Origin of the sequence: Sphingomonas suaedae, assembly GCF_007833215.1 — a bacterium.
GTDB lineage: Bacteria > Pseudomonadota > Alphaproteobacteria > Sphingomonadales > Sphingomonadaceae > Sphingomonas > Sphingomonas suaedae.
Genome location: NZ_CP042239.1, coordinates 2540001 through 2770686, shown reverse-complemented (window position 1 = coordinate 2770686; position 230686 = coordinate 2540001). Strand labels below are relative to the sequence as shown.

Genomic DNA, 230686 nt, shown 5'->3' with positions numbered 1-230686 from the left:
CGCGACCGGGTGAATCGCATATTTCACGCGCACGCCATGTTCCTTGAGCTTGTCGCCCATCTCGCGCAGCACATGCTGTGCCTGCGCGACTGCCATGCCATATCCGGGGACAATGATGACCTGTTCGGCCTGGCTCATCAGGAAGGCGGCGTCTTCCGCGCTGCCGCGCTTCCACGGCCGGTCGGTCTTTGCCGCCGCCGCGCCACCGCCGCTGTCGCCGCCGAAACCGCCCGCGATCACGCTGATGAAGCTGCGGTTCATCGCGCGGCACATGATGTAGGACAGGATCGCGCCCGACGATCCGACCAGAGCGCCGGTGATGATCATCGCGGTGTTGCCGAGCGTGAAGCCCATCGCCGCCGCCGCCCAGCCCGAATAGCTGTTGAGCATCGACACCACGACCGGCATGTCCGCGCCGCCGATCGGGATGATCAGCAGGAAGCCGATCAGGAAGCTGAGCGCGAGGACCACCCAGAACACCCAGGACGGCGCATCGACCTGCGCGGTATAGAAAGCGATGAGGCCCAGGATCGCGGCGAGCGTGCCGAGATTGATGACATGCCGTCCCGGAAGCAGGATCGGCGCGCCGCCCATGTTCCCGTTGAGCTTCAGGAAGGCGATGACCGAACCCGAAAAGGTGATCGCGCCGATCGCGACGCCAAGGCCGAGCTCGATCCGGCTGACCGGCAGGATCAGGCCGGCGTTCGGCGATCCTGCGGGAAAGATGATCCCGAACGCCGAGGGGTTGAGAAACGCGGCGACGCCGACCAGCACTGCCGCCAGACCGACCAGACTGTGAAAGCCCGCGACCAGCTGCGGCATGTCGGTCATGGCGATCTTGCGCGCGATGACGAAGCCGACGATCCCGCCGACCGCGATCGCGCCGAGAATCTCGGGCAGTGACGCGATCTCGTGCGTCACCAGCGTCGTCACCACCGCGATCAGCATCCCCGCCATGCCAAAGCGGTTGCCGCGACGGCTGGTCGCGGGCGAGGACAGGCCGCGCAGCGCGACGATGAAACACACGCCCGCGATCAGATAGGCGAGCGCGACCCAGGGGTTGAGCGGAATGGCCTCGTGCATCGGCTCAGCCCTTCTTCTTGTACATGGCGAGCATCCGCTCGGTCACGGCGAACCCGCCGAAAATGTTGACGCTGGCGAGCGCCACCGCGACCAGCCCCAGCCACTTCGCAGTCGGGCTGCCGGCAGCGGCCGACGCGATCAGCGCGCCGACGATGATGACGCTGGAAATCGCATTGGTCACCGCCATCAGCGGCGTATGCAGCGCCGGAGTCACCGACCACACGACATAATAGCCGACGAAACACGCCAGCACGAAGATCGACAGGATCGAGATGAAGTCCATTTATTCCTCCCCCGTTGCGCGCCGTTCGGCGGCACGAGCAACAACCCCTCGAACGACCGCATCGCAATCGTTCAGCAACTCGCGGGCTGGTATCCGCATCACGTCCAGCCCTCGTTCGGCAAACCAGGCGTCGCGTCGCTCATCGCGCTCCGGCCGATCACCGCAATCATGCGCCGCCCCATCCACCTCCACGATCATACGCGCTTCGTGACAGTAGAAATCGGCGACATAGGGTCCTGACGGATGCTGCTTTCTGAACTTCAAGCCGTCCGGACGCTTCTTGAGCGCCACCCATAAAAGTACCTCGGGCAGCGACATTGTCTTTCGTAAGATCCTGGCGCGCCGATTGGTTTCGACCGCCCCTTGCAGCATTCAAATCCTCCCCTGAAAGGGGAGGGGGACCGCGCCGAAGGCGTGGTGGAGGGGTGTCCCGGCTTGAGAGGTGCGATGACCCAATGACGGGCGACACCCCTCCGTCAGCGCTGCGCGCTGCCACCTCCCCTTGCAGGGGAGGATTGGGGAACGTGCGGCGCGCACTGCATCGCCGCGCCGGATCAAGACAACAGCCTCGCGTTCATCACCTTGCCGCCCTGCGTCAGGCGGATCGCGTCGCCGATTTCCTCGTCCAGCACGGGCTTGCCCGCTTCCTTGTCCCAGAAGGCCGAAAGGAAGTTGTAGAGGTTGCGCGCGAACAGCGCCGACGCATCGGACGACAGCCGGGAGGTCACGTTGCGGTGGCCCACGATCTTGACGCCGTGCTTCTCGACGATCTCGCCCGCGACCGCGCCCTCGACATTGCCGCCGCTTTCGACCGCGAGGTCGACGATGACGCTGCCGGGCCGCATCGACGCGATCTGCGCGTCGCTGATCAGGCGCGGCGCGGGGCGGCCGGGGATCAGTGCGGTGGTGATGACGATGTCCTGCTTGGCGATATGCGAACTGACCAACTCAGCCTGGGCGGCCTTATATTCGTCGCTCATCTCGGTCGCGTAGCCGCCCGAACCTTCACCCTCGATCCCGGCGACATTCTCGACGAAGATCGGCTTGGCGCCGAGTGACTGGATCTGCTCCTTGGTTGCGCTGCGCACATCGGTCGCGGAGACCTGCGCGCCGAGGCGGCGGGCGGTGGCGATGGCCTGAAGCCCCGCGACGCCGACGCCCATGACAAAGACCTTGGCGGCAGAGACGGTCCCAGCCGCAGTCATCATCATCGGGAAGACGCGGCCATATTCGGACGCGGCGTCGAGCACCGCCTTATACCCCGCCAGGTTCGACTGGGAGGAGAGGATATCCATCGACTGCGCACGGGTGATGCGCGGCATGAATTCCATCGCCAGCGCCTCAACGCCGAGCGCGGCATAGGCGTCGACCCGCGCACGCTCGCCAAAGGGGTTGAGCCCCGCTGCCAGCCAGGCGCCGGACTTGATGCCGGTCAGGCTTGCCGGATCGGGACCCTGTACCCCGAGGATGATATCCGCATCCGCCAGCACATCGGCGCGCGAGCCGATGGTCGCGCCTGCGCCCTCGAACGCCGCGTCGTCCAGGGAAGCGGTGTCACCCGCCCCGCTCTCGACCGCGACTGCGGCGCCGAGCGCGACGAATTTCTTGACCGTTTCCGGCGTCGCGGAGACGCGCCGTTCACCGGCGGCAGTCTCCTTGAGGACCGCGATCTTCACCTCAGGCGATCAGCCAGACGACGAACGCAGCAAGCAATACGGTGATGATCGTGCCGATCTTCAGCATCCGCATGAACCCGCCATAGGTCTGGTCATGCGCCTTCATGTCGCCGCTCTGGGCCATGCGTCTTCCCCTCGTAACCTTGATTTGCACTATCTCTTAGACAGGCTGTCCCCGCCCCTCAAGTCCTGCGCGCTTTAGACAGGCTTAAGCCCGTCTTTACCCGACCGCTCTATGCAGGGTGACCGAATTAGGGACAACCGGTACAGGTTGGGGGATATGGAATGACGCGCAACGGCCAGCGCCAGCTGATGCTGATCGACGACGAACCGGCCCAGCGCCGGTTGATCGCCGCCATTGCCGCGCGCCGCGGCTGGCGCACCATCTTTGCCAGCGACGCGGAAACCGCGCTGGCGACGCTGGGCACGCCCGACGGGATGGCGCTCGATGCGATCATTCTCGATAGCTGGGCGCCGGATTTCGACGCCGCCTCGCTGATCGCCGAACTGCGCGCCAATCGCCCGATGCTGCCGATCCTGCTGCTCACCGCCAACGGATCGGTCGCCGCCGCAGTCAGTGCGATGCGCGCGGGCGCCACCGATTTTCTGGTCAAGCCATTGGCCGCCGAACGGATGCTCGCCGCACTCGATTGCGCGGTGGGGGCAAAGGTCGGCGGCGAACTCCGCCCGCTGACCGAGAAGATGTCTGCGCATCTCGCGTTCGACGAGATCGTCGGGTCGGCGCCGCAGTTCCGCGCCGCACTCGCCATCGCGGCAAAGGCGGCGCGTGCGCGCGTGCCGGTGCTGATCGAAGGCGAGAGCGGGGTCGGCAAGGAAGTGGTGGCCGAGGCGATCCACGCCGCCTCGCCGCGTCACACCAAGCCGATCGTTCGCGTCAATTGCGGTGCAATCCCGGCCAACCTCGTCGAATCCGAACTGTTCGGGCACGAAAAGGGCGCGTTCACCGGTGCGTTCGAACGCAAGATCGGCCGGTTTCAGGAGGCCGATGGCGGCACGATCCTGCTCGACGAGATCGGCGAGATGCCACTCGACGCGCAAGTGAAGCTGCTGCGCGTGGTCCAGTCGGGCGAGGTGCAGCCGATCGGCGCGCGCCACGCCAGCCAGGTCGATGTCCGCGTGATCGCCGCGACCAACAAGACGCTGATGACCGAGGTCGAGGAAGGCCGGTTTCGCGAGGACCTGTATTACCGCCTCAACGTGGTCCAGGTGACGATCCCGCCGCTGCGCGACCGTGGCGGCGACATCGCACCGCTCGCCCGGCACCTGCTGGGGCGGATCGCCGAGCAACCGGGGCTGCGCCCGCTCGGCATCACCGACGATGCGCTGGCGCTGCTCGCCAGCTATGACTGGCCGGGCAATGTTCGCCAGCTTCAGAACGCGCTGTTCCGCGCATCGGTGCTGTGCGACGGCGACGCGCTGACCCGCGCCGATTTTCCGCAGATCGCGCAGTTGGCCGGGGGACGACCCGTCGGCGCGAGCCAGGCGAATGGCGGCGCGGCGCAGGGCGCGGGGATCACGCTCTACAAGCCCGACGGAAACTTGCGCGCGCTCGACGAGATCGAGGCTGACGTCATCCGCCTCGCCATCGGCCATTATCGCGGCCGCATGACCGAAGTCGCCCGTCGCCTCGGCATCGGCCGCTCGACCCTCTACCGCAAGCTCGGCGAACTGGGGATCGACCAGAACGCGGCTTAGTGCGTCAGGCCAGCTTTACTGACGGGCTGAAGCGGCACCCGTGCCATCCTGCCGAAAACGAACCTAACGCCCGGGCAGCATCCGACGGAGCAGCCCGTTGCGATCGACAAAATGGTGCTTGAGCGCTCCGGCGACGTGCAGCGCGACGAGCGCGAGGGTGAGGAAGGCGGCAAGTTCGTGCGCCTCGCCAAAGGCTCCCTGCAGATCGCGTGACGTGCCGACCGGCAGGTCGAACCACGGGATTCCGCCGAGCAGTGTTCCCGTGCCGCGCGACCCTGCGGACACCGTTGCCCAGCCGAGCAGCGGCACCATAATCAGCAGCATATAGAATCCGACATGGGTGAGCCGGGCGGTCGCGCGTTCCCACGGCGCGATACCCTCGGGCAGCGGGGGCCAGGGATGGGTCAGACGCCAGACGATCCGCACCAGCGTGAGCAACAGCACCGATATGCCGATCGACTTGTGCCAGACGAACAGGCCCGGCATGTCCTCCATCGTGAAGGCGATGACGACATTGGCGATCAGCAGCGCGGCAATCAGCCAGTGCAACAGGATCGATACGCCCGAATAACGGTCAATGGCTTCGCGCATGGCTCGCTCCCGATCGAACCCGCTTCGCGTCGGGGCCCGTCGCGTCTAGAGTAGCGTGATGACTGGACGGTTTGAAGGACGATCTGCACTGGTCACCGGCGCTGCATCGGGCATCGGGCTGGCGCTCGCGCATCTGCTTGCGGAGGAAGGCGCGGCGCGCCTCATTCTGGTCGATCGCGATGCCGCGGCGCTGGAGGCGGTGGCGTGCGATGTCGATATGATCCGGGTCGTCGGGGATGTCTCCGACGAGGCGCTGTGGGACCGGATCGACCTGACCGGGCTGGATCATGCGGTGGTCAATGCCGGGGTGGCGGGGGCGGCGACCATCGCCGATCACGACTTTGCCGAGTGGCGGCGCATCCTCTCGGTCAATCTGGACGGCGCGTTCCTGACGCTGCGCGCGGCGATGCGGGCGATGGCAGCCGGGCCCGAAACGCGCGGGGGCAGCATCGTGCTGACCGCGTCGGCGGCAGGGATCAAGGCCGAGCCGGGCGTTGCCGCCTATGGGTGTTCCAAGGCGGCGCTGCTCCACCTCGCCAAGGTGGCGGCGAAGGAAGGGGCGGCGGATCGCATCCGCGTCAACGCCATCGCGCCTGCCGGGGTGGAGACGCCGGTATGGGACGCCGTGCCCATGTTCGCGGCGCGGGCGGTGGAAATCGGCCGCGACGCCGCCTTTGCGGAACTGGCGGCGATGGCGACTCCGCTGGGCCGCTATGCCAGGGCGGACGAGGTCGCCGCGCAGATCGCCTTTCTGCTGGGGGATGAAAGCGCGTTGATGACCGGCGCGACGTTGCTCGCAGACGGTGGATACACGTTGTAGCGCTGGCGAAGCGGACGCGGCTTCCCATATAGTCGGGCGATGTTGCGATTCCTGATCTTCCTCGTCGCCCTTGCCGCGCTGGCGGTGATCGCGGTCACGCTGGTTACTGCGGGCGCGGCGGCGCTCGGGCTGGTCTTCGGCGTGCGACAGCTGCGCGAGAGGATTGACCGGGTGCGAATGCGCCGCGCGCGCTCCGCCGACCCCGAAGATCCGCTGGAAACCGCCTGGACCCTGACGGCGACAGAAGCCGACTGGGCGGTGAGCCGGGTGGCGGCGGCGCGCACCAGCTGTGCCCGGCTGCTCGCCATCGCGGACGCCAATCCACTCGCCACCGACGCCGTGGACTGGGCCAATGTCATTCGGCGCCGCGTGCCCGATCTTGTCGCCGCCTGTATGGACGAGTGCGAACAGGCGACACCGGGCGAGCGGCGCAGCAACCTGGAAGATCTGGTCGAAAGCCTGGAGAAGATCGGCGCCGAGGCCGAACGGCGGCGCGACCGGTTTCGCGATACCCGCCCCAGCGCCTTCAATGTCCAGCGCACCTATGTCGATCAGCGGACCCGGCCGGGGCCGCTGAACTGAACGTCTGCGCGCGGATCGACCTACTCACCAGAACAGCCACATCGCCATCAGGCGTTCGCCGGTGAAAGCGAAAATGCCGGGGATCATCAGTGCGCCCAGATACATGCCGATCAGGTGATTGCGATGCCTGGCGATCTGCCCCCGCCGGGCCGTCTGGAAAATCCGCCAGGCGCCGATCAGCGTCAGCGGCACGAACAGATGGATGAAGCTGAAGCCGCCATCGTTGATATGGCGGATGAAGATCGCGGAGATGGCAGTCACGACCATCAGCGCGACCCAGACCTTCCCGAGCATCTTGTGCCGCGCGTCCCCCTTGCGACGGAGCATCAGATACATGCCCAGCGGTACAGCGGGCAGGACGGTGACGATATGGACCAGCACCGCAACTTCACGCACCGTCGCCCGGGTCGGGGCAAGGCCGAGGCCAAGCCGGGCGAGCGCCACCACCATGGCCAGGGTCATCGCGAACCCCGCAACGCCGACGATCACCCGCAGAACGGGGGGAAGGTTCAGGCCATTTGAGGTGGCACGCCGGGGTGAAATGGGGGCGGTGGAGTGTGGCATATAGGCGGTCCCTGTGTCGTTTCACGCCTCGTTTCGCTGATGCCGGATCGCGAACAAGCAGGATTGCGCCGATCGGCTGTCGGGTTCGCCAACGGCGCGATTTCGCCACTTCACGATACGCGAACGGGCGGTATGCAGGGGCGGTCGCGTGCAGGGACAGAACGGGATGCCGGGAGTGCGAAAACTGCTGATCGATCTTGCGCTACTGGTCGCCATCGGGGTGGTGCTCGCGCTGATCGGGCCATTCGGGACGTTTCAGGCAAGTTTCGGGTCGCGCCTCCTTTACTGGGTGGCGCTCGCGCTGGCGGGGTATCTGTTCTACCGCCCGATTGGCGGCGTAGCGGATTGGGCGGCGCGGTGGCTCGACCTGCCCGTGGCGGCAATGTGGGTTGTGGCCACACTGGTGGCGACCGTGCCGATGACGTTCGTCGTTCGGCTGACCAGTTGCGGCGGGCCGTGCCCAACGCCGCAGACCATCGACGAGCTGCTTGTTTCCTATGGCTATGTGCTGGTGATCGGCGCGGCGGTCACGCTGATCCTCTTTCTGACCCAGCGCGGCAGAGCGCCGATCGGGTCCATGAAGACCGACTCACCGCCGCCGTCTCCTGCGCCCTCCCCCGCGCCGCCGCCCGCGCCACGCTTTCTGGAGCGACTGCCCGCCCATCTCGGGCAGGAACTCATCGCGCTCGAAATGGAGGATCATTATGTACGCGCGCATATGGCGGGGGGCAGCGACCTGATCCTGATGCGGCTGCGCGATGCGGTCGGGGAGCTGGAGGGGATCGACGGCGCGCAGGTTCACCGAAGCTGGTGGGTCGCGCGCGCGGCTGTCGCGACTATACGGCGCGACGGGCGCAATATCCGGCTGGTGCTGACCAATGGCATCGAAGCGCCGGTGTCGCGTGAAAAGGCGCGCTCGCTCAAGGCGCTTGGCTGGCTGTGAGGTTCAGCGGGCGGTCAGCGCCGCGTCGCGCATCCCCCGCCACACGCGCACCGCCTGCACGGTTTCGGCCACATCATGAACACGCAGCAGCTGGCACCCGGCCTCGGCGCCCTTGAGCGCCAACGTGAGCGATCCGCCAAGGCGGCGTTCGACCGGCGCCTCATGGTCGAGCGCGCCGATGATCCGCTTGCGGCTGGCGCCCAGCATGAGCGGCAGCCCAAGGCCGTGGAACAGGGTCAGCCCGTTCATGAGCGCGAGATTGTCGGCGAGCGACTTGCCGAAGCCGATGCCGGGGTCGACCAGGATATTGCTGCGCTGGACCCCGTCCGCGACGACTGCCGCCACCCGCGCTTCGAGCCAGTCGAATATCTCGATCAGCGGATCGCGATAGCCGCTGCCGCCATGCGGTGATTGCGCCGGATCGGGCGAGTGCATCAGGATCACCGGGCAGCCTGCCTTCGCCACGACCTCCACGGCGCGCGGATCGAAGGCGAGCGCGGCGATGTCGTTGACGAGATGCGCGCCAGCCGCCAGCGCCGCCTCCATCACGGCGGCCTTGCGCGTGTCGATCGACACCGGCACGCCAGAGGCCGCCAGCCGCTCGATCACCGGGACGACGCGCTTGATCTCGTCGCCTTCCCACACCGTGTCCGCACCGGGCCGCGTCGATTCGCCGCCGACATCGACCAAAGATGCGCCCGCCAGGCCCATGTCGAACCCCGCCTGCGCGATCGCCTCAGGGGCGTCGCTATGCTTGCCGCCGTCGGAGAAGCTGTCGGGGGTGCAGTTGAGGATGCCCGCGACCAAGGGCTGGTCGAGCCGCAGCGTTCGCTCGCCCGCGCGGATCACCGGTCGCGGCGCGGAGATGGCAGCGGCAAGGGTGCGAAGCCGTTCGGCCTGCGCGTCGGAAAGCTGCGTGAGCAGGGCGGGCAGGCGCTCGACTGGCACCAGCTGCTGCGCGACCCGTCGTCCGCCCTCGACCGCGATCAGCTCATAGGCGGCGAACCAGCTGAGGCCCCCAGCCAGCCGGGCCACCTGTCCGTCATATCCCACCGGGGAATCGACGGCGGCGGCGGGGCGGAGATAGAGGCGGGCGGATGCGGGGATGGTCATGCGCTCACCTCTAGCAAGCCCCTCCCCTTCAGGGGAGGGGTTGGGGTGGGGCCTGTCCTATTGGCGGTCGGTCTCGGTGAGACTGAAATGCCCCACCCCCAACCCCTGCCCTGAAGGGGAGGGGCTTAAGAAGGATCAGGGCTGCGTCGCGAGCAGATAGGTCTGGCGCAGACTGTCGATCGGCTTGAGCCCTTCGCCGCCGTCATGGTGCCAGAAGGTCCAGCCATTGCACGAGGGTGCGCCCTGCAGCGTCGCGCCGACTTTGTGAATCGACCCCGCCACGCCGCAATCGGTGAGCAAAGATCCGTCGGCCTTCACCACTGCGCGCCAGCGGCGCTTGCTGTCGCTAAGCACAGCGCCGGGCGTCAGATAGCCGGTTTCGATCAGCGTGCCGAACGCGACGCGCGGTGCCTGGCGCGGCGCCATCATCGTCGTGACGGCGCTTTCGTCGAGCGGCAGCGCGGCGGCGATGCGCTCCTGCGCCGCCTCGACATAGTCGCCCTCGCGCTCGATGCCGATCCAGTGACGGCGCAACCGCTTGGCCACCGCGCCGGTGGTGCCGGTGCCAAAGAATGGGTCGAGGATGATATCGCCCGGCTTGGTGCAGGCGAGCATGACACGATAGAGCAGCGCCTCCGGCTTCTGGGTCGGGTGGACCTTGGTCCCGTTCTTCTTCAGCCGCTCCTGCCCGCCGCAGATCGGGAATTCCCAGTCGCTGCGCATCTGAAGCTCGTCGTTGAGCGTCTTCATGCTGCGATAGTTGAAGGTATATTTCGACTTCTCGCCCATTGACGCCCAGATCAGCGTTTCGTGCGCGTTGGTGAAGCGCGTGCCCTTGAAATTGGGCATCGGGTTGGCCTTGCGCCAGATGATGTCGTTGAGGATCCAGAAGCCCAGATCCTGGATCGCCGACCCGACCTTGAAGATGTTGTGATAGCTGCCGATCACCCAGATTGTGCCATTCGGCTTGAGCACGCGGCGTGCCTCCGCCAGCCAGGCGCGGGTGAAGGCGTCATAGGCGCTGAGCGAATCGAACTTGTCCCATTCGTCGGTGACCGCGTCGACATGGCTGCCATCGGGACGGTTGAGGTCGCCACCGAGCTGGAGATTGTAGGGCGGGTCGGCGAAGATCATGTCGACCGATGCGGCGGGAAGGGCGCGCATCGCTTCGATACAATCCTGCTGGATGATCGAATCGAGCGGGAGCACGTCGACCCAGCTACGCGTGCGCACATCGACGCCGGCCTGCGTCGTGCCTGCCGCCTTAGCGACCTTTTCGATGACCCCCATTAACCACTCCAAACCCCGTTGAACCGGTGAAACGCCACGAAGTCGGGACTCCGTCAAGCGAACATTGGTTAACGAAAAGGCTTTGGATTCCGTTAACTTGGCGGAACATTTCGGCACCTGTCCACATATTGAGTCGCAGACTTATCCACAGGCACTAGGTTTGGGGTTGGCGAGAAAATCGAGTCGAACGGCTGTTCGGAGTGTCATAAATTTACAAAGATACGGCGAATGGCGGGATATTTCCAACCGCACTACCCAACGACATGCGTATTTCCGGGGAAAATCGATGTCGAGGTGAATAGACGCACTCGCAACACAGCGAGGTGCCGCATGACCTATCAAGACGAAATCGCCCGGGCCGCCCAGCCCATCGACGCGCAGCAAGGCCGCTGGGACGGGATCGACGCCGAATCCGTCGCGCGGATGCGGTTGCAGAACCGGTTCCGCACGGGCCTCGACATTGCGAAATACACCGCCGGGATCATGCGCCGCGATATGGCGGCTTATGACGCCGATCCGTCGGCCTACACCCAGTCGCTTGGCTGCTGGCATGGCTTTATCGCGCAGCAGAAGATGATCGCGATCAAGAAGCATTTCGGCAGCACCAAGCGGCGCTACCTCTACCTTTCCGGCTGGATGGTCGCGGCGCTGCGGAGCGATTTCGGCCCGCTGCCCGATCAGTCGATGCACGAAAAGACCAGCGTCCCGGCGCTGATCGAGGAGCTCTACACCTTCCTCAAACAGGCAGATGCCCGCGAACTGGGGATGATGTTCCGCGATCTCGATGCGGCGCGGGATGCGGGCAACGCAGTCGAGGCGGCGCGCATCCAGAACGCCATCGACAATTACGAGACGCATGTCGTGCCGATCATCGCCGATATCGATGCGGGCTTCGGCAATGCCGAGGCGACCTATCTGCTCGCCAAGAAGATGATTGAGGCGGGAGCCTGCGCACTCCAGATCGAGAATCAGGTGAGCGACGAGAAGCAGTGCGGGCATCAGGACGGCAAGGTTACTGTGCCGCACGAGGACTTCCTGGCGAAGGTCCGCGCCTGCCGCTACGCCTTTATGGAGCTGGGCGTCGATGACGGGATCATCGTCACGCGCACCGATTCGCTCGGTGCCGGGCTGACCAAGCAGATCGCCTATTCCAAGGAGCCGGGCGATCTGGGCGACCAGTATAATGCCTTCCTCGATTGCGAGGAGGTCACCGACCTGTCGGGCGTCAATGGCGATGTCGTCATCAACCGCGGCGGCAAGCTGATGAAGCCCAAGCGGCTGCCCAGTAACCTGTTCCAGTTCCGCGAGGGGACCGGGGCGGATCGCTGTGTGCTCGATTGCATCACCAGCCTGCAGCACGGCGCCGACCTGCTGTGGATCGAGACCGAAAAGCCGCATATCGAGCAGATCGCGTCGATGGTGGACCGGATCCGCGAGGTCGTTCCGAACGCCAAGCTGGTCTATAACAATTCGCCCAGCTTCAACTGGACGCTCAATTTCCGGCAACAGGTGTTCGACGCGTGGGCGGAAGCAGGCCGGGACGTGTCGGCCTATGACCGGGCGAAGCTGATGAGTGTCGATTATGACGGCACCGAACTGGCGGCGGAGGCGGATGAGCGCATCCGCACTTTCCAGAAGGATGCCTCGGCGCGGGCTGGCATCTTCCACCACCTCATCACCCTGCCGACCTACCACACCGCGGCGCTGTCGACCGACAATCTCGCCAAGGAATATTTCGGCGAGATGGGGATGCTCGGCTACGTCAAGGGCGTGCAGCGGCAGGAGATCCGGCAGGGCATCGCTTGTGTGAAGCACCAGAACATGTCGGGCAGCGACATTGGCGACGACCACAAGGAATATTTCGCCGGAGAGGCCGCGCTGAAGGCCGGCGGCGCCCACAACACGATGAACCAGTTCGCCGCCTGACGGCTGCGGATCAACCGGTTCGCTGCGCCAACCGCCCGAACCGGTCCGTAAACACTTTCCTGGGGAGGAAAGGAGGCCCGTCGTCATGCTTCGGCATGGCGGCGGGCCTTTTCTGGTCAGACGGCGCGGACCAGGGGTCCGAAATCCAGCTCCGCCTGTGCGACCGGCGCGAAGCTGCGACGGTGGTGTGGCGTCGGGCCAAGCGTGCGTAACGCGTCTTGATGGACTCGCGCGGCATAGCCCTTGTTGCTCGCCCAGCCATAGCCGGGGTGGAGGGCATCCAACTCCGCCATGATGCAGTCGCGGCGGTGCTTGGCGACGATCGAGGCGGCAGCGATCGACAGGCACAGCGCGTCCCCGCCCACCACCGCTTCGGAGGCATGGACCCAGTCGGGACAGCGATTGCCGTCGACCAGCACGAAGCCGGGACAGGGATCGAGCGCGGCGACGGCGCGGGTCATTGCCAGCATCGTCGCCCACAATATGTTGAGCCGGTCGATCTCCTCGACGCTGGCGATGCCGATGCCGACCCGCGCGCAGGACAGGAGGGCCTCGCACAGGGCGGCGCGCTTCGCGGCGGTCAGCGCCTTGGAATCGTCGATGCCGTCGGGGATACAGTCGGGGTCGAGGATGACTGCGGCGGCGACCACCGGCCCGGCGAGCGGACCGCGCCCCGCCTCGTCCACCCCGGCGATATGGCCACGCGCGGCGTGGCGGCGTTCCAACGCGAAGTCAGGCATCGTCCTCCTCCCCGCCTTCGATCACGTCGAACGGGATCATGCCGAGCGTATGGCCTACGGGGCCATGCCCCTCGCCCAGCCCCGGCGCGTTGAGGATCGCGAGCCGGACGAAGCGCACTGCCTGGATGAAGGAGTCGCCGATCGACAGGCCCGAGCCGAGCCCGGTGGCGAGCGCGGTGGCGAAGGAACAGCCGGTGCCATGCGTGTCGGTCGTGTCGATCCGCTCTGCCGCGATTTCCATCACCAGCCGGTCCTTGGGTGCATGGAGCCGGTCGATGATCTCGCCCCCTTCCGCATGTCCCCCCTTCTCGGCGAGGTGGCAGCCATAGGCGAGTACGGCCGTGCGCCCGCCCAGCGCATCCAGTTCGGGCAGGTTCGGCGTGACAACCGACGCGATCGCCATCAGCCGTTCGAACGCGGCAATCGTCTCCGCATCGGCCAACACCGATCCGCTGGTTGCCACCATCACCGGGTCGAACACGATCGGGCAATCGAGCGCCTCAAGCCGCTCGGCAACGGCCAACGCGGTTTCCGCGGAGCCGATCATCCCGATCTTGACCGCATCGACCCCGATATCGGAAGTCACCGCATCGATCTGGGCCAGCACCATATCGACCGGCACCGGGTGGATGGCGGTGACGCCGAGCGTATTCTGTGCGGTGATCGCGGTAATCGCAGTCATCGCATGGCCGCCCAACATGGTGACGGCGCGGATATCGGCCTGGATGCCAGCCCCGCCGCCCGAATCGGACCCGGCAATGATGAGGATGCGCGGGATGCTCATGACGTGCGCGAGGCTCCGAGGCACCCGGTGCGTCCGCTTCGGGTGCCGCCCATGCCGCTCGATCGGGCAGCGCAAAGCGGGAGGCAGGAAACGAACCACATCGCCAGTCCCCATGGCACAGCCGGATTGGGCAGGAAAGATCGGGACGCTTCGCTCCACCGGTTGCCAGAGGCGTGGCGGGGCCCTCCCCGCGATCCAGGCCTGGGCGGAAGGCTACGATCCCCTGTTGTTACAAGTCGTTAGCATTCGGCGACTAGGGATTGAATCCGAGTCGGAGTAGCGCGTTATGTCGATCGGGTGTCAGGGTTGCAGGTCGCCGGAACAGGCGATCGCGATCGCCATGGCTTTCCAGCCGATCGTCGATGTCGAAACCGGACATGTCTTCGCCTATGAGGCGCTGGTTCGCGGCATTGATGGCGGTCCGGCGGTGGAGGTGCTTGCTGGCGTCACGCCCGAGAGCCGCTATGCGTTCGATCAGCAATGCCGCGTTGCCGCGATCGAAGGTGCGGTCGCTGCAGGAATCCTTGCGACCGACGCCCGGCTCTCGATCAATTTTCTGCCCAACGCGGTCTATTGGCCCGTCGCCTGCATCCAGACGACGCTAAAGACCGCCCGCGCCACCGGCTTTCCCACCGATCGGTTGATCTTCGAATTCACCGAGGGCGAAGAGATGGTCGACACTGATCATGTGAAGAATATCGTCGCGACCTACCGCCAGATGGGCTTTTCCACCGCGATCGACGATTTCGGAGCGGGTCATGCTGGACTTGGCCTGCTGGCGAAGTTCCAGACCGATCTCATCAAGCTGGACATGGAGCTGATCCGCGACATCGATGCCAGTATGCCGCGCCGGATGATCGTCGAAGGGGTTCTTCGCATCGCCAGCGGGCTCGGCATCACCGTCATTGCCGAGGGCATCGAGACCATAGCGGAATATGACGCACTTCGCGCGTTGGGTGTCCGCTATCTCCAGGGTTATCTGCTCGCGCGACCCGGTTTCAAAACGCTGCCGGAGATTAGTGTGCCCAAGCGGGATCGCGCCGCCGCAGCCTGACTGTCCCGGTCACTTCTTGAAGCGTCGAGTCACGCTGGCCGGATTCTTCTTCAACGCCGCGCCGACACGGGCCGGGCGGTCGAGCAGTTCCCCACCGCAATTCGGGCAGCGCTCGTCGAGATCGTCCACGCAATCGGCACAGAAGGTACATTCGAACGAACAGATGAACGCCCCGCCCTGATCGGCGGGAAGATCGGTACCGCAGCGTTCGCAATCGGGGCGCATTTCGAGCATCGCGCTATCTAAACTCGGGATGCCTCAGCCGTCGAGCATGTAGATGTCGCGGCCGAACGCGCGGGGCTGATCGATCGGGCTACGGTGATAGACCATGGCAATGGCCAGTCGCGGACCCGCATCGCCCAGCGGCTCGACGCGATGGTCGATCGCGCCCTCGAAACACACGAACAGACCGGTAATTGGGACAAGGCGAGCGATGCGGCCCGCGTCATCGCGAAAGGCGAGGTCGCCGCCGCCTTCACCGACATGTGCGTAGAAGACTCCGGTCACCGCGTTCGAATCGCGGTGCCATTCATTGGTCGCCCCGGCGCCCGACAGGATGTTGAGCGTCATTGCCGAAGTCAGCCGGTTGTTGGCGAAGAGCGGATAGCCCACGGCACGGGCCGCGAACGTACGCAGCGGACCGTGATAGAGAGTCCAGAGCCAGCCGAGATGCGCGCGGACCTGATCCCCCTCGACGATCGCGAAGGACCATGCGGGGGAGGCGATGACCGTCTTTCGCTCCGGACGCGCGGCGAGCGCGGCGACGGCATCGGTCCAGCCAGCGGGAAGCAGGCCCCGCTCGCCAAGGTCGAGCGTCGCATAGGGGCGCCACTCCATGTCGGGGGCTTAGCGGCAGCGCGGGTGCGCGGTCATGCCGCGGCCTTTCGCACCGCGTCGCAGATGCGGTTCACCACCGTTTCGACCTGGCCCATATCCTCGCCCTCGGCCATGACGCGAATCACCGGTTCGGTGCCCGAGGGACGGATGACGAGGCGGCCCATGCCTTCGAGCTCCGCCTCCGCCGCGGCAATGACGTCCTTGACCGCCGCATTCTCCAGCGGCTTGCCGCCCGAGAAACGGACATTTTTGAGCAATTGGGGAAGCGGATCGAACCGGTGCAGTACCTCACTCGCCGGGGCGTCCGCGCGGACAATTTCGGCGAGCACCTGAAGCGCAGCGATCAGGCCGTCACCGGTGGTGGCATAGTCGGACAGGATGATGTGTCCCGATTGCTCGCCACCGACATTATAGCCCGAGCTGCGCATCTTTTCGAGCACATGGCGGTCGCCCACCTTGGTCCGGACCAGGCCCAGACCCTGCGCCGCGAGATGCCGTTCCAGGCCGAGATTGGACATGACGGTTGCGACCAGCCCACCGCCTGCCAGCCGCCCCTGTCGCGCCCAGCCTCCCGCGATCGCCGCCATCAGCTGATCGCCATCGACGATTTCGCCTTTTTCATCGGCCACGATCAGACGGTCGGCATCGCCGTCGAGAGCGATGCCGATATGGGCACCCGATGCGACCACCGTCTCGCACAAGGTGAGGGGTGCGGTGGAGCCGACCTGATCGTTGATGTTTTTGCCGTTGGGGGTGACGCCGATTGCGACGACTTCCGCCCCCAGCTCCCAAAGCGCCGAGGGTGCGACCTGATAAGCGGCGCCGTTGGCGCAATCGACGACGATTTTCAGCCCGTCGAGGCGAAGATCGGACGGAAAGGTCGATTTGGCGAAGTGGATGTAGCGGCCACGCGCATCCTCGATCCGCTTGACCCGTCCGATCTCGGGCGCGGGGACGAGATCGACCTCACCGTCTATCAGTGCTTCGATCGCGGCTTCGTCGGCATCGGAGAGTTTGTACCCGTCCGGTCCGAACAGCTTGATGCCATTATCGGCATAGGGATTGTGGCTGGCGGAGATCATCACGCCCAGGTCCGCGCGCATCGAATGGGTCAGCATCGCCACGCCCGGTGTCGGCATCGGCCCAACCAGGGTCACGTCCATGCCGACGCTGGTGAAGCCCGCGACCAGCGCGTTTTCGATCATATAGCCCGACAGGCGGGTGTCCTTGCCGATCACCACACGATGCTTGTGATCGCCGCGCAGAAAATGCGCGCCCGCCGCCATGCCGACCTTCATCGCCATCGCCGCGGTCATCGCGCCGACATTGGTGCGACCGCGAATCCCGTCGGTGCCGAAATATTTTCTTGCCATATCCGCCCGCTTTGCGACCTTGCCCCGATTCCTGCGGGGCGTGATAGCGCCGCTTTTGGCCAAGGGCGAGCATGTCGCAAGCAACCCGTATCTTTCTGTCGCTGATTCTGGGACTTGCGGCGGGCGTCATCGCCGCCGCCTTCGTGCCGCAACGCGCGCTGGTCGCCGCCGATTGGGTCCAGCCGCTCGGCACGATGTGGCTGCACGCGTTGCAGATGACGATCGTGCCTTTGGTCGTCTCGCTGCTGATCACCGGTATCGCCGCGACGGCGGAGGCCGCGCGGGCGAGTCGGCTGGCGGGGCGGGCATTCATCACTTTCATCATCCTGCTCTGGGTCTCTTCGGCGCTCGGCGGGGCACTGACCCTGGGATTGCTTTCTGCCTTTCCGCTCGGCGCCGACCTGGCCGATGCGCTGCGCGAGGCGCTGGGTAGTGCGCCACCCACGGGCGAGGTGCCGCCTTTTTCCGCCTTCCTCGTCGCATTGGTGCCGTCCAACCCGCTCGCATCGGCGGTCAACGACGCCTTTCTGCCGATGATCCTGTTCACCACCATCTTCGCCTTTGCGATCACACGGCTCCCGGTCGAGGAGCGCGAGCGTCTCACCGGATTCTTCCGGGCGATCGGCAATGCGATGCTGGTCGTCATCAACTGGGTTTTGTGGCTCGGGCCGATCGGTGTCGGCGCGCTCGCCTATGTCGTCGGCGCGCGGGCGGGGACATCGGCGTTCGGGGCTCTGCTCCATTATGTCGCCATCGTGAGCGCGGTGGGCGTGGTGCTGTGGATGCTCGCGGTGCCATTCGCCTGGATATTCGCACGGGTATCGCCCGCGCGGTTCGTGCGCGCGATCCTGCCCTCGCAATCGGTGGCGGCATCGACCCAGTCGTCGCTCGCCAGCCTGCCCGCGATGCTGCGCGGGACTGAGGCGCTGGGCGTACCGGTGGCGCGCGCGGGCGTGGTGCTGCCCCTCGCGGTCGCGCTGTTCCGTTGGACCGGGCCAGCGATGAACTTCGCCGTGGCGATCTATGTCGCGCATTGGTTCGGGATCGAGCTGACGATGGGACAGATCGCCGCGGGCTGGGCGGCGGCGGCGATCACGACGATGGGCGCGGTGGGGCTGCCCGGGACGATCAGCTTCGTATCGTCGATCGCGCCGATCGCGATCGCGATGGGGGTGCCGATCGCGCCGCTTGGGCTGCTGGTCGCGGTCGAGACGATCCCCGACATCTTCCGCACCGTGGGCAATGTCGCGATGGACGTCGGCGCAACGCGCGCGATCGCGGGCGAGGGCGAGGAGGACAGCGCGGCGGACGCGTTGCTACGCGAGGGGGCGTAATACGCCGCCGCCCCCGCTTGCGCGGGGGGTGACCGGCGAAGGCTGCCCCGCAGCCTTCGGTCGTCGCTAAAGCGCCGACGGCCCGATCACTTCATCAACACAAGCTCTTCCGCCATGCTCGGGTGCAGCGCGACGGTCTGGTCGAAATCGTCCTTGGTCAGGCCCGCCTTGACCGCCACTGCCGCTGCCTGGAGGATTTCCGGGGCGTCGGGGCCGATCATGTGGAGGCCGAGGACCTTGCCCGAATTGGGCTCGCAGATCATCTTGTAGAGCGCGCGTTCGTTGCGGTTGGCCAGCACATTCTTCATCGCGCGGAAGTCCGAGGTGTAGACCTTGACCGCGCCGTATTTCTGCTTCGCCTGTCCTTCGGTCATGCCGACGCCCGCGATCGGCGGATGGCTGAACACCGCGGCGGGGATGCAGCCATAGTCCACCTTGGTGGGTTTGCCACCGAAGACGGTGTCGGCGAACGCCTGCCCCTCGCGGATCGCGACGGGGGTGAGCTGGACGCGGTTGGTGACGTCGCCGACCGCGTAGATCGACTCGACCGACGACTGGTTGTCGTCGGCGACCACGACCGCGCCCTTGGAGTCCAGTTCGACCCCGGCTTCGGCGAGGCCCAGGCCCTCGGTGTTGGGGACGCGGCCGGTGGCGAAGAGGACGCAGTCGACCTCCATATCGTCATGCTCGGTCATGCTGACCTTGAGGGCGCCGTCGTCCTGCTTCTCGATCCCGCGGAATTCGGCGTGGAAGCGGAAATCGATGCCCTTGGTCATCGAAATCTGCAGCAGCCGGTCGCGGATTTGTTCGTCATAGCCGCGCAGGATGACATCTGAGCGGTTGATCAGCGTCACCTTGCTGCCGAATTCGTTGAAGATGCCGGCGAATTCGTTGGCGATATAGCCCGCGCCGGCGATCAGCACGCGCTTGGGCAGGTGATCGAGGTGGAACACCTCGTTTGAAGTGATGCCATGTTCATGGCCCGGGCAGGGCGGCACGTGCGGGCGGGCGCCGACGGCGATCAGGATCTTGCCCGCGCTGATCGTGCGGCCGCTGGCGAGCGTGACCTCATTAGGGCCGGAGACGGTGGCGCGTTCGTGGACGATCTCGACCCCGTGGCTGTCGAGCGTGTTGGTATAGGCGCCGTTGAGCCGGTCGACCTCCGACAGGACGTTGTCGCGCAGCACCGCCCAGTCGAAGTCGCAATCCGGGACGTTCCAGCCGAAGCGGCGCGCGTCCTTGAGATCCTCGGCGAAATGCGCGCCATAGACGAGCAGCTTCTTGGGCACGCAGCCGCGGATGACGCAGGTGCCGCCGACGCGATATTCCTCGGCGATCGCGACCCTCGCACCGTGCGCGGCGGCGACGCGGCTGGCGCGGACGCCGCCGGAGCCTGCGCCGATGACGAAGAGGTCGTAGTCGTAATCGGCCATTTGGGGCTCCTGTTGGGTCGTCGGAGCGGGAGATAGGGGGCTGGGGTGGGATTGCCAACGGAGGGGGAGATGCTCGCGCCGTTCGGCCACCTTCGCGCTGCTGCTTGTGGAGATGATGGAAGGCTGTCAGTCACTGCTGGTCTGAGCGTCTCGCATGGAGCAGTTCGAAGTGAAAGCAAGAGCGATCCTTCTCGGCGCGGCCTTCCTCTCCATCGCCTCCGCCGATGCAGATGCCCAAACGAGGGAGCAATTGCAGGGTGAGGGCGAGTTCGTTCGGACTTTGATCAGGGCGCGCGATGCCAAGGATTGCAGACTTCAACTTCGCTTGATCGACGAGCGGAAGACCGAACTGCGGTCGCAAATGCACAGGCTGAAGCGTAGCAAACCGGCGGCCGTCCCGATGAAATCAGACGGAGAGGCGATGTACCTGGCGGCCCAAATGGAAGGCCTGATGAACCGGCGCGCCCTTGTCGCCCGAGAGTGCAAATAGGACCGCACGCTTGCAATAGTCTCGTCACCCCGGCCCTGTGCCGGGGTCCACAGTGCCGCGCTCCCGGCGCTCAAGCCTCATGCTTCGCGCCGCGTCTTCCGGTGGACCCCGGCACAAGGCCGGGGTGACAACCCGGGTGTGGGGTTAGCGTTTGCGGACGAATTCGGCGCGCAGGACGAGGCCTTTGATGCCGTCGAACTTGCAGTCGATCTCTTGCGCGTCGCCGGTGAGGCGGATCGATTTGATCAGGGTGCCGCGCTTGAGGGTCTGGCCGGCGCCTTTGACGGTCAGGTCCTTGATCAGCGTGACCTGATCGCCGTCCGCGAGGAGGTTGCCGACCGAGTCGCGAACCTCCACCACATCTTCAGTCGGAGCGGCGGACAGCTGCGAGGCGGGGACCCATTCGCCGCTGGCCTCGTCATAGACATAGTCTTCGTCGCTCATGCGCTTTCCTTGTTGGTTCGGCACCGGCCCGCTCCCCCACCCGGCCACCCAGCAAAGCTACCCTATGGGTGGCCGGGTGGGGGAGCGGGCCGGTGCCGCGCTTCACCCAAAGGCTCTCCGGATCAAATCGTCGGTCGAAGGGTCGAAATCCTGCCCGCCGCGCTCGGCGGCCTTGGCCATTTCCTTGCCGAGTTCGACGCCGAACTGGTCGAACGGGTTGATGCCGAGCAACGCCGCGCTGACGAAGGTGCGGTGCTCGTAGAAAGCGATCAGCGCGCCCAAGGTGCGCGGGTCGAGTTCGTCGAGCAGCAGCGTCATCGACGGGCGGTCGCCGGCATAGGCGCGGGCGGGGTCGTCATTGGCGCGGCCGGCCATCAGCGCGGCACCCTGTGCAAAGCAGTTGAGCAGCAGCGCGCGGTGGTGATCCTCGGCCAGCGTGTCGCCGCCCTCGATCACGGCGAGGAATTCGAGCGGGATCAGGTGAGTGCCCTGATGCAGCAGCTGAAACACCGCGTGCTGCGCGTCGGTGCCGACGCCGCCCCAGGTGATCGGCGCGGTGGCGCGGCCGACCGGCTGGCCGTCCGCCGTGACTGACTTGCCGTTCGATTCCATCTCGAGCTGCTGGAGGTAAGACGGGAGCAGGCGCAGGCGCTCGTCATAGGCGAACACGCCGCGCGTCTCGCAGCCGCGATTCTGGGTGTAATAGAGGTCGGCGAAGGCGGCGAGGACCGGCGCGTTGCTGCGCAGATCGGTCAGGCGGAAATGGCGGTCCATCTCCGCCGCGCCGTCGAGCAGTTCCTCGAACGCGTCCCAGCCCAAGGCGATCGCGGCGGGGAAGCCGATCGACGACCACAAGGAATAGCGCCCGCCGACCGACTCGGCGAAAGGCAGGATGCGGGTTTCGTCGACGCCCCAGTCGATCGCCTTGTCCGGCGCAGCGGTGAGCGCGATCACGCGGCCATAGGGATCCTCGACCCCGTGTTCGCGCATCCAGTCGAGCGCGCTCGTGGCGTTGAGCAGCGTTTCGGTGGTGGTGAAGGTTTTCGACGCGACCGCGATCAGCGTGGCGTGGGGGTCGAAGCTGGCGATCGCCTCCTCCAGCGCGCAGCCGTCGATGTTCGAGACGATGGCGACGTCATAACGGTCCATCTCGCGCCCGAGTGCGTCGATCAGCAGCTCGGGGCCGAGCGCCGATCCGCCGATGCCGATGTGCAGGATGTGGCGGATCGGCCCCAGCGCCTCGCCTTCGATCGCGTCGATCAGGCCGCGCATACGGCCGTGATAGGCGGCGGCGCGGGCGACGCTGTCCTCGGCACCCTCGCCGCGTTCGGCGGTGTGCTCGGCGGCGCGGCCCTCGGTCACGTTGACCGGCTCGCCCGCGAACAGCGCCTCGCGCTTTGCGGCGAAGTCCGCCGATTTGGCGAGCGCGGCAAAGGCGTCGAGCGCGGCACCGTCGAGATGCGTCTTGGAAAAGTCGAAATGGATACCCGCGACATCGGTGCTGAGCATCGAGAGCCGATCGGCGTCGGCGGCGAACAGGTCTCTGAGCGGGGTACGGGGCAGCGATTCGATCGCGCTCCAGTCGGGGGTCGCCATGTGCCTGTCTCCTTTTGGGTCGCGGCGCATGTAGCGTGGCGCGTGGAGGAGTGAAAGCGGGGGGAAGTTGGTTTTGGGCTTCGCTGAAGCGAGGGAGCGGGCTGGCACCGCAAACACAGCAAGAGTGCCTTGACGATGCCACACACCCAAAGCACAGCAGCGCCATGGACGATTCCGCATCGGCGCAGCCCGCCGCCCCCGACACGATCAAGCCGCGCTCCGAACTGCGCGACACGCTGAGCTTCCTGCTGAAGCTCGCGATCCTGGTGTTCATCGTGCGCAGCTTCATCTTCGCGCCGTTCAGCATCCCGTCGGGGTCGATGCTGCCGCGCCTGCTGGTGGGCGACTATCTGTTCATCACCAAATGGAATTACGGCTATTCGAAGCACTCGCTGCCCTGGAGCGTGCCGCTGATTCCCGGTCGCATCTTCGCCAAGGATCCGGCGCGCGGCGACGTCGTGGTATTCAAGGCGCCGCCGGGCGACGATACCGACTGGATCAAGCGGGTGATCGGCCTGCCCGGCGATACGGTGCAGATGCGTGGCGGCCAGTTGATCCTCAACGGACAGGCGATCCCCAAGCAGCGGGTCGCCGATTTCGTCGTTCCGGTCAGCCCCAACAGCCCGTGCGATCCGGTCTTCACCGAGGCGACCGGCGAGGGCGCGACGGTGTGCCGGATGCCGCGCTATCGCGAGACGCTCCCCAATGGGAAAAGCTATGACGTGCTCGACCAGGGGCAGACGATCGCCGACGATACCGAGGTGTTCACGGTACCCGCAGGCCATGTCTTCCTGATGGGCGACAATCGCGACGATTCGACCGACAGCCGCTTCCCCCATGCCGCAGGCGGCATCCGCTATGTCCCGATCGAGAATATTCAGGGCAAGGCGGTGGTCAGCTTCTGGTCGACCGATGGCAGCGCCAGCTGGATTCTGCCCTGGACCTGGTTCAGCGCGGCGCGGTTCGAACGGATCGGGGAAGGCTTTTGAGTGACAGCTTGCCCGGCTGGCTGACCGGGGTTCTCGGCACGGCTCCGGGCGACGTGGCGATGTACCAGCGCGCGCTGACCCATGGCAGCCAAGGGGCGGTCAATTACGAACGGCTGGAATTTCTTGGCGACCGGGTGCTGGGGCTGACACTGGCCGAATGGCTGTATGAGCGGTTTCCCGACGAGCCGGAGGGCAAGCTGTCGCGTCGGTTCAATTCGCTGGTGACCGGGCAGGTGTGCGCGGAGGTGGCACGCGAGATCGGCGTGGCGAGCCATCTGAGGCTCGGCAAGCAGGCGCGCGACGACGGTGCGTCGGACAGCGACAATGTGCTGGGTGATGTGATGGAAGCGTTGATCGGCGCGCATTTTCTGGCGCACGGTTTCGCGGAGGCGCGCGCACTGGTGCGGCGGCTGTGGGACAGCCGGATCGATGCGCAGGCGGCGGCGCCCAAACATCCCAAATCCGCGTTGCAGGAATGGGCCGCTGCGAATAATCGGCGCGCGCCGGACTATGAACTGATCGACCGGTCCGGGCCGGGCCATGCCCCGCGCTTCCGGGTCAAGGCGGTGATCGCCAAGCTGGCGGACGCCGAGGGCGAGGGCAGCAGCAAACAGGAAGCCGAGACCGCAGCGGCGGCGGCGTTGCTGGAGCGGTTGCAGAAATAGGGTGGTCACCCTGGACTTGTTCCGGGGTCCACAGCTCGGCAGATCCGGTGGTAGAGGCGCTTGCCGAACCGCTATGCTATATCATCGAGGGTCGTGCGCGCAGATGGTGAACCCTGCACAAGGCCGGGGTGGAAACGGTTTTTCGAACGGAGCAATTTTGGATATCGAAGGACAGAAATGCGGCCTGGTCGCCGTCGTTGGCGCCCCCAATGCGGGCAAGTCGACGCTGGTCAATGCGCTGGTGGGGCAGAAGGTGGCGATCGTCAGCCCCAAGGCGCAGACGACGCGCGCGCGGTTGATGGGAATCGCGATCGAGGGCGATGCGCAGCTGTTGCTGGTCGACACGCCCGGCATCTTCGATCCCGCGCGTCGGCTGGACCGCGCGATGGTCGCGGCGGCGTGGGAAGGGACGAGCGGGGCGGACCTGATCGCGCTGGTCGTTGACGGCAAGGGCGGGATCGGGCCGAAGGTGCGCGCGGTGGTCGAGAGCCTCAAGGACCGGCGCGAGAAGAAGCTCCTGATCCTCAACAAGGTCGATATCGCCGACAAGCCGCGCCTGCTGGGCCATGCCGCGACGCTCAACGACCTGGCTGCGTTCGACGAGACCTTCTTCGTGTCGGCAACGACCGGTGACGGGGTGGCGGAACTGAAGGCGGCGCTGGCCGCGCAGATGCCCGAGGGGCCATGGCATTTCCCCGCCGATCAGGTGTCAGACGCGACCGACCGGATGCTGGCAGCCGAGATTACGCGCGAGCAACTCTATCACCTGCTCCACGCCGAACTGCCCTATGCCACTGCGGTCGAGACCGAACGCTATACCGAGCGCGACGACGGGTCGGTCGAGATCTACCAGCAGATCCTGGTCGGCCGGACCACCCAGCGCGCGATCGTGCTGGGCAAGGGCGGTTCGATGATCCGCGAGATCGGGGCGCGGGCGCGCGCCCAGCTCAAGATTTTGCTCGGCGTGGAGGTCCATCTCTATCTGCACGTCAAGGTCCGCCCCGATTGGGAGGAGGATCGCAGCCTCTATCGCGAGATCGGGCTCGACTGGGTCGACTAGGCCAGCAGCGACTCGACCCAGTCGGGCACCAGCGTCCCGGCAGGACCGAGGCGGCTTTCACCGAACCAGGCGCTGCCTTCCGACCGCTCTAGATTGAGTTCGAGCGTGTCGGCGCCGTGGTAGTGCGCGGTGCGCACGAAGCCCGCGGCGGGATAGACCGCGCCCGAGGTGCCGATCGAGACGAACAGGTCGGCGCGGGCGAGCGCGGCGTCGATCGCCTCCATATGATAGGGCATCTCGCCGAAGAACACGATGTCGGGGCGCAGCGCGGGGGCGTCGCAGGACGGGCAGGGCGTGCCGGGAGGCAGCGGGTCGGCCCATTCGGTCTGGACGCCGCACAGGGCGCAGAGTGCGGACTTGAGCTCGCCATGCATGTGCACCAGCCGCTTCGATCCGGCGCGATCGTGCAGGTCGTCGACATTCTGCGTGACCAGCAGCAGCTCGCCCGGCCATTCCGCGTCGAGCCGGGCGAGCGCGCGGTGTGCCGCATTGGGTTCGACGCTCGCCAGATTGGCGCGGCGTTTGTCGTAGAAGCGGTGGACAAGGTCCGGATCGTGGGCGAGCGCTTGCGGCGTGCAGACATCCTCGACGCGATGCCCCTCCCACAGCCCGCCGGGGCCGCGAAAGGTGGCGACGCCGCTCTCGGCGGAGACGCCGGCGCCGGTGAGGATCACGATATGGCGGATGTCAGTCATCCTCGTCCTCATAGCCCGAAAGTTCGAGTGCGCGCGCCTTGATCTGGTGATTGCGGCACCAATGGACCAGCGCGTCCTCGCGCCCGTGCGTCACCCACACCTCTTTCGGTGCGATCTCGCGCAGCGTCGTGGTGAGTTCGTCCCAATCGGCATGGTCGGAGAGGATCAGCGGTAGCTCGACATTGCGTTGGCGCGCCCGCTGGCGGACGGTCATCCAGCCGCTCGCCATGGCGGTGACCGGATCGGGCAGGCGGCGCGACCAACGATCGTTGAGCGCGCCGGGCGGGCACAGCACGATGCGGCCCTGCAGTTCCTTTTTCGGCACGCCGGTGGCGGGGCGTAGTTCGCCCAGCGCGACGCCATGCGCGACATAAAGGTCGCACAGGCGTTGCAGTGCGCCATGGATGTAGATCGGATCGTCGAATCCCATGCCGCGCAGTTCCGCGATCACCCGCTGCGCCTTGCCCAGCGCATAGGCGCCGACCAGCACGCAGCGTTCCGGCTCGGCGCGCAGGGCAGAGAGCAATTTGTCGATTTCGTCGGTGGTCTCGGGGTGGCGAAAGACGGGGAGGCCGAAGGTCGCCTCGGTCACGAACACATCGCATTTGACCGGACGAAAGGGCTCGCAGGTCGGGTCGGGGCGACGCTTGTAATCGCCCGACACAACGATCCGCTCGCCGCGATGATCGAGCACGATCTGTGCAGAGCCCAGCACATGGCCGGCGGGGACGAAGCCGATCTCGACGCCATTGTCCTCTGGGCCCATGCGGATCGTTTCGCCATAGGCGACCGGGCGTCCGGTCTGGGGACCGTAGCGCGCCTCCATGATCGCAAGCGTCTCGGGCGTCGCCCATACTTCGCCATGCCCGCCGCGCGCGTGATCGGCATGGCCATGCGTCACGAACGCGCGGGCCTTGGGTTGCGACGGGTCGACCCAGATGTCCGGGCCGGGGACATGGATGCCTTCGGGGTGCGGGGTGATCCAGTCGCCCAATGTCATGCGAGCGATATGCGCGAAGGTGCACAGAGGTTCCAGCCGGATCGAATTGCCCCCGGCCTTCGTTGGGGTGGGAGAAGGAGGCATGTCATGGTGGATGTTGGTGGCGGCGTATGGGGATTGATGGTGATCATCGGCCCGATCGTCCTTGCGGCGGTGCTGCTGTGGGCGGTGCTGCACAATCGCACAAGCAAACGGCAGGAGCAGCGGACCGAGGACGCGACGCGCAAAATGTATGATGCGCAGAATGAACAGGATACGCGACGCGAGGGTTGAGGTTGCGCTAAGACGGCGGGCGTGAGCGAACTTCCCCGGCAGTTGGACGACTGGTTTGCTGTGCGCGGCTGGCGGCCGCGACGGCATCAGATCGACATGCTGGCGGCGGCGCGGCGTGGCGAACATGCGCTGCTGGTTGCGGCGACCGGGGCGGGCAAGACGCTCGCAGGGTTTCTGCCGACGCTATCGGAACTGATCGAGGCGCCGGTTGAAGGGTTGCACACGCTCTATATCTCGCCGCTCAAGGCGCTGGCGGTCGATGTACGGCGCAATCTACTGGACCCGATCGAGGAAATGGGCCTGCCGATCCGGGTCGAGACGCGGACCGGCGACACACCGCACGAACGCAAGGTGCGCCAGCGCGCGCGGCCACCAGAGATCCTGTTGACCACGCCTGAATCGCTCAGCCTGCTGCTGTCCTATGAGGACAGTTTCACCATGTTCGCCGGGTTGCGCACGGTCGTGGTGGACGAGGTCCACGCCTTTGCCAGCGGCAAGCGCGGCGATCTGTTGTCGCTCTGCCTCGCGCGGCTCCAGCGGCTCGCACCGCAGATGCGGCGGGTCGCGCTGTCGGCGACGGTGGCCGATCCCGATGGCTATCGCGCCTGGATCGCTCCGCATGGCGATATCGACAGCGTCACGCTGGTGCGTGGGGAGGCGGGCGCCGATCCCCGATATCGCGATCCTGCTGCCCGAGGGGCGGGTGCCGTGGTCGGGGCATTCGGGCCGCTATGCGATGCCGCAGGTCATGGCGGAGATCGAGACGCACAAAACCACCATCATCTTCTGCAACACCCGCGGCCTCGCCGAGCTGATCTTCCAGGATTTGTGGAAGGCGAACACGCTGGGCCTTCCGATCGCGATCCATCACGGATCGCTGAGCCTGGAGGCGCGGCGCAAGGCCGAGCAGGCGATGGCCGATGGCAGGCTACGCGCGCTGGTCGCAACCGCCAGCCTCGACCTTGGCGTCGACTGGGGCGATGTCGATTGCGTGATCCAGATGGGCGCGCCCAAGGGGTCTTCGCGGCTGCTTCAGCGGATCGGCCGCGCCAATCACCGGCTCGACGAACCGAGCGAGGCGGTACTCGTGCCCGGCAACCGGTTCGAATATCTGGAGGCGCGCGCCGCACTCGACGCGGTCGAGGCGGGGGAACTGGACGCTGAAGTCTTTCGCCCCGGCGCGCTGGACGTGCTGGCGCAGCATATCATGGGCTGCGCCTGCGCCGCGCCGTTCGCGGCGCGCGCGATGCTGGACGAGGTACGCGGCGCGCTTCCCTATTCGGCGCTGGAGGAAGCGACGTTCGAGCGGGTGCTCAGCTATATTGCCGATGGCGGCTATGCGCTGCGCGCCTATGACAAGTTCAAGCGGCTGACACGCACGCCGGACGGACTTTGGCGAGTGACCAAGCCGGGCTTCGTCGCGCAGCATCGGCTCAATGCGGGGATCATCGTCGAGGCGCCGATGCTGGAGGTGCGCTTCCGAAACGGGCGGCGGCTGGGCAAGGTGGAGGAGAATTTCGCCGCTTCGCTTTCGCCCGGCGACACCTTCTCCTTTGCGGGCCTCAGCCTGGAGGTCGAGCGGATCGATGTCAGCGACGTGATCGTGCGCGCTACGCACAAGCCTGCGCGTATCCCCAGTTACATGGGTGCACGGTTGGCGCTGACCACGCATCTGTCGCGGCGGGTACGCGAATTTTTGTGGGATCGCGATCAATGGCGGCGCTTTCCTGACGATGTCCGCGAATGGCTGGAAGTACAGGACCGCCGCTCGCAGCTTCCCCCGCCCGATCGGCTGCTGGTCGAGACCTTTCCGCATGAGGGGCGGCACCATCTGGTCGCTTACAGCTTCGAAGGGTGGAATGCGCACCAGTCGTTGGGGATGCTGGTGACGCGGCGGATGGAGGCGTTGAGGCTCAAGCCGGTCGGTTTCGTCGCCAACGATTATGCGCTGGCGGTCTATGGGCTGGAGAAGATCACCGATCCGGCGGCCTTGTTCTCGGCCGACATATTGGAGGACGAGTTCGTTGAATGGGTGCAGGGATCGGCGTTGCTCAAACGCGCTTTCCGCGAAGTCGCGGTGATCGGGGGACTGGTCGAGCGACAGCATCCCGGCAAGAAGAAATCGGGGAGGCAGGTCAGCTTCTCCACCGACCTCATCTATGACGTGCTGCGCAAATATGAGCCGGATCATCTGCTAATGCGCGCCGCATGGGCGGATGCGCGCGCCCGGATGACGGATGTCGGGCGACTCGCCGACCTGCTCGATCGCGCAGCTGGCACGATGCTGCATGTCGATCTGGAGCGCGTAACGCCGCTTGCAGTGCCGGTGCTGGTGATGATCGGGCGCGAAACGGTGCAACAGGGCGCGGCGGAGGACGACATCCTGATCGAGGCCGAGGCGCTGGCGGCGGAGGCGATGCGCGTCGATTGAGGCGGCCTGCTAGAGTCGGATTCACCTGCGCCGACTCGCGGGCCGGCGACGCAACGTTCAGCTCTGCTGAAACAAATCTAATGCCATTTGCTGCGCAGCATGAGCAGGTGTAGGATCGCCACATGCGGTACCATCTGGTCCTGCCGCTGCTGATCGCGCTCAGCGCCGCCCCCGCCGCGCCACAGGAAGCGGCGCCAGTCGCCAACCCTGCCACTGAAGACGAAGGCGCGACGATCGACTTTGCGTCGCTGGCCGATCGCATGACCGTTCCCGTGTCGATCGACGGCCATCCGTCCCACCCCTTTGTGATCGATACCGGCGCGGAGCGTTCGGTGGTTTCGCGCCAGCTGGCGGGGAAGCTGCGCCTGGCGCCGGGGCCGCAGGTACGACTGACGACCATGACAGGCAGCGCCGATGTGCCGACCGCGATCGTCTCTTCATTGGTCGTGGGGCCGGTGCAGGATCGACAGAGGTTCAACGCCCCCGCGCTGGAGGCGCTGCATCTGGGCGCGCATGGGCTGCTCGGCGTCGCGCAGCTGCGTAACCACATGGTCTCGATCGACTTCGACAAGAACGAGATGACGCTGCGCCCGTCGCGGCGGGGCGGATTCGTACGCCGCCTGACCGCAGGTGCCGAGGAGATCGTCATCGTTGCGCGACGAAGCGCCTATGGCCAGCTCATTCTGACCGAGGCGGAGTTTGAGGGCCGTCGGGTGACGGTCGTGGTGGATACCGGATCGCAGATCAGCGTGGGGAATCTGGCGTTGCAGCGCAAGTTGCGGCGCATTCCGCTGAAAGGGCCGATCACGTTGACCAGCGTCACCGGAGACATGTTGCGCGTCAATTATCATGTGGCGGATCGCGTCAAGCTGGGCGGGATCGCGCTCCGCGGACTTCCGGTGGCCTTCGCCGACGTTGCGCCGTTCGAGAAGTTCGGCCTGACCGACGAGCCGGCGGTCATGCTGGGCATGGACGCGCTGCGCGTGTTTCGCCGGGTCGAGATCGATTTTCCGGCGCGGCGCATCCGCTTCCTGCTGCCCAAGGGGATTCACCGGGAGATGGATCCCATCATGCCGCACAGTTGACGGCGCGAAGCCGGACGACGATAGCGAAGCGATGGTTCCCTTTTCGTTCGCCGGTCACGATCTGTGCGCGCTCCCCCAGGCGGCGCTCTATTGGCCTGCGCGGCGCGCGCTGATCGTCGCCGACCTGCATTTCGAAAAGGCGAGCTGGTATGCACAGAGCGGACAGATGCTGCCGCCCTATGACAGCCTCGCCACGCTCGACGCGCTGGAGGCGCTGGTGGCACAGACCGGCGCGCGCGAACTCTGGTGCCTGGGCGACAGTTTCCACGATTCGCAAGGCTGTGCGCGGCTGCCCGAGGCGGCGCGCAGTCGGTTGCGCGCGCTGACCGACGCGGTCGACTGGGTCTGGGTGACCGGCAACCACGATGCCGCGCTGGCCGAACAGGCAGCGATCGACCATTGCGGCGGGCGAGTGACGATCGAGGCGGAGGTGGACGGGCTGATGCTGCGCCACGAGGCCGAGCCGGACGAGGCACGCCCCGAACTGTCGGGCCATTTCCATCCGAAACTGCGCGTCCGGCTGCGCGGGCGTCAGGTCGCGCGGCGTTGTTTCGTCGCGACGCCGACCAAGCTGATCCTCCCCGCCTTTGGCGCGCTGACCGGCGGGCTCGACGCGCACCATCCCGAGATCATCCGCGCAGTGGGCCCGGGCGCACAGGCACTGGTCGCGCTGGAGGATCGGTTGCTCCGCTTTCCCGTGGCGGCGTAAACGGGGGCTAGAGTCGGTTTCAGTTAGACGGCACCGGCCCGCTCCCCCACGGGGTCCCCGCAAAGTAGTACCTTGCGGGGCTACCCGCACCCGGCCACCCACAAGGTACACTATATGGGTGGCCGGGTGGGGGAGCGGGCCGGTGCCGATCCAGCTTTGCGGAAAACGAGTCTAGCGCCGCTCGGTCTTCCCGGCGCAGCTCGCCGGCCCGGGTCCGGCGAGTGTACACGCGGCGCCCCCCGCGACCCGTACCGCGCCAGTCCCCAGTGAGGAGATTGCCGCAGTGAAGCGCGCGGTGAAGCGGCTGTCGCCAGCGGTTTGCGAATGGACGGCGAGGTCGTTGACCGGCATCGCCGCCGCGTCGATCGACCCGGCGCCATAGCTGTTGAACCGTGCGGTGCGCGCAGCCCCGCCGTTCAGCGCGAGCGCGCCGGTGCCGGTAAGCGTGGCGGCAAGCTGATCGGCCTCGACCCTGGCGACGGCGAGCGACCCGGCGCCGTTGACGCCGATATCGACGCGCTGCCCGCGGAGCCGGTCGATCGTGACCGTGCCGCCGCCATTGATCGTCACCGCGCGCAGATCGCGGGCCGAGACGGTGATCGTCGCCGCGCCGTTCTTCTCGCTCCAGCCCTCAAAGGTCGCATTGCGCGGGCCGATGACCAGCTGGCCGCCGAGATTGCGGACATCCACCCCGTCCAGCGCACGGCGGTCGGCGGCGTCGATCACTGCCCCGGGCGCGCCGCCGCTGGTTACCTTCACGACGAACGGGCCGTCGATCCGCAGCCGTTCGAACCCGGTGACCATCACCGTGCGGCTCTCTGGGGAGGCGGCGGGCGCCGCGGCGAGCAGCAGCAGGAGGATCAACGAGCGCATAGGCACAGACTCGCACCGATTCCCCGCCCCGTGCAAGCCTGTTCGGTCAACTGCAGCGCGCTTCGCCCGATCCCATCGCGGTGACGTTGCACTTGGCGCCGCCGGTCAGCTCGACGTCGCCCGATCCGATCAGCGAAATATCGGCGCTGCCGCTTACCTGAGCGCGGACATTACCCGATCCCGCGATCGAGATATCGGCGCTGTCGGCCTTCAGACCCGGCGCCTTGACGTTGCCCGATCCGGCAATCGAGATATCGAGCGCGCTGGCGGTGCCGGCGGACAGGTTGATGTCGCCCGACCCGGCGATCGACAGGTCGGCCCTGCCGCCCGCCAGGCTGGCAAGCGTCATGTTGCCCGACCCCGCGATCGCGCCATCGAAATCGCCCTTGGCCTGGTCGATGGTCATGTCGCCCGATCCGGCAATATCGGCGCTGGCGAGCGCAGGCAGGGTGACGATGATCTTCGCGCCCTTGTCGCCACCCCAGTTCCAGTCGCCGTCCTTGCGACCGATGCGCAGCGTGCTGCCGTCCTTGCGAATTTCCAGCTTGTCGAGCAGTGCGCTGTCTCCCTGCGCCGTCACCGCAAAGGCACCGGTGCGGACCTCGACATCGTCGGCGCCGCGCAGCGACACGCCGGTGAAATCGGCGACGTCGAAGCTGCGCGTGCCGCCCTGGCCGCTCGGCTGGACGACATCGCCCGACATGCCGTTGGCAAAGTTGCAGGCGGACAGGGGAAGCGCGGCGGCCGCGACAAGTGCGGCGATGCGAGTGTGGATCATCGGCTCTCTCCGTTGTGTGTTGCTAAGATAATACACGCTGTCCGCGCGCGGCGCAAATGAAAAGGGCGGCCCCGCAGGACCGCCCTCGTCAATCAGGTCGGGCGCGCCGGTTCAGGCGGTCGCCTTGTCCTTGTTGTAGATCGCGGCCGAGGCGCGCAGGATTTCGAGCAGCTTCTCAAGTGCAGCCTTCTCGTCGATCTGCTCCATCGCGGCGAGCTCGCGGGCGAGACGCGACGCGGCGGCTTCGAAGATCTGGCGTTCGGAATAGCTCTGCTCGGGCTGGTCGTCGGCGCGGAACAGGTCGCGGACCACTTCGGCGATCGACACCAGGTCGCCCGAATTGATCTTCGCTTCATATTCCTGCGCGCGGCGCGACCACATGGTGCGCTTGACCTTGGGCTTGCCCTTGAGCGTATCGAGCGCCTCACGCAGCGTCTTGTCGCTCGACAATTTGCGCATACCGACGCTTTCCGCCTTGTTCGTGGGAACGCGGAGGGTCATTTTCTCTTTTTCGAAGCGGAGCACATACAGCTCGAGCTGCATCCCCGCGATTTCCTGTTTCTGGAGTTCGACTACACGGCCCACGCCGTGCTTGGGGTAAACGACATAATCGCCGACATCGAAGGACAGCGCCTTGGCAGCCATGTGTGGGAAGCCTTTCTCATGAACTCGCGCCCCTTAAGGGATTGCGCCACGCGCCCGGTGCGGTTACCGGGCGGGTGAAGCCGGTTCGGGGCAAATCAACAACGGTCTCCAGTACCGAAACGTGATTCCTCACGTCCGACGCGCTGTTTAACACAGATGCAATAAAATTACCACAGCGGAATCCGTGAGGATTGCGGTGGTGCGCTGCGGCAATTTGCTTTGTGTTCAGCTTCGCTGAACGCACCATCGGCCCGTCCCCACCCGGCCAACCATACTAATGGGTGGCCGGGTGGGGGGCGGGCCGGTGCCGAAGCCAACCGTCAGGCCGGCTCAATCCAAACCCTCAGTCTCCCTTGCCGGGCTCGGGCGAGAAATATTTCTCATATTTGCCCTCTTCACCCTTGTGCGCGTCGGCGTCCTCGGGCGTCTGTCCGTCGTTGCGGGTGACGTTGGGCCATTGGGCGGAGAAGGTGTTGTTGAGCTCAAGCCACTGTTCCAGCCCGCTCTCGGTATCGGGCAGGATCGCCTCGGCAGGGCATTCAGGTTCACACACGCCGCAATCGATGCATTCGCTGGGGTTGATGACGAGCATATTCTCGCCCTCATAGAAACAATCGACCGGACAGACCTCGACGCAATCCATATATTTGCAGCGGATGCAGGCGTCGGTGACGACATAGGTCATGGCAGTTGCGGCCCTTCAAGCGCCCCATCGGGCGGTGACAATAGGCCTTTCTGCTATGCCCGCGTGCCGGGCGCGTCAATCAAGAGACGCTTTCTGCGATACGTTCTTAATTTTACGCTATGGCCCCGCTCGAGGGCGATCCGGTCAGCAGTTCCTGATAGAGCGTCGCCGCCTCGCTCGGCGGCCCCCGGCGCAGCGGCAACGCCTCGATGCGCAGCACGCGCACCTTGCCGCGCAGCGGAAAGGCGATCACCGACCCGACCCGGACCTGCACCGAAGACCGCTCTATCCGTCGCCCGTCGAGCCGCATCAGCCCGGTCTCCGCCAGATCCTGCGCCGCGCTGCGCGTCTTCACCAGCCGCGCGAACCATAGGAAGCGGTCGAGCCGCATCGCCATTGCAGGATCAGTCATCCGCCATCTCGGCAAGCCGCGCAAAGGCGTGACCCATCGGCGTGTCGCGCGGCGGCGGCTTGGGTTTGGCGAGCGGAGTCATCCCCTTCCACACCCAGCGCTGTCGCTCGCCCTTCGGGGTTCGCACCGACTGGAAGCCAAGCTGCGCCATCAGCCGCGCGAGCGTGTCGGGCGTGAGGCCCATCGATGTGGCGAGCGTGGGATCGGGTGCGAAGGGCGCGCGTCCGCCTTTACTTTTCTTGGTGTCCTTCTTTGGGCGCGCATCGTGGGCGGCGCGGGCGATGCGTTCGGCCATGTCGATGCGCACCGCCTGTTGTCCGAGCGGGCGATAGCCATGTTCCAGCGCGGCGCCGGGAGCATTGCGGGACAGGACGGTCGCCCCCTCTACAGGCGCGGTCTCCAGCGCGAGCAGGGCCCGGCGCGCGGCGGCGGCGCGTGGCTTGAGCAGCGAGGGGAGGAAAAGATCGAGCGTGCCGATCGTCACCCCCGCCTTGCGCAGCCTTTTGCGATCCTGCGGGTCGAGCGCCTCGACGAGTGCGCCCGCCGCGCGGCGCGGCATCATCCCGCCCGCCTCGACCAGCAATCCGGCAAGCGCGCGGGTGCGGCTGCCCGCGCCCGCGTCGCGGCTGAGCGCGTCGAGTGCCGCCAGATCGGGCAGGTCGGCGGCGATGCGGGCACCGAACCAGTCCGAAAGCCGCGCGTGAATCGCAGTGCGTTCGTGCGGATCGAGCCTGTCGAGCGTGCGGTCGAGCCGGATTGCGGGGCGCACCGGGTTTGTGCCCGGCTCGACCCATGCGACCCGCGCGTCGCGCCAATGAATCGCGCCATTCGCCAGCGTCAACGCATCGTCAGGCGCTTGCGCAAGCGTGGCGGCGCGGGAACGCAATTCGGACGCCAGGCCCTTTTCGGCGGCGGCGAGCAGCATCCGCTTGTCTGCGGCGCGCGCATCGGCGGCGACCGCGAAATGAAATCCGGTGAGCTGGCCCAGCACATGCTCCTCGACGCTGACCTCGCCTTCGGGGCCGACGACGACCGGCAGATGCGAGGCATCGGCACCGATCCGGCGCAGCAGCACCGTCGTTCGCTTGTCGACGAAGCGCTGGGTGAGGCTGGCGTGCAACGCATCGGACAGCCTTTCCTCCAATGCGCCGGTGCGCGCGGCCCAGTGCGCCGGGTCCTCCAGCCAGTCGGCGCGATGGGCGATATAGGCCCAGCTGCGGGCTGCGGCGATGCGCCCGGCGATGGTCTCGACATCGCCGTCCACCCGGTCGAGCCGCGCGAGTTCGTCGGCGAACCAGCTATGCGGGATATGGCCCCGGCCCTCGCTCAGATGCCGGAAGATGCGCGCGACGAAGCGGGCATGGGGATCGGCGCCAAGTTTGCGGAAATCAGGCAAGCCGCACGCCGCCCATAACCGCGCGACGGCGCGGGGCGAGCGGACGCGGTCGCGCACCCAATCCTCGCCCGCGAGACGCTTGAGCACGATCAGGTCGGTCGCCTCGGGCGCGGCTCTCAGCACGGGAAGACCGGGCTTGGCCTCAAGACTGGCGACCAGCGCGTCGATGCTGGCCAGATCCGGCTCGCCTTCGCGCCAATAGAGATGGTCGAGGGCGGGGACGCGATGCCCTTCGATCGCGGCGATCTCTTCGGGCGTGAACGCGCCCGGCCCCTCCTCGACCAGTGCGCCGAACGTCCCGTCGCGCTGGTGGCGGCCCGCGCGTCCGGCGATCTGCGCCATTTCGGCGATGGTCAGCCGACGGCTGCGGCGTCCGTCGAACTTGTTCAGGCTGGCAAAGGCGACGTGGTGCACGTCGAGGTTGAGGCCCATGCCGATCGCGTCGGTGGCGACGAGATAATCGACCTCGCCCGCCTGGAACATCGCGACCTGCGCGTTGCGGGTTCGGGGGCTGAGCGCGCCCATCACCACCGCCGCGCCGCCGCGCAGTCGCCGCAGCGCCTCCGCGACCGCATAGACTTCCTCGGCGCTGAACGCGACGATGGCGGAGCGTTTTGGCAGGCGCGACAGTTTTTTCGCCCCGGCATAGGACAGGGTCGAGAAGCGCGGGCGGGTGACGATCTCGGCATCGGGCACCAGCTTGCGCAGCACCGGGCGCAGGCTGTCCGACCCCAGGATCATCGTTTCGTCGCGGCCGCGCGCACGCAGGATGCGGTCGGTGAACACATGGCCGCGCTCCGGATCGGCACCGAGTTGCGCTTCGTCGAGAGCTACGAAGCTGACCTCTCGATCCAGCGGCATGGACTCGGCGGTACACAGGAACCAGCGCGCGCCGGGCGGGACGATCCGTTCCTCGCCGGTGACCAGGGCGACCTCCTTCGGCCCTTTCAACGCCACCATCCGGTCATAGACCTCGCGGGCCAGCAGCCGCAGCGGAAAGCCGATGATCCCGCTCGAATGCGCGGCCATCCGTTCGATCGCGAGGTGCGTCTTGCCGGTATTGGTCGGGCCAAGCACCGCAGTGACCCGGCTGTCGGAAGGGTTACTCATTACCGCCCCAAGATCGCGCCGACACGGCCGGGGCGCAAGCATCGCGATCAAGGTTCCGTGTCGATTTTGGTTAATCCACGCCCCGTCCGCTCACCTGCACGACTCGCCGCAGGAATCCCGTACCGGGACGCTGCTTAATTTGACTTTAGCATATACTATCCACAACCCTGCTGGCCGACGCCGGGGGACGGCTTTGTTCTGACGTTTTTTGGTGGGGGCAGCGCGCCTTGTTTCTGCGCAGCGATCATGGGTTCGAGCAAGCGGGAGGAACGACATCCCTGTCGTTCGGCCATGTTACCGTGACTCCGCGTCCGACGCTCGGTGAGCGGTTGCGCGAGCGCTTTCCCGATTTCGAACTGGTCCCTGATCTTGGCTCGCGCATTGGCAGCGGCGAATGGTTTCGTGGCGCCGCCACCTGTGCCGGACTGTGCGCAGGGGTCATGCTGCTGTCGCCGGGGTTCGAACGCCCGATTTACGGCAGCATCCCGACCGCGAAGGCCGCAGGCGCCGATCTGATGCGCGCGCAGGCGATCGCGCCGCTCGACAAGGGCGGAGCCACCGGCACCCGGCTGGGTGCGACGCGGCTGGTTGCCAATCTCACCGATACGCCCGAGCGGCCGATTATCCAGCATAGCGTGACGCTGGGCTCGGGCAGCGCGCTTCAGACGGTTCTGACGCGGACCGGGGTGGGCAAGGGTGAAGCGGCACAGGCCGCAGACCTGATCGCGGGCGCGATGGCGCTGGGCGACCTCAAGTCCGGCACCCAGCTGGATGTCACGCTCGGCCGCCGGTTCGACAAGTCACAGCCGCGCCCGCTCGAAAAGCTCGCCTTCCGCGCGCGCTTCGACCTCAGCCTTGAGCTGGTGCGGACCCCCACCGGTCTCGCGCTCAACGAAATTCCGATCGCGGTCGATCACACCCCGCTGCGCATCCGCGGCCGGGTGGGCGAGAGCCTGTACCGTTCGGCGCGCGCCGCCGGTGCGCCTGCGCGCGCGGTCGAGGCCTATATCCGCTCGATCGCGACGCGGACGCCGATCGGTCGGGTCGGGTCGGATGCGGAGTTCGACATCATCGTCGAACAGGCGCGCGCCGCGACCGGCGAGGTCCAGATGGGCAATCTCCTCTATGCCGGTCTCACCGGAGGCGGGTCGGGCAAGTTGCAGCTCGTCCGGTGGGAAGAAGACGGCAAGGTCTCGTGGTATGACGGCAGCGGCAAGGGCGAGCGCAAGGGCCAGATGGCGATGCCCGCATCGGGCCGGATCAGCTCCGGCTTCGGGCTGCGCCGCCACCCGGTGCTGCGTTTCACCCGGATGCACAAGGGGCTGGACATCGCGGCGGGCTATGGCGCGCCGATCCGCGCGGCCAATGACGGCAAGGTCGTCTTCGCCGGGCGCAATGGCGGGTACGGCAATTTCGTGCGCATCAACCATAGCGGCGGCATGGGCACCGGCTATGGTCATATGAGCCGCATTGCGGTGCGGTCGGGCCAGCGCGTCAGCCGGGGGCAGGTGATCGGCTATGTCGGATCGACCGGCATTTCGACGGGCCCGCACCTTCATTACGAACTCTATCGCAACGGCGTCGCGATCAATCCGCGCTCGGTGTCCTTCTCGGTCGTCCAGCAACTGGGCGGCAATGATCTGCGTGCATTCAAGTCGAAACTGGCGCAGTTGCTCGCGGTGCCGGTGGGCGGGACGCGCACCAAGCCCGACAAGGACGCGGACGCCGCCGAGTGATCGCGCGCCGCGCGCTGATCACCGGTGCGGCGGTCGCGGGCGTTGCCCCCTTATTTGCAAAATCGCGGTCCGAAGTCTGGACCTTCGATTCGCTCAAGCGCATCGGCGGCCTGACGCCGCGCGTGATCGGTGCGCCGCAGCTGATCGACGGTCCGCTGGGCAAGGCGGTGCTGTTCGACGGGGTGCGCGACCAGCTGCTGATCCCGCGCCACCCGCTCGCGGGCACCCCGCGCTTTACGTTCGAGGCACTGTTCCGCCCCGATGGCGGCGCGTTCGAGCAACGCTGGCTCCATCTGGAGAGCGGCGACGGCTCCGCCGCGACCGCGAAATACGGACAGCGGATGCTGTTTGAAATCCGTACCGAGGGCAGCGAGTGGTGGCTCGACACCTTCCTGCTCGGCCCCGGCTATCGCGCGCCGCTGATCGACCCTAGCAAACGCTGGCCGGTGGGGCGCTGGCACCATGTCGCGCAAAGCTTTGACGGTCGGACCTATAGCGCGTTCGTCAATGGCGTCGAGCAGGCGAACGCCGAACTCGCTTTTGTGCCGCAGGCGCCGGGAGTGGCGTCGGTGGGGATGCGGATGAATGCGGTCAGCCCGTTCATGGGTGCGGTGCGCGCGGCGGCGTTCACGCGCGGGCAGGCGTTAAGCCCGCGCAATTACGTCCTGAAAATCCCGTAGCGCGGACCTCACCGCCCCTGCGCGCGCCAGCGGCGAATTGTACGCTCAAGGATCTGATCCTCGCCGCCCATGTGGCGCCATAGCTCCGAGAACAGCGGATCGCCCGAAGCGGGACGCTTGTTTTCCTCGAGCGCGTCGAACGCCACGCGCACTGGCGTCGCGACGCCCTCGCCGACCATGATGCACTCGCGGTTGCGCAGAGCAGGGATCGAATCGAGGAAGCCGCGCGCACCTTCGGGCATCGCCGCGCGGACGAATGCCTGGTCGCGGTCGTTGTTGAGACGCATCGAGATGATCGTGCCGCATTGCGACAGCACCCCTTCGGCCAGATCCGACGGGCGCTGCGTGATCAGCCCCAGCGAGACGCCATATTTGCGCCCTTCCTTGGCGATCCGGCTGAGGATGCGGCCGACCGAGGAGCCATCGGCGTTGCGCTCGTTGGGGACGTAGCGGTGCGCCTCTTCGCAGACGAGCAGGATCGGGCGCGGCGCCTCACCACGCGACCAGATCGCATAGTCGAACACCATGCGGCTGAGCACCGCGACGACCACGCTGGTGATCTCGCTCGGCACGCCCGACACGTCGATGATCGAGATCGGCTTGCCGTCGCCGGGCAGGCGGAAGATGCGGCTGATGAAGTTCGCCATCGTGTCCGACACCAGCATCCCGCTGAACATGAAGGTATAGCGGGGATCTGCCTTGATTTCCTCGATCTTGCCCTTGAGCCGCAGATAGGGCGCGGCGTCGGTCGCCTTGTCCATCTTCCCCATTTCGAGCTGGATGATCTGCGTCAGGTCCGACAGCAGATAGGGGATCGGCGCTTCGACGGTGAGCTTGCCGAATTCGGCGGCGAGCCGGTTCTTCTGCTTGGCCATGAGGATGCAGCGCGCAAGGATGTCGGCATCGACCTGGCGGTCCGACCCTTCGGAGGTGACGAACACCTCGCAATGCTCCTCGAAATTCATGAGCCAGTACGGCATGGCGAGGTTCGACACGTCGTATAGCGCGCCATTGGTCTTGAACGCCGCCGAATATTCCCCGTGCGGATCGATCATCACGACATGGCCCTGCGGCGCGAGCTCGCAGATGCGGTGGAGGATCAGCGCGGCGGCGGTCGATTTGCCGGTACCGGTCGATCCGAGCAGTGCGAAATGCTTGCCAAGCATCGCATCGACATAGAGCGCGGCGCGGATGTCCTTGGTCGGATACACGTTGCCGACCTCGATGTGCGCGCGGTCATCGGCGGCGTAGATCTGCTTGAGGTCCGCGGTCGACACCGGAAAAACCGCGGTGCCGGGAACGGGGTAGCGGGTGACGCCGCGACGGAAGCTGTAGAGCTTGCCGGTCAGCTTCTCCTCGTCCCCCTCTCCCAGAAAGTCGATCTGCGCGACGACCTGACCGCTGCGATCGTCGAGCCGCAGCGCGCGGACATTGGCGATCAGCCAGCTGCTGCCGACGCGCAGTTTGACCTGGCTGCCGACCGTGCCCGCGCCCGCAATCGCCGGGTCTGCGCTGGTCGAAAGCGAAGCGATCGCGGCGCGATCCAGCACCGCTTCGCTCGACGCGCCGCCGATCGCCGATACGCTCCCGATACCCTGAGTCGGCGCGCCGACAGGCACCGCTGCCTCGGACGCGGGGCGAATACGATCAAAACGGTGGCCGCCCATGTCCTCGGTCATATAGTGCCGCTGCTCCCCTGCGAAACGAGCTGGTTATGCGGGGTAGCGGTAAAGAAGTGGTTGGCGTGGAGGTGAAAAGCGTGGCGTCAGAATCGCCGCCAGATCGCCCCTGCCGCCCAGCCGAACCCGATCGAGAGCAGAACCGCAGCGATGCCATAGAGGATCGAGCTGCGCTCTGCGGCACGCGCGACCCAGCGTTCGAACCCGGATTTGCGGATGTCGATCTCCCGCACCGCAGCGGCGAGGACTCGCCCGTCGCGGATCAGGAAGGTTTCCGCGGTGAAGCGTCCCACGGGCACGCGCGCCGGGATCTGGACGCGACCGCGATAGAGGACATTCTCGCTGATCTCGACCGCCCCCGGGGCTTCGTAATAGAGGCCTGCGCGGCGCTTGAGATCGACCAGCCCCGCATCGAACCGCGACTGGACCGCAGGCGCGTCTCCCGAGGCCGGGGACAGCTGGAGGCTGTCGAGGCCAAGCTCGTAGATCGCCCGGGTCCGCGCATCGACGATATCGGCGATCGGGCGCGATGAGGCGAGGGCGTAGAAGGAAGGGGCGGAACGATAGCGGGTTCGATCCGCGTTGACCCAGATGCCGGCCACCCGCTGTTTCTCCCGCACCACCACCGATTCGGTCGGGCCCTTCACCACCACGACGACGTCGATCGGGCGGTCGCCGGGCCGGGGCGCGCCACTGCCCGGCTGAACGATCGCGCCGAACAGCAACAGTTCGGCGCCGGTGAAGGAATAGATGATCTCGATCTCGCGCTGCGAAACGTCGGGGACGAGAATCGGCTTGGCCTGACCGAGCAGCAGCGGCGCGGCGAGAGCGAGCAACAGGGGCAAAGCGCGCTTCATCCCAATTCCACCGAGTAGATTTCGTCGGGCCGCCAGGCGAGGCCGACCAGCATCTGGATCGCGACCAGCAGCACCATCACCGCAAGGACAAGGCGCAGATATTCGGGCCGCGCGCGCGCGGCGAAGCGCGCACCCAATTGCGCGCCGACCACCGACCCCAGCAGCAGCAGGACGGCAAGGACGATATCGACCGCCTTTGTCGTCACCGAATGAACCATCGTCGCCGAAGCGCTGACAAACAGAATCTGGAACAGTGAGGTGCCGACCACCACCTGCGCCGGCATCCCGAGCAGATAGAGCATCGCCGGGATCAGGATGAACCCGCCGCCAACACCAAGCAGCATCGTCAATATGCCGGTGGCAAAGCCCAGCAGCAGCGGCGCGAGCGGCGAGATATAGAGGCCCGAGCGATAGAAACGCCAGCGCAGCGGAAGCGCCGCAACCATCGGATGATGCCGTCGCCGTCGGGCGCGCGCGGCGCCACCCTCCCGGGTCGCGCGGATCGATCGCAGCGATTCTGACAGCATCAGCCAGCCGATCGACCCCAGCATCAGCACGTAGAGAACGGCGATCACCGTATCGATCTGGCCGCTCGCCTGAAGCAGCCGGAACAGGATCGCACCGGCCCCCGATCCCAGCACGCCGCCGCCGATCAGCCATAGTCCCATATGCATGTCCACACCCTTGCGGCGCAGATGCGCGAACACACCCGAGACGCTGGCGCCGGTCACCTGGCTCGCGGCGGACGCGGCGGCGACGGTCGGCGGAATGCCATAGACGATCAGCAGCGGCGTGGTGAGGAACCCGCCGCCAACGCCGAACATCCCCGACAAGAGTCCGACGCCAAGGCCCAGCAGCACGATGACGAGCGCATTGACCGAAAGATTGGCGATGGGCAGGTAGAGATCCATGGGCGATCCCTGCCTAGCGGCTCATCGGGGCGCTAGGAAGGCGGCGAGATCAGAAATCCGCCCCGACCGAGAGCGCCGGTCCCGATCCCGGGCGCGCATCTCCCGCCACCCGCTCGCGCCAGTCGATCGCGATGCGCACGGTCGGCCCGCCGAGCGGCAGCGTGGCGACCGCGCTTGGCCCGATGTCCAGTCGCGCCGCCTCGCGCTGTGCCGCCCCCCAGGCGCCTGCCCCCAGCGTCACCCGGGCCGCGCCGGGCGAGGCGATCTCGCGCGTCACCCGCATCGCGCCATCGGCAAAGGGCTCGATCCGTGCCCGCGCGACCCCGCCCGCCTGGCCATAGGCCTCGAGTTCGAAGGCGAAGGGCAGCGTCACCCGGTCGACCCCCGCAACAATTCCGAGCGCCGGGCCCGACTTTCCGCCATCCACCGCGATACGCTGTTCGGCGAGGAAGCGGAGCGGTGCGCGGAACGGGCGCCATTCGACGCCGACTGCCAGCTCGCGGCCCGTGCCGGACAGTGGTCCGCTCGCCCGGGCATAGAGCGCCAGCGCGCGGTCGCGACGGAGCGCATAGACAATCCGTGCGCCGGCCTGATCGCTGCCCAGCATCGCGCCGCCGCCCGCAGCGCCACGCCGGGTGACGAGCCAGGCGCTCGCGCTCCACCGGTCGGGCCGGGCGGGTTCGGGCAGCATCGCGGTCCGTAGCGGCCCTGCGCGCGGGAGCACGCCCGGCGGCGCATCGATCACCTGTTCCTGACCGAAAGCGACAAGGCCAAGCATCGCGAAGCTGCGCGCTTTGGCTGTCGTCACGCGGGGGATCGGCGCAAGTGGCGCGGCGGTGCGCCATTGCTCCGTGGCGTTGCGCGAGATCGGCATGGCCGGGCGGGGCGCGGGGATGGTCGATGGTGGTGAGACGGCGGCGCGCGCCGAACGCAGCGGCATCGCTGCCTCGATCGCCTGGGGCAGGGTGGCGCCCTCTGGCCAGAGCAAGACCACACGCATCCCCGCCCATCCCGCCGCGACGAGCGCGACAAAGCGCAGCGGGCGACCGCGCCCGCTCATGTCGCTGGGTGCTCGGTGGCGTCGGGGAAATGATGCGCCGTCTTTTCCCAGCGCGGCGGGACCCCGCGCAGCGTAGGCCAATAAAGCGTGATCGCTCGCCTCGCGGCGAGCAAGGCCACCAAATTGGCGACGAACAATCGCGGCACCGAAAGGATCGCCTGCGTCGGTCCATAGGCCGCGCCCGTAAAGGCCGCGCGCATCGCCACGCGCCAGCCGAGCAGCACCGCGTTCGCGATCAGGAGCGGCGCGGTGAACCCGCCGGGTGCCGACATCGGCGTGGCGGTCGCGAGATGGATAGCGAGCGCGACGCCCCAGGCGACCAGCGCGACATAGGCGATCGCGAGGACCGGGATCGCCAGCGTCGCGCGCCGGTCGCGCATTCGCATCCAATGCTCGCCGATCGATCCGCCGCGCTGCCACCCCACGCGGTCCCATCCCGCGAGCGCGATGCCGGTCATCCAGCGCGCCTTTTGCCGCACCGCCGCCCCGATCTGTGCCGGGAAATAGGCGCGCACCGCGATCATCGAACCCTGATCGTCGCGCATCCGGACAAATGCGGTGCGCCCGCCAAGTTCGGTCACGGTCAGTCCCAGCTCATAATCCTCGGTGATGCTCGTTTCGTCGAACGGCATACCGCCGCGTATATCTGCAATGCGCACGATCATGTCGCGGCGGATCGCGCAGCCGACCCCGGCAAAGGGCAGGGCGGCCCCAAGCGCTGCGCGGACCACCAGATTCTTGGCATGTGCCTCGACAAACTCGTCGAGATAGTGACCAGCGACGAGGGGAGAGCGCGGGTCGGCGAGCGGGAGGACGGGCAGTTGCACTGCTTCGTGATCGCCAAGCCAGGCGGCGAAGACGCGCAGTTCCTGTGGATCGACCAGATCCTCGGCATCGTGTAGCAGCACCGCCGCGAATGGCTCTCCCGCCGCTTCGTCGCGCAGCAACGCGCGCCACAATGTATTGAGACAATCGGCCTTGGTTGTCGGCCCCGCGGTGGCGGTGACCACCAGCCGCACGCGCGGGTCCGTCAACGCGACCTCCGACACCGCCGCGATCGTCGCCGGATCGTTGGGGTAGGCGCCGACATAGAGGCGATAGTCGGGATAGTCGTAACGGGCGAGCGTAGCCCGCAGCATCGCCCCGATCACCGCCGCCTCGTCCCAGGCGGGAATGAATATCGCGATCGGGAGCGGCGCGACGTCGAGCGCGCGCGGCCGTTCCCGGCGCAGCCGGGCGCGCAGCCAGGTTGCGCCATAAGCGACATCAACCAACAGGTCGTCGATGCCGCCGATCAGGAAGCCGATCGCGGCGAACAGCATTGCTTCGCGCGCGAGCGAATCGATTGCGAGAATGAGCGCGTCGCTTCCCGGCAAAGGATTCCCCCCGATTCGGAGGAAAGAATGTCCGTTACGGCGACAATCCGATCAAGGGGTTAGTTGGTCCGCACTGGACCGATCTCTCCTCCACACGCCAACGAAAAGGCCGCCGTCCCATCGGGACAGCGGCCTTTCGATCGGCGGCGATGCTGCGGCGGGTCAGCCGTCGTAGTCGGCACCGAGATTCTGGTTGCGCGGCGGCGCGGCGGCGGTGAGGCGCAGCGCCTCCGCGGAAGCCGAGAGGCTGCCGACCTCATCGGGCGCTTCCTCATCGTCGATCTGAACGCGCTGAAGGCTGCCGACCAGCGATTCTTCCAGGTTGTCCGGACGAACCGTTTCTTCGGCGATCTCGCGCAGCGCCACGACCGGGTTTTTGTCGCGGTCGCGATCGATGGTCAGCTCGGCGCCGCCCGAGATCTGGCGCGCGCGTTGCGCAGCCAGCAGCACGAGATCAAAACGGTTGGATACCTTGTCGACGCAATCCTCGACAGTGACGCGCGCCATGAAACGCTTCCTTCGGGCAGAGATACAGGAAAGCGCGTCAGTTAGAGGCTGGGCTGTGCGGAGTCAAGGAAATCGGCGGACGTCGCTGTAGGGCTGGCATGGACGGCGCGCTTGGTGCAAGTCGCCAGTGATGGAGCAGGCCGCCGATCCACCACCGACGATTCCGCCCGGCCTGCCGCCCGAACCGGCGCCACAGCCGGTGTTCGAGATCGCGGGCAGTCGCCTTCAGCTGCTCGACACCGGTCCGCGTCGGCTCGAAGCACTGATGGCGTTGATCGCGAACGCGCGGATATCGCTGCGACTGCTTTATTATATCTACACCGATGACGCGGTCGGCGAACGGGTGCGCGTAGCGCTGACCGATGCGGTGCGGCGCGGGGTCGAGGTCACGCTGATCGTCGACGGGCTGGGCAGCGACCCCGCCTATGACCGGGATTTCTTCGCGCCATTGCGCGAAGCGGGGGGGCGTGTGTGCTTCTTCGTGCCGCGGCTGGGGCGGCGCTATCTGTTGCGCAACCATCAAAAGATCGCGCTCGCCGATGCCGAGGACGCGGAACGCGCGCGGATCATCATCGGCGGCTTCAACATCCAGGATGATTATTTCGGCGCGCCGGGCAGCGATGGATGGCGCGATCTGGGGCTGCTGGTGGAGGGGCCGACAGCGGCGCGGCTGGGCGGATATTTCGACGCGCTCTGGCGCTGGGCGAAGCGGCCGCGCGCGCCGTTGCGCGTATTGCGCAAGGCGCTGTCACACTGGAGCGAGCCGCAGGGCGAATTGCGCTGGCTGCTCGGCGGGCCGACACGGCGGCTGTCCCCCTGGGCGCGGGCGGTGCGGCGCGATCTCAAACGCGCGTCGGCGATCGACATTCTTGCCGCCTATTTCTTCCCGAGCCCGGCGATGCTGCTGCGCCTGGGCCGCGCGGCGCGGCGTGGTGGGCGGGTACGGGTGATCGTACCGTCGATCACCGACAATCACCTGACGCTGCACGCCGCGCGCTTCACCTATCGCGGACTGTTACGACGCGGGGTCAGGATCTTCGAATATCTGCCGACCAAGCTGCACACCAAATTGTTCGTGATCGACGATGCGGTGCAGATCGGGTCGGCCAATTTCGACATGCGCAGCCTGTTCCTCAATCTGGAAGTGATGCTGCGGATCGAGGACAGGGCGTTTGCGGCGCATGTCCGCGCCTATGTCGATGCGGAAGTGGCCCGATCGCTGGAGGTGACCCGGGCGCTGCATCGTGAGCGCACCGGTCCGTGGATGCGGATGATGCAGGCGCTGACCTATTTCGTCGTCGGCGTGCTGGACTATCGCGTGACCCGCTCGCTCAACATCAACCGCGAGGATTGAGGGTTACGAAACCCTCCCCCTGGCGGGGGGAGGGTTCGACACTCACTTCACTGCGGCAAGGTCCTTCTCGGTCTTGGCCAGCAGTTCGGGGGTCAGCTTGTCGGCGGCATAGGCCGAGAGCTGCTTGAGGCTCATGCCCTTGAACATTTCATAGCTTTCATGCGCCGACAGGCCGGGGATATTGGCTTCGAGCGCGGCCTTCGCCTGTTCGTTGGCGACGATGTCCTGAATCGGCGTGTCGAGGTTGAACTTCGCGGTGGTCGCCACCGCGGCGGCGGGCGCGCCGTCCTGAGCAAACGAAACGGGCGCGAGCGGCAGGACCGATACGGCGACGGCAAGCAATAGGGTCTTCATCGAATATATCCCTCTCACGGCACGCGCGAATCGCGTCCGGCCTCTCCGGCAGCTTTACGCTAGCGTGAACCGGCGACGGGAGCGAGAGGGATTGGCGGAACCGTCGGCGTTGCGCCATGTTGAGCGCCCATGCGCGCCTTTGCCGACCTTCTCGACCGGCTGATCTACACGCGGTCGCGCAATGCGAAGCTGCGGCTGATCGGCGCGTGGCTGCGTGAAACGCCCGACCCGGATCGCGGCTGGGGACTGGCGGCGCTGACCGGGACGCTCGACCTGCCCGCGGTCAAGCCTGCGACGATCCGCGCGCTGGTGGGCGAGCGGGTCGATCCGGTGCTGTTCCAGCTGAGCCGCGATTTCGTCGGCGATACGGCCGAGACGGTGGCGCTGATCTGGCCCGAACCGGCGGTGCCGCCGCCGGAGGCGGAACCGTTGACGCTGGGGGCCGTCGTCAATCGCCTGGCCAGCCTGACGCGATCCGATGCGCCGGCTGCACTCGGCGCGATGCTCGACCGGCTGGCGGCGGACGAACGCTATGCGTTGCTCAAGCTCGCCACCGGAGGCCTGCGCGTCGGGGTGTCGGCGCGGCTCGCCAAGACTGCCTTTGCCGAAGCGTTCGGGGTCGATGTCGATGCGGTGGAGGAGGTGTGGCACGGCCTGTCCCCACCCTATGCGCCGTTGTTCGCCTGGGGCGAAGGGCGCGGGCCGCAGCCGACGACGCTGGACGTGCCGGTGTTTCGCCCCTTCATGCTTGCCCACCCGCTTGAGGAGACACAGATCGACCTCAACGACTATGCCGCGGAATGGAAATGGGACGGCATCCGAGTCCAGATCGTCCATGTCGCGGGCCAGACGCGCCTGTTCAGTCGCGCCGGAGACGACATAACGGGCAGCTTTCCCGATGTCGCCTCGGCCTTTGCCACGCCGGGCGTGCTCGACGGCGAATTGCTGGTGCGTGGCGAAGCTCAGGGTGGTGAGGCTGGAAGTTTCAACGCGTTGCAGCAGCGGCTGGGACGAAAAGTGGTTTCGGCAAAGACGCTCGCGGAATTTCCCGCGTTCGTGCGGCTCTATGACCTGTTGTTCGATGGCGCCGATGATCTGCGCGAATTGCCCTGGCATGCGCGTCGCGCGCGGCTGGACGCCTTCGCCGCGCGGCTCGACGCCGACCGGTTCGACGTTTCCGCCCTGATCGACGCGGAGGATTTTGCGGCGCTGGAGGAGCTACGCGCCGGCGCCCGCGACGCGGCGATCGAGGGAGTGATGCTCAAGCGGCGCGACGCCCCCTATGTCGCCGGGCGGCGCGTGGGCCTCTGGTATAAGTGGAAGCGCGAACCGCTGACCGCCGATTGCGTGCTGATGTATGCGCAGCGCGGGAGCGGGAAGCGATCGTCCTTCTACTCGGACTACACATTCGGCGCATGGACCGATGGCGGCGAGCTGTTGCCGGTGGGCAAGGCCTATTTCGGGTTCACCGATGAGGAGCTGAAATGGCTCGACCGCTTCGTGCGCAACAATACGACCGCGCGGTTCGGCCCGGTTCGTGAGGTGGAAAAGAGCCTTGTGCTGGAGGTGGCGTTCGATTCGATTCATGCGTCGAAGCGGCACAAATCGGGCCTCGCGATGCGCTTTCCGCGGATCAGCCGCATCCGCACCGACAAACCCGCGCATGAGGCGGATACGATTGCCGGACTGGAGCGGCTGGTTACCTAGGGACGTTCGCCTCAAGCTCGTCGAGCCACGGCCCCGCCACCCCGTCCGACGGCGCGCGCCAGTCCCCGCGCGGGGACAGCGCCCCGCCCGCGGACACTTTCGGCCCGTTGGGGATCGCGCTGCGCTTGAACTGGCTCTGTGCGAAGAAGCGGATCAGGAACTTTTCCAGCCAGTGGCGGATCGTCGGCAGATCATAGGCGACGCGTTGGTGCGGCGGCACGCCCAGCGGCCATTCGCCCGCATCGGCATCCTTCCACGCCTGCCAGGCAAGGAACGCGATTTTCGACGGCGCGAGCCCGTGGCGCACGACATAATGGACGAAAAAGTCGTTGAGCGCGTACGGCCCGATCTTCGCCTCGGTGCTCTGCATCGCGCCGCTGGCGTCGGCAGGGACCAGTTCGGGCGAGATTTCCTGCGCCAGGATCGCGTCGAGCACCGCATCGGTCTCGGCATCGAACTGGTTGGTCGCGATGCACCAGCGGATCAGAAACTGGATCAGCGTCTTGGGCACGCCCGCGTTCACCGCATAATGCGACATCTGGTCGCCAACGCCATAGGTGCACCAGCCGAGCGCGAGTTCGCTGAGGTCGCCGGTGCCGATGACGAACCCGCCACGCTGGTTGGCGAGGCGGAAGAGATAGTCGGTGCGAAGTCCCGCCTGAACATTCTCGAACGTCACGTCATAGACAGGCTCGCCATCGGCATAGGGGTGGCCCATATCGGTGAGCATCTGCCGCGCAGCGGGGCGGATATCGATCTCTTCCGCGGTGATCCCCAGCGCCTTCATCAGCGCCCACGCGTTGCCCTTGCTCCCCTCGCCGGTGGCGAAGCCGGGCATGGTGAAACCGAGAATATCGCTGCGCGGTTTCCCCAACCGATCCATTACCTTCGCTGCGACGATCAGCGCGTGGGTGGAGTCGAGTCCGCCCGAGACGCCGATGACCAGCTTCGACCCGCCGGTCGACACCATCCGTTTGCGCAGCCCCTCGACCTGGATGTTGAAGGCTTCGTAGCAGTCCTCGTCCAGCTTCTCCGGCGTGTCGGGCACGAAGGGAAAGCGGCGGATCGCGCGGTGCAGCCCGATATCGTCATGCCCCGGCTGATGATCGAACGCGATCCGGCGAAAGCGCTGCTCGGGATGGCCTGCGGCGGCGGCATTGTCGTTGAAGGTGCCAAAGCGCATCCGCTCCTGCCGCAGCCGCGCGACGTCAATGTCCGCGGTGATCAGCTCATCCTCGAGATCGAAGCGTCCCGAGGCAGCGAGCAGTTCGCCCAGCTCATAGATCAGGCTCTGCCCGTCCCAGGCGAGGTCGGTGGTGCTTTCGCCCGGCCCCGATGCGGAGAAAATATAGGCCGATGCAGTGCGGGCGGACTGGGCCGCGCACAGCATCGCCCGCTCGCGCGCCTTGCCGATGACGATGTTGCTGGCCGACAGGTTGCAAAGGATCGTCGCCCCGGCCATCGCGCCAAAGGTGGATGGGGGCAGCGGCCCCCAGAAATCCTCGCAAATCTCGGCATGGAACACGAAATCGGGCAGGTCGCTGGCGGCAAAGATCAGGTCGGTGCCGAACGGAGCGGTCTGTCCCGCAACATCGATCGTCCCCGACAGGCCGATGCCGGAGGCGAACCAGCGCTTTTCATAATATTCGCGGTAATTGGGAAAATAGCTTTTGGGCACCACCCCCAGCACCCGGCCGCGCGCGATCACCACCGCGCAATTGTAAAGCCGCCCGTTGCGCTCCAGCGCCGCGCCGACGAGCAGCACGGGCTTGAGCTTCGCGCTCGCCGCGACCAGCTCCGCCAGACCCTGCCGGGTCGCGCGCAGCACCGCGTCCTGCAGGTGCAGATCGTCGATCGCATAGCCGGTGATGCCGAGTTCGGGGAACAACAGCAGGTCAGCGCCCGCCGCATCGCCCTGTTTCGCCAGCGCGATGTGCGAGGCGGTGTTGGCGGCGATGTCCCCCGCGCTCGCGCTCGGCGTGCAGGCGCCGACCCGCACCATGCCGTGCGCGTGGATCGAATGGAACCGGTGCTTCGCCACTAGTCTATCGCCTCGCCGATCATGTCCAACGCCACGCGCATACAGGCAATCCGGGTCGGTCCGCGACCAATATCGCCAAAATGTTCTTCGCGATGGGCGGTCGGGTGATCCCGACGCGCGCACGCGAAGTGGACGAGGCCGGGTTCGTCATCGGGTCCGCCCGGCCCGGCAAAGCCGGTGATCGCCAGCGCGATATCGGCATGGCTGGCGGCGAGCGCACCTTCGGCCATCGCCACCGCCACCGCGCGGCTCACGGCCCCGCACCGCTCGACGGTGTCGCGCGCAATGTGGAGCAACTCGCATTTCGCGTCTTTCGAATAGACAACAAAGCCGCGCTCGAAGGCCGAGCTGACACCTTCGACATCGGTGAGCAGCGAAGCGAGCATCCCGCCGGTACAGCTTTCGGCAGTAACAAGGCTCAGTTTGGCGGCGCAGGCGGCCTCCAGCACCGCGCGTGCGGCGCGATCGACGTCATCCGGCAGCGCCGGTTGGAGCGTTTCTGTCATGCGATCATCCCGACATGGTGTCGGGGTCAAACGCCCGGCAGGCGTCTCTGCTCCCGATGCCCTACGCCTTGGCGGCGTAGATCATCCGCCCTTCGCCGAGCATCGCGAACAGCGTGTCGAGATCGCGCTCACCCACCGCGAAACAGCCCTGGCTGCGGCCGAGTTTGCCGTGCTTGGCGATCATGTCGGGGTTCGAATACCAGGCGCCATGCACCACGATGGCGCGGTCGAGCGCATTATAGTTGGTCGGATCGAGCCCGATCAGCCGCTGCGACAGCTGATGCTTGCCGACATAGTAATTGGCGGCAAGGAACGCGCCCTCGCACGTCGCTTCCGAACCGACCTCGTTCGAGAAGCGCTGGAGCAGGCCGATATGTTCCGGGTCCGATCCGATGCCGTGCGAGACGAGCATCGAGCGGGTCGCCCCGCCCTGAAGATCGACGAAATGGAAGCGCAGCCGCGCCGAGGGCAGCGAGAAATCGGCGATCGCGATCCGGTCCTGCTGGCGGATGCGGCTCGAATGGCGCTGGAGTGCGGCGACCGCGCGCTCGAACAGCTCGGGGCGGATGTTGCGCGGCGCGCTCGCCACGGCACGCGGCGCGGCGGGCACCGGGGTCGCAACCGGGGGCGGCGGCACCGGAGCCGACGTCGATGCTGGCAGGGCGGTGGTAACCGTCCGCGAGGCGCAGCCATAGAGCAGGCCCGTACCCGCGACGACGCCTGCGCTCTTCAGAAATGCGCGGCGCGACGCCGCGGCTTCGATCATCTTGTCCATGCGTCCTCTGTGCCCCCACAAACTCCGCTTCCGAACCGGCACTATATCAAAGATCGGCGCCGATTCGTCCTAAGGGAGTTCACAGTTTCGCATCATTTCGGCGCAGACTTCGCGCGGCTGGTCGATGGATGTCGCGCATCGGGACGGCGGCGTCAGAATCGGCGGACGGCCTGTTTTTGCTTTGCGCAGGTGGAAACCGCGTGGCAACACCTTGCCCTGACCCGCGTTAACCATACATGCCGGGAAGGTCACCGGCGTGGAATTGGGAGGCAAATATATGGGGTCTGCGGCCACGCGGGCGATATTGACGGCGGTGATCGGGGCTGCGTTGGGCTGGTCTGCACCGGCTATGGCGCAACAAGTGTCAGCGGTCGGCGCCGAAGAGATTCTGCTCCGCAACGGCCAATGGACCTGGATCGAGGACGCCGCCTATCAGCGCGCGGGGGGCGCATCGGGCGTCACGATCCTCATCAGCCTTCCCGGCCAGGTCGCCTATATCTATCGCGACGGCGTGCTGATCGCGGCCTCGACCGTCTCGACGGGCAAGAAGGGCAAGGGCACCCCGGCGGGCGAGTTCACCATCCTGCAAAAGCGGGTGCATCACCGCTCCAACCTCTACAGCAACGCACCGATGCCGTTCATGCAGCGGCTGACCTGGGATGGCATCGCGCTCCATGCCGGGCATCTGCCGGGCTACCCCGCCTCGCACGGCTGCATCCGCTTCCCGCGCGAATTCGCCAAGCGGCTCTATGCGATCACCGAGCTAGGCACCGCGGTATCGGTGGTCGGCTATGAGATCGAGGATCCCCGGGTACGGCGCGGCGTGCCGCGTCTGGCCCCCGAACAGGTGGCAAAGCGACCCGAAGCCCCATTCCTGCGCCCCGATTTTGCGGCATTTCGCACCGGCGCGTTCGATGTGGTGACGTCGAGCAACGACATCATCATCCCGGCGGTGGCCGACCAGTCGGTGTCACCCGAGGGCGTGGTTTTCGCGCCGATGGAACCGGTGGTTCAGAAGGTGCCGCGGCGGCGGCGGTAAACCCGCGGTCAGCCCCGCTCGATCGGCAGTGCCCAGCGGATCTGGTCGATCAGCATCGCTTCGAGTTCGACGGCGCCGGCGTTATGCGCGGCGGCGCGCTTGCGCAGCAGAGTCGCGAGCAGGTCCGCGCGGGTTGGCGGCGGTGCGGGCTGAGCGCGGCCGCGTGCCAGCGCACGGGAGAGCTGAAGCGATAGCGTCGTCATCCACGCACGAGTGCGTGAGCGCGGCTTTCGTGCCGGTTACCGATTGCAGTTAACGCGGGCGCGTCCACAAAGTCGCGGGGCGCGGTTCGGGCGGGTAGAGCCGCCGCCGCATCGCCGACTGTGCGAACGCCCGCGCGATCCAGCCCAGTTTCTGCGCCTTGCTCGTGCTGGCGCGATGGTCCCAGCCATGGTTGCCGCGCGCCACAACCTCGCGCGCGATGCCGCCATAGATGCCCGCCGCCGCCAGCACCGCCCAGGCCGAGCGAAAGCCGAGCGCGGGCGTGCCGTGCCGCGCACTTTCCTCATGCGCCTGTGCAAATTCGCCCAGCCAGCGCGCCATGACGGTGAGGCGCGCGCGAAAAGGCGGCTTCATATGCTGGCCGGGCGGGATGTCCATCTCGACCATCCAGTCCATCGGCAGGTAACAGCGGCCGATCCGGTCGTCCGCCTCGATATCGCGGGCGATATTGGCGAGCTGAAAGGCGAGGCCGAGATCGCAGGCGCGATCGAGCGTCGCATCGTCCTGCGGATCGACCCCCATCACCACCGCCATCATGCACCCGACCGCGCCCGCGACATGATAGCAATATTGCATCAGGTCGCTCTCGGAACGCGGGAACCAGCCCTTGGCATCGAGCGCAAAGCCCTCGATCAAATCGTGGGCGAAGCGATGCGGCATCCGCGTTTCCTGCGCGACGATGCGCAGCGCGTCGAACGGCATTTCGCCGGTCCACTCGCCCGCGAGTGCGCGATCGGTCAACGTGCGGATGCGTGCCAGTGCCGCCGCCGGGTCCGCGACCACGCTGGCGTCATGGCCATGTTCCTGCCCGTCCGCGATGTCGTCGCAGGCGCGGCACCAGGCATAGAGCAGCCAGGCGCGCTCGCGCGTCGTGGGATCGAACAATTTGCTTGCCGCCGCGAAGCTCTTGGAGCCCTTGGCGATGCTCTCCCGCGCTGCAGCCACGACCGCGTCGCGGCGTGGGGCGCTGCAGCCCGGCGCGGGGGGGGTCACAGGTCCCTGCTGCCGATCTGGCCGATCGTCGTGGCCGGCACATGCCCCGCCATCTTGTCGAGCAGGCCGTCCAGCGTGTCGTCGATCAGCAGGATCGACTGATGCTGGGGGCGCAGGAAGCCGACCTCGCCCATCTTGGCGACGAACTGGATCAGCCCGTCATAATAGCCCGAGACGTTGAGCAGCCCGACCGGATTGGCATGATAGCCGATCTGCGCCCAGCTCATCGCCTCCCAGAGTTCGTCCATCGTCCCGGTGCCGCCGGGCAGCGTGACGAAACCGTCCGACATGTCGGTGAACGCCTGTTTGCGCTCGTGCATCGTGCGCACGACATGCAGTTCCGTGCAGCCGCGATGCGCGACCTCGGCATCGACCAGCGCCTGCGGGATCACCCCGATGACCTCGCCGCCCGCCTCCAGCGCTGCGTCGGCAACTGCGCCCATCAGCCCCAGCCGCCCGCCGCCATAGACGACGCCGATCCCGCGCTCGGCCAATGTGCGCCCGACGAACCGGGCATTGTCGATATAGACCGGATCCGCCGGGGTCGCGGAGCCGCAATAGATGGCAAGGCGCTTCACGTCTGTCGTTGCTCCAGCATCAGCGCGGCGGTGGCTTTGGCGCTGCCGACCACGCCGGGGATTCCGGCGCCGGGATGCGTCCCCGCGCCGACGAAATAGAGGTTGGGAATCGAGGAATCGCGATTGTGCACGCGGAAATAGGCGCTTTGCGTCAGGATCGGCTCGAGGCTGAACGCGCTGCCCAGATGCGCGGCCAGATCGTGCTGGAAGTCGGTCGGCGCATAGCTGAACTTGGTGACGATCCGCTCATGGATGTCGGGGATCAGGCGGCGGCCGACCTCGTCCAGGATGCGCTTTTCGAGGATCGGTCGGACCTCGTCCCAGTCAACCGGCGACTTGCCCATGTGCGGTACGGGCGCGAGCGCATAGAAGGTCGAATGCCCCTCCGGCGCCATCGACGGATCGGTGACGGTCGGGTGGTGCAGGTATAGCGAGAAGTCCTCGCTCAGCACGCCATGGTCGTAGATGTCGGCGAGCAGCCCCTTATAGCGCGGGCCGAACAGGATCATATGGTGCGGGATGCCGGGCCACGTGCCCTTGATCCCGAAATGCACGACGAACAGCGACGGGGAGAAACGCTTGCGCTCAAGCCTTCCGGCGGTGCGCTGTGCGCTGCGCGAGCCCTTGAGCAGGTCGCGATAGCTGTGGACGATGTCGGCGTTGCTGGCGACCGCATCGACCTCGAACCGCGCACCCGATTTGGTGCGCACCGCCGTCGCGCGCTCGCCCAGCGTCTCGATCTCCTCGACCGCGTCGCCCAGCACCAGCTTCCCGCCCAGCCGCTCGAAGTGCCGCACCATACCGGCGACCAGCCGGTTGGTCCCGCCCATCGCGAACCACACGCCGCCGTCGCGCTCGAGCTTGTGGATCAGCGCATAGATGGCGCTGGTGGTCATCGGGTTGCCGCCGACCAGCAGCGTGTGGAACGACAGCGCCTCGCGCAGCTTCTCGTTCTTCACGAAGGTCGAGACCATCGAATAGACGCTGCGCCACGCCTGATATTTCATCAGCGCGGGCGCCGCCTTCACCATCGACCCGAAGTCGAGAAACGCGACATGGCCTAGCTTCTCATAGCCCTCGCGGTACACGCCCGCCGAATAGTCGAGGAAGCGGCGATAGCCGGCGATGTCGGCGGGATCGAGCTTGGCGATCTCGGCCGTCAGGATGCTGTCGTCATTGGTGTAGTCGAAGTTCGTCCCATCCGGCCAATTGAGCCGGTAGAAGGGCGAGACCGGGACCAGCGTGACATCGTCCGCCATGCGGTGGCCGGACAGCGACCACAGCTCCTCCAGCGACTCGGGTGCGGTGATGACCGTGGGACCGGCGTCGAAGACGAAGCCGTCCCTTTCCCAATAATAGCCGCGCCCGCCCGGCTTGTCGCGCGCCTCGATCACCACGGTCTCGACGCCCGCCGATTGGAGGCGGATGGCCAGCGCCAGACCGCCGAACCCCGCGCCGATGACTGCTGCCCGTTTCATCGCGCCGTCCCCCTGATCGCGCCCAAGGCGCGCTTGATCGGTACCGGCGGCTTGCCGGCGAGTACCCGTGCCCGATCGAACAGGCTCGACTGTCCACCATAGAAGCGGGCGATCAGCCCCGCGTCCAACCGGTAAAATCGTTCAAGGATGCGATAGCGCTCGCCCGGATCGGCCGCGCGGAACAGCATCGCCGACAACATGCGGTAATAGCCGCGCTGGCGCCATGTCTTTCGCGCATGGCCGTGGGTCAGCGCGTGCAGCGCCACGCCCGACAGGTCGCGGCTATTGCCGATGAGGGCGGCGAGGCGCACCGCATCGGGCAGCGAATAGCCGGTGACCGGGTGGAACAGCCCGGCGCGCATCCCGCCCTTGGCAACGCGATTGCCGCCAGACTTCCAATATTCCTCGAAATCGCCACCCATCGCGATCGGCAGCGCGCCAGCCTCTTCGCGCGTGACCCCCTCCACTGCGATGTTGCGCGCGCTCGCCCAGGCGTCGATCCGCTTGGCCGATGCCGCCACATCGATCTCGGGCGCATCGCTGTAATAAGTATCCTCGAGGAACAGTCGGGTCGCCGCAAAGGGCAGCGCGTACATGAACCGGTATCCGTCGATCTGCGCGACCGTCGCGTCCATCACCACCGGGCGCTTGAGCGCATGGGGTTCGGCCAGCGCCAGCTCGCGCCCCAAGAATTTCTGCCAGCCCAGATCGAGCTTGGACAGGTCGCCCGGCCCGCGGCAATCGATCACCCCGCCCGCCTCGATCCGGTCGCCATCGGCCAGCACTACCGCGCGCGCGCTGGCACCGAGCACCTTGCGCCGCGTCATCACCGCATGGTCGGGCATCGCCGCACGCACGACCTGGTCGAACCGTTCGGACTCGATGGAATAATAGGCGGATTTCAGCGTGCGGGCATGGGCCGGGAAATGAACGTCATAGCTGGTCCAGCCATAGGAGATCAGCGGCGCGACCAGCCAGCGGTCGGCGGGCGCGACATCGCTCGCGAAGAAGGACCAGAGATGGTTGCCGCCCAGCGTGCGCCCGCCCTCGATCAGGCGGACGTCGAGGGTGGGATGTTTGCGGCGCAGCGCGAGCGCGATCAGGCCGCCGGCGAGACCGCCTCCGACAATGGCGACGTCGCAATGGATGATCGCTGGCATCGCCGCCGCCTAGCGGATCGCCGGGACCGGTGGAAGCCCCGCTCATGGCGGTCACGAACCTTTCCGTCGCGGCGATGCGTTCGGCCCCACGAAATGGAGGACAGGTGATGCGAACGGCGATTGTGACGGGTGGAGCGCAGGGGATCGGCCGCGGGATTGTCGAGCGGCTGCTCGGCGAAGGCTGGGGCGTGATGGCGATCGATTTGGACCGCGTCGCGCTGCGCGAACTGGCGCAGGCGCACGCGCCGCGCCCGCTGCTGACCCAACTGGCCGATGTCGGCGACGAGGACGCGGTCGATCAGGCATTCGCGGCCTTCGCCAGGTGGAGCAGGGACGCCGGGGCCGACGGGCTCGATCTGCTGGTCAGCAATGCCGGCATCGCCGACCCGGTCAGCGGCCCGATCGAGACGCTGGCTCTGTCGGACTGGCGCAAATGGCAGGACAGCCACCTGACCGGCGCTTTCCTGATGACGCGCGGCGCTGTTCCGCTGCTTCGGCCCAGCAACGGATCGATCGTCCTGATGGCCTCGACCCGCGCCTTCCAGTCCGAGCCGAATTGCGAGGGCTATGCCGCGGCGAAGGGCGGACTGGTCGCACTCACCCATGCGCTGGCGGTCAGCCTGGGGCCGGATATCCGCGTCAATGCGATCTGCCCCGGCTGGATCGAGACGGCGCAATGGCAGAAATCGTCGCAGCGTTCGGAGCCAGAGCATCGCGTGATCGACCGCACCCAGCACCCGGTTGGGCGCGTCGGCACCCCCGACGACATCGCCGACGCGGTTCTGTTCCTCGCCGATCGGGCCGCGTTCGTCACCGGCCAGGCCCTGGTGATCGACGGGGGCATGAGCCGACGCATGATCTATGCAGATTAGGTGCGACCGCGCGCAAACCGGCCCTTGACCGCGAGTCGCGGCCCGTGCTGTCATATGCATGTCACGGCTGGCGGCGAGACACCCGCCAACGCGCACGAACGAGCGGCACGAGGGGGATCATGTACCATCCCGATCTGATCCGACATCCGGACGGTTGTCCGGCGCTCGTTCTGAACGCCGATTACACCCCGCTTTCCTATTATCCGCTCAGCGTCTGGCCGTGGCAGACCGCGATCAAGGCGGTGTTTCTAGATCGCGTCGATATCGTCAGCCATTATGAGCGCGAGGTGCGCAGCCCAACCGCGTGCATCAAGCTGCCGAGCGTCATCGCGCTCAAACAATATGTGAAACCATCGCAATTTCCGGCCTTCACCCGCTTCAACCTGTTCCTGCGCGACAAGTTTGAATGCCAATATTGCGGCAGCCACCGCGATCTGACCTTCGACCATGTCATCCCGCGCGCGCAGGGCGGGCGGACAACCTGGGAAAATGTCGCGACCGCCTGTGCGCCGTGCAACCTCAAGAAAGGTGGCCGCACGCCCAAACAGGCGGCGATGCCGCTCTTCATGGCGCCGATCCGCCCGACCAGCTGGCAGCTGCAGGAACATGGTCGCCGCTTCCCGCCCAACTATCTTCACGATACCTGGCGCGACTGGCTCTACTGGGACGTCGAGCTGGAGGCATAACCTCCCGATTGTCACCCCCGGGGCTTGTTCCGGGGTCCACCGGGCGGCAAGGTCGGTCTTCTGGGCTGATGCGATGCGCTTGCGGTCCAGTGGGTCCCGGCGCAAGGCCGGGGCGACCAGCTTGGGGTGACGCGGAATGACGGGATTCACGGTGGATCGGCGCGGCGCACTGGCATTGGGTCTGGGCGGCGCGGCAACGCTTGCACTGCCCGCATGGGCGCAACAAGCTGCAGCGGCACCGCTCGAAACCGCAGTCGACACCATCGTCGCGGACTTCATGCGCGCGTTCGAGACGCCCGGCATCGCCGTGGCGATCGTGCGCAAGGACCAGCCGGTGTGGCTCAAGAGCTATGGCGTGCGGACCATGGGTCGTCCCGATCCGGTCGACGTCCACACCCGCTTCGGCATCGCATCGAACAGCAAGGCGTTCACCGCGGCAGCGCTGGCGATGCTGGTGGAAGAGGGCAAGATCGGCTGGGACGACCGGCTGACGCAGCATCTGCCGGACTTCAAAATGGCCGACCCGGCGGTCACGACGCTGTTCAACGTCCGTGATCTGTTGGTCCATCGATCGGGCTTGCCGCTCGGCGCGGGGGACCTGCTCTATTTCCCGCGCTCGAACCGCACCGCGCAGGATGCGATCCGCGCGCTGCAGTTCCTTCAGCCGGTGCGACCGTTCCGGGGCGGCTATGATTATGACAATATCCTCTACATCGTCGCGGGCGCGCTGATCGAGAGGGTGTCGGGACTCAGCTGGCGCGATTTCATCCGCACGCGGATGCTGGAGCCGATGGGAATGGTCGATGCGGTCCCGTCGCTCGAACTGCTCAGGACAAAGAATGTGGCGGGCCGCCACGCGCGGCTCGGCCCGCCGGTGCGCGGGGTGGGGCCGATGAAGGTGATCCAGCCCGACGAATCCCCGGTGGTCGATCCGGGTGCGGGGATCAACGCCAGCGTGACCGACATCGCCAAATGGCTTCAGGTTCAGCTGGCACTGGGCGAACTGCCCGGTGGCAAGAAATTGTGGAGCAAGGAAAGCGCCGCCGAGATGTGGACGCCGCAGGTCGTCGTCTCGTCGAGCGATGGCGCAACCGACCTCAATCCTGCCCGGCCGATCATGTCCGGCTATGCGCTGGGCTGGTTCGTCCAGGATTTCCGCGCGCGCCGCCTCATCAGCCATTCGGGGGGCCTGTCGGGACAGGTGACGCAGACCGCGCTGATCCCCTCGGCAGGGGTCGGCGTCGCGGTGTTCAGCAATACCGAGGACAGCGTGTCGGGCGGCATCCGCAACGCGATCCTCGATCACCTGCTCGGCGCACCCGCCTATGACTGGGTGGGCAGCTATGTCGCGCGCAACAAGCTGGCGGCGGAAAGCATGGCGGCGGCGATGGGCGATGGCGACGCAAACCGCCCGAAAGGCGGCCCGAGCCTTCCGCTCGCCGCCTATGCCGGGCGTTATCGCGATGCCTGGTATGGCGACATCACCGTCGCGTTGCGCGGCGACACGTTGCACATCGACTTCGCCCCGCATCCGCAATTCGCGAGCGTGTTGGACCCCTGGGGTCCCGACGCCTTCCGCACCCGGATGGCGCCCGGCAAGGGTGAGGACGCGCTGGTCAGCTTCGTGGTAAAGGACGGCAAAGTCGCCGGGGTCACGATGAAGGCGCTCTCGCCGATCGCCGATTTCAGCTATGACTATCATCATCTGAACTTCGCACCGGTGCGTTAAGGGGTGTATTATTGTAATAATACACAGGCGTGATATGCTCGTCCCATCAATGGAGGGAAATCGCATGAAACGACTAACGATCGCATTGCTCTCGGGCGCCGTGTTGCTCGCCGGAACCGCAGCCTATGCCGGTGCGGCCGCTCCCGTCACATCGGAAGACAGGCTGATCCCGCGCGACAAGATATTCGGCAATCCCAGCCGTGCGGGCGGGCAGATCAGTCCGGACGGCAAGCATGTCAGCTGGCTGGCGCCGGTCGATGGCGTCATGAACGTCTGGGTCGCGCCGATCGGTAATCTCGCCGCCGCCAAGGCGGTGACCAAGGAGGCGAAGCGCGGGCTTCAGAATTATTTCTGGGCGCCCGACGGCGCACACATCATCTATTTGCAGGACAGCGGCGGAAACGAGAATTTCCGCGTCCATTCGGTCGATATCGCGACGCTCAAGGACACTGCGCTGACCAAGGCGGGCGACAAGGTGCGCGCGACGATCCAGGGGGTCAGCAAGCTGCGCCCCGATGTCGTGCTGATCGGCCTGAACGATCGCAACCCGCAGTTTTTCGACCTGTATGAGGTCAACTACAAGACCGGCGCGAGCAAGCTGGTCATGGAAAATCCCGGCTATGGCGGCTGGGTCACCGACAATCAGCTGAAACCCCGCTTCGCCTTTCAGCAGGTGCCGGGCGGCGGGAGCAAATATTTCCGGCTGGGCGCGGACGGCAAGTGGGCCGAGGTTCTTACGGTCGCGAACGAGGATTTCTTCACCACCGCGCCGATCGGCTTCAACAAGGACGGCACGACGCTCTATTGGGTGGACAGCCGCGGCCGCGACAAGGCGGCGCTGGTGAAGATGGACGCCGACAGCCTGAAGACCGACGTGATCGCCGCGAGCGACAAGGCGGATATTCAGGGGCTGCTGACCGACCCCGAAACCTATGAGCCGGTCGCCTATTCGGTGAATTATCTCAAGAATGAATGGACCCCGTTGAATGCCGAGGCGAAGGCCGATTTCGACTTTCTCCAGTCGAAACTGCCGGGCGAGGTATCGATCATGTCGTCGACCGATGATGGGTCGAAGCTGATCGTCGCGGCGAGCGCGGCGGAACAGCCCGCCACCGCCTATATCTACGACCGCAAGGGCAAGACGCTCACCAAGCTGTATGAGACCCGCCCCGACCTGTCGGCCTATCCGCTACAGCCGATGTGGCCGGTCGAAATCCCGACCGGCGATGGCAAGACGCTGGTGAGCTATCTCACTCTTCCCCCCGGCGCCGATGCGAACAAGGATGGCAAGGCCGACAAGCCGGTGCCGATGGTACTCTTCGTCCATGGCGGCCCCTGGGCGCGCGACGGCTATGGCTATAACAGCGCGCATCAATGGCTCGCCAATCGCGGCTATGCGGTGCTCAGCGTCAATTATCGCGGCTCGACAGGCTTTGGCAAAGGCTTCGTCAACGCCGCGATCGGCGAATGGTCGGGCAAGATGCACCAGGATCTGATCGACGCGGTCGATTGGTCGATCAAGGGTGGCGTCACCACGCCCGACAAGGTCGCGATCATGGGCGGCTCCTATGGCGGCTATGCGACGCTGGTCGGCCTGACCTTCACGCCTGACAAATTCGCCTGTGGCGTCGACATCGTCGGCCCGTCGAACCTCAAAACGCTGATGGAGAGCTTCCCGCCCTATTGGCGCCCGATCCTCGAGGGAACCTTCTACAAGCATATCGGGGACCCGACCAAGCCCGAGGATGTGAAGCGCATGATGGCGCAGTCGCCGATCAGTCGCGTCGATGCGATCAAGAAGCCCTTGCTGATCGGTCAGGGCGGCAACGATCCCCGGGTGGTCAAGGCGGAGAGCGACCAGATCGTCGAGGCGATGAAGGCGCGCAATCTGCCCGTCACCTATATCAACTATCCCGATGAGGGGCATGGCTTCGTCCGGCCGGAGAACCGCCTGTCCTTCTTCGCGATCAGCGAGGGGTTCCTGTCGAAATGCCTGGGCGGCAAGGCGCAGCCGATCGGCGATGACTTCAAGGGATCCAGCCTCGAGGTGCTTGAGGGCGCGGCCTATGTACCGGGTCTCGCCGCCGCTGCACCCCCGGCAGCTGCGGCGAAATGAGCCGGGCGCCCGCCGATCCGTCGCGCGCGGAACGGCGGGCGCTTGCCGATACTGTTCTAGTGTCGTAATACAGTGCCCGGTTCCATGCGTTACGACACCCTCTATCCCGAGATCGCGGACCCCCGCGCCGCGATCCCGCCCCCGCCCGGCCCGGGCGCAGGCGGCGGCGTGCAGCCGCCGCTCGGCGACTATACGGTCAACCTTCCGGTCATCGTCCGGCGCCGCAAATGGCGCTGGATTCCCCGGATTCTCGGCATCCTCATCCTGTTGTTCATCGCTGCGGTCGCCTGGCTGGTGTTCACCGCGCCGCTCAGCAAGTCGCTCGAACCGCCGGTGCCGCCCTCGATCACCCTGTTGTCGGCCGAGGGGACGCCGATCGCGCGCACCGGCGCCGTGGTGGGCAAGCCGGTCGATGCGGCGAAACTGCCAGACCATGTCGTCGAGGCGTTCGTCGCGGTCGAAGATCGCCGCTTCCGCTCGCATCTCGGTGTCGATCCGCGCGGCATATTGCGCGCCTTCGTCAACAACATGTTCACCGACAATAGCCGTCAGGGCGGCAGCACGATCACGCAGCAGCTCGCCAAGAACGCGTTTCTGAACTCCGACCGCACCTTCGGACGCAAGTTTCAGGAGGTGCTGATCGCCTTCTGGCTCGAAGCCTGGCTGACCAAGGACGAGATTCTCTCGCGCTATCTCTCCAACGTCTATTTCGGCGACAATCAGTACGGCCTCGACGCCGCCGCGCGCCATTATTTCAGCCGCCCGGCGACGGACCTCACCACCGCCCAGGCGGCAATGCTGGCCGGACTGGTCAAGGCGCCCTCGCGGCTCGCGCCCTCCTCGAACCTCAAGGGTGCGCGCGAACGCCAGGCGGTGGTGATCGGCACGATGGTCGACGCCGGCTTCCTGACCGAGGCGGAAGCCAAGGCGGTCCAGCCCGCGCGGCTGCGCCTGTCCAAGGTCAAGACCTTGCCCAGCGGCACCTATTTCGCCGACTGGGTGCTGCCCGAAGCGCGCGACCGTTCGGGCGAGATCGCCACCAACCAGACCGTGACGACGACGCTGGAAGCGCGGATGCAGCGCGCCGCCGAGCGCGCAGTGCGCAATGCCGGGCTGCGCAAGGCACAGGTGGCGATCGTCGCGATGCGCCCCGACGGGCGGGTGATCGCGATGGTCGGGGGCAAGAGCTATGCGCAATCCCCGTTCAACCGCGCGACCCAGGCGCAGCGCCAGCCGGGCTCGACCTTCAAGCTGTTCGTCTATCTCGCCGCGCTGCGCGCCGGGATGACCCCCGATTCCACCGTGCGCGACGAACCGGTGACGATCGGCAAATGGAGTCCCAAGAACAGCGACGGTCGCTATCGCGGGGTCATCACCTTGCGTGAGGCGTTTGCCCGGTCGAGCAACGTCGCCGCCGCGCGGCTGACCCAGCAGGTCGGACCCGCCGCAGTGATCCGCGCCGCCCGCGATCTCGGCATCACCTCGCCCATCCCCAATGAGGCATCGATCGCGCTCGGCACCTCCAGCGTCTCGCTGCTCGAACTCACCGCCGCCTATGCCGCCATCGCCAGCGGCACCACGCCGGTGCGCCCGCACGGCCTGTCCGACACCGACGCGCCCGGCTGGGCAGAGCGGCTGATCGGGGCAACCCGGTCGCTGTCGCGGCGCGAGTTGGAGGGGATGCGCGACTTGCTCGCCGCGACCGTCGATGGCGGCACTGGACGCACCGCCGCGCTGTCGGTCGACACGTTCGGCAAGACTGGGACGACGCAGGACAATCGCGACGCGCTATTCCTGGGCTATGCCAATGGCATCGTCACCGGGGTTTGGCTGGGCAATGACGACAACAGTCCCAATGGCGGGCTGGCGGGCGGTGGCATCCCGGCGCGCATCTGGCGCGATTTCATGAGCCAGGCGCTGGGCGTGACCGCGCGTCCCCGACCCGAGCCGGTGGTGGAGAATGTCACGGACATCCTGACCGAAGACCCGGAGAATTTCATCGACGACGGCCCCATCGAGTTCGAAGGCAGCTTCGGCGGCCGCGAGATGGGCGTCCGCGTCAATCGCGACGGCAGCATCGAGATGATCCGCCCCCGCCGTGACGTCCCGCGCGAGGAAGAGTTCGAAGACATGCCGCCGCCCGTCCGCGAACGTCGCCGCCGCGAGGGTGCGCCGGCGGACGAGTTCGAATTCTAGGGCACCAGAACCGGCATCTGGCCTCCATGGGCGGCGCGCTGCAAGCTATTCGCAACCAACAAATTCCCGATGGAGCCCCGTTTCGCGATTTACCATGATCCGTCTTCTCTCTGCGGACGGCGGTGGAATGGTGGCAGTCGATTTCGCCCGAAGCTTGGCCTTCCCCGATTGGAGGATCGCTAAAGTTCGTACGGAGTGAGGCGCGATGGCACTGTCATTCTGTCCACCGGAGACCCCGCGCCCCGCTTTCACCAGCGATCGGGGCGAATCCGTAATATGCATTCGATACCGCAGCGGGGCGTGAGAGGCATGAGCGAATCGGACTAGCCGCGAGAACGAAGTGTGGCGGAGCGGGAGGGATTCGAACCCTCGATACGGTTTTGCCGTATACTCACTTTCCAGGCGAGCGCCTTCGACCACTCGGCCACCGCTCCGCATTCGCTGGAAGCGCGCTGCGTAGAGATTTGGTTGCCGCTTCGCAAGCGCGTTGCGCGCGCGCGTCATGCGTGACAGCTTGGCGCCCATGCTGACCTCGCTCCTCGCGCTCGCAGTGCAGGCCGCCACGGCGGCTCCGCTTCCTTCCGATCCGGTCGAAAGCGATTGGCGCGACATCCCCGCCGAAGAGTTGCTGGTGATGACGCTGGCGGGTGAGCGACAGATCGTGATCCGGCTCGCGCCGCGCTACGCGCCGGTCCATGTCGCCAATATCCGCAGGCTTGCGGCCGCCGGTTGGTGGGACGCGGCAAGCGTCTATCGTGTCCACGACAATTATGTCGTGCAATGGGGCGATCCGACCGAGAAGAAGCCGCTGCCGGAGGGCGTGATCGCCCGGCCGCCCGCCGAATATGACTGGCCGGCCTTCGACGCGGTCACGCGGCTCACCCGCACCGACCCCTATTCGACCGCAACCGGGCACAGCGCCGATGGCTGGCCGCTGGCGACCAATGGGCAGGTCGCGTGGCTCCCGCATTGCTATGCCATGGTCGGTGTCGCGCGCGATCTGGCGCCGAGCACGGGAAGCGGCGGCGATCTTTATGCGGTGATCGGCCATGGGCCTCGCCATCTCGATCGCAACATCGCGATCGTCGGCCGTGTGCTCGAGGGGATCGAGCATTTGTCGGCGCTGCCGCGCGGCACCGAGGGCGGGCTTGGCCTCTACAAGGAGACAAGCCAGCACGTTCCGTTCGTGCGGGGTAGGCTTGCCAGCGACTTGCCCGAAAGCGTGCGCCCGCGCTTCCAGTATCGCGCCGCAGACAATGTCCGTTTCGCCGCCTGGATCAAGGCGCGCGAGAATCGCCAGCCGCCCTTTTTCAACCTGCCCTCAGGCGGGGTGGACATCTGCAACGTGATGCCGCCGGTCCGGCGCGCGCCATAGCGCTTTTCAGCGCGTGGCACCGGCTCGCTTCACCGAAGCCGATTCAGTCTCAGCAGTCTATTTCCCCACCCACTCGGCGACCTCGCCCGCCACCTTGTTCGCCGCCTGGTTTAGCGCGGTGCCCGCAGCGGCGGGGGTGAGTTCGGCCATCGGCACGCGCGCCTCGAAGCGGCGCTTTTCATAGGGCATCACGGGGCGGGCGCCGTCGCTGGAGGCGGGGCGGTCGCGCACCAGCGTCGCGTCATAGACGACGACCGCCTCACTGGCAGTGGCATCGACCCCGAACTGGCGCAGGTCGCCGCCCAGCCGCGCGCCGGGATCCCCAAGCGATACGCGTGTCGTCAACACGACACGGCCGGTGCGCGCGGTGATCGTATCGGACAGCATCCGCGCGAACAGGCGATTGGGGGTTTCGACCCATTGCGCATCCTTGAGATAGGCAACGCTGGTGTCGCCGCTGCGCACCGGGATGCGGGTCACTGCCAGTTCCTGCGGCACGCCCGGCACCGCGATGGTGATCGAACGCGCATTGGCCGAACTGGCGGTCTCCCCCACCGCGACCGTGGCGTCGGCATTGAGGGTGAGCAGGGAAGGGGGCGGGTTCGAGCCGAAGCTGATGCAGCCGCCGAGCGGCAGCGCGGCGAGCAGCGCGGGGAGGAGGAGGCGGGTTCGCATCATCGGGCTCACTTCTTCCTGGGTTCATAGTCGGGAAGCTTGGGCGATCCCAGGATCGACCCGGCTCCCTCGCGATCGATCTTTTCCGCGACCGAGGCGAGCGCGGCGGTCATCTGGCGCAGGTCCTGAATCAGCTGATTGATCTCGGGGATCGTCTTGCTCGAAACCGCGTCGATCCCGGTATCCGCTTTGCCCAATGTCCGCTCAAGCGCCTTCATGCTGCGGTCGGCCGAAGCGATGGCGCCCCGCAGGTCCCTCATCGCCGGGGATACCTCGTCGCCCAGGACACGGTCGGTGGTCGCGGCCATGTCGCCGATCTTCTCGGCGGCATAGCCCGCCTGTTTCACCGTGTTGCGCAGTTCGGCAATGGCCGCGCGCATGTCGGGCGCGCCCTTGGCCAGTTCCCCGGTCAGCCGTTCGGTGTTGGCAAGGATGCCGCTGATCGACGCCTGATTGCGGTCGGACAGCAATTCGGTGAGCCGTTCGGTGAGCGTCGAGAGTCGTTCGAGCAGGCGCGGTGCCGAGTTGAGCAGAGCACCTAGCCCGCCCTGTTTGGTCGGAATCACCGGCACGCCGAGCGGGCAGACCGCGCGCGGATTGGTTTCCGGACAGACGATCGGCGCCGCACCCTTGACCGCGCCGTCGAGCTGGATCTGGCTGACCCCGGTAAAGCCAACGCCCTGGATCGTCGCCGTGGTGCCCTGCAGGATCGGCACGTCGCTGTTCACCGCGATCCGCACGCGCACCAGGCTGGGGTCGGGCTTGAACAGACCGATTTCCTTCACCTGACCAGCGGGCACGCCGGAAAAGGCGACCTGCGAGCCCTTGTTCAGACCGTCGACCGCCTGTTTGAAGAAGATGTCATATTCCTTCTCGCTGGTCGTGCTGACGCGCGCGAGCCACACGGTGAACAGCGCCAGCACGGCGAGCAGGATCAGCACGACCGCGCCGACCAGCACATGATTTGACCGGGTTTCCATGCCTTAAGCCCCCTTGGCAGCCGCGCGTTCCGCGCTGGACACCGCCGCGCGGCCGCGCGGGCCATTGAAATATTCCTGAATCCACGGGTGATCCAGCGCGAGAAGTTCGTCGATCGTCCCCACCGCGATCACCCGCTTGTCGGCGAGCACCGCGACGCGATCGCAGATCGCGTAGAGCGTATCGAGATCATGGGTGATGAGGAAGACCGTCAGCCCCAACGTCTGCTGAAGCGAACGCGTGAGTTCATCGAACGCCGCAGCGCCGATCGGATCGAGCCCGGCGGTCGGTTCGTCGAGGAACAGCAGTTCGGGATCGAGCGCCAGGCTGCGCGCAAGTCCCGCGCGCTTCTTCATGCCGCCCGACAGCTCGGCGGGATATTTCGGCCCCGCATTGGGGGGCAGCCCGGTCATCACCACCTTGTACGCAGCGATCTCGTCGAGCAGCCCCTGATCGAGCTGGGGGTAGAATTCCTTGAGCGGGACCTGGACATTCTCCGACACGGTCAGGGTCGAGAACAGCGCACCGCCCTGGAACAGCACGCCCCAGCGGCGGCGAATCTCGAACGCCTGATCGTCATTCGCTCCCAGCACCGGCTCGCCAAAGACATGGACTTCGCCATGATCGGGCGGCTGCAGGCCGATGATCGAACGCATCAGCACCGACTTGCCGGTACCGGACCCGCCGACCACGCCCAGGATCTCGCCGCGCCGCACGTCGAGATCGAGATTGTCGTGGACCACCTGCTCGCCGAAGCTGTTGCGCAGGTTGCGGACGCGGATGATCGCGTCACCGTCATCGAAGGTCGGGGCGGTCATCAGTTCCACCCCACTTCGGTAAAGAACACCGCGAAAAAGGCATCGAGCACGATGACGAGGAAGATCGCCTGAACCACGGCGGTGGTGGTGCGGGTGCCGACCTGTTCGGCGTCGCCCTCGACCTGCATCCCCTGGTAACAGCCCGCCATGGCGATGATCGCGCCGAACACCGGTGCCTTGACCAGCCCGACATAGAGATCGGTGATGGGCACCACTTCGCGGATGCGCTGGACGAAGGTGATCGGCGGGATGTCGAGCGCGATCCAGCAGAGCAGACCGCCGCCGATCATCCCGATCAGCGATGCGTAGAAGCCGAGCAGCGGGAGCATCAGCACCGCCGACAGCACGCGCGGCAAGACCAGCGCCTCCATCGGACTGACGCCGATGGTGCGCATCGCATCGATCTCTTCAGTCAGTTTCATCGTGCCGAGCTGCGCGGCGAAGGCGGAGCCGGAGCGGCCAGCGACCATGATCGCGGTCATCAGAATGCCGAGCTCGCGCAACGTGATCCGCCCGACCAGGTTGATCGTGAACACCTCGGCACCGAACTGGCGCAGCTGCACCGCGCCCTGTTGCGCGATGACGATCCCGATCAGAAAGCTCATCAACCCGATGATGCCCAGCGCCGAAACGCCGACCACTTCGAACCGATGGACCGTTGCATGGTAGCGAAAGCGGCGCGGATTGGCGATCACGCGCCCGGCGGCAACCGCGGTCGCGCCCATGAAGCCGAGCAGGCCGTAGAGCGTCTGGAACGCCTGCACCACGGCCTCGCCGATTTCGGCGAGCAATTGCGCAAAGGGGCCCAGCGGGCGCGCAGGCGTGGCGATCGGATGATCGGCCTGTGCGACATGATCGAACAACAGTTGCTGGTTGCTGTCGAGGCCGACGACCCTGGCATCATGGTCGCGCGCGAAGCGGTGGACCAGCCAGGCGCCGACGGTATCGAGCCGATCGATTCCCTGCATGTCGAGCGTGCGCACCGGCCCCTCGACCGAACCAAGCCGGTCGGCAAGATCACCGATCGCGCGAAGCGACAGATTGCCGCTGAAACGCAGCGTGCCGCCATCGGCCGCATCATGCTGGAAATCGGCTGGCGCGCTCATCGGCGTCATCCTTGGTTCATTCGGACTGGATCGGCAAGCGCCGGTGATTACAGATGATTCTCATCCAACCCGAATCTGGACAGGAAACAAGGCGCTGATGCGGCGGCTCGCAATCTACGACATGGACAAGACGATCACGCGCCGGGCGACCTGGACACCGTTCCTGATTCACGCCGCGCGGGTGCGGGCGCCGTGGCGGCTGGCGCTGCTGCCGCTCGCCGGGGTGGCGAGCCTTGCTTATCTGGCCAAGGCGATCGACCGGGCACGGCTCAAGGAAATCACCCACCGGTTGATGATCGGCCGCGCGATCCCGCCTGCAGATCTGGCGAAGGTGGCGCAAACGTTTGCGGAGGATGTCGCGGCGACCAACCTGTTCGCCGATGCGCGGGCGCGGGTCGAGGCGGATCGCGCGGAGGGATGGGAACCGGTGCTCGCGACCGCCAGCCATGGCTATTATGCCGAAGCGATCGCGGCGCAGCTTGAGATCGGCACGGTAATCTCCACCTCCGCGCGGCGCGATGCGGACGGCAACGTCCTCGCCCGGCTGGAGGGCGAGAATTGCTACGGCCCCGCCAAGCTGCGGCTGATCGAGGCCTGGATGGCGCGCGAGGGCCTGTCGCGCGCGGATATCCGGGTGCGCTTCTACAGCGACCATGTCTCCGACGTGCCGGTACTCAAATGGGCGGACGAACCGTTCGCGGTCAACGCGCATGGCCCGCTGCGACGGCTGGCGGTGAGCAGGGGTTGGCCGGTGCTGGACTGGGAGGGGTGACGCCCGTTCTTGCCCTCTAGACCGTTTCGGGCTGTGTTTCATCGCTCTGTTCCCCGGCGAAGGCCGGGGTCCAGTATCGACGAACACGCGGCGGCATCCCGTCACTCGAAACAGCTCGCAACTGGACCCCGGCCTGCGCCGGGGAACGACTCAACTCAACCCGATCGCGCGCTAAGCCGTTTGTACGAGCTTGTCGAAGCACCGGTCCCGTGATCTCCGGGGGCAGGAGGCCGCCCTTCGACAGGCTCAGGGCAAACGGGGTCAGGCACGCGACACTCTGTCGGCCTTCATCACAACACGGTGTGCAATGTATGCAGCGTCAGCCCCACCAGCCCGCCGACCAGCGTGCCATTGATACGAATATATTGCAGGTCCTTGCCCACCGCATTTTCCAGCCGCCCGGTGATCGTGCGCGCATCCCAGCCGCGCACCGTGTCGGACACCAGCCGCACGATGCCATCGCCATAATCGGCGGCGGTGCCGACCGCGGCGCGGCGGACGAAGCGGTTGATCATATGGCTGAGGCGCGGGTCGCTCTGCAGTGTCTGCCCCAACTGGCGTAGTGCATCGCCCAGCTTTCCGGTCAGCGCTGCGTCGGGATCGCGCGCGACGCGGAGGAGGGCGGCACGGGCCTGGTCCCACATCCCCTCGATCCATCGGGCGAGCGCGGGGTTGTCGAGCATTTCGGCCTTGAATTCCTCGACCTTGAGGCGCGTGGGAATGTCGAACTGCAGGTCGAATGCGAGCTTTTCCAGCCCTTCTTCCACTTTTGCGCGCAGCGGATGGCCGGGGTCTTCGGCGACGTCGGCGACCAGCTTGTACAGTCCGTCGATGATCGCGTTGGCGAGCGTTTCGTCGAGGCCGGTCCAGCGCATGATCGCACCGGCGCGCTCATGCACCATCTTGCGGATCAGCGCCTCATTCTGGTCGATAATCTTCGCCAGCCAGCGCAGCATCGAATCCATCAGCGGCAGGTGTCGTCCCTCGGCAATCGCCGCACCCAGCGCCTGCCCGAGCAGCGGCGCCACATCGGTCTGGCGCAGCCGGTTTGCCACCGCGCCCTTGATCAGCCCACCCAACTGATCCTTGTCGAGCGATTCGAGCAGGCTCGCCGCCATGCGCGACGCACCGCGGCGCAGGCGTCCGGAGCACTCCGGTGGCTGGGCCAGCCATTTGCCGGCGGCGCCCGCAACGTCGATGCCGCGCATCCGCCGCGCGACCACGCGCGGGATCAGAAAATTGTCGCGCAGGAAGTTGGCGAGGGAGGTAGCGATCCGCTCCTTGTTGCGGGGAATGATCGCGGTGTGCGGGATCGGCAGACCCAGGGGGTGTCGAAACAGCGCGGTAACCGCGAACCAGTCGGCCAGCCCGCCGATCATCGCCGCCTCGGCAAAGGCCCTGACAAAGCCCGCTGCGGTGTAGGCCGGCTCGTAGCTGCGCGCGACGAAATAGACGATCGCCATCGCGACCAGCAGGCCGGTGGCAAGGATGCGCATCCGCCTCAGCGCAGGCGGAACGGGTTCACGGTCGCGAATCACTGGACCAGAAAGCACGCGGATCGACGGGTTCATAGCCGTAACAATCCGCGTGCCTGCTTTTGGTTCACTCGGCGGGTTCCGGACCCTCGCTGCCGCGATGGCCGATCCGGCCGCCCGGCTGATGCTCGATCACCGGCCCCTGCGGCCCATGCTCGTCGCCGGGGGTGTAGGTCAGCAGGCGCCGACGCAGCCGCGGCCCCAGCCATTGTTCGACCCCGATCGCCAGGCTGAAGCTCGCCGGAACGATCACCAGCGTCAGGATCGTGGACAGGATCAGGCCGCCGATCACGGTGATGCCCATCGGCGCGCGCCACGAACTGTCGCCGGTCAGCGAGATGGCGGTCGGCACCATGCCTGCGACCATCGCGACCGTGGTCATCACGATCGGCTGGGCGCGCTTGTGCCCGGCATCGGCGATCGCGGTGAGCTTGTCGACGCCCTTCTCCATCTCCTCAAGCGCGAAATCGATCAGCAAAATCGAGTTCTTGGCGACGATCCCGAGCAGCATCAGCAGTCCGATAAACACCGGCATCGAAATCGGCTGGCCCGCCACCATCAGTGCGAGCAGGCCGCCCAACGGCGCCAGCAGCAGCGATCCCATGTTCACCAGCGGCGACATGAAGCGGCGATAGAGCAACACCAGCACCGCGAAGACGAGGAAGATGCCAGCGACCACTGCGACGATGAAGTTGTTGATCATCTCCGCCTGCCACTTGGCCTGGCCCACGGTCAGCTTGCCGACGCCGAGCGGCAGGTTCTTCATCGAAGGGAGCGCGTCGATCTGCTTCATCGCATCGCCACTGACCACGCCGGGGGCGAGATCGGCGCCGATCATGATACGACGCTGTTTGTTGATGCGATCGATCCGGGTGGGGCCCGCGCCGAAGCCGATCTCGGCAACCAGGCTCAGCGGCACCGAGCCGCCCGACTGGGTCTGGACAGGCAGGTTCTGGATCGTCGAGAGCCGCGCACGCGCATCCTCGTCCAGCGCAACGCGGATCGGGATCTGGCGGTCGGACAGCGAGAAGCGGGCGCTGTTCTGGTCGATATCGCCCAGCGTCGCGATGCGGATCGCGCTCGACAGCGCGGCCGTGGTCACGCCCATATCGGCGGCAAGGTCCATCCGTGGGCGGATCACGATTTCGGGCCGCTGCAGGTCGCCGGTGATGCGCGGTGCGACTACGGTCTTTAGACCTTCCATCTCCTCGACGATCTTCTGTGCGGTCCGCTGCAGCAGGGCGGGGTCCTCGCCCCCCAGCGTGATCGTCAGCGCCCGGCCCGATCCGCCCCAGCCCTGCTGGTTGCGGAACGACACGCGCGCGTCGGGGATCTTGGTCAGTTCGGGCGTCAGGCGCCGCTCGAATTCGTCGCTCTTGAAGGGCCGCTCATCGGCCAGCATCGCGGTGACGCGGCCATTGCCGACAAAGGCGCGGGAATAGGTGTTCTCGACGCCCTCCTGCTGTGCCAGCAGATTGCGGACACGATCGACCACCGCCTTGGTCTGCTCCAGCGTCGTTCCGGGGACCATCTCGATCGTCGCGGTCACCGCATCCTGGTCCTGATTGGGCTGGAACGTCATCGGCAGCGCGGTGAAGCACCAGATGGTGAGGCCGAACGACGCCAGCCCGCCGACCACCGCCGACCAGCGATGGCGCAGCGTCCAGTGAAGGACCTTCATATACTGATCCATCATCCACCCTTCGCCATGGGTGGCGTGACCCTTTGCCTTCAGGAAATAGGCGGCGATCATCGGGGTCAGCAGGCGTGCGACGGCAAGGCTCATCAGCACCGCGGCGACCACGGTGAGGCCGAAATTCTTGAAGAACTGACCCGAAATGCCGGGCATCATGCCGACGGGCAGGAACACCGCGACGATCGACATGGTGGTTGCGACCACCGCGACGCCGATCTCGTCCGCCGCGTCGATCGACGCCTGATAGGCGGATTTGCCCATGCGCATGTGGCGAACGATATTCTCGATCTCCACGATCGCGTCATCGACCAGCACGCCCGCCACCAGACTGAGCGCGAGCAACGTCATCTGGTTGAGGTTGAAGCCGAGCAGTTCCATGAAGAAGAAGGTCGGGATCGCCGAAAGCGGAATCGCGAGCGCCGAGATCAGCGTCGCGCGCCAGTCGCGCAGGAACAGGAACACGACGACGACGGCGAGCGCCGCACCCTCGATCAGCGCCCACAGCGCCGATTCATACTGATCCTTCGCGTATTTGGTGTTGTTGAACAACACCTCGAACTTGACTTTGGGATTGCGCTCCTGAAGCGCCTTCAGCTTTTGCTCCGCCTCGGCGAATACCGCGACGTCGGATGCGCCCTTGCCGCGCTTAATGTCGAAGGCGAGCACCTGCTGCCCGTTCCATTCGGCCGAGCTGCGGATCTCCGCATATTCGTCGCGCACTTCGGCGATATCGGCGAGGCGCACGGTGCGTCCGCCGCCGATCGCGATCTGGGTCTGGCCCAGCTGATAGGCATTGGCGGCGTTGCCGAGCACGCGCACCGACTGTTCGGTGCCCGAGATTTCGGCGCGTCCGCCCGCCGCGTTCAGGTTCACCTGGCGCAGCTGCTGGTTCACCTGCGTCGCGGTGATGCCATAGGACTGGACCTTGGCGGGGTCGAGGATGACGCGGATCTCGCGGCTGACGCCGCCGATCCGCTCCACTGCGGTCAGACCGGAGACCGACAACAGTTCCTTCGACACCGCATTGTCGACATACCAGGACAGGTCCTCGATCGTCATGTCGGTGGCGATCGCGGTGAAGCTGGCGATATCGTTGTCCGTCGTGTTCGCGCGATAGACCTGAGGCTCGAGAATGCCGTCGGGCAGGTCGCTGCGAATCTGGTTCACCGCTTCGCGCACGTCCTGGACAGCGCGATCGATCGGCGTGCCGATGTCGAGCTGGACGACGGTGACCGAGCTGCCCTCGGTCACGTTCGATTCGATCTGGTCGATGCCCTGGAGCGCGCGGACCGCGGATTCGACGCGCTGGGTGATCTGCGTCTCCAGCTCGGTCGGTGCGGCGCCCGGCTGGTTGATGACGACGATCGCGATCGGGAAATCGATATCCGGATCGTTGTTCACGTCCATTCGCGCGAAGCTGACGAACCCCGCGATGGTCAGCGCGATAAACAGGACGATGGGCGGAACCGGATTGCGGATCGACCAGGCGGAAATGTTGCGGAAGCCCATGTCCCTGTCCCTTTAGCGCTTGATGGTCGTGAGGTTCGGAATGACCTTCTGACCCGGGTTGAGGAACGCGCCTGCGGTGAGCACCACACGCTCGGTTCCGGTCAGGCCGCTGGTGATCGCGACGCCCGCATCGGAGACCTGCCCGGTCTTGATCGCGCGCCGTTCCGCCTCGTCCTTCGCGTTGAGGATATAGACATAATTGCCTTTGGAGTCGCTCTGGATCGCCGATTGGGGCAACTGCGGCATCACCGCGCCACCCGCGACGATCCGCGCGGTGGCGAAACCGCCGGGACGCAACGCCTTGTCGAAGCTCAGCGCGACGCGGGCGACGCCCTGGCGAGTCTGGGGATCGATTACCGGCGACACCTGCCACACTTCGCCGGTGAAGGTCTGGTCCATGCCGACCGGCGTCACCTCGGCGCGGGCGCCGACGGGAACGCGGTGGAGATCGGCTTCGCTCAGCTGGGTGCGCAATTCCATCTGCCCGCCCTGGGCGACGCGGAACAGCGTTCCCGAACCGGAGCTGACGATCTGGCCCGGCTCCACCGCGCGGGTCAGCACGAGGCCAGCCGCAGGCGAGCGGATGTCAAGTCGCCGGTTGCGCGCGGCGGTTTCGGACAATTGCGCCTGCGCCACGCGCACGCGCGCTGCGGCCGCATCGCGGGTGGCGGTCTTGCGATCAAGATCGGCTTTGGAGATGAAGCCACGACCGACCAGCTGTTGCGCGCGATCGAGTTCCGCCTGGGCAAGATCGAGATCGGCCTGCGCGACGCGCACCTGCGCCGCCAGCGACTGCGCCGTCTGACTCTGCACGCTGCGGTCGACGGTCGCGAGGACCTGGCCCGCATCCACCCAGTCGCCCGGCTCCACGAGCACGCGGGTGACCATGCCGCCTTCGCCGGCCACGCCGACCGGCATTTCGCGCCGCGCGGCCAGCGAGCCGGTGCCGCTGACGATACTCTGGACCGTCTGGCGCCCGGGCACGGCGACGGTAACGGTCGGAAGCTGGCGCCCCTCGCCCTGAGCGCCCTTTGCGGCGCCGGCACCGGCGGCGGGCCCGGCCTTGTCATCGGCTCCGCCTGCGCCAAAGGCGAACCAGGCGCCTGCGATCACGACGACGGCGATGACCGCACCGATGATCCACCAGCGACGACGCGACCGCTTCCCCTCGTCGCCGGTCAAAGCGAGCCGTTCTTCCCCACCGAACATCCGTGCCTCGTAATTCATGCGTGACCTCTTTCCACCGCGGCCTTGCGACCGGCGCGGGTCTTTCCCGTCACGCTGTATTATCTGAATAAGTCACTTGCCTCAAGGGCTCTTTGCAACCGGATCGCGCCATGCCTGTTTTCCCCTTGTTCCGCAAGGGTCGGCAGGATCGTTGCGCTGCCGAATCAGCGTTTGCAGCCGCATCGTTCATCAGGCAAGCTGCGGTTCGCCCCGATGGGAAGGGGTGGAGGTGAAAACAGGAGGAACACATGCCCGACGGAATTCTCGGTTGGATTCTCATCGGCCTGGTGGCCGGCATCCTTGGCAAGCTCATCATGCCGGGCAAGGACCCGGGTGGGATCATCGTCACGATCCTGATCGGAATCGCCGGCGCGCTGCTGGCGGGATTCGTCGCGCCGTCGATCGGAGTGGACCTTTCGAGCACGCTGTCGAGCTATATCGCGGCGACGATCGGAGCGGTCGTGCTGCTCGCGCTCTATCGTCTGGTGATGGCGCGCCGGGTGCGCTGAGTTACGCTTTTTCGGGTCGTTCAGCCCCGGTTGTCCCGCCCTGTGCCAAACAGCGGCGGGACAATTTGCTGAAGGGATCCGGAATGTTTCGATTGATGACCGCCATGAGCCTCGCCGCGATGCTGCCGATGACGGCGGCTGCGCAGGTGGCGACGCCCGGTTCCGCCCTCGCCGTCGCCGAAGGCACGCTGCTCGACGTGGTGGCCGAGGGACAGGTCAACCGCGTTCCCGATGTCGCGACGATCCGCGCGGGCGTGGTCACCCAGGGCGGCACGGCCGCGGAGGCGCTGGCCGCCAATGCGCGCGAGATGGCGTCGGTGCTGGCCGCGCTGAAGGCCGCCGGGATTGCCGCGCGGGACATCCAGACTGCGACCATCTCACTCAACCCGCAATATCGCTATGGCGACAACCAGCCCCCGACGATCACCGGATATCAGGCGTCGAACAGCGTTTCGGTGAAGTTCCGCGACATCGCGCGCAGCGGCGCGATCCTCGATGCGCTGGTGCAACAGGGTGCGAACCAGATCGACGGGCCGAACCTGTCGATCGATGCGATCGATCAAGCGACGGACGCGGCACGAGTCGATGCGATCAAGCGCGCCCGCGCGCGCGCCGAACTCTATGCCCGTGCCCTGGGAATGAGCGTCCAGCAGATTCTGTCGGTGAGTGAGGCGATGGATGGCGGGGCGCCCGGCCCGGTGCCGCAGATGATGGTGCGCGCGGAAGCCAAGGATTCGACCCAGCTGGTGCCCGGCGAGCAACAGGTGAGCGCGAACGTCCGTGTACGCTTCCTGCTGAAGTGATCCGAACGGGGCAGGAGGTGGGGCCGTCCTGCGTGGGACGGCCCCTTTCCTCTCCGAATGCGTCCTCTCCGAACTTGCGTGCCGCGTTTAGCCCATTGGCCCACCGCCAGCCAGACTGGCCATTCGAAAGGGATCGCGTCGCCCGGACATGGTTCCGCCCGCGTTTTTGAGGCGCGGGCGGTGGGAGAGGTCGTTGCTGATTGCAGCGATCAGTATTTCTGCTGGCGCTCATACAGCGAGCGGTAATGCTGGATGCGCGTGACGCGCAGGCCCGGCATACCCGACCGGTCGATCGCGCGCTGCCACCCGGCGAATTCCTCGACCGTCAGGCCATAGCGGTCGCATACCTCGTCAATCGTCAGCAAGCCGCCATTCACCGCCGCGACGACCTCCGCCTTGCGGCGGACGACCCAGCGCGTCGTTTCGGGCGGCGGCAGCGAATCGAGCGTCAGCGGCTCGCCGAGCGGCCCGATCACCTTTGCCGGTCGGATCTTCTGGTTCTCAATCATTACCACCTCGATCAGGGCGGGGGGCCCCCGTCTTCTTGTTCTGACGACCGTAACGGTCCGGGCTTGAGCATCGGCTAAGCGGCACGGTAAACGCCGCGTTCATTGCCCTTTCCACCGGGTTAGCGCGCCTTCCATCGCCAGGTTGAACGCGCCATGCGCCGGGGCGAGCAACCCACTTACGGGCGCCGACCGATCCAGCCGCGTCTGCAACCGCGCGGTCGGCCCCGCCGACTGGCGCACCGCCGCACCCGCCAGCAACACCGCCAGCGGTACGGGGATCGCGGTTACCGCCACGTCCCGGTCGAATCGGAAGCTCAGATCCATCTACGCATACTGTCATCGGTCGAATCCATCCGACTCGGTTTAGCGAAGAAGGTTGAAGGGCCGGTAAATGCGCGAATTTTGCATCGCGGACTTCGCGCCCCTATGTGCGCGCACGATGTTCTCGGGAGATTTCCAGCTCGAAGGGCCGCTTGCGCAGCGGCGGATCGTCGTCGCCATGTCGGGCGGCGTCGACAGTTCGGTGGTGGCTGCGCTCGCCGCGCGCACCGGCGCCGAGACGATCGGGGTGACGCTCCAGCTCTACGACCATGGCGAGGCAGTGGGACGTGCCGGAAGCTGTTGCGCGGGCCGTGACATCCGCGATGCGCGCGCGGTGTGCGATCGGCTGGGCATCGCCCATTATGTCTTCGATCACGAAAGCAGCTTTCGCGGACAAGTGATCGACGATTTCGCCGACACCTATCTGGCCGGACGCACGCCGATCCCCTGCGTCAAATGCAATATGGGGCCGAAATTCACCGACCTGTTCGCGCTCGCACGCGATCTTGGTGCCGATTGTCTTGCGACCGGTCATTATGTCCAGCGCGCGATCGGCCCCGACGGCCCCGAACTGCACAAGGGCGCCGATCCGGCGCGCGACCAGAGCTATTTCCTGTTCGCCACCACCAGCGCTCAGCTCGATTTCCTGCGCTTTCCGCTGGGCGGCCTGCCCAAGGCGCGGGTGCGCGAGATCGCGGCGGAGATCGGCCTTGGCGTGGCGGGAAAGCCCGACAGCCAGGATATCTGCTTCGTCCCCGATGGCGACTATGCCTCGCTGGTCAAGAAACTGCGCCCGCAGGCCGAGACGCGCGGCGATATCGTCGATGAACGCGGCGCGAAGCTCGGCGAGCATCGCGGCCTGATCCATTTCACCGTCGGCCAGCGCCGTGGGCTCGAGATCGGCGGCACGCCCGAGCCGCTCTACGTCATCCGGCTCGACCCTTCGACCCGACAGGTCGTGGTCGGTCCCAAATCCGCGCTCGCGGTGCGCGCCGCGCGGATCGAGGGACTCAACTGGATCGGCGGGGGTCATGAGGGACCGCTGACCGCCAAGGTCCGTTCGATGGCGCGCCCCACGCCCGCCCGGCTCGATGGCGACCGGGTGGTGTTCGACACGCCCGAATATGGCGTCGCGCCGGGTCAGGCGGCGGTGCTCTACGCTGGCGAGCGCGTGCTGGGCGGCGGCTGGATCGCCGAGACCGAGCGCGCGGAACTGGCTCCCGCCTAGGGTTCGAGCGCTCCCGCGACGATCGGCGTCACCTTCTCGACGATCGCCTCGATCCCCTGTGGGTTGGGATGAACTCCATCGGGCAGCATCAGCGCGCGATTCGTGACGACGCCGTCCAGGAAGAAGGGGTAAAGCGCGGCGTCATAGCGTTTCGCCAGATCGGCATAGATCGCGTTGAACGGCTCGGCATAATCGCGGCCCATGTTCGGCGCGGCGACCATGCCGGTGAGCAGGATGGGAATGCCGCGCCGCTGCAGCTCCGCGCAGATCGCCGTCAGATTGGCGCGCGTCTCGGCGGGGTCGATGCCGCGCAGCATGTCGTTGCCGCCAAGGTTCACCATCACCAGATCGGGCGTGCGGTCGAGCCCGTCGAGCGTGAAGGCGAGGCGTCGTAATCCGGCCGAGGTCGTGTCGCCCGAAACCCCGGCATTGCGGACGGTCGCCGCCACGCCGCGGGCCGCCAGCGCCTTTTCGAGCCGGGCGGGAAAACTCTCCTGCGGCAGCACGCCATAGCCCGCATAGAGGCTGTCGCCGAAGGCCACCACCAGCTTGCGGTCGGCGATCTCCGCTGCGCCATTGACGGGTTCGGAGGCCGCCGTGACGGGTCCGGTCGTTTCGTTTCCGGGCTTTTTCTCATCCGAACAGCCGGCCAGCCCTTGGAGGAGCAGCACCGCGCCCGCATATGCAACGAACCTGTTGGTCAAGGAACCCGTCTCCACTCATGTCGATCGAACCAGCGGCGGATATCGCAATCCGCGCACGCAATGTCACCCTGACGCTCGGCACGCGCGAGGCACCCACCGACATCCTCAAGGGAATCGACCTCGATATCGCGCAGGGAAGCAGCGTCGCGATCCTGGGGCCGTCGGGGTCGGGCAAATCGTCGCTGATGGCGATCCTCTCCGGCCTCGAGCGCGCGAGCGGTGGAACGGTCAGCGTTGCGGGGGTCGCCTATGACAGGCTGGACGAGGACGGGCTGGCGCTCGCACGCCGCGGGCGCGTGGGCATCGTCCTTCAGGCGTTCCACCTGCTCCCGACCATGACCGCGCTCGAAAATGTCGCGGTGCCGCTCGAACTCGCCGGGGCGCCCGACGCCTTCGCGCGCGCGCAGGCGGAGCTGGAAGCGGTCGGCCTCGGCCATCGCCTGACCCATTATCCGGTGCAATTGTCGGGCGGCGAGCAGCAGCGCGTCGCCATCGCGCGCGCTGTCGCCGGGCGTCCCCAGATCATCTTCGCCGACGAACCGACCGGCAATCTCGACGGCACCACCAGCGGCGCGATCGTCGACCTGTTGTTCGACCGCCAGCGCGCGGCGGGCGCGACGTTGCTCATCATCACCCATGATCCGGCGCTGGCGCAGCGCTGCGACCGCGTGCTGACGATGCGCGACGGGCTGATCGTGTCGGACGACGCAGCTTGAGCGGCGCAACTTCACTCGGCTGGCGCGCAAGCTGGAGCATCGCGCGTCGCGACCTGCATTCGGGCTTTCGCGGGCTGCGGCTGCTCCTCGTGTGCCTGTTTCTCGGTGTCGCGACGCTGGCGACGATCGGCAGCCTGACCGCGTCGATCACCTCGGAAATCTCCGCACGGGGGCAAATTCTGCTCGGCGGCGATGTCGAGGTGGCGATGACGCAGCGCCAGCTCTCCGCTGCCGAACGCGCTGCGCTGGCGCAGCTCGGCACGGTGAGCGACACGATTCGCACGCGCGCGATGGCCCGCCGCACGACGCCGATTGCTGGCGCGCCCGATGCGGTGCTGACGGAGCTCAAGGGCGTCGATTCGGCCTATCCGCTCTACGGCACGCTGACGCTGGAAACCGGAGCATACCGCCCGCTGGCGCCCGATGCCGCGCTGATCGGTCGCGCATTGTCCGAACGGCTGCTGCTCCAGCCCGGCGATACGCTCCGCTATGGCGAGGCCGATTTCCGCGTCGCCGCGATCATCGCCGACGAACCCGACCGGGTGGGGGAGGGCTTCACCCTCGGTCCGGTCGCGATCGTCTCGCGCGCGGGCTTTGCGCGTACCGGGCTGATCCAGCCGGGCGCGCTCTACGAAACCAAATACCGCATCCGCCTCAATCCCGGCGTCGATCCCGAAGCCGCGGTCGAGGGCCTCAAGGCGAAGTTCCCCAATGCCGGCTGGGAATATAAGGATCGCGACCGTGCGGCCCCCGGCGCGGTGCGCTTCTTCGAGCGGATGGGGCAGTTCCTCTCGCTGATCGGCCTCGCCGCGCTGGTGATCGCGGGGATCGGCGTCAGCAACGGCGTCGCCTCCTATCTCGGGCAGAAGCGCGGGAGCATCGCGACGCTCAAGATCCTGGGCGCCACCTCGACCGATATCTCGCGCATCTATCTGCTCCAGATCGCCGCGGCGACCGCGCTGGCGGTGGGCGTCGGGCTGGTCATCGGCGCGCTGCTGCCGATCGCGTTCGTCGCGCTGGCGGGCGACCTGCTCCCCGTCGCGCCGGGACTCGGCATCTATCCGCTCCCGCTCGCGACCAGCGCCGCCTATGGCGTGCTGATCGCGTTCGCCTTTGCGCTGCCCCCGCTCGCCCGCGCGCGCACCCATCCCGCCGCGGCGCAGCTGCGCAGCGGGGTCGAGGACGGGCGCCGCGTCGACCGCCGCACCGCGCTGCAGGTCGCGGCGGCGGGGGCGCTGGTCGTCACGCTGGCGCTTGTCACCGCGCGCGAGCCGATCTTCGCCGCCGCGGTGCTCGGCGCGGTCGCGGCGGTGCTGCTCGTGCTGCTCGGCATTGGCGCGTTGGTCCGGCGGATCGCCGCGCGGCTCCCGCGCCCGCGCCGCCCGCTGCTGCGCCTCGCGCTTGCCAACCTCCATCGTCCCGGCGCGCAGACCGTCGCGCTGGTCATCGCGCTCGGCCTCGCGCTCACCTTGTTCGTCACGCTGGCGGCGATCCAGACCAGCCTTAACGCCGAGATCGATCGCGCGGTGCCGCAGCGCGCGCCCAACCAGTTCGTGCTCGATATCCCCTCCGACGCGCGCGAGCGTTTCGTCGCGACGGTGAAGCGCGCGGCGCCCGAGGCGAAGCTCAACATCGTCCCATCGCTGCGCGGCACGATCACCGCGTTCGGTGGCCAGCGTGTCGCCGACCTCGCCGAGCTGCCGGAGGGCGCGTGGTTCCTTCGCGGCGAGCGCGGTGTCACCTATTCCGACGTGCTGCCGCAAGGCAGCGATCTGGTGGCGGGCCAGTGGTGGCCGCGCGACTATGCCGGTCTCCCGCTGGTCTCGCTCGACCGCGAGGCGGCGGCGATCTTGAAGGTCGGGGTCGGCGACACGCTTACCGTCAGCATCCTCGGCCGCGAGATCGAGGCGAAGATCGCCTCGCTGCGCCAGGTCAACTGGGACACGATGGGGTTCAACTATGTCCTCGTCTTCTCGCCCAGCACGCTTGCCGCCGCGCCGCACAGCCTGACCGCGACGATCGAGATGGACGACGCCAACGAGGGCAAGGTGTCGCGCGCGCTGCTCGGCGCCTTCCCCTCGGCCTCGATCATCGCGATCAGCGAGGTGGTGGGGCAGGTGCGCGCGATCCTCGACCAGATGGCGACCGCGATCCTGATTTCGACATCGGTCGCGATCCTGGCCGGGATCGCGGTGCTGGTCGGGGCGATCGCGGCGTCGCGCCATGCGCGCACCTATGACAGCGTGATCCTGAAGACATTGGGCGCGACGCGCTGGCAGATCCTGGGTGCGCAGGCGCTGGAATATGCGCTGCTCGCCGCGACGCTGGCGCTGCTCGCGCTGGGCCTGGGCGGGCTGGCGGGCTGGTACGTCATCACCGGCGTGTTCGAATTCGGCTGGGCGCCCGACTGGGGAATCGTGCTCGCGACGCTAGGCGCGGGCACGCTGCTGACGCTCGGCATCGGCCTGCTCGGTTCGCTGCCGCTGCTGTCGGTCCGCGCGGCGCAGGCGTTGCGGCGGCTGTAGGCGCTACAGGTAGAACGTCCCTTCGATCACGGTGACGCAGCGGCCGCGCAGCATCACCTGATCGCGCGCCGCCTCGCACGCGACATGCCCGCCGCGCGCGCTTGCCTGGAATGCGGTGAAGCGCGTGCGGCCCAGCCGTGCCGCCCAATAGGGGGTGAGTACGCAGTGGGCCGACCCGGTCACCGGGTCCTCGTCGATCCCCGCCGCAGGGGCGAAGACGCGGCTGACGACATCGGTCTCCTCCCCCGGCGCGGTGACGATGTTGAGCGTATCGCCGATTGCCGCCAGCGCGCGGAAATCGGGCGTGAGGGCGCGCACCGCCGCTTCGCTGTCGAGCACCATGAGGTCGTAGCCGTTGGGATGCCGCAGCGTCTTCCCCTGATCCTCCGCCAGCCCCAGCGCGGCGCGCAGTCCCGGAACGTCCGCGGGCACGGGCGGATAGGCGGGCAGCGCCATCGCATAGCCTTCGCCCTCACGCGCGACCGACAGGATGCCGGCGCGCCGCGTGCGAAAGCGGACTTCGCTCAGCGCCGCATCGCGCGAGAGGAGATAATGCCCGCTCGCCAGCGTCGCATGGCCGCACAGCGCCACCTCGACCGCCGGGGTGAACCAGCGCAGCTCATAGTCCGCCGCGCCACTCGCGTCGGGCACGAGGAAGGCGGTCTCGGCCAGGTTGTTCTCTTCGGCGATCGCCTGCAGCATCGCATCGTCGAGCCAAGCGTCGAGCGGCATCACCGCCGCCTGATTCCCCGTGAACGGCCGGTCGGCAAAGGCATCGATCTGGGCAAAGGGCAATTGCATCATGCGTCCTTGATGGGGCCCAGCTCGTCCGCCTCGCGCAGCGGATCGCCGGGCCGGTCGACCTGTCCGACCGGGTCGACATGGATGAGAATCTCGGTCTCCGGAAACTCGGCGGCGAGACGGTGTTCGAGCGCCTCTACCACGTCATGCGCCTCCGCAACGCTCATCGCGCCCGGGATGTGAACATGGAACTGCGCGAAATCCTGCGACCCGCTGGTGCGGGTGCGCAGGTCGTGCAGGCTTTCGAACCCCGGCATCTGCGCCGCCACCGCGACAAAGGCACGGCGCTTTTCGTCCGGCCATTCGCGGTCCATCAGCTGCCCGATGGCGTCGCTCGCCGCGCGCCAGGCGCCCCATAGCAGCCACAGGGCGATGCCGATCCCGAATACCGGGTCCGCGCCGCGCAGCCCGACGATCGATTCGAGCACCAAAGCGGCGATCACCCCGCTGTTGAGCAGCAGGTCCGACTGATAGTGGAGCCGGTCGGTGCGGATCGCGATCGATCCGCTCGCGGCGATGGCGCGCGCCTGATAGGCGGTGAGCGCCAGCGTGACGAGAATCGCGGCGACCGAGACTGCGATGCCCGCCTCCGGATCGGCCGCCAGTTCGCCGCTCGCGAACCGCTCGACCGCGCGCACCGCGATGAAGGTGGCCGAGACCGAGATCAGCACCACCTGGAACAGCGCCGCCAGCGCCTCGGCCTTGCCATGGCCGAAACGGTGATTGGCATCGGCCGGCTGCGCAGCGATCCGCACCCCCGCCAGCGTCACCAGCGACGCGACGAGATCGAGCAGGCTGTCGGCGAGGCTGGCGAGCATCGCCACCGATCCGGTCGTCCAGGCGGCATAGCCCTTGAGCGCGCCGAGCAGCATCGCTGCGGCGACGCTGGCCATCGCGGCGCGGGTCGGCGTTGCGCTCACGGGTATAGCAGCCCCTCGTCCCAGCCGCTGGCAGTGCGGGTGAATACGCGCCGCTCGTGCAGCCGGTGTTCGCGGTCCATCCAGAATTCGATCCGCTCGGGCGTCACGCGATAGCCGCCCCAATGCGGCGGACGCGGGACGTCGCCGCCCTCGAACCGTTGGCGCGCCGCCTCGTACCGCGCCTCGAACGTCGCGCGATCAGGCAGCGGCCGCGACTGATCGCTCGCCCAGGCGCCGAGCTGCGAATCGCGGCTGCGTGAAGCGAAATAGGTGTCGGACTCGGCCGCCGAGACCGAGCTCACCGGCCCCTCGATCCGGATCTGGCGGCGCAATGATTTCCAGTGAAACAGCAACGCAGCACGCGGTGTCACCGCCAGCTCGCCCGCCTTGCGGCTCTCGCCATTGGTATAGAAGACGAATCCGCCCGGCCCGTGGCCCTTGAGCAGCACCATCCGCACCGAAGGCTGGCCGTCGGCGCCGACAGTGGCCAATGCCATCGCATTGGAATCATTGGGTTCGCTCGCACGGGCTTCGCGATACCAGCTATCGAACAGCGCAAAAGGATCATCAGCCATGGCGCGTGCCATAACGCCTGTTCGCCGCAAGGGGGAGAGAAATGGCGCGGGCGGCGGGTATCGGTATCGGGGAAAATATAGTTCGGAACAGCCGGATCGCTGCGTCTAGTGCTAGGAGGACCCAGCATGTGCGCCCAGATCCGCCAACCCGCCGATAACCGGCACGACGTTGCATCGATCGCCTTGCGCTATGAGCGGGCGGTACATGCCTTTTTCCTGCGCCGGGTGAGGGATCGCGCCGAGGCGGATGACCTGACGCAGGATGTGTTCGCGTCGCTGGCCCGCCGGTCCGATGGCGACGCGATCGAGAATATCGAGGGCTATGTCTTTCAGGTCGCGACCAATTTGCTGCGCGACCGGTCGCGCCGCCGCACCGTTCGGCCGGATATTCAGGGCGAAGGGTTCGCCGATCCGCTGGGAAGGCTGATCGACGAGATATCGCCCGAACGCGAGATGATCGGCAAGGACAGTTACAGCCGCTTTCTCAGAATATTGGAGGCTCTGCCGGAGCGCCCCCGTATGGTGTTCATTCTCAACCGGTTCGAGGAAATGACGGGGCGTGAGATCGCGGCGTTTCTCGGCCTTTCACAACGCCAGATCGAAAAGGATATCAGCAGGGTTCTCGCCGCATTGCGGGAGGAACTGCCATGAACCTTTCCGCGATCCGACGCCCCCCCGAAAATGCGCAGGAAGCGGCGATTTGGTGGGCGGCGCGTCGTCGGCTTAATCCCGCCGGTTTCGCGAGCGACGAGCGGTTCGCTCAATGGCTGAAAGAGGAGGCCAATCAGCGCGCCTGGCGCGAGGTCGTGCGGCGTGACGATCAGGTCGGTGGTTTCGCAACGATGCCGGAAATCCGCGAGATGCGCCTGCAGGCGCTGGACATGGCGCGTCAGCAGAACGGGCGACGGCGTCGCAAATGGGGTGTAACCTCGGCGATCGCGGCAAGCCTTGCCCTGATCGTCGCATTTGACGGGATGTCGCGTCTCGATCCGAACGCCGCCGCCCCGGCCGCGACGGAACATGTACAGCGGTACGCGACCGCGATCGGGCAACGGCGCGACGTGATCCTGGGCGACGGGTCCAGCGTGACGCTGAATACGGGCTCGTTGATCGAAGTTCGCTTCTCGCCCGACCGTCGCGATGTCCGCCTGCTGCAGGGGCAGGCAATGTTCAACGTCGCCAAGGACGCCGATCGCCCCTTTGTCGTGTCGGCGCGGAACCGCCAGGTGACCGCGCTCGGCACCGCGTTCGATGTGCAGATCCGGCAGGATGGACAGGTCAAGGTTCTGCTTGTCGAGGGCCATGTACGCGTCGCCCCCGTCAATCCGAAGGGATTGAGCCGCATCATCCCCGCATTGGCGCGCACGGACCTGCAGCCGGGCCAGCAATTGCTGACGGAAGGGGCCGAAGCCGTCGAGGTCTCGGCGGCGGACGTCGAGCGCGAGACCGCGTGGAACCGTGGCGTGCTGATCTTTCGGAACGACATGCTGGGCGACGCGATCAAGGAAGTGAACCGCTATTCCCAGCTGCAATTGGTGGTGGATGATCCGGACGTCGCAGCGTTGAAGGTGAGCGGCATCTTCCCCACTGCGGACCAGGAGGATTTCGTCGCCGCGCTGTCCACCCTTTATCCGCTTCGCGCGGAGCGGGAACAGGGCGGCACCATTCGTCTTTCGTGGAAGAATCCTGCCCGCAGCCGAGTCCGTTCATAGGAAAATAACGAATATCGTTCGGACTCATCAAATCCCTGCGTCTTGAATGGATAGAGGGCGCAAACGCCCGACCAGATGGGGGAGAGGAATGTCACATCGGGCATATGGCCGGTTGATGGCCACTGCGCTTGCGGGTGCAGCGATCGGATTCGCGCCGGTTTTTCCGGTCGTCGCCGCCGCGCAGTCTTCGGAATTGCGGACTTATAATATCCCGGCGCAGGACCTGTCGCGCGCGCTGGAAGCCTTTGGACGGCAAAGCGGGAAATCGGTCCTGTTCGATCCTGCCCGGCTGATCGGCGTGCGTTCGCACGCGCTGCGCGGCAAGCATTCCCCGGACGATGCGTTGCGCAAATTGCTGACCAGCACCGGCCTCACGGTCCGCAAGGCGAATGCGAACAGCTATGTGATCGATGCGCTCCCCGCGCCGCGCAGGGCGCCCGAGCCCGCTCGAACGAGCGAGGCACCGCCCCAGGCGGAAACCGCGAGCGTCGAGCCTGCCCCGGCGGAGGAGGAGGCGATCACGGTCACGGGAACGCGGATCAGCGGCTTCACCGCCCCGACGCCCGTCACGATATTGGGCCGGGGGGAATTGGACCGCAAGGCGGTGAGCACCGTTTCGGAATTGCTCGACGACGTGCCGCAGCTTCGCATCAACCAGAATATCGGCAAGTCGAGCGAGCCGGTCGGCGGATCCAATGCAGACCTGCGCGCGCTGGGCACCCAGCGCACGCTGCTCCTGATCGACGGCCGCCGGGTCGCCTTCACCGATCCGGCCGGGACGATCGACACCAACATCGTCCCCGTCGCATTGATCAGCAATGTCGAGATCGTCACCGGCGGCGCCTCCGCCGCCTATGGATCGGATGCGGTCGCGGGCGTGGTCAATTTCATCCTCGACAAGAATCTCAAGGGGCTGAGGCTGGACGCGTCCTATGGACAGACCATCTATGACGACCATCACCGGCCCGCAGTCAGCGGCGCCTATGGCACCAAGCTCTTCGACGATCGGCTGCAACTGACCCTTGCCGGCGACTATATGCGCAACAGCGGTCAGACGGCGCAGGCGACCCGGCCTTGGGGCAGCCGGGGGACGGCGCTGCTGACCAATCCGGCCTACACGCCGACCAACGGCCAGCCCCGCCTGATCATCTCCGACAATGCGCGGTTCACCAACATGACGGCGGGCGGCGTCATCACCCGCACCAATTCCGCCAATCCCAATGCGACGGGACCCAGCCTGGCGCAGCGCCTGGGCTTCGCGGCAGGCACGGGGGTACAGTTCGATCGTAACGGCAACCCGGTTCCGTTCGTCTATGGCACCAATATCGGCGGCACCTTCATGACGGGGGGCGATGGCGGTCAGCTGACCGACGATGGCAACATCCTGCCGGAAATCGAGCGTGTCACGGCTTATGGCGGCGTCCGGTTCGACATCACCGACAACGTCACCTTCTTCACCGATTTTCTCTATTCGCGCGTGAACGTCCTGTCCGACCTGTCCCCGAACCGGGACGATGCCGGCGTAACCATCCAGATCGACAACGCATTCCTGGCGTCGCCGATGCGGGACGCGATGACGGCGGCTGGCGTGAACAGCTTTCTGCTCGGTCGCATGAATTACGAAGACCAGACGTCGCTGTTCGACAACAAGACGGAGGTCAACCGCTTCACCTTCGGGCTGGAGGGGCGGTTCGGTGACGGCTGGACCTGGGACATTTCCGGCCAGATCAGCCGCAACAGTTACGAGTCGATCAGCCACTATAACCGGATCAACAGTCGCTGGAGGATGGGCATCGACAGCGTGATCGATCCGGCGACCAACCGGCCGGTCTGCCGCGCGCTGCTTGCCAATCCGAACCCGACCGATGCGCAGGACCCCTATCGCGATATTCGTGAGTGCGTGCCGATCGACCCGTTCGGTGCCGGATCGATCGATCAGCGGGCGCTCGACTATTATCGCGGTACATCCTGGACACGCTCACGGCAGGAACAGGACGTGTTCGCGGCCAATTTGTCGGGCAGTCCGTTTGCAACCTGGGCAGGCGATGTGAAGGTCGCGATCGGCGCCGAATATCGCCGCGAAAAGACCGTGCTCACCGCCGATGACGATTCGGCTGCGCGGCGCTGGCGCTCGATCAATTCCCAACCGTTCGAGGGCGAGTTCGACGTCAAGGAAGGCTATGCGGAGGTCGTGGTGCCACTCGCCAACGGCAGCCGCTTTGCCGACAATCTCGAACTCAACGGTGCCGTTCGCTACACGGATTACGAGCTGAGCGGTGCGGTCACCACCTGGAAAGTCGGCGTCAATTATTCGCCCATTCCGGATGTCCGGTTTCGCGCCACGCTGTCGCGGGATATCCGCGCGCCCAACAATTGGGAACTGTTCTCGCGCGGCAATCAGGTGATCAACGGGATCATCGATCCGCGCGACAATGTGGCGCGCCCGACCTTGCAGATCACCGCCGGCAATCCGGCACTGGAGCCCGAAAAGGCCGATACCTTCACCGCCGGGGTGGTCTTGCAGCCGGACTTTCTTCCGGGGCTGAGGGCATCGGTGGATTACTACCGCATCAAGATCAACCAGGCGATCGCCACCGTCCCTTCGCAGAATATCGTCGATTTCTGCGAAGACGGGCGGACCGAATTCTGCGCCAGCGTGATCCGCAACCCCAGCACCGGGATCATCACCCAAATCAACGCCGCGCCGTTCAATGCCGAGGCGTTGAAGACCAGCGGGGTCGATTTCGAGCTGCAGTACCGGACCGCTTTCCTGGGGGGCGATCTCGGTCTGCGCGGGCTGGCAAATTATGTCGCCGAACTGTCGACCACCTCCAACGGCACGACCAACGACTATGTCGGTCTGGCCGGCATTGGCGCGCCACCCCAGGGCGTGCCCGAATGGCGCGTCAATCTCGACGCGAATTACGCGATCGGGAAGTTCAAGTTGGGCATCGGCTATCGCTATATCGACGGCGGCAACTTCGATACGCGCTTCAACATCACCCGACTCGACATCGCCGACAACACTGTGGCCGGGCGCAGCTATGTCGACGTGTCGGGATCGTACAAGCTGACATCGAACATCGAACTCTATGGCCGCGTTGAAAACCTGTTCAACGTCTATCCGCCGATCACGCCCAATTCGATCGCGACGCCGACGATCGCCAACTCGCAGTTCTTCGACCGTCGCGGCACCTTCTACGTCGTGGGCGCACGGTTGCGACTGTGACGGCGCGTCACGCCATCGGAACATCAAGGAGTTTGAGAGCGTGAACGGATCCATGAACCGCCGTGCCCTGATGGCTCTGGCGCCCGGCCTGCTCCTGGCCCGGCCGGCCTGGGCGCAATTTCCGCTGGGAAGGCTGCCGCCGCCGACGCCCGCGGACCGGGCGATGCTGCGCGGAGCGATCGATATCCACACCCATCTCGATCCCGACAGCTTCGGACCGCACAGCGTGCAGGCCCGCCGCGCGCTGGACGTGATCGACATGGCGGAGCGCGCGAAGAAGGCGGGAATGCGCGGCTTCGTCATCAAGCAGCATTACGATCAGACCGCCCAGCTCGCCTATCTTGCGTCAAAAGCGGTGCCGGGTGTCGAGGTGTTCGGCCAGCTATGTCTCAACCACCCGATGGGGGGGCTGAACCCGGCGGCGGTGTATCATTTCGGCGAGGTGAAGGGCGGGCGCGCGCGCATCGTCAGTATGCCCACCTGGGATAGCGAGAAGAACATCACCTCGCGCGGACAGGACCGGCCGCCCGTGCGCGTTTCGAAAGACGGCGAGCTGCTGGCCGAAACAAAGGCGGTGATCGCCGCGATCGCAAAGGCCGATGTCCGCGACAGCGACGTCCGCCTCGCACTCGCGACCGGGCATTTGAGTCCGGCCGAGGCGCTGATGGTCATCCGCGAGGCGAAGCGACAGGGGATCGCGCGGGTCTTTGTGACGCACGCCATCGGCCATCCGATCGACATGACCATGGCGCAGATGCAGGAAGCCGTCCGCCTGGGCGCGCAGATCGAATTCGTCGCCGGATTTCTGATCGGGCAGCGCGCCAGTTTCACCTTCGACCAATATGCCCGGGCGATCCGCACGCTCGGTCCCGACCATGTGATCCTGAGCAGCGATGGCGGGCAATTGGGGCAGGTCATGCCCGACGACATGATTGCGATGGTTGCAGGCCTGCTCCGTGGGCGCGGGTTCACTGCGGCGGAGGTGCGCCGGATGACGGCCGATAACCCGGCGGCGCTGCTCGGTCTGCCGCCCGTGCCGACGCAAAACTGACCGACAAGGGGGGATGAGGTGATGGATAAGGCATTTTTTCTGGCCACATGCAGTGGCCTGGCGTTGCTGGCGTGCCCGGCCGCCGCGCAGGATATCGGCGACGAGTCCGACTCCGATGCGATCGTCATCACCGCATCGCGCACGGCCACCAACGGTTTGGATGCACCAACGCCCACCCAGGTGGTCGGTGCGGAAACGATTGATCGCCGCGCTGCGGAAACGATCATGGACGTGCTGAACCAGAACCCGGCCTTCAAGGCATCGCGGTCCCCAGGGGCAAACGCGACCAATTTGTCCAGCCCGGGTCAGGCGACCGCGGATTTGCGGGGACTTGGCGGGCAGCGGACGCTGGTGCTGGTCAATGGCTCGCGCGTCGTACCGTTCGCGCCTTCGGCCAACCAGAGCACGCCGAATACCACCGACCTCAATCTGATGCCGACGATCATGATCGACCGGATCGACGTGGTAACGGGCGGCGCCTCCGCACTCTATGGTTCCGACGCGGTGTCGGGCGTGGTCAACCTCATCATGAAGACCCGCTATGACGGGATCGACGCACGTGTTCAGACCGGCATTTCGGAAGAGGGGGACGACCGTCGTTTCCGCGTCGGCGTACTGGCGGGCACCGATTTCGCCGACGGGCGCGGGCACCTCGTCCTCAGCGCGGACTATTCGGACGTCGAGGGAGTAGGCAGCTTCTATTCACGCGACTGGGGTCGTCGCGAGCATCTGATCGTCACCGACCGCACAGGCCCAACCGATCTGCTGCTCGCGGAAAATGTGGTCAACTCGCTGGGCGCTGGCGGCGTGATCGTTCGCGTTCCGACCGGCGCGTCTCCGGCGCTTGCCGCGCTGGTCGGGATGACCTTCAATCCCGACAAGTCGCTGCGCAGGTTCGACTATGGCAGTCCGATCGATGGCCGGGTGATGGTCGGCGGCGAAGGCCAGTCGGTCAATGCGCAGACCACGACCGTACCCGGTGTCGAGCGGGGGACCCTGTATGGCAGCCTCTATTTCGACTTTTCGGACTCCCTGACCGCCTATGTCGAGGGTGGCTGGTCGAAGGCGCAGGGCACCATCACCAGCGCGGTGCTGCGCCTCAACAGCCAGACGATCCGGGGCGACAACCCATTCCTGCCAGCGGAGGTTCGCGCGCTGCTGCCCGAGAACCAGTCGATCAGCATCAGCCGGATCGGCTTCGATATCGGCAACAACCAGTTCCGCGTCACCAACGAGACGCCGCACGGCACGATCGGCCTGAAGGGCAAGCTGGGCGGCAGCTGGAGCTGGGACGCGCACAGCAGCTACGGCATCAACTATTTCAAACAGCGCGCCAGCAAGGTCCTGGTCACGCAAAACCTCAATTTTGCGATCGACGCGGTGGATGAGGGGCGGTTTCTCACCGGCGTATCGAACGGTCGGATCGTCTGTCGCGCCGTGGCGCAGAACAATCCGGCTGCCGCAGGATGCCAGCCGCTCGATCTGTTCGGCGAAGGCAATACGAGTGCCGCGGCGCGCGACTATATCTGGGGCGAGCCTGCCTCCGACGTCAAATATACCCAGTTCACGGTCGCCGCGAATGTGGTCGGCAATCTGTTCGACCTTCCCGGTGGGGCGCTCCGCCTCGCCTTTGGCGGCGAACATCGCAGGGAGACGTCCCGTCTCACTGCCGATCCGATTTCGGCGGCGAGCGGCTATCTGGGCGCGGGCAATGCAATTCCCTGGTCCGGCAGTTTCAGCGTGACAGAGGGCTATGCCGAGGCGACCGCGCCGCTTTTCACCGGATTCAATCTGAACGGCGCGCTGCGCTATGCCGATTACAGCACCGCAGGCGGGCAGACCGCGTGGAAGGCCGGTGCGGTATGGGAGCCGCTTGATGGCCTGGTCCTGCGCGTTTCGCGCTCGCGCGACATTCGCGCGCCCGCTCTCAACGAGCTGTATAGCCCCGGCAACGTTCTGACCAATCCGATCACGCTGATCGTCGACGGCAAGAGCAAGACCGCAAATATTCCGCAGAATGCGACCGCCGGGAACATCAACGTCAAACCGGAACTCGGCGATACCTGGACGGCCGGCGTTGCGTATCGGGGCACCGGGGCGCTGCGCGGGCTGGGGGTGTCCATCGATTATTACAATATCCGCATCACGGATGCGATCTCCAACCCCACCAGCGCGCAGATCGCCCAGCTGTGCAGCGCGGGCGACCAGGCCTTTTGCAACGCCTTCACCTATGGACCCGACCCCGCCGCGCCCGGGGAGCGCATCCACACCGCCATGCTCGCCGGAACGCTCAATCTCGGCTCCTTCACCCAGGAGGGGATTGACGGGACGTTGAATTACGACAGCCGCGTCGGCTTTCTCGGCGAAAGCGGCAGGTACAGTGTCGGGGCGAGCGGAACCTATGTGCTCCGTTCGGTCGTCGATCCCGGGACGGTGGGTTCCGTCCCATTCGATCATTCCGGGGCGATGAATGCGTCCACGCTTGGCGCGATCCCGAAATTTCGCGCCGATCTGAGCCAGACGCTCGGCAATGATCTATGGGAAGTCTCGCTGCAGACGATGTTCATCAGCGCGGGGGTGCAGGACAAGACCTACAATATTCCCGGTGGACCGACGATCAACGACAATCGCGTGCCATCGACATGGTATTTCAACCTGACGGGCAAGTTCTTCTCAGGAGAGGAAAAGAACTACGAACTCTTCTGGGCAGTGAATAACCTGTTTGACCAGGATCCGCGCCCGACACCCTATTTCGTCCTGAACGCTCCGGTAAACGGGCAATATTACGACAAGATCGGTCGGCGTTACACCGTCGGCGTGCGAATACGCATGTAAACGCACAACCAGCTCCCCTCGGGCGCCCTTCGGGGCGCTCCTTTTTTTCTCACGCGCGAGAGGGTGCCAATGATGAAGAGCGATGTCGTGCGCAGGTCGCTTCTCGTTTTGCTCGCTACCTTGTGCGCTGGCTGCGCGCTGAACGACGAAGGCATGTCGGCACGATCCCTCCTAGCGGAGGAGGCTGCAGACCGGCTCGCGATCGCAAAACTGGCCATCGAATTTTCGTATCTGCTGGACCATGGCCGTGCGGACGAAGTCGCAAGGCTGTTCACGCCCGATGCGGTGTTTGAAAACCCGCAACAGGGCCTGCGCCTCGTTGGCCGCCGGTCGATCGGTGACTATTATGCGCGCCGCGCGCGTGATCCACGAACGACGCGGCATGTCTCGACCAATCTTCATCTGGTCTTCGAAGCCCCCGATCGCGCCGTGGGAACGCGCCTGATCACCTATTATCGCGGCGACGGGAACGGACCGCCATTCCCCGCCCAACCCGGCTCTGTCGGCGAATATACGGAAGTTTTCGTGCGAGGCGACGATGGCCAATGGCGGTTCGCGCTACGCAGAAACGAACTGATATTCGCGAACCGTCCGAAGCCATAGCGCCCCTGCAATGCCGCGTGCCGCTACCCGTATCGCCATAAAGGGCATCGGAAGGAGAGGCACGCCGCCTTTGACGGGCGCGGCCTCGCGCAGCTGCATGAGATCGGAATGGTACGCTTCCGCGCGCCTTCCTATTTGCGGGCCCGAATCTCGCTGATCGTCTTGCCGGTCCAGCGCCGGACCGCGCGGCGCAGGTTCGCGCTGTCGCTGAAGCCTACCTTCCAGGCGACATCGTCCACGCTCATCCGTGTCGTCTGGAGATATTCGATCGCCAGCTTGCGGCGGACATCGTCGACGATCGCGCCATAGCTGGAGTCCTCGGCCGCGAGTCGACGGCGTAGCGTCCGCTCCTGCAGCCCCAGCTGCTCGGCGATCGCCTCCATCGAGGGAAAGTGGCTCGGGGCGTTCATCAGCAACTGATAGACCTCACCCGACAGGCCGGAGGATATCCGCGACTGGCCGATCAGCCGGTCGCACGTCTCCTCAAGCATCGTCCGGGTCAACCGGTTCCCCAGCTCGGGCGTCTGGTCGAGGATGCCGATCGCATAATGGAGTTCGTTCGCCTCCTGATCATACAGGCACGGACAGGACAGCGCGCGTGCGTCCTCCGCCGAAAACGAGTCTTCGGGCAAGGCGAACAGCGCTCGGACCGGCAAATTGTCGGTGCCCGCCGTATCGCGGATATGGGTAAAGGTCATCTTCATCTGCTGGCGCACCAGAAAGGTGCGCACGTCGCTGCTCATCACGTCGCGATAGATTTCCCGGAACTGCCAGATCGCCACATCGCCCTCGGCCCGCCATTCGAGGCGCACCGTGGGCGTGGCGAGCGGCTGGTAGCGCACGGCGAAGTCGAAAAAGTCGCGCATCGTCGGCGAACACATCAACGCATAGCCGTACATGCCATAGGCCGAGAGGTGGAGGCGGGCGCCGATCGCGAATGCGTCGGCGAACCCGGCCCCCGCCGCGACGATGTTCTCGCACGCGGTGAGATACTGGCCGATCGAGGTCATCGTGTGGGGATCGCGCACCTCCGCCAGTGACAGGCCGGTGCGCTCCAGCACGGTCTCAGCGCTGATCCCGCGATCGGCAACGGTGTCGATCACCGTCGCGATCTTGAACGGGGCGAAGCTGCGCTGGTTGAGCGAGGGAAACCCCGCCCGCGGGTTGCGACCGGTTGCTCCACCGTCATCTATTGCGTTGCCCGCCATCGCTTATTCTCCCGCTGCATCTGTCCGCTAAAGACATAGCGATGTCCGCCAATGCGCTTACCCTTGGGTGTGTCAGACCATAAGCAAGGCATCAAGTCGGCAAAGCCCGGCGGCGGCGATGGCCGCGACGAACAGACATCAAGGAGGGGATAAGGTCATGTCGATCCGAACCGATCATCTTGGACGCCGTGCGCAGCTGCTCGGTCGTTCCGCGCTGGCTCTGGCGCTGCTGGCCGCCCCTGTGGCGGCGTATGCGCAAGCGACCGAGCCTGTTGCGGAGCCGGATTCGGAAGAGGCGACCGAGATTGTCATCACCGGCTCGAGCATTCGCGGGATTCCACCCACCGGCTCCGGCCTGATCAGCGTGACGCGTGAGGACGCGAAGCTGATCGGCGCGGCGAGCACGCCCGAACTGCTGGCGACCGTGCCGCAGCTCAACAGCTTCAACACGGCGCCGCGGGTCAGCAACAACGGCCTTGGCTCGTTCGCGCCCGGCCTGCGCGGCCTGCCGACCGCCGCGACGCTGCCGCTGATGAACGGGCATCGTCTGATCTCGGGCAGCACCCAGCAGACCAACCCCGACTATCCGTTCATTCCCGAACTGGCGATCGAGCGGATCGAGATCGTCGCCGACGGCGCATCGGCGATCTACGGTTCGGAAGCTGTCGCCGGCGTCGTGAACTTCATCACCCGCAAGCGCGTGAAGGGGGTGGAGGCAATTGTCCGCTACGGCATTGCCGACGATTACAACGCGTTCAGCGCGGGCCTCGTCGCCGGGCATGACTGGGGTAGCGGATCGATCCTCGCCGCCTATCAATATCAGGACAACAGCAACATCACCGGTGCCGACCGCAGCTATCGCTCGCTCGATTTCCGCGCAGCGGGCGGCATCGACACGCGTTCGGCGGTGTGCCCCGATGCGAATGTCAACCTGTTCGCCGGGACGATCTATGCAGCGCCCAGCCTCGCGCCCGGCCTGAACACCTGCGACCCGCGCGGGCCGGTCGATCTGTTGCCGCAGAACCGCACGCACAGCGCGTTCGTGACCGCGCGACAGGAGGTGTCCGATGCCGTCACTCTATGGGCGGATTTCCTCTATTCGGACCGCCGCGACGTGGTGCAGGCCGCGCTTCCGGGTCAGACATTCGTTCTGATCACCGCCGCCAATCCGTTCTTCCGCGCGCCGCCTGGCACGGGGTCGCTATTCGGATATTTCGATTTCCGCCCGGACCGGCTGGTGGGTGCCGACCATTTCGACCAGACCTTCCGCGTCCGCAGCGGCAATGCGACCGCAGGGGTCGATATCGGCCTGCCCGGTGAGTTCAAGGCAAGCATCTATGGTTCGTTCAACTTCTCGCGCAACGACACGTTCCAGCCGGGGATCAACACCACCGCGCTGACCGCCGCTGCCGCAGGGACCACGACCGCCACAGCGCTCGATCCGTTCGGCTATAGCACCAGCCCGGCGGTGGTCGCGGCGATCCTCGACAACCCCACCACCTTCGACAACCGCCAGCGCACGCGCATCGGTGCGGTCAAGGTCGACGGGCCGCTGGCCGATCTGCCGGGCGGCGCGCTCAAGATCGCGGTCGGCGCGGAATATCGCCGCGAAACCTATCGCCAGCGCGGCCAGAGCGGCGGGGTCGGCTTCCCCGAGGATCTCGAGCGCAACGTCAAGTCGCTCTATGGCGAGCTGTTCGTGCCGATCTTCGGCGAGGGCAATGCAACGCCGGGAATGCATAGCCTCGCGCTCTCACTCTCGGGCCGCTATGACGATTACAGCGACTTCGGTTCGACCAGCAATCCGAAGATCGGGCTGACCTGGGAACCGGTCGAGGGCATCAACCTGCGCGGCAGCTATGGCCGGTCGTTCCGCGCGCCGGGCCTGCGCGATCTCGGCTCGACGGTCGGCTCCTATTATTCGGCGGCAGCGCTGGTCGATGCATTCGGCGCGCGCGATCCGTCGCGCGGCGCGACGCAGGTCAACACGATCCTGCTCTATGGCGGGAATCAGGACCTCACTCCGGAGACTGCGCGCACCTGGTCGCTGGGCGCCGACTTCCGCCCCAACTTCGCGCCGAACCTGAGCGCAAGCGTCACCTTCTACGACATTCATTACGACAATGTGATCGGCACCCCGTCGGGGCTGGGGGCGCTGTTGTTCAGCGATCCGACCTTCGCCGCGCGAGTCATCCGCGATCCCAGCGCGGCGCAGCTGAACGCGGCGATCGCAAACACCGTTCCCTTTTACTACACCTTCGCCGCAGTGCCGACGATCGGCAACATCCTCGACCTGCGACAGGGCAATTTCGGGGTGCGCGAGACCAACGGGATCGATTTCGACCTGCGCTATCGCCACGATGTCGGTTTCGGCACGGTTTTCGGCGGGGTCGCGGGCAATTACATCCTCAACTACCGCAACCAGCTCTCGCCGACCTCGGCGGTGAGCAACTCGCTGGATGCCGGCATTCCGCGCACCACGCTGCGCACCACGCTTGGTTTTACCGCCGGGCCGGTGACCTTCGTCAACTATGTCAATCATCGCAGCGGCGTCACCGCGTCCTATGCGACGCCGACCGGTTCGGCGCTGTACGAGGCTGAGGGTTACACGACCGTCGATCTGCGCCTGACGGTGCGGCTGCCCGATCTTGCCTTTGCCAAGGGGCTGGAGCTGGGCTTGCAGATCAACGACCTGTTCGATGCGACCCCGCCCTTCTTCCCGGGCACCGACGGCATCGGCGGCGCCTACAACGCGATCGGTCGATATGCGGCGATGAGCCTGCGGACCTCCTTCTGATCGCTGACGGGAGGCGTCTCGCACGGGGCGCCGCCCGCCAACCATAGCAGCAACAACAAGGTTTGGCTTTTGATGACCGGTGCCAGCGTGTCCCCCGTCCAGCCCGTGCCGCAGATCCGGCTCTATCGCGACTGGCTGGCGCAGACGCACGGTCGAACCTTTGCGAGCTTCGAGGCGCTGCATCGGTGGTCGGTGGAGGATCTCGACGGGTTCTGGCGCAGTATCTGGGCGTTTGACGGCATCGAATCGCCGACGCCCTTCACCGCCGTCCTGAGCGACGACGCGATGCCGGGCGCGCGCTGGTTTGAGGGCGCGCAGGTCAATTACGCGCGGCACGTGTTTAGGCATGTAGATGCGGCGGACGCGGCGGGGCAGCCGGCGATCATCGCACTGGACGAGCGCGGCGGCAGCGTGACATTCAGCTGGGCCGAGCTGCGGCGGCAGACGGCGGCGCTGGCGCTGGCGCTGCGCGCACGCGGGATCGCGCCGGGGGATCGCGTCGCGGCCTATCTGCCCAATATCCCGGCGGCGGTGATCGGACTGCTCGCCTGTGCCAGCATCGGCGCCATCTGGACCCTGTGCTCGCCAGACATGGGCACCAATGCGGTGTTGGATCGGTGGCGCCAGACCACGCCCAAGGCGCTGATCGCGGTCGACGGTGTCTTCTATGCGGGCAAGGCGCTGGATCGCGCGGCAGCCGTGGAGGAATTGCGCGCGCAACTCCCCAGTATCGAAAGCGTCTTCCGCGTCGCGAGCGGCTGTGCCGTGGGTGACGTACCGGGTGCCATCGAGTTTGCCACCACCATTTCGCGCGACGACGACGCCGTCGCCGCGTTCGAGCCGGAATGGCTGCCGTTCGATCATCCGCTGTGGATCCTCTATTCCAGCGGCACTACCGGACTGCCCAAGGCGATCGTTCACGGCCATGGCGGCGTGCTGATCGCGACTGCGGCCGGGCGGCTACACTTCGACCTTGGCCCCAGTTACGGGCCCAATAATTTCGGCGAACGCTTCCATTGGTACAGCGCCAGCGGCTGGGTGATGTGGAACATCCAGGTCGGCGGGCTGCTCAGCGGCACGACCATCTGCCTGTTCGACGGATCGCCGAGCGGGACCAAGGCGGATCCCGACTGGACGCGGCTGTGGGACTTCGCAGCGGCCAGCGGGGTTACCTGGTTCGGTGCCGGAGCGGCCTTTTTCGCCAGTTGCCGCAAGGCCGGGGTCGACATCATGCGCATCCCAGGGATCGCGCATATTCGCGCGCTGGGCAGCACCGGGTCGCCGCTGCCCCCCGATGTGCAGCGCTGGGGCAGTGCGCAATTCGCGCAGCTTGGGCGTCCCGACATCTGGTGGTGCAATGTCAGCGGCGGAACCGAGATTGCCGCCGCCTTCATGGCCGGCAATCCCGAACTGCCCGACACGCCGGGCCGTCTGCAATGCCGTCACCTCGGCGCGGCGATCGAGGCGTGGGACGAGCAGGGCAGGCCGGTCGTGGATGAAGTGGGCGAGCTGGTCTGTACGCGCCCGTTCCCGAGTATGCCGCTCTATTTCTGGGGCGACGCGGATGGCAGCCGTTACCATGATTCCTATTTCGCGACCTGGCCCGGCGTGTGGCGGCACGGCGACTGGCTGACGATCGGCAGCGACGGCAGCTGCACCATCTCCGGCCGCAGTGATGCGACGATCAACCGGCACGGGGTCCGCATGGGCACGGCGGAAATCTATGCCGCGGTCGACCAGCTGCCTCAGGTCGCCGACACGATGCTGATCGATCTCGAAACCGCGCAGGGGGACAGCCAGCTGATCCTGTTCGTCGTCCCGACCGAGGGATGTGCGGTGGATGCGGCGATGGAGACGGCGATCGCGGCGGCGATCCGTACCCGCCTGTCGCCGCGCTTCGTGCCCGATCGCGTGATCGCCGCGCCCGGCATCCCGCGCACCTTGTCCGGCAAGAAGCAGGAGCTGCCGATCAAGCGCCTGTTTGCCGGCTGGCCGGTCGAGAAGGTGGTCAGTCCCGACGCCACCGCCACGCCGGAGGTGCTGCCCTGGTACATTGAGCAGGCGCATCAATGGCGGCAGCGTGTATCGGATGCCTGCGTCGGAGCGGTCTCTTGAAGGCCGGGGTGGTCGGCGCGGGCCTGATGGGGGCCGAGATCGCCCTGGTGTTCGCCCTGTCGGGACATCGCGTCGCGCTGCACGATCGAAGCGAAGAGGCGCTGGCCCGCGCCATCGCGCGGTTGCGCGGCGTGCTGGACAAGGGCGTGGCGCGCGGGGCCTATGCGGGTGCAGCGGCCGATGACGCGCTGACGCGGATCGTGCCGGTCACCAGCCTCGACGCCATGCGCGACTGCGCTATCGTGACGGAAGCGGTGTATGAGGCGCTCGAGGCCAAGGCGGATGTACTGCGCGGGCTGGATCAAATCTGCGCGCCGTCCTGCATTTTCGCGACCAACACCTCGACGCTGCCGATCTCGACCCTCGCCGCGTTCCTGACCCCGGAGCGGCGCGGGCGGTTCATCGGCACCCACTATTTCTCGCCGGTGTCGCGAATGCAACTCGTCGAAGTCATTTCCGGCTTCGCGACCGGCAAGGCCGTCGCGGACGAAGTGGTTTCGTTGATGACCGATATCGGCAAGCGGCCGGTGCGCGTCCGCGACGTTGCCGGCTTTGCGGTCAACCGGATGCTCCACGCGCTGCTGATCGAAGCGGTCAAGCTGGTCGAGGAGGGCGTCGCGACGCCCGCCGACCTCGATATGGCGTGCCGCCTCGGCCTGGGCCACCCGATCGGCCCTTTCGCGATGATGGATATCGTCACGTCGGACCTTTGCCTTCAGGTACAGGGCATCCTGCACGACGCCTATGGCGAGCGGTTCCGCCCGCCCGCGCTGTTGAAGCGGCGCGTTGCTGCGGGGCTTGGCGGCGGCAAGGGCCGGACGGGCTGGATCGACACAGAATAACATGGATAGGAAGGGATCGACGCCGATGGCGATCAACCAGACGCTGCCGCAGCAGGGGGATGCAGATACCGTCCGAAACGGCAAGGGCGGCTTCGTGCTGGGGATGCTGTGCTGCGTCTATGTGCTCAACTTCCTCGATCGCCAGCTGGTTTCGATCCTCGCCAAGCCGATTCAGGACGGTCTGCAGATCACCGACAGCCAGCTTGGCTATCTCACCGGCTTCTATTTCGCACTCTTCTATTGCTTCATCGCCATTCCCATCGGCTGGCTCGCGGACCGGTCGAACCGGGTAAAGATCCTGTCGCTCGCCTGCGGACTGTGGAGCGGCGCGACCGTCGCCTGCGGCATGGCGGGCAATTACGGTCAGCTCGCTGCCGCGCGGATGGCAGTTGGCGTGGGCGAGGCGGGCGGCGTCCCGCCATCCTATGCGATCATCTCCGACACCTTTCCGCGCGAGCAGCGCGGCACGGCGATGGGCATCTTCAACCTCGGCCCGCCGATCGGGTCGGCGTTGGGCGTCGCCTTCGGCGCGTCGCTCGCCGCCGCCTATGACTGGCGTGTGCCCTTCTACGTCGTCGGCGCGATCGGTATACTCACCGCCATCCTCGTCTATTTCCTCGTGCCCGAGCCGGTGCGCGGCCGTTTCGATCCCCCGCCTGTGCTCGACGCCGGCGTGCCCAGGCCCAGCTTCGGCCGGGCGATCATCGGCTTCTTCGGCAACAAGCTGCTCGCGGTCGCAGCACTCGCCAGCGGCGCCGCCAATTTCATCACCTATGGTCTGGCCAACTTCGCCACGCTGTTGCTGATGCGTGAAAAAGGCATGACGCTCGAAGAGGTCGCGATCTGGTACGCGCTCGCCGTCGGCCTCGGCATGGGCACTGGCATCTTCGTATCGGGCAAGCTGATCGATCGCTTCGCCGTCCGGAACAAGGCGGCCTATGCCACCATACCGGCGCTGTCGCTCGTGCTCGCGCTGCCCTTCTTCCTCGGCTTCGCAGCGGCGGACCGGTGGGAGGTGGCGCTCGCGCTTCTGTTCGTCCCGCTGTTCCTCAATTCTTTTTTCCTCCCCGCGACGGTCACCTTCGTCCAGAGCGAGGTGGCGCCGGACGCACGGGTGATCTCCGGCGCCTTGCTGTTGCTCGTCATGAACCTTGTCGGCCTCGGCCTTGGCCCGACCTTTGTCGGCATCGCGAGCGACTTCTTCCGCGCCGATTATGGCGGCCATTCGCTGCGGATGGCCTTTTACGCGCTGGCGCCGATGTATCTCATCGCCGCCCTGCTCTTCCTGTGGCTCGCCCGGCTGATCAAGCGATCGTCGGCGACCGGCGTGGCGTGAACATGGCTGGAAAGATGGTGAAAAGGATCATGAAGGGCACCCCTTGCATCGCCGTGCTCGCCGCGACTGCGCTCTGGACCGTTCCGAATGTGGCGCACGCCCAGGCGCGCAAACCGGCCCCTGACGCCGCCGCGCGCTGCGCCGCGCTCGCGGGCCTGAATCTGCGCGATACGACCATCGCCAGCGCGGTGCTGGTGCCCGCCAAGCCCGCAGAAGCAACGATCGCGGGGGATGTTCCCGGCTATCGCAGCTTCTGTCGCGTCGTCGCGCGCGTGCGGTCCGAGCCCGGCTCCGACATCGGCGTCGAGCTGTGGCTGCCGGTGCAGGGCTGGACCGGCGTGTTCCACGGCAATGGCAGCGGCGGGTTCGCCGGCACCTTTGCGCTCGGCTATTCGGGCATGGTGGAGGGGCTGCGGCGTGGCTTTGCGACCGCCACGACCGATGCGGGAACCGCCCCCGCCACGCCACTTGAAGGCGATGCGCTGATCGGTCAGCCGCGCAAATGGCGAGACTGGGGACGCCTCTCGACTCATGTGATGACCACGACCGGCAAGGCGATCACCCGGGCATTTTACGGGCAGGATCCCAGGCGCTCCTATTACACGGGCTGCTCGACCGGCGGCCAGATGGGGCTGATCGAAGCGTTCCATTACCCCGAGGATTATGACGGCATTCTGGTGGGCGCGCCGGTCATGAACCGAACCTGGGGCCACGCCGCCGTGCTGTGGAACTATGCCGCCGCGAACCGCGCGCCCGGCCGCCTGCTTTCCGAAGCCAAGCTCAAGCTGCTCAACAACGCCGCGATCGCGACGTGCTGGCGGCAGGGTCACGCGTTGGCGGGCGATCGCTTCATCTCCGACCCGATGAGGTGCACGTTCGATCCGCAGGTTCTACAGTGTACCGGCGCAGTGTCGGACAGTTGCCTGACGCCAGGCGAGGTCGCGACCGCGCGCGCCTTCTATTCCGGGCCGACCGACCGCGATGGTAAGCCCAGCTATCATGGCTGGCTGCCGGGCAGCGAGATGCCCGATACCTTCGGCTGGTCCTTCCTGCAAAAGCCGATCGCCGACCAGCCGCCCTTCGGCGCGCTGTTCAAATGGGTATTCGGCCCCAATTGGGACTGGAAGGGCTTCGATTTCGACCGCGACATGCCGCTCGTCGATGCGCGGCTCGGCGCAATCGTCAACGACGCCACACGCGGCAGCCTCGCGCCCTTCGCGGCACGTGGCGGCAAGCTGATCGTCTTTCACGGACTTGCCGACACCCTTGTCCCGCCGGGTCAGTCGGTCGCGTTCTTTGACCGCAAAGCCGCGCAGATGGGCGACGCCAGCAAACTCTCGGACAGCGCGCGCCTGTTCCTCGCGCCGGGCATGATGCATTGCGGCGGCGGCACCGGCCCCGACGCGTTCAACACCACGCTCGGCATCCCGCCAAGGCCGCCGTCCGACGATGCGCGGCACGATCTGTTCTCTGCGCTGATCGCCTGGGCCGACAAGGGCGAGGCACCCGATCGTGTCGTCGCAACCAAATTCGATACGGAGGAACCGGGCAGGATCGACATGCAGCGGCCGCTCTGCCCCTATCCGCAGCGGGCGGTGTATCGCGGAATCGGATCGACGGCCGCGGTGAGCAGCTTCCGGTGCGAGACACCGTCCGACCGGTGAGGCGAAGGAGACCGCATCGTCGTGGCCCATGCGGGGCGACCTGGCAGCCGCGTGGCGCCTCTTCACCGGTGGCACGGGTGCGCAGATGATCTCAGATCGCGGTCACACCACTGGGCGGTAGCCTCTGCCGAACGCGAGACCGGCAGAGGCTGATAGCGAGCTACTTTCCCGCCGTCATTTTGTTCAAGAGTACATCCAGCCGATAGACATGAGCGGGATAGGCAAGAATCGCATTCATGCGATCCTTGTCGCGAAAAATGTCGCCGCCGCCGCCCGCCACATGTGCGTCGCGGCCCGCAATGTTCGGAAACGCTTCGAAAATGCCGAACGTCGTGGCGGAATAGCGCACGCCGAACCACGGGCCGGTAGCGGGTTCGTCCAGGACGCAGCCGTAAATATCGCGCAGCATCCGTTCGACCTCTGCCTCCTTCCCCGGTCTGGCTTCGATATGAATGTAGAATGCCTTGGGTCCGTCCTCGCCATTTTCGCCGGTGACCAAAACGCCCCGATGAGCCACGTCCGAGTGTCGTTCAGGCGAAGGTCGCTCAGGCTCTGGAATAGGACCAGGCCCGGTCGCCAGATTCTCCGGTCGGGTGGATGGCGGGGTGCCTTTGGTCATCGTCATTTCCTCAAAAATGCGTCTGAGCGGTCGAAGCCCGGCCCTGATGCCAGGACGAATTCTAGGCCCGTGGGCGGCAGGCGCCATTGAGCATTTCGGTCCCAGCTTTCACTTTTTGCAACACGGCCGCGATGCTATCGGAGTTCCCATGCACTTGCCCGCCACGCGCACGCTTCGGGCGTTCATTGCCGCGGCGCAATTGGGCAGTCTTGCGGCGGCCAGTGCCAGGGTCGCCATGTCGGTGCCGGCGCTGTCGCGGCGGATCGCCAGTCTCGAACAGGAGCTGGGCGTCAAGCTTCTTGAACGCGTGCCTCGCGGTGTGATCCTGACCCCTGCTGGCCATCGCTACCTTGCGCACGCGGAGGCCGTTATCGATCGCCTCCAGGTTGCGGCGTCAACGTTGCGCCAGAACGCTGCGGTCGTGCGCGTGACGACGATACCGGCGTTTGCGACACGCTGGCTTCTGCCACGCCTGCCAGCATTTAACGCACGTCATCCGGATATCGAGGTCGATGTACGGACATCGTTCATCTTCGAGCGGATGGATGCGGGCGAATATGATCTTGCCATCAGGCTGGCACCCGATCGGGAGATGATGAACGATCCTTTGTTGCCCGTCCACCTCATGCCGGTCTGGAGCGCGGCGCACCCACGATCCATTCACTGCCCCGCTGACGTCCTCGATCATATGATCTTGGGACCAGACCATCGGCCGGAGTTCTGGCAGGAATGGATTCGGGCTTTCGGACTGGAGGATCGGGACATCGTGCCGCGCGGGATTGACTCGCATCTTCTGTACGAGCGCGTCCTGGGCGGGGTTGGCGTTGCAATCGGCATCGGGCCCCTTGTCGCTGGGCTGTTGGCCGAGGGGCGTCTCAAGGCGCTGGAGACCGCCCGTCTGCGATCGGAACGCAGCTTTTTCCTGGTCGAGCCTGTGGCAATGCGCAGCCGCGCTGCACGGCTGTTCCGAGATTGGCTGCGCGAAGTCGCAATGGATGAGCCTGCTTGCAGTTAAATTCTCTGGTCCAGAAGTGACCGATAACTTCCGGCCGCGCGACGACCGGCGAAGCATCTCAGCGTCTTTTCGATGCTGGATAGGATCTCCTCCTTGGACACGTCGCCGGGATGCACCGCCACCCGGACCGTCCGCAACGGGTGAAGCGCCTGGCGGGCGAGCGCTGCGAAGGCCAGCGACGACGCCGTCCGCGCTGTCGATCTGCTGGCCCAGGTGATCACCGGTCCGCGTGCCACGACCCTACCCGTCTGTGGGATCCACACCTTCATATGGTCCTCGACGATATCGAAGCTGCTGTCGCGCAAGGCATGTATTGCTCCCGGCCCATAGAGCCATGCGGGTGCGATGAACCCGGCGCTTTTGCGACCGATGATATCCTCGACGAGCGCTCGTCCGTCCTCCATCCTGCGTGCAGCCTCAGTGTAGGACAGGCCGAGAAATTCGCCCTCGCTCGCCGTCATGTATCTGGCCTTCAGGCCGGCGAGACCGTGATGTTCGGCGGTGTCCCTGTGATACCAGCCATGGACGAACATCTCGATGCCGCTGTCGGACCAGGCCTTGAGGCGATTGGCGAAGGGAGTGCCGGGGCGGATCGGGTGACGCCCCCAATGATCCGGCACGACGAGCATGGCGAAGCGCGAACATCGGAGCGTATCGGTCAGCAGTCCGGCGAGCTTGTCCACCTCCCGTTCCGACCCCGGCCCGACATCGTGAATCGATGCAAGGAGTCTGCGCCCCTCAGAAACGGGCATTGATCCCCATCCTCACCGTTCTCGGCCGCAACGGCGTGCGCTGATTCCCCTCGGCCACGGAAAATGGATTGCCATAGGAGAAGCGATTGGCCCGGCTGTCCATCAGGTTCTGGATGTCCAGTGAAAGGCCCCAGCGTCCAAAATCGGCCCGTGCTCCAACAGCCGTGTCGAAATAGTCTCCCTGCGAAAGATCGAACGGAGCGCGCACACCCAGATACGAGGTGCCGATATATCCGACCGATCCGTCCAGCGTGATTTTCCTATTGCTGATCCAGGGCTCGAAACGCGCGGTAAGCCGCCCCCCGCTGTCGGCGACATTGGGCAGGTTCGCTTCCGTGTTGCCCTGGAATTCGGGTGTGGGCCGATCCAGCTTGCTGGTCGTGTTGAACGCCGACACTTCAAGGCTGAGCGTCGATGTGGCCTGCCAGGCGAGATTGGCCGATACATAGCGCACCTGCGCCGAGCCGAGATTGGCGACATAGGGAAAGCCCGCATTTGTCACGAGATCGGCTTGCACCCTGTCCCATCTTGAATAGGCATAGGAAAGTCCGCCCGACAGCCGCGACCCTGCGTCGGTGCCAAAGCGCATGCCTACCTCCGATGTGCGTACCTCGTCGGGCGCGAAGCTGGTCACCTCGGCCTGATCGCCGCTTCCGATCAACTGCTGCGCTCCCGGCCGGAAGCCTTCCTGATAGCGCAGATAGCCAATCACGCCGTGCCATGGTTTCCACGACAGAGCCGCAGTCGGTAGAAACCGCATCAAAGGACGGGCTGGTTCAGCAGCAGCTTCGCCGGCTGCGGTATCGAAATCATCGAACCGCACGAATAGGGACAGCCGCCCCCCGCCCGTGATCGAGACATTACCCCCGAGGGGCAGCGTCGCCTCGCCGAACACTGCAACGTCCAGAGTTTCCGACCGAACCTTGGAGATCGGCGCGAGCGCATCGGCAGGACCGAGAAATCGGTCGATGCGATTGACGTTGTGGGCAATCGAAAGCCCCGAGACCCAGTTGGAAATCCGGTTCGTCGATCCCGAAATCCGCGTCTCATGGGTCAGCAGCCTGACCTCCATGTCCTCATCGAATAGCGTCGGGATCTGTGCGGTGGCGGCCGTGGCGTCGAATACGGTGTTGATCGAATGATAGGTATAGGAAGTGTTCGACACGAGACTGGCGAAGCCGAGGTCTGCCCGGACGGTCGCGAAACCCAGGCGATAGTCATTGTCGAAGGGTTGCGCGAAAAAGGATCGACGCGTGAGCGCGGATGAGCGCGGAGCATCGGTGTATTGCCCATCGGCGCTGCCCGTGTCCTGGGAAACGAGTCCGGCCTCGAAGCTCAATCCGGCGTCGAACGCCATTCGGAAGGTTGCCCGCACTCCCAACACGCTCGTGCGATTGACGTCGGACAGGCCGCGCCCGAGATCGTCGATATAGCCTGGTCGGATAATACGATATCCGACAATCCGGGCCGCGGCGCGGCCCCCGATCGGGATATTGGCGACAATGGCGCCGTCTCCGCCAAACCGGTTGCCGGTCATCGCAACCGCTGCGGTTCCGCTGATCTCGAACGCGCCGAAAGCAGGTCGGCGGGGTACGATATGGATGACGCCGCCCAGTGACCCTGCGCCATAGAGAGTCCCCTGCGGGCCTTCTACCACCTGGACCTTCTCGATGTCGTACAGCGCGAGGTCGGGATCGGGAGCGCTATAGGTGAGCCTGCTTTCTCCGAAATACTGGCTGACCGTCGACTGCAACTGCCCATTGAAGCTGCTGTCGGCAATTCCCCGGACGAAGATCTTGTTGCGGCCCGACCCAAGATTGGTCGAGGCGAGGTTTGGAAGATCTCGAAGCAGGACCTCGCTGCCCCTGCTGCCGGAATGAAGGCTTTGTGCGTCGTCGAAGGGGACGGAATGAAAGGCACCCGGATAGTCGGCGCGCGCGACATTCTGTTTGCTTGCCGTAACGACGACCTCTTCCGGCGGAAGATCGGCCAGGGGCGGGGGTGAAGGGGCTATGACGGGCTTCCGCTGGTCGCGAACCGCTCCACGATCGCGTCGGACGGGCTGGCGAAACAACCTCACCACATCCCCCCGCGAAATTCGAAAATCATACCCCGTACCTTGGAGCAGTCTGCGCAAGCCTTCGCGAAGCGTATATCTTCCCTTGAGAGCGCCGACCCGGACCGACCTTAATGCCGGATCGCTGGTGTCGATCGAAACGCCCGCCTGTGTGGCCAGCGCTATCAATGCTATGTTCAATGGACCGGCGGGAACATCGAACGCGATTTCCTGGGCTGCATATGCTGGCAACGTGACCGCTGCACAGACAAACGGTGCGCTCGCCAGAAGCAATCTGCTGATCACCGAGCTTCGACGGACCAGCGCGCCCCGTCAGCGACAATTTTCTCGCCGATCAGTTCCTCCAGGCGCTCGCGCAGTGCATTCCGGTTTCCATCGGTCTGAATCACACCCGAAAAACGCCTCGAGCGCAGCGTTTGCGGAAGTTCGAGCGATATGCCGACCGACCTCGACAGGTCGTCGGCGACCTGTTCCAAAGGAGCCTGATCATAAACGAGTTTGCCGTCGGCCCAGCTTCCGATCGATGCGATGGGCCTCTGCGAAACCCGAATCCGGCCGCCATCATCCGCGGCAAGACTGTCCCCTGGTCGAAGATCGACCGTCCGCGCCATCCCCTCGTAGCGGACCGCGCCCTCCGATACCGCGACGCGAAGCTGTCGATCCGTGCGGACGACGTTGAACACCGTCCCCAAATCAACCAGGCGTTGCTCGCCTGCGACAACGATGAACGGATCAGACTTATCGTGTTTTACGACAAATCGCGCTTCACCTCGGGTGATCTCGACAGACCGGGCGTCGTTCTTGTCGAGGATAACCTGGGTGCCGCCATTGAGCAGGATCGCGCTCCCGTCCGCAAGTGAAACGCTTCGCGTCTCGCCCGCCGGGGTCTCGACCGAATAGCGCGAATCCCGATCGGGCAGCATCTGGACCCCCAGCAGGCCAGCCACGACTATCGAAGCTGCGAGCGCACCCCAGCGCCATTGGGGCCGGCGCACTGGTTCGCCGCTCCCATCATAAGCGACAACATCCTCGTCATTGCTGAATTCCGGCCTGTGCCCTGGTTCATCGTCGGACGGAAAACGCGCGCTTTCAAGCAGGAGCGACATCCGTGCGTCCCCGTCCGCGACAGCCTCATAGGCGTCATTGTGCGCGGGATCGGCTTCCAGCCACGCTGCGAAGTCGATCCATGCATCCTCGTCGGCATCCTTGAGCCGCACGTGCCAGGCGATTGCCTGCTCGATCATCGCACGATCAGGAAGAACGGACATCGTCGGCCTCCGTTCGCGGGACCCGCGGGGTGTCATCCAGTTCCTCGCGCAAAAGCAGAAGCTTGCGATACGCCCGTTGGAGATGCTTCTCGACCGCGCTCAAGCTGAGACCGAAGCGGTCGGCAATGGCTCTTTGGGACAGGCCGTCGAGCCGATACATCCTCAAAATTTGCGCCGTCCGGCCCGGCATCGACGCAATGACCCGATCGACCCGCGCAAGTTCATCGCGCGCGATCGCACTCTGCTCGGGCGAGGGCGCGGCGTCGGTCTCAAGGTCGGGGCCCGTCCGATTGCGCGTCCAGTGATCATCTCGCTCCTGCTGCCGCCGACGCCTCCGCCGATGGTCGTGCAAGAGGTTGTTCGCCATCTGATAAAGATATGCCCGTGGGTGGCTGATGGGACCGGTGCCGACACTGGTCAGTTTTACATACAGCTCCTGCAACAGATCTTCCACTTCGGCAGGGTCACATTGGCGCGCAAGCAGGAAGCGCAGCAAATCCGGCCGCATTTCGCCCAGCAGTTGAGCAAGGCCCGTTTCGCCTGTGATCGACTCTTCGCCACGTGGTGACATAGGACTCCCATAAGGGGCGCGCCGCCACCCGGGCAACGCATTAGGCAATGACGCACGCTTTTGGGCGGCTTTCGACATCAGGGGCGGTCCTTCCAGATGAGGGGCCTCCAGGTTTCCGACCTTGCGGCGGCAGGCCCGGCGCCTGCCCCAGGCGCATGTCGTGACGTTCCCAAGGCATGGAGCGGCCTTGGTGCAAATCCGCCAATCGGGTCGATGCTGCCCATGCCTGATTCCCTGGCGAGTCGTTTCGTGTGTAGTGCGTTAGACGCCGCGGATCGTGCTGAACCGCACACGCAAGGAGACGATCGCTGCCTAAGGCGCGACGCGCGGATCGAAACGGAATCTGGGGGCCACGCATCTGCTAGTTGCGCGACCGACGAACGTTTTGAACGACCCTGCTTGCCCAAAGATCGACAAAGCCCCGGCCGAAGACGGTCTCGGCCCTGGTCAGCCCGGAGACGAACAAGCCCCAGATCATGAGAATACCGGCTGCCAGCAGTTCAGGCTGGGTCGAGTGACCGTCCATCAGCGGGGCCAACATCTTCAAACCCGCCACCAGCGAGACGACGCCGGCAAGGATTCCCACCGCTCCCGACTGTCGCCTGGGGGGCCTGCCCAGGACCAGCGCCAGTGACGGCAGGATCAGTATGAGTGCCGCCCAGAGACATCGCCCATAGACAGCCGAGCGACTGGACGCCGTGCCGATTTCCCAAAGCCTCCCGATCTCGATCCGCTTGAGAGGTTGCGCTGACGTTCCGCGTCGCGCGTCTTCTCTTTCACTGATGCGGTAAGCAAAACGGGCAAAGTCGACGACCCTCGCGCCGTGTTCTTGTACGACCTGTCCGTCGCGCAATTCGATCGCCATCGCCCCGGAGGGCAGTTGCCAGAAATGTCCCTGCCTTGCGGTAAACACATTGTCTTCCGCGCGGAGAAAAAGCCCGACAAGCTGTCCATTGTTCGGATCGATCTTTTCGAACAGCAACATGCTGTCGGATCCAAGATCGATGAATTGGCCGGCCTGTAGCCGATAGCCGAATTCACCATTCTCCATGCGCCTGGCGATTTCCGCAATTTTGGTTTCGCCGGCAGGCACCAGCCAGCCCTGGTTCAACAGGGTCAGAACACTGACCATCACAGCCAGTGCGAGCGGATAGCGCATCCAGCGGACCGACGAAATTCCGCACGCCTCGATCGCGTCCAGCTCGCCGCGAAGGGCAAGCTTTCGGATGGTCAAGGCGATGCCGAGAAACAGCCCGACCGGTAAGCCGATGCCGCCATATTCCGGAAGGAGGCTCGCCACAATATGCGCCACGATATATCCACGGCGCCCCGAATGACCGGTCATTTCCAGGAGGCGGGGAAGATTTTCGAGCATCATCAGCGACATGACAATGGCCAGCACACTGCCCATCGTGCCGAGTATCTGGCCCAGAATATAGCGATCGAGGATCGCGACACGAAAAGACATTGCCGCGCTCACGCCGCCGAGGAGAGCCCACCCAGGGTCAGGTTCCGGTACATCCCAAACAGCGCTGCGAAGTGATCGTCCATCGCGCGCACCGTCCGATCGCTCGGGCGCACAGCAAAGCTGCCTGGCAACGCAAGGATCGCGCGCACCAGATCCCCAGGATCCGCGGCGCGATAGGCCAGTTCGATCCGGTCCTTGGCAAAGTCGGCCGCACCGCCGCGATCGGGTACGATCACCGGTATGCCGCTGGCGCTCGCTTCCGCTGCCGTCATGCAAAAGGTTTCGGCTTCACAGCCATGCAGGAAGGCATCGGCGCTCGCCAGGATGCTGGCAAATCGCTCCCGATCGCGTTCGGGGCGGAACAGCCGGATATGGGGGTTCCCGCCGATCGACCGCAGGATATGCATATCGTCCCGGCCTTCGCCAAAGATCGCAAGGCCCAGCTCGCGATGCCGACCAGCGATCGTCACCGCCTCGACCAGCATCGGCAAACGCTTCTCCGGCGCTAGTCTGCCCGCGGCCACGAGCAGGGTGGCGTCGGTGCCGAGACCACATTCTGCAAGAAGGCTGGCGCGCAGGTCCGGATCGCGTCTGCGGGCCGAAAAAAGTCGGGGCTCGACACCCATCGGGACGGTCACGACATTGGCGACGCCGCCTGCCTTCATGCGCGAAGACAGATTTTCGCTGGCGCAGACGACCGCATCGTAAAGCCGCCCCAGCTGCCGCAAATGATCCCAGTACCGCGCGAAGCGGCGGTCGATCGTCTCGCGACTGACAATGGGTTCCAGCCAGCGATAGGCATAGGCCGAGAGCGGATCGGCATGCATGATGAGCGCCTTGGGTATTTCCGGTCGCCAATTTGCCACCATGAGCGGACTTCGCCATGGCGACGAGGCTTCGACGAAATCCGGCGCCAATTTGTCCAGCGCCGCATGGAGCGCTCGCTCATCGCCGAAATACCAGTATTTCCGGTCCAGCGGGAAGCGTGGGGAGGCGATCGTCTGAATACGGGCGCACGGTCCGAACTCGACCACTATATCCTGGTCGGCAGGCGCCAGGATCGTGATGTCCTGACCCATCCGCTCTGCCAGCGCCAGCTTCTGGCCGACATAGGTTTTCACGCCGCCGCCCCGCGGAGAATAGAACGCGCAGACATCAACGATTTTCATGGGTGTTTTCCCGTCGTCGCAGCGGGCGCATTCCCAGGCCGCGATGATAGTTCATGACGATCTCGAGCCGTGTCGGGCCTGTGCGGGCTGCCGCGCTGGCATCGGAAGCGCGGGGCTTGCCCCATCCCAGCCTCGGATTGCCCGCAAACCCTATCCCATCGACGCGCCAGCCGAATTTCCGGTTACCGTCCCGGTCATGCAGCAGGCTGACCGCATAGCGGCCCGCCGATGGAACCCGTACGCAGAGCTGCACTGGGCCCGTAGCGGGGACTGGCTGTTCAACCCTGCGGAACGTCTTTCCCGCCGAAATCAAAATATTGTCGTCTTCCAGGAAGTCCGCGTCGTTTGCCGGATAAACTTCGAGCTTGAGCTTCCCGCGGCGGTCCTTGAGGCCGTCGACGTCGACAAGAAATGAAGGTCCGAATTCATTGGATCGGCATCTGCCTTCAGCCGTCCCGAGGTCCGGCGTCGAGGGGACGCTGGCGTTTTCCAACAGGGCACCAGCCATGAGGCTAAAGAGCAGCCGCGTCATTGCGCCTCCCCCTCGAAAGCAGGTCTGCCAAGGCGAAGCCGGCTCCGGCAAGCACATGTGACGCGAGGGACAGCCCCGCCATGAGCGCCATAAGCCCCGAAATTTCCACGTCGCCGCCAAGGGCGAGTACGGCTATTCCGGCGAACAGAAGCTCCTTGTTCGGCACGAAGGGCAGTCGAAAGATCAAAAGGCGCATGGCCGCCAGGATGAGCCACCAGCCAAGTTCGACGTCCGGCAACACCAGGTGCCACAGCGCCGCTGAAAAAAGGGTCGTCGCGAGGGTCCGGAGGAGGTGGACCGAGAAGACCATCCTGAGCTCTTTCCGATCGAGCGAGAAAAGCGAACGGCGCAGCAACATGACCGCGAGCGAGGTTCCGATGACGACTGCGAGGGACCAGCCGATCGCAGCGGCATGGTCATGCAGCGGCAGCAGCCTTACGAAGGGGAACGCCGCAGCGAGAAAGAGAAGGCTGGCCACATTGCCCGCCACGGCCGACAGCACCGCCACGTCCTTGACTGCTCCGAACGGTGTGGTTTCGAATTTGAGGTTTCGACGTGCCCAGCCGTAGAAATAGACCTCTCCGAGATAGCTCAGGAGCAGCTCATTATAGATGAACTTGCGGACCAGGGCGCCGAAGGCGTTGGCTCCAACGCCCCAGAGACGTCGGAAAATGAACCAGTCGCCTGCCGGACCGGCCAGATAGGTGATGGCAAACAGACCCCAGAATGTCGGCGAAGCCGGCATCATCCCGACTATCTTCGCAAGATCGAGGTTTCGCGCCTGGTAGATCGCCGCTCCGACGATGATCAGTGAAACGCTTGTACCCAGAACGCCGCCCAGAGCCGCCATCGCCTTGCGATCCTGCGGTTCGAACGAGAACCTCCCCGTGGGCGCAAGCGCGAGCGTTTGATCGGGCATTCCCGGGCCTTGTTCGTTGGTAAGGCCCGCTAGACGCCGCGGGCGCGCCATATCCGCACCCCGCCATATGTTTTCGGGCTAATTAACTGGCCGAAGGCGGGGCGTGTGCCGCGCTTCATGCGTGACGCGGGCGCGCAGGAACTGTTCAACGAAGACCCGTCCACCTTCCAGACCTGGTTTGTCGAGCGCGTCGGCTGGCTTCCCAATGCTGCGCAAGAGCGCAGACCGGGGGATTGAGGGGCGGATATCTGCCACTGCCCCCGGCAATCGGGGTGCGAATCGGTCGCAAGCTCGAAGTCCGTTTCACAAGCGTGCGCACTCGAAAGTGGACAGTCCGGAACCGGCCGCGAGCTGCGGGGCTGGCTTTGGCATTGGCGGCTTGTCAGAAAAGCGCCCCACTAGCGGTCCTTCGGTCCGCGAGCGGTTGCGCATTAAACCCCAAGTTCAAGGGAAGGCATCAGTTGGATCGGACGCTGGCCCAATCCAACCCGAACCGTGCCAAGTACTTTCGCAGCCGATCGGCATCGTTTGCGGAACTGCGCCGTGCACGGGACGCGGCAAAGAGTGCGCGGCCAGCTTCGGAGAGCGATCGGCTGCGACGGCAGACGCGCACGGTTTCGGCCAGCTGCACGCGGTCGAACGGGTCGATCGCGTCCAGCGCTTCCGGGGGCAGCAGGCCTGTCAGCGGGTCGGTATCGGCTCCGGCTTGTCCCGACCACAGGCGTCTCAGCCGATCGATCTCCGCGTCGACGCATTCGCTGTCGATGCGTCCCTTGGGGCTCAGCGTCGCCATGCGGGTGATACTCGCGGCGAGGTCGCGGAAATTGCCCGGCCAGTGCGCATCGGGTCCGGTGGCAAAGGCAAGGTAGCGCTGCCGCGCCTCGCGATTGAAGCTGGCGCGGTCCCCTTCGCGTTCGGCAAAGCGGTCGAGCTCATAGTCGAGATTGGGTTCGATATCCTCGCGCCGGTCGGCAAGTCCGGGCAGGCGAAAGGTCCACAGGTTGAGACGCGCGTAGAGATCGTCGCGAAATGCACCCTTCGCCACCGCTTCGCCCAGGTCACGGTTCGTCCCCGCGATCAGCTGGAACTCCGAAGCCGCCTCCTTGTCTGCACCGACCGGCAGGAAGCGCTTGTCCTCAATCGCGCGCAGGATCATCGCCTGCTCGTCGAGGCCCAGTTCGCCGATCTCGTCGAGGAACAACATGCCCTTGTCGGCCGATCGCAACAGGCCCGGACGGTCGGCGACCGCGCCGGTGAACGCGCCCTTGCGGTGGCCGAACAGCGCCGACATCGCGCCGTCACCCTTGAGCGTCGCGCAGTTGACCTCGACGAACGGTCCGGCGACCTGGTGCTTGAGTCGCTTGAGCTGATAGATGCGCCGCGCCAGCTGGCTCTTGCCGGCCCCGGTCGGCCCCATCAGCAGGATCGGCGCCTTGGACCGCAGCGCGACGCGCTCGATCTCGTCGATCATGCGGTTGAAGGCTGCGTTGCGCGTCTCGATCCCGGATTTGAGGAACGAGGCGCTCTCCGCACTGACCGCCGCAAAGCGGGTCGCGATGCTGTCATATCGCGACAAATCGAGGTCGATCACCGTCCAGCGCCCCGGCGCGCTCCCGCTCTCCAGCTTGGCCGCAGGCTGGGTCTGCAGCAATCGGCCCGGCAGATAGCGCGCCTCGGTCAGCAGGAAGAGACAGATTTGCGCGACGTGCGTGCCGGTGGTGATGTGGATCAGATAATCCTCGGCCTCCGGATCGAACGGATAGCCGCGCACGAAATCGAGCAGCTTGCCGTACACCTCCTCGAAATCCCACGGGTCGGTGAACTCGATCCGCTGCGGCTCGACCCGCGTTTCGGGAGAGACCGACGCGATATCCTCCGCGACATAGTCGGCGAGGCGGCCATGCTTGCTGCCGTGGAGCAGCACGAAGCGGTCGACGCGCAGATCCTCATGCATCGTCAGCGCGACCGAGGGACGCCATTTGCCCCAACGCGATGGCCCGAACTTGCTGGCATCGAGCGTGGAGCCGAGAAAGCCGATCACTACCAGTGGTTTCATGCTTATCCTGTAGGATAAGATGCGATCCATAGCGATATGAATCTTCAGCACTTGTGAATGCCGCTCGTCGCCCACCATCCCTCGTTTGGCGACTTTAAATCATTATATATCAGTATGTTCAATGATCTCGCGTCATTATGTCACCAAACTGGCACGGCTCCTGCAAAGCTATCCGTGTCGAATGGAAGCGGTCGAACCTTCCACCCGGCACGCGGAACGCGGGGCGACCGGAATGGGCTGGTCGCCCCCGAGGAATTTCAAACGGGCGCCAATGGGTGTCTGACCAAGGGAGTTGGACGATGGCCAACAAGGGACTGTTCGCTTCGGCGATCGCAAAGCTGCTTCCGGCACCGGACACGGTGAACCGGGAGGACGCGCCGGCCTATGCCTATGGGCCGGAAGCGCTGCTCGCGCAGCTTGCGGCGACCGGCACGATGGGTGACGCCTATTACGCATCCGCCGAAGCGCAGCTGAAGCAGATGCTCGACGCGCTTAACGCGGTCGACCCGTTCTATGCGGCGCAGGTCGCGGTCTATGCCCGCAAGTCGGGGGCAATGAAGGACATGCCGGCGCTGATTGCCGCATGGCTGACGGTCGCGGATCCCGATCTGTCGGTCCGCGTCTTTGGCCGCGTGATCGACAATGGCCGGATGCTGCGCAACTTCGTGCAGATCCTGCGCTCGGGTCAGGTCGGGCGCACCTCGCTCGGGTCGCGTCCGAAGCGGCTGGTCCAGCGCTGGCTGGAGCAGGCGTCGATGCGCGATCTGATGGCGGCTGCGACGGGCAATGCGCCCTCGCTCGCCGACATCGTGCGGATGGTGCACCCCAAGCCTGCGGACGCGGAGCGGCGCGCATTTTATGGCTGGCTGATCGGCAAGCCCTATGATGTCGCCGCGCTCCCGGCCGAGATCGCCGCGTTCGAGACGTGGAAGCGCAACCCACGCGGGATCGCGCTGCCGCCGGTGCCGTTCGAATGGCTCACCGCCTTTCCGCTGCGCGATGTGCAGTGGGGCGAGCTGGCCGGGCGGATGGGGTGGCAGGCGCTGCGGATCAACCTCAACACGCTGGCGCGCAATGGCGCGTTCGGGGTGAAGGGGGTGACCGAGCGCGTCGCCGAACGGCTCGCCGATGCCGAAGCGCTGACCAAGGCGCGCGTGCTGCCCTATCAGGTGCTGATGGCGCTCAACGCGGCCGGGGACGGCGTGCCGCTGAAGGTTCAGGGGGCGCTGGAGGATGCGCTGGAAGCGTCGCTGCGCAACGTGCCCGCGATCCGCGGCAATGTGGTCGTCTGCCCCGATGTGTCGGGGTCGATGAGCTCGCCGGTCACCGGGGTCCGCAAGGGCGCCACGACCAAAATGCGTTGCATCGACATTGCCGCTCTGGTCGCTTCGGCGATGCTGCGGACCAATGCGAAGGCCCGGGTGCTGCCGTTCGAGCAGCGCGTGGTGCGCCTGAACCTTGATCCGCGTGCGCGGCTTGCCGTCAACGCGGCAAAGCTGGCGGCGGTTGGCGGCGGCGGCACGAGCGTGTCGGCACCGCTGGCGCAGCTGGTGGCGGAGAATGCGGCGGTCGACCTGGTGGTGATCGTGTCGGACAATGAGTCGTGGGTGGACCAGAACCGCCGCGGCGCGACCGAGACGATGCGCCAGTGGGACAAGATCAAGCGGCGCAACCCGAGCGCAAAGCTCGTGTGCATCGACATCCAGCCCTATGGAACCACCCAGGCTTCCGGTCGGGCGGACATTCTCAATGTCGGGGGCTTCTCCGACGCGGTGTTCGACACCGTCGCACGCTTCGCCCGTGGCGAGACGCGCGACTGGGTCAGCACCGTCAAGCAGACGGAGGTTTGAACAAGGCCGTGGCGAATGCCGGTGGGACTACATCCACCACAGAGAGTCCCTATGGGCAAAGCGCCCCGACTGCTGCAAGGCACCGGGGAGATGCGGGTTCGAATCCCGCCCGCTGGAGGTAGCTTAAGGACGCGCTGTCTCACCGATTCTCGTCGCCACGGCCAACCTATTCACAGGGCGAATGCCGGTTGGACTACATGGGTGTCGCGGGTTCGAATCCCGCCCTGCCTCAGCGGTAGAGCATGTCCACCATTCCCTCGTCGCCCCACGAACATCACGGCGAATGCCGACCGGACTACATGGAACTGCTAATCCCGAGGTCGCGGGTTCGAATCCCGCCGGGTCCACCATTGGGGGCCCGTAGCTCAGCGGCAGAGCGCGTAACCGTCCGGTCACCCTTCGTCGCCGTGACCATCAAACAAGCTGGCGAATGCCGGCGGGACTACATCGGTAAGGCCGAAAGGCTCAGGTGGTTCGACTCCACCCCGGGTTCGCCCGGAATGTCTCGCCAACCCTCGTCGCCGGCACCATGATTGCAAGCAGGAGTTCACGATGACCCAGACGCGTTTCGAATACAGCCACGTCGACGGCGGCGTGCCGATCAAGAGCTGGACCCGGGGCGTGCCGGTCGACGACAAGGCGCGCGAACAGCTGGCGCGCGCGGCCAGGATGCCGTTCATCTTCAAGCATGTCGCGGCGATGCCCGACGTCCATGTCGGAATCGGCGCGACCGTGGGTTCGGTCATCCCGACCAAGGGCGCGGTGATCCCGGCGGCGGTCGGCGTCGACATCGGCTGTGGCATGATGGCGGCGCGCACCTCGCTGATGGCGCATGACTTGCCCGACAATCTGGAGGGCATCCGGAGCGCGATCGAGCGTGCGGTTCCGCACGGACGCACCACCGGCCGTGGCGGGCGCGGCGACAAGGGCGCGTGGGGCGATCCCCAGGCGCACATCGTCGAAGCCTGGTCCACGCTCGCCGCGCGGTTCAAGCGGATCACCGACAAATATCCGCGGCTCGAGAAGACGAACAACCTCGTCCATCTCGGAACGCTCGGCACCGGCAACCACTTTATCGAGCTGTGTCTCGATCAGGAGGCGCGGGTGTGGGTGATGCTCCATTCGGGATCGCGCGGCGTCGGCAATGCCATCGGCACCTTCTTCATCGAATTGGCGAAGCAGGATATGCGCAAATGGCACATCAACCTGCCCGACGAGGACCTGGCGTACTTCCCGGAAGGGACCGACCATTTCGACGATTATGTCGAGGCGGTGGGCTGGGCGCAGGACTTTGCCGCGCTGAACCGGCGCGTGATGATGGCGAACGTGATCGCGGCGCTGCGGCTCCAGATCGCCAAGCCGTTCGACGCGGAGATGGAGGCGGTCAACTGCCACCACAACTACGTCCAGCGCGAGAACCACTTCGGTGAGAATGTGCTCGTGACCCGCAAGGGCGCGGTGCGTGCGGCGAAGGGCGTGATGGGGATCATCCCGGGGTCGATGGGCGCGAAATCGTTCATCGTCCGTGGCCTTGGCAATGCCGAGAGCTTCGACAGCTGTTCGCACGGTGCGGGGCGCGTGATGTCGCGCACCGAGGCGAAGAAGCTGGTGAGCCTCGACGAGCATATCGCCGACACGATGGGCGTGGAGTGCCGCAAGGACGAAGGCGTGATCGACGAAACGCCGCGCGCCTACAAGCCGATCGAAGCCGTGATGGCCGCCCAGGCCGATCTGGTGGAGATCGTCCACACGCTGAAGCAGGTGGTGTGCGTCAAGGGGTGACCCTTTGCGCGCACTCATCTCGTCACCCCCGCGAACGCGGGGGCCCATCTCCCGAACTGTCGTCCAATTGGCGCGGTGAGGAGATGGGTCCCCGCTTTCGCGGGGATGACGGTAGGAAGAAACGAGATGATTACCGTGGAACTGAACCCCAGCATCGCACCTGACGTGCGCCGCGAGATCGAGCATCGCCTGTCCGCGATCGAGGCGGAGGAGGGCGTGCGCGTGCTGATGGCGGTCGAATCCGGCTCGCGCGCCTGGGGCTTTCCCTCGCCCGACAGCGATTACGACATCCGCTTCATCTATGTCCGCCCGCGCGACTGGTATCTGTCGCTGGCGCCGGGCCGCGACGTGATCGAGCGGCCGATCGTCGATGAGATCGACCTCAACGGCTGGGACATCCGCAAGGCGTTCGGGCTGCTGCTTAAGTCGAACGCGGTGGTCAGCGAATGGATCGAATCGCCGATCCGCTATCGCCCCGACGATCCGTTCGTGGCGAAGTTCGCGGCGCTCGCCGACGCGATGCTCGATGCCCGCGCACTAGCGCATCACTATGCGCGGCTGGGGCGGACCGCGGCGGACCGCTGGCTCGACGGCGATGGCGACGTCGCGGTGAAGAAGTATTTCTATGCGCTGCGTCCGGCACTCGCGATTCGCGTGCTGCGACGCCACCCCGACCGGCGTCCGCCGATGAACCTTCAAGCGCTGGTCGCGCTGGCGGATCTGTCGGCACAAGCCGAGGCGGCGATCGCCGAGCTGGTCGCGGCCAAGGCGCGGACCAACGAGCGCAGCAATGGCACGCGTGTGCCGCTGCTCGACGCGCTGATCGCCGACGAGCTGGGGCGCGCCGCCGAACTCGCGGTGCGCACCCCGTCCCCAATATGGGCGGCGCGTGCCAACGACCTTTTTCTGGAACTGGTAAATCAATGATCATCATCGACGGATCGGAAGGCGAAGGCGGCGGACAGGTGGTGCGCAATGCGTGCGCGCTGTCGCTGATCACCGGCCAGCCGTTCCGCATCACCAATGCGCGCGGCAAGCGGTCCAAGCCAGGGCTGATGCGCCAGCATGTCACCGCGGTCGAGGCCGCGTGCGCGCTGGGCAACGCGACGTGCGAAGACCTTGCGGTCGGCGCGTCCGAGATAACCTTCACGCCGGGCAAGGTGGTGCCCGGCGAATATCGCTTTGCGGTCGGCACGGCGGGGAGCACGGGGCTTGTGCTCCAGACGTTGCTGATGCCGCTCGTGCTCTCCGATGCGCCCTCGCGCCTGATCCTGGAGGGCGGCACGCACAACATGCTCGCCCCGCCGTTCGAGTTCATCGCGAAGACGTTCCTGCCGATCGTCAACCGCATGGGGCCGACCGTCGAGGCGCGGTTGATCCGCCACGGCTTCTACCCGCGCGGTGGCGGGCGGATCGAGGTGGAGATCACCCCGGCGCCGCTTACCCCGATCGCGTGCGTCGAGCGGGGGGCGCTGCATGAGCGCAGCGTGACGGCGATGTTCGCCGCGCTGCCGTTCGAGATCGCCGATCGGGAGATCGGCGCCGCACGCAAGGCGCTGGATTGGCCGGAAGAGAGTTTCGCGGTGCGGCAGCTCCCCGAGGAGCAGGGGCCGGGCAACATCGTGCTGATCGAGGCGGCGTTCGAGCATGTCACCGAGATTGTCAGCGGCTTTGGCCAGCTCGGCGTCCCGGCCGAGCGCGTGGCGAAGATGGCGGCAGGGCGCATGGCCGGATATCTGGCGTCGAACGCCTTTGCCGGACCGTATCTGCAGGACCAGCTCCTGCTGCCGTTCGCGCTTGCGGGCGGGGGCGCCTTCACCACCGTCAAGCCAAGCCAGCACAGCCTGACCGCGCGCGACGTGATCGAACGCTTCATCGGCCGCCGCGGCGTGTTCCGCGATCAGCCGGACGGAACACATCGCGTCGAATGGCGCTAGTTCAGAATCCTCCTTGCGGGGGGCGCGCAGATGGCAAATCCCAGCAAGGCCGGGTCGATCCCAGGACAACAAAAAGAGCAACAATTGGGGTCGCTGCTGGTGCTCTTAGCCGGATTTCGCCGGACGGTGTCTGGCGATTCTCGGTCTAAAAATGCTGTGAAACCAGCCGCTTACTGGACGCTGCTGGACGTATCCAGAGCCAGTATTGGTGCCCAGAAGAGAACTCGATGATATTAAATAAACAATTGAAATAATTAAAACAAACTAAGGTAGATAATCAGATATTCCCCTAATTATTGCCCTACAACTGCGATACTTTTGATCCAAGGGATGATTTGATTACGATTTTACTCAAAGCGTGTCAAGATGTCTCATGTGATTCGGCTTTCGAAATTGCCGAAATACGTTCCGAAATTTGTCTTGGGAGCCATTGGCAGTAGGGAGTGTTTGGAGCAGACGCGCCGAGTTCGCTAAACTCACACTCTTGTGCATTCCAATCAGAGTCCGGGTGATGGAAGCGGAGCGGCGTTAATCCACCGATAGCCTTGCGAAGGCGCACCGGTCCCGTGAGGGACTATTGTCATAACCAGCTCGCGGAGCCCCTGTCGGATAGTCGACGAGGAGATGTTCAGCGCGACGTTTGCCACGTCGAGCCGGTCTTCGCCGGCAGCTAGCCCATGTGTCATCGCTCCGCCCGTGCCGCCAACCGAGGCGGGGTACAGCAGGACAAGACGCTGACAGTCATAGAGCCGAGCGTAGGCCATCATCTGATAGATGTCGGCGTGCGACACGCCCCTTTCGGCCGGCTTCCACTTCGTGTCGAGGATGGCCACGATCCGTCCTTCGTGCTTCACGAGAATGTCGGGCCGGGTCGGGTGGCTGTTCCCGACGACGGTTTCACCCTCGATCCACGGGCCGACGCAATAGGCGCCGCCCCCTTGCGCATCGACCGTCAGATCCGTGTCGCCGAGCGCCTTACGCAGTTGGACCGCCACATAGCGCTCAAACAGATCATTCATCGCGAACAGTAGCGTGATGCCGTCGGGCGTGCCCGCTCCTGCATGCGTTTGCTGCCAGCTCGACCCGACGAGTAGGCGCGCAAGTTGAAGCAGTGCGCGCCATCGTTGGCTGGATCGGTCGATCCGAACCTGCTTCCACGGGAGCGATCCGCGCGGAACGTCGCTGATATCTGCCATCCGGAAGCGAAGCTCGGCAAGCTTCCTCTGGGTGCTGCTCGCCTTCGCGTGGCGCGTCAGCAGCAGAACGCACGCCTTCATGATGCGCATCAGCGGTGTATCGCCATCGAGCGCGTCGAACCGGCACGCCAACCGGTCCGGGCGCACCGCATGGACCGTGAATTGGCGCACCACATCGAGCTTGCCGCGCAGCGCGCGTAGATCGTCCTCTTCTGAGCGATACTGGCGGGGTAATCCGCGCCGCACTTCGGCCAGCAATCGGTCTGCGAACAGCGCGATGAAGATGTCGAGCAGCGAGTTGGCGCGACGCGCCATCGCCGTCGCTTCACCGGAAGAGAGGTTCAGACCGTGCGCGACATCAAGCATGTGCACCAGCCGCGCCCGCACTGCCGCCGGATCGGCCAGCTCCAGACCGGCATCGACCTTAGGCAGGATTTCGAGGCTGCACCCGCGCGCAGCGATGACGCCAACCGCCTGTCGTGCGCGCAGGTAGCGATGGTGGTCGCACAGAATATCCGTCCCGTCATTCCCGCCCAGCACATGGCTCCGTGCAGCGGCCAGAAGAGCATCGGCCTGAGGACGACTGAACCCGCTCTCGCCGACCTCGACACGGCCCCATTCAAGGACCGTGCGATGGGTCATGCTTCGTCCTCGGCGCCATCGAGTTCGTCCGCCTCCGCGGGCACATCTTCGACCGGCTTGCCGACGAGGCGACGATAGGCATCAAGCTCGAATGTCTTACGGACACTCCAGCTCTCACGATCCTCGCCGCCTTCGCCGGTCGGGTCTTTGATCTTGCGGCAATCGAGGAACCCGCCTCCCTTGCCCTTCGGCTCACCGAGCACCGCAGCCACACGGCTCCAGTCCTCGAAGAAATACTCCTGAAGCAGCGGGATCACCTTGTCGCGCATGACAGCATCGACAGCGTCTTTGTCCTCACAGCCGATGAAGAAGGCGTGGCCGACGCGGTGCTCGCGATCGATGAGGTACTCGATCCGGTCGTTGATCGTCCGCAGGACTTGGCGAAGCGGGATGCCCTCTGAGCTCTGAGGCAAAAGCGTCTCGTCCGGAGCCAGCTCCTTGAACCGGAACCGCCGCCGCAGTGCCGTGTCGAGCAGTGCAATCGAGCGATCGGCGGTGTTCATCGTGCCGATGATGTGAAGGTTCGCGGGCACGCCGAAATCGCGCTTTTTGGAGTAGGGAAGCGTCAGGGTGAGCGCGTTGCCCATGCCGAGACGTTTGTCCCGCTCGATCAGCGTGATCAATTCGCCAAAGACCTTGGAGATGTTCGCACGGTTGATCTCATCGATGACGAGGACGAATTGCTCCGGCGTTGCGACGCTCCCCGTCTCCGCTGGGGTGTCGCTATCCCCAGCAATCAACCTTCCCAATGCCGGTAGGTTCACCCGCTTCTTGGCGAGCGCATACAACGTCCGCATGGTGAAGTTCCCCTCGACGATCGTATCAAGGGGCAGCGGCTCGTCTAGCGTGAGGAGCCAGCGAACGTCGCGGCGGTGCGCATAATAGCCTTCGGCTGACGGCTCGTAGCGATACTCGCCAGTGACCTCGGCAATCGCGCGAAACGCGGTGTTCCCATAGGGCACGATGACGATGTCGCCGACCTTCATCTCCGAACGGAAAGGCCAGGTCTGCGTCCAGTTGCTTGGCGTTGGGTCGTCAGGGTTTTGTTCAAGCCACTCTGCCTTGATCGCATCGAACGACGCAAACCTCTCTGGGCTCCAGTCGATGGAGCCACCCCAACCCAGCGCGATGTAGTTGTTGGCAATTGCAGCGTCATAGACGTCATCTTCGCTGCCGATTGCGCCTTGGCCCATCTTCCAAAAGCGCCGGCCGGAGAAATCGTAGCTGATCGAACCTGACGAGGGTGCCGACCGCGTGCGTGCCTGTTCGGCGAGAGCGCAGATCTCGCGGAATATGCCGGGTCTCGGTTCAAGCCGGAACCCGGCGGACGCGCCCTCGGCGTCGCTCGCGCCCGTTTCGGGGCGGAGGCCCTCAACGAAGGTTTCGTAGTCGTAATTCTGGTGGAAGGTGACGAACACGATCCGCTTCTCGGTCTCGAGCTCGCGATAACGCGCCATCAGCGCCGCGCGACCATCCGGTGCCTCACCATCGCACAGCTTCACCGCTTCGGCAGCGGTCGCGTAGGTCTTGCCGGTACCCGGCGGGCCATAGAGGATCAGATTGGTAGGCGCTGGACCGTCAGTTCTTTCCAAAGACGCGCCGCCTAACTCGTAAGTGAAGGTGGTCGTCGAACTGTTATCTGGGCCGGTGTAGGTCGGAACGCCCGTGCCAGCCATCTTCTGAAACTTCTGACCGCGCAGCGCCTGGCACACATTCGCATGCGCGGCGGAAAGCCCCAGCGCGCTGTGGACGTCGCCGCATCGGATCGAAACGCGATCGTCGCCGCGCGCACGTGCGGGCTCGATGTAGGTCTTGAGCGCATGGTCACGGACTCGATCCGCGTCCCGTCCACCATCCATGTCTGGCTTCTCCTTGCAGGTGACCCAGACGAAACCCTGCGCGTCCCACAGGTCGCGCGGCGCCCAGCCCCATTGCTCCATCGCGTCGAACAGGCTGTCGGAGAGGTCGAGCACCGCTTCATATTCTGCGGCCGTCAGCGGATTGTTGCCGAAAATCGACTTACCCCAGAGCGCCAGGCCGAGATGGTAGAAGCGGGTATGGTTGACGGCGATTGCTTCGGACGGGCGGGCAAGCGCCTGGAACAGCGTGGCGAGAACCCGGATGTCGGCATAGGGCATGCTCTGCTCGCTGCCCTGCTTGATCAGGTCCCACGCCGCGCTGACGAACGACTCTGCCGCTTCCGGGGGCGGGGCTTTCGATCGCGCCAGCGCGCCAACAGCCGCTTCCAGCGCGCCGCCCGACCGCGCCCGAACCGCTTCGATATGGCCGCGCCGTCGATAGTCCCCGACCAGGTTCACATCCTTGTCGAGGACGTGATCGAGCAGCGCAGCGCCCAGCGCGGCTTCATCTTGCGCGGGGTCTGCGATCAGCGGCGCGACCTTGGCTACCAGCGCGCGTTTGTAGCCGTCCTCATCCCGGAAATACGCCCCATCACCGCCAAAGCCACCCTCCTGCTCGAAGTTGGGATAGGCCGCGATGAAGCGGGCCTTCAACGCCGCGAGCGCAGCGGGATCGATCTCGTCCGTTTCCGGTGCGTCGGCCCCGGCGTCATAGTTGGGGTCCTTGCCATCGGCGAAATGGCCATATTGGCGCGCGACGTTGATCAGGTTGGTCAGCTGGCGCGTCGGGTCCGGTGCCTGGGGCGCCATCTTGCGCGCAGCGGCCTCGTTCGCGTGCCAGTCCGCTGCGACCCGCCGCACCGCATCGACCAGCGCGGGCCAGCGGCCATTGGCGTGGAGTGTGTCCAGATCGCGTTCGGCAAAGCCAAGCTCCGCCAGCGCGCGTTCGATCCGGGGTGCCTTGCGCGCGCGATTGTTGACGCCCTTCGCGGTAAGCGGTGTCCCCTGATACTCGCGTCGCGCCAGCCACTGGCGGAACTCCCGGTCACGCATCCTCTCTGTCCCCCTTTGCCGACCTTATCCCGTGCGTCCCACTCGCCTAACGATCGTCATGCGTCCGCCTTTGCGCGTCGTCCCCGTTTCGCCTTGGGCGCAGCGGCGCGTTCGGCGCGGATGCGGTCGAGCAGGACGCTGGCGGGCTCGTCATTCGGGTCTTGCGGGACCAGCTCGCCGCGGAACGCCCTCGCGAGGATGGCGGCCTCGAGCTGGTCGATCAGCGCCCGGGCGCGCGCAGCTTCGGCTTCTAGACGGTCGGCGCGGGCGAAAGCGATGGTGAGCGTTCGGACCGCCGCAGCTTGGACAGATAACGGGGGCAGCGCGATGGGTGTCGCCTTGATCAACGAGACATTCAGAGTCTTGCGAGCTACCTCGCGAGCATCCGCGGCGAACATCTTCTGACAATCTTCCGCCGCCAATCGCAAGGCGAGCCACATAGGGTGGACCTTACTCGTATCCGGCCGTAGCCTGGCGACAGCTCGCGCGATATTGGTGGGCTCTTTCATTCCAAAAACCACGGCGATACGACCAATGGTTCCGACCACAGAGATTAGAACGTCGCCATCTTGCACGCGGGCGCTGGAAAACTGCCTGTCAATTTCGGGCGCTATCCGCCGAAGACTAGGCCATGCAACTTGCATATCGTGAAGATCGCAGACCCGGATCATCTGGACACCGGAGCCCTTTTCGCCTCCAGGTTGAAGGACGCCATAGCGTATTGGTGCGCTTGGCAGGGTGAGCGAACCTAGGTCGACCACGTTCGCCCAGTCGCCGGCAAACATTTGGCCGAGTGTCCTTTTTCGAAAATCCCTCACCAGGACCGGTACCCGGTCCAGTTCTGCCCGCGCGCGCGCGAGGCGGGCTGTCAGCGCGTCCAACTTAGCGACGATGCGGCGCTGTTCGGCCAAAGGCGGCACTGGGACCTTGATCTTTCCTGCCTCCGCCGGGCGCGCCCGCATCAGCGACCCACCGACCCCCGAAACAGTTCGCATGAACTGATCATGGAACTCGTCAGACAGGACGAAACGGCGCAGAAAATTAGGTTCGAGCGGCGTGTCACGAAATACGATCCACTCCCCTGAGGCGATCTGCGCTCGCCCCGAGGGGGGAGGTACGACCCAACCGCGGCGGATATGCGGTACGATCTTGCACAAGAGCACGTCGCCCGGCTCGACCTCCTGCTTGGCGCTCCCGATATCCGCGCCCGTCACTTGGTCCGGCGTAGCGTCAGAGTAGGACGGGACGCTGAACAAGTCGAACTTTGTGAGCGGCTCTTTCCGTGGATCAACAGTAGTGGTTCTAGCTTGGCACTCAGCGAGTTGGATCGTTTCCCAGCTTTCCGGCAGCGTCACTCTGCTGCCTCCACCATCGCAGGCCCGCTAACATCACTCTCCAATTCCGCCACCAGCGCCGCAATCTCCTCCAGCGCCACCTTCAAATGCCCCTCGATTGCGGCAGCGATATCCTCCGGCGTGTCGAGGCCGTCTTCGGCGTCGGCGCTGGTGTCCTTGAGCCAGGCGATGTCGAGATTGTCAGCGCGCGCGGCAATCTCCTCACGGGTGAAGCGGCGGAAGCGGCCTTCCGGTCCCTGATCGGTGCGGGGTGCACCGCCGAAGGGATCGTCGCCGAACGCGGAGACGAAATCGGCCAGGTCTTCGGCCTTGAACGGGTTGGTCTTGCCATAGGATGGCGCGCCGGACCGGGCGTCGTAAATCCACACTTCGCGCGTGGCATCCTGCGTCGGTGCCTCTTCATCCGCGCGGGTGAAGAACAGGACGTTGGTCTTGACCCCCTGGGCATAGAAAATGCCGGTCGGCAGGCGCAGGATGGTGTGGAGGTTGCACCAGCTCATCAACCGCTGGCGCAGCAGCTTGCCGCGTCCGTCATCGAACAGGACATTGTCCGGCACCACGATCGCGGCTCGCCCGCCGAGCCGAAGCGCGCGGATGCAATGTTCGACAAAGGGCAGCTGATAAGACGACACCCGATCGGTGATGGTCAGGTCATCGCGCGTCGGCGGTCCACCCGCCGGGCCAAAGGGCGGGTTGGTCAGGATCAGGTCGGCATTCTTGAACTGCGGACGCTGGCCCGCCGGACTCAGCGTGTCGGCGAGGTCGAGATTGTCCGGGTCGATCGCATGCAGATGCAGGTTCATCAGCAGCAGGCGGAAGGTGTCGGGCACATTCTCAACGCCGCGTAACGCCTGTTGCAGCTGGAACGCCTGTTGCTTCGGGCTGAGCTCGAAATAATCGTCGCTCGCCGCCTTCATGAAGCTGTTGGCGGCGATCAGGAAACCGCCGGTTCCTGCTGCCGGGTCCTGAATGACCTCACCGGGACGCGGCTGCATCAGGGCGACCATCACCTCGATCAGCGTGCGCGGGGTGAAATACTGGCCCGCACCGCGCTTGGTCTCCTCCGCCATCTTCTGGAGCAGACCTTCATAGGCGTCACCAAACGCATCGCGATCGGCGCTGTACCAGTGCAGCCCGTCGATCGCGTCGACCAGCTGGCGGAGGTTGGCGGGGGTGCGGATGATCGTGGCAGCATTCTGAAAGATTGCGACGACCGAACGATCGGCCACCTTGGTGCCGTCGCCTAAGTCCATCAGCGCCTGCTTGTAGCGCTGAAGCACCTCGGTCTGGCTCGCCGATTTGAGCGCGCCCCAGCGATAGGCCTCTGGAATGCGGCTCTCATCCTTCTGCTCCGACGCCATCTTGAGGAAGAGCAGATAGGTGAGTTCGGTGACGTACTGCTGGTACGTCACACCGTCCTTGCGGAGCAGCGCGCACAGGCGCCAGAGCTTGTTCACCAGATCGGCGGAGGGGTTCATCGCTTTGCTTTCATTACGCGGCCCGATCGTCGCCCCAGATGGCGGCGTTCAGATCCTTGAGGACATCGCCTAGACCAGAGTCGAACTCGCGGTCGACCATTTCGAACCCTCCCGCCTGGGCGAAGAGCGGTTCCTGGAGCATTTCGGGGTCGCCAACCGGCTGCGCCTTCAGCGCGCGGCCGATGCGGGTGAGCCATTGGCGCTGCTTCGTCGTCCAGTCGCGGCTGGCGAGGATGCGCTGTACGCCATTCTCGACCCGCGTTTCATAGGGCACGAGCGGATCGCCCAGCGCGGCCTGGCGGATGAAGCCGATGATGTGGGCGGCGATATCTGCATTGCGCGCGCTGCCATAGGCACGGCGCAGCGTCGCTTCGGAAAAGCCGTTGCCGTCGAGCAGGATCGCGAGCTCCTTGAGCTCGGCGCGGGTCAGCTCGCGGGGGCGTTGGGTCGCGGCGATCATCGCCGGCACCGCATTCATATTGGTGCGGACGAAGGTTTCGAAGCTTTCGATATAATCGGCGGGGCTGGCCTTGTCCCCATAGTCGTCGATCACCTCGATCAGCTCATCGTCATGTTCGGAGATGAGGATACCGTCGCCGTGCCGCGCAGGGTTGGCGGCATCGAGCGCGGCAGCCAGCGAGGGATGGTCGCGGAACAGCGCGATGGTCTCTGCTGGAGGCGCGGCGCGCAACCGGTCGGCAAGGTCGGGGAGCGGGCCGAGCACTTCCTCAAGCCGCTGGCGCCGTTCCTCGTCGATGTACTTGATCCGCTGGCGCAGCTTCAAGACGATCTGGTCGCGGACGAAGACGCGGTCCTCCTCACTCGTCGCGCGCTCGAGATCGGCGGTCAGGACAGCGAATGAAAGCGCCGGGTCGACGACCACCGGGCGCATGTCGCTCACCTCCTGCAGATTGGCGTAGATGTCGACGGCGTCGAAGATGCGGAAATACTCCTTCCCGATCTCGTCGCAGCGGCGTGTCGCGCGGCCGATCATCTGGTCGTACAGGATGCGGCTGTTGACCCGGCGGACGAACACCAGATTGACGATCGACGGGACGTCAATGCCGGTGCTGAGCAAGTCGACCGTCACCACATATTTGGGGCGCGGGTCGTTCTTGAACGCCTTGATCCGGTCGAGCGGCTTATCGATTTTGCCCGTGATCTTCTCGACCAGATCGTGTGCCTGCGGGCCATATTCCTCGGCCAGCGCGGCGCGCAGCTCCTCGACCAGAATGTCCGCATGGTCGTCGCGCGCAGCGAACAACAGGGTCTTGCCCGGCTGATCGGGTGGGCACTCCAGCGCGATCGCCTGCGCCACCGCGCGATTGAACGCGCGGGTGTAGACCTTCTTGTTGAACTCGGAGACTTCGAAATCGACCTCGTCGTCCAGGTTGAACAGGTCGATCTGCCCGGTGCGCGGATCGACGATATGGACCTCTTCGTCCTGGTCGAAATGGATGCCGGTCTGGCTGAGCGCGGTAACGATGCGCCGCGGCGGGCGATGGTCGATCAAATAGCCGTCGACCACCGCCTGGCGATATCCGTAATGGAAGACAGCGGCGCCGAAAATCTCGCGGGTGTGCAGCGCCGGCGTCGCCGTAAGGGCCACTTTGGTCGCATCGAAATAATCGAGCACCCGCCGATAGGCCGACAGATAGTCGTCGAGATTGCGGAAGCCGAGATCATCCTCGCGCAGCTCTGCGTCCAGGGTGTAGCCGCGATGCGCTTCATCGACGATGATCAGGTCATAGGTGCCCGGGGTGGGGCGCTCGGCTGCCGGATCGTCGAAAATACGGCGGATCATCGCTTGGACCGTCGCGACCTGAACCCGATCGGTCGCCTCCGGGAACTTGGTCGCCATGTCCGCGACCGGGAACACCTGATCGAATTTGAGGAAGCCACTCGTGTCGGTCGTGCTCATCGCGTCGAGCGTCTGCCGCCCGAGTGCGTTGCGATCGACGAGGAACAGGATGCGCCGGAACCGCTTGCGGCGCAGCAGTTCGTACATCAGCGCAATGGCGAGGCGCGTCTTGCCCGTGCCGGTCGCCATCGAGAGGAGGATGTTGCGCTGGCCGCGCTCGACCCCGTCTTCGACCGCCTTGATCGCGTCGCGCTGATAGGGGCGCAGGCCGGTGACGCCCAGTTCGCGATCGGCAACGCCGGATACATCCTCGGTCTGCTGCTCCAGCCGCTCGATCAGGTCGCGCGGCGAGAACCACTCCGGCAACGCGCGCGGTTCGCCGCCACCGGGGCGGGCGTCCCAGAACCAGATCCCCGATTTGGTCGCGAGCTGCTTTACATATGGCCGGCCGTTGGTGGCGAAGAGAAACGGGACGCGGAAGCGGTCGTCGCCGTCCTGCCACGGCCCTCCGCCGGGGAGTTCATCGGAGGTGAGCGTGATGTCGCGCGCATAGCGTTTCGCCTGTCCGATCCGGCCGGGGACATCGCTCGCCCCACGCTTGGCCTCCACCACGCCGACGCAGCGCCCGTCGACGAACAGGGCATAATCGACAGGGCCGTTGGCGGTTGGCCATTCGGCAATCGCCATCGCCTTCCCATATTGGGGCCGGACTCCCGCTGAGTAGCGCAGAACCGCGGTGTCGACTTCCCACCCGGCTGCGCGCAGCTGCTCGTCGATAAGAACCCGGGTTGTTGCTTCGTCGAGCTCGATCGCCTGGGCGTTGCGCGCACCGAGATCGGCGAGGAGATCGAGCTGCTGGGGTGGGGCGGCCTGTGCTGCCGCTTGAGTGGCGGCGAGTTCGGCCTCGACTGCCTTGAGCGATGCTTCGACCTCGGTGGCATAATCCTGCCAGAAGGCGCGTTCGCTGTCCTTTTCGGCTGCCTGTTGCTCCAGAAGGCGCGCCTTCGCCTCCTGATCACTGCTCGCTGCAACGGCCTTTTTGAGGCGTTCGATCTCTGCCCGAAGTTCTGCCGCGGGGTCAGCTGGAGGCGCGGGTGGTACGAACGGCCCCGCTTTGAACCCGGGCGCGTTGCCGTAGGTCTGGTGGAACCATACCGCCGTGTTCCGCGCGAGCTTCAGCGCGGTTAGTGCATCACCGGCGCTCCCGACATTTTCATGGGCAGCCGCGTTCCCGATCCGCTTCAGATGATACAGGAATTCAGAAATCTCACGCGGCAGGATCGCGCGCACCTTGAGCGTGCGTAGAACGTCGTCAAAAGACGCGCCTCCGACCGGCAGCAACCCGTGCGAGGCCGCGACTTCCTTGGCGAGAAACTCGCCGAGCTGCCGCAACTTGATGAGCGCGCCAGGCGGATCATCGGCGAAATAACGCTCAGCCAGCGCCCCGAGCCCAGCAAGCTGTTGGCCATGTTCAGCCAGAAACCAGAAATTGCTGGTCGGAACCCCCATTTCGAGGATGTTAGCTTGAGTTGATCGCGATGCAACTCGCTCAAGACGAACTCCTTCCGCTCGCACTTTCTATCGCCCGCTGCCGAAACCCCGGATTGAGAAGGCGAGAGCCAATCACCCGAAGGGTGGCAGGTTCTGGGCCGTGTGTGGACGGCCCTCCGTTGGCAAGGGGTTTTCGAAGCTCTGCATCCGCTGGTCGAGGCGGCCATGTGTCCGGCCTTTCGATGCGGCTTTGTCATGCGCCGCTGGCCATGATGCCTTTCGCGCGAACCGGGTCCCGACCTATAGCTCGCGCTCGAAGCGCCACGGCCCAAAATGGGTTTTCCCGATCCGGCGGTTTCAACCGGCTTTGTGCATCAACTCCTCATTGCCCTTCCCAACCTCGTGTGCGCGGCCTCGCGCTAAAGTTCTACGCCGCCATCGGCATCGGTTCTCGATAGCGTTCGCCACTGGTCATCAGCGCCCAGACCATCCTCGCGTTCTTGTTGGCGAGCGCCACCGCGGCAACCTTGGCAGGCCGGCGAGCGAGCAGCCGCACGAGCCAAGGTCGTTTTGTGCCGTGCCGTTGGGCGTAGCGGATTACCGCCATGGCACCGACAACGAGCATCTGCCTGAGATAGCGGTTGCCAGCACGCGTGATGCTGCCGAGCCGATCCTTACCGCCTGACGAGTTCTGCTTGGGTACGAGGCCGATCCACGCCGCTAGATCGCGACCTGTCTTGAACATGGTGGGGTCAGCGACCGACGCGACGAACGCACTTGCCAGGAGCGGCCCGACACCGGGAATATCCATCAGCCTGCGGCCCAGCTCTGTTCGCCGCGCGCTGGCTAGCACGCGCCGGTCGTTCTCGAGGATCTGCTGCTTCACGACTTCGAGCTGCGCTGCCAGCATCTGCAAACAGAGACGGGCATCCTGCGGAACGCGATCGTCGCTTTCATCAGCAACGACTTCTAGCAGCCGATCAACGCCGAGCCTGCCAACGGGAGCCACGACGCCAAACTCCGAGATGTGGGCCCGGATCGCGTTTGATATCTGCGTGCGCTGGCGGTTCAGCATCAGCCGCACTCGATGTAACATCATCAGGCTCTGCTGCTCTGGGCTCTTCACCGCAACGAAGCGCATCGTCGGGCGTGTCACCGCCTCGCAGATCGCCTCGGCATCGGCAGCGTCGTTCTTCCCGCGCTTGACGTAGGGCTTCACATACTGCGCCGGCATCAGCTTCACATCGTGACCCAGCTTGGTCAGTTCGCGCGCCCAGTAATGCGAGTTGTTGCACGCCTCGATGCCGACAAGGCAGCGCGGCAGCTTCGCGAAGAATGGCAGCATCCTCGCTCGCGTCAGCTGGCGGCGGATCACGACCTCACCATCAGCACTCACACCATGCACCTGAAACACCGACTTCGCGATATCCAGACCGATCGTTTTGACCTTCTCCATGGCGACTCTCCTTCCAGCTCAACCCCGCGATGTTACCGCAGGCGTGGTGGAGAGCCGTCCACAGCATCAGTTGCGGACAGGCAGCTTACCGGCGCTCGACTCAGCATAGCTGCCGTCCCCCGCCGATCACGCCCTCATGGCAGGTCACGACCATAATCAGACGCCCAGCGGCTAGTTTTCGCTCGCTAGGTGCCGACCGTCCGCTATTCCGGCAGCCGTCGACCAACTGAAGTCATTTCGCAGTCGGCAGTGGCTGGCCAACTGAAAGGGACTGTGCAGTACTGCGGTATCGGATATCGCGTGTCTGGTTCTCATGGATGATCAGCATGGCCAGTGACGCCACTCCCAACCGGCATGTCGCTCATGCTGGGCGTTATCCAGTGGATGACCGCGCGCGGCTAAGGCAGTCGATCGAGGCGCTTGAGGCTCGCATAACGGTAGAAATCGCCGCCAGGTCGGCACACGGTCAGCCCTATTGGCCGGATGCCTTGCGTGCCGCGCAGGTATCTTCCGAAGCCCATGAGACCCTGTTCTCCGACCGGGGGCTGTTCGAGCGGTTCGACTGGGCGAGACCGGACTTGTTATCGCGAACCATGCTCGAACAACGGCCGGCGTTGCTCACCGAGATTGCGACGGCCCTAGATCAATCGGGCGGCTCTCGTCCTTCGTAACGGCGATGAAGTCCGTTGAACGACGCATTATTTGGTGTTCATCGGAAACGCATTTTGCGAGCAAGCCTCTAGAATTGCGGACGCAATTGGCAATAGCTAGCAACCCCGAGACCTCAAACAGACGAGACAGCGATAGATGGCGAAGAGACCTCTTGCCAAGCAAACTCCGGCAGTCAGCGGTACACGGCCATTTCTGGGGCCTGTGCTTCTGAAGTCCAATGCCAGCGAAGCCGATGTGGCGCTCGCAAATAGCATCTGCGACGAGATTCTCGATCGACTGAATTTGGCAAGCACCGTCAATCGGAAACTTCTTTCCAGCACTACCAGCACCGAAGGTGGTTTATCGTTGGCGACACTTATGATCGAATGCACCACGACGCCGGCTTGGGCGCCAAATTCGAAGCTCGTTGATTGCAGCCACCATATCATAGTGGTCGCCGTGAAGGGGGCAATGGCCGCCATATGTGCTAGCGAGGCGGCAATACGCGATTGGGTCTCAACCCATCTCAAATGCGCATGCGCTCTTCCCCACAAGGTGATCGAGGACGCATTCGTTGGAACCGCTGCAACCGCGATGTGGCTGCGCGGCGCCCATGTTCCTACGGCATCCAAGCCAACAGCAAAATCGCTGATTGGTCCAGCACTTGAGGACGCGCTCGATCCACTGGGAGATCAGAGCTATTTTTACAGCGCGGTTCGATCGACAGTAACAATGTCTCAAACAGACCGACTATTACGCAAAAAGCCTCAAACTGAAAGCCCCGTCGGGGCCGCGCCATCAAGCAGTCGGATTTGGCTCAATCGCCCGTCCAGCTGGCTCAGCTTCTGTTCTGATCTCGAAGCTATACTCGACCGGGCATTGAGCCCGCCCGCGCCGGCACAGCCCCCATTCAAAGCTCTGGCACAGCGCCTGGAAGGGCTTGATGGCGTCGAGGAGGCCTATGACGCCGCCATGGTCCCATTCGCACTGCTGTCCGACTCGGACGAGGAGGAGCGCGACCTCGCCCAGATCTGGGCCTATGACTGCCGCTTTGAAGTGATGCCGACCATCGGCGCCTCGCTTGATCTCGATATCTGGGTCGAGGGCATCTTCATCGGCCGCGCCAAGCTCACCATCTCATATATCGAGAAGATCAAAATCGAAATCAAATGGCCCTCACCCCCTGCAGAAGGCGAGAGCCGCCGGGTCGAGTTTGAAAAGGCCGTGTCAAAGAACTGGCTGAAGATTTACTACAAGGGCGGCGTCACTCTCGTCGGCACCGATGCCTACAAAATGGCGTGGCGTGATCAGCCTTTCGAGTGGGATTTCCAAGATCTCACCGGCTACGAGGTCGGCGAGGAAAAGCCTGCCAGATATAACGAAAAGACACTGGCCGAATGCATCGGCACAGCGAAGGAAGATGGCACGCTTGACAACTCGCTCTTTGGCTATGTCGTTCGCAAAGCCTTTACGACCGGCTGGCTCGCAAGCGACGACGGATCGATGGAACTCGCCGACTTCATCCATATCGACCCCAAGGCGCAGATGGTTAGCCTCATCCATGCCAAGGCGTCAAAATCCAATGAGGACCATCGGCACGTTTCAGTGGCTCAGTATGAAGTGGTAGTCGGGCAGGCGATTAAGAACCTCCGCCATCTCGATCGCACCTTGCTGAGCGATGCGCTGGAAACAGGAAAGGGAAAGAAGATCGCCGGAGCAGTCTGGCACGAGGGCAAGCCGCAGCCCGATCGAAGCGGTATGATCAAAGCGGCCCGTGATCTTGGCGAGAATTATCAAAAGCGGGTGATCATATTCCAGCCACAGCTTACAAAAAGAGAGTGGGATGACTGCTGGGGGCCCAAGAAGACGGCCAAGGGCGATCGGCTTATCAGAATGAAGCAGCTCGACACCTTGATGCACGCGGCCCGGCTGTCGGCTCGATCGACTGGAGGTGATCTGATAGGCTGGGCCGACGCCTCCATTTGAATAGTAAAGGAGAAAGCTACCTCGTCAGATACTGAACTGATGCGATTTCATAGATTCCTTGTTGATGGCTCCCTAAGGGACTTGCTGCAGGTTCGTCAAATGTTCTAAATCTGAGCTATGGCAAAGCACCTCACAGCGAACCAGATTCTCGGAGAGATCGGTGAGAACGCAGTCAGGGGACGGTTCCTGACAATGGGCTTTCAGTTTGACGGCCGATCCCGACTGGAAGCAGGGATCGATGGCATCGCGGAGGTGATGGACAAGGGTCAACCAATGGCCCGAATGATTGCGGTCCAAGTTAAGTCCAAGGATGAGGGGCGCTACGCTTCCGAAACCGACGATGGCTTTACCTACCTGCTGCGAAAGCAGGATCTGGAATATTGGCGGGGATCCAATCTTCCGGTGATTGTGGTATTTTACCGCCGCGTTGACGACAGCTTCTACTGGAAGGAAGTTGCCCGCGACACCGATCAGGCGGAGCGCCGCCTGCAAATCGATAAGTCCGCCGATGTGTTGGACAGCAGCTCCATCAACCGCCTCGCCGCACTCACCGTGCCTAAGGCCGGCTTTGGCTATTATGTCCCCGCGCTTAGCGGCGGCGAAGAGGCCCTGGTGAACATGCTGCCGATCGACCTGCCGGCCGAGCTGTTCATTGCGTCGACTCCTTATGACGGCCGCAAAGCGACGGCGGTGCTGCTGGACGGTGATGAGCCAGTCCGATTTGACTGGATCATACGAGGCGGCACCTTCTGGTCGTTTCACGATCCGCGCACGTCGTGCTGCAGCGAAATTGTCGACCTGGACCAAGTCGAGGCCATCGAGACGTCCAGTCTGGCTCTTCACGACGATGTGGATGAGCAGAACAAGTTCATCCACTTGCTGCGGCAGACATTGCGGCACCAGACCCGCCAAGGCCTGAACTGGAGCAAGGCGCAGGAAATCCTCTATTTTCGGGCACTAGTGGCCGACACACCCCGCAATTTTGCGTACGAGGCGTCAAAGAAGAGGACCGATGCCGATGTCGTGAATGTCACGATGAGCGACAAGGACGAAGGCCGGGTTTCCTTCGTCCGCCATCATGCATTTGAGCCGCGCTTCGAGCTGATGGGCGATCAATGGTATCTGATCATCACACCGACCTATTACTTCACGACCAACGGCTTTACGCCCCATCCACACCCGGCCGGCCTGCTCTCCGGCAAGAAGCGGCTCGACAAGAGTGCGGCGCTGCGGGGCCAGGTCATCATGTGGCATCGGTATCTGACGGAAGCCGACCGCTCTGACGAACGCGAGGCCAGCAACCTCTTCGGGACCGTGGTCGAGGCCGAGCCGCGCCTTCGGTTTGGCGAACCACCGGCAGTGCAGCTTGAGATCCGCGTGCCCGAGGATGGTTGGGGCGGCGGCAAGAAGAAGGCCGAACAGACCGAAGAGCCGGAAGGTCTGTTCGCATGACGACGTTCCAGACCCGCATCCTGGAAGAGCCCGAACTGGAGTTCGGCGATCGCCATCACCATCCCGACCCGCGACTAGGCCTGTTCGAGGCCGGGCCGCTGCAGCCCTTTGTCGGCGACGTGATCAAGATCGGAGTCGTGGGTAGCGCCAAGACAATCGAGGACACGAAGCGGTTTTTGGAGACGGCATCGGCGGGTATCGACGGCAAGTCCGAAAAGCATCCCAACATGCATCCGGCCTTCCCGGGCCTGGGCAATCAGAGCCCCTATCGCTGCCGTTTCGAGGTCGAGGATGGCGCGACCGCGGCGCTTTCGCAGAGCAAGCTCGACAAGATCGCCAAGGAGCCGGATCATCAGCGGGCTGTCGAAATCGCCGTCGACGAGATCATGGCCGAGCTTCAGGCGCTCGATGACGGCGGGCACCGGCCGGACGTCGCAATCATCGCGCTTCCGGTCCGGCTTCTCGAGCGCGTCTGGAACGCCAAGGTAGATGCAGGCGGCACGACAGAGAAGGACGATAGCAGCGGGTCGGACGCACCCAATTTCCGCGGGATGCTGAAGGCGCGTGCGATGGGCCTCAATTTTCCCATTCAGATCGTCTGGGAGGACGTGATTGATGACAAGGTCGCGATCTCGCAGAAGATCAAAGAGAGCAGCGCGCGCAAGATTCAGGACATGGCGGGCCGCAGTTGGAACCTGATGACTACGCTCTATTACAAGGGTAGCGGCCGGATACCGTGGCGGCGAATGCCGCGTGAGGGTGAGTTCACCTCCTGCTATGTCGGGATCAGCTTCTATCGCGAAGCGGGCGGCCAACAGCTTTTCACGAGCGCCGCGCAAATGTTCGACGAACGCGGGCGTGGCTTCGTCCTCAAGGGGAAACGCGCGCATACCGAGAGCCGCGGGCGTCACCCGTATATGACACGGGATGACGCGCGCGAGATCATCGAGAATGTGCTCGCCGCCTACAAAACGCACCATAAGACGCTGCCGGCACGGGTCATCGTCCTCAAGACCTCGCGGTTCAAGGACGAGGAGGCTGAAGGCATTCTGGAGGCGTTGAACGCGGCCGGAACCGAGCTGCGCGATCTGGTGTGGGTGCAGGAATCCTACTCGGTGAAGCTGCTCCGCGATGGCAACTACCCCGTCTTACGGGGCACGTTCGTCGATCTTGCCGGTAATGGACTGCTCTACACTAATGGCAGCATGCCTTATTATGGCACCTATCCCGGCCTCTACGATCCGCGCCCGTTGCTGCTTTGCCCGCACAAGAGTTGCGACAGCACCATCGCGCAGCTCGCCGAAGAGGTGTTTTCGTTGACAAAGATCAACTGGAATTCGACCCAAATGAACCAGCGATTACCGATCCCGATCCGCGCCGCTCGCATGGTCGGCGAAGTGCTGAAATATTTGGAGGAAGGGCAAGTCGAGAGCACTGACTATCGCAAATATATCTGAGGATCTCGGATAAGGCTGCCGCTGCCGGCAGGTGTCAGTTCCCCCCTCGGCAGAAGCGATCAATCGGTGAGCTTGCAGGACAAGAATGCGGATAAGCCCGGAAGATCCTTCATGGACCGCCCCTGAGACAGGCTGGGACTGGCGCGACGACAGGGTGCTGCTCGCATGCGCCTGGCTCGCTGAGCTCGCGAACCGGCGCACGTGGGCGAAAAGGCTCGCGGCGACCCGCGACCGGTTTCTCGGGGCGAAGGAGAGCTGGGCGCGGGGCAAGCCCGTACCCTTCTATGATCCGGCTGACACGGCCGCGTGGTACATTTTTCAGGCCAACGCCTACGCGACGGACCGAATGAATTGGGTTCCGGAAGAGGCCGTGCGCGCAGTACCGACCTTTACGCGTCTCGGCGAGGAGCTGCCTGGTGTGCTTTCGATCGCGGGCGCGGAGGATCGTGCGGCACGGTTGATGAACGCGGATCGAAGCCAACCCGACGGCGGATTGTTCGAGCTTCTGGTCGCCCTCGCTTATCATCGCGATGGCTGGGATACCGTGTTCGTTCCTGAACGCCCAGGCGTTGCCAAAACCCATGACCTCAACGTCCAGAAGGGACGGAGCAAATGGGCGGTAGAATGCAAGCGCATGGATCGGTCGAGCTATGAGGCGAAGGAACGGGCGCGGGGCGAATTTCTTGCGCGGCCAGTTCATGCCCTGGCGCTAGAGGCCGGCCGCTCGATCCACATGCAAATCGCGTTCGACGCCGAGCTCGACACGATTCCCGACGACTATCTTGCCGGGCATGTCACCGCTTGCTTCTCCGGGTCAGGGCCGAACTATTGGCGTGACGCGTTCGGGATCGGCACGATCAGCGACATTGATTGGTCGCTGGCACATGATGTGCTGGACGAGGACGATGTCTATTTCGGTTCGAGCCGTATGATCGAGCTGCTGATCGGCCGCTATGATCATGATTTTGCGCATTCAATGACCGGCAAATGGCGGCCAAGCCGGGCGCGGCCGTTCTGGGCGAGCGCCGTTTATCAGGCGAGCGTGGTGAGGTGGCGAAACGGTTCAGCTGCCGCCACGCGGAAGAAAGCAAAGCATTTCCGGGCGACCGTCGCAAAAGCTTCGGCTCAGCTTCCGAAGGACCGACCAGGTGTGGTCCATGTCGGTGTCGAGACCTGGTCGGGCAGTGTCACCGATGGAGTCCGTCACTTCCTCAACAAGCTCGAGATGATGGATTTCGATCCGGACGATACGCGGCTGCGCTGGGTCTATGGCGAATATTTAGCGCCTGAGGTGACGACGCGGTCGGATGAAAGCTGGGCGATCGAGGAAACGTCGGCATCCTACAAGGTCGGCCAGCACAATACGCGCGAGCCCTTGCCCTATCACATGCTCCTGACCCCGGAAGCGAAAACCAATCACGGGGTGCACTGGGATCCGGCAAGCCAATATCCGCTCATCCGGCCGGAATCCTGATCCCAATCGGCGTCAAGCGGATGAGTCGGTTGGTAATTCGCCGCAGCGCCCGAGAACCGCAGAAATCTGCGCGCAATAGTCCGGATTTGCCCTGACAAAGTCCTGCAACGTGTGTCGGAAGGCCGGCCGGCCTGCGTTGAGGGTGCCAGTTTCGTCGAGCCAGTCGATCACGGGTATGAACCCGTGGATGGCGTTGGCGATCTCGTAGCGCTCAACATCGACGGCACTCCAGATCGCGAACATAGCCCGGGCTTCGTCGCCATAGGTCCGGTAGACTGCGGCCTCTGCATCGTCGGGGCATGTGCTGCCATCCCAGGTGTAATAGCCATGCAAGCCGTTAAACACGGTATCGCCTGCGCGGCAGACGATCTCAAAATAGCCGAGCATCGCATCAGGGTGGAAGCGCGCCTGATGGACGGCATAGAGGAAATGCTTTTTGTCGAACGCGTGCAGTTCGACGCTGATGTTCGCCCCGACAAGCTGCTCCAGATAGGTGCGGGCCGCCGCCAGCCAGCGCGGTTCAAATGCGATGAAGTCGAGAAATCCCTCGACCGCCATTGCCCATGATGTTGCGACGGTCGGCGAGACGATCACGCGATAGCTGTTGCGATTGGCGCGTCCGCTCCCTCCGAGCGGCGACACAGCCAAGGCGGCTTTCAGCAATCTCGCGTCGTCGTTGATCGCCTCGATCCTAGGCCAGTCTCCGACCCGAATAACCCGGTCGAGCGTATAGTGCGTGTCGAGCGATTGCAGCTTTTCGGGGGTGCCATGCGTCCAGGCATGGGCGAATTCCGGCAAGTCTTCGTGGGGGACGTCACCGATCCAGTCTTTCGCATCGGCTTCGGGCTCCCAGCCCGGCGCTGCGTAGGGGAAGTGCGACCCGATCTTCTTGCCCGTCACGGCCTCGATGCGTTCATGCAGTCCGTCGGGCACTCTCCAGACGCAGACGACCATTGGAAAGGCCGGGCGTCCTTCGGGCAAGGTCGGCTTGGCTGCGAAGAGGAAAAGCGCGAGCCGCACGAACGGCATCTGCACGGCGCGGGCCACTATGAAATCGGCATAGCGCTGGCGCGGATCGGCCGCTTCGAAACGGATCAGATCCATGTCCGGGCTGAGCTGAGGAAGAAACTGCAGGGGTTTGAGTGCGACGGGCCGCAGAATGATGGCATCACCCTCGACCACTGCGTGAAGCGCCGTGACATCGACACCGCTCGCATAGGCAAAATAGGAGAGCGGAAGGAGGAGTTCACTCCAATGGGTCGAGACAACGATGCAGCGGATCATTTCCTTTGGCACGCGGTCACGCTCGACGAGGAGGGTCACATATTTGCCGAGTTCGTTGAGCGTGCTGCGTGCGCTGTTGTCGCTGCGCTTGATCTCAATGCAGATGACGTGATCGAAGGCGTCGCGCGCCAGGATGTCGATACGCCCGCCCGTACCGTTCGGATTGTCGAGGCCATATTCGGTTTGGAGCAGCGTCAGGCTGGCTGCGACAAGATCGAGATGGCTAGCGAGATGATCGCGGAACTCGGCCTCGTTGGCGAAGAGCCCGAGGACCGGTTTCGTATCATGCTCCGGGGGGGAGACTGTCATGACTCGGTGCTTAGCGCACAAAGCGTTATCGAGAGAGGATGATCGACGTAAATCCCCTGCGTGACGCCATTCTTGCGGCTCACGACCTCTCGAATGTCGATGAGGTCTATACGTTCTACTATGACGAGACGAACAATGTCCGCAAATTGCACCTGACGCCTGACGGCATGAACATTCGCAGGCCGGACTGCTTCGTGCTCGGCGGCATCGTCCATCCCGGATTGCCCAGGCCCATCGATCTTGGAGAGCTGCGCCGTGTCTTTCGGCTTCAGCCGTCAGCGAGGGAGATCAAGCTGAAGCATTTGGGTGGGGGCGAGTTTCGCGAGCTGTTGGGGTGCGAGAAGGTCGAGCTATTTCTGGATTGGCTCACGGCGCAGGGGTTTCTCGTCCACTATCAGGTGACCGATGTCCTTTATTGGTCGACCGTCGATATCGTGGACTCTATCCTGACGGAGATGGGCAAACCACGGCTCATCGCGATGCATTTGCCGATCAAGGACAGCCTCTACACGGTGCTTCGCGACGATGTTGATGGGACTGCCGAGCTTCTGGGGCGATACAGTTACCCCGATGTGGGGCGCGAGCGACGAGCGGCCTTTGTCGCCGAATTGCTCGACCTCGTGGAATATCGCGAACATATGCTCGAGCACTTCCCCTTCTACATGCTGAAGGGCGTGTTGCAGGCAGCGCGTGGTCTTGACGCCCTACCGTATCTAGAAGATGAAACGCCGAATGTCCTGATCGACGGGTTCGGGACATTCTTCTCGAACCGGCTCTGCCTGTTCAAGAATGCCCGCCATATCCTCGACGATGAGAAGCAGATTGAGGCCTATCTTGAGGCGCTGGGCCTGTGTGACGGCGCTGTACCGCTTCGCCACTATCGATTTGCCAATTCCCAATCAGAAGAAGGGGTCCAGCTTTCGGACCTGGTCGCCGGCCTTTTGGGCAAGCTTTTCACTTATGTGAATCGAACCCCGCTCGACGAGTTGGCTGAGGACATGGCTGAGCTGTCCGATCGGCAGCGTCGCAGCCTGAAGCTGCTTTCGCGTTTGCTTGACCGGTCGACGGACGAGTGCCCGGCTTTTGCGCAATATGTGATCTCTGCCGAAGACCAGCAGCGTGCTGATTTCGTGCTCAACGTTTCCACCGGGGGCATGTAGCTGTCTAGCGCGTATCTCAAGCTCCAGATAGTCGCGCAATATTGTGGCCAGCCTGATCCAGCTTAACCGATGTGGGGGGAGCGCTGGTGGCCTAGATGTTACGAATACAGCGATTCCCTGGCTTCTGTTTGCGAAAGCAACAGTCGGTATGTCCCATCCGCTGCTGCCAAAGCTGCCGTTAGACCAAACTCGGAACGTGTGTTTTCCTCGGCCCAACGTTCAACACCGGACAGCGCGCTAAGTCCCAAAGCCGGCCACTCCGGCGGGCGGTCAGGGCGGGCGAGCGGACGGCAGGTTTCAGGATCGGGCAGAGTCAAGCTGAACGGCTGAGATTAGGACGCCTAATTGCCTTCAGCGTCTGACTTTTCAGAGGTGGCGATCATCCGCTCGCCCGCCGCTCGTTGGTCCAGCCCGATCGTGCGGGCAGCCATCCACTCGGGTACATGCCAGCTGGCAGGAAGCGACCGCGCGACCGCACCTGGCAAGATCATCATCAACAAGATGCCGCCCAGTGCGCCGCCCACACCGCTCCAGATAAGCCGCCGCAGCTGGCGGTCCGCCGCCTGCCCACGGTCGATGACCCCATCGATGCGCCCGATGGATCGGGTCAGCCCATCCCGCGCCTCACGCAACAGCGCGCGATCCTCGGCTCGCGCTTCAACACTCGCCTTGCGGATTTCGTCGGCCAGCGCCGCAGGTGATAGCCGGGCAGCAGGACTCCGCTCGATGCGATCGATCCCCTCGGTGGCCTGCTTCAGCGCCTGGGCCATTTGCCCCAGCGTCGGGCCATAGTCCGGCACACGCTCACGTGCTGCGGTCAGACCTTCAACCGCGCGGCGCGTGAGGCTGACCTCGCCGCGCAACGCTTCGAAGGCTTCTGCGATGTCATCTGGCGGAGCGGATTCTGGGAGATGGTCGGTCATAGTTGCATGCCTATCTCCCCAATCCCCGACCGCGCCAGAGGCTGGGAATTCCCTGGAGATCATGAGACAATGAAGCCCCGCTGGGGCTTCTGATTCCGAGGTCCTTGACCCGATTTCGGAGCAGCGACTCGAGCTGCGGGTCGCGTTGCAGGCTCTTCGCCATACCAACCATGCTGTCCTGGGTGCGACGGAGCGCTTCGTAATCGCCGGTGCGATTAAAGGCCTGAAGCTTTCGGCTCTTCTGCTGCCACTCCGCGACAAAACGGTCGGCACGCTGCGCGGTGTCGATCCGGATTTCCGCTTCGAGTGCCATGGCGCGGATCGCAGCAGCGGTCTTTCCGTTAGCCACCTGTTCGATCAGCTCAGGTTTGGCGTTCATCGCGCTGCGCAAATCCTTCGCGCCATCGCGCTGGATAGAATCGAGTGCGCGTCCCGCCTCGGTGAACGCGAGCTTCTGATGCTCCAGCACGCCAAGGTTCATCCGGCGCATCCGCACGATATCTGCGGCGGCCCGCCCATATCTTTCGACCGCCATTTCGAGCGGCGTCACCTGCCGCTCAACTGAGATCGGCTTGAGCTTCAAGCCAGCGAACCGGCTGCGCGATAGCACCGGCTTTGCCGCCGCCGGTTCGGGCGCTCGGGTGTAGTCCGAAGCCATGTCTTTCCCGCGTTCTCGCGACAGCGCGCGGACCAGCTTTCCGCGATCGGCGAAGTCGTCGCGCCCGTAGTGAAAATCGACGTGATCGCGATGCCTCGATAGCGCGACATAGGCGGCGTGCCGGTCTAGTCCTGGCGTCGCCAGCACATGCACGCGATCGACCGTCACACCCTGCGCCTTATGCACAGTCGCGGCGTAGCCGTGATCGATATCCGCATAGTCCTTCACGTCAAATGCGACCGAGCGCCCATCGTCCAGCATCACCGCCATTCTGCTTCGCGTTACCGTCTCAACGGTTCCGAGCGTGCCGTTCTTCACGCCAACGCCGCGCTCATTCTTGAGGAACATCACCCGGTCACCGGTGGCGAATTCCCGTCCGCCGCGCTCGGTGCGGATAGCGACGTCCTCGCCGAGTTCACCACCAGCGCGAAGCCGCTCGCGCGCAGCGATGTTGAGTTCGCGGACCTCGTCATTGGTGTGGGTGAGAATGATGCGCGTCGCACCTGGTGACGCGGCACGATCCCGATCCCAGCGATCGACCAGATTGCTACGCGCTTCGTCGCGACTCTCGGCAACATAAATGTTGCCATGCTGGTCGTACGCCTCGATCGCTTCGGCGGTTCGCCCGGTCGCCAGCTGCCGGGTGGCATCGCGCTGCCAGTCCTCGCGCTGGCGGCGGATCTGGGTGATCTCAACGCTGCCGTGCCGCTCGGCAGTGGCGCGGAACGCCGCGCCCGCCTCGATCGCCTGGAGCTGCTCCGGATCGCCGACCAGCACGACCTTGGCACCCCGCTTCTCGGCCTCGGAGATAACACGCTCCATCTGCCGCGTACCGATCATCCCGGCTTCGTCGATCACCAGCACGTCGCGGCTGGTAAGCAGCTCGCGATCCTGCGCCCATTGATGTTCCAGGCCCGCGATGGTGCGTGACGCGATGCCCGATCCGCTTTCCAGATTCTCAGTAGCAATGCCGGATAGCGCGATGCCGTGCACCGAATAGCCCGCGCTTTCCCAAGCCTCGCGCGCGACGCCGAGCATCGCAGATTTGCCCGTGCCCGCGCACCCAACGACGACACCCAACCCCTTCGCATCGGTGACGTGCTCGAACGCGCTGCGCTGCTCGGGCGACAGGAACATGCCACGCGCCGCTGCGCGCGCCATAGCTATATCGCGATGGCGCTCGGCGACGGTGTGCCGGTCGCGATTTGCCAGGACGCTGGTCGCGCGTTCGAGCCGCTGCTCGGTCTCGATCATGTCGCGGCTGGTGAAGCGATCCTCACCACGCCCGTCCTTGCCGAGTGCGACCAGCTCAGGCGCGCCGCGCACAGCAGCCATCACGCGGTCGAACTGGTCTTTCCCGTCGCTATGCCGATGCGCGAACATCGCGAGGTCACGCGTCGTGAAGGTTGCCTGTGTGCGCGTGATCGCGTCGAGCGCCAGGCCCGGGTGGGCGATGATCTTGTCGCCATTGGAGCGCGCGATTTCGAGATGCTCGGCGGCGCGCTCGGACTCCAGGTCCTGCGCCGCCATCCGCGACGCTGCCGGGCCGATCTTGTGCTGTGGCTCAAGGTCGATGCCCTGCGCTTCCAAGGACCGATGATCGATCCGCGCGTCGATATCCAACTGGGCGAGCCGTTCGTTAACGTGCTCGCTCCAGCGCTCGCGCCATTTCTCGAGCAGATCGGTGCGGTTCCAGTCGCGGTTCTTCTTGCCGAACCCTTCCTCGCCCACCTCGCGCATGGTGAGCATTACGTGCGCATGTGGCTTGGCGAGGCCGTCGGCACCGATATCCCAATGCACATTGAGATCGGCGATCATCCCGCGATCAACGAACTCGTCACGGACGAAGTCGCGGGCGAGTTTAATGCCCTGTTCCTTGGACATCTCTCGAGGAATCGCGAACTCGATCTCGCGGGCAAGCTGCGCGTCCTTGCGCAGCTCGGCGACCTCGACCGCGTTCCACAGCTGCTCGCGGTCGGAGAGGTGCTCCGGCGCGCCATCGGGCAGCATCACCTCGGAATGGACGACGCCAGCCTTGTTCGAGAAGTCATGGTGCCGATCGAGCCGCTGGTCGTGCAGCCGCGAAGCCGAGCGATACGCCGCAGACGCCAGCGCCGATGATCCGGCAGCGCGCGAGATGACCTTGGCCGAGAAATGGTAGATCGCCATGACGGCAATCCACATACACTAAATAAGCGACGTTGGTACAACGTATAAGCGCGCCCTCGAAAGAATTCATCTTTCTCGGGAAATAGTTGTCCCAAGATATTTCACGACGTTTGCGATGATCGACACAGTACCTAACTGAGGCATTCCACAATGACAATTGAGGAGGGTGTGATGCGCAAACCCCGCGACTATGATTCGGAACTGAAGGCGCTCGACGAGAAGACGAAGCTGCTCAAGGAGCGGCGCCTGCACCAACTCGGCGAGCTGGTAGTGGCGACCGGTGCCGACAGCCTGCCGGTCGAGCAACTGGCAGGCGTTCTGCTCGCCGCTGTGGAGTCCAACGATGCGACTACAAAGGAGGGCTGGCGCAAGCGCGGCGCGACCTTCTTTCAAGGATCGCGCAAGGCTCGCGGGAGCGCTGGCAGCGACACGCGCGGCGCTTCGACGAACCACAGCGATGCGCAACCGCCGCAGCGCCAGGATCGCGCGCGATGACAAGCGGGACTGGGTGGTGAAGCGCCGCGAGCGAACGCGTCAGCTGATCGAACTTGGCGGGCTCGTCGCCAAGGCCGGGCTGATCGAGCTTACTGATGACGATCGCGCAGTGATCTTCGGATTGCTCGTTGATGCGGCAGCCAGGTTGCGCAGCGAGGATCGGGACAAAGCGCTGCTGCTTTGGTGGCGGCGCGGCAAGCGGGCGTTCGACACACTTGCTCCCGAGCGCGAACCCCGCGCATAGCCCGCCGATGACCGAAGACCTCGAAGCGACGATCCTCGCCTTTCTCAAGCGCGCGCCGGAATGGGTCCGCCGCGACCTGACAGCGAAGGACCAGAGCGCCCGCACACAGGCAGAGGAAGCGTTCGCCGCAATGCTGGCGGACGCGCTGCGACGGGCGGGGTCCTGAAGGGCTGAAACGCGAGCGCCGCGCGATCAGTCGCGCGGCGCGAGCCGCCGTTCGCAAACGTCGCGAACGGTCTTCTGCAAAAGCTCTACGCGTTCCGCGAGCCAATCCAGCTCCTCCGGCGCTATCTTGTAGTGCGGCGAATAGCGCGCATTCACATAGGCCTGCTGAAGTAGTTCAAAGCAACGCCGCGCAAACTTGGTGTCGCGCGGCCAGACGGCGATCAGCTCGTGGATGAGCGGCTCTGCCTGCGCGCGCAAAAAGTTCAGCTTGTGCGATTTGGGGCTGTACAGCGTTAGGGTCAGCAGCACGCAGTGGTAAAGACGCTCAGCGGTCTGGTGGAGATCGAATGCAGCGTCCTTGAAGTAGCCCTTCTCCATATAGAAGCGGGCGCCCTCGAAGCGCTTCGTTGCGGCGGGAAACCACTCATCAAAGTACTTTTGCGCCTCGGCTCTGGCCGCTTCTTCGGTGAGCGGTTGGGGCGTCGCAAAGGGATAGCCGTCTGCCTCGTAGAGCACGACGCCTTGCTCGATCGCGTCGATGAAAAACGGGCGACCGCGCATCAGCTGATCGTTCACATCCGCAAGGCTGTGAACGATGAACGCGACCGGCGCGCTGATCCGCTTGGAGATGGTCACCTCGCGGACAAAATGATCATCCGCCTTTGCCCAATATTCTACCGGGTCGGTGAGCCGGTCGTCGCTGACAACGACCAGAATATCATAGTCGGAATAATAGCCCCCGACCGGATCCTCGACCCAGTCGCCCCGCGCGTAGGAGCCGTACAGGATAACCTTGAGGATGCGTCCCTGCTTCTTCCACTTCTGCGTAGCGAGCGCGGTCGCGTCCTCGAACTCGGCAAACAAAATCTGGACGATGCGCTCCAGCTCGCGCTGCTTGGTCGATGGAAGATGGTCGACGCTGGTTTGCATGCGGGCATCCTAACGGCAGGAAGTTGCTTGGGACAGCCTCGCCGACTTGGTCGGCGAGACTGCGTGATCGTCATCGCCTTTGCCTTTCGGCGACCCGCCGCAGGATGCGCTGCCACCACGAGACAGGCGGACTTCCGTCGAGCACGTCGCGAAGTGCGAGCATGCTCTGGGCGAAATGCTGCTCGACCTGTTCGGCGCTGAGCCCGGTCCGCTCGGCGATTTCGGCATAGGACAGGTCGTCCAACCGGATCGCGAGGAAGATTTCGCGCTGCCGCTTCGGCATGCGCTGCAACCCGGCCTCCAGCCGTTCGATGATCTCAGCTTCGGTAGGGCGCTCGCTCATGACAGCGCCTCCCCGGAAGGCGCAAAGGCGAGCAGATAGTCCGCCGCCTTGCTGGCTGCACTCGCCGCGCGGAAGATCGCGCGCTCGTCGTCGCGCAGCACGGTAAGCCACGATCCGATGTAATCAGCATGCCGAACGGTCGGCGCGATCGCCAGCGACGCACAAGCGAATGCGCTCGCCATCTCGGCGACAAGCTCCTCACGGGCATAATCGGCACTGCCGAACCCGCCGCGCTGGTTGCGGTCCAACCGGCTGCTGTGTCCGGTCCAATGCCCAAGCTCATGCAACGCGGTCCGATACCAGTTGATTGGCTCGCCGAAGGCTGACTGCGGCGGCACTGCGACATAGTCGCCACCCGGCGAATAATAGGCCTCGCCCCCGCCAACCCGGAAGTCCGCACCGCTGGCCTCGATCAGGCTGCGAACCTGCGGCACAATATCGGCCTCGGCCGGAAGTTCGGGCAACTCGACAAGCTGCTCCGGCAATCCCTCACACTGCGCAACGTTGAACACTGTGAACCGCTTCAGGAACGCCAGCTGCCGCGCCTCGCGATCCTCGTCGCGCGCGCGTTCCGCCTCGTCCTTCGGGGTGAAACGATCGGCATAACAGACGGTCGTTCCGCGCTCGCCCTTACGGACATTGCCGCCCGCTGCCTGTGCCTGCTTGAAGGTCAGCCAGCGCTGCGACGCATAGCCGCCTTCAATCACAGCAGCCCACAGGACCAGTACATTGATCCCCGAATAACGCCGCCCGGTCACGGCATTTGCGGGCATGGTGCACGCGCACGACGCCGCATCCCAAGGCTGCACCCATGGCAGCCGCCCTTGCTCCAGCTCGGCAATCACCCGCGCCGTCACCTCGGCATAAAGGCTCGCGCGCTCGTTCCCGGTCTTCATCGCCTCTCACTCCTTCAAAACCACCGCAACCGGTGCCGGAATGGCGGGGGTGGGCGGCAGGAGCGGACCGGCGATCCCGCCGATCGAGGCGGGCCGCACCCGGAGGGCCGAAACGAAGTGTAGGACCCCGGCGAAGCCGGGGTTGCGGCACGCCGCGGCGGGTTCAAAGGGTAGCGACGCCCACCTCCGCCAGATCGCGTGCCGCAGGCCAACGCCACCGCGCCGCGGCGCGGTGACCGCAGCAATCAGCGCGCAGCGCTGCTCAGCTCCAAAGAGCTGCACAATCACGCACTCTCGAAGCCGGACGGCCGTCGCGGCGGCGTGCGCGCGCAGCTGTGCGCCAGCCGCCGCCGCGCCCTCCGACCGGATCGAGTGTGCCACGCGACGAACAAAGGCGCTGCGGACCCTGGCGGCTTCGCAGAAGTCCGCCAGCGCACGCTCATCAGCTATCGCGTTCCACTTCCCGGCACCGGCCGCCCGCGTCACGCGATCGTCACCCGGAGGGCCGAGACGCCGCAGAGCGACTCGGCGTCGCGAAAGCGGCGTAGAGCGCGGTCACGCCACGCGTGAGACGCCTTGAGACTTCACCCCTCGAACAGCCAACCCACGCCAGGGCACGTTTGTGCGCGCAGACACCGCACAGACCCCTCCTGACACCTGAGAGGGTCTGTTCAGAGGCGCGGATTTCCGCCCAAATTAGCTCCGGGGGCACCAGTCAGACGCAGACAGTGCAAGGATATAGCAATGCAAACCGACACCCCTGACCGCATTCTCCGCATCAACACGGTTCTCGACCGTACCGGGCTCAGCCGCTCCACAATGTACCGCAAGATGCAGAACGGCACGTTCCCGAAGAACCTCCAGATTAGCACGCGCTGCGCCGGTTGGCGGGAGTCCGCGATCGACGCCTGGCTCCGCAATCCGATGTTCTATCACGTCGAAGATTGAACGCCGGACTCGCTAGTCAGAGAAGAATAGCAGCGCGATCGCGATCAGCGCAAAGATGGGGAGAGCACGCTCAAACGGAAGCTGCACATCTGAACGCTTTGTCGCGGATTCGGGAACGCCCCCACCATTGCGCCGCTTCAACTCGTCGCGATGGATCTTCGCTAACGAGATCCCGGGATCGCCATGTGGTGCAAGGCAGTCAGGCGAACCGTAAAGCTGCGGCACCTCGGTCAGCAGGTCCTTCTCGAGCCCCTTCGCTGCCTCCGCCCGTTGCTTCAGGCTCGAGCGAAACTCATCCGCATTTTTGAGCGACATCACAGCGCTCCCATGGCGCGAACTCTCGCGATCTGTTGAAATCGCTCAAGGGTGATCACCGCCTGCATCGGTTCATGAATAGGGTTGGCTGCTTATCGATCTGTGAACACGCGCCCCGCGAACACCCAGGCGACAGCGCTGTAGGAATCTCGCCCGCTTAGCGCCCTAATATCGGTCGTTCAGCAGACGGACTGAATGGTCCAAAAGCCGTGGTGAACTGTTTTTTATTAGATATGTTGGCAGAGATCTTGGCCGCCCCACCTAAAATGCCCGCATGGGATCGCCAGTTGATTCGCCCAGCTTTTTTGCGATGGTTAGACCATGAGCCTAGCGAATTTGACTTCCGAAGCAGTCTTGAAGGCAATCGCCGAATACGATGATATCGGCAAAGCGGCATTCCTAGCGAACTACGGCTTTGCAGATGCGAAGCGGTACTGGATCATACAGGATGGGCAGCGCTACCCGTCAAAGGCCATCGCGAGCGCAGCCCATAAGCATATCGATGGACACCCCTTATCGGCACCGGCCTTCAGCGGCGGCGAAGGTCACGTAGTCCGGAAGCTGCGGCAACTTGGCTTTGAAGTTGAAACACCGGGCCGAAATCCGGACTGGATTCGTGACGAACTGACACTGGCGCTCGACCTATATTTCACCAACCCCGCGAACCCGCCCGGCAAAACGAGTGCGGCGGTTGCGACACTGTCCAACTTACTGAACAAGATGCACCGGATTGCGGGCGGCACCGCGAGCGCGACCTTTCGCAATACCGATGGCGTCTATCTGAAGATGATGAACCTTCGGGCGCTCGATCCGACATATACGGCGCAGGGCAAGGTAGGCATGAAGTCGGGCGGTTCGCTCGAAAAGATAGTGTGGGCAGAATATGCCGAGCGCCGCGCCGAACTCGCCGCCGATGCAAAAGCGATCCGCGATGCCGTATCGAGCGCGAACGAAGCCGCAGTCGCGAAGTTGCCCACAGTGGAGCCATACGAAGGCGAGGAAGGCGGCGTGATCGTTCGACTCCACAAGCGGTATGAGCGCGATCCTCGCCTAGTGGCGGAAAAGCGAAAGGCCGCGAAACTAGCTGGTGATTTTTCCTGCGAAGTCTGCGGCTTTGATTTTGAAGCAGCTTATGGGGCGCTAGGCGCGGAGTTTATCGAAGTCCATCACGTCAACCCTGTCCACATGATGAATCCAGGCGCCAAGACGAAGCTGTCCGACTTGGCGTTGCTATGCGCGAACTGTCATCGCATGGCCCATCGTCGCCGTGTTCCGCTCACCCTTGCCGAACTAAAGGCGGCCTTCAAACTTGAGATCGGTGGGTAGTTCGACGCTGCTTTTTCGTCCATTCCGGCTGGTTATTAGCATTTGCGTACATCAGTACTTATCTGCCAAACCTGTTTCGGGTAAGGAACAGGGCATACTATGGCAAGTGCTATCGGACTGCGAGTTTACCGGATTGGTGTTCACGCACGCGGGAACCCGTCGCTTGTTGCCTTCGATGACGACGACCTAAGCCAGTCCGTCCCCGATTTCATCGCCGCGTTCATGAAGCTGCATAGCACCGTTGTGCAGAACGACGCCTTGGAGCGCAGCTGGTATTTCGAGGAAAAGGACGAGGATGGTCCGGGGAACAGCCAGGGCTATGTCCATTACGGCACCTTCGGCTTCGAGAGCAATTTCATCGACACCAAGACCAAGGAACACAACTATCGGCGCAAAACGACCGATATCGAGGAAATCCCGCTTTTCTACGAATTTTGGTGTCCGGAGAACAGCTCGTTCGGCTTCGCAGCGTTCCAGTCATTCCAAGGGCGGTCCTGTATCGGCTTGGTTATGACGAAAATGAAGGAGGCGTTCGAGAACGCGAATCCCAACCATATTCTAAGCTTCAAGAAGCTGTTGCCGAACGATGCGAAAGGAAGCGCCTATTATTCGGCCCCGGTGAAGCAGCTTCGACTTATCAAGCGGAAGGCGCCGAGTGACATTGCGGATCGCTATTTTGATAACCCTTCGCCCGAGCCGATCGACTTCGAAATTATCATGTCCGCGCGGCGACGTAGGAATCTCGGTGATCTCACTTCGCTGCTAAATTCAGTCAAAAGCGGGGGTGCGAAAAGCGTCATCACGCATGATGGGATCGACTTCCCCGAGGCTGTTGCGGAAATTCGCGTCGGAAATCGGACGCGGCGCGTTGGCGTGCTAGGTTTCACTGGCGATGCGGGTGTAATCGACGTTACCGATGTGATCGTTCGCGGTTCCGATGGGCATCCCACGTTCGAGTCGCTGAAGAAGGAATCCGATACGATCCTGCGCGACTTTTACGACACGATGGAGGGTTCGAAGGAGTGAAGATCAACGTCGCCTCGATTGTTCGCGATCATTGGGCAACGCTGTACGATGCTCAATCGAACCGGACGAACTATGTCGATGTGATCGTGTTCTACGCCCTACCGATCGTGGTGGGCGCTGCTGCCTATGCGTTTTGCTTCAAGGTGAAGCCCGAAGGCTATAACGTCTCCATTACTTTCTTCGGCATCTTTCTAGCGCTGCTGCTGAACATTCAGGTTGCGATATTCGCCATATTCCAGCGCAAATGGGACGCACCTTCGGACAAGCGCCAAGCCGACGCGCAAAAGGTAGAATTGGAGGATCGCCGTAAGCTGCTGGGCGAACTGAACTCGAATATCTCCTATCTCACGATCGTTAGCTGCGTCGCCCTCATCGCGTTCTTGATCTTCTACGTCGCAGAACTGAGGGAAGGGATTGGGCCAGCAGTTGCGGTGGCGCTCTACTCTCACTTCATCCTGACATTCGTGATGATCGTGAAGCGGTCCCATGCGCTGTTCCAAAAGGAATACCGCGACAGTCCCGAATAGGTCGTTGTGGCGGAGATAGTTTCCGCCAAAGTTCTGCTTGCCACGGCCGCTGCCCATGGTCTGCCGCCCAGCTCCACCCGCTCGCTTACAACTGAATTTTGGGACTGCGTTTGAAGATGGCGAGCATGTCTACTTTCGCTTTGAAGTGGCCGGAAGCTGTCAGTCCGCACCTGGCCCACGAGCGGTCAGCAGCTGGGCGACTCCGCGCCATCCAGTGCCCAGACATCTATTCCGTCGATCTCGCGGGGCGGCTGGATCCAGGTGATCTCAACATCAGGATTCCAGTGATCATCCTCACTTTCGAATGGCTTCTGCGACTTGGCCACTTCAGCATCGATCGTGGGAAGGGCAAACCTTGCGGGACTGGGGCTTGAAGATGGCGAACAAGCTACAGCAGAATGCAAGGCTTTGCGCGGCAACGTATTTACCATCTGCCACCTCGCATCTTCTCTGAGTAGGTACGAACGCTGGAAATGTAGACTCGTCACCCCCTCTCGTGCTGAATGCCTGCAGCGAGGGGGAATTTTCTTTGTCGACCAAGAAGCTGCCGTTCATTTCGTCAGTCGGTCTTGTCCAGATCGACGGCCGCAATGTCGTTCCGACCGCGATTTATTACGACAGCGAGCGGCGCGCACACATCGGTCACGAAGCACGCGAACTCTGCCATTCTCCTGAACATTTGCTTGAAGATTTTAAGATCGAGCTCGGGCAGCACGATCCGGATGCCGTGACCAAGCGCACCACACAGTCGTTCCATGCCCCCAGATCAACTGTGGCGGGCATTGTGCAGGATTTCTTTCGCGAATTTCTTGCCAAGGTGAATCAGGGACTGGAGCAGCAGGGCAGGCCCCTGCCCAAGTCTATCCTCATCGCAGAACCGTTGGCACTCAGCGGGAGCAACATGGCCGAAGAAAGCTGGCTTTCGAATTATCGCCGCGCCATTCGCCGGGTCCTGCATGGCCGTTTCGAGCAGATTGACTTCCTCCCCGAACCGTTCGCCGTCTTCCAGTACTACCGATACGGCCTGCGCCATCCTGCAATTGCCGAGCAGCGTAAACACATTGCCCTCGTCCTCGATTTCGGGGGCGGCACCTTTGACATCTCGGTTATCGAGACCGCTAAGTCAGGCGATGTCAGTCAAAGCGGGACGAATTCGCGTCCCCTCAGCGCCAAGTCCATTCAGATCGGCGGGTTCTTCATCAATCGCTTGATCGCAGCCCAACTCCTTATGACCGCTGTCAACAAGGACATCAGGGCGGATGTCCGCAAATCACTAGAGCTGGCTGACCGGACTAAAGCTCCCGACGCCCTCGCTCAGTTGGCTGAAAAGCAGCAGACGTTTTACCGGCATTACAAGCGGCTGCTCAGCGCAGTTGAAAGCGCCAAGCTTTCCGTGTGCAATTCGATCGCCAACTGGAGTCTGGAGGCCAACCTCTCGGGGCTGGCCCCGTTTCCGCTTTCCGTGCCGACGAACCCATACGACCCGAGCTCGAGCATGGCCAGCCTCAAGCTCGATGCCGGAATGCTGCGCCAGACCTTTGAGAACGAGGTGTGGAGGAACAAGCTGCGTGATGCGATCAAGAAGACCATCGATCGCGCGGCCAAGGACCTCAAGGGACAGGAAATATCCGTGGTCCTGCTGTCCGGAGGATCATCGAACATTCGCTGGCTGGCGAAGCTGCTCGACCGCGACCTCGGGAAGAGCGATCTTCCCCATGCCGAGATCCTTCAGCTGAGCGAAAACTTCCAGGAAATCGTTGCCAAGGGCCTGGCAACCGAATGTGCGCGCCGCTTCTACACCGAGGGCCAGGGCGATTTTCGCGCAGTGACTTACAATCGTCTGTGCCTCGCTCTGCGCTCTGACGGCGGCGAGCTGGAAGTCAAACCCGCAAAGCCGGTCACGTCCATTCTGGCTGCCGGCGGTCAGGCGCAATTCGATGATGGTGTACTGCTGCCCTCAGCCAGAAGCTTGCGCGGACTGGTCGACAAACCCTTGCTCTGGAAGGTCAGGCTCGGCCATCCTCCGCGCCAGTTGCTAGAATATTTCTTCATGCGCTCGTCATTCGACCCCGATGATCTCGAAGCGCGTCACAACATTGTCGACACGCGGGCGTCGACGCCGAAGAACGCTCGGTTTCAGAGCGCAATTGAAGTAGAACTCACGGTGCGAGCGGACGGCACCGCGACACCACGCTTCATTTACGGCCGAAACGACCGCTCCGGCGGTGTGACTGCCGAAGGCCGACCATTCCACATCGACATGACCTTTGCATCTGACGAGGTTGGCGGTTCGACCTATCTGGGTTTCGACTTCGGGACCAGCGCCTCGGCGTGCTCGATCGTCGATTCAAACGACGTACAAATGATCCAGGAAAGGGCCCGATCAGCCGAATGGCGTGAGCTCAGCGAACTCCTGTCCGAGTTGCCCTATCCTGCCGCTGCTCCGCTGGCCCGCTTCATTTCGGAGATCGATTCACATCGTCGTCCTCAGAAGGGGCGCGAGGCTGCTGAGGCATTGCTTACCCTCGCGGCCTATGTCGCTTATATGGATGCATGCTCATGTAAGGCAACCACTGGCGCGGTGTTCAAGGGATATACGCAACGCTCGGCCGGCCCGCTCTGGGCATTGATCAAGGGCTGCCTCGGCGGAAAAGCTGCAAACCTGAACTTCTCGGCGCCGTTGCAAGGTCTGCTCAAGCCGGAAAACGTTGAGCAAATTGACCAATGCATCGAGGGCCTGAATTCTGACAAGCATGGTCGGCAGCAGAATGTGGATTGGGTCAGCTTTCTCGGCCTGCTGGCAAACCATGTTGCCCGCATCTTTGCGGGCAAGCACCTGGGCGTCTTTGAAGGGGTCGTCGCAAAGCGATTCCGTTCCGGTTCCTACGCCGGCATCTTCAGAGTATTGCACGGCGCTTCCCAGACGTTTGTCGACGTCCTAGCCTATGAAGGCCCAGTCTCCTTTTCTGATGAGCTGGTTTATCTGGTTGATCCGGCAGGTGGCCGTGCGTTGCTGCTCAGCCCCCTGTATTTTTGGGGTCTCCAGCGAAATCCGCTCGACACTCTGGCCATAGACATGTTCGAATTTGACACCGACAAGCGCGGCCTCTTCTCGTTCAAATCGACACAGATCTCCCAAGGCCTGACCATCACACCTGACGGCGAATACGGAGAGATTCATGAGCACGTGTCTGTCATGCGCGCCAGCGATCAAGACGGCCATCTGATCGAAGGCTTAACCCTGACCTCTCATAATCCCTGAGCGGACAATTCTCGCATGCAACAGCCTATCAGCGCCTCGACGCTTTATAACCTCGTCCAGTGCCCCAAGCGGTTAGCACTCGACCTGTTCAGTGACACGGCGCTGCTTCCAAGGGCACAAGTATCGATTGCCTGGAATCCTGACGCACGATGTCGAAGACGGGACTGACCCTTCTGACCCGGCAGTCCTTCAATAACTTGGACGGCAAGAGCCTCAAAACCGGCAACATCCGCCTTGAGCCGTAAACGACCGGCTCTGATCGAGACCCGGCAAAGCTATTTGCTCATCGGAATGTCTGCTTTCCGCGTGGTTCGCCCGTGGCCAGACCGTCGCCTGACGGCCCAGTTCCGGCCGTTTATGCTACGGGGGTCGTAGCTTCCGACTGGGTATCCAAAGGCTCAGAGGGGATCAATGACAGTCCGAAGCGCTTTGTAACCCTATCTCCACCGGATCGCTCATCCCGCTCGCACCTTCTTTCGGGACGATCGCAAAGCGATGCTCCGAAGGCTATCCCGGCAAGGGGTGGGGGCCGCAGGGACGTGCTCTCCCGCCGGTCCGTCACGCAGTTCATCGAGATAGTCGCTCCACCACTGGTGCATGGCGACACGCTCGTCCCAATAGGCGCCGCGATTATAGGTGCCGCGTACCGCGTCCTTGTCCGCGTGCGCGAGCGAGCGCTCAATCGCGTCCGGGTTCCACTTGCCGCTTTCGTTAAGCAGGGTGGATGCGGTGGTGCGCAGCCCATGCGCGGTGACCTCGCCATCGGCATAGCCCATGCGCCGAAATGCCTGATTGACCGTGTTCTCGCTCAGCGGTCGTCGAGAGGTGTGGAACGCCGGGAAGATATATCCGTCCGGCCCGGTCAGTTCGTACAACTCCGAGAGATACGCCTTAACCTGACGCGATAGGGGGATCGAATGCGGCCGTCGCATCTTCATCCTCGTGGCAGGAATCCGCCAGACGGAATTGACGAAGTCGATTTCGGCCCATTCGGCCTGTCGGATTTCGCCCGGGCGGGCCATCACATGGGGTGAGATCTGCGCCGCCAGCCGCGTGATCCGGTGGCCAGGATAGGCGTCGATCGCGCGCAATAGCTCTCCAAACGCTGCAGGATCGAGGATTGCGGCATGATGTGTCGTCTTGGGAGTAATCAGTGCGCCGCGAAGCAGGGAGGTCGGGTCTCCCTCTGCCCGGCCAGTTGCGACGCCAAAGCGGAAGACGCGACCGGCAAATGAGCGACAGCGCCGGGCCGTCTCGAGCTTACCCTTTGCTTCGATTCGCTTCAGTGCGGCGAGGACGTCGATTGGCTTCAGCTCCGCGATCGGTTGGCTGCAAAGTGGCCGAAGCTGCTCGAGCAGCCACTCGGTCTTTGCCGTCGTGTTCTCGGCCCGACCTTCTGCAACCATTTTCTGAATATATTCCCGGGCCACGTCGCCAAAGGTATTGGCCGCTTTGTAGTGGGCCATGAGCTTCTCGCGCTTGCGTTCTGCAAGCGGGTCGATGCCATCACGCAGCTTCTGCCGGGCTTCGTCGCGTTTCTGTCTGGCCTCCGCCAGAGTGACCTCTGGGTAGCGGCCAAACGCCAGACGCTTGTCCTTGCCAAGGTAGCCGTACTTGAAGCGCCAGAGCTTCGAGCCGCTCGGATGCACCTCGATGTACAGGCCACGTTCGTCGGCCTTCTTGTAGATGCGCTCCCTCGGCTGAAGAGCGCGGATTTCCATATCTTTCAGAGCCATAACCCAAACTCCCGATTTGATCGGTTCTGTTCGGATGGCGACCATTTTCTCGGTCGAAATGGCCCACCGGGCCATCAATTTTCCCGGGCCACTTTAGGCCCCGTTTGTGGCCCTTATGGCCCTGGGATCGACTGGAACCCGGTCGGACATTTTCGCACAGAACCGAGCAAAAGTGGCAGATTTCTGCCGTTTTTGTCGATGTGCTGGGATGCCCTGAGACAGGGAAATGGTGCCCAGAAGAGGACTCGAACCTCCACGGCCTTGCGACCGCCAGCACCTGAAGCTGGTGCGTCTACCAATTCCGCCATCTGGGCACGGGGTAGGCGGGCGCCACTAGGGTAGGTGGGCGGGGGCTGTCAACCGATGTTTCGCATGGTTGCGGTTTGGCCGCGCGCGCGGCATGGGGGAGGCCGGATACGACCATGGTTTGAGGGCGCGATGAAGGACAGGCTGGTAAGCGTGATCGGCGGCGGCGGATTTGTCGGGCGCTATGTCGTGCAGGCGCTGCTCAAGGCTGGTGCGCGGGTGCGCGTCGCGCAGCGCGATCCGCGCGGCGCCTGGTTCCTGAAGCCGCTGGGCGGGCTTGGCCAGACGCAGTTCGCCGCGGTCGACGTGACCCGCCCCGAATCGCTCGAACGCGCGCTCGCCGGGTCGGATTCGGTGGTGAACCTGGCCGGCGTGTTCGGCAGCGCAATGCAGGCGATCAACGCGGATGGCGCCGGCAATGCCGCGCGCGCGGCTGCGGCGGTGGACGCGACGGCCTTCGTACAGCTGTCGGCGATCGGCGCCGACCCCGACTCCCCCTCCGCCTATGGCCGGTCGAAGGGCGAGGGCGAGGCGCAGGTCCGTGCCGCCTTCCCGAATGCGACGATCCTGCGCCCCAGCATCGTGTTCGGCCGCGAGGACGCGTTCGTGAACCGCTTCGCGGCGATGGCCGCCGCGTTCCCCTTCGTGCCGGTGCTCAAGGGCCTCACGCGCATCCAGCCGGTCTGGGTCGCCGATGTCGCGCAGGCAGTGACCCGTGCACTCGCCGATCCGGAGCACTTCGGGGGGCAGACGATCGAGATCGGCGGGCCCGACGCGCTGACCTTCACCCAGTTCCATCGCTGGCTGCTCGGCGCGATCGGGCGCGACAAGCCGGTGGTCGAACTGCCGGACTTCGTCGGCGCCGGAATCGCCACGCTGGGCTTCCTGCCCGGCGCACCGATCAGCTGGGACCAGTGGTTGATGCTGCAGCAGGATAATGTCGCGACCGGCGAAGGGCTGGCCGCATTCGGCATCACGCCGACCCCGCTCGGCGCGGTCGCGCCCGGCTGGCTGGTCCAGTATCGCAAACATGGCCGCTTCGCCGACGCGCGCCACGCCTGACTCCGGCTCTTTCCCGGAACAAGTGAACGGCCGGCCGCGCCCGGCGGAGGAGCCGCGCCATGAGCGACATCGTCACCTATATCATCCTGGGCATCATCGAGGGGCTGACCGAGTTCCTGCCCGTCTCCTCGACCGGGCATCTGATCCTGGCGGGCGAGCTGCTCGGCTTTACCGGCGAGAGCTCGGTGGCGTTCAAGGTCGCGATCCAGCTGGGCGCGATCCTGGCGGTGCTGGTTGCCTATTGGTGGCGCTTCTGGGGCGTCGGCATGGGCGTGCTGCGTGGGGAGCGCGAGGCGATCTGGTTCACCCGCAACATCCTGATCGGTTTCCTGCCCGCGATGCTGATCGGCGCGGTCGCCTATGAAGGGATCCGCCAGCTGATCCAGTCGCCGATGACGGTCGCGGTCGCGCTGATCGTCGGCGGCATCGCGATCCTGCTGATCGAGCGGATGGTGAAGACAGTGAAGGTCGAGCGGATCGAGACGATGCCGCTCCCCACTGCAGTTGCGATCGGGCTGGTCCAGTGCATCGCAATGATCCCCGGGGTCAGCCGTTCGGGTGCGACGATCATGGGCGCGCTGTTGATGGGGGTCGAGCGCAAGACCGCGGCGGAGTTCAGCTTCTTCCTCGCGGTGCCGACAATGGCCGGGGCCACCGTCTATTCGCTCTACAAGGACCGCGACCTGCTCAGCTTCGACGATCTGTCGGGGATCGCCATCGGGCTGGCGGTGTCGTTTGTCGTCGCGCTGCTGGTGGTGAAGGCGTTCGTCAAAGTGGTCGGCCGCTTCGGCTTCGCGCCCTTTGCCTGGTATCGCATTATCGTCGGGGTCGCTGCCCTCGCCTGGCTTATGGGACGATAAGGCCGTTTCGGACATATAGTTGTAACGATATTGCGCATCCCTGTCTGACATCGACCCAACCATCATTATATAAGTAAGTAGTGCTGCCCTATTTGCTGGTTTGCGCGTGACTCCGGGCTGCATTTCTGTCATGCGCGCGGCATGGCAAAGGATGTGATGCTTCAATTCGTCGATCGCGGGCAGGCGTTTCCGGACAAGCGCCCGCCCGATCTGCGCGCGCAGGATTTCCACGAGATCGCGGAGCGCTACGCCCCGCCCAGCGCGGAGGAACAGGCGGGGCGCTGCTCGCAATGCGGCGTGCCCTATTGCTCGGTCCACTGCCCGCTGCACAACCATATCCCCGATTGGCTGCGGCTGACGGCGGAGGGGGCGGCTGCGCGAAGCCTATGAGCTGTCCAACGCCACCTCGACCATGCCCGAGATCTGCGGCCGCATCTGCCCGCAGGATCGCCTGTGCGAGGGCAATTGCGTGGTCGAATTTTCCGGCCATGGCGCGATCACCATCGGATCGGTGGAGAAATTCATCACCGACACCGCCTGGGAAAAAGGCTGGGTCGAGCCACTGCAGCCCGGGCCTGCGCGCGGGCAGTCGGTCGGCGTGATCGGCGCCGGGCCTGCGGGGCTCACCGCGGCGGAATATCTGCGCGTGCTTGGCTATGACGTGCATGTCTATGACCGGCACGATCGCGCGGGCGGGCTGCTCACCTATGGCATTCCCGGCTTCAAGCTGGAAAAGCACGTCGTCACGCGCCGTACCCAGCGTCTGGCCGATGGCGGCATCGTCTTCCATCTCGGCTTCGAGGTCGGCAAGGACGCGACGCTCGAGCAGCTGCGCCAGAAGCATGACGCGATCCTGATCGCGACCGGCGTGTACAAGCCGCGCGCGATCAAGGCGCCGGGCGTGGGCGCAAAGGGCGTGGTCGATGCGCTCGACTATCTCATTGCGTCGAACCGCAAGGGGTTCGGCGATAGCGTCCCGGCATTCGAGGATGGCCGCCTCGATGCCGCGGGCAAGAATGTCGTCGTGATCGGCGGCGGCGACACCGCGATGGATTGCGTGCGCACCGCGATCCGCCAGGGCGCAGCGAGCGTGAAATGCCTCTATCGCCGTGACCGCGCCAATATGCCGGGCAGCCAGCGCGAGACCGCCAATGCGGAGGAAGAGGGTGTCGAGTTCGTCTGGCTCTCCGCGCCCGAAGCATTTGAAGCCAATGGCGATGGCGGCGGGCAGGTGAGCGCGGTCAAGGCGGTCGGTATGCGCCTTGGCGCCCCCGATGCGAGCGGCCGCCGCGCCCCCGAGCCCGATCCAGGTTCGCGGTTCGACGTGCCCGCCGATCTGGTGATCAAGGCATTGGGCTTCGACGCGGAGGATCTGCCGGTGCTGTTCGATGCGCCGGAACTGGGCGTCACCCGCTGGGGCACGGTGCGGACGGATTCGCGCACGATGATGTCGAACCTCGACGGCGTGTTCGGCGCGGGGGACATCGTCAAGGGCGCCAGCCTGGTCGTCCAGGCGATCCGCGACGGCCGCGACGTCAGCGAACGGATGCACGCCTGGCTCAAGGCGCAAAAGGCCGCCGGGGTCGCCCGCCGGGAACGGGAGGCCGCATGATCCGCATCGTCCTCGCCACCACGCTGGCGTTCACTCTGCCCGCCACCGCCCAGACCGACCCCGCCGCCCTCCCTGCGGCCGAGCGACTGATGACGGTGATGGGCGTCGAGGCTCAGTTCGAACAGATTTTCGTGATCTCGGCCCCGGCGATGGCGCAGAACGCGGTCGCGCAGCTTGAGGCGAGTCAGACGACGCGCGAGATGATGGAGGCGCTGACCAAGGGCGACTATGCCCGCAAGGAACGGGTCAAGGCGATCCTGGCGGAGGAATATCTCGCTGCCTTTCGCGCACAGAAGGCACGGATGGTCCGCGAAATAGCACGCGAATATGCAATCGCCTTCACCGCCGCCGAGCTCGACGAGCTCGCGCGCTTCTTTGGCAGCGGCGCGGGCGCCAAATATGTCGCGCAGCAACCGATGCTCCAGGAAAAGCTGACCAAGGCCAATCAGCGCATCGGGATCGAGGTCGGCATGGTCGCGACGCCCAAAGCGATCACCCGCGCCGAGGCCGAGCTCAATGCGGGGACGGCGGAGTGACGATCAGCTTTGGTCCTCCATCGCGCGGCGCAATGTTGTTCGCGCTCGCAGCCGCGGCGGCGCTCTTCGCCCCGGCGGCATTGGCCGCGCCTCAGTCGGCAACCGCCAGGGCGACTGAGGCGGTCGATCCCGCGCGGTTGGTGAAGGCGCGCAACATCGTCGAACAGACGATGCCGACCGAACAGCGCGATGCGATGTTCGCGCAGATGCTGGACGCGATGATGGCGAACCTGATGTCCGGCATGATGCAGGGCAATCCGGGGCTGTCGGAGGTGCTTCAGGAAAAGCCCGCCGCCGCAGCCGTGTTCGCCGACTTCATCACCCGTCAGAAGACGCTTGCGCTGGAGGATCTCAAGGACAGCGCGCCGGAGATGATCGAAGCGATCGCGGGCGCCTATGCCAAGCGGTTCAACCTGGCCGAACTGACGGAGATCGAAGCCTTTGTGCGCACCCCGACGGGCGCCCGGTTCCTGCAATCGGGGACTCAGCTGTTCAGCGATCCGGGGATCGCGGCATGGCAGGCGGCCCATTTCTCCCGCGCGCAACAACGGCAGTCGAGCGAAGTGCGCCGACTGCTCGATGACCTCAAGCCCATTCTGGAATCCGAAGATGACGCATCAGGCAACTCCTGAAACCGAGCACGAACGCCTCGCCCGTGAAGGCATGTACCGCCCCGAATTCGAGGGCGATGCCTGTGGCGTCGGCATGGTCGCGGCGATCGACGGTCAGCCGTCGCGCCGCGTGGTTCAGGGCGCGATCGATGCGCTGAAGGCGGTCTGGCATCGCGGCGCGGTCGATGCCGATGGCAAGACCGGCGACGGCGCGGGGCTGCATGTCGATCTGCCGCTGCGCTTCTTCGACGATGCCGTGCTCGCCAGCGGCCATCGCGTGCTGCCCAACCGGCTCGCGGTCGGCATGATCTTCATGCCGCGCGTCGATCTCGGCGCGCAGGAGGCGTGCCGCACGATCGTCGAAAGCGCGATCATCGAGGCGGGCTATACCATCTATGGCTGGCGCCAGGTGCCGGTCGATGTGTCGGTCATCGGCATGAAGGCGCAGGCGACCCGGCCGGAGATCGAGCAGATCATGATCGCCGGGCCGCTGCCCGACGAAGCATCGGAGGAGGAATTCGAGAAGAACCTCTATCTCGTGCGTCGCCGCATCGAGAAGCGGATCATCGCCGCGCAGATCAGCGGCTTCTACATCTGCTCGCTGTCGTGCCGCTCGATCATCTACAAGGGGCTGTTCCTCGCCGAATCGCTCAGCGAATTCTACCCCGACCTGCGTGACGATCGCTTCGTCAGCCGCGTCGCGATCTTTCACCAGCGCTATTCGACCAACACCTTCCCGCAATGGTGGCTGGCCCAGCCGTTCCGCTGCCTCGCCCATAATGGCGAGATCAACACGATCCGCGGCAACAAGAACTGGATGCTCAGCCACGAGATCAAGATGGCGGCGACCGCGTTCGGCGAGCATTCGGAAGATATCAAGCCGGTGATCCCGGCGGGCGCGTCCGACACCGCCGCGCTCGACGCGGTGTTCGAGGCGATCTGCCGCTCGGGCCGCGACGCGCCGACCGCCAAGCTGATGCTGGTGCCCGAAGCGTGGCAGGCGCTGGACGGGATGCCCGAATCGCATCTCGCCATGTACAAATATCTCGCCAGCGTGATGGAGCCGTGGGACGGCCCGGCGGCGCTGGCGATGACCGACGGGCGCTGGGCCGTCGCGGGCGTCGATCGCAACGCGCTGCGCCCGCTGCGCTACACGCGCACCTCCGACGGGCTGCTCGTGGTCGGCTCCGAAACCGGCATGGTCCAGATTTCCGAGGCGACGGTGGTGGCCAAGGGGCGGCTGGGGCCGGGCGAGATGATCGCGGTCGATCTGGAGGAAGGCCGTTTCTACACCGACCGCGAGGCCAAGGACCGGATCGCGGGCGAATATGATTATGCCGCGATGATCGGTGAGTTCATCGGCATCGAAGACCTGCCCCAGGCGGGGGAGGCCGGGCCGAAGTTCGACCGCGCCGAACTAACCCGCCGTCAGGTCGCCGCGGGGCAGACGCTCGAGGATATGGAGCTGATCCTCTCGCCGATGGCGACCGACGCCAAGGAGGCGGTGGGGTCGATGGGCGACGACACCCCGCTCGCCGTCATCAGCGACAAGCCGCGGCTGATCAGCCAGTTCTTCCGCCAGAATTTCAGCCAGGTGACCAACCCGCCGATCGACAGCCTGCGCGAGCGGCATGTGATGTCGCTCAAGACGCGGTTCGGCAATCTCGCCAACATCCTCGACACCGCCCAGACCGCAACCAAGGTGCTGGTGCTCGAAAGCCCGGTGCTGACCAATGCCGACTGGGCGCGGCTGACCGCCTATTTCGGCGCGCAGACCGCGATCATCGACACCACCTTCCCCGCTGGCGGCGGGCCGGAGACGCTGCGCGCGGCGATCGCCGACATCCGCCTTCAGGCGGAACAGGCGGTGCGCGCCGGCAAGACCGAGATTTTCCTGACCGACGAGAATGTCGGCCCCGACCGGGTCGCCATCGCCGGGGTGCTCGCCGCCGCTGCGGTCCACACCCATCTCGTCCGCAAGGGGCTGCGCAGTTACGCCAGCGTCAACATCCGCACCGCCGAATGCCTCGACACCCATTATTATGCGGTGCTGATCGGCGTCGGCGCGACGACGGTGAATGCCTATCTGACCGAGGCGGCGATCGTCGATCGCCACAGCCGGGGACTGTTCGGCGACCTGACCCTCGACCAGTGCCTCGCCAACCATCGCAAGGCGATCGAGGAAGGGCTGCTCAAGATCATCTCGAAAATGGGGATCGCGGTGATCTCCAGCTATCGCGGTGGCTATAATTTCGAAGCGGTCGGCCTGTCCCGCGCGCTGGTCAACGATTTCTTCCCGGGTATGCCCGCGAAGATCTCGGGCGAGGGCTATGCCTCGCTGCATCTCAGCGCCATGCTGCGCCACGATGCGGCGTTCGACAGCGCGGTGGCGACGCTTCCCATCGGCGGCTTCTATCGCCAGCGCCATGGCGGGGAGACCCATGCGTACAGCGCGCAGCTGATGCACACGCTGCAGACCGCGGTGTCGACCGACAGCTATTCGACCTATCTGCAGTTCGCGCGCGGCGTACGCGACCTGCCCCCGGTCTATCTGCGCGACCTGCTCGAATTCAACTTCCCGGCCGAAGGCGTGGCGCTCGACCAGGTCGAGGCGATCACCGAAATCCGCAAGCGCTTCGTAACGCCGGGCATGTCGCTCGGCGCACTATCGCCCGAGGCGCACGAAACGCTCGCGATCGCGATGAACCGCATCGGCGCCAAGGCGGTGTCGGGCGAGGGCGGTGAGGATTCGATCCGCTACAAACCCTATGCCAATGGCGACAACGCCAACTCGACGATCAAGCAGATCGCGAGCGGGCGCTTCGGCGTCACCGCCGAATATCTCGGCGCGTGCGACGAGGTCGAGATCAAGGTCGCGCAGGGCGCCAAGCCCGGCGAGGGCGGGCAACTGCCCGGCTTCAAGGTGACCGAGTTCATCGCGAAGCTGCGCCACTCGACCCCCGGCGTCATGCTGATCTCGCCGCCGCCGCACCACGACATCTATTCGATCGAGGATCTGGCGCAGCTCATCTACGACCTCAAGCAGATCAACCCGCGTGCGCGCGTGTGCGTCAAGCTGGTTAGCTCGGCGGGCATCGGCACCGTCGCGGCGGGCGTCGCGAAGGCCCATGCCGACGTCATCCTGATCGCCGGCCATGTCGGCGGCACCGGCGCCTCGCCCCAGACCAGCGTCAAATATGCCGGCACGCCTTGGGAAATGGGACTGAGCGAGGTCAACCAGACGCTGACCCTCAACGGCCTGCGCGGCCGCGTGCGGCTGCGCACCGACGGCGGCCTCAAGACCGGGCGCGACATCGTCATCGCCGCGATCCTGGGCGCCGAGGAATTCGGCATCGGCACGCTCAGCCTCGTCGCGATGGGCTGCATCATGGTGCGCCAGTGCCACAGCAACACCTGCCCGGTCGGCGTCTGCACGCAGGATGAGCGGCTGCGCCAGAAGTTCGTCGGCACGCCCGAAAAGGTCATCAACCTGATGACCTTCATCGCCGAGGAAGTGCGCGAGATCCTCGCCAAATTGGGCTGCAAGAGCCTCGACGAGGTGATCGGCCGCACCGAATTGCTGCGCCAGGTCAGCCGCGGCGCCGAGCATCTCGACGACCTCGATCTCAACCCGATCCTCGCCAAGGTCGACGCGGACGAGAGCGAGCGGCGCTTCAGCCTCAACACTTTCCGCAACGCGGTGCCGGACAGCCTCGACGCGCAGATCATCGCCGACGCAAAGGCGGTGTTCGAGCGCGGCGAGAAGATGCAGCTCGCCTATAATGTCCGCAACACCCACCGCGCGGTCGGCACGCGGCTGTCGAGCGAGATCACCAAGACGTTCGGTATGTCGAAACTGAACGACGGCCATGTCGAGATCCGTCTGCGCGGATCGGCCGGCCAGTCCTTGGGCGCGTTCCTGTGCAAGGGCGTGACGCTGGAGGTGTTCGGCGACGCCAACGACTATGTCGGCAAGGGCCTGTCCGGCGGCACGATCATCGTCCGCCCGCTGGTCAGCTCGCCGCTCGCCAGCCAGGACAATACCATCATCGGCAACACCGTGCTCTACGGCGCGACCAGCGGTCGCCTGTTTGCCGCAGGCCAGGCGGGCGAGCGCTTCGCGGTCCGCAACTCGGGCGCGCAGGTCGTGGTCGAAGGCTGCGGCGCCAATGGCTGCGAGTACATGACCGGCGGCGTCGCGGTGGTGCTGGGACAGGTCGGCGCCAATTTCGGCGCGGGCATGACCGGTGGCATGGCCTTCATCTACGACGAGAGCGGCACGTTCGAGAGCCGCGCCAATGGCGACAGCATCGTGTGGCAGCGCCTGTCCTCGCTGCATTGGGAAGCGGTGCTCAAGAACCTCGTCGCCGATCACGCCGAAGCGACCGACAGCAAATGGTCCGGCGGGCTGATCGAGGATTGGGAGCGCGTGCGCGGCCATTTCTGGCAGGTGGTGCCAAAGGAAATGCTGACGCGGCTGGCGCATCCGCTGGATGACAGCGTGGAGATGATCGCGGCGGAGTAGGTCCAATTCCTCCCCCAGCTTGCTGGGGGAGGTGGCAGCGCGCAGCGCTGACGGAGGGGCCGCCCCGTAGAGGGCGGAGTTTTGCCGAGCTGTTCACGGTCGTCTACGCGGCCGCTCCTCCACCACCGCCTTGGGCGGCGGTCCCCCTCCCCTGACCAGGCTCAGGGGAGGAATTTGATGCGACCGCTTGCCGCCCCCCGCCACCCGCGCCTAAAGCCATCGCCATGTGGCAACTCTACCAATTCCCGCTGTGCCCCTTCTCGCGCAAGGTGCGGCTCGTACTCGGTGAAAAGGGCGTCGGCTACGAACCCGTCCGCGAATCGCCCTGGGCGCGGCGCGACGAATTTCTCGACATGAACCCGGCGGGGCAGGTCCCCGTCATGGCCGACGATCGCGGCGTCGTCCTCATCGACTCGGTCGCGATCTGCGAGTTTTTCGAGGAGACGGTGAGCAAGGCCGCCCTGCTCAACGGCACCGCCGCCGACCGTGCCGAAATCCGCCGCCTGGTCAGCTGGTTCGACAACCAGTTCTTCCGCGACATCACCGGGCCGCTGCTCAACGAACGCATGATCAAGCGCATCGTCCACCGCGCCACGCCCGACAGCGGCGCGCTGCGCGAGGCGATGAAGGCCGCGGTCGCGCATCTCGACTATATCGATTTCCTGCTCGATCACCGCACCTGGCTGGGCGGCGCGACAATGAGCCTCGCCGACCTTGCCGCCGCCGCACAGATCAGCGTCGCCGACTATCTCGGCGGAATCGACTGGAAGAGCCACGAACAGGCCAAGCGCTGGTATGTCGGCATGAAGAGCCGCCCGAGCTTCCGCCCGCTGCTCGCCGAGCGGATGGAGGGGATCAACCCGCCGCCGGATTACGAAAAGCTCGACCTGTGAGTGCCGCCAGCGCGGTGGTCATCGGCGCGAGTGGGGGGATCGGCGGAGCGTTCGCCGATGCGCTCGACGAAGAGGACAGCCACGCCCGGGTCTGGCGCTTCGGCCGGTCGCTGGCCGGGGACGGGCATCTCGACCTGACCGACGAGGCGAGCATCGAAGCCGCCGCCGCGCGCGTCGCCTCCGGCCCCGCGCCGTCGCTGATGCTGGTCGCGACCGGCATCTTGGAGGAGGGCGAGCGCGGGCCGGAAAAGGCGCTGCGCGACCTCGACCCCGACTGGCTGGCGCGCGTCTTCGCGATCAACACGATCGGCCCGGCGCTGGTCGCCAAGCATTTCCTGCCGCTGATGCCGCGCACCGGCACCCCGGTGTTCGCCGCGCTGTCGGCGCGTGTCGGCAGCATTACCGACAATCGGCTGGGCGGCTGGCACGGCTATCGCGCGTCGAAGGCGGCGCTCAACATGCTGATCCGCAACTTCGCGATCGACGCCGCGCGCCGCAACGACCGGTCGATCGTCGTCGGCCTCCACCCCGGCACGGTCGACACCAAGCTGTCGGAGCCGTTCCGCGGCACGGTCGCGCCGGGCAAATTGTTCGCCCCCGACCGCGCGGCGCTCCAGCTGCTCGACGTGATCGAGGCACTGAAGCCCGGCGACAGCGGCAAATGCTTCGCCTGGGACGGGGCGGAGATTCCGGCCTAGACCGCTTCATCGCTCTGTTCCCCGGCGCAGGCCGGGGTCCAGTATCGACGGAGCAAGAGGCGGTATCCCGCCATCCGAAACATTTCGCCACTGGACCCCGGCCTGCGCCGGGGAACGGCTAACGTCAGCCCAATCGCACTCCGGCCCTTCCCCGGCTTTACCGCGCCGCGATCGGGCGGCACTTGGCGTCGAGCCACGCGCGCTCGTCGGGCGAGAGCTGCGGACCCAAAATCTCCAGCACCCGCGCATGATAGGAATCGAGCCAGCGGCGCTCGTCCTCGGTCAGCAATGCAGGCTCGATCAGGCTGCGCTCGATCGGGCAGAAGGTCAGCGTCTCGAACCCCAGCATTACCGATTCGGCGCCGGGGATGTCCTGCTGCGTCACCAGCACCAGATTCTCGATGCGGATGCCGAACTCGCCCGCCTTGTAATATCCCGGCTCGTTCGACAGGAACATGCCCGCGCGCAACGGCTCGGCCGGGCCGCCGCCGGGATAATTGGGCGCGGCGATCCGCTGCGGCCCCTCATGGACGGACAAATACGATCCGACGCCATGGCCGGTGCCATGGCCATAGTCGCAGCCGACCTCCCAAAGTGGACGGCGGGCAAAGGCGTCGATCTGCCCCCCGGTCGTCCCTTCGGGGAACACTGCGGTCGCAATCGCGATATGCCCCTTGAGCACGCGGGTGAAGCGGTCGCGCATTTCCTGAGTCGGTTCCCCCACCGGGATCACGCGCGTGACGTCGGTGGTGCCGTCCTCATATTGCCCGCCCGAATCGACCAGATAGAGCTGGCCCGGCTCTACGGCCAAGCTCGACTCCGCGGTCACCTTGTAATGCGGGATCGCGCCATTCGGCCCGGCCGCGGAAATCGTGTCGAAGGACAGGTCCTTGAGCACGCCCGTCTCTTCGCGGAACGCTTGCAGCCGGTCGGCCGCCGACATCTCGGTCACCCCGCCCTTGGGCATCTCCGCCTCGGCCCATTTGAGGAACCGCGCTAGCGCCGCGCCGTCGCGTGCCTGCGCCGCCTTGTGCCCGGCAATCTCGGCCGCGTTCTTGATTGCCTTGGCCAGCACCACCGGATCGCGCGTCGCCAGGATCGTCGCCCCGCCCGCGTCGAGCGCGTCGAAGATCGCCGCCACCGACCCGCCCGGATCGGCGGCGACGCGCTTGCCCGCGAACTGCGCCAGCGCCGGGGCAAAGGCGCTGCGGTCGTGCACCCGCACCGCATTGCCCAGATGCTTGGCGACGTCCTCGCCCACCTTGTCCTTCGCCACGAACAGGTCGGCGGTGCCGTCGGCGTTGACGATGGCATAGGCGAGCGCGACCGGCGTGTGGCTGACATCCTGCCCGCGCACATTGAACGTCCAGGCGATCGAATCGAGCGCCGACAGCACCACCGCATCCGCCTTGCGCTCGGCCAGCCAGTCGGCGATCTCGGCGCGCTTGCTCGCGCTGGTCCGTCCCGCCGCAGCGTCGCCCTGTACCGCGAGCCTGGCGTCCGACGGGGCAGGCTGGTCGTCCCACACCGCGTCGATCGGGTTGCGCGTGACCGCGACCAGCTCGGCACCGCGCTCCGCCAGCGCCTTCTTCGCCTCCTCGACCCAGCCGCGCGTGTGCAGCCAGGGATCGTATCCGATCCGCCCGCCCTGTGGCGCATGATCGCGCAGCCAGTCGGCGATGCTCACCTGGGGGACGGGCACATACTCCCAATTCGCCCCGTCGACCTGCTGGCGCACCTGGATCGTGTAGCGCCCGTCAGTGAAGATCGCCGCCGCCTCGGGCAGCACCACCGCGCTCCCCGCGCTCCCCTGAAATCCGGTCAGCCAGGCGAGCCGCTGGGCATAGCCGCCGACATATTCGCTCATATGCTCGTCGGTCAGCGGCACGACGAATCCGTCCAGCGAATCGCGCGCGAGCTGGTCGCGCAGGGCCTTCAGGCGATCGGCATGGGTCGACATCGGTATATCCTCGAATGCGGTTCCGCAGGCGCTCCTCCGATATGGGAAGACGAAGTCGCGCTTTGAATGCCACGTTGGTGCCGCAAGCCGGGCGCGTTGAAAAGGCCTCTCATTCCTCCCCTGAGCTTGCTCAGGGGAGGGGGACCGCCGCGAAGCGGTGGTGGAGGGGCTGCCCCGCAGAGGGCAGAATTTTGCCGAGCCGTTTCGGCCGTCTGCGCGGCCGCCCCTCCGTCATCGCTGCGCGATGCCACCTCCCCTGCGGTGCAGGGGAGGAATTGCAATAATACCTGGGTTAATGCGCGCCCGGCCTGTGCCATCGCGGCACGGCGGAAATCGGGGGGTGGAAAGCCCGCGCGCAAAGGGCGATCTGGAGCGCATGGACTGGAGGAGACTGATGCGCGCAGGCGGATGGATGATGCGAACCCTGATCGTGGTGGGACTGGGCGCAGGGGCAATGGGTGCCGCCGCGCTGATTCCGGCGCCCGAACCGGTCCGCAGCGCGCCTGTCGCAAAGCCCGCACCCGTCCCGGCGCCCGTGCCGGCAGTCGCTCCGGCGCCTGCGCCAGCACCGGCTGCGGCCCCGGTCCCGGCCGCCGCGCCGGCGCTCGACGCGATGGTGGTGAAGCGCATCCTCGACATCCCGGGCCCGATCAAGTTCGGCACCTATTATTGGGATACGCAGGGCGTGCCCGCCGACGGCCCGCTGATCATCACCGTCGATCTGGAGGCGCAGACCATGTCGGTGTTCCGCGACGGGTACGAGATCGGCGCGACCGCGATCCTCTATGGCATGGACGGCAAGCCGACCCCGCTCGGCGTGCACGAGATCAAGCAGAAGAAGGTCCACCACATCTCGAACCTCTACAATGCGCCCATGCCGTACATGATGCGCCTGACCTGGGACGGGATCGCCATCCACGGGTCGGAGGTCGAAATGGGCCTCGCCACCCATGGCTGCATCGGCGTTCCCACGCCCTTCGCCAAGCTCGTCTTCGCGCAGGCCAAGCTCGGCGACAAGGTCATCATCACCCGCGGCAAGCGGCTTGGCATAGGCGGAATCGTCGCGCCGGAGTGACCGGCGCTTTGATCGCAACCATCGGGATGCCAACAGGCGGTGATCGTCTATCATGCCCCCTCGCGCAGGAGGTCGCATGATGCTGGTTCACCACGAGATCGACTCGCCGGTCGGCACGCTGCGCCTCGTCGCGGGCGAAGCAGGGCTGGTCGCGATACTCTGGCCCGATGAGCGCCCCGGCCGCGTGCCGCTCGCCCCGACGGTCGCGGCGCCCGGTCATCCCCTGCTGACCGAGGCGGCGGCGCAACTGGACGCCTATTTTGCCCGTCGCCGACGCAGCTTCGATCTCCCGCTCGACTTTCGCGGCACTGTATTTCAGCGCAGCGTGTGGCAGGCGCTGCTCGCGATTCCCTATGGCGAAACGCGCAGCTATGGCGAGATTGCGCGCCAGATCGGCCGACCCAATGCGGTGCGTGCGGTGGGCGCTGCCAACGGACGCAACCCCCTGTCGATCGTCGCGCCCTGCCACCGCGTGATTGGCGGCGGCGGAGCGCTCACCGGCTTTGCCGGGGGGCTGGCGGCCAAGCGGCTGCTGCTCGACCTCGAATCGGCCTGATCACTCCGCGATTCGTACCGCCGCACCCACCTTCGCCGCCTCGATCTGCGCCGGGGTGAAGGGGAAGCGGACCCAGCGCTTTTCCGAATAGAGCCGCGTCTGATCAGCATACCAGGGCGATGCCGGGTTCGGCGATTGCGAGTAGCTGAGGATCGTGTCCGCGACCGGCCCGTTTTCGTCGAACCCGACAATCTGGACATAGCTCGACCCGTGGCGCGGCGTCACGCCGCCCGGGGCAGGCTCCGAAATCTGCACGTTGAGCACGCCCAATTCCCCGTCCCCGCCATGGACCGGGATTCGATCCGCCCCGCGCTGCGCATATTGGACGTCGCCCCAGCGCGCATCGAGCGCGATGCCCGCCTTTGCCACCTCGTCCGCCGCAGCCGTGAGTGCGGCGATCAGCTTCACCCCCGTCTCCCCGCCCGTCACCAGATCGCGCGGGGTGTTGATCGGGTCCTCGAGGTCGAACGGCACCGCCCAGATGCCCGGCAGTCGCCCTGCCTTCATCCAGAAGCGGTCGAACAGCCATGCCCCCCGGCTGTCGAGGTCGTAGCGTCCGTCCCATTTGCCCAGCGCCGCGCACGCCTCCGCCACCTCGGCCTTGCCCGCGCACAACGCCAGCACCGGCTTGAGCGCCAGAAGCGCGGCATGGCTTTTATTGGCAAAGGTCATGTCCTTGGCCCGCGCATGATCGACCTTGCCCCCGGCGATCAGCGCGCGCGTTTCGGTGAAGCCCGATCGGGTGCGCAGCGAAACCGGCTTCTCCGCCTCGCCCAGGATCGGCGCCAGCATCTTGTGGGGCGCGTCGGCGTTGCTCAGCCAATAGCTGTCGTTCATGTTGGCAACGTAATCGCGCCGCAAATAGGTCGCCTGGTCGCTCGCGGGCATCAGTCCCGGCACCGGCGTCCCGGGCGCCACATCCCAGTCGCACGCCGATTTGGACCCGTCGAGCAAGGTCGCAACCCGCGCCACCACCGGCGACAGCGGCGTCGCGCACGCCTTTGCCTTCGCCGCCGACACGTTCGGCACCGCGGTCACATCGGCGTGCAGCGCATCGCCATGCCGGTCGGCGACGATGGTGTTGACCCAGGGGATGCCCAGCGTCTCGCCCACCGCCGCGCGCACCTCGCCGACGGTCTTCGCCGTCGCGATGCGCAGCCAGGTGCCGATCCCGCGCTGGTTGCCCGAATTGGCATCGCGCAACGTAAAGGCCATCCCCTTCGTCCAGTTCGCCATCGCCTGCGGAATCACGATTACCGGGCCGAAGCGGGTGGAGTAGAGCGTCCGCTCGACCGGCGCGGCGCCGTCGGGCATGGGCACGCTGATGGTCTGCGCCTTCATCTTCTCGGACTTGCCATCGACCAGATAGGCGGTCGGATCCTTGGGATCGAGCGTCAGCTGATAGAGGGTGAAATGCCGCGCCGCCGTCACCGTATGCGTCCAGGCGATGTCACGGTTGAAGCCGAGGGTGGGAAAGGGCGATCCGGCGATGCCGACCCCCGCGGTGTCCATCTTGCCCGGCACGGTGATGTGCATCTCCCAGAAACGGCTCGGCCCGTGCCAGGGGAAATGCGGGTTGCCGATCACCATGCCACGCCCGTTGGCCGTGACATCGCCGCCGAACGCCCAGCCATTGCTGGCAATCGCGAACTTTGCCGGGTCGGGCATCGCTGCGCTCGTCTTGGTCGGTGGCTGCGTTCCGGGGGGTGCGGCATTGGCGATGGCGGGCGCGAAGTTGAGCGAGCTTGCGAGCAGCATCTGCTTCTCGTTCAGCCGCAGCACATCGTCGGCGGTGATCGGCCGCACCCAGGCCTTCCCCCGGCACGCTTCCGGCACACCCTGAGTGCCGATATCGCGCAGATAGCGGTTATAGCCCGCGACATAGCCCTGGGTCAGCTCCAGCACCGCGCGCCCCTGCGAGCGCACCCCGCGTCGCAATGCGGGCAGGTCGATGGCGGAGCGAAAGAACAGGTCGGACGACAAATTATCGACGGTCTGGAATCCGAGCGTCGCGCTTTCCTTCGGCCCGAAATGCAGCGATCGCTCCCCCGCCACCGTCGCGAATTCCTCGGCGATCATGCACAGATTGTCCTGCGCATAGGCATAGCCAACGCCATAGCCCGCCCCGCGCCAGTCCTTTGCGGTGATGTGCGGGATGCCATGGGTCGTGCGCACGATCGTGGCGTCATAGCGTTTCGCCTCGGCAACCCCGCCGACCGCCAGCGCGATCCCCACTGCACCCGCCAGCATCCATGGCTTCATCGACCGATCTCCCCTGTCTGTACGCCTCAGCGGGCCGGTGCCGTTTCAGCGAAGCTGCCGGCAACTCTAACGACCGGTTAACGTTCGCGGCAACCGCCAAACCGGGTAATCGACCGTTCTTGCCTGTTTCACGACGATGCCGGGCCGCGCTAGGGTTCGGCGATGGACGAATATCCCTTCCCGCTCTGGCTGGTGCTGCTGTTCCCGCTGATCTTTGCCGGTTTCTGGCTGCTCGTGACCCAGTTCCTGTCCGCCCTGTCCGGCTGGGCAGTGTTGCAGGAACGCTATCCCGACCGCGAGGGCCAGTCGGCACTATTCTCGCTGCGGTTCCAGTCGGCGACTATCGGCACGAAGCGGGTGAACTACAAAAACGCGCTCACCCTGTCCGCGACGCGGATCGGTCTGCGCGTATCGGTCTGGCGGCTGTTCGGCCTGTTCCAGTCGCCCTTTCTGGTGCCGTGGGAGCATATCCATGCCGAGCCCGTGCGGCTGCTCTTCATCAATGGCATGTTGCTGCGGTTCGGCGATCCTGAGCGGGGGCGGATGATCGTCCGGCCCGGCACATGGGAACGGCTGGTACAGGCTTCGCGCGGCGATGCGGCTCGGCTAAGGGCGAGCGCATGACAGATACCAAGCCCCCGATCGCCGCCATCCGTCCCTACAGCTTCGAACGCCACGGCGTGACCATCGACGATCCGTGGAACTGGCTGCGCGATCCCGGCTATCCCGACGTGAAGGACAAGGACGTGCTCGCCTATCTCGAGGCCGAGAACGCCTATTTCGAAACCGTGATGGCGCCCCTGAAACCGCTCGCCGACACGCTGTTTCAGGAGATGCGCGGGCGGATCAAGGAGGATGACGCCACCGTTCCGCAAAAGGACGGCGCCTGGCTCTACTGGACCGATCACGAGACCGGCGGCGAATATCGCCGCTGGTGGCGGAGGCCCGTCGCTGGCGGTCCCGACGAACTGATCCTCGACGAGCCCAAGCTGGCCGAGGGGAAAGAGTATTTCGTCCTCGGCGGCTTCTCGGTCAGCCCCGATGATCGCTATCTCGCTTATGCGATCGACGATACCGGCTCCGAACGGTTCGAGGTACGCGTCAAGGACCTGACCACCGGCGATCTCCTCCCCGACACCATCCCCGGCGTTCTCTCCGACCTCGTCTGGACCTCGGATTCGCGCGGCTTTCTCTACGGCGTCGCCAACGACCAGTGGCGCACCGACAATGCCCGCTGGCACAAGCTCGGCGAGCCGGTCGAAAGCGACGTGGAACTCTATCACGAGGATGACGAGGGTTATCGCGTCGGCGTCGGCGAAACCCAGTCGCGCAACTGGCTGGTGATCTCGACCGGCGACCATGTCACGAGCGAAATCCGCCTGCTCCCCGCCGACAATCCGCTCGCAGAGCCGATCCTGGTCGCCCCCCGCCAGACCGGCCGCGAATATGATGTCGAGGAGCATGACGGCACGCTCTACATCCACACCAACGATACCCACACCAACTGGCGCCTCGTCACCGCCAGCCTCGATGTGCCGGGTGAGTGGAAGGAACTGATCGCGCCGTCGCCGACTTTCTACATGACCGGCGTCACCACCTTCCGCGATTTTTTCGTGGTCGAGGGGCGCGAACAGGGCCTCGATCAGATCGAGATCCACGACTATGCCGGCGGCCCGGCCAAGCGCATCGCCTTCCCGGAGGCGAGCTATGTCGCCGGCCTCGGCAACAATCCCGAATATGCGATGGATCGTCTGCGCATCGGCTATGAGTCGATGGTCACGCCCGGCACCGTCTATGACTATGACGTCGCGACCGGGCAGCTGGAAACGCTCAAGGTCCAGATCATCCCCTCGGGCTATGACGCGTCGAAATACGCGACCGAGCGGCTGCACATCGCCGCGCGCGACGGCACCGACATTCCCTGCTCGATCGTCTATCCCAAGGACTTCCCCCGCGACGGCACGGGCAAGCTCTATCTCTACGCCTATGGCGCCTATGGCCATGCGATCCCGCCCGGCTTTTCGACCGCGCGCATGTCGTTCCTCGACCGCGGCGTCGCCTTCGCCATCGCGCATATCCGCGGCGGCGATGATCTTGGCCAGCAATGGTATCTCGACGGCAAGCTGGAGAAGCGCGCCAACACCTTCAACGATTTCGTCGACGTGGCAAAGGGGCTGATCGACCGCGGCTACACGCACAAGGGCGGCATCGCCATCGCCGGGCGCAGCGCGGGCGGCGAGCTGATGGGCGCCGTCGTCAACTCCGACCCCGATCTGTGGGCCGTCGTCGTCGCCGACGTCCCCTTCGTCGACGTGCTCAACACGATGCTCGACGACAGCCTGCCGCTCACCCCCGGCGAATGGCCCGAATGGGGCAACCCGATCACCGACGCGCAAGCGTTCGAGCTGATCCGCGGCTATTCGCCCTATGACAATGTGAAGGCGCAGGATTATCCGCCGATGTTCATCGGGGGCGGCCTCAACGATCCGCGCGTCACCTATTGGGAGCCCGCCAAATGGGCGGCGAAGCTGCGCGCGACCAAGACCGACAACAATGTCCTCGTGCTCAAGACCAATATGGGCGCGGGCCATGGCGGCAAGTCGGGCCGCTGGGAGAGCCTGAAGGAAGCGGCGGAAGAGAATGCGTTCGTGCTCTGGCAGCTGGGGCTGGCGAACTGACCCGGAAAGGTCATGACCTTCCCAGAATGATTGGATAGCATTCCGGTCGAGGGGGACGCGCCGATGCTTGGCCTTATGATCGCGACGTTGCTGATGCCCGTGCAGGCCGGAGCATTCGGTGAGCGCGAGAACGCCATGCGCAAGGCACCCCGTCACGACGCTGCGCGCCAGACGGAAGAGTATACAGACTGTTTGGTGAACGAGCAGGATAAGCGCGCCGCGATCGACCAGTTGCTGCGCGAATTTCCGGGGGATGGCACCACCAGCGCCGCGGGGCGCGCGGCCGTGAGTGAAGAATGTGTGCGCGCCTCGATGCGCAACTATCAGATCACCGTGAAGCTGAGCTATTCATATGAAGCGATTCGGGCCGCACTCTATCCAGCGCTCTATCGCCGCGACTTCGGTCGCAGCGGCCCGCCTGCCGGGATCGCGGCGCTCGAACCGTTGACCCTGTCGACCGAATTCGACCGCGACATCGCGACGCTCCCGGCCGATTATCGCCCCCGTCGGGCGCTGGGCGACTGCGTGTCGCGCGAGGCGCCGCAGGACACCCACGCACTGCTCACCGCCGCACCCTATAGCAAGGCGGAAGACTCCGCGCTCTCCGCGCTTTCGCTCCCGCTGGCGAAATGCCTCCCCAAGGGCGAGACGTTCCGCCTCAACCGCGCCACCCTGCGCGCATCGATCGGCGAGGCAATGTACAAGCTCGCGCTGGCGGCCCGCACGCCCAAGCCCTGACCTTGCTCCAATATGGCGGGACACACCGCCAATGCGGTCCCGTCCGGTAAGGATTTGGTGAGCGCCGTTCCTTATCCTCGCGTCCGATGGAGCCGTCGGCGTGAAGCACCCACTGGACCTGCACCGCAGTCGGCGCATGTGGCGCGATTGGGACCGCCGCCGCGCGCCGCTCGGCCGTCGTCGTGCGCGCGGACGCTTCGGACGCAACGAATTGGCCGGAATGCTGCTGGCGGGAGTCGTTGGCGGCCTCGCCTGGACGATGCTGCCCGCGACGCCGTCTTCCGGTGGCGATCTGACAAGGTTGGAGCGCGTCGAACCGGAAAGCTGGGCCGAATCGCGCCGTTCGCGCGACATCCTGATTGATCAGGAGGGCGCACCACCCTCGACGTACGACTCTTCCGATTCGACGCCCCCCGCGCGCATCGCTTTCGGCTTCTGCCACAGCGGCGGCGGACGCAATTGCGTCGTCGATGGCGACACCTTCCGCATGGGCGGGCAGCGTATCCGCATCGCGGATATCGATACCCCCGAAACCCACCCGCCCCGCTGCGCGCGGGAGGCGGAGCTGGGCGCGGCGGCGACGCGACGGCTCCATGCGCTGCTCAACGGTGGGGCCGTCAGTCTTCGCGCCATCGACCGCGATGCCGATCGCTATGGGCGCAAGCTGCGGCTGGTGGAGGTCGATGGGCAAGGCGTTGGCGCCAAACTGATCGCCGAAGGGCTTGCCCGGCCCTATCGCGGTGCGCGCATGGGCTGGTGCGGCTGATAGACAAACCCGCATAGCGAAAGGGCGGAAGCGACTCACGCCAGGCTGTCCGCGCGTGCTTCGCTCCCGCCCTCCCGGACGTCATCCGCCCGGGCCTTGTGTGGGAATTGTCTGGGAATTGCGTCGGAATTCGAAAGGGTCAGTCAGGCAGCATCGCGACGTCTTCCTCGACGATCACAGTCCCCTTGGGCAGCACGACGCCGCGCTCGGCCATCTCCTTGCGGAAATCCTTGTCGGCATCGGCGAGTTCGGCCTCATATTCGGCCATCGCCTCGATCCGGTCGCTCTCGTCCTTCGCGCGGGAAAGGTCCTTGCGCAATTCGCGCTTCGCCTCGCTGATCGACGTCTTGTAATCCAGATAGTGCGAATTGCTGTCCGTAAACACGGCCGCGGTGGTCACATCGCGCGCCAGCGCTGGCGTGGCCAGCAGCGTCATTGCGGTTGCGATCATCAATGGGGTACGCATCGTTCATCTCCTCATGTTGCCATGAACCTGACGCCAACAACGGCCATGCCGCCGGACCGGTTTCGCGTGGCGGACGGCTGACTCGCGCGCGTATATGCGGTGGGCGGGGTGAGGCGTGGCGTTGCAGCGATGAGGCGTTCCGCATCGAAATCGCCATTTGGCCAGCATTTCATCGGGCGTTCAGCGCCGCGCCACAATCGCGCCACAATCGCGCCGCAATTCGCGGTTGCATCGATGTCGTCGAACCGTCATCGAAATCACCTTGCACTGCAACAGATCGCGCGCAGGGGCGGGCCACCACAGACCAACTACCATCAGGGGAACCCGATCATGGCATCGTGCCTTTCCGGCGTCGCACTCGCGGCGCTGCTCACCACCGTGTCCGGCACCGCGCTCGCGCAGCAAGCGCCCGCGTCGCGCGTCGGGGTGGAAGCGGACGACACCGACATCATCGTCACCGCGCAGAAAAGCGAGCAGCGCGCGGTCGACGTGCCGATCACGATCAGCGCGAACAGCGGCGAGCGGATGCGCGAACTGGGCGTGCAGGACCTCGACGAGCTGTCGAACTTCGTCCCGGGCCTCAACGTGCAGGAGCAGAGCGCGAACAACCCCGGCATCGTGATCCGCGGCATCACCTCGGACTCGGGCTCGGCGCAGCAGGGCCCGCGCGTCTCGCTCTATTATAACGGCGTCGACATCTCCCGCTCGCGCGGTTCGTACCAGGCGATCTACGATCTCGAGCGGATCGAGGTGATCAAGGGGCCACAGGCGACGCTGTTCGGCACGGCCTCGACGATCGGCGCGATCAGCCTGATCTCGGCGCGCCCGCGTGCCGGCTTTTCGGGCGAACTGTCGGCGAGCTACGGCAATTTCGACGCCTGGCGCGTCGCCGGCTTCGTCAATGCCGGCTCCGACATACTCGCCGGGCGTATCGCGTTCGAATATAAGAAGCGCGACGGCTATGTCGAAAATCTCGCCCCCAACCAGGACGATCTCTACGCGCAGGACCAGCTTGGCGTGCGCGGATCGCTCCGCTTCCAGCCGAGCGACGCGCTGCGCGCCGACTTGATCCTCACCTATGACCAGCAGCGCAACAGCGGCACCCCGTTCATCTCGCGCGCGCTGCCGACCGAGGATGGACCGGGCAATCCGTTCGGCAAGGCGCATCTGGGCGGTTCGCCCTTCTCGGCGCAGGTGCTCGGGCAGGAAAAGCTGGGCCTCAACCGCGAGGTCTATGACGCTAATCTGACAGTTGCTTATGATTTCGCCGACGATTGGACGCTGACCCTGGTCAACGGCTATCGCGAGTTCGACAGCCTCGAAATCTTCGACGCCGACGGCTCGGCCGCCTGGTATCTGGAGTTTGCCGAATATGCCAAGGGCTGGCAGGCGAGCCAGGAAACCCGCTTTGCGTACACCGGCGCCAAGTTCCGCGGCTCGTTCGGTTTCAACGTGTTCGTCGAGGACAGCTTCCAGAACGTCCCCTTCTCGTCGGAGGAGGGCATTTTCCTCCAGTGCGCCGCGAACATCATCCCCGGCCTCGGCTGCATCAACGCCGCCGGCGTCGTGACGGCGGCGCAGGCGACCTCGATGGCAACGGGCGGGCTGCTCACCACCGTGCCCTACAGCTCGGTGTTCGAAAATCAGGGGCACAACGAAAGCTATTCGATGTTCTTCGACGGCACCTATCTCCCGACCGATCGGATCGAGCTGACTGCGGGCGTCCGCTTTCTGATCGAATCGCGCGACTCCGGCTATTTCGCGCGCGTGCCGCGTTCGGTGCTCAGCGGCGGGGCGTCGCTGATCCCCGGGCAGGTCGATACCGGCGGCCAGACCTTCCGCGCCGAGGGCAATTTCTCCGCCGTGCTGCCGCGCTTCAACGCGCTGTTCCGCGCAACCGACGATATCAACCTGTTCGCGACCGTGTCGAAGGGGCGCCGCTCGCCGGTGGTCCAGCTTTCGGCGCGGTCGACCGCGACCGGCCCGGCCCCCAGCCTCAATCTGGTCGCCGAGGAAAAGGTGTGGAACTATGAGGCCGGGCTCAAGGGCCGCGTCGGCCCGGTGTCGGGCACGCTCGGCGTCTATTACCAGAACTATGACGGCTTCCAGGTCAGCGTGATCCAGCCCGACGGCACCACCCGTACCGAAAGCGCGGGCGAGGCGAGCAACTTCGGCGTCGAGGCGGAGGTCAGCTTGCGCGCCACGCCATGGCTCAACCTGTTCGCCAACGGCGCTTATATCGACGCCAAGATCGAGGAGGGCAACGCGCTCGCGCCCGCCTTCTCGGGCGCGCGCTTCCGCCTCCAGCCGGAGGTGCAGGCGGCAGCCGGCTTCACCATCGACGCGCCGCTGGGCGGCGTGCGGGTCTTTGCGACGCCGACCGTCACCTATCGCTCTCAGATTTTCTTCGAGATTCCGAACAGCGCCGCGATCAGCCAGCCGGGCGTCACCCTGTTCAACGCGCGCGCGGGCGTGGCCTTTGCCGACGACCGCTTCGAACTGGCGGTGTTCGGCCGCAACCTGTCGGACGAGGAGTATCTGCTCGACGCGGGCAATACCGGTGGTGCGTTCGGCATTCCCACCTTCATCCCCGCCGAGCCGCGCTTCTACGGTATCGAACTGACCGGCCGGTTCTGACCCCTCCGCCCAAACGCCCCTCCCGCCTCCGCGGGAGGGGTTGGGGAAGGCTTTTTATCCCCGCCCGGTGCGCCGGGCGGGGATCACCTTATCTGGTGGCGCGCGTGAATCAGAAAGCTGTGGATGAATCGGCCCGCGAAAAAAATCCCATGTTCGCCGGTCGTTCTCTTGCATTCCGAAAAGACTAGGAAGGTCCGCGCGTCGCGTCGCACGGACTATGGAAATCATGCCATGAACCGAGTCATATCAGCGACGAACCGAGTCTCTTAACTGTCATTTACGCTCTTGCCTCCCGGGCCGGTTTGGCACAATCTCTAGTGGTCACTTAGGGGGACAAGCCCAAGCACTGGTGGACCGCCACTCGCGATGCTATATCGCGGGGTGCTCGTCTGCCGCCTTGGGACGGGCGAATGGACATCTTTTGTTCTCACGCCCCAATGTGCGTGGTGCTACGATGGTGCCGCCCCCGAGTCGTGGCGATGGACGGGCAGGGGACGACCAATGGACTTCAGGGAAAGCCAGGAACCAAGCGTGAGTGAAACCGTGATCGAATCCGCCGAAGCGACCGCCCAAACCAAGTCCGCGCCCTTGGCGCCGGACGCCGAAAAGGGTGCCAGGACGCGCAAGAAGGTCGATTCCAAATCGGTTGCGCCGCGTCCCTATCCGGTCGAGGTCGATCATTCGCGCGACGCGCTGCTGACCGAATTCGGCAAGGAGACGCTCAAGGACCGCTATCTGCTGCCCGGCGAGAATTTCCAGGACCTGTTCGTCCGCGTCGCGTCCGCTTACGCCGATGACGCCGCGCACGCCCAGCGCATCTACGATTATGTGTCGAAGCTGTGGTTCATGCCCGCCACCCCCGTGCTGTCGAACGGCGGCACCGGGCGCGGCCTGCCGATCAGCTGCTTCCTCAACTCGGTGCCCGACAGCCTCAACGGCATCGTCGACACCTGGAACGAGAATGTCTGGCTCGCCTCGCGCGGCGGCGGCATCGGCACCTATTGGGGCAATGTCCGCGGCATCGGCGAGCCGGTCGGCCTCAACGGCAAGACCAGCGGCATCATCCCGTTCGTCCGCGTGATGGATTCGCTGACGCTCGCGATCAGCCAGGGGAGTCTCCGTCGCGGTTCGGCCGCCTGCTATCTCGACATCTCGCACCCGGAGATCGAGGAGTTCCTCGAAATCCGCAAACCCTCGGGCGACTTCAACCGCAAGGCGCTGAACCTCCATCACGGCGTCCTCATCCCCGACGCGTTCATGGAAGCGGTCCGCAACGGTGAGGAATGGGACCTCAAATCGCCCAAGGACGGCAGCGTCCGCGCCACCGTCAACGCCCGCGCGCTGTTCCAGAAGCTGGTCGAAACCCGCCTCGCGACCGGTGAGCCGTACATCGTGTTCGCCGATCATGTGAACAACAACATGCCCAAGCATCACCGCGATCTGGGCCTCAAAGTCTCGACCTCGAACCTGTGCAGCGAGATCACGCTGCCGACCGGCAAGGACCATCTAGGCAACGAGCGCACCGCGGTGTGCTGCCTCTCCTCGCTCAACCTCGAAACCTGGGACGCGTGGAAGAACGAGAAGGGCTTTATCGAGGACGTCATGCGCTTCCTCGACAATGTCCTTCAGGATTATATCGACCGCGCCGAGCCGGGCATGGAAAAGGCCGCTTACAGCGCCGCGCGCGAGCGCAGCGTCGGCCTTGGCGTGATGGGCTTCCACAGCTTCCTCCAGGCGCGTGGGCTCCCGTTCGAAGGCGCAATGGCCAAGACCTGGAACAGCAAGATCTTCAAGCACATCAAGGCGCAGGTCGACGAAGCCTCGATGCAGCTCGCGGTCGAGCGTGGCCCGTGCCCCGATGCTGCCGATATGGGCGTGATGGAGCGTTTTTCCTGCAAGATGGCGATCGCGCCGACCGCGTCGATCAGCATCATCTGCGGCGGCACCTCGGCCTGCATCGAACCGATCCCGGCGAACATCTACACGCACAAGACGCTGTCGGGCAGCTTCTCGGTCAAGAACCCCTATCTCGAGAAGATCCTGATCGAAAAGTCGAAGAATAGCGACAATGTCTGGAACTCGATCCTCGAGCGCGGCGGCTCGGTCCAGCATCTCGATTTCCTCACGCCCGAGGAAAAGGATTGCTTCAAGACGAGCTTCGAGATCGACCAGCGCTGGCTGCTCGAACTCGCCGGCGACCGCGCGCCCTATATCGACCAGGCCCAGTCACTGAACCTGTTCATCCCGGCCGATGTCGAGAAGTGGGACCTGCTGATGCTCCACTTCCGCGCCTGGGAGCTCGGCATCAAGTCGCTCTATTATCTGCGCAGCAAATCGGTGCAGCGCGCCGGCTTTGCGGGCGGGGTCGAGGCCGACAACACGATCGACGCACCCAAATTCGATATGGGCGAGAGCACCGACTACGACGAATGCCTGGCGTGTCAGTGAACTAGTGTCCCTCTCCCTCTGGGAGAGGGAGGGAGCCGCGCAGCGGCGCGGCCGGAGCGTCTGCCGCCGGACGCCAGTGGAAGAGGGCCGGGAAGTGATCGATCTGGTATTTCGGAGCACGCGGGAGGAGCAGCTGTTCATCGGCGCGCTCCTGCTCGTGGCCGGATTGCTCGTCATGCCTATGGTCGCCGGCTTGCTTCTGAAAGCGGTTGTCGGCCTCAATATCGCGGTGTTGGGTGAACTTGCAGGCTGGCAGGTTCAGGCCTCGAAATGGGTCGGAGCTTTCTTTGCTATCGTTAGCGTCGTCGTGGCTGTCCGTGGCGCCATCTTCCTCTCGACGGCCGTCGCCGCGACTGCCGGGTTGGTGAGGGCGCCGTGGCAATGACGACCCTCACCCTTCCGGCGCTGCGCGCCTCCCTTCCTCTCCCAATGGGAGAGGAAAAAAGTTCACTCTTCCTCTTCGAAGCTCACCGCGACATCGGCATTGGCAGACAGGCGCACCTTGTCGCCCTCGACCCCGGCGATCAGGCCGGTCGAGATATAATGGTGATGCCCCGAATGGCTGCCCTCGGCGCCCTCGATCTGCGCGCCGCTGTCCTTCTTGGTCAGCTTGATGCGGTCGCCCTCGATTCCGTCGACGGTGCCGACATGGACGCCGTCGGCGCCGATGACTTCCATATGCTCGCGAATGTTGCTGGTATCGGCCATGATTGGTCTCCTTCGTGGTGGATGCGCGCTCAACGCCCCCGCGATGCTTTCGATGCAGGAGAATATGCATGAAGCTGCGTTCGATCCTCTCCGTCCTCCCGCTCGCCCTGCTCGCCGCCTGTGCGGAGCAGGTCGGCACCGCGGTCGAGCCGGCCGCCCCGGGCTTCCTGTTCGGCCTGTGGCACGGCTTCATCTTCCCGGTGGCCTGGGTGATGTCCCTCTTCGTGCCCGACATCGCGGTCTATGCCGTGCCCAATAATGGCGGCTGGTACGACTTCGGCTATTTCCTCGGCATCTGCGTGTTCGGCGTCGGCGCGCATCGCGGTAAGAAGGTGATCGTCAAGGAACGCGTGATCGTCCGCGACCGCGCCGGCCGCACCCGCGACGAGACGGTCATCGACCAGTGACCCGCTCGCTCGCCATCCAGGCCGGGATCGGCATCGCGTCGGGCGTGGCGGGCCTCGTCCTGCTGCGCCGTCGCGCCGCCTCGGCGGAGGGGCGCTATGCGCTGCGCATCGCCGGCACGATGCTGGTCGCACTCTGCCTCTTCCTCACCGGCTTCGCGCTGGTCGCCAGCATGGTGGGTGGAGCATGAGCGATACGGTGTTCATCCAGTTGGCACCGGTCGTGCTCGCCGCGGTCGGGCTGTTCCTGATCGTCACGCCGCGTAACCCGTGGCTTCGGCCCGTCCAGGGCAGCGAATTGTCGTTGCGCCATCTTCGCCTGATGGGCGCGTTCTTCATGATCGTCGCCGCGATCTTCGCCATTCTCATGCTCACCGGCCGCATCGCGGCCGCGTCGTAATTCATCGGAGTAACCCCATGCCCCTTCTCGAAGCCCGCAAGACCTACAAACCGTTCGAATACCCCTGGGCGTTCGACTTCTGGAAGCGTCAGCAGCAGATCCACTGGCTCCCCGAAGAGGTGCCGCTGGGAGAGGATTGCCGCGACTGGGCGCAAAAGCTTACCGATCACGAGCGCAACCTGCTCACCCAGATCTTCCGCTTCTTCACCCAGGCGGATGTCGAGGTGCAGGATTGCTACCACGAGAAATACGGCCGCGTGTTCAAGCCGACCGAGATCAAGATGATGCTCGCCGCCTTCTCCAACATGGAAACGGTGCACATCGCCGCCTACAGCCACCTGCTCGACACGATCGGCATGCCCGAAAGCGAGTACGGCATGTTCCTCGAATATGCCGAGATGAAGGACAAGCACGATTACCTTCAACAGTTCGGCGTCGATAATGACGAGGATATCGCCAAGACGCTGGCGATGTTCGGCGGCTTTACCGAGGGGCTTCAGCTCTTCGCCAGCTTCGCGATGCTGATGAACTTCCCGCGCTTCAACAAGATGAAGGGCATGGGCCAGATCGTGTCGTGGTCGGTGCGCGACGAAAGCCTCCACTGCGAAGGCATCACCCGCCTGTTCCACGCCTTCACCAAGGAGCGCGACTGCCTGACCAAGGCGGTGAAGGACGACATCATGGACGTCTGCCAGACGACCGTGCGGCTCGAGGATGCGTTCATCGATCTCGCCTTCGAACAGGGCCCGGTCCCCGGCATGACGCCCAAGGAGATCAAGAAGTATATCCGCTACATCGCCGACTGGCGCCTGAACCAGCTGGGCCTGAAGCCGATCTACATGATCGACGAACACCCCCTGCCGTGGCTCACCCCGCTGCTCAACGGCGTCGAGCACGCCAACTTCTTCGAAACCCGCGCGACCGAATATTCGAAGGGCGCGACGCGCGGCAACTGGAACGAGGTGTGGGACAGCTTCGACAAGCGCCAGAAGGCGAAGGCGGTCCCGGCGGCGAACGAGGATGCCGCCGAGGGCGGGTTGTTCGATGGGACGGTTGCGGCGGAGTAAAATATGGCAAGCGCTGTTGTTCGAACTCCCAAGCTGACGGATGGCAGGCTTTACCAACTTGCACAGCAGCTTCTCGAACTGTTTCCCGATGGCGAGGCGAAATTTACCTATCCTTTGATGGAAACGGGTTCCGCTGATGCAGAAACGGACTTTGAAGGCTTGATTGGGTCAAAGCAGCGGCTGATCCAAGAGTTTCATTTTTCTTTTCCTGGGACGGTAAAGGAGCGCGTATCTTTCCACCGTGGCGTGGTGGAAGAAGAGCATTGGCGTCAACATCCGAACCAGTCCGGCTTCGCGCGCGCAGTTCCGAGCGCGCATTTCGATGAGATCGGCTTATTGGCGCCAGAGCGGGGGTATGGTGGTCAAAATCAGCCAGCGCCAGACAGATTGTCCCGGAATGACATTTTTCAGATAACTGATCTGATCAATGAGTTAGCTGTCGATTCAGCGTTTGTTGGTCAACGAGAGAGTGCGACTACACTCAGTGACATTGTGGCGGGACAGATTGGGGATTCGCGTCAGTTACACTTGGAGATGACGCGAGACTTAGCCAAAGCCAGAGCAGAAGCCGACAAGCAGAATGAAGGCCGGCGTGCAGCCCTAGAAGCCGAGGCCGCAGAAAAAATTTCGTTTTTAGCAAAGCGAGAGGCGGAATTAGAAACCAGGCGGAGCGAGCTTAACGACCGCGAGCCTCAACATGAACGGCGTCGTTTGCGAGAGCACTTAACCTCTAGGCTACAAGAAGAAATCTCTCGACCTAATAAGCAAGCGCGGAATGGTGAGAATAGATCTTACTTTCTATATTTGGCGGCTGGATCGCTGTTCGTTATGCTGTCTGTAGGGTTGACCCTCGCGGCCAACTTGGACGACGTCACGGGATCATATAGTTTCTGGGCCTATACCGTCAAAAGTTTGGCGGCGGGTGTCGCCGGTGCGGCATTCATCTGGGCTGGTTTGGCAGGGTTAAAGACAGCAGCGATTGCTAATCGAAAACACGAGGACGCAATCCAGCGATATGGCTTCGATATGGACCGTGCGAGTTGGATCGTTGAAACGATCCTTCAAATGAACTCTGTGGAAAAGGCTGACGTGCCGACAGAATGGCTTGAAAGCGTGTGCCGGGATCTGTTCGTATTTCAGGATAAGCCGTCGGACGAGAACCGATCGCTTGAAGCCTTCGCTGCGCTTTTCGATGCTACGGCTCGGGCCAAGATCGGAACCAACGGCCTTGAATTCGAAGTTGATCGGAAGGGGGCCCGGCGCTTGGCTCAGGCCTGATAGCGTCTCTTATGCACCCTCCTCATCCCGCGCCCCATGTCGGATACGCAGGATAACCACCCGATCGCCCTCGACCCGATAGCGCAGCACATAGGGCCACACCGTCGTCATCTCTCGACGCCCGTCGCCCACATAGCGACCGCGCTCCGAAAACTCCGCGAGACTATCGGCAACCGCGATCAGCCGCTCGCCCAGTCGGGCGGCAGCCGCAGGATTGAATGCAGAGATATAGGCGATGATCGCCTCAAGATGCGCAACCGCCTCGTCCGTCCAGACGATGCGGCGCAATTCAGTCGCCGATTTGGGGTCGTGGAAGCGGGCGCGCGCTGCCCCAGGAGGCGACCCAGCGCTTGACCGCTTCGTGGCTCACCACCCGGCCCGCCGCCGCATCGGCTTCCGCGCGCGCATCGGCGGCCGTCTCGGCCGTCGGGTCGCTGGAATCGAACAGGGCGCGTTCGGAACTCATGCCGCAAATAATACACTATCCCCGCACGGCAGCCAACGTTCACGTAAACCACTTTCCTACACGAACCAAATAGGTCAACTGAATCGGCTCCAACCAACCGGAGTCGAGCCGATGCACCCCGACCAGCCCACCGCCGCCGCGCCAGCGCGCAACCACTGGACCCCTGCCCGCCAGCGCATCTTCCTCACCGCGCTCGTCGAAACCGGCAGCATCGCGCGCGCCGCCCGCGCCGCGGGCATGTCGCGCTCCAGCGCGCACGCCTTGCGCAACCGCCTCACCGGCACGCCGTTCGATCATCACTGGAGTCATGCGCTCAGGCTTCACGCCGCGCGCCTCGCCGATCCCTTCGCCCCCGATCCGCTCGCGCCGCGCAAACCAGACTCCAACCGTCCCGCACCGGTCGCCCCGCCGTCGTGCCCGTGACGCTAAACGGTCGCCTCCCGTTCAAATCCGGATGCCAGTCCGTCGCCTCACCGTCGTGCAGCTGTCGCGTCAGTGTCGCCCCATTGTCGCGCCACGGGTGTCATCCCGTCGCCAACCCGTCCGCTCGCGGTCGCGAACCCGTCGCCGCCGCCGCAAACCCGGCTTTTTCGTCAGCTTCGTCGGACGCCCCCCGAACACTGCCCCGTCTGGACACGACGCAGCCGCTCGGCCACGGTCCCCAAAACCTCAGGGATCCCCGATGCCGCTCCGCAACCAGACCGCCCGCCTCCTCACCCTCGCCGCGCCGCTGCTGCTCGCCACCGCGGTGCAGGCACAGCAGGCCCGCGACCCAGGCCCGAACGCCCCGGTCTCCTACGACCTCAGCTTCGACAATGCCGCGCATCGCGAGGCGCGGATCGCGGTCACCTATCGCGATCTCAAACCCGGCGCGGTCGAATTCCGCATGGCCCGTTCCTCGCCCGGCCGCTACGCGATCCATGAATTTGCCAAGAACGTCTATTCGGTCTCGGCCAGGGACGGCGCCGGCCGCGACCTGCCGATCGAGCGCACCGATCCGTACAGCTGGCGCGTCGCCGGCCATGACGGCACCGTCACCTTCTCCTACACCCTTTATGGCGACCGCGGCGACGGCACCTACAGCCAGATCGATCAGACCCACGCGCATCTCAACATGCCCGCGACGCTCGTCTGGGCGCGCGGTTACGACGACCGCCCGATCCGCGTCACCTTCCGCCCCGCCGACCCCAGCTGGAAGGTCGCGACTCAGCTGCCCCCGGTCGCGGACAGCACCACCAGCTTCTGGGCGCCGCACCTCCAGTATCTGCTCGACAGCCCGACCGAGCTGTCGGACTTCCAGCTACGCGAATGGACCATCGGCACCGGGGCCACCGCCCAGACGATCCGCCTCGCTGTGCACAGCGAGGACAGCGCCGAAACCGTCGACGAATTCGCCCGAAAGGCAAAGGCGGTGGTTGCCGAACAGATCCGCATCTGGGGCGGTGCGCCGCGCTTCGATTTCGGCACCTACACCTTCATCGCCGATTACATGCCCCAGATCAGCGGCGACGGGATGGAGCACCGCAACTCGACCATCATCAGCCAGCCGCGCTCGCTCGCCACGGGCAAGTTCGCCCAGCTCGGCACGCTCAGCCACGAATTCATCCACAGCTGGAATGTCGAGCGGCTGCGCCCGGCCGAGCTCGAGCCGTTCGACTTCACCAGCGCCGATCCCACCCCGTCGCTGTGGTTCGCGGAAGGCTTCACCCAATATTACGGCCCGTTGTCGATCCTGCGGGCCGGGGAGGCCACGCTGGACACCACGCTTGCCGGGCTCGCCGGCACGCTCGACTATGTCGTCAACGGCCCCGGCCGCCGCTATGGCTCGCCGCAGGAGATGAGCCTGCGCGCGCCCTTTGTCGATGCCGCGACCTCGATCGATCCGGTGAACGAACGCATCTTCACCTCCTATTATGCCTATGGCGCGGTGATCGCCCTCGCGCTCGACCTCACCCTGCGCCAGCATTTCGACACCGATCTCGACGCCTATATGCGCCACATGTGGAAGCGGAACGGCGCGGCGCAGCGCGACTATGCTCCCGTCAAATCCTATACAACCGCCGATCTTCAGGCCGGGCTTGCCGAACTGACCCGCGACCCCGCCTTCGCCAAGGCGTTTTTCGACGCCCATATCCGCAGCAGCGACCTGCCCGATTTCGCGCCGCTGCTGGCTCAGGCCGGGCTGGTGCTGCGCCCGGCGGATACGGACAAGCCATGGATCGGCGCGGCCAACGTCAGCGGCGGCGGCGACGATCCGGTGACGCTCGCCGAAATCCCGATTCCCGGCAGCCCGCTCTACGCCGCCGGCCTCGACCGCGGCGACACGATCGTCGCCATCGACGGCCAGCGGATCGCCAGTCGTGCCGATTGGCGCGCCGCGCTCGACGCGATGAAGCCGGGGCAGCCCGTCGTCATCGCCTATGCGAACCGCGCCGGGGCCAGCAGCGCGACGATCATCCCGCGCGCCGACCCGAAGCTTGCCATTGTCCCGCTCGAAAAGGCGGGCGGCACGCCCGACGCCGCCCAACGCGCCTTCCGCCGCGCCTGGCTCGGCGCGGACTGAAGCCGCGCGACTGTTGCCTGACTGCGTCACTTCGGCGGCCAATCGGCGTCGGCATCGATTTATGCTGTCCTACAGGCCGTTGCTCTGCCATCCTCGCCGGCACGACATGCGAAACGGAACCTCCGCGCTGCACCCCGGTTTGGCTGCAATGGCCATCTGTCATCCGTGCGTCGTCATTCAGGTCAAAAGCGACAGAATGAAGGGCGTTGCGCGCAACTTCGTCAACTTCAGCGTTTCTGAAAGGATCGGATGAGCCGCAAGCCAGTCCCCGCCCAGCACGGCCAGCGCGCCCGGGTAGAGGTCAATTTCGACCGCCCCCAGCTGCTTCCCCAGCTGTTCGGCGAATATGACAGCAACATCCTGGCGCTGGAGGAACGGCTTGGCGTCTATATCCACGCCCGCGGCCAGCGCGTGGTGATCGAGGGCAGCGCCGAAGCGGTCGCCCATGCCCGCGAGGTGCTGACCGAGCTGCACAGCCGGGTGATCCGCGGCGAGGACATCGACACCGGGCTGATCGACGCGGTGATCGCCATGTCTTCCGAACCGATGTTCACCGGCATCGTCCGCGCGGAAAATGACGATGGCGATTCGGCGGGCGGCACGCCCCCCATCATGATCCGCACCCGGAACAAGACGATCGTCCCGCGCTCGCTGACCCAGACGGCCTATATGCGTGCGTTGGTGTCCAACGACATCATCTTCGCGCTCGGCCCGGCGGGGACGGGCAAGACCTATCTGGCGGTGGCGCAGGCGGTGGCCCAGCTCATCACCGGATCGGTCAAGCGGCTGATCCTGTCGCGCCCCGCTGTAGAGGCGGGGGAGCGCTTGGGCTTCCTGCCCGGCGATATGAAGGACAAGGTCGATCCGTACCTTCGCCCGCTTTACGACGCGCTCTATGACTGCCTGCCTGCCGAGCAGGTCGAGCGGCGGATCGCTTCGGGGGAGATCGAGATCGCTCCGATCGCCTTCATGCGCGGGCGCACCCTCGCCGACGCGTTCGTCATCCTCGACGAGGCGCAGAATACCACGCCGATGCAGATGAAGATGTTCCTCACCCGCTTCGGCCAGAACAGCCGCATGGTGGTGTGCGGCGACCCCAAACAGACCGATCTGCCCGGCGGCCCGTCCGCGAGCGGCCTCAACGATGCGGTGGCGAAGCTGGAGGGGATCGAGGGGCTGGAGATGATCCGCTTCGGCATCGGTGACGTCGTCCGCCACCCGATCGTCGGCCGGATCGTCAATGCCTATGAGGGCAGCGATGCTTGATGTTGCCGTCCAGGCCGAACCCGGCTGGCCCGATCTCGACTGGGATGCGCTTGGCGCCAGGGCTGCGGGCGCTGCGGTCGGGCAGACCCCGTTCGGCTATCTTGCGACCGTCGATGCGGCGATCGAGATCGCCGTGCGCCTGACCGACGATACCGAAGTGCATCAGCTCAACGCGCAATATCGGCAGAAGGACAAGCCGACCAACGTCCTCTCCTTTCCGATGATCGAGCCGGACCTGATCGAATCGATGACGCAGAACAGCGACGATGGAGAGGTGCTGTTGGGCGACATTATCCTCGCGCATGGTGTTTGCGAACGCGAGGCCGAAGAAAAGGACATTTCGGTCGAGCAACACGCCACGCATCTGATTGTCCATGGCGTGCTGCATTTGCTAGGCTATGACCATCAGGGGGATTCCGAGGCCGAGGCGATGGAATCGATGGAGCGCGCCGCGCTCGCAACTTTGGGGATCCCTGACCCCTATCTGGTGCGTGAGGACTAACACCCAAAATGGCAGACGGACCCAGTAGCAACGGGAACGGCGACAGTAGCGGCGAGGGCGGAATATGGCGCGGCCTGCGCGCTCTTCTGTTCGGCGACGACCACAATGAGACGCTGCGTGAACGCATCGAGGATGCGATCGACGAGGCGGATGGAGAGGAACGGGGGGGCAGCGGCCAGATCAAGGGCGATCTGTCGCCGCTCGAGCGCAAGATGCTCCGCAACCTCCTCCATTTCGGGGAACGCGATGCGGGCGATGTCGGCGTCCCCCGCGCCGATGTCATCGCGGTGGAGGAAGGCACCAGCTTTGCCGAACTGGTCCAGCTCTTCGCCGAAGCGGGCCACAGCCGCCTGCCGGTCTTTCGCGAAAAGCTCGATCGGGTGATCGGAATGATCCATATCAAGGATGTGTTCGCCGTCCTTGCCGCCGGGGCGGGGCCGCCGTCGAAGATCACCGATCTGATGCGCCAGCCGCTCTATGTCCCGCAATCGATGGGGACGCTCGACCTGCTGGCCCAGATGCAGGCCAGCCGCACGCACCTCGCCATCGTCCTCGACGAATATTCGGGGACCGAAGGGCTCATCACGATCGAGGATCTGGTCGAGGAAATCGTCGGCGAGATCGACGATGAACATGACGACGCGCCCGAAGCCCTGTGGGTCCCGATCGACAATGGCGGCTGGGATGCCGATGCCCGCGCAGAACTCGAGGATGTGGCCGCAGCGATCGATCCCCGTCTGGGTGAGGTGGAGGAGGACATCGAGACGCTGGGCGGCCTCGCCTTCATCCTCGCCGGCCATGTGCCAGAAGCGGGCGAGTGCCTGAAGCATCCCAGCGGCTGGACGCTCGAAGTGCTGGAGGCCGATGCCACCCGCGTCCGCCGCCTTCGCCTGCACCCGCCCGAACAACGCGCCGAAATCGAGGAATAGCCCTTGGCCCGCAAGCTCCTGATCGCCCTTGCCCTGCTCGTCGTCATTCTCGGCGGTGTCTTCTGGTATCTGTCGCGCCCCGATGTCGCGAAGCTCGAGATGGAGGCGGTCACCGGGTTGGCGCCCAAGATCGAGCAGCCGCGTTCGGAAACCTTCCCGACCGTCAACGTCGCCGAGGCGATCGGTTGGCCACAGGGTGCGAAACCGACTGCGGCCAAGGGGCTGGCGGTCAACGCCTTCGCCACCGGGCTCGATCATCCCCGCTGGCTCTATCGCCTTCCCAATGGCGACGTGCTGGTTGCCGAAACCAACTCGCCCCCGCGCGAGGGGGGCGGGATCAAGGCCTGGGTGATGAAGACGCTGATGGGCCGCGCGGGCGCGGGCGTGCCGTCGGCCGACCGCATCACCCTGCTCCGCGACGCCGATGGCGACGGGGTGGCGGAAGTGCGCTCGGCGCTGCTTACCGCCGACAACGGGCTCGAATCACCGTTCGGTATGGTGCTGCTCGGCGAGGCGCTCTACGTCGCCAACCACAATGCGCTGATCCGCTTCCCCTTCAAGCCCGGGGAAACGAAGATCACGGGCAAGGGTGAAAAGGTCGTCGACCTGCCCGGCAAGGGCAATCACTGGACCCGCGACGTCATCGCCAGCGCCGATGGCAAGCGGCTCTATGTCAGCGTCGGCTCTGCCTCCAACATCGCCGAGAACGGTCTCGAGGCCGAAAAGAACCGCGCGACGATTCTGGAGGTCGATCCGGCGAGCAAGACCTTCCGCATCTTCGCCGCGGGGCTGCGCAATCCTGTAGGAATGGCGCTCAATCCCGGCACACAACGGTTGTGGACGGTGGTCAATGAGCGCGACATGCTCGGCTCCGACACCCCGCCCGACTATCTGACCCAGGTCAATTTCGGCAGCTTCTTTGGCTGGCCGTGGAATTACTGGGGCGGCTATGTCGACAAGCGCGTCCAGCCGGAACGTGAGGATCTGCGCGAATATACCGCGCGGCCCAGCTATTCGGTAGGTCCGCACACAGCGCCACTCGGCCTCACTTTCGCAACCGATCTCAAGCTGGGCGACGCCTATGCCGATGGTGCCTTTATCGGTCTTCACGGATCGTGGAACCGCGTCCCCGCGTCGGGCTACAAGGTCGTGTTCGTGCCGTTCGGCGCCCGCGGCCTGCCGGTCCCCGATGCGAAGCCGGTCGATGTCCTCACCGGCTTTCTCAACGCCGAGGGCAAGGCGATGGGCCGTCCGGTCGGCGTAACGGCGGACGGGACCGGCGCGCTGCTGGTTGCCGACGATGTCGGCAATACGATCTGGCGGGTGAGCGCCCCCGCTCCGGCGGCGCCTCAATCGACCGAATAATAGCCGGCGTTGAGGTAGCGCGGATGATCGTCCGCAACCGTCGGAACGGGCGCCGCAACTGCCCGAGCCGCCTCGCGCTCGGCCAGATAATCGGGAACGCTCCCCGATGGACCCAGGGGAAGCATACCGGTGACGGTATAATGCCCCGCCACCGCTCCGGCACAGCTGCCAAGGCCGGAGGCAAGAAGCATCGCGACGGCGATGACGGGCCAGGATCGCGACCGCATGGTCAGCGCTCCATCTGTGGCATGGCGATCAGCTCCTCGCGGCTGGTCATCGCTCGCAAATCCCACCCGGCGCCATTGGCGACGGCGGTGAGGCGCGTGATCGGCAACCGCACCAGCCGGTCGGGATCGGTATCGGCGACCTCGACAATCGCCGCCGTGACCTCCCCCGAGGCATCGGTTTCGATCCGCTCGACCTCGCCCAGCTCCCGGCCGACCGTATCGACCAGATGGGCGTCCTCCAGTTGCTGACGAGTCAGGCCGAACGCGGTGCCTGGCCCGGATGCGGTCGGCAGTGCCTGGGGCGTTCGGGTCGGTCCGGGGACGCTGGCAACGCCGTTGGCGGCGACCTCCGCCCCGGGAGGCGGCTCGGGCGTCGCCTCGGAACAGGCGGTGACGGCTAGCGCCATCGGAAGCATCAGGTGCAGGCGGTTCATCGGGCTCTCCTCGCCCGCGACCAACTGCCTACCCTACGACGGGTTCCCTATTCGAGCAGCTTGGGTGCTTCGCGTTGCAGCTTCTCGCGAATCTTGCCCGCGAACAGGGCCAGCATTGGTGGCAGGTCGACCTCGGCATGGACATGGCGGTCATGCACTTCTAGCCGGCTGGCGACGCTCTGGCCCATTGCAGTAACTGTGAAGTGGAGCGTGTCGCCCTCCCACCGCTCCTCGACGCTGCCGCCGCCCGGGAACATCGACCCGATCTTTCCCACCCCGCCGGCGATCCGCGCCCTTGCCGTTTCGCGGCCCAGCTTATGCGGAATATCGACGATAACGGGCTCGGTCATGACGCGTCCTTCAGTGTGCTGACCCCATAATACGCAGCGCGCTTGTATCTGTCACCGTCCGGCCCGATAGCGGTCTGCGATGTCTCCGCTGCCCCGACCCTATCTGATCGCGCTGCTGACCGGCGCCGTTTCCGCCACCGCCTTTGCCCCGCTCGACTGGTGGGCCGCTGGGCTGATCTGCCTCGCCATCCTGCTGCGGCTGACGCATGAGGCGCCGACGCTCAAAGCGGCGCTGCTGCGCGGATGGCTGTTCGGCCTGGCCCATTTCACCGTTGGCAATAACTGGATCCAGCACGCCTTTGTCTATCAGGACAAGATGCCCGCCGAACTTGGCTATGTCGCAGTGGTCCTGCTGTCGCTCTATCTTGCCGTCTATCCGGCCATCGCAATGGGTCTCGCCTGGCGATTCGGGCAGGGACGGCGTCTCGATGTTCCCTTTGTGCTGGTCGCTGCGGCGGCGTGGATCGTCACCGAATATCTGCGCGGCGTGCTGTTCACCGGCTACCCTTGGAACCCGCTCGGTGTGGCCTGGCTTCCGGTGCCGGGCGTCGCGGGGGGGGGCGCATGGGTCGGCACCTATGCGCTGTCGGGGGTCACGATCCTGGTCGCCGGTGCGTTGTTGTTGCTGAGCCAGCGCAGGTGGCGCTATCCTGCTGTTGTCGGCGCGGCGCTTGCCATCGCCATCGGCCTCCACGCGATTAACAGCATCGAAATCCGCCAGACGCCATCCGCCAACTCCGCACCGGTCCGACCGCTCGTCCGCGTGCTTCAACCCAATGTCGGGCAGGAAACGGTGCTCGACGGCAGCTATGCGCAAAAGGCGCTGAGCGAGCTGATCCGCCTGTCCAACGACCGCGAGACGATCCTGCCCGGCGGCCCCGTCCCGCGCCTGATCGTCTGGCCCGAGGGGACGGTCGATTACTGGATCGAGGAGGGCTATCCCGCCGCCTGGTATGCGAAAAATGATCCCCGCACCGTCCGCACGATGATCGCAAACACGCTGGGACCGAAAGACATCGCGCTGATCGGGGGCAATGCGCTGCTCTTCAAGGGCGATGAGAAGCTCGACGCCGCAACCAATTCAGTCTTCGTAATCGACGCTGCGGGGGAAATCCTCGGCCGCTACGACAAAGCGCATCTCGTTCCCTATGGCGAGTATCTCCCGATGCGCTCGATCCTCCAGCCACTCGGCCTGTCGCGGCTGGTGTCGGGGGAGATCGACTTCGAGCCGGGTCCTGGGCCGCAGACCATGGTCGTTCCCGGCTTTGGCGAGGTCGGTATGCAGATTTGTTACGAGATCATCTTCTCCGGCCAGACGGTCGATCCCGGCAATCGCCCGGCGATCCTGTTCAATCCCTCAAACGATGCCTGGTTCGGGGCTTGGGGGCCGCCCCAGCATCTCGCGCAGGCGCGGATGCGCGCGATCGAGGAAGGGCTGCCGATCCTACGTTCGACCCCCACCGGTATCTCCGCCATCATCGACGCGCGCGGCCGGATCGTCGCGGCGGCGAGGATGGGCGAGGCCAAGGCGATCGAGGCGCCGATGCCGGAGGCGCTGCCCCCCACGCTGTTCGCCCGGACCGGAAACTGGGCGGCATTGCTCGTCGCCACGCTGTTGCTTGCGCTCGCCATTGCCTTCCGCCGCGCTGCCCGCTAGGGCGGCGTGATATAAGGAAAGCTTTATATCGCGCCCGTTTCCCGTCAGGCATGGCAACGGCCTGACCATCTTAGAGGAAGACCATGCGTTCCACTTATCTCTTCACGTCCGAATCGGTTTCCGAAGGCCATCCGGACAAGGTTTCCGACCAGATTTCCGACGCGATCGTCGACCTGTTCCTGTCCAAGGATCCCGAAGCGCGCATCGCGTGCGAGACGCTGACCACAACCCAGCTTGTCGTGCTTGCCGGCGAAATCCGCTGCAAGGGCGTGTATGAGAATGGCGAGTGGGCGCCCGGCGCGCAGGAAGAGATCGAGAAGACCGTTCGCGATACCGTCAAGCGCATCGGCTATGAGCAGGACGGCTTTCACTGGGAGACGCTGCGGTTCGAAAACAATCTCCATGGCCAGTCGGCGCATATCGCGCAGGGCGTCGATGCCAGCGGAAACAAGGACGAAGGCGCGGGTGATCAGGGCATCATGTTCGGCTATGCCGCGAACGACACGCCCGACCTGATGCCCGCGACGCTCGACTACAGCCACAAGATTCTCGAGCGCATGGCCGCCGACCGCCATTCGGGCGCGGCCCCCTTCCTGGAGCCCGACGCCAAGAGCCAGGTCACGCTGCGTTATGAGGGGAGCAAGGCGATCGCCTGCACCGCCGTTGTCGTCTCGACCCAACATGCCAAGGGCTATGACCAGGGCGAGAAGGAAGCCGAGCTGAAGGCCTATGTGAAGTCGGTCGTCGCCGCTGTGATCCCGGCGGAACTGCTGTCGGACGAGACCGAATATCACATCAACCCGACCGGCAGCTTCGAAATCGGTGGCCCGGACGGCGACGCCGGCCTGACCGGTCGCAAGATCATCGTCGACACGTATGGCGGCGCGGCGCCCCATGGCGGCGGCGCGTTCAGCGGCAAGGACCCGACCAAGGTCGACCGCTCCGCCGCGTACATCACCCGCTATCTCGCCAAGAACATCGTTGCCGCCGGGCTCGCCCAGCGCTGCACGATCCAGCTCGCCTATGCGATCGGCGTCAGCAAGCCGCTGTCGCTCTATGTCGATACCCACGGCACCGGCACCGTCGGCGACGACAAGATCGAGCAGGCGATCGGCAAGATCGGCAAGCTGGGCGGCCTGACCCCCCGCGGCATTCGCACCCATCTGAAGCTCAACAAGCCGATTTATGGCCCGACCGCAGCCTATGGCCATTTCGGCCGCAAGCCCGAGGGAGATTTCTTCCCCTGGGAACGCACCGATCTGGTCGAGGATCTGAAGGCCGCTTTGGCCTGATCCGTTCCGGTTCGAGCGACATTGAAGGGCGGCGGTCTTGCGGGGTCGCCGCCCTTTTCGTGCCCGCGCGCCGCGGCTAGGCTCGGTCGATGAAGACCATCGCAGACCCGTCCCATGCGCTGTCCCGCGGCCTTCAGTCGATCCGAACCGAATTTCAGGTCCCGCGTGCCTTTCCGCCACAGGTGAAGGCTGCGGCTGACTCGGCTGCACGACGGGTGCCGGGCGACCATGCCGACTGGACCGACCGGCACTTCGTCACGCTCGACCCGGCCAGCGCCACCGATCTCGATCAGGCATTCGCGATTGAGGAGGCGGGGCGCGACCTGATCCTCCATTATGCCATCGCCGATGTCGCCTGGTTCGTCGATGAAGACGGTCCCATCAATGCGGAAGCATGGACGCGCGGCGAGACGGTCTATCTTCCCGATGGCAAGGCAGGCCTATATCCTCCGATTCTCTCCGAAGGCGCGGCCAGCCTGTTGCCCGGCGGTCCGCGCCCTGCTGTCGTCTTCACGATCCGAATCGATGCGGAGGGCGCTGTGCGGCTGGACGCCGCGACACGGGCGGTCATCCGGAACCGGGCCAAGCTCGCTTATGAGACGGTGCGTGAGGGCGATCTCCCCACCGGATTCACGCAGCTCACCACGCGCCTGATCCGGGCGGAGGCGGCGCGCGGGGCCGCGCGAGTCGATCCGCCCGAACAGGAAGTCGGGGCGGGCGCCGATGGTCGGCTCGCGCTCATTTTCCGGGACCGGCATCCGAGTGAGGATCAGAATGCGTCCCTCTCGCTCACCTGCAACATGGCGGTGGCGGATGCCCTGATCGCGCACAACACCGGACTATTTCGCGTCATGGCAGAGCCCGATTCGGGGGCGGTGGCGCGGCTGCGCATCACCGCCCGGGCGCTGGGCATCGACTGGCCCGCCACCGCCACGCTCACCCAGTTCGAGCGGACGCTGAACCCCGCCGCGCCGCGTGATGCCGCACTGATGCTGGCGATTCGGCGCGCGGGCAACGGCGCGGCCTATCGCGCGTTTGATCCGGACGAAACGCCCTGGCACGCCGCTGTCGCCGCGCCCTATGCCCATGCGACCGCGCCGCTCCGTCGCCTCGCCGATCGCTATGTCGTCCAGGCGGCGCTCGCAGTGGCGAACGGGCGCGTCGTACCAGACCATGTCGAAGCGGCATTTGCCCGGCTGCCCAAGGTGATGGCGCGCGCTGACGGCCGTGCGGCCCGGATCGACAATGCGGTGATCGCAATGGCGGAGGCGGTGACGCTGGCCGGCCGCGAGGGTGAACGGTTCGATGCGGTGGTGACCGATATCGGCGAGCGCGGTGCGAGCGTGCAACTGTGCGGCGTGCCCGTTACCGCACGGATCGATGCGGCAGGACTGACACCCGGCGACGCGCTTAACCTTGTCCTCATCGAGACGGATACGGTCGGGCGCCGCATCGCCTTTGACCGGCTGAGCTGACTGCGGTTTTTCATTTGGCGAATCAGCCACTTGCTGGCACCATCGGAACCACAGGGGAGGTTCCGTCATGCTCCGTGGTTCGATCGCCGCCGTCATATTGCTGCTCGCGAGCCCGACCCATGCGCAGGATAAGCCGGGCACGATCGAGGTGCGCGATGGCATGCCGTTCCGGCACGACCATAGCGGCTTCGCCTTTCCCACCGAGTTGATTGGGCTAAAGCGCGCGCCGGGCACCGAACTCGTGAAACCGCAGCTCGACCTTTTCTTCAGCTATCGCGCTCCCGACGAGGCCGAAGAGGTGTCGGTCTATCTCTATCGCGTAAAGAGCGGATCGCCATCGCAATGGTTCGACGTTTCGCGACTGACCGTCCAGGACCGCGAGGCTTATGGGCGCAAGACCCCGCTCAGTGAACCGGTCACCTTCGTCCCCCCGGGCCAGTCCCGCCCCTCCGCTCTCAGGATCGCCTGGACGCTCTCCGAAGGGCCTTTTCGCAGTACCGTGCTGGCGCTCATCCCGATGGGCGAATGGCTGGTCAAGATCCGCCACACCGCGAAATCGATCGAGGCGGCATCGCTGCAACGACGGACCGAAGCGGCGATCGCCGCACTCGGCTGGCCGGAGCAGATCGTGCCCGCTGCCGACGCAGTGCCGGTCGCGACATGTACCGATGCGCTGGCGCTCAAGGGTAGTTCGAAGCCCGCGCGCACCAATGGCGCCGGCACCCTGCTCGACGCGATGATGGCGCAGATGGAGGGCGGCGGGGCAGCCAAGAAGGACGAGCGGCTCACGCCGGAAGAAGGCGCCTCGCCAGTGCAATGGTGCCGCGACGATGCCGTGAAGAGTCCGCTCAGGCTCTATCGCCCGGTCGGCACACGCGACACATATCTGATGGCGGCATCGGATGCCGGGCTGGCGATATGGGTCCGTCCGGGGATGAGCGGGCTGCTCGACAAGGAGAATGCGGCGCGGACCTGGGCGGTCAGCGTGGTCCGCGCGGGCGATACGATCAACTACGCCCCGCGCGATCGGTTGCCGCTGCCGACGGAGATCGGCAAGATCCTGGAGGGTAACGCGACCTCGCGCGTCTCGACCTGGGGCAAGGCGACGATCAACATCGACGCGGAACGGCTGAAATAGCGGCTGCGCAGAGGCGCTGTGGACGATTCCCGTCCGGGGTTAACCATCGCCTGCCCATCCGTCCTAAAATGGCGGGTGGAGACGTGGATGCAGACCCAAGCGCTACAGATGATCGACGAAGAACCCGATTTCCAGCTGCATATGGCGTTCCAGCCGATCTGGGATGCACGGTTGGGCGAAGTCTATGCCTATGAAGCGCTGGCGCGCGGCCCGAATGGCGAGATGGCGGCAGAGGTTCTGGCACAGGTCAGGCCGGAAACGCGCTACAGCTTCGACCAGCAGTGCCGCGTGGCCGCGATCACCCAGGCGGTTCAGGCGGGCATTCTCAAGACCAGTGCCCGGCTGGCGATCAACTTCTTTCCGGATGTCATCACCGATGCCTTTGCCGACAGCGAGCGGACCATGCAGGTCGCCAAGGAAACCGGCTTTCCGCCCGAGCGGCTGATGTTCGAATTTGCCGAGCACGACCGGATCGATGCCAGCCGCATGGCCGACACCATCGCCGCCCATCGCAAGATGCACATGCAGACCGTGTTCGATGATTTCGGATCGGGCGATGTCGGTCTGGCGCTGCTCTCGCGCTTCACCCCCGATGCGATCAAGCTCGATCCGGCGCTGATCCGCGGCCTGGCGTCGAGCTGGTCGCGCCGCCTGCTGGTCGAAAAAATGATCGAGATGACACGCCGCCGCGCCGTGCGACTGATCGCCGAGGGGGTCGAGACGCGCGCCGATTACGAAAAGCTGCTCGCGCTCGGCGTGCGCTACTTTCAGGGCTATTTCATCGCCCATCCTCGCGTCGGCGTCCTCGAAAATCCGCGGTTGCGCCCGGCCGCCTGACGCCGCCACCCCTTGCCGGGGGGCGCGCGCTTCGCCAAGGGCGTCGCGATGAACGATCCGAGCACGATCCGCCGCCTGTACGGGCGCGCCAAGGGGCACAAGCTGCGCGCGGGGCAGCAGGAACTGGTCGATACGCTGTTACCCAAAGTCGCGGTGCCGGACGATGGACCGCTCGACGCCGCGCGGCTGTTCGGTGACGCGCGCCCGCTGGAGCTGGAAATCGGCTTTGGCGCGGGTGAGCATCTGGCGGGCCAGGCGGCGATGCGGCCGGACCATGGCTTTATCGGCTGTGAGCCGTTTCTCAACGGCGTGGTGGGCGCGCTGGGCCATATCCGCGACGGCGATCTCGCCAATGTCCGGCTGCACATGGGGGACGCGCTCGACGTGGTCGAACGGCTGCCCGATGCGAGCCTTGAACGGGTCTATCTCCTCCATCCTGACCCCTGGCGTAAGGCACGCCACGCCAAGCGCCGCATGGTCAATCACGGCCCGCTCGACTTGATCGCCGCCAAGCTGAAGCCCGGCGGCGAGTTCCGGCTGGGCACCGACGATCCCACCTATTGCCGATGGTCGATGATGGTGATGAACCAGCGCCGCGACTTCGACTGGCAGGCGCGTACCGCACAGGACTTCCTCACCCGCCCCGCCGACTGGCCCGAGACGCGCTATGAGCGCAAGGCGCGGCGCCAGGGGCATGAGGTCTGGTACTTCCGCTATCTGCGCGTCTGATCGGAGCCGCTTGACCGCCACCGGCCAGTCGTGGCAGTGCGCTGGCTCCGGCTCGGGCCGCGGGTATAGCACAATGGTAGTGCAGCAGCCTTCCAAGCTGAATACGCGGGTTCGATTCCCGCTACCCGCTCCAGCCGCCCTTCCTGATTGCGTAACCTTTCGCATTTACCGCATATTGCGGCGCGGTAGAGTCGCGCGGGATTCGGGGGGTGCTTAACTTGCTGGAATATCGGGACTTGATATTGGCCTATGGCTGGGCGCTCCTTCCGGCGCTCGCGATCGTGAGCGGTTGCATCATCGCAGTTAAGCGCTGGCGTCGCGGCGTGCGTCTTGCCGCGCGCGATCAGCGACGCACCCGCAATATCGCGCGGCAGCGGGCATGGGACTGGTTGATGCGCCGGTCCGCAACCCGGCGGCTAACCTATCAGCCCGGCGAGGATCAGATCTGATCCGCCCATTTGAAGGGGGTGGTGGAAGGGACTGGATTCGAACCAGTGTACGCTCACGCGGGCAGATTTACAGTCTGCTGCCTTTAACCACTCGGCCACCCTTCCATGCGGCACGCCGAAGCGAGTGGGCGCCATTGCCGAAGCGGGGCGCCGCTGTCAACGGCTTGCGCGGCGCTTTCGTGACTTCTAAGCCGCCTGGATAGATTGAACGGGCTCGGGACCGGCCTGCCAGCGGAACAGATGGAAGCATGAGCCAGAGGCCAAAACGCGGGCATCGCCCGTCCCTATCGAACAGCAACCGCCCCCGTTTCTGGGGTCGTCACGCCGTGACGGCCGCGCTGGCCAATCCCGAGCGCCGGGTACGCAAGATGTGGGGCACGCGTGAGGCGCTGGCGGCGCTCGATCTGCCGCCGGTGCTGCCGATCACCTATGCCGATGTGGCGGATCTGGCGCGGATGGTCCCCTCCGATGCGCCGCATCAGGGACTGGTGATCGAGGTTGATCCGCTGGAGGAACTCTGGTTGGGCGATCTGCTGGAGCAGGGCGCGAACGACCGCCGCCCGTTGCTGGTACTCGACCATGTCACCGATCCGCACAATGTCGGGGCGATCCTGCGCTCTGCCGCCGCGTTCGACGCGTTGGGCATCGTCACCCAGGACCGGCACGCGCCGCCCGAATCGGGTTCGCTGGCGCGCGCCGCATCGGGTGCGCTGGAGCTGGTGCCATGGGTCCGCGTCGTCAACCTCGCCCGCGCGCTGGACGAGATCGGCGAGGCGGGATTCTGGCGGATCGGTCTGACCGGTGAGGCGAAGGGGGCGCTGGGCGAGGTGATGGGGGACACGCGCCCTGCGCTCGTGCTGGGCGCGGAGGGCGAGGGGATGCGCCAGAATACCGCAGCGCATTGCGACGAGCTTGCGCGGCTGCCGATCTCTCCTAAGGTTGAGAGCCTGAACGTGTCCAACGCCGCAGCCATTGCGCTCTATGCGGCAATCTCGCGCTGATCCTTGCGGTCCGCGCCCAACGGGGGTGACGATGTTCCACCGGATCAAGGGTTTGGCGCTCGCGCTCGCCGCGCCGATGCTGCTGATCGGCTGCGCGTTCAGCCCGGGCAAGTTCACATCGACCCTCACCATCCTCGCCGACCGCAGCTTCACCTTCAGCTATCAGGGTGAAGTGATCGCGGTCGATGTGGCCAAGGACATGGGCGATGCCTTTAAGGGGATGGGCAAGGACGGTGAGTCGGACAAGAAGAAAATCACCGCCGCACTGCTCCGCGACGCGACCTTGCAGGAGGATGAGGACGCCCCGGCCATCGAGGATGAAGAGGCGGCCAAGGACGACGCCGAGAAGGAAGCCAAGTTCAAGGCGATTGCCGAGGCGCTGACGAAGGAAGCGGGCTATCGCTCGGTCGCGTACAGGGGCGACGGCGTGTTCGTCATCGACTATCAGATCAGCGGCAAGCTCACCCACAATTTTCTCTGGCCCTATAATCTCGACGCCGAGGTGATCTTTCCCTTCATCGTGCTGGAACTGCGCGGGCAGGATGCGGTGCGCGTCAAGGCGCCCGCCTTTGGCGAGACCGATTCGCCGGGGGAGGGCAAGTCGAGCGGCGCAAAGGCAAAGCTCGATGGCACCTTCACCCTCATCACCGACGGCGAATTGGTGAGTCAGAACAACGAGGACGGCGCGAAGACCGAGGGTAATCGCCGCACCGTTACCTGGAAGGCCACCCCGCTGAGCAAGGATGCGCCGATGGCGATGGTGAAAATCGCGCCGCTGCCCTGAGGGGTGCGGCGTCCGCCGCCTGCCCCTCAATCCTCCGCGGCGATGGTTACCTTCAGGCCGTCGAGCGCGGCGGTGAACTGGATCTGGCACGACAGGCGCGAGCTATCGTTGCGATCGGACGAACTGTCGAGCAGGTCGTTCTCGTCTTCGCTCATCGGCGGCAGTTTGGCCGCAAATTCCGGATCGACATGGATGTGGCAGGTCGCGCACGAGCAGCAGCCGCCGCACAGCGCGAGCAGTTCGTCGAACCCGTTGTCCCGGATGACTTCCATCACGCTCAGGCCCACTTCCCCCTCGACCTCGCGTTCTTCTCCTTCGCGCGTGACGACGATAAGCTTGGGCATGATCTTCTCCTTCGTGTTCCGCGCCCATGCCGGGGAACGCCGCCGCTTTCAAGGATTCGCACTATGGGCCTGAGCAAAGATCAGCTTCGCACCTCGCTGGACGCCATCGCGGCAACCGAGCCGCTGGTCGCCGCCGCAGTGGCGCGGGTCGGCTATCCCGAACCGCGTATCCGCGAGCCGGGTTACGAGACGCTGTTGCGCACGATCGTCGGCCAGCAGGTGAGCGTGGCCGCCGCTGCATCGATCTGGAACAAGCTCGCGGCTGGCTTGGGCGATCTTACCCGACCGGAGATCGTCGCGGCGGCATCGGACGAGACGCTGCGCGCCGCCGGTCTTTCGCGGCAAAAGGCGAGCTATGCCCGCAGCCTGGCCGAAGAGGTGAGCAACGGGAGGCTCGATCTCACCGCGCTCCCCGCCGATGACGAGGAGGCGATCGCGCAACTGGTGCGGGTCAAGGGCATCGGTCGCTGGTCCGCGGAAATCTATCTGCTGTTCGCCGAGGGGCGGGTCGATATCTGGCCTGCGGGCGATCTGGCGGTGCAGATCGAGATCGGGCGGATCATGGGCCATGCCGAGCGTCCGTCGGAGAAGCTGACCCGTGCCATCGCCGAACCCTGGCGCCCGCATCGCGGTGCCGCGGCGATTCTGGCCTGGCACCATTACAAGGCAGAGATGGAGGTTATCTGACCGGCGCGGCGACGGGTTCCTCGCGCACCACGCCGCTCTCCACCCGGATCACACGGGGGCAGCGCGCCAGCGTTTCGGCGCGGTGCGCAACGATCAGGATCACGGGGCGCGGGGTGAGTGCGGTCAGTCCTGCAAGGATCGTCGCCTCGCTGGCCGGATCGAGCGCGGCGGTCGCCTCGTCCAGGATCAGCAGGCGCCGTTCGCCCAGCACCGCGCGCGCGATCGAAAGTCGCTGGCGCTCCCCGCCCGAGAGCAAGGCACCCCGCTCGCCGACGATCGTGTCCAGCCCGCGTGGCATCCGCGCGACCAGTGCCGTCGCATCGGCCACGTCAAGCGCGCGATGGATCGCGGCGTCGTCGCATCCGGGGTCGCCCCAACTCAGATTGCGTCGGACGCTGTCATGGAACAGGAACCCATCCTGCGGCACATAGCCGACCGTTGCGCCCCAGCCTGACCGGGCAAGTGGGACCCCGCCCACGGTAATCGTGCCCGATTGAGGCGCGAGCAGGCCCGAGATCAGGTCGATCAATGTGGTCTTGCCGCCTCCCGACGGACCTGCGACGCCGATGATCTCGCCGGGTTCGATTCGCAGCGTCACGCCGCTCACCCCGCCGCCACCCACGCCGTGGCGATAGGTCACGCGTTCGAGAAGGATCGCGCCCGGCGGTGGTGGCTCGGCGGTTTCGGCCACAGGCGCATCGGTGCGCAATTCGGCTTCGGCCGCGCACACCGCCGCATAGCTGGCGCCGTTATAGATTAGCTGCTGCGCACCCTGTTGAAGCTGGATCGCGAGCGGCGCCATCCGTGCGAAGATCACGATCAACGCGATCAGCACCGGTGCCGAGACTCCGGCCAGAACCCCGCCCGCCACCACCCCCGCGGCGGCAAGCGCCGTGGCAATCGAAAGCAGCGTGCGCGAATTGGTCTGGGAACGCATGAACCGGCGCTGCTCCGCCGCCGCTCCGCGCTGCGCGGCATCGAATTCGTCGGCGAATCGCGCGCTGGCGCCCTGCGCCGCCGATGCCTTCAGCCCGCCCAGAAAGCCGCTGGCGCTGCCCATCAGCCCGCGATTGGCCTCGACGATCCGTCTGCCGAGAACGGCGCTGTTCGGGCTGGCGCGGCGCACCAGGATCGTCGCCGCCGCCAGTCCACCAAGCGCGAACAGTGCGAAGAGCGGCGCCAGCGCCAGCGCGACGAGCAGCTGGATTGCGAGCATCGCCACCGACACCGCCGACTGGACCAGGAAATGCGCAGCGCTGCCGATCCGCCCGATATCGGCCATCAACAGACTGGTGACGCGCGCATGTTCCACCCGGGCCAGCCGTTCCCATGGCGCCTCGGCAAGCGCGCCGACCAGGTTGGACCGCAGGCGGAGGGTGAAGCGGTTCTGAAGCTCGAACAGTGCCAGATCGCGCCAGCGCAGAACCAGCGCGCGCAGGATCATCACGCCGAGAAATCCGACCAGCAGCAGCGTCAGCCGCCCCGTCGCATCGCCACCGATCAGCCCCGCGACCCAGCCGCCCGTCTCATCGGGCGCGAGGATTAATCCGATGATCGGGACGAGCAGCGCCAGCCCGACGCCTTCCAACAGCGCCCCCGCTGCGACCAGCGCCACGGCGCCCACCCCTCCACGTCCCGCATGAGCGGCAAAGGCAAGGATGAAGGCGCGAGCATCGGCGTGCGATGCGCCGCGCGCGGGAGGGCCGGGGTCGGTCATGCCGCCCCTTGTGCCGAGCCTTGCACAAAGGGCAACCGCCTTTGCGGCGCGCGGGACTGGAATCGCGCGCGGCGCTGCGCCATGAGGGGCGCATTCCAAGGGAGACCCGCATGAAGACCCGTGCCGCCGTCGCGTTCGAAGCCAAGACGCCGCTGGAGATCGTCGAACTGGACCTTGAAGGCCCCAAGGCAGGCGAGGTTCTGGTCGAGATCATGGCGACAGGCATCTGCCACACTGATGCCTATACGCTGGACGGGTTCGACAGCGAGGGGATTTTCCCCAGCGTGCTGGGGCATGAGGGCGCGGGCGTGGTGCGCGAGGTGGGCGCGGGGGTTACCAGCGTGAAGCCGGGCGATCATGTCATCCCGCTCTACACGCCGGAATGCCGCCAGTGTAAGTCGTGCCTGTCGGGCAAGACGAACCTGTGCACCGCGATCCGCGCGACGCAGGGCAAGGGGCTGATGCCCGACGGAACGACGCGCTTTTCCTACAAGGGTCAGCCGATCTTCCACTATATGGGCTGTTCGACCTTCTCGAACTTCACCGTCCTGCCCGAGATCGCGGTCGCGAAAATCCGCGAGGACGCGCCGTTCAAAACCAGCTGCTATGTCGGCTGCGGCGTGACCACCGGGGTCGGCGCGGTGGTCAACACGGCGAAGGTCAAGGTCGGCGAGACGGTCGTCGTCTTCGGTCTCGGCGGCATCGGGCTCAACGTGATCCAGGGCGCGAAGATGGTCGGCGCCGACAAGATCGTCGGCATCGACATCAACCCCGATCGCGAGGAATGGGGCCGCCGGTTCGGCATGACCCACTTCATCAACAGCAAGGGGCTGAGCCGCGAGGAGACCGTCGCGCAGATCGTCGCGATCACCGATGGCGGCGCCGATTACAGCTTCGACGCGACCGGCAATACCGAGGTGATGCGTACCGCGCTGGAATGCTGCCACCGCGGCTGGGGCGAATCGATCATCATCGGCGTGGCCGAGGCGGGCAAGGAGATCGCGACCCGGCCCTTCCAGCTGGTCACGGGGCGTGTGTGGAAAGGCACCGCATTCGGCGGGGCGAAGGGCCGGACCGACGTTCCGAAGATCGTCGACTGGTATATGAACGGGAAGATCGAGATCGACCCGATGATCACGCATGTTCTGAGCCTGGAGGAGATCAACAAGGGGTTCGACCTGATGCACGCGGGCGAGTCGATCCGCAGCGTCGTCGTCTATTGAGGGAGGGAGTGAAGCCATGTTCACGCACTTGATGGTCGGCACCAACGATCCGGCCAAGGCCAAGACCTTTTACGATGGCGTGCTCGGCGCGCTGGGCTATCCGCCGGGGTTCGATACCGGAACGCGCATCTTCTATCGCGGCGAACATGGCGCCTTCGGTGTCGGCAAGCCGGCGGACGGCAACCCGGCGCAGCATGGCAATGGCGGCACGATCGGCTTTGCCGCGAAGGACAAGGCGGCGGTCGATGCCTTCCACGCCGCGGGCGTCGCCCATGGTGGCAGCGACGAGGGCGCGCCGGGCCATCGACCCAAGGCGCCGGGCAACGCCTATGGCGCCTATCTGCGCGACCCGGACGGGAACAAGATCTGCGCCTTTTGCCAATTGCCGGAGTAAGCCTTGATGTTCAGTCACGTCATGCTCGGCGCCAACGACATCGCGGCGTCCAAGGCATTCTATGATGCGACGCTCGGCACGCTTGGCGCGCGCGCCGGAAGCGTCGATCCCAAGGGCCGCGCCTTCTACATGCACAATGGTGGCATCTTCATGCTGAGCAAGCCGATCGACGGCCAGCCGGCCTGTCACGCCAATGGCGGAACGATCGGGTTTGCGGCGGACAGCCCGGAGATGGTCGATGCCTGGCACGCCGCCGGTCTCGCCCATGGCGGCACCGCGATCGAGGACCCGCCGGGAATCCGCGAGAACGCGTTCGGCGCGCTGTACCTAGCCTATCTGCGCGATCCGGCGGGGAACAAGGTGTGCGCAATGTATCGCGTGCCCAAGGCGAGCTGAAACGGAGGACGCGATGACGATCGAGACGGTATCGACCAATCGGGCGCATGGCGGGGTGCAGGGCGTGTATCGCCACGCCTCCGCCGTGACCGGCACGCCGATGACCTTCTCGGTCTTCGTTCCCGACCATGCCGAAGGCGCGCGGCTGCCGGTGCTGTGGTATCTGTCGGGGCTTACCTGCACCCATGCCAATGTGACCGAGAAGGGCGAGTATCGGCAAGCCTGCGCCGAACAGGGCGTGATCTTCATCGCGCCGGACACATCGCCGCGCGGCGAGGATGTGCCGGACGACGACGCCTATGATTTCGGCAAGGGCGCTGGTTTCTATGTCGATGCGACGCAGGAGCCATGGGCGACGCATTACCGGATGCGGTCCTATGTCGAGGACGAACTGCCCGCGCTGATCCTGCGTGAATTCGCGATGGCGGACCTGTCGCGTCAGGGGATTACCGGCCATTCGATGGGCGGGCATGGCGCGCTGACCATCGGCTTGCGCAACCCCGACCGGTTTCGATCCGTCAGCGCCTTCGCGCCGATCGCCGCGCCGCTTCACTGCCCCTGGGGCGAGAAGGCGCTGAGCGGCTATCTGGGCGATAACCGAGAGGATTGGCGTCCCTATGACGCCTGCGCGCTGATCGCCGATGGCAACCGCGTCGCCGAGCTGCTGGTCGATGTGGGCGATGCCGATCCCTTCCTGACCGATCAGCTGAAGCCCGAATTGCTGGCCGAGGCGTGCCGCGAGGCCGGGATCGACCTCACGCTGCGGATGCAGCCCGGCTATGACCATAGCTATTATTTCATCTCGACCTTCATGGCCGACCATGTCGCCTGGCATGGGCGGCGCCTGAAGGCATGACCGCGCGGTTCGACGCGGTCGTCATCGGCGCGGGGCATAACGGCCTCACCTGCGCCTTCTACCTTGCCCGGGCCGGACTGAAGGTCTGCGTGGTCGAACGGCGCGACGTCGTCGGGGGAGCGGCGGTGACCGAGGAATTCCATCCCGGCTTCCGCAACTCTGCCGCCAGCTACACGGTCAGCCTGCTCCAGCCCAAAGTCATCGCCGACATGAAGCTGGAGCGCCGCGGTTATCGGGTGATCGAGCGGCCGGTCTCAAACTTCTTCCCGCTCGAAAATGATTATCTCAAGCTCGGCGGCGGGGCGGAGCGGACACGGGCGGAGCTCGCGCGCTTCTCGGCAAGGGATGCGGCGGCGCTCGACGGCTATGAGGCGGCGCTGGAGCAGGTCGCGGACCTGTTGCGGAGCATGGCGCTCAAGACCCCGCCAAATGCCGGCGGCGGGATCGCCGCATTGCTGGCGGCGGCGGCGCAGGGCCGGGCGGTCGGGGCGCTGCCGATCGCGGCGCAGCGCGACGCCCTCGCCCTGTTCGTCCAGTCGGCGCGCGAGTTTCTGGACGGCTGGTTCGAGAATGACCACGTCAAGGCGGCGTTCGCCTTCGATTCGGTGGTCGGCAATTATGCCGGTCCGTCGGCGCCGGGCTCCGCCTATGTCCTGCTGCACCATGTGTTGGGCGAGGTGAACGGCAAGAAGGGGGCGTGGGGCCATCCGGTCGGAGGGATGGGCGCTATCACCGCGATGATGGCGCAGGCGGCGCGCGAGGCCGGAGCGGTGATCCGGCTGGAGGCTCCGGTCGAACGGCTGCTCGTCGACGGGAGGCGTGCCGCTGGCGTCCGGCTGGCGAGCGGGGAGGAGATCGCGGCGCGGACCGTCGTCGCCAATGTCGGCCCGGCATTGCTGTTCCGCCAGCTGGTCGATCCGTCCGACCTCGACGCTGATTTCCGCAAGCGGATCGCCGGGTTCAAGACCGGATCGGGCAGTTTCCGGATGAATGTCGCGTTGTCCGCCTTGCCCGATTTCAACGTGCTGCCCGGCAAGGATGAAGAGCATCACCGTAGCGGCATCATCATCGCCCCGACCATGGATTATATGGACAAGGCGCATGAGGATGCGGTTCGCTATGGCTGGTCGAACGCGCCGGTGGTGGAGATGACGATCCCCTCAACGGTGGACGATAGCCTGGCCCCGCCGGGCGCGCATGTCGCCAGCCTGTTCTGCCAGCATTTCGCCCCGACTTTGCCCAATGGCCGCAGCTGGGACGACGAGCGTGAGGCAGCAGCGGACGACATCATCGACACCGTGACCGCTCATGCCCCCAATTTTCGCGCGTCGATCATCGCCCGGCAGATCCATTCCCCCACCGATCTGGAGCGCAAATTCGGCCTGATCGGCGGCGATATCTTTCACGGTCGCATGTCGCTCGATCAGCTGTGGGCGGCGCGGCCGGTGCTGGGGCATGGCGATTATCGCGCGCCGATCGGCGGCCTGTATCTGTGCGGCGCGGGTACGCATCCGGGCGGCGGGGTGACCGGGGCGCCGGGACATAATGCGGCGCGCGAAATCCTGAAGGACCGCAGCGTGATCGGAAGGCTGTTCAGGAAGTAGAGTCGTTTTCAGCAGAGCTGAATCGGCACTGGCCCGCTCCCCCACGGGGTCCCCGCAAAGTAGCACTTTGCGGGGCTACCCGCACCCGGCCACCCACAAGGTACACTCAATGGGTGGCCGGGTGGGGGAGCGGGCCGGTGCCGCCTAACTAAAAAAGACTCTAGCGCGCGCTCAATCGAACACCGCTTCGTAGCGCACTGCGCCATTGCGCGGCTCGCGGCTACGGGGGACGAGATAGAGCCACAGCCGCCCGAAACCGGGATGGACGACGGTGTAGATCCCCTGGGGCAGCCGATCGCCCGCCGGGCCGCGAAAGAACATCGAATAGGGCATACGCCATGCGGTGGAGGTCGCGCGCGGGCGCTCTGCCTTGACTTCCTCCAGCAGCAGCACCCGTTCTTCGCCCGATGCGGTGCGCAGGTGAAATGCGTCGCCGATGACCGCGCACGCTTCTTGCGACGACGGCAGCGACAGGGGAAACCCGTATTCACCCATGAAAACCGGCCTTTGACGGGGCGGTGCAGTAGGACATGCGGCAGTTCCCCAGCCGTGACGATGAACGCGCCCGCCACCATGAGAGTCGCGCACGATGCGGGCGAGGCAAGCTAAGGACATCCTGCTGAAATGCGCAATCAAGGGGAAATGCGGATCGGCGTCGTAACCTTTCGCCTTGCCGCATTGCAGCATCGAACCGGCGCGGCTGCCCTGCAGGGCTATGGCTCCGCAATGCTATCCTCGACGAGCTGGGTCGGCTTTGCGCAGCTGTGGCAGAACGCATAGTCGAACACCGCGTTGAGCACCCATTTCTGGCGCTCCTCGCTCCATTCGGCCCAGGCATCGCGCGTGACGTGCTTGCTCCCGCAGCTTTGGCAGGTGAAGGTGAGGCGCATGGCGGGCTCCGTTTGCGGCGGAGTCGAGATACGCGACAAATGCGCTGTCCGACGGAGTTTGTCTCCGAAATGGACATGATTTGTACCATTTCGGAGGTCGTGCGCAGGCGTCAGGCCGCGACGCCGGCCAGCGAATTGGGGTCGGCGCGGACGATTTCGACGTCGATCAGGTCGCCGATCGCCGCATCGGTCGTCAGATGGACCGATTGCAGCCAGGGGGATTTGCCGAGCATCTGTCCCGGCAGCTTTCCCTTGCGCTCGATCAGCACCGGGCAGGTCTTGCCCACGCTGGCGGCGTTGAACGCGGCCTGATCGCGGTTGAGCGCGGCCTGGAGGCGCTGGAGGCGGTCGTCCATGACTTCCTCCGGCACCGCGCCGTCCATCTCCGCCGCCGGGGTGCCGGGCCGGGGGGAATATTTGAAGCTGAAACACTGGGCATAGCCGACCGCGTCGACCAGGCTCAGCGTATCGCGGAACTCCGCCTCGGTCTCGCCGGGAAAGCCGACGATGAAGTCGCCCGACAGCGCGATGTCGGGCCGCGCGGCGCGGACGCGGTCGAGGATGCGGAGATACGAATCGCGGCTGTGGCTGCGGTTCATGGCTTTCAGGATGCGGTCATTGCCTGCCTGAACGGGGAGGTGGAGGAAGGGCATCAGCTTCTCGACCTCGGCATGGGCGCGGATCAGCCCTTCCTTCATGTCGTTGGGATGGCTGGTGGTGTAGCGGATTCGGGCCAGCCCCGGAATTTTGTCGAGCGCGGCGATCAGGCCGTGGAGGCCGGTGCCGGCGTCATCGTCCCATGCGTTGACGTTCTGGCCGAGCAAGGTGATCTCCCGCGCGCCGGCGTCGACCAGCGACTTGGCTTCATCGACGATCGCCGCGAACGGACGGCTGACCTCGGCGCCGCGCGTATAGGGGACGACGCAATAGGTGCAGAATTTGTCGCACCCTTCCTGCACCGTCAGGAACGCGGTCGGGCCGGTCTTGCGGCGGGCGGGGAGGGCGCCGAACTTGGCGATTGCCGGCATGTCGGTGTCGGTCGCGCGGCCCTGTGCCGAGGCTTGGGCGACCAAGTCGGGGAGGTTGTGATAGGCCTGTGGGCCGACGACGATGTCGACCTTGGCGCGGTGCGCGATCTCCTCCCCCTCGGCCTGCGCGACGCAGCCGGCGACGGCGATCATCGGGGCGGCACGATCGGCGAGGCGGGCGTTTTTGCGGACGCGGCCGATGTCCGAATAGACCTTCTCGGTCGCCTTTTCGCGGATGTGGCAGGTGTTGAGGACGATCAGGTCGGCGCTGTCGGCATCGGCAGCGGCGGTCATGCCCTGCGCCGCCATCAGCTCGGCCATGCGCTCGCCGTCATAGACGTTCATCTGACAGCCGAAGGATTTGACGTGATAGGTCTTGGGGGTGGAGGTCATGGCGCGGGCCTATAGTGGATTGGCGGGGGGCGCGAAACCGCCTCTGGCGTTCCGGCCGCGCTGCCAATAGATAGCCGCCCCAAATGGCACGGATAGAAACCCCCCGCCGCGTGCGTGGCACGCAGGACATCTTCGGCGACGAACAGCGCCGCTTCGCCCGCGTGGTCGAGGCGTTCGAGCAGGTGCGGCGGCTTTATTGCTTCCAGCAGGTCCAGGTGCCGGTGTTCGAATCCACCGCGGTGTTCGCGCGGTCGATGGGCGAGACGTCGGACGTGGTGTCGAAGGAGATGTACACCTTCCCCGATCGCGGCGACGACCTGCTGACGCTGCGGCCGGAGTTCACCGCGGGGATTTGCCGCGCGTATATCACCGAGGGGTGGCAGCAGTTCGCGCCGCTCAAGCTGACCACGCACGGCCCGGTGTTCCGCTATGAGCGCCCGCAAAAGGGGCGCTATCGCCAGTTCCACCAGATCGATGCGGAGATCATCGGCGCGGCGGAGCCACAGGCCGATGTGGAATTGCTGACCTTTGCCGACCAGCTTTTGAAGGAGCTGGGGATCGCCGACGGTGTGACGCTGCAGCTCAACACGCTGGGCGATGCCGAGACGCGCGAGGCGTGGCGCGCGGCTTTGGTCGCGCATTTCGAGGCGCATCGCGGGGAGCTGTCCGAGGACAGCCTGACCCGGCTCGAAAAGAATCCGATGCGGATTCTGGATTCGAAGGACCCGCGCGACCGGCCGATTGCGGATTCGGCCCCGGATATCGACGCCTATCTGACCGACGAAGCGCGGGCGTTTTTCGAGGCGGTGACCAGCGGGCTGGACGCGGCGGGCGTCGCCTGGACGCGCAATGCGCGGCTGGTGCGCGGGCTCGATTATTACCGCCACACCGCGTTCGAATTCGTCACCGACCGGCTGGGCGCGCAGGGGACCGTGTTGGCTGGCGGGCGCTATGACGGGCTGATCGGCAATCTGGGCGGGCCGGAGACGCCGGGTGTGGGCTGGGCCGCCGGGATCGAGCGGTTGGGGATGTTGCTGGAGGAGCCCGCAGTTCAGACGCCGCTCATCACGGTTATTCCCGTTGGCAGCGCCGCCGAACAGCTGTGCACCGCTTTGGTCGCGCGCTTCCGGCGCAGCGGTCAGATTTGCGATATGGCGTTTCGCGGCAATCTCAAAAAGCGGATGCAGCGCGCCGACGCGGCTGGAACGCGTTTCGCCGTCATCGTGGGTGAGGACGAACTGGCCGTCGAAGAACTCGTCGTGCGTAGCCTTCGCACCGGCACACAGGTGAAACGCAAGCTCAGTGACCTCGAAGCCGCTGAGGGCAAGACGGGGTGGGACTATCTGAGCGTTTTGGCAGGCGGCCTTGACGGCATCGGTCGCGCGCCGTGACCCGCATCTCCCCCGAACGGATCGCGCAGATCGAGGCGCGGCGGGATGAGCTGTCGGCGATGATGGCGACCGGCGATCTGCCGTCCGACAAGTTCGTCGCGGTGTCCAAGGAATATGCCGAGCTGGAGCCGGTCGCGGCGGCGGCTGGCGAGGTACGGCGGCTGCGCGCCGAGGCGATGAGCCTGACCGCGATGACCCGCGAGGCCGATCCCGAATTGCGCGCGATGGCAGGCGAGGAGCTGCGCGCGAACGAGGCGGCGCTGGAGCAGGCCGAACATGCGCTGGCCCTTTCGCTGCTGCCCCGCGACGCAGCGGACGAGCGCGCGGCGATGCTCGAAATCCGTGCCGGGACGGGAGGGGACGAGGCCGGGCTGTTCGCGGGCGACCTGCTGCGCATGTACACCAAATATGCCGAGGCGCAGGGGTGGAAGGTCGAGATGATCTCCGCCAACACCTCCGAAGCCGGGGGCTATAAGGAGGTCGTCGCCAGCGTCGCGGGCAAGGGCGTGTTCGCCAGGCTCAAGTTCGAAAGCGGCGTCCACCGCGTCCAGCGCGTGCCGGTGACCGAGAGCGGCGGGCGCATCCACACCAGCGCCGCGACGGTGGCGGTACTGCCCGAGGCCGAGGAGGTCGATGTCGAGATCCGCAACGAGGATCTGCGCATCGACATCTATCGCGCGTCGGGTGCGGGCGGGCAGCACGTCAACACCACCGATTCGGCGGTGCGGCTGACCCATATCCCGACCGGTCTCGTCGTGATCCAGCAGGACCAGCGCAGCCAGCACAAGAATCGCGACAAGGCGATGCAGGTGCTGCGTACGCGGCTGTACGAGCTGGAGCGCGAGCGGCTGGCGAGCGAGCGTTCGGGCGCGCGCAAGTCGATGGTCGGATCGGGCGACCGCTCCGAACGCATCCGCACCTATAATTTCCCGCAGGGCCGCGTGACCGATCACCGCATCAACCTGACGCTGCACCGCCTGCCCGAAATCCTGGAAGGGCAGATGGACGAGCTGATCGGCGCGCTGATCGCCGAGGATGAGGCGGAGCGGCTGGCGGCACTGGATGGGTGAGGGTGCCACCTTCAAGCCCCTCCCCTTTAGGGGAGGGGTTGGGGTGGGGCCCATCCTCTTGGCGCGTCGGTCTCGGTGAGACACCGAGGCCCCACCCCCAACCCCTCCCCTGAAGGGGAGGGGCTTATGACTGTCAGGGCAGCGATCGCCGATGCCGCAGCGCGCATCGCCTCCGCCACGCCGCGCCTCGATGCCGAGTTGCTCATGGCCCATGCGCTCGGCGTGTCGCTTCAGGACCTGCTGCTCAAGCACCTGAACGGTCCCGCCCCCGCGAGCTTCGACGCGCTGGTTGCGCGGCGGCTGAACCACGAACCGGTCGCGTACATCACCGGGTCGCGCGGCTTCTGGACGATCGAGATTGGCGTCGGGCCGGGCGCGCTGGTGCCGCGTGCGGACAGCGAGACGCTGATCGAGGCGGCGGTGGCGCATTTCGCCGGAACGGCGGGGCCGGGGCGGGTGCTGGACCTTGGGACGGGGCCGGGCACGCTGTTGCTGGCGGCGCTTGCGGAGTGGCCCGACGCGCAGGGGGTCGGTGTGGACGCGTCCGAGACCGCGCTAGACTATGCCCGGCGCAATGCAGAGGCGCTTGATATGGCGGGACGCGTCGCGCTGCGGCGGGGCGACTGGGCCGATGGTCTTGCCGGGCAGTTCGACCTGATCCTGTGCAACCCGCCTTACATCGGCACCAGCGAGGAGCTGGGGCCGGAGGTGCGCGACCATGAGCCGCCGTCTGCACTGTTCGCGGGCGCCGATGGTCTGGACGATTATCGCCGGATCATCCCCCACCTCCCCCGCTTACTCGCACCGGGCGGGATTGCAGTGGTCGAGATCGGCTGGACGCAAAGCGAGGCCGTGACACGGTTGATGCGTGACGCAGAACTCACTCCGATCCTCCACCACGACCTCGGCGGGAGACCGCGCGCGATTGCGGCGAAAAAGCCGCAACGTTGAACTATCGGTGCGCTGACCCAATATAGGGCTTGGAGATTGTTGCCGCGCGGGCTAAGGATATGCCCGGGGAAGGCACCTGCAACCTAAATCGTTGAAAAGGCTCGCCGACCCAAATCAAGGCATGCGCGCTGCTGATTGTCCGGCAGCCATGCGGGGAGCCGTTCCGGTTCAAAGAACCGGCGCGGCGCGCGGTGTAACACGCTTCCGGGATCGCTGTTTTGACCGATGGCGGATGAGTAAGGACAGGACACACAGACGTTGATAAACAATCGTCAGGCGAACAACGGTCGCCGTCGCGGTCGTGGAGGCCAGCGCCAGCAGGGCGGCGGCAACCCGAACCAGGGCAACCGTATCGATAACCGCGCCCGTGGCAATGCCGCGCAGCTGCTGGAAAAATACAAGAATCTCGCGCGCGACGCCCAGATGGCGGGCGACCGGGTGAACACCGAATATTATCTTCAGTTCGCCGATCATTATTTCCGCGTGCTGGCCGAAACCCGATCGCGGTTCGAGGAGCAGAATCCGCAACAGCGTCGCCAGCGCGAAGAGTTCGACGGCGATGACGAGGATTACGACAACAACGACGATGCCGCCCGTGCGAACGAGGGCGAGTCCGGCGAAGAGGGCGATGACCGTTCCGAACGGAACGACCGCCAGCGTGGACGCGACCGCGATCAGGATAATCGCCGTGAACGCCAGCCGCGCAACGATCAGGGCCGTTCGCGTAGCGACGAACGACGGCCTCGCGGTGAGGATCGGTCCAGCCGCAGCGACGATCGTGCGGTGCAGAAGGAGGCGGTGCAGAACGACCCGGGCGAGGCTCCCGTCGCTGCCAATGAGGACGAGGCGCCACGCCGCCCGCGCCGCGGTCGCCCGCGTCGCGAAGAGGTCGAAACCGGCGACGGCGGCGATATCGCCGCTGTGCTGCCCCCCGCGCTCGGCGTCGAGGGCGAGGTGGTCGAAGCCAAGCCGCGCCGCCGCCGCGTGAAGAAAGACGAAGGCGAGGCCGCCGCCGCCGAGTAAGCGGGCGCGATTGCCAAGAAAATGAGGCCGGCCCGTAGCTTACGGGTCGGCCTTTTCGTTTCCCGGCCGTCTTGACCGTTGACATCGCAGGTCGGGTGGGGATGCTGCACGCACCAGATCGAAGGGGAGTGCGATGCGGCGGTTGACCTTGGCTCTTGCGGCTGGAGCCGCGCTCTCGGGATCGATGCTGGCAGGACCGATGCTGGCGACGTCCGCCCTGGCCCAGTCGGCGCAGGGCGACGTGTCGGTCACCATCTATAACAACAATCTGGCGCTGGTTCAGGACAAGCGTGAGATGCGCCTGCCTGCGGGCAAATCGAAACAGGATTTCCCCGATGTCTCGGGCCAGATCCGCCCCGAAACGGTGACGATCGCCGCGCCCGGCGCGACCATTGTCGAGCAGAATTTCGATTTCGACCTGCTGACCCCTGAATCGCTGATGGAAAAGGCCGTGGGCCAGTCGGTCACGGTCGTCCGCAACGGTCAGAGCCTGCCCGCCAAAGTGCTTGCCTATAATGACGGGACGGTCGTCGAGATCGGCGGGCGGATCGAGGTGCTGGGCAAGGACGATCGGGTGATCTTCCCGTCGCTGCCGCCTTCGCTCCGCGCGCGGCCGACGCTGTCGGTGACGCTCGACGCCGATGCGACGGGATCGCGACCGGTGACGCTCAGCTACCTCACTTATGGGATGGGCTGGAAGTCCGACTATGTCGCGCTGTTCGACGAGAAGGCGGGCAAGATCGATGTTCAGGGCTGGCTGACGCTCACCAATCGCAGCGGGACGACCTATAGCAACGCCAACACCTTGCTGGTGGCGGGCGCGGTCGGCGGCGGGAGCAGGGGGGCGTCGTCGGCGATGGTGCCGGGAACCGAGACGGCCGGGCGCGAACGGATCGGCGACTTCTATGTCTATCCGATCGCTGGCCGCGTCACGATTGCGGAGCGCCAGCAGAAACAGGTGAGCTTCCTCGACGTTGCGGGCGCGCCAGCCGCCAAGGCCTATGCGTACAAGAATCCCTGGCTCGGGCGGCAGGATCAGGCGCGTAGCGTCGACACGGTGCTGCGCTTCTCGTCCTCGGCGGAGGGCGGGCTGGGCGATGCGCTGCCCGCCGGAACCGTGCGCATCTATATGCGCGACGCACGCGGCGCGCCGCAATTCATCGGCGAAAATGCGATTCCCCACACCCCGATGGGATCGCGCATCGCGATCAAGACCGGCGAGGCGTTCGACGTGAAGGTCAAGGCCGTGGTCCAGACGCGCGAGCGGGTGAGCAGCAGCAAATGGCGCACGACGATGGTCTATACGCTGACCAATGCGCGGCCCGAAGCGGTGGTGGTCGAACTGTCGCAGGGCGGGCTGGACAGCTGGTGGAAGGATACGCGCATCCTCGACGAGAGCCAGGCAAGCGAGCGCGTCAACGCCGACGAGGCGCTGTGGAAGGTGAGCGTCCCCGCCAATGGCGAGGCAAGCGTCACCGCGACCTTCGAAACCCGCTATTAGAGTTCGATCCGGATGCACTGGATCGTTGCGGCACCAGCCCGCTCCCCCACCCGGCCACCCACAAGCTACCTTCAATGGGTGGCCGGGTGGGGGAGCAGGCTGGTCCCGCGATTCAGCGCAGTTGAATCCAGCTCCAGCTCCAGCTCCAGCCTGCGGCCGGTGCGGCTGCCCGTCCTTGCGCTGATCCTCGCCGCGCTTGCCGGGGCGGGCGGGGCGCACGCACAGGAGGTGCAGACTTCTGCCGGGCCCGACGCGGTGGCGGTCACCATCTATCGCGCGCCGGGGCGCGGCTCGGATGCCAAGATCAGCCTGTCCTATCTGGGCGGCTATGCGCTGATTACCGAAACGCGCACGGTGAAAATTCCACAGGGGAGGGCGGTAATCCGCTTCGAGGGGGTCGCGTCGGGGATATTGCCCGAGAGCGCGATCGTGACCGGCCTGCCAGCGGGGGTGCGCGAGAAGAATCTCGACGGCGACCTGCTGTCGGCGATCAGCCTGTACAATCGCGGCTATGCGCGCCCGGTCACGCTGCGGCGGACGCGCGACGGCAAGACGGTCGAGGAACGGGCGATCATCCGCTCCGGCCCGGACGGCGCCGCGATCGTCGAGACCGAGCGCGGGATCGAAGTCCTGAATTGCGGCCCGACCGAAGACGCGATCAGCTATGATGGCGTGCCGCCCGGCCTGTCGGCCCGGCCGACCCTGTCGGTCGAGACCGTATCGCCACAGGCGGGGACGGCGACGATCACGCTGTCCTATCTTGCCTGGGGGTTCGACTGGCAGGCCAACTATGTCGCGACGTTGCGGGATAATGGGCGCGATGGCGGCGGCACGGCGGCGGGCGCGCGCACCGCGGACCTGTTCGCCTGGGTCACGCTGGCCAGCACGGACATGACCAGCTTTGTCGATGCTGAGACGATGGTGGTGGCGGGCAAGGTCAACCGCACCACGGGCCGCACGCGCAATCCGTTCGAAACGACCGACGAATTCGAATTCCTGTGCTATCTGCCGGAAGGCGGTGGCCTTGTACCCCCGCCGCCGCCCCCGCCACCGCCGGCTCCCCCGCCGCCCCCCGCAGCGATGGCGCCGCCCGCGGCCGATGCGATCGTCGTCACCGGAGCGCGCGTGCGGATGGCGGAGCAGGAGGATCTCGGCGACCTCAAAGCCTATCGCATCCCCGACCGCACGACCGTGGCGGCCAAATCGCAGAAGCAGGTGGCGATGCTGGCCAAGGACGCGGTGCCGGTGCGCATCGTCTATGAGTCGCAGATCGGCTTTTATGGTGCGGGCGCGCCGCAGATCGTCGTCCGCGCGGTGAACAAGACCAGCGACGGGCTGGGGCTGCCGCTTCCTGCCGGGCCCGTGGCGCTGTTCGAGAGCCAGGGTGCGCGACCGCTGCTGATCGACGAATCCTCGACCGACGACAAGGCGATCGGCGAGGATGTCGAGATCAAGTTCGATGCGACGGCCAATGTGACGGTCGAGCAGAACAAGACCCAGCATGACGAGACCCGCCACGATTTCGAACTGACCGTCCGCAATGCCAACCCCTTTCCGGTGCGGTTCGAGGGCGATTTCGACATCGACCCGCCGCTGATGGGCAAGGCGAGCGCCAGGCTGGGCAAGAAGGACGGGCGTAATCTGTGGGCAGTGACGGTCCCGGCGAACGGATCGCAGACGCTACGCTACCGAGTGACGCTGCCCGCTCCGATCCGGGGGCGCTAATCCGACTTTTTCTCGGTTGCGTCGCGGGCGCGTTCGTCATGCCCGGTGCCGGAGCTGAGGAACACCAGCCCCATCAGCGCGCCGCCGAGCAGCACCGACAGTCCGATACCGATCGCCATCGCGATGGAGGCGTGGAGCTGGAACTCGCCGATCGCGACATAGAGCGTGACGACGGCGATCACCGCCGATGCCAGCGCCGCCGCCGCGACGATGCCGAAGATGCGGCGATAGCGGCCCCAGGCGAGGCGGGCATAATCGGGATTGTCGAGGTTCGGCTTCATGCTCTTCCATTTGGGGACGAATCGTGGGAGTCTCAACCGCCTCAACAGGACAAAGGAGACTGGCGATGACCATCGCGGCGATCCTGGGCGGGAAGGGGCAGGATGTCATCTCGATCGCAGGCGATACGACGGTGCGCGACGCCGTCCGCCTGCTTGCGGAAAAGCGCATCGGCGCGGTGCCGGTGATCGAGGGCGGGGTGGTTGCGGGCATCTTTTCCGAACGCGACGTGATCCATTGCCTGGAGCGTGACGGACCCGCGGCGCTCGATACCCAGGTGCGGATGGTGATGACCGCGCCCGCGATCACGGTGACACGCGACGAGCCGGTGATGGCGGCGCTGTCGCTGATGACCCAGCGGCGGATCCGCCACCTTCCGGTGGTGGAGAATGGCGCGATGCTCGGCTTTGTGTCGATCGGCGATCTCGTCAAATACCGGATCGAGCGGATCGAGGCGGAGGCGAACCAGATGCGCGCCTATATCCAGACGGCGTAGTTTGTTTGCGGTTGCGGCACCGGCCCGCTCCGCCACCCGGCCACCCAGCGATAGCATGATATGGGTGGCCGGGTGGGGGAGCGGGCCGGTGCTGCCTTACAAAAACGAGATCACCGCCGAATCATCGCGATCGCGTCCTCAACCGTCGCGCGCGCGAAGAACCAGAGCCATGCGCCATAGACAGCGGCGCCCGCTGCGGTGAGCGACAGCAGATGCGGGAAGGGCGCGAGCGCCGGTAGCGCGCGATCGACCAGCGCGACGACGAGCGCCATCGCAATGGCGGCGACCACGGGCGGCATGACCGCGCCGATCCAGTCGCGCCAGGACAGGCCGATCACGGGAAGGCTGCGCGCCGCGGTGAACAGCAGGAACACCGGCCAGATCGCGACCCACGCCCAGGCGAGGCCGTTTACTCCCCATTGCACACCGATCAGAAATGCGGCGGGAAGCAGCAGCGCACCGATCGCCGCGTTCTGTGCGCCGAGGCCCGGCCGCCCGCGCGCGTCGGTCGCCGGAGCGAACAGCACCTGCAGCGTCATGAACGGCATGGCGAGGGCGAGGATATGGACGATCGGCCCCGCCGCGATCCACTTTTCGCCCAGAGCGACATGGACGAGCGGCTCCGCCGTCGCCGCAAGTCCGAGATAGAAGGGCATCGCCACGACCATGATGAGCCGCACCGACCGCGCAAAGGCGATGGCGGTCCCCGCCGCATCGTCCTGCATCCGCGCATAGGCGGAAAAGGCGACTTCGTTGAGCGCGGGGATGAATTTCGAGACGAGGATCTGGGTGAGGAACAGGCTGGTCGTATAGATGCCAAGCCAGTGCGGATCGAAGCTGCGCCCGGCGATGAACACATCGGACTGGCTTTGCAGGAACCAGAACATCTGCCCCGTCGCGATCAGGCCGCCGAATCGTGCCATGTCTCCCGCGCCGCGAAAATCGAAGCTGGGCCACATCAGCGATCCCGCCGCCCAGGTCATGCCGATCGCGCGGATGCCGAACAGCACGAGCGGCGCGAGCACGAGCGTCCACACCCCCAGGCCCGCATAGGCGCCCGCGACCGCGGCCACTGCGCCCGCCACCGCAGAGACCAGATTGACCTGAGCCTGTTTGCGGAAATCCATCGCCCGCGCGAGCAGCGCATAAGGGAAGGCGATGAACGGGGTCGCTATATAGAGCAGCGCCTGAACCCGCAGCAGATCGGCGACCATCGGCTGGCGATAATAAGCGGCGGCGAGCGGGGCGAGCAGGAACTGCAGCGCGCCGAGCGTGAGGTTGAGCAGCAGCAACATCCCGAAGAGTTGACGGATCGCCCGATCGTCGACCTCGGGCTTCTGGATCAGCCCGCTCGCCAGACCATAGCCATTGAGCAGGTTGAGCAGCACGAGAATCACCTGAGTCATTGCGAACAGGCCGTAATCGCTGGGGTCGAGCAGGCGAATCACGAGAAAGGTGGATGCCCAGGCGATGATCTGCCCCAGAATCTGGGTGCCCGAACGCCAGATCACCGCGCTGCGGACCTGATTTCGGAGCGATTCCCGGCCCTGATTCGGCGATTCGGCGGCTGATTCGGTCATGCACCCCCTATGACAGTGACGTGTTGATGCCGCGTAAATGGCAGTTTTCTGCGGGTTTCAGACAAAGCGCAATAAAAATGCAAAAAGCCTGTTGACCGAATCCGAAGCCGGGCATAGAAGCCACTCCACCGACGCGGTGAGCCACACGGTTCGCTTCGACGGTCACCAAAAACCAGGCGCACAAGTCGCCCCGAGAAAAAGG

General features: G+C 65.2%; 205 protein-coding genes, 5 tRNA genes and 2 pseudogenes (1 of these 212 running past the window's edge). 114 read left to right on the top strand and 98 right to left on the bottom strand.

Annotated elements, in window-relative coordinates:
* The 5 genes from FPZ54_RS13090 to FPZ54_RS13070 all read right to left on the bottom strand — a co-directional run.
* A protein-coding gene (locus FPZ54_RS13090; RefSeq protein ID WP_145847852.1) for an NAD(P)(+) transhydrogenase (Re/Si-specific) subunit beta crosses the window boundary here: on the bottom strand, window positions 1-1083 show its 5' portion. The gene continues 351 nt to the left of window position 1, outside the view; only the first 1083 of its 1434 coding nucleotides appear in the window; the start codon lies at window positions 1081-1083; its stop codon lies off the left edge, out of view.
* 4 nt (window positions 1084-1087) lie between these two features.
* Window positions 1088-1366 (bottom strand): NAD(P) transhydrogenase subunit alpha part 2, encoded by a 279-nt coding sequence (locus FPZ54_RS13085; protein ID WP_145847850.1) that lies wholly within the window; start codon window positions 1364-1366, stop codon window positions 1088-1090.
* The gene (locus FPZ54_RS13080; RefSeq protein WP_145847849.1) at window positions 1367-1738 is read right to left on the bottom strand and encodes an endonuclease domain-containing protein; all 372 of its coding nucleotides are present in this window, start codon (window positions 1736-1738) and stop codon (window positions 1367-1369) included.
* Between the two features lie 182 nt (window positions 1739-1920).
* Window positions 1921-3042 carry an NAD(P) transhydrogenase subunit alpha gene (locus FPZ54_RS13075; protein ID WP_145847847.1) on the bottom strand — a complete coding sequence of 374 codons (1122 nt, stop codon included), beginning with the start codon at window positions 3040-3042 and terminating at the stop codon, window positions 1921-1923.
* A gap of 1 nt (window position 3043) precedes the next feature.
* Window positions 3044-3166, bottom strand: a complete 123-nt coding sequence (locus tag FPZ54_RS13070; protein WP_145847845.1) for an aa3-type cytochrome c oxidase subunit IV — start codon at window positions 3164-3166, stop codon at window positions 3044-3046.
* Window positions 3167-3327: 161 nt separating this feature from the next.
* Here FPZ54_RS13070 and FPZ54_RS13065 point away from each other — a divergent pair, with 161 nt between their 5' ends.
* On the top strand, window positions 3328-4758 hold the full coding sequence (locus FPZ54_RS13065; protein ID WP_145847844.1) for a sigma-54-dependent transcriptional regulator: 1431 nt from the start codon (window positions 3328-3330) through the stop codon (window positions 4756-4758).
* Between the two features lie 63 nt (window positions 4759-4821).
* Here the strand turns inward: FPZ54_RS13065 and FPZ54_RS13060 are convergent, their stop codons facing one another.
* Window positions 4822-5349 carry a cytochrome b gene (locus tag FPZ54_RS13060; RefSeq protein ID WP_145847842.1) on the bottom strand — a complete coding sequence of 176 codons (528 nt, stop codon included), beginning with the start codon at window positions 5347-5349 and terminating at the stop codon, window positions 4822-4824.
* Window positions 5350-5407: 58 nt separating this feature from the next.
* On the opposite strand from FPZ54_RS13060, the gene FPZ54_RS13055 reads away from it, so the two are divergent.
* A complete protein-coding gene (locus tag FPZ54_RS13055) occupies window positions 5408-6169 on the top strand; it encodes an SDR family NAD(P)-dependent oxidoreductase (protein ID WP_145847841.1) in 762 nt (253 codons plus the stop codon).
* 39 nt (window positions 6170-6208) lie between these two features.
* Entirely contained in the window at window positions 6209-6751 is a 543-nt protein-coding gene (locus FPZ54_RS13050) for a hypothetical protein (protein WP_145847839.1), read from the top strand.
* A 24-nt stretch (window positions 6752-6775) separates the two neighbouring features.
* Here the strand turns inward: FPZ54_RS13050 and FPZ54_RS13045 are convergent, their stop codons facing one another.
* Window positions 6776-7213, bottom strand: a complete 438-nt coding sequence (locus FPZ54_RS13045) for a DUF2306 domain-containing protein (protein ID WP_239019572.1) — start codon at window positions 7211-7213, stop codon at window positions 6776-6778.
* Window positions 7214-7481: 268 nt separating this feature from the next.
* Between FPZ54_RS13045 and FPZ54_RS13040 the strand changes: the two genes are divergently transcribed.
* Complete coding sequence (locus FPZ54_RS13040) at window positions 7482-8258, top strand: LytTR family DNA-binding domain-containing protein (RefSeq protein ID WP_145849828.1); 777 nt, start codon at window positions 7482-7484, stop codon at window positions 8256-8258.
* A gap of 3 nt (window positions 8259-8261) precedes the next feature.
* On the opposite strand, the gene folP is transcribed toward FPZ54_RS13040, so the two are convergent.
* Complete coding sequence (gene folP, locus FPZ54_RS13035) at window positions 8262-9371, bottom strand: dihydropteroate synthase (RefSeq protein ID WP_145847835.1); 1110 nt, start codon at window positions 9369-9371, stop codon at window positions 8262-8264.
* A gap of 135 nt (window positions 9372-9506) precedes the next feature.
* A complete protein-coding gene (locus tag FPZ54_RS13030) occupies window positions 9507-10661 on the bottom strand; it encodes a site-specific DNA-methyltransferase (RefSeq protein WP_145847833.1) in 1155 nt (384 codons plus the stop codon).
* A gap of 330 nt (window positions 10662-10991) precedes the next feature.
* Here FPZ54_RS13030 and FPZ54_RS13025 point away from each other — a divergent pair, with 330 nt between their 5' ends.
* On the top strand, window positions 10992-12587 hold the full coding sequence (locus tag FPZ54_RS13025) for an isocitrate lyase (protein WP_145847831.1): 1596 nt from the start codon (window positions 10992-10994) through the stop codon (window positions 12585-12587).
* Between the two features lie 116 nt (window positions 12588-12703).
* Here FPZ54_RS13025 and FPZ54_RS13020 read toward each other — a convergent pair whose 3' ends face one another.
* Together FPZ54_RS13020 and thiD are read right to left on the bottom strand one after the other, a co-directional pair.
* Complete coding sequence (locus FPZ54_RS13020) at window positions 12704-13327, bottom strand: ribonuclease HII (protein WP_145847830.1); 624 nt, start codon at window positions 13325-13327, stop codon at window positions 12704-12706.
* On the bottom strand, window positions 13320-14111 hold the full coding sequence (gene thiD, locus FPZ54_RS13015) for a bifunctional hydroxymethylpyrimidine kinase/phosphomethylpyrimidine kinase (RefSeq protein ID WP_145847828.1): 792 nt from the start codon (window positions 14109-14111) through the stop codon (window positions 13320-13322). The genes FPZ54_RS13020 and thiD overlap by 8 nt, the downstream gene beginning before the upstream one ends.
* Before the next feature lie 340 nt (window positions 14112-14451).
* Here thiD and FPZ54_RS13010 point away from each other — a divergent pair, with 340 nt between their 5' ends.
* A complete protein-coding gene (locus FPZ54_RS13010; RefSeq protein WP_145847826.1) occupies window positions 14452-15165 on the top strand; it encodes an EAL domain-containing protein in 714 nt (237 codons plus the stop codon).
* Between the two features lie 9 nt (window positions 15166-15174).
* On the opposite strand, the gene FPZ54_RS13005 is transcribed toward FPZ54_RS13010, so the two are convergent.
* The 3 genes from FPZ54_RS13005 to glmM are packed head-to-tail and all read right to left on the bottom strand — an operon-like array spanning window position 15175 to window position 17375.
* On the bottom strand, window positions 15175-15399 hold the full coding sequence (locus FPZ54_RS13005; protein ID WP_145847824.1) for a DUF1272 domain-containing protein: 225 nt from the start codon (window positions 15397-15399) through the stop codon (window positions 15175-15177).
* 24 nt (window positions 15400-15423) lie between these two features.
* Window positions 15424-16002: a 2OG-Fe(II) oxygenase gene (locus FPZ54_RS13000; RefSeq protein WP_145847823.1), complete on the bottom strand. Its 579-nt coding sequence runs from the start codon at window positions 16000-16002 to the stop codon at window positions 15424-15426.
* Between the two features lie 32 nt (window positions 16003-16034).
* On the bottom strand, window positions 16035-17375 hold the full coding sequence (gene glmM, locus FPZ54_RS12995; RefSeq protein WP_145847821.1) for a phosphoglucosamine mutase: 1341 nt from the start codon (window positions 17373-17375) through the stop codon (window positions 16035-16037).
* A gap of 71 nt (window positions 17376-17446) precedes the next feature.
* Between glmM and FPZ54_RS12990 the strand changes: the two genes are divergently transcribed.
* A complete protein-coding gene (locus FPZ54_RS12990; protein ID WP_145847819.1) occupies window positions 17447-18709 on the top strand; it encodes a dicarboxylate/amino acid:cation symporter in 1263 nt (420 codons plus the stop codon).
* An 86-nt stretch (window positions 18710-18795) separates the two neighbouring features.
* On the opposite strand, the gene gorA is transcribed toward FPZ54_RS12990, so the two are convergent.
* On the bottom strand, window positions 18796-20142 hold the full coding sequence (gorA, locus tag FPZ54_RS12985; protein ID WP_145847817.1) for a glutathione-disulfide reductase: 1347 nt from the start codon (window positions 20140-20142) through the stop codon (window positions 18796-18798).
* A 154-nt stretch (window positions 20143-20296) separates the two neighbouring features.
* Between gorA and FPZ54_RS12980 the strand changes: the two genes are divergently transcribed.
* A complete protein-coding gene (locus tag FPZ54_RS12980) occupies window positions 20297-20632 on the top strand; it encodes a hypothetical protein (RefSeq protein ID WP_145847815.1) in 336 nt (111 codons plus the stop codon).
* Between the two features lie 144 nt (window positions 20633-20776).
* Here the strand turns inward: FPZ54_RS12980 and FPZ54_RS12975 are convergent, their stop codons facing one another.
* Both FPZ54_RS12975 and pgi read right to left on the bottom strand, forming a co-directional pair.
* On the bottom strand, window positions 20777-21076 hold the full coding sequence (locus FPZ54_RS12975; protein ID WP_145847813.1) for an alkylphosphonate utilization protein: 300 nt from the start codon (window positions 21074-21076) through the stop codon (window positions 20777-20779).
* A 102-nt stretch (window positions 21077-21178) separates the two neighbouring features.
* The gene (gene pgi, locus FPZ54_RS12970; RefSeq protein WP_145847811.1) at window positions 21179-22672 is read right to left on the bottom strand and encodes a glucose-6-phosphate isomerase; all 1494 of its coding nucleotides are present in this window, start codon (window positions 22670-22672) and stop codon (window positions 21179-21181) included.
* A gap of 164 nt (window positions 22673-22836) precedes the next feature.
* On the opposite strand from pgi, the gene lepB reads away from it, so the two are divergent.
* The 3 genes from lepB to era all read left to right on the top strand — a co-directional run bounded on the left by lepB (window position 22837) and on the right by era (window position 25386).
* The gene (gene lepB, locus FPZ54_RS12965; protein WP_145847809.1) at window positions 22837-23661 is read left to right on the top strand and encodes a signal peptidase I; all 825 of its coding nucleotides are present in this window, start codon (window positions 22837-22839) and stop codon (window positions 23659-23661) included.
* Window positions 23658-24326 (top strand): ribonuclease III, encoded by a 669-nt coding sequence (gene rnc / locus FPZ54_RS12960; protein ID WP_145847807.1) that lies wholly within the window; start codon window positions 23658-23660, stop codon window positions 24324-24326. The genes lepB and rnc overlap by 4 nt, the downstream gene beginning before the upstream one ends.
* 163 nt (window positions 24327-24489) lie before the next feature.
* Window positions 24490-25386: a GTPase Era gene (gene era, locus FPZ54_RS12955; RefSeq protein WP_422396574.1), complete on the top strand. Its 897-nt coding sequence runs from the start codon at window positions 24490-24492 to the stop codon at window positions 25384-25386.
* On the opposite strand, the gene FPZ54_RS12950 is transcribed toward era, so the two are convergent.
* Together FPZ54_RS12950 and FPZ54_RS12945 are read right to left on the bottom strand one after the other, a co-directional pair.
* Window positions 25383-26081 (bottom strand): NAD-dependent deacylase, encoded by a 699-nt coding sequence (locus FPZ54_RS12950; protein ID WP_145847805.1) that lies wholly within the window; start codon window positions 26079-26081, stop codon window positions 25383-25385. The genes era and FPZ54_RS12950 overlap by 4 nt on opposite strands.
* Window positions 26074-27081: a ligase-associated DNA damage response exonuclease gene (locus FPZ54_RS12945; protein WP_145847803.1), complete on the bottom strand. Its 1008-nt coding sequence runs from the start codon at window positions 27079-27081 to the stop codon at window positions 26074-26076. Before FPZ54_RS12945 ends, FPZ54_RS12950 begins: the two co-directional genes overlap by 8 nt.
* Before the next feature lie 87 nt (window positions 27082-27168).
* Between FPZ54_RS12945 and FPZ54_RS12940 the strand changes: the two genes are divergently transcribed.
* From FPZ54_RS12940 to pdeM, 4 genes and pseudogenes are all read left to right on the top strand, one after another.
* On the top strand, window positions 27169-27354 hold the full coding sequence (locus FPZ54_RS12940; protein ID WP_145847802.1) for a hypothetical protein: 186 nt from the start codon (window positions 27169-27171) through the stop codon (window positions 27352-27354).
* Between the two features lie 96 nt (window positions 27355-27450).
* A pseudogene (locus tag FPZ54_RS12935) lies at window positions 27451-29785 on the top strand (ligase-associated DNA damage response DEXH box helicase).
* A 122-nt stretch (window positions 29786-29907) separates the two neighbouring features.
* The gene (locus tag FPZ54_RS12930) at window positions 29908-30870 is read left to right on the top strand and encodes a retropepsin-like aspartic protease (protein WP_145847800.1); all 963 of its coding nucleotides are present in this window, start codon (window positions 29908-29910) and stop codon (window positions 30868-30870) included.
* 31 nt (window positions 30871-30901) lie between these two features.
* Complete coding sequence (gene pdeM, locus FPZ54_RS12925) at window positions 30902-31579, top strand: ligase-associated DNA damage response endonuclease PdeM (protein WP_145847797.1); 678 nt, start codon at window positions 30902-30904, stop codon at window positions 31577-31579.
* A gap of 171 nt (window positions 31580-31750) precedes the next feature.
* Here the strand turns inward: pdeM and FPZ54_RS12920 are convergent, their stop codons facing one another.
* From FPZ54_RS12920 to FPZ54_RS12895, 6 genes are all read right to left on the bottom strand, one after another.
* Window positions 31751-32452, bottom strand: a complete 702-nt coding sequence (locus FPZ54_RS12920; RefSeq protein WP_145847795.1) for a GIN domain-containing protein — start codon at window positions 32450-32452, stop codon at window positions 31751-31753.
* Window positions 32453-32498: 46 nt separating this feature from the next.
* A complete protein-coding gene (locus FPZ54_RS12915) occupies window positions 32499-33230 on the bottom strand; it encodes a head GIN domain-containing protein (RefSeq protein WP_145847793.1) in 732 nt (243 codons plus the stop codon).
* Window positions 33231-33341: 111 nt separating this feature from the next.
* On the bottom strand, window positions 33342-33875 hold the full coding sequence (locus FPZ54_RS12910) for a CarD family transcriptional regulator (protein WP_145847791.1): 534 nt from the start codon (window positions 33873-33875) through the stop codon (window positions 33342-33344).
* Window positions 33876-34218: 343 nt separating this feature from the next.
* A complete protein-coding gene (fdxA, locus tag FPZ54_RS12905; RefSeq protein WP_145847789.1) occupies window positions 34219-34560 on the bottom strand; it encodes a ferredoxin FdxA in 342 nt (113 codons plus the stop codon).
* Between the two features lie 112 nt (window positions 34561-34672).
* Window positions 34673-34972, bottom strand: a complete 300-nt coding sequence (locus tag FPZ54_RS12900; protein WP_239019569.1) for an RNA-binding S4 domain-containing protein — start codon at window positions 34970-34972, stop codon at window positions 34673-34675.
* Complete coding sequence (locus FPZ54_RS12895; RefSeq protein ID WP_145847787.1) at window positions 34965-37478, bottom strand: helicase-related protein; 2514 nt, start codon at window positions 37476-37478, stop codon at window positions 34965-34967. Before FPZ54_RS12895 ends, FPZ54_RS12900 begins: the two co-directional genes overlap by 8 nt.
* A 227-nt stretch (window positions 37479-37705) precedes the next feature.
* On the opposite strand from FPZ54_RS12895, the gene FPZ54_RS12890 reads away from it, so the two are divergent.
* Entirely contained in the window at window positions 37706-39214 is a 1509-nt protein-coding gene (locus tag FPZ54_RS12890; protein ID WP_145847785.1) for a M23 family metallopeptidase, read from the top strand.
* The gene (locus FPZ54_RS12885) at window positions 39211-39894 is read left to right on the top strand and encodes a LamG domain-containing protein (protein ID WP_222428304.1); all 684 of its coding nucleotides are present in this window, start codon (window positions 39211-39213) and stop codon (window positions 39892-39894) included. Before FPZ54_RS12890 ends, FPZ54_RS12885 begins: the two co-directional genes overlap by 4 nt.
* 8 nt (window positions 39895-39902) lie before the next feature.
* Here the strand turns inward: FPZ54_RS12885 and FPZ54_RS12880 are convergent, their stop codons facing one another.
* The 6 genes from FPZ54_RS12880 to rpoZ all read right to left on the bottom strand — a co-directional run bounded on the left by FPZ54_RS12880 (window position 39903) and on the right by rpoZ (window position 46284).
* Window positions 39903-41573 carry an ATP-binding protein gene (locus FPZ54_RS12880; RefSeq protein ID WP_145847784.1) on the bottom strand — a complete coding sequence of 557 codons (1671 nt, stop codon included), beginning with the start codon at window positions 41571-41573 and terminating at the stop codon, window positions 39903-39905.
* Between the two features lie 86 nt (window positions 41574-41659).
* Window positions 41660-42430 (bottom strand): TIGR02186 family protein, encoded by a 771-nt coding sequence (locus tag FPZ54_RS12875; protein ID WP_145847782.1) that lies wholly within the window; start codon window positions 42428-42430, stop codon window positions 41660-41662.
* On the bottom strand, window positions 42427-43341 hold the full coding sequence (locus tag FPZ54_RS12870; RefSeq protein ID WP_145847780.1) for a sulfite exporter TauE/SafE family protein: 915 nt from the start codon (window positions 43339-43341) through the stop codon (window positions 42427-42429). The genes FPZ54_RS12875 and FPZ54_RS12870 overlap by 4 nt, the downstream gene beginning before the upstream one ends.
* Before the next feature lie 49 nt (window positions 43342-43390).
* Window positions 43391-44401, bottom strand: a complete 1011-nt coding sequence (locus FPZ54_RS20210) for a hypothetical protein (protein ID WP_239019568.1) — start codon at window positions 44399-44401, stop codon at window positions 43391-43393.
* The gene (locus FPZ54_RS12860) at window positions 44398-45777 is read right to left on the bottom strand and encodes a glycosyl transferase family protein (protein ID WP_145847778.1); all 1380 of its coding nucleotides are present in this window, start codon (window positions 45775-45777) and stop codon (window positions 44398-44400) included. Before FPZ54_RS12860 ends, FPZ54_RS20210 begins: the two co-directional genes overlap by 4 nt.
* A gap of 162 nt (window positions 45778-45939) precedes the next feature.
* Complete coding sequence (gene rpoZ, locus FPZ54_RS12855) at window positions 45940-46284, bottom strand: DNA-directed RNA polymerase subunit omega (protein WP_145847776.1); 345 nt, start codon at window positions 46282-46284, stop codon at window positions 45940-45942.
* 130 nt (window positions 46285-46414) lie between these two features.
* Here rpoZ and FPZ54_RS12850 point away from each other — a divergent pair, with 130 nt between their 5' ends.
* Window positions 46415-47638 (top strand): phospholipase D-like domain-containing protein, encoded by a 1224-nt coding sequence (locus tag FPZ54_RS12850; RefSeq protein WP_145847774.1) that lies wholly within the window; start codon window positions 46415-46417, stop codon window positions 47636-47638.
* 42 nt (window positions 47639-47680) lie between these two features.
* Here FPZ54_RS12850 and FPZ54_RS12845 read toward each other — a convergent pair whose 3' ends face one another.
* Entirely contained in the window at window positions 47681-47992 is a 312-nt protein-coding gene (locus FPZ54_RS12845; protein WP_145847770.1) for a hypothetical protein, read from the bottom strand.
* 129 nt (window positions 47993-48121) lie between these two features.
* Here FPZ54_RS12845 and FPZ54_RS12840 point away from each other — a divergent pair, with 129 nt between their 5' ends.
* Window positions 48122-49699, top strand: a complete 1578-nt coding sequence (locus tag FPZ54_RS12840) for a cisplatin damage response ATP-dependent DNA ligase (protein WP_145847768.1) — start codon at window positions 48122-48124, stop codon at window positions 49697-49699.
* Here FPZ54_RS12840 and FPZ54_RS12835 read toward each other — a convergent pair.
* From FPZ54_RS12835 to FPZ54_RS12825, 3 genes are all read right to left on the bottom strand, one after another.
* The gene (locus tag FPZ54_RS12835; protein ID WP_145847766.1) at window positions 49692-51740 is read right to left on the bottom strand and encodes an NAD(+) synthase; all 2049 of its coding nucleotides are present in this window, start codon (window positions 51738-51740) and stop codon (window positions 49692-49694) included. The two genes, FPZ54_RS12840 and FPZ54_RS12835, sit on opposite strands and share 8 nt — an antisense overlap.
* Window positions 51740-52246, bottom strand: a complete 507-nt coding sequence (locus tag FPZ54_RS12830; protein WP_145847764.1) for a CinA family protein — start codon at window positions 52244-52246, stop codon at window positions 51740-51742. The genes FPZ54_RS12835 and FPZ54_RS12830 overlap by 1 nt, the downstream gene beginning before the upstream one ends.
* 61 nt (window positions 52247-52307) lie before the next feature.
* Window positions 52308-53021 (bottom strand): murein L,D-transpeptidase catalytic domain family protein, encoded by a 714-nt coding sequence (locus tag FPZ54_RS12825; RefSeq protein WP_145847762.1) that lies wholly within the window; start codon window positions 53019-53021, stop codon window positions 52308-52310.
* A 361-nt stretch (window positions 53022-53382) separates the two neighbouring features.
* On the opposite strand from FPZ54_RS12825, the gene FPZ54_RS20350 reads away from it, so the two are divergent.
* Window positions 53383-54060 (top strand): L,D-transpeptidase family protein, encoded by a 678-nt coding sequence (locus FPZ54_RS20350; protein ID WP_422396534.1) that lies wholly within the window; start codon window positions 53383-53385, stop codon window positions 54058-54060.
* Window positions 54061-54068: 8 nt separating this feature from the next.
* Here FPZ54_RS20350 and FPZ54_RS12815 read toward each other — a convergent pair whose 3' ends face one another.
* Genes FPZ54_RS12815 through crtY form a run of 5 tightly spaced genes read right to left on the bottom strand, consistent with a single transcriptional unit; the run spans window position 54069 to window position 58491 of the window.
* Window positions 54069-54263 carry a hypothetical protein gene (locus FPZ54_RS12815; RefSeq protein WP_145847757.1) on the bottom strand — a complete coding sequence of 65 codons (195 nt, stop codon included), beginning with the start codon at window positions 54261-54263 and terminating at the stop codon, window positions 54069-54071.
* Between the two features lie 49 nt (window positions 54264-54312).
* Entirely contained in the window at window positions 54313-55227 is a 915-nt protein-coding gene (locus FPZ54_RS12810) for a phytoene/squalene synthase family protein (RefSeq protein ID WP_239019567.1), read from the bottom strand.
* Between the two features lie 44 nt (window positions 55228-55271).
* Window positions 55272-55853, bottom strand: coding sequence for an LOG family protein (locus FPZ54_RS12805; protein ID WP_145847754.1), 582 nt, complete (start codon window positions 55851-55853; stop codon window positions 55272-55274).
* Entirely contained in the window at window positions 55850-57331 is a 1482-nt protein-coding gene (locus tag FPZ54_RS12800; RefSeq protein ID WP_145847752.1) for a phytoene desaturase, read from the bottom strand. Before FPZ54_RS12800 ends, FPZ54_RS12805 begins: the two co-directional genes overlap by 4 nt.
* Window positions 57328-58491 (bottom strand): lycopene beta-cyclase CrtY, encoded by a 1164-nt coding sequence (gene crtY / locus FPZ54_RS12795; RefSeq protein ID WP_145847750.1) that lies wholly within the window; start codon window positions 58489-58491, stop codon window positions 57328-57330. Before crtY ends, FPZ54_RS12800 begins: the two co-directional genes overlap by 4 nt.
* A 107-nt stretch (window positions 58492-58598) precedes the next feature.
* On the opposite strand from crtY, the gene FPZ54_RS12790 reads away from it, so the two are divergent.
* The 5 genes from FPZ54_RS12790 to FPZ54_RS12770 all read left to right on the top strand — a co-directional run bounded on the left by FPZ54_RS12790 (window position 58599) and on the right by FPZ54_RS12770 (window position 66090).
* Entirely contained in the window at window positions 58599-59363 is a 765-nt protein-coding gene (locus FPZ54_RS12790; RefSeq protein WP_145847748.1) for an SDR family oxidoreductase, read from the top strand.
* 119 nt (window positions 59364-59482) lie between these two features.
* Complete coding sequence (locus FPZ54_RS12785) at window positions 59483-60049, top strand: HNH endonuclease (RefSeq protein WP_145847746.1); 567 nt, start codon at window positions 59483-59485, stop codon at window positions 60047-60049.
* Window positions 60050-60185: 136 nt separating this feature from the next.
* Window positions 60186-61778 carry a serine hydrolase gene (locus tag FPZ54_RS12780; RefSeq protein ID WP_145847744.1) on the top strand — a complete coding sequence of 531 codons (1593 nt, stop codon included), beginning with the start codon at window positions 60186-60188 and terminating at the stop codon, window positions 61776-61778.
* Between the two features lie 64 nt (window positions 61779-61842).
* Window positions 61843-63894 carry a S9 family peptidase gene (locus FPZ54_RS12775; protein ID WP_145847742.1) on the top strand — a complete coding sequence of 684 codons (2052 nt, stop codon included), beginning with the start codon at window positions 61843-61845 and terminating at the stop codon, window positions 63892-63894.
* Between the two features lie 84 nt (window positions 63895-63978).
* Complete coding sequence (locus FPZ54_RS12770) at window positions 63979-66090, top strand: transglycosylase domain-containing protein (RefSeq protein ID WP_145847740.1); 2112 nt, start codon at window positions 63979-63981, stop codon at window positions 66088-66090.
* 343 nt (window positions 66091-66433) lie between these two features.
* Here FPZ54_RS12770 and FPZ54_RS12765 read toward each other — a convergent pair.
* Window positions 66434-66524, bottom strand: a tRNA-Ser gene (locus tag FPZ54_RS12765).
* Window positions 66525-66592: 68 nt separating this feature from the next.
* Here FPZ54_RS12765 and FPZ54_RS12760 point away from each other — a divergent pair.
* Complete coding sequence (locus FPZ54_RS12760; protein ID WP_239019566.1) at window positions 66593-67465, top strand: peptidylprolyl isomerase; 873 nt, start codon at window positions 66593-66595, stop codon at window positions 67463-67465.
* Window positions 67466-67522: 57 nt separating this feature from the next.
* Here the strand turns inward: FPZ54_RS12760 and FPZ54_RS12755 are convergent, their stop codons facing one another.
* From FPZ54_RS12755 to FPZ54_RS12740, 4 genes are read right to left on the bottom strand one after another with little or no spacing between them, the layout of a single operon-like run.
* Window positions 67523-68143 (bottom strand): ABC-type transport auxiliary lipoprotein family protein, encoded by a 621-nt coding sequence (locus tag FPZ54_RS12755; RefSeq protein WP_338419512.1) that lies wholly within the window; start codon window positions 68141-68143, stop codon window positions 67523-67525.
* 5 nt (window positions 68144-68148) lie between these two features.
* Window positions 68149-69120, bottom strand: coding sequence for an MlaD family protein (locus tag FPZ54_RS12750; protein ID WP_145847737.1), 972 nt, complete (start codon window positions 69118-69120; stop codon window positions 68149-68151).
* A gap of 3 nt (window positions 69121-69123) precedes the next feature.
* The gene (locus FPZ54_RS12745; protein WP_145847735.1) at window positions 69124-69936 is read right to left on the bottom strand and encodes an ABC transporter ATP-binding protein; all 813 of its coding nucleotides are present in this window, start codon (window positions 69934-69936) and stop codon (window positions 69124-69126) included.
* A complete protein-coding gene (locus tag FPZ54_RS12740) occupies window positions 69936-71042 on the bottom strand; it encodes an ABC transporter permease (protein WP_145847733.1) in 1107 nt (368 codons plus the stop codon). The genes FPZ54_RS12745 and FPZ54_RS12740 overlap by 1 nt, the downstream gene beginning before the upstream one ends.
* Before the next feature lie 97 nt (window positions 71043-71139).
* On the opposite strand from FPZ54_RS12740, the gene FPZ54_RS12735 reads away from it, so the two are divergent.
* Entirely contained in the window at window positions 71140-71814 is a 675-nt protein-coding gene (locus FPZ54_RS12735) for an HAD family hydrolase (RefSeq protein ID WP_145847731.1), read from the top strand.
* Between the two features lie 290 nt (window positions 71815-72104).
* On the opposite strand, the gene FPZ54_RS12730 is transcribed toward FPZ54_RS12735, so the two are convergent.
* The 3 genes from FPZ54_RS12730 to FPZ54_RS12720 form a co-directional block, all read right to left on the bottom strand.
* Complete coding sequence (locus FPZ54_RS12730; protein ID WP_145849814.1) at window positions 72105-73310, bottom strand: DUF445 domain-containing protein; 1206 nt, start codon at window positions 73308-73310, stop codon at window positions 72105-72107.
* Between the two features lie 106 nt (window positions 73311-73416).
* Window positions 73417-76554, bottom strand: a complete 3138-nt coding sequence (locus tag FPZ54_RS12725; protein ID WP_145847729.1) for an efflux RND transporter permease subunit — start codon at window positions 76552-76554, stop codon at window positions 73417-73419.
* Window positions 76555-76566: 12 nt separating this feature from the next.
* Complete coding sequence (locus tag FPZ54_RS12720; protein WP_145847727.1) at window positions 76567-77781, bottom strand: efflux RND transporter periplasmic adaptor subunit; 1215 nt, start codon at window positions 77779-77781, stop codon at window positions 76567-76569.
* Between the two features lie 248 nt (window positions 77782-78029).
* Here FPZ54_RS12720 and FPZ54_RS12715 point away from each other — a divergent pair, with 248 nt between their 5' ends.
* Both FPZ54_RS12715 and FPZ54_RS12710 read left to right on the top strand, forming a co-directional pair.
* Window positions 78030-78290, top strand: a complete 261-nt coding sequence (locus FPZ54_RS12715) for a GlsB/YeaQ/YmgE family stress response membrane protein (protein ID WP_145847725.1) — start codon at window positions 78030-78032, stop codon at window positions 78288-78290.
* A gap of 83 nt (window positions 78291-78373) precedes the next feature.
* Window positions 78374-79093, top strand: coding sequence for an SIMPL domain-containing protein (locus tag FPZ54_RS12710; RefSeq protein WP_186456759.1), 720 nt, complete (start codon window positions 78374-78376; stop codon window positions 79091-79093).
* Between the two features lie 209 nt (window positions 79094-79302).
* On the opposite strand, the gene sciP is transcribed toward FPZ54_RS12710, so the two are convergent.
* Both sciP and FPZ54_RS12700 read right to left on the bottom strand, forming a co-directional pair.
* On the bottom strand, window positions 79303-79602 hold the full coding sequence (sciP, locus tag FPZ54_RS12705; protein ID WP_145847723.1) for a CtrA inhibitor SciP: 300 nt from the start codon (window positions 79600-79602) through the stop codon (window positions 79303-79305).
* Between the two features lie 99 nt (window positions 79603-79701).
* Window positions 79702-79926, bottom strand: coding sequence for a hypothetical protein (locus FPZ54_RS12700; RefSeq protein WP_145847721.1), 225 nt, complete (start codon window positions 79924-79926; stop codon window positions 79702-79704).
* 115 nt (window positions 79927-80041) lie between these two features.
* Between FPZ54_RS12700 and mnmA the strand changes: the two genes are divergently transcribed.
* On the top strand, window positions 80042-81151 hold the full coding sequence (gene mnmA, locus FPZ54_RS12695; protein WP_145847719.1) for a tRNA 2-thiouridine(34) synthase MnmA: 1110 nt from the start codon (window positions 80042-80044) through the stop codon (window positions 81149-81151).
* Here the strand turns inward: mnmA and FPZ54_RS12690 are convergent.
* Complete coding sequence (locus FPZ54_RS12690; protein WP_145847717.1) at window positions 81148-81855, bottom strand: arylesterase; 708 nt, start codon at window positions 81853-81855, stop codon at window positions 81148-81150. The genes mnmA and FPZ54_RS12690 overlap by 4 nt on opposite strands.
* Before the next feature lie 17 nt (window positions 81856-81872).
* Between FPZ54_RS12690 and FPZ54_RS12685 the strand changes: the two genes are divergently transcribed.
* Both FPZ54_RS12685 and FPZ54_RS12680 read left to right on the top strand, forming a co-directional pair.
* A complete protein-coding gene (locus FPZ54_RS12685) occupies window positions 81873-82571 on the top strand; it encodes an ABC transporter ATP-binding protein (RefSeq protein ID WP_145847715.1) in 699 nt (232 codons plus the stop codon).
* Window positions 82568-85096, top strand: a complete 2529-nt coding sequence (locus FPZ54_RS12680; RefSeq protein WP_145847713.1) for an ABC transporter permease — start codon at window positions 82568-82570, stop codon at window positions 85094-85096. Before FPZ54_RS12685 ends, FPZ54_RS12680 begins: the two co-directional genes overlap by 4 nt.
* A 3-nt stretch (window positions 85097-85099) precedes the next feature.
* On the opposite strand, the gene FPZ54_RS12675 is transcribed toward FPZ54_RS12680, so the two are convergent.
* The 3 genes from FPZ54_RS12675 to pdxH are packed head-to-tail and all read right to left on the bottom strand — an operon-like array spanning window position 85100 to window position 87392.
* Window positions 85100-85897 (bottom strand): PhzF family phenazine biosynthesis protein, encoded by a 798-nt coding sequence (locus tag FPZ54_RS12675; RefSeq protein WP_145849810.1) that lies wholly within the window; start codon window positions 85895-85897, stop codon window positions 85100-85102.
* Window positions 85897-86817 (bottom strand): cation diffusion facilitator family transporter, encoded by a 921-nt coding sequence (locus FPZ54_RS12670; protein ID WP_422396532.1) that lies wholly within the window; start codon window positions 86815-86817, stop codon window positions 85897-85899. Before FPZ54_RS12670 ends, FPZ54_RS12675 begins: the two co-directional genes overlap by 1 nt.
* Window positions 86814-87392: a pyridoxamine 5'-phosphate oxidase gene (pdxH, locus tag FPZ54_RS12665; RefSeq protein WP_239019565.1), complete on the bottom strand. Its 579-nt coding sequence runs from the start codon at window positions 87390-87392 to the stop codon at window positions 86814-86816. The genes FPZ54_RS12670 and pdxH overlap by 4 nt, the downstream gene beginning before the upstream one ends.
* Window positions 87393-87518: 126 nt before the next feature.
* Here pdxH and FPZ54_RS12660 point away from each other — a divergent pair, with 126 nt between their 5' ends.
* The 6 genes from FPZ54_RS12660 (at window position 87519) to FPZ54_RS12635 (ending at window position 96822) form a co-directional block, all read left to right on the top strand.
* Complete coding sequence (locus FPZ54_RS12660) at window positions 87519-88043, top strand: RNA polymerase sigma factor (protein ID WP_145847709.1); 525 nt, start codon at window positions 87519-87521, stop codon at window positions 88041-88043.
* Complete coding sequence (locus tag FPZ54_RS12655; RefSeq protein ID WP_145847707.1) at window positions 88040-89104, top strand: FecR family protein; 1065 nt, start codon at window positions 88040-88042, stop codon at window positions 89102-89104. Before FPZ54_RS12660 ends, FPZ54_RS12655 begins: the two co-directional genes overlap by 4 nt.
* Window positions 89105-89192: 88 nt before the next feature.
* Window positions 89193-92333, top strand: coding sequence for a TonB-dependent receptor (locus FPZ54_RS12650; protein WP_239019564.1), 3141 nt, complete (start codon window positions 89193-89195; stop codon window positions 92331-92333).
* 52 nt (window positions 92334-92385) lie between these two features.
* A complete protein-coding gene (locus FPZ54_RS12645; RefSeq protein WP_222428303.1) occupies window positions 92386-93384 on the top strand; it encodes a DUF6282 family protein in 999 nt (332 codons plus the stop codon).
* A 21-nt stretch (window positions 93385-93405) separates the two neighbouring features.
* A complete protein-coding gene (locus FPZ54_RS12640; RefSeq protein ID WP_145847705.1) occupies window positions 93406-96219 on the top strand; it encodes a TonB-dependent receptor domain-containing protein in 2814 nt (937 codons plus the stop codon).
* Between the two features lie 69 nt (window positions 96220-96288).
* Complete coding sequence (locus FPZ54_RS12635) at window positions 96289-96822, top strand: nuclear transport factor 2 family protein (protein WP_145847703.1); 534 nt, start codon at window positions 96289-96291, stop codon at window positions 96820-96822.
* A gap of 131 nt (window positions 96823-96953) precedes the next feature.
* Here the strand turns inward: FPZ54_RS12635 and FPZ54_RS12630 are convergent, their stop codons facing one another.
* Entirely contained in the window at window positions 96954-98030 is a 1077-nt protein-coding gene (locus tag FPZ54_RS12630; RefSeq protein WP_145847701.1) for an AraC family transcriptional regulator, read from the bottom strand.
* Window positions 98031-98187: 157 nt separating this feature from the next.
* Between FPZ54_RS12630 and FPZ54_RS12625 the strand changes: the two genes are divergently transcribed.
* The 5 genes from FPZ54_RS12625 to FPZ54_RS12605 all read left to right on the top strand — a co-directional run bounded on the left by FPZ54_RS12625 (window position 98188) and on the right by FPZ54_RS12605 (window position 106784).
* Window positions 98188-100827, top strand: a complete 2640-nt coding sequence (locus FPZ54_RS12625) for a TonB-dependent receptor plug domain-containing protein (protein WP_145847699.1) — start codon at window positions 98188-98190, stop codon at window positions 100825-100827.
* Between the two features lie 72 nt (window positions 100828-100899).
* Window positions 100900-102942, top strand: a complete 2043-nt coding sequence (locus tag FPZ54_RS12620) for an acetoacetate--CoA ligase (protein WP_145847697.1) — start codon at window positions 100900-100902, stop codon at window positions 102940-102942.
* Window positions 102939-103784 carry a 3-hydroxyacyl-CoA dehydrogenase family protein gene (locus FPZ54_RS12615; RefSeq protein WP_222428302.1) on the top strand — a complete coding sequence of 282 codons (846 nt, stop codon included), beginning with the start codon at window positions 102939-102941 and terminating at the stop codon, window positions 103782-103784. The genes FPZ54_RS12620 and FPZ54_RS12615 overlap by 4 nt, the downstream gene beginning before the upstream one ends.
* A 1-nt stretch (window position 103785) precedes the next feature.
* A complete protein-coding gene (locus FPZ54_RS12610; protein ID WP_239019563.1) occupies window positions 103786-105120 on the top strand; it encodes a spinster family MFS transporter in 1335 nt (444 codons plus the stop codon).
* 29 nt (window positions 105121-105149) lie between these two features.
* The gene (locus FPZ54_RS12605) at window positions 105150-106784 is read left to right on the top strand and encodes a tannase/feruloyl esterase family alpha/beta hydrolase (protein WP_145847691.1); all 1635 of its coding nucleotides are present in this window, start codon (window positions 105150-105152) and stop codon (window positions 106782-106784) included.
* Window positions 106785-106944: 160 nt separating this feature from the next.
* Here FPZ54_RS12605 and FPZ54_RS12600 read toward each other — a convergent pair whose 3' ends face one another.
* Window positions 106945-107403: a putative quinol monooxygenase gene (locus tag FPZ54_RS12600; RefSeq protein WP_222428301.1), complete on the bottom strand. Its 459-nt coding sequence runs from the start codon at window positions 107401-107403 to the stop codon at window positions 106945-106947.
* Between FPZ54_RS12600 and FPZ54_RS12595 the strand changes: the two genes are divergently transcribed.
* The gene (locus FPZ54_RS12595; protein ID WP_145847690.1) at window positions 107390-108418 is read left to right on the top strand and encodes a LysR family transcriptional regulator; all 1029 of its coding nucleotides are present in this window, start codon (window positions 107390-107392) and stop codon (window positions 108416-108418) included. The two genes, FPZ54_RS12600 and FPZ54_RS12595, sit on opposite strands and share 14 nt — an antisense overlap.
* On the opposite strand, the gene FPZ54_RS12590 is transcribed toward FPZ54_RS12595, so the two are convergent.
* From FPZ54_RS12590 to rtcR, 9 genes are all read right to left on the bottom strand, one after another.
* Window positions 108415-109170, bottom strand: a complete 756-nt coding sequence (locus tag FPZ54_RS12590) for a polysaccharide deacetylase family protein (RefSeq protein ID WP_145847688.1) — start codon at window positions 109168-109170, stop codon at window positions 108415-108417. The genes FPZ54_RS12595 and FPZ54_RS12590 overlap by 4 nt on opposite strands.
* Window positions 109157-111532 carry a TonB-dependent receptor gene (locus FPZ54_RS12585; protein WP_145847686.1) on the bottom strand — a complete coding sequence of 792 codons (2376 nt, stop codon included), beginning with the start codon at window positions 111530-111532 and terminating at the stop codon, window positions 109157-109159. Before FPZ54_RS12585 ends, FPZ54_RS12590 begins: the two co-directional genes overlap by 14 nt.
* On the bottom strand, window positions 111529-112491 hold the full coding sequence (locus tag FPZ54_RS12580) for a FecR family protein (RefSeq protein ID WP_186456758.1): 963 nt from the start codon (window positions 112489-112491) through the stop codon (window positions 111529-111531). Before FPZ54_RS12580 ends, FPZ54_RS12585 begins: the two co-directional genes overlap by 4 nt.
* A gap of 7 nt (window positions 112492-112498) precedes the next feature.
* Window positions 112499-113086: an RNA polymerase sigma factor gene (locus tag FPZ54_RS12575; protein ID WP_186456757.1), complete on the bottom strand. Its 588-nt coding sequence runs from the start codon at window positions 113084-113086 to the stop codon at window positions 112499-112501.
* A 361-nt stretch (window positions 113087-113447) separates the two neighbouring features.
* Window positions 113448-114554 (bottom strand): LptF/LptG family permease, encoded by a 1107-nt coding sequence (locus tag FPZ54_RS12570; RefSeq protein WP_145847680.1) that lies wholly within the window; start codon window positions 114552-114554, stop codon window positions 113448-113450.
* 8 nt (window positions 114555-114562) lie between these two features.
* Window positions 114563-115723, bottom strand: coding sequence for a glycosyltransferase (locus tag FPZ54_RS12565; RefSeq protein WP_145847678.1), 1161 nt, complete (start codon window positions 115721-115723; stop codon window positions 114563-114565).
* A complete protein-coding gene (locus FPZ54_RS12560) occupies window positions 115710-116255 on the bottom strand; it encodes a DUF2141 domain-containing protein (RefSeq protein WP_145847677.1) in 546 nt (181 codons plus the stop codon). The genes FPZ54_RS12565 and FPZ54_RS12560 overlap by 14 nt, the downstream gene beginning before the upstream one ends.
* The gene (locus tag FPZ54_RS12555; protein WP_145847675.1) at window positions 116236-117174 is read right to left on the bottom strand and encodes a hypothetical protein; all 939 of its coding nucleotides are present in this window, start codon (window positions 117172-117174) and stop codon (window positions 116236-116238) included. Before FPZ54_RS12555 ends, FPZ54_RS12560 begins: the two co-directional genes overlap by 20 nt.
* A gap of 457 nt (window positions 117175-117631) precedes the next feature.
* The gene (gene rtcR, locus FPZ54_RS12550; RefSeq protein WP_145847673.1) at window positions 117632-119230 is read right to left on the bottom strand and encodes an RNA repair transcriptional activator RtcR; all 1599 of its coding nucleotides are present in this window, start codon (window positions 119228-119230) and stop codon (window positions 117632-117634) included.
* A gap of 299 nt (window positions 119231-119529) precedes the next feature.
* Between rtcR and FPZ54_RS12545 the strand changes: the two genes are divergently transcribed.
* The 5 genes from FPZ54_RS12545 (at window position 119530) to rtcA (ending at window position 124799) form a co-directional block, all read left to right on the top strand.
* Window positions 119530-121080 (top strand): vWA domain-containing protein, encoded by a 1551-nt coding sequence (locus FPZ54_RS12545; RefSeq protein ID WP_145847671.1) that lies wholly within the window; start codon window positions 119530-119532, stop codon window positions 121078-121080.
* A gap of 354 nt (window positions 121081-121434) precedes the next feature.
* A tRNA-OTHER gene (locus FPZ54_RS19900) sits at window positions 121435-121574 on the top strand.
* 58 nt (window positions 121575-121632) lie between these two features.
* Window positions 121633-122862 (top strand): RtcB family protein, encoded by a 1230-nt coding sequence (locus FPZ54_RS12540; RefSeq protein ID WP_145847669.1) that lies wholly within the window; start codon window positions 121633-121635, stop codon window positions 122860-122862.
* 126 nt (window positions 122863-122988) lie between these two features.
* Entirely contained in the window at window positions 122989-123789 is an 801-nt protein-coding gene (locus FPZ54_RS12535; protein WP_186456756.1) for a nucleotidyltransferase domain-containing protein, read from the top strand.
* Window positions 123786-124799, top strand: coding sequence for an RNA 3'-terminal phosphate cyclase (gene rtcA / locus FPZ54_RS12530; protein ID WP_145847667.1), 1014 nt, complete (start codon window positions 123786-123788; stop codon window positions 124797-124799). The genes FPZ54_RS12535 and rtcA overlap by 4 nt, the downstream gene beginning before the upstream one ends.
* Window positions 124800-125296: 497 nt before the next feature.
* On the opposite strand, the gene FPZ54_RS12525 is transcribed toward rtcA, so the two are convergent.
* The 6 genes from FPZ54_RS12525 to FPZ54_RS12500 all read right to left on the bottom strand — a co-directional run bounded on the left by FPZ54_RS12525 (window position 125297) and on the right by FPZ54_RS12500 (window position 137190).
* Window positions 125297-126637, bottom strand: a complete 1341-nt coding sequence (locus FPZ54_RS12525) for an McrC family protein (RefSeq protein WP_145847666.1) — start codon at window positions 126635-126637, stop codon at window positions 125297-125299.
* Window positions 126634-129549, bottom strand: coding sequence for an AAA family ATPase (locus FPZ54_RS12520; protein ID WP_222428300.1), 2916 nt, complete (start codon window positions 129547-129549; stop codon window positions 126634-126636). The genes FPZ54_RS12525 and FPZ54_RS12520 overlap by 4 nt, the downstream gene beginning before the upstream one ends.
* Before the next feature lie 56 nt (window positions 129550-129605).
* The gene (locus FPZ54_RS12515) at window positions 129606-130904 is read right to left on the bottom strand and encodes a restriction endonuclease subunit S (protein WP_145847665.1); all 1299 of its coding nucleotides are present in this window, start codon (window positions 130902-130904) and stop codon (window positions 129606-129608) included.
* The gene (locus FPZ54_RS12510) at window positions 130901-132382 is read right to left on the bottom strand and encodes a class I SAM-dependent DNA methyltransferase (protein ID WP_145847664.1); all 1482 of its coding nucleotides are present in this window, start codon (window positions 132380-132382) and stop codon (window positions 130901-130903) included. Before FPZ54_RS12510 ends, FPZ54_RS12515 begins: the two co-directional genes overlap by 4 nt.
* A gap of 13 nt (window positions 132383-132395) precedes the next feature.
* Window positions 132396-135752 carry a type I restriction-modification system endonuclease gene (gene hsdR / locus FPZ54_RS12505; protein WP_145847663.1) on the bottom strand — a complete coding sequence of 1119 codons (3357 nt, stop codon included), beginning with the start codon at window positions 135750-135752 and terminating at the stop codon, window positions 132396-132398.
* 409 nt (window positions 135753-136161) lie between these two features.
* The gene (locus FPZ54_RS12500) at window positions 136162-137190 is read right to left on the bottom strand and encodes an IS110 family RNA-guided transposase (RefSeq protein WP_145847662.1); all 1029 of its coding nucleotides are present in this window, start codon (window positions 137188-137190) and stop codon (window positions 136162-136164) included.
* A 326-nt stretch (window positions 137191-137516) separates the two neighbouring features.
* Between FPZ54_RS12500 and FPZ54_RS12495 the strand changes: the two genes are divergently transcribed.
* The 5 genes from FPZ54_RS12495 (at window position 137517) to FPZ54_RS12475 (ending at window position 144210) form a co-directional block, all read left to right on the top strand.
* A complete protein-coding gene (locus FPZ54_RS12495) occupies window positions 137517-137861 on the top strand; it encodes a hypothetical protein (RefSeq protein WP_145847661.1) in 345 nt (114 codons plus the stop codon).
* 136 nt (window positions 137862-137997) lie between these two features.
* Entirely contained in the window at window positions 137998-139827 is a 1830-nt protein-coding gene (locus FPZ54_RS12490; RefSeq protein ID WP_145847660.1) for a hypothetical protein, read from the top strand.
* A gap of 117 nt (window positions 139828-139944) precedes the next feature.
* Window positions 139945-141279, top strand: coding sequence for a DUF4365 domain-containing protein (locus FPZ54_RS12485; RefSeq protein ID WP_145847659.1), 1335 nt, complete (start codon window positions 139945-139947; stop codon window positions 141277-141279).
* Window positions 141219-142736 carry an argonaute/piwi family protein gene (locus FPZ54_RS12480; protein ID WP_239019562.1) on the top strand — a complete coding sequence of 506 codons (1518 nt, stop codon included), beginning with the start codon at window positions 141219-141221 and terminating at the stop codon, window positions 142734-142736. The genes FPZ54_RS12485 and FPZ54_RS12480 overlap by 61 nt, the downstream gene beginning before the upstream one ends.
* Before the next feature lie 346 nt (window positions 142737-143082).
* Window positions 143083-144210 (top strand): hypothetical protein, encoded by a 1128-nt coding sequence (locus FPZ54_RS12475; protein WP_145847658.1) that lies wholly within the window; start codon window positions 143083-143085, stop codon window positions 144208-144210.
* A 12-nt stretch (window positions 144211-144222) separates the two neighbouring features.
* On the opposite strand, the gene FPZ54_RS12470 is transcribed toward FPZ54_RS12475, so the two are convergent.
* On the bottom strand, window positions 144223-145824 hold the full coding sequence (locus FPZ54_RS12470; RefSeq protein WP_145847657.1) for an endonuclease NucS domain-containing protein: 1602 nt from the start codon (window positions 145822-145824) through the stop codon (window positions 144223-144225).
* 17 nt (window positions 145825-145841) lie between these two features.
* Here FPZ54_RS12470 and FPZ54_RS12465 point away from each other — a divergent pair, with 17 nt between their 5' ends.
* Complete coding sequence (locus tag FPZ54_RS12465) at window positions 145842-146963, top strand: DUF3800 domain-containing protein (protein WP_145847655.1); 1122 nt, start codon at window positions 145842-145844, stop codon at window positions 146961-146963.
* A gap of 341 nt (window positions 146964-147304) precedes the next feature.
* Here FPZ54_RS12465 and FPZ54_RS12460 read toward each other — a convergent pair whose 3' ends face one another.
* Both FPZ54_RS12460 and traA read right to left on the bottom strand, forming a co-directional pair.
* Window positions 147305-147886, bottom strand: coding sequence for a DUF6118 family protein (locus tag FPZ54_RS12460; protein ID WP_145847653.1), 582 nt, complete (start codon window positions 147884-147886; stop codon window positions 147305-147307).
* A gap of 10 nt (window positions 147887-147896) precedes the next feature.
* Window positions 147897-150713 (bottom strand): Ti-type conjugative transfer relaxase TraA, encoded by a 2817-nt coding sequence (traA, locus tag FPZ54_RS12455; protein WP_145847651.1) that lies wholly within the window; start codon window positions 150711-150713, stop codon window positions 147897-147899.
* Window positions 150714-150884: 171 nt separating this feature from the next.
* On the opposite strand from traA, the gene FPZ54_RS12450 reads away from it, so the two are divergent.
* From FPZ54_RS12450 to FPZ54_RS19895, 3 genes are read left to right on the top strand one after another with little or no spacing between them, the layout of a single operon-like run.
* A complete protein-coding gene (locus FPZ54_RS12450; protein WP_145847649.1) occupies window positions 150885-151208 on the top strand; it encodes a conjugal transfer protein TraD in 324 nt (107 codons plus the stop codon).
* The gene (locus FPZ54_RS12445; RefSeq protein ID WP_145847648.1) at window positions 151171-151452 is read left to right on the top strand and encodes a conjugal transfer protein TraD; all 282 of its coding nucleotides are present in this window, start codon (window positions 151171-151173) and stop codon (window positions 151450-151452) included. The genes FPZ54_RS12450 and FPZ54_RS12445 overlap by 38 nt, the downstream gene beginning before the upstream one ends.
* Window positions 151453-151459: 7 nt before the next feature.
* A complete protein-coding gene (locus FPZ54_RS19895) occupies window positions 151460-151618 on the top strand; it encodes a DUF6771 family protein (protein ID WP_186456755.1) in 159 nt (52 codons plus the stop codon).
* Window positions 151619-151644: 26 nt separating this feature from the next.
* Here the strand turns inward: FPZ54_RS19895 and FPZ54_RS12440 are convergent, their stop codons facing one another.
* From FPZ54_RS12440 to FPZ54_RS12425, 4 genes are all read right to left on the bottom strand, one after another.
* Window positions 151645-152547, bottom strand: coding sequence for a HEPN domain-containing protein (locus FPZ54_RS12440; protein ID WP_145847646.1), 903 nt, complete (start codon window positions 152545-152547; stop codon window positions 151645-151647).
* A 70-nt stretch (window positions 152548-152617) separates the two neighbouring features.
* The gene (locus FPZ54_RS12435) at window positions 152618-152890 is read right to left on the bottom strand and encodes an RNA polymerase sigma factor (RefSeq protein WP_145847644.1); all 273 of its coding nucleotides are present in this window, start codon (window positions 152888-152890) and stop codon (window positions 152618-152620) included.
* Window positions 152887-153786 (bottom strand): ArdC family protein, encoded by a 900-nt coding sequence (locus tag FPZ54_RS12430; RefSeq protein WP_145847642.1) that lies wholly within the window; start codon window positions 153784-153786, stop codon window positions 152887-152889. Before FPZ54_RS12430 ends, FPZ54_RS12435 begins: the two co-directional genes overlap by 4 nt.
* Window positions 153787-153792: 6 nt before the next feature.
* Window positions 153793-154272, bottom strand: a complete 480-nt coding sequence (locus FPZ54_RS12425; RefSeq protein WP_145847640.1) for a hypothetical protein — start codon at window positions 154270-154272, stop codon at window positions 153793-153795.
* A gap of 258 nt (window positions 154273-154530) precedes the next feature.
* Between FPZ54_RS12425 and FPZ54_RS12420 the strand changes: the two genes are divergently transcribed.
* Window positions 154531-154734 (top strand): helix-turn-helix transcriptional regulator, encoded by a 204-nt coding sequence (locus tag FPZ54_RS12420; RefSeq protein WP_145847638.1) that lies wholly within the window; start codon window positions 154531-154533, stop codon window positions 154732-154734.
* A gap of 12 nt (window positions 154735-154746) precedes the next feature.
* Here FPZ54_RS12420 and FPZ54_RS12415 read toward each other — a convergent pair whose 3' ends face one another.
* The gene (locus FPZ54_RS12415) at window positions 154747-155049 is read right to left on the bottom strand and encodes a hypothetical protein (protein WP_145847637.1); all 303 of its coding nucleotides are present in this window, start codon (window positions 155047-155049) and stop codon (window positions 154747-154749) included.
* 321 nt (window positions 155050-155370) lie between these two features.
* Here FPZ54_RS12415 and FPZ54_RS12410 point away from each other — a divergent pair, with 321 nt between their 5' ends.
* The 4 genes from FPZ54_RS12410 (at window position 155371) to FPZ54_RS12395 (ending at window position 161190) form a co-directional block, all read left to right on the top strand.
* Entirely contained in the window at window positions 155371-156375 is a 1005-nt protein-coding gene (locus FPZ54_RS12410; protein ID WP_145847635.1) for an HNH endonuclease, read from the top strand.
* 99 nt (window positions 156376-156474) lie between these two features.
* On the top strand, window positions 156475-157401 hold the full coding sequence (locus tag FPZ54_RS12405) for a hypothetical protein (protein ID WP_145847633.1): 927 nt from the start codon (window positions 156475-156477) through the stop codon (window positions 157399-157401).
* Window positions 157398-157928, top strand: a complete 531-nt coding sequence (locus FPZ54_RS12400; protein WP_145847631.1) for a hypothetical protein — start codon at window positions 157398-157400, stop codon at window positions 157926-157928. Before FPZ54_RS12405 ends, FPZ54_RS12400 begins: the two co-directional genes overlap by 4 nt.
* Before the next feature lie 529 nt (window positions 157929-158457).
* Window positions 158458-161190 (top strand): Hsp70 family protein, encoded by a 2733-nt coding sequence (locus FPZ54_RS12395; RefSeq protein ID WP_145847629.1) that lies wholly within the window; start codon window positions 158458-158460, stop codon window positions 161188-161190.
* A gap of 455 nt (window positions 161191-161645) precedes the next feature.
* Here the strand turns inward: FPZ54_RS12395 and FPZ54_RS12390 are convergent, their stop codons facing one another.
* Entirely contained in the window at window positions 161646-162926 is a 1281-nt protein-coding gene (locus FPZ54_RS12390) for a tyrosine-type recombinase/integrase (RefSeq protein WP_145849796.1), read from the bottom strand.
* A gap of 227 nt (window positions 162927-163153) precedes the next feature.
* Window positions 163154-163240, bottom strand: a tRNA-Leu gene (locus FPZ54_RS12385).
* 124 nt (window positions 163241-163364) lie between these two features.
* Between FPZ54_RS12385 and FPZ54_RS12380 the strand changes: the two genes are divergently transcribed.
* From FPZ54_RS12380 to FPZ54_RS12345, 8 genes and pseudogenes are all read left to right on the top strand, one after another.
* On the top strand, window positions 163365-164294 hold the full coding sequence (locus FPZ54_RS12380; RefSeq protein WP_145847628.1) for a complex I NDUFA9 subunit family protein: 930 nt from the start codon (window positions 163365-163367) through the stop codon (window positions 164292-164294).
* Window positions 164295-164353: 59 nt separating this feature from the next.
* The gene (locus FPZ54_RS12375; protein ID WP_145847626.1) at window positions 164354-165154 is read left to right on the top strand and encodes an undecaprenyl-diphosphate phosphatase; all 801 of its coding nucleotides are present in this window, start codon (window positions 164354-164356) and stop codon (window positions 165152-165154) included.
* Between the two features lie 141 nt (window positions 165155-165295).
* Window positions 165296-166766 (top strand): annotated as a pseudogene (locus FPZ54_RS12370) (NAD(P)-dependent oxidoreductase).
* On the top strand, window positions 166763-167302 hold the full coding sequence (locus FPZ54_RS12365) for a DUF2059 domain-containing protein (RefSeq protein WP_145847624.1): 540 nt from the start codon (window positions 166763-166765) through the stop codon (window positions 167300-167302). Before FPZ54_RS12370 ends, FPZ54_RS12365 begins: the two are co-directional and overlap by 4 nt.
* Window positions 167299-167934: a DUF2059 domain-containing protein gene (locus FPZ54_RS12360; protein WP_186456754.1), complete on the top strand. Its 636-nt coding sequence runs from the start codon at window positions 167299-167301 to the stop codon at window positions 167932-167934. Before FPZ54_RS12365 ends, FPZ54_RS12360 begins: the two co-directional genes overlap by 4 nt.
* Window positions 167912-172438: a glutamate synthase large subunit gene (gene gltB, locus FPZ54_RS12355; protein ID WP_145847619.1), complete on the top strand. Its 4527-nt coding sequence runs from the start codon at window positions 167912-167914 to the stop codon at window positions 172436-172438. The genes FPZ54_RS12360 and gltB overlap by 23 nt, the downstream gene beginning before the upstream one ends.
* Window positions 172439-172662: 224 nt before the next feature.
* Entirely contained in the window at window positions 172663-173331 is a 669-nt protein-coding gene (locus FPZ54_RS12350; protein WP_145847617.1) for a glutathione S-transferase family protein, read from the top strand.
* Entirely contained in the window at window positions 173328-174029 is a 702-nt protein-coding gene (locus tag FPZ54_RS12345) for an SDR family NAD(P)-dependent oxidoreductase (RefSeq protein WP_145847615.1), read from the top strand. The genes FPZ54_RS12350 and FPZ54_RS12345 overlap by 4 nt, the downstream gene beginning before the upstream one ends.
* Before the next feature lie 157 nt (window positions 174030-174186).
* Here FPZ54_RS12345 and FPZ54_RS12340 read toward each other — a convergent pair whose 3' ends face one another.
* On the bottom strand, window positions 174187-175989 hold the full coding sequence (locus FPZ54_RS12340; RefSeq protein WP_145847614.1) for an aminopeptidase P family protein: 1803 nt from the start codon (window positions 175987-175989) through the stop codon (window positions 174187-174189).
* A gap of 412 nt (window positions 175990-176401) precedes the next feature.
* On the opposite strand from FPZ54_RS12340, the gene FPZ54_RS12330 reads away from it, so the two are divergent.
* Together FPZ54_RS12330 and FPZ54_RS12325 are read left to right on the top strand one after the other, a co-directional pair.
* Window positions 176402-177064, top strand: a complete 663-nt coding sequence (locus FPZ54_RS12330; RefSeq protein WP_239019561.1) for a L,D-transpeptidase family protein — start codon at window positions 176402-176404, stop codon at window positions 177062-177064.
* 76 nt (window positions 177065-177140) lie between these two features.
* Window positions 177141-177620: a methylated-DNA--[protein]-cysteine S-methyltransferase gene (locus tag FPZ54_RS12325; protein WP_145847610.1), complete on the top strand. Its 480-nt coding sequence runs from the start codon at window positions 177141-177143 to the stop codon at window positions 177618-177620.
* On the opposite strand, the gene FPZ54_RS12320 is transcribed toward FPZ54_RS12325, so the two are convergent.
* Window positions 177621-179882, bottom strand: coding sequence for a penicillin acylase family protein (locus FPZ54_RS12320; protein WP_145847608.1), 2262 nt, complete (start codon window positions 179880-179882; stop codon window positions 177621-177623).
* A 162-nt stretch (window positions 179883-180044) separates the two neighbouring features.
* Between FPZ54_RS12320 and FPZ54_RS12315 the strand changes: the two genes are divergently transcribed.
* From FPZ54_RS12315 to FPZ54_RS12300, 4 genes are all read left to right on the top strand, one after another.
* Window positions 180045-180506 (top strand): hypothetical protein, encoded by a 462-nt coding sequence (locus tag FPZ54_RS12315; RefSeq protein WP_145847606.1) that lies wholly within the window; start codon window positions 180045-180047, stop codon window positions 180504-180506.
* A complete protein-coding gene (locus FPZ54_RS12310) occupies window positions 180503-182560 on the top strand; it encodes a S9 family peptidase (protein WP_145847604.1) in 2058 nt (685 codons plus the stop codon). Before FPZ54_RS12315 ends, FPZ54_RS12310 begins: the two co-directional genes overlap by 4 nt.
* A 63-nt stretch (window positions 182561-182623) precedes the next feature.
* Window positions 182624-183298, top strand: coding sequence for a hypothetical protein (locus tag FPZ54_RS12305; protein WP_186456753.1), 675 nt, complete (start codon window positions 182624-182626; stop codon window positions 183296-183298).
* Window positions 183299-183398: 100 nt separating this feature from the next.
* Entirely contained in the window at window positions 183399-184064 is a 666-nt protein-coding gene (locus FPZ54_RS12300; RefSeq protein WP_239019560.1) for a thermonuclease family protein, read from the top strand.
* A gap of 139 nt (window positions 184065-184203) precedes the next feature.
* Here FPZ54_RS12300 and FPZ54_RS19890 read toward each other — a convergent pair whose 3' ends face one another.
* On the bottom strand, window positions 184204-184530 hold the full coding sequence (locus tag FPZ54_RS19890) for a hypothetical protein (RefSeq protein ID WP_186456752.1): 327 nt from the start codon (window positions 184528-184530) through the stop codon (window positions 184204-184206).
* A gap of 330 nt (window positions 184531-184860) precedes the next feature.
* Between FPZ54_RS19890 and FPZ54_RS12290 the strand changes: the two genes are divergently transcribed.
* From FPZ54_RS12290 to FPZ54_RS12280, 3 genes are all read left to right on the top strand, one after another.
* Window positions 184861-187167 carry a TonB-dependent receptor gene (locus FPZ54_RS12290; protein WP_145847601.1) on the top strand — a complete coding sequence of 769 codons (2307 nt, stop codon included), beginning with the start codon at window positions 184861-184863 and terminating at the stop codon, window positions 187165-187167.
* A 501-nt stretch (window positions 187168-187668) separates the two neighbouring features.
* The gene (locus FPZ54_RS12285; RefSeq protein ID WP_145847599.1) at window positions 187669-189615 is read left to right on the top strand and encodes a ribonucleoside-diphosphate reductase subunit alpha; all 1947 of its coding nucleotides are present in this window, start codon (window positions 187669-187671) and stop codon (window positions 189613-189615) included.
* A gap of 94 nt (window positions 189616-189709) precedes the next feature.
* Window positions 189710-190000 (top strand): hypothetical protein, encoded by a 291-nt coding sequence (locus FPZ54_RS12280; protein ID WP_145847598.1) that lies wholly within the window; start codon window positions 189710-189712, stop codon window positions 189998-190000.
* Between the two features lie 62 nt (window positions 190001-190062).
* Here FPZ54_RS12280 and FPZ54_RS12275 read toward each other — a convergent pair whose 3' ends face one another.
* Window positions 190063-190323: a DUF2171 domain-containing protein gene (locus tag FPZ54_RS12275; protein WP_145847596.1), complete on the bottom strand. Its 261-nt coding sequence runs from the start codon at window positions 190321-190323 to the stop codon at window positions 190063-190065.
* Between the two features lie 68 nt (window positions 190324-190391).
* Between FPZ54_RS12275 and FPZ54_RS12270 the strand changes: the two genes are divergently transcribed.
* From FPZ54_RS12270 to FPZ54_RS12250, 5 genes are read left to right on the top strand one after another with little or no spacing between them, the layout of a single operon-like run.
* Window positions 190392-190730: a hypothetical protein gene (locus tag FPZ54_RS12270; protein WP_145847594.1), complete on the top strand. Its 339-nt coding sequence runs from the start codon at window positions 190392-190394 to the stop codon at window positions 190728-190730.
* A complete protein-coding gene (locus FPZ54_RS12265) occupies window positions 190727-190918 on the top strand; it encodes a hypothetical protein (RefSeq protein ID WP_145847592.1) in 192 nt (63 codons plus the stop codon). The genes FPZ54_RS12270 and FPZ54_RS12265 overlap by 4 nt, the downstream gene beginning before the upstream one ends.
* Window positions 190915-191127 (top strand): hypothetical protein, encoded by a 213-nt coding sequence (locus tag FPZ54_RS12260; protein ID WP_145847590.1) that lies wholly within the window; start codon window positions 190915-190917, stop codon window positions 191125-191127. The genes FPZ54_RS12265 and FPZ54_RS12260 overlap by 4 nt, the downstream gene beginning before the upstream one ends.
* A 17-nt stretch (window positions 191128-191144) precedes the next feature.
* The gene (locus FPZ54_RS12255) at window positions 191145-192194 is read left to right on the top strand and encodes a ribonucleotide-diphosphate reductase subunit beta (protein WP_145847588.1); all 1050 of its coding nucleotides are present in this window, start codon (window positions 191145-191147) and stop codon (window positions 192192-192194) included.
* A 3-nt stretch (window positions 192195-192197) separates the two neighbouring features.
* Window positions 192198-193472, top strand: a complete 1275-nt coding sequence (locus FPZ54_RS12250) for a hypothetical protein (RefSeq protein WP_145847586.1) — start codon at window positions 192198-192200, stop codon at window positions 193470-193472.
* A 9-nt stretch (window positions 193473-193481) separates the two neighbouring features.
* On the opposite strand, the gene FPZ54_RS12245 is transcribed toward FPZ54_RS12250, so the two are convergent.
* Together FPZ54_RS12245 and FPZ54_RS12240 are read right to left on the bottom strand one after the other, a co-directional pair.
* The gene (locus FPZ54_RS12245) at window positions 193482-193760 is read right to left on the bottom strand and encodes a type II toxin-antitoxin system RelE/ParE family toxin (RefSeq protein WP_145847584.1); all 279 of its coding nucleotides are present in this window, start codon (window positions 193758-193760) and stop codon (window positions 193482-193484) included.
* A gap of 1 nt (window position 193761) precedes the next feature.
* Window positions 193762-193938, bottom strand: coding sequence for a CopG family transcriptional regulator (locus tag FPZ54_RS12240; RefSeq protein WP_145847583.1), 177 nt, complete (start codon window positions 193936-193938; stop codon window positions 193762-193764).
* 111 nt (window positions 193939-194049) lie between these two features.
* On the opposite strand from FPZ54_RS12240, the gene FPZ54_RS12235 reads away from it, so the two are divergent.
* The 6 genes from FPZ54_RS12235 to FPZ54_RS12210 all read left to right on the top strand — a co-directional run bounded on the left by FPZ54_RS12235 (window position 194050) and on the right by FPZ54_RS12210 (window position 200563).
* Entirely contained in the window at window positions 194050-194361 is a 312-nt protein-coding gene (locus FPZ54_RS12235) for a helix-turn-helix domain-containing protein (protein WP_145847581.1), read from the top strand.
* Between the two features lie 259 nt (window positions 194362-194620).
* Window positions 194621-196501 carry a M61 family metallopeptidase gene (locus FPZ54_RS12230; RefSeq protein WP_145847579.1) on the top strand — a complete coding sequence of 627 codons (1881 nt, stop codon included), beginning with the start codon at window positions 194621-194623 and terminating at the stop codon, window positions 196499-196501.
* A gap of 249 nt (window positions 196502-196750) precedes the next feature.
* Window positions 196751-197767: a PhoH family protein gene (locus FPZ54_RS12225; protein WP_145847578.1), complete on the top strand. Its 1017-nt coding sequence runs from the start codon at window positions 196751-196753 to the stop codon at window positions 197765-197767.
* Complete coding sequence (gene ybeY, locus FPZ54_RS12220; RefSeq protein ID WP_145847576.1) at window positions 197760-198269, top strand: rRNA maturation RNase YbeY; 510 nt, start codon at window positions 197760-197762, stop codon at window positions 198267-198269. Before FPZ54_RS12225 ends, ybeY begins: the two co-directional genes overlap by 8 nt.
* Window positions 198270-198277: 8 nt before the next feature.
* Window positions 198278-199198 (top strand): hemolysin family protein, encoded by a 921-nt coding sequence (locus FPZ54_RS12215; RefSeq protein WP_145847574.1) that lies wholly within the window; start codon window positions 198278-198280, stop codon window positions 199196-199198.
* Window positions 199199-199201: 3 nt separating this feature from the next.
* Window positions 199202-200563: a PQQ-dependent sugar dehydrogenase gene (locus FPZ54_RS12210; RefSeq protein WP_186456751.1), complete on the top strand. Its 1362-nt coding sequence runs from the start codon at window positions 199202-199204 to the stop codon at window positions 200561-200563.
* On the opposite strand, the gene FPZ54_RS12205 is transcribed toward FPZ54_RS12210, so the two are convergent.
* The 3 genes from FPZ54_RS12205 to FPZ54_RS12195 are packed head-to-tail and all read right to left on the bottom strand — an operon-like array spanning window position 200548 to window position 201574.
* On the bottom strand, window positions 200548-200790 hold the full coding sequence (locus FPZ54_RS12205; protein ID WP_145847572.1) for a hypothetical protein: 243 nt from the start codon (window positions 200788-200790) through the stop codon (window positions 200548-200550). The genes FPZ54_RS12210 and FPZ54_RS12205 overlap by 16 nt on opposite strands.
* Window positions 200791-200792: 2 nt before the next feature.
* A complete protein-coding gene (locus FPZ54_RS12200; RefSeq protein WP_145847570.1) occupies window positions 200793-201224 on the bottom strand; it encodes a hypothetical protein in 432 nt (143 codons plus the stop codon).
* 47 nt (window positions 201225-201271) lie between these two features.
* Entirely contained in the window at window positions 201272-201574 is a 303-nt protein-coding gene (locus FPZ54_RS12195; RefSeq protein ID WP_145847568.1) for a polyhydroxyalkanoic acid system family protein, read from the bottom strand.
* Between the two features lie 79 nt (window positions 201575-201653).
* On the opposite strand from FPZ54_RS12195, the gene lnt reads away from it, so the two are divergent.
* From lnt to FPZ54_RS12155, 8 genes are all read left to right on the top strand, one after another.
* Window positions 201654-203231 carry an apolipoprotein N-acyltransferase gene (gene lnt, locus FPZ54_RS12190; protein ID WP_145847566.1) on the top strand — a complete coding sequence of 526 codons (1578 nt, stop codon included), beginning with the start codon at window positions 201654-201656 and terminating at the stop codon, window positions 203229-203231.
* Window positions 203232-203314: 83 nt separating this feature from the next.
* On the top strand, window positions 203315-204523 hold the full coding sequence (gene metK, locus FPZ54_RS12185; protein ID WP_145847564.1) for a methionine adenosyltransferase: 1209 nt from the start codon (window positions 203315-203317) through the stop codon (window positions 204521-204523).
* 89 nt (window positions 204524-204612) lie between these two features.
* Window positions 204613-205998 carry an RNB domain-containing ribonuclease gene (locus FPZ54_RS12180; protein ID WP_145847562.1) on the top strand — a complete coding sequence of 462 codons (1386 nt, stop codon included), beginning with the start codon at window positions 204613-204615 and terminating at the stop codon, window positions 205996-205998.
* 67 nt (window positions 205999-206065) lie between these two features.
* Complete coding sequence (locus FPZ54_RS12175; protein WP_145847560.1) at window positions 206066-207136, top strand: hypothetical protein; 1071 nt, start codon at window positions 206066-206068, stop codon at window positions 207134-207136.
* An 87-nt stretch (window positions 207137-207223) separates the two neighbouring features.
* A complete protein-coding gene (locus FPZ54_RS12170) occupies window positions 207224-207973 on the top strand; it encodes an EAL domain-containing protein (RefSeq protein ID WP_239019559.1) in 750 nt (249 codons plus the stop codon).
* A 48-nt stretch (window positions 207974-208021) separates the two neighbouring features.
* Window positions 208022-208702, top strand: a complete 681-nt coding sequence (gene trmB, locus FPZ54_RS12165) for a tRNA (guanosine(46)-N7)-methyltransferase TrmB (RefSeq protein WP_145847558.1) — start codon at window positions 208022-208024, stop codon at window positions 208700-208702.
* Window positions 208703-208761: 59 nt separating this feature from the next.
* Window positions 208762-208835, top strand: a tRNA-Gly gene (locus tag FPZ54_RS12160).
* A gap of 76 nt (window positions 208836-208911) precedes the next feature.
* Window positions 208912-209151, top strand: coding sequence for a hypothetical protein (locus tag FPZ54_RS12155; RefSeq protein ID WP_145847556.1), 240 nt, complete (start codon window positions 208912-208914; stop codon window positions 209149-209151).
* A 19-nt stretch (window positions 209152-209170) separates the two neighbouring features.
* On the opposite strand, the gene FPZ54_RS12150 is transcribed toward FPZ54_RS12155, so the two are convergent.
* Window positions 209171-209256, bottom strand: a tRNA-Tyr gene (locus FPZ54_RS12150).
* A 143-nt stretch (window positions 209257-209399) separates the two neighbouring features.
* Here FPZ54_RS12150 and rlmB point away from each other — a divergent pair.
* Together rlmB and FPZ54_RS12140 are read left to right on the top strand one after the other, a co-directional pair.
* Entirely contained in the window at window positions 209400-210152 is a 753-nt protein-coding gene (gene rlmB / locus FPZ54_RS12145) for a 23S rRNA (guanosine(2251)-2'-O)-methyltransferase RlmB (RefSeq protein WP_145847554.1), read from the top strand.
* A gap of 31 nt (window positions 210153-210183) precedes the next feature.
* Entirely contained in the window at window positions 210184-210936 is a 753-nt protein-coding gene (locus tag FPZ54_RS12140; RefSeq protein ID WP_145849786.1) for a hypothetical protein, read from the top strand.
* A 26-nt stretch (window positions 210937-210962) separates the two neighbouring features.
* Here FPZ54_RS12140 and FPZ54_RS12135 read toward each other — a convergent pair whose 3' ends face one another.
* On the bottom strand, window positions 210963-211280 hold the full coding sequence (locus FPZ54_RS12135) for a 2Fe-2S iron-sulfur cluster-binding family protein (protein ID WP_145847552.1): 318 nt from the start codon (window positions 211278-211280) through the stop codon (window positions 210963-210965).
* 63 nt (window positions 211281-211343) lie between these two features.
* Here FPZ54_RS12135 and FPZ54_RS12130 point away from each other — a divergent pair, with 63 nt between their 5' ends.
* Window positions 211344-211967 (top strand): DNA-3-methyladenine glycosylase family protein, encoded by a 624-nt coding sequence (locus FPZ54_RS12130; protein ID WP_145847550.1) that lies wholly within the window; start codon window positions 211344-211346, stop codon window positions 211965-211967.
* Here FPZ54_RS12130 and FPZ54_RS12125 read toward each other — a convergent pair.
* Complete coding sequence (locus FPZ54_RS12125) at window positions 211960-213684, bottom strand: ATP-binding cassette domain-containing protein (protein WP_145847548.1); 1725 nt, start codon at window positions 213682-213684, stop codon at window positions 211960-211962. The genes FPZ54_RS12130 and FPZ54_RS12125 overlap by 8 nt on opposite strands.
* A 110-nt stretch (window positions 213685-213794) precedes the next feature.
* On the opposite strand from FPZ54_RS12125, the gene FPZ54_RS12120 reads away from it, so the two are divergent.
* Genes FPZ54_RS12120 through FPZ54_RS12100 form a run of 5 tightly spaced genes read left to right on the top strand, consistent with a single transcriptional unit; the run spans window position 213795 to window position 218157 of the window.
* Window positions 213795-214907, top strand: coding sequence for an S-(hydroxymethyl)glutathione dehydrogenase/class III alcohol dehydrogenase (locus FPZ54_RS12120; RefSeq protein WP_145847546.1), 1113 nt, complete (start codon window positions 213795-213797; stop codon window positions 214905-214907).
* Between the two features lie 16 nt (window positions 214908-214923).
* Window positions 214924-215301, top strand: a complete 378-nt coding sequence (locus tag FPZ54_RS12115; RefSeq protein WP_145847543.1) for a VOC family protein — start codon at window positions 214924-214926, stop codon at window positions 215299-215301.
* 6 nt (window positions 215302-215307) lie between these two features.
* The gene (locus FPZ54_RS12110; RefSeq protein ID WP_145847541.1) at window positions 215308-215697 is read left to right on the top strand and encodes a VOC family protein; all 390 of its coding nucleotides are present in this window, start codon (window positions 215308-215310) and stop codon (window positions 215695-215697) included.
* Window positions 215698-215710: 13 nt separating this feature from the next.
* Window positions 215711-216553, top strand: coding sequence for an S-formylglutathione hydrolase (gene fghA, locus FPZ54_RS12105; RefSeq protein WP_145847540.1), 843 nt, complete (start codon window positions 215711-215713; stop codon window positions 216551-216553).
* Window positions 216550-218157, top strand: a complete 1608-nt coding sequence (locus FPZ54_RS12100; protein ID WP_145847538.1) for a phytoene desaturase family protein — start codon at window positions 216550-216552, stop codon at window positions 218155-218157. Before fghA ends, FPZ54_RS12100 begins: the two co-directional genes overlap by 4 nt.
* Before the next feature lie 171 nt (window positions 218158-218328).
* On the opposite strand, the gene FPZ54_RS12095 is transcribed toward FPZ54_RS12100, so the two are convergent.
* The 3 genes from FPZ54_RS12095 to miaB form a co-directional block, all read right to left on the bottom strand.
* Entirely contained in the window at window positions 218329-218652 is a 324-nt protein-coding gene (locus tag FPZ54_RS12095) for a DUF6916 family protein (RefSeq protein ID WP_145847535.1), read from the bottom strand.
* Between the two features lie 218 nt (window positions 218653-218870).
* Window positions 218871-219047: a hypothetical protein gene (locus tag FPZ54_RS19885; RefSeq protein ID WP_186456750.1), complete on the bottom strand. Its 177-nt coding sequence runs from the start codon at window positions 219045-219047 to the stop codon at window positions 218871-218873.
* Between the two features lie 110 nt (window positions 219048-219157).
* Window positions 219158-220468, bottom strand: a complete 1311-nt coding sequence (gene miaB / locus FPZ54_RS12090) for a tRNA (N6-isopentenyl adenosine(37)-C2)-methylthiotransferase MiaB (RefSeq protein WP_145847534.1) — start codon at window positions 220466-220468, stop codon at window positions 219158-219160.
* Window positions 220469-220551: 83 nt separating this feature from the next.
* On the opposite strand from miaB, the gene hisS reads away from it, so the two are divergent.
* From hisS to FPZ54_RS19880, 6 genes are all read left to right on the top strand, one after another.
* On the top strand, window positions 220552-221859 hold the full coding sequence (hisS, locus tag FPZ54_RS12085; protein WP_145847532.1) for a histidine--tRNA ligase: 1308 nt from the start codon (window positions 220552-220554) through the stop codon (window positions 221857-221859).
* Window positions 221856-222929, top strand: a complete 1074-nt coding sequence (gene prfA / locus FPZ54_RS12080; RefSeq protein ID WP_145847531.1) for a peptide chain release factor 1 — start codon at window positions 221856-221858, stop codon at window positions 222927-222929. Before hisS ends, prfA begins: the two co-directional genes overlap by 4 nt.
* A gap of 126 nt (window positions 222930-223055) precedes the next feature.
* Complete coding sequence (gene prmC, locus FPZ54_RS12075) at window positions 223056-223880, top strand: peptide chain release factor N(5)-glutamine methyltransferase (protein ID WP_145847529.1); 825 nt, start codon at window positions 223056-223058, stop codon at window positions 223878-223880.
* 258 nt (window positions 223881-224138) lie between these two features.
* Window positions 224139-224903 (top strand): DUF4167 domain-containing protein, encoded by a 765-nt coding sequence (locus FPZ54_RS12070; RefSeq protein WP_239019558.1) that lies wholly within the window; start codon window positions 224139-224141, stop codon window positions 224901-224903.
* A 133-nt stretch (window positions 224904-225036) separates the two neighbouring features.
* The gene (locus tag FPZ54_RS12065) at window positions 225037-226404 is read left to right on the top strand and encodes a DUF4139 domain-containing protein (RefSeq protein WP_422396531.1); all 1368 of its coding nucleotides are present in this window, start codon (window positions 225037-225039) and stop codon (window positions 226402-226404) included.
* Between the two features lie 159 nt (window positions 226405-226563).
* A complete protein-coding gene (locus tag FPZ54_RS19880) occupies window positions 226564-228129 on the top strand; it encodes a DUF4139 domain-containing protein (RefSeq protein ID WP_186456749.1) in 1566 nt (521 codons plus the stop codon).
* Here the strand turns inward: FPZ54_RS19880 and FPZ54_RS12055 are convergent.
* Window positions 228126-228410, bottom strand: a complete 285-nt coding sequence (locus FPZ54_RS12055) for a hypothetical protein (protein ID WP_145847527.1) — start codon at window positions 228408-228410, stop codon at window positions 228126-228128. The genes FPZ54_RS19880 and FPZ54_RS12055 overlap by 4 nt on opposite strands.
* A gap of 65 nt (window positions 228411-228475) precedes the next feature.
* On the opposite strand from FPZ54_RS12055, the gene FPZ54_RS12050 reads away from it, so the two are divergent.
* Complete coding sequence (locus FPZ54_RS12050; protein WP_145847526.1) at window positions 228476-228904, top strand: CBS domain-containing protein; 429 nt, start codon at window positions 228476-228478, stop codon at window positions 228902-228904.
* Between the two features lie 110 nt (window positions 228905-229014).
* Here FPZ54_RS12050 and FPZ54_RS12045 read toward each other — a convergent pair whose 3' ends face one another.
* Window positions 229015-230484 (bottom strand): lipopolysaccharide biosynthesis protein, encoded by a 1470-nt coding sequence (locus FPZ54_RS12045; protein ID WP_145847523.1) that lies wholly within the window; start codon window positions 230482-230484, stop codon window positions 229015-229017.
* Window positions 230485-230686: the final 202 nt, after the last annotated feature.

Coding starts and splice junctions, on each gene's coding strand:
- FPZ54_RS13085 (WP_145847850.1), bottom strand. CDS start 1,366: ATGGACTTCATCTCGATCCTGTCGATCTTCGTGCTGGCGTGTTTCGTC.
- FPZ54_RS13080 (WP_145847849.1), bottom strand. CDS start 1,738: ATGCTGCAAGGGGCGGTCGAAACCAATCGGCGCGCCAGGATCTTACGA.
- FPZ54_RS13070 (WP_145847845.1), bottom strand. CDS start 3,166: ATGGCCCAGAGCGGCGACATGAAGGCGCATGACCAGACCTATGGCGGG.
- FPZ54_RS13065 (WP_145847844.1), top strand. CDS start 3,328: ATGACGCGCAACGGCCAGCGCCAGCTGATGCTGATCGACGACGAACCG.
- FPZ54_RS13060 (WP_145847842.1), bottom strand. CDS start 5,349: ATGCGCGAAGCCATTGACCGTTATTCGGGCGTATCGATCCTGTTGCAC.
- FPZ54_RS13055 (WP_145847841.1), top strand. CDS start 5,408: ATGACTGGACGGTTTGAAGGACGATCTGCACTGGTCACCGGCGCTGCA.
- FPZ54_RS13050 (WP_145847839.1), top strand. CDS start 6,209: ATGTTGCGATTCCTGATCTTCCTCGTCGCCCTTGCCGCGCTGGCGGTG.
- FPZ54_RS13045 (WP_239019572.1), bottom strand. CDS start 7,213: ATGACCCTGGCCATGGTGGTGGCGCTCGCCCGGCTTGGCCTCGGCCTT.
- FPZ54_RS13040 (WP_145849828.1), top strand. CDS start 7,482: ATGCCGGGAGTGCGAAAACTGCTGATCGATCTTGCGCTACTGGTCGCC.
- folP (WP_145847835.1), bottom strand. CDS start 9,371: ATGACCATCCCCGCATCCGCCCGCCTCTATCTCCGCCCCGCCGCCGCC.
- FPZ54_RS13030 (WP_145847833.1), bottom strand. CDS start 10,661: ATGGGGGTCATCGAAAAGGTCGCTAAGGCGGCAGGCACGACGCAGGCC.
- FPZ54_RS13025 (WP_145847831.1), top strand. CDS start 10,992: ATGACCTATCAAGACGAAATCGCCCGGGCCGCCCAGCCCATCGACGCG.
- FPZ54_RS13020 (WP_145847830.1), bottom strand. CDS start 13,327: ATGCCTGACTTCGCGTTGGAACGCCGCCACGCCGCGCGTGGCCATATC.
- thiD (WP_145847828.1), bottom strand. CDS start 14,111: ATGAGCATCCCGCGCATCCTCATCATTGCCGGGTCCGATTCGGGCGGC.
- FPZ54_RS13010 (WP_145847826.1), top strand. CDS start 14,452: ATGGCTTTCCAGCCGATCGTCGATGTCGAAACCGGACATGTCTTCGCC.
- FPZ54_RS13005 (WP_145847824.1), bottom strand. CDS start 15,399: ATGCTCGAAATGCGCCCCGATTGCGAACGCTGCGGTACCGATCTTCCC.
- FPZ54_RS13000 (WP_145847823.1), bottom strand. CDS start 16,002: ATGGAGTGGCGCCCCTATGCGACGCTCGACCTTGGCGAGCGGGGCCTG.
- glmM (WP_145847821.1), bottom strand. CDS start 17,375: ATGGCAAGAAAATATTTCGGCACCGACGGGATTCGCGGTCGCACCAAT.
- FPZ54_RS12990 (WP_145847819.1), top strand. CDS start 17,447: ATGTCGCAAGCAACCCGTATCTTTCTGTCGCTGATTCTGGGACTTGCG.
- gorA (WP_145847817.1), bottom strand. CDS start 20,142: ATGGCCGATTACGACTACGACCTCTTCGTCATCGGCGCAGGCTCCGGC.
- FPZ54_RS12980 (WP_145847815.1), top strand. CDS start 20,297: ATGGAGCAGTTCGAAGTGAAAGCAAGAGCGATCCTTCTCGGCGCGGCC.
- FPZ54_RS12975 (WP_145847813.1), bottom strand. CDS start 21,076: ATGAGCGACGAAGACTATGTCTATGACGAGGCCAGCGGCGAATGGGTC.
- pgi (WP_145847811.1), bottom strand. CDS start 22,672: ATGGCGACCCCCGACTGGAGCGCGATCGAATCGCTGCCCCGTACCCCG.
- lepB (WP_145847809.1), top strand. CDS start 22,837: ATGGACGATTCCGCATCGGCGCAGCCCGCCGCCCCCGACACGATCAAG.
- FPZ54_RS12950 (WP_145847805.1), bottom strand. CDS start 26,081: ATGACTGACATCCGCCATATCGTGATCCTCACCGGCGCCGGCGTCTCC.
- FPZ54_RS12945 (WP_145847803.1), bottom strand. CDS start 27,081: ATGACATTGGGCGACTGGATCACCCCGCACCCCGAAGGCATCCATGTC.
- FPZ54_RS12940 (WP_145847802.1), top strand. CDS start 27,169: ATGGTGGATGTTGGTGGCGGCGTATGGGGATTGATGGTGATCATCGGC.
- FPZ54_RS12930 (WP_145847800.1), top strand. CDS start 29,908: ATGCGGTACCATCTGGTCCTGCCGCTGCTGATCGCGCTCAGCGCCGCC.
- pdeM (WP_145847797.1), top strand. CDS start 30,902: ATGGTTCCCTTTTCGTTCGCCGGTCACGATCTGTGCGCGCTCCCCCAG.
- FPZ54_RS12920 (WP_145847795.1), bottom strand. CDS start 32,452: ATGCGCTCGTTGATCCTCCTGCTGCTGCTCGCCGCGGCGCCCGCCGCC.
- FPZ54_RS12915 (WP_145847793.1), bottom strand. CDS start 33,230: ATGATCCACACTCGCATCGCCGCACTTGTCGCGGCCGCCGCGCTTCCC.
- FPZ54_RS12910 (WP_145847791.1), bottom strand. CDS start 33,875: ATGGCTGCCAAGGCGCTGTCCTTCGATGTCGGCGATTATGTCGTTTAC.
- fdxA (WP_145847789.1), bottom strand. CDS start 34,560: ATGACCTATGTCGTCACCGACGCCTGCATCCGCTGCAAATATATGGAT.
- FPZ54_RS12900 (WP_239019569.1), bottom strand. CDS start 34,972: ATGACTGATCCTGCAATGGCGATGCGGCTCGACCGCTTCCTATGGTTC.
- FPZ54_RS12895 (WP_145847787.1), bottom strand. CDS start 37,478: ATGAGTAACCCTTCCGACAGCCGGGTCACTGCGGTGCTTGGCCCGACC.
- FPZ54_RS12880 (WP_145847784.1), bottom strand. CDS start 41,573: ATGACCGAGGACATGGGCGGCCACCGTTTTGATCGTATTCGCCCCGCG.
- FPZ54_RS12875 (WP_145847782.1), bottom strand. CDS start 42,430: ATGAAGCGCGCTTTGCCCCTGTTGCTCGCTCTCGCCGCGCCGCTGCTG.
- FPZ54_RS12870 (WP_145847780.1), bottom strand. CDS start 43,341: ATGGATCTCTACCTGCCCATCGCCAATCTTTCGGTCAATGCGCTCGTC.
- FPZ54_RS20210 (WP_239019568.1), bottom strand. CDS start 44,401: ATGAGCGGGCGCGGTCGCCCGCTGCGCTTTGTCGCGCTCGTCGCGGCG.
- rpoZ (WP_145847776.1), bottom strand. CDS start 46,284: ATGGCGCGCGTCACTGTCGAGGATTGCGTCGACAAGGTATCCAACCGT.
- FPZ54_RS12850 (WP_145847774.1), top strand. CDS start 46,415: ATGGAGCAGGCCGCCGATCCACCACCGACGATTCCGCCCGGCCTGCCG.
- FPZ54_RS12845 (WP_145847770.1), bottom strand. CDS start 47,992: ATGAAGACCCTATTGCTTGCCGTCGCCGTATCGGTCCTGCCGCTCGCG.
- FPZ54_RS12840 (WP_145847768.1), top strand. CDS start 48,122: ATGCGCGCCTTTGCCGACCTTCTCGACCGGCTGATCTACACGCGGTCG.
- FPZ54_RS12830 (WP_145847764.1), bottom strand. CDS start 52,246: ATGACAGAAACGCTCCAACCGGCGCTGCCGGATGACGTCGATCGCGCC.
- FPZ54_RS12825 (WP_145847762.1), bottom strand. CDS start 53,021: ATGGACAAGATGATCGAAGCCGCGGCGTCGCGCCGCGCATTTCTGAAG.
- FPZ54_RS12815 (WP_145847757.1), bottom strand. CDS start 54,263: ATGACGACGCTATCGCTTCAGCTCTCCCGTGCGCTGGCACGCGGCCGC.
- FPZ54_RS12800 (WP_145847752.1), bottom strand. CDS start 57,331: ATGAAACGGGCAGCAGTCATCGGCGCGGGGTTCGGCGGTCTGGCGCTG.
- crtY (WP_145847750.1), bottom strand. CDS start 58,491: ATGCCAGCGATCATCCATTGCGACGTCGCCATTGTCGGAGGCGGTCTC.
- FPZ54_RS12790 (WP_145847748.1), top strand. CDS start 58,599: ATGCGAACGGCGATTGTGACGGGTGGAGCGCAGGGGATCGGCCGCGGG.
- FPZ54_RS12785 (WP_145847746.1), top strand. CDS start 59,483: ATGTACCATCCCGATCTGATCCGACATCCGGACGGTTGTCCGGCGCTC.
- FPZ54_RS12780 (WP_145847744.1), top strand. CDS start 60,186: ATGACGGGATTCACGGTGGATCGGCGCGGCGCACTGGCATTGGGTCTG.
- FPZ54_RS12775 (WP_145847742.1), top strand. CDS start 61,843: ATGAAACGACTAACGATCGCATTGCTCTCGGGCGCCGTGTTGCTCGCC.
- FPZ54_RS12770 (WP_145847740.1), top strand. CDS start 63,979: ATGCGTTACGACACCCTCTATCCCGAGATCGCGGACCCCCGCGCCGCG.
- FPZ54_RS12760 (WP_239019566.1), top strand. CDS start 66,593: ATGCGTGACAGCTTGGCGCCCATGCTGACCTCGCTCCTCGCGCTCGCA.
- FPZ54_RS12755 (WP_338419512.1), bottom strand. CDS start 68,143: ATGATGCGAACCCGCCTCCTCCTCCCCGCGCTGCTCGCCGCGCTGCCG.
- FPZ54_RS12750 (WP_145847737.1), bottom strand. CDS start 69,120: ATGGAAACCCGGTCAAATCATGTGCTGGTCGGCGCGGTCGTGCTGATC.
- FPZ54_RS12745 (WP_145847735.1), bottom strand. CDS start 69,936: ATGACCGCCCCGACCTTCGATGACGGTGACGCGATCATCCGCGTCCGC.
- FPZ54_RS12740 (WP_145847733.1), bottom strand. CDS start 71,042: ATGAGCGCGCCAGCCGATTTCCAGCATGATGCGGCCGATGGCGGCACG.
- FPZ54_RS12735 (WP_145847731.1), top strand. CDS start 71,140: ATGCGGCGGCTCGCAATCTACGACATGGACAAGACGATCACGCGCCGG.
- FPZ54_RS12730 (WP_145849814.1), bottom strand. CDS start 73,310: ATGCGCATCCTTGCCACCGGCCTGCTGGTCGCGATGGCGATCGTCTAT.
- FPZ54_RS12725 (WP_145847729.1), bottom strand. CDS start 76,554: ATGGGCTTCCGCAACATTTCCGCCTGGTCGATCCGCAATCCGGTTCCG.
- FPZ54_RS12720 (WP_145847727.1), bottom strand. CDS start 77,781: ATGAATTACGAGGCACGGATGTTCGGTGGGGAAGAACGGCTCGCTTTG.
- FPZ54_RS12715 (WP_145847725.1), top strand. CDS start 78,030: ATGCCCGACGGAATTCTCGGTTGGATTCTCATCGGCCTGGTGGCCGGC.
- FPZ54_RS12710 (WP_186456759.1), top strand. CDS start 78,374: ATGTTTCGATTGATGACCGCCATGAGCCTCGCCGCGATGCTGCCGATG.
- sciP (WP_145847723.1), bottom strand. CDS start 79,602: ATGATTGAGAACCAGAAGATCCGACCGGCAAAGGTGATCGGGCCGCTC.
- FPZ54_RS12700 (WP_145847721.1), bottom strand. CDS start 79,926: ATGGATCTGAGCTTCCGATTCGACCGGGACGTGGCGGTAACCGCGATC.
- mnmA (WP_145847719.1), top strand. CDS start 80,042: ATGTTCTCGGGAGATTTCCAGCTCGAAGGGCCGCTTGCGCAGCGGCGG.
- FPZ54_RS12685 (WP_145847715.1), top strand. CDS start 81,873: ATGTCGATCGAACCAGCGGCGGATATCGCAATCCGCGCACGCAATGTC.
- FPZ54_RS12675 (WP_145849810.1), bottom strand. CDS start 85,897: ATGCAATTGCCCTTTGCCCAGATCGATGCCTTTGCCGACCGGCCGTTC.
- pdxH (WP_239019565.1), bottom strand. CDS start 87,392: ATGGCTGATGATCCTTTTGCGCTGTTCGATAGCTGGTATCGCGAAGCC.
- FPZ54_RS12660 (WP_145847709.1), top strand. CDS start 87,519: ATGTGCGCCCAGATCCGCCAACCCGCCGATAACCGGCACGACGTTGCA.
- FPZ54_RS12655 (WP_145847707.1), top strand. CDS start 88,040: ATGAACCTTTCCGCGATCCGACGCCCCCCCGAAAATGCGCAGGAAGCG.
- FPZ54_RS12650 (WP_239019564.1), top strand. CDS start 89,193: ATGTCACATCGGGCATATGGCCGGTTGATGGCCACTGCGCTTGCGGGT.
- FPZ54_RS12645 (WP_222428303.1), top strand. CDS start 92,386: ATGAACCGCCGTGCCCTGATGGCTCTGGCGCCCGGCCTGCTCCTGGCC.
- FPZ54_RS12640 (WP_145847705.1), top strand. CDS start 93,406: ATGGATAAGGCATTTTTTCTGGCCACATGCAGTGGCCTGGCGTTGCTG.
- FPZ54_RS12635 (WP_145847703.1), top strand. CDS start 96,289: ATGATGAAGAGCGATGTCGTGCGCAGGTCGCTTCTCGTTTTGCTCGCT.
- FPZ54_RS12630 (WP_145847701.1), bottom strand. CDS start 98,030: ATGGCGGGCAACGCAATAGATGACGGTGGAGCAACCGGTCGCAACCCG.
- FPZ54_RS12625 (WP_145847699.1), top strand. CDS start 98,188: ATGTCGATCCGAACCGATCATCTTGGACGCCGTGCGCAGCTGCTCGGT.
- FPZ54_RS12620 (WP_145847697.1), top strand. CDS start 100,900: ATGACCGGTGCCAGCGTGTCCCCCGTCCAGCCCGTGCCGCAGATCCGG.
- FPZ54_RS12610 (WP_239019563.1), top strand. CDS start 103,786: ATGGATAGGAAGGGATCGACGCCGATGGCGATCAACCAGACGCTGCCG.
- FPZ54_RS12605 (WP_145847691.1), top strand. CDS start 105,150: ATGAAGGGCACCCCTTGCATCGCCGTGCTCGCCGCGACTGCGCTCTGG.
- FPZ54_RS12600 (WP_222428301.1), bottom strand. CDS start 107,403: ATGACCAAAGGCACCCCGCCATCCACCCGACCGGAGAATCTGGCGACC.
- FPZ54_RS12590 (WP_145847688.1), bottom strand. CDS start 109,170: ATGCCCGTTTCTGAGGGGCGCAGACTCCTTGCATCGATTCACGATGTC.
- FPZ54_RS12580 (WP_186456758.1), bottom strand. CDS start 112,491: ATGATCGAGCAGGCAATCGCCTGGCACGTGCGGCTCAAGGATGCCGAC.
- FPZ54_RS12575 (WP_186456757.1), bottom strand. CDS start 113,086: ATGTCACCACGTGGCGAAGAGTCGATCACAGGCGAAACGGGCCTTGCT.
- FPZ54_RS12570 (WP_145847680.1), bottom strand. CDS start 114,554: ATGTCTTTTCGTGTCGCGATCCTCGATCGCTATATTCTGGGCCAGATA.
- FPZ54_RS12565 (WP_145847678.1), bottom strand. CDS start 115,723: ATGAAAATCGTTGATGTCTGCGCGTTCTATTCTCCGCGGGGCGGCGGC.
- FPZ54_RS12560 (WP_145847677.1), bottom strand. CDS start 116,255: ATGACGCGGCTGCTCTTTAGCCTCATGGCTGGTGCCCTGTTGGAAAAC.
- FPZ54_RS12555 (WP_145847675.1), bottom strand. CDS start 117,174: ATGCCCGATCAAACGCTCGCGCTTGCGCCCACGGGGAGGTTCTCGTTC.
- rtcR (WP_145847673.1), bottom strand. CDS start 119,230: ATGAAACCACTGGTAGTGATCGGCTTTCTCGGCTCCACGCTCGATGCC.
- FPZ54_RS12545 (WP_145847671.1), top strand. CDS start 119,530: ATGGCCAACAAGGGACTGTTCGCTTCGGCGATCGCAAAGCTGCTTCCG.
- FPZ54_RS12540 (WP_145847669.1), top strand. CDS start 121,633: ATGACCCAGACGCGTTTCGAATACAGCCACGTCGACGGCGGCGTGCCG.
- FPZ54_RS12535 (WP_186456756.1), top strand. CDS start 122,989: ATGATTACCGTGGAACTGAACCCCAGCATCGCACCTGACGTGCGCCGC.
- rtcA (WP_145847667.1), top strand. CDS start 123,786: ATGATCATCATCGACGGATCGGAAGGCGAAGGCGGCGGACAGGTGGTG.
- FPZ54_RS12525 (WP_145847666.1), bottom strand. CDS start 126,637: ATGACCCATCGCACGGTCCTTGAATGGGGCCGTGTCGAGGTCGGCGAG.
- FPZ54_RS12520 (WP_222428300.1), bottom strand. CDS start 129,549: ATGCGTGACCGGGAGTTCCGCCAGTGGCTGGCGCGACGCGAGTATCAG.
- FPZ54_RS12510 (WP_145847664.1), bottom strand. CDS start 132,382: ATGAACCCCTCCGCCGATCTGGTGAACAAGCTCTGGCGCCTGTGCGCG.
- hsdR (WP_145847663.1), bottom strand. CDS start 135,752: ATGGGGGTTCCGACCAGCAATTTCTGGTTTCTGGCTGAACATGGCCAA.
- FPZ54_RS12500 (WP_145847662.1), bottom strand. CDS start 137,190: ATGGAGAAGGTCAAAACGATCGGTCTGGATATCGCGAAGTCGGTGTTT.
- FPZ54_RS12495 (WP_145847661.1), top strand. CDS start 137,517: ATGGCCAGTGACGCCACTCCCAACCGGCATGTCGCTCATGCTGGGCGT.
- FPZ54_RS12490 (WP_145847660.1), top strand. CDS start 137,998: ATGGCGAAGAGACCTCTTGCCAAGCAAACTCCGGCAGTCAGCGGTACA.
- FPZ54_RS12485 (WP_145847659.1), top strand. CDS start 139,945: ATGGCAAAGCACCTCACAGCGAACCAGATTCTCGGAGAGATCGGTGAG.
- FPZ54_RS12475 (WP_145847658.1), top strand. CDS start 143,083: ATGAATTGGGTTCCGGAAGAGGCCGTGCGCGCAGTACCGACCTTTACG.
- FPZ54_RS12465 (WP_145847655.1), top strand. CDS start 145,842: ATGATCGACGTAAATCCCCTGCGTGACGCCATTCTTGCGGCTCACGAC.
- FPZ54_RS12460 (WP_145847653.1), bottom strand. CDS start 147,886: ATGACCGACCATCTCCCAGAATCCGCTCCGCCAGATGACATCGCAGAA.
- traA (WP_145847651.1), bottom strand. CDS start 150,713: ATGGCGATCTACCATTTCTCGGCCAAGGTCATCTCGCGCGCTGCCGGA.
- FPZ54_RS12450 (WP_145847649.1), top strand. CDS start 150,885: ATGCGCAAACCCCGCGACTATGATTCGGAACTGAAGGCGCTCGACGAG.
- FPZ54_RS12445 (WP_145847648.1), top strand. CDS start 151,171: ATGCGCAACCGCCGCAGCGCCAGGATCGCGCGCGATGACAAGCGGGAC.
- FPZ54_RS19895 (WP_186456755.1), top strand. CDS start 151,460: ATGACCGAAGACCTCGAAGCGACGATCCTCGCCTTTCTCAAGCGCGCG.
- FPZ54_RS12440 (WP_145847646.1), bottom strand. CDS start 152,547: ATGCAAACCAGCGTCGACCATCTTCCATCGACCAAGCAGCGCGAGCTG.
- FPZ54_RS12435 (WP_145847644.1), bottom strand. CDS start 152,890: ATGAGCGAGCGCCCTACCGAAGCTGAGATCATCGAACGGCTGGAGGCC.
- FPZ54_RS12430 (WP_145847642.1), bottom strand. CDS start 153,786: ATGAAGACCGGGAACGAGCGCGCGAGCCTTTATGCCGAGGTGACGGCG.
- FPZ54_RS12420 (WP_145847638.1), top strand. CDS start 154,531: ATGCAAACCGACACCCCTGACCGCATTCTCCGCATCAACACGGTTCTC.
- FPZ54_RS12415 (WP_145847637.1), bottom strand. CDS start 155,049: ATGTCGCTCAAAAATGCGGATGAGTTTCGCTCGAGCCTGAAGCAACGG.
- FPZ54_RS12410 (WP_145847635.1), top strand. CDS start 155,371: ATGAGCCTAGCGAATTTGACTTCCGAAGCAGTCTTGAAGGCAATCGCC.
- FPZ54_RS12405 (WP_145847633.1), top strand. CDS start 156,475: ATGGCAAGTGCTATCGGACTGCGAGTTTACCGGATTGGTGTTCACGCA.
- FPZ54_RS12390 (WP_145849796.1), bottom strand. CDS start 162,926: ATGGCTCTGAAAGATATGGAAATCCGCGCTCTTCAGCCGAGGGAGCGC.
- FPZ54_RS12380 (WP_145847628.1), top strand. CDS start 163,365: ATGAAGGACAGGCTGGTAAGCGTGATCGGCGGCGGCGGATTTGTCGGG.
- FPZ54_RS12375 (WP_145847626.1), top strand. CDS start 164,354: ATGAGCGACATCGTCACCTATATCATCCTGGGCATCATCGAGGGGCTG.
- FPZ54_RS12365 (WP_145847624.1), top strand. CDS start 166,763: ATGATCCGCATCGTCCTCGCCACCACGCTGGCGTTCACTCTGCCCGCC.
- gltB (WP_145847619.1), top strand. CDS start 167,912: ATGACGCATCAGGCAACTCCTGAAACCGAGCACGAACGCCTCGCCCGT.
- FPZ54_RS12350 (WP_145847617.1), top strand. CDS start 172,663: ATGTGGCAACTCTACCAATTCCCGCTGTGCCCCTTCTCGCGCAAGGTG.
- FPZ54_RS12340 (WP_145847614.1), bottom strand. CDS start 175,989: ATGTCGACCCATGCCGATCGCCTGAAGGCCCTGCGCGACCAGCTCGCG.
- FPZ54_RS12330 (WP_239019561.1), top strand. CDS start 176,402: ATGATGCGAACCCTGATCGTGGTGGGACTGGGCGCAGGGGCAATGGGT.
- FPZ54_RS12325 (WP_145847610.1), top strand. CDS start 177,141: ATGATGCTGGTTCACCACGAGATCGACTCGCCGGTCGGCACGCTGCGC.
- FPZ54_RS12320 (WP_145847608.1), bottom strand. CDS start 179,882: ATGAAGCCATGGATGCTGGCGGGTGCAGTGGGGATCGCGCTGGCGGTC.
- FPZ54_RS12315 (WP_145847606.1), top strand. CDS start 180,045: ATGGACGAATATCCCTTCCCGCTCTGGCTGGTGCTGCTGTTCCCGCTG.
- FPZ54_RS12310 (WP_145847604.1), top strand. CDS start 180,503: ATGACAGATACCAAGCCCCCGATCGCCGCCATCCGTCCCTACAGCTTC.
- FPZ54_RS12305 (WP_186456753.1), top strand. CDS start 182,624: ATGCTTGGCCTTATGATCGCGACGTTGCTGATGCCCGTGCAGGCCGGA.
- FPZ54_RS19890 (WP_186456752.1), bottom strand. CDS start 184,530: ATGCGTACCCCATTGATGATCGCAACCGCAATGACGCTGCTGGCCACG.
- FPZ54_RS12290 (WP_145847601.1), top strand. CDS start 184,861: ATGGCATCGTGCCTTTCCGGCGTCGCACTCGCGGCGCTGCTCACCACC.
- FPZ54_RS12285 (WP_145847599.1), top strand. CDS start 187,669: ATGGACTTCAGGGAAAGCCAGGAACCAAGCGTGAGTGAAACCGTGATC.
- FPZ54_RS12275 (WP_145847596.1), bottom strand. CDS start 190,323: ATGGCCGATACCAGCAACATTCGCGAGCATATGGAAGTCATCGGCGCC.
- FPZ54_RS12270 (WP_145847594.1), top strand. CDS start 190,392: ATGAAGCTGCGTTCGATCCTCTCCGTCCTCCCGCTCGCCCTGCTCGCC.
- FPZ54_RS12260 (WP_145847590.1), top strand. CDS start 190,915: ATGAGCGATACGGTGTTCATCCAGTTGGCACCGGTCGTGCTCGCCGCG.
- FPZ54_RS12255 (WP_145847588.1), top strand. CDS start 191,145: ATGCCCCTTCTCGAAGCCCGCAAGACCTACAAACCGTTCGAATACCCC.
- FPZ54_RS12250 (WP_145847586.1), top strand. CDS start 192,198: ATGGCAAGCGCTGTTGTTCGAACTCCCAAGCTGACGGATGGCAGGCTT.
- FPZ54_RS12240 (WP_145847583.1), bottom strand. CDS start 193,938: ATGAGTTCCGAACGCGCCCTGTTCGATTCCAGCGACCCGACGGCCGAG.
- FPZ54_RS12235 (WP_145847581.1), top strand. CDS start 194,050: ATGCACCCCGACCAGCCCACCGCCGCCGCGCCAGCGCGCAACCACTGG.
- FPZ54_RS12230 (WP_145847579.1), top strand. CDS start 194,621: ATGCCGCTCCGCAACCAGACCGCCCGCCTCCTCACCCTCGCCGCGCCG.
- FPZ54_RS12225 (WP_145847578.1), top strand. CDS start 196,751: ATGAGCCGCAAGCCAGTCCCCGCCCAGCACGGCCAGCGCGCCCGGGTA.
- ybeY (WP_145847576.1), top strand. CDS start 197,760: ATGCTTGATGTTGCCGTCCAGGCCGAACCCGGCTGGCCCGATCTCGAC.
- FPZ54_RS12215 (WP_145847574.1), top strand. CDS start 198,278: ATGGCAGACGGACCCAGTAGCAACGGGAACGGCGACAGTAGCGGCGAG.
- FPZ54_RS12205 (WP_145847572.1), bottom strand. CDS start 200,790: ATGCGGTCGCGATCCTGGCCCGTCATCGCCGTCGCGATGCTTCTTGCC.
- FPZ54_RS12200 (WP_145847570.1), bottom strand. CDS start 201,224: ATGAACCGCCTGCACCTGATGCTTCCGATGGCGCTAGCCGTCACCGCC.
- FPZ54_RS12195 (WP_145847568.1), bottom strand. CDS start 201,574: ATGACCGAGCCCGTTATCGTCGATATTCCGCATAAGCTGGGCCGCGAA.
- lnt (WP_145847566.1), top strand. CDS start 201,654: ATGTCTCCGCTGCCCCGACCCTATCTGATCGCGCTGCTGACCGGCGCC.
- metK (WP_145847564.1), top strand. CDS start 203,315: ATGCGTTCCACTTATCTCTTCACGTCCGAATCGGTTTCCGAAGGCCAT.
- FPZ54_RS12180 (WP_145847562.1), top strand. CDS start 204,613: ATGAAGACCATCGCAGACCCGTCCCATGCGCTGTCCCGCGGCCTTCAG.
- FPZ54_RS12175 (WP_145847560.1), top strand. CDS start 206,066: ATGCTCCGTGGTTCGATCGCCGCCGTCATATTGCTGCTCGCGAGCCCG.
- FPZ54_RS12170 (WP_239019559.1), top strand. CDS start 207,224: ATGCAGACCCAAGCGCTACAGATGATCGACGAAGAACCCGATTTCCAG.
- trmB (WP_145847558.1), top strand. CDS start 208,022: ATGAACGATCCGAGCACGATCCGCCGCCTGTACGGGCGCGCCAAGGGG.
- rlmB (WP_145847554.1), top strand. CDS start 209,400: ATGAGCCAGAGGCCAAAACGCGGGCATCGCCCGTCCCTATCGAACAGC.
- FPZ54_RS12140 (WP_145849786.1), top strand. CDS start 210,184: ATGTTCCACCGGATCAAGGGTTTGGCGCTCGCGCTCGCCGCGCCGATG.
- FPZ54_RS12135 (WP_145847552.1), bottom strand. CDS start 211,280: ATGCCCAAGCTTATCGTCGTCACGCGCGAAGGAGAAGAACGCGAGGTC.
- FPZ54_RS12130 (WP_145847550.1), top strand. CDS start 211,344: ATGGGCCTGAGCAAAGATCAGCTTCGCACCTCGCTGGACGCCATCGCG.
- FPZ54_RS12125 (WP_145847548.1), bottom strand. CDS start 213,684: ATGACCGACCCCGGCCCTCCCGCGCGCGGCGCATCGCACGCCGATGCT.
- FPZ54_RS12120 (WP_145847546.1), top strand. CDS start 213,795: ATGAAGACCCGTGCCGCCGTCGCGTTCGAAGCCAAGACGCCGCTGGAG.
- FPZ54_RS12115 (WP_145847543.1), top strand. CDS start 214,924: ATGTTCACGCACTTGATGGTCGGCACCAACGATCCGGCCAAGGCCAAG.
- FPZ54_RS12110 (WP_145847541.1), top strand. CDS start 215,308: ATGTTCAGTCACGTCATGCTCGGCGCCAACGACATCGCGGCGTCCAAG.
- fghA (WP_145847540.1), top strand. CDS start 215,711: ATGACGATCGAGACGGTATCGACCAATCGGGCGCATGGCGGGGTGCAG.
- FPZ54_RS12100 (WP_145847538.1), top strand. CDS start 216,550: ATGACCGCGCGGTTCGACGCGGTCGTCATCGGCGCGGGGCATAACGGC.
- FPZ54_RS12095 (WP_145847535.1), bottom strand. CDS start 218,652: ATGGGTGAATACGGGTTTCCCCTGTCGCTGCCGTCGTCGCAAGAAGCG.
- FPZ54_RS19885 (WP_186456750.1), bottom strand. CDS start 219,047: ATGCGCCTCACCTTCACCTGCCAAAGCTGCGGGAGCAAGCACGTCACG.
- miaB (WP_145847534.1), bottom strand. CDS start 220,468: ATGACCTCCACCCCCAAGACCTATCACGTCAAATCCTTCGGCTGTCAG.
- hisS (WP_145847532.1), top strand. CDS start 220,552: ATGGCACGGATAGAAACCCCCCGCCGCGTGCGTGGCACGCAGGACATC.
- prmC (WP_145847529.1), top strand. CDS start 223,056: ATGACTGTCAGGGCAGCGATCGCCGATGCCGCAGCGCGCATCGCCTCC.
- FPZ54_RS12065 (WP_422396531.1), top strand. CDS start 225,037: ATGCGGCGGTTGACCTTGGCTCTTGCGGCTGGAGCCGCGCTCTCGGGA.
- FPZ54_RS12055 (WP_145847527.1), bottom strand. CDS start 228,410: ATGAAGCCGAACCTCGACAATCCCGATTATGCCCGCCTCGCCTGGGGC.
- FPZ54_RS12050 (WP_145847526.1), top strand. CDS start 228,476: ATGACCATCGCGGCGATCCTGGGCGGGAAGGGGCAGGATGTCATCTCG.
- FPZ54_RS12045 (WP_145847523.1), bottom strand. CDS start 230,484: ATGACCGAATCAGCCGCCGAATCGCCGAATCAGGGCCGGGAATCGCTC.